The organism is Arthrobacter sp. TJ-238, from assembly GCF_058269215.1.
Genome location: NZ_JBZCNH010000004.1, coordinates 340,797 through 556,975, shown reverse-complemented (window position 1 = coordinate 556,975; position 216,179 = coordinate 340,797). Strand labels below are relative to the sequence as shown.

The window sequence follows — 216,179 nt, the reverse complement described above, 5'->3', positions numbered from 1 at the left end:
CCCAACGACACCGCCGGCAGCAGCAGCCCGCTGGCCCCCACCCGCCGATACGGCATCGAAGCATAACGATTCTCAACAGGCACAAAAGTCATGTCCTCATCCTAGGTCGACCGCTCCGAAGTAGCCGGGGCGGTCGAGTCGGGGGGTCGCTGCTTGCTCTGCGGGCCGTTGCACCCTTCCGGCTGCCCAGCCGCCTCCACTCGTCCGTCTCCTGACGCCCTCGGATCAAATCCTCCGGCCAGTTCCCTGGCTGCTTCCCTGGCCCACTCCTCCGGCCCGCACTCCAGCCACCTGCGCCCGTACCCTCCTCAACCTGCTCGCTCGGCCCACCTCCCCCGACTCGTTCTGACAGAGCGCGACTTATCCACATAGCGATATGGGAAGAATATTAGTAATTCCGTTCTAATAAAATTGGCTCATGTCACTCGCACTCGCTGATCCTGATGCCGGCACGGAGGAATCGTTGACCTCGCTCGTGCCCGTGCTGGAAGCGGCCGGCCGACGATTCGGCGCACGGGCAGACGTCCTGACGACAGCTGAACTGGTGACGTGTCTTGAATCGGTGGAGGCCCTTTCCCGGACGCTGGAATACCTCCAGGTCGTCGGAGCTGCTGCCGCCGAACGGCAGCGGGTCGCCGGAATCGGCGGGCGGCTCCAGGCAGAATCGGCGGTGGGCTGCGACTCGGGCTGGGGCCAGGGCTGGAGCTCCGGTTCGGGCTCAGGCTCGGGCTCAGGCACCGGCTCAGGCACCGGCTCGGGCACCGGCTCAGGCACCGACTCAGGCACCGGCTCGGGCACCGGCTCAGGCACCGGCTCAGGCACCGGCTCAGGCACCGGCTCAGGCACCGGCTCAGGCACCGGCTCATCGAGCAACCAGAACGCCCTTCGGCAGCGAAATGAATTCCGCGACACGGCCGATTATCTTCGTGCTCGGCTCCGGATCACGAGGGCCGAAGCCCGGCGTCGGGTGCGGCTGGGCCTGGCGGTGACCGGGCAGCCGACCCTGACGGGTGACGTCTGTCCGCCCCGCTTCGAAGTACTGGCGGCCGCTTTCGCGGCAGGCGATCTCGGTGCGGATGCCGCGCTCCAGATCCACGACGGCGTCGATCGTGCCCGTACGAACGCCGAACCCGCGGCGGTGCTCGCCATGGAGGAATGCCTCACGGCTCAGGCGGTCGAATCCGACGGCGACCTTCTCCGCGTCGTGACTCGGCGGTGGGGATACGCCCTGGATCCTGATGGCCGTGAACCCACCGAGGAGACGCTGCGAGCCCAACAGGGCGTCTTCGTCAGGGGCCGACGGCGCGGCCTGCAGCGACTCGAGATCGCCGCCGACGACGAACAGTTCGAGTACCTCCTGACCGCCATGAACACTGCGGCCAATCCGCGCCTCAGGACAGCTTCCGGTTCTGCCTCTTTCGGCGAGGGCAACCCGGGCACTGGAAGTCTCAGTGCAGAGGGTTCCGGTCCGGAGAGTACCGATCCAGGGTATTCCGAACCAGGAAGTCCCGATCCAGGCCGTTCCGCCTCGCCCGGCAGCGCCGAGCCGGGGCAGGACAACAGTGCCTCGGCAGGCGCCGCCGTGGAAGCCTGCGACCTCCCCGAGACTCGCACACGGCCGCAACTGCTCCTCGACGGGCTGGTCGGCGCCTGTCAGGTCGCCCTTGCGACGGACACGCTGCCGGCCACGGGAGGTCATCGGCCTCAGGTCATGGTCACCATCGACTACCGGACTCTCGTGGGGCGACTCGATGGACGAGCGGGTGGCACCTCCCGGGCGCGCGCGCATCGTCCGCACCTTCCCTCGATGGAACGCCTGATCGTGCACAGCGGCAACGACGGCACCTTCGCTACCGACGGCGGAGGTATCGATCTCCCCTCCGGACCCTCGATCAGCACAGTGGAGCGTCTCGGGCCCACCACACCGGGTGGAGGCTACAGCGTATTCGGCGGGCCGATGAGCGCGAGCGTGGTGCGGAAGATGGCCTGTGATGCGGACATCATCCCGATCGTCCTGGGAGGACAGGGCGAGATCCTCGACGCCGGTCGTGCCCGGCGTCTCTTCGGCGTAGCCCAGCGTCGAGCACTCGTGGCTCGGGACAGGGGTTGCGCTTTTCCCTCCTGCACCATCCCGGCGGTCTGGACCGAAGCACACCACATCACACCCTGGGCGGACGGCGGACCGACCGATGTCTCCAACGGTTGCCTGCTCTGCTCCTTCCATCATCGCCTGGTCGAGCAGGGCAACTGGGTCATCGAGGTGAAGGAAGGATTGCCCTGGTTCATCCCGCCGCCCTATCTCGATCCCGAGCGGGTCCCGCGACGGAACGAGCACCGGGAGCTGGCGTCGTGACCACCGGCGACCGGCTGCCCGTCAGCTCACACGCCGGGAGGTCCGCCCGGTGGTCCCGTCGGCGAGTCACGCCACTTCTCCATCGCCGGACCGATCGCCCGGACGGACTTGTCACGACCACTGGCCTTCGCGGCATAGAGCGCCCGGTCGGCCGCCGCGATGGCCGCATCCAGGTCGTAGTCGCTCGCCTCGATCGCGGCGATGCCGTAGCTGACGGTCGGCATCTCGAAGCCGCCCGGGGTCGAATGACCCCGAAGAGCCATGCTCACAGCCCGGGTGATGTCCTCGCTCCTCGAGACCGACGCGCCCGGCAACAGGAAGATGAACTCCTCGCCCCCGTAGCGTCCCACCAGATCCGTGGAGCGGACAGTCTCGGTGCAGGCCTCCGCAAAGGCCCTCAGCACTGTGTCCCCCGCCGCGTGCCCGTGCGTGTCGTTCACGGCCTTGAAGAAGTCGAGATCCGCGAGGATCAGCGTCCCGGGACGATCGGCCCGGGCCAGCCGGTCCGCGTGCGTGGCGGCGAGGTCGAGGAAACCCGATCGGTTGAGCAGCCCGGTCAGCGCGTCACGGTCGGCACGGGCCCGCAGATCGGTGGCGATCTGCTCGGCACTGAGCGCCGCCGCGCTGAAGGAGACGACGACGAGCAGCAGCATGGTGACGAGCGTCGTGATGCCCGAGCCGAAGTAGGTGGTGAAGACATGGCCGTCGGGACCTCCCACGACGAACGCGAGACACCGCGCGAGGTAGAGGATCGCCACGAAGCCGGAGGAGACCGCGAGGGGAGCCTGCACCTTGCTGTAGCTGCTCGGCAGGCGCCACAGCTCCCACGACGCGAGGCCGATGGCCAGGGACATCATCCCGAGGAACACCGGACCGCCGGACCACGAATCGGCGGCGGGGCCGCCGAGTGCCGAGGCCGCCAGTGTGAGCAGCGGTGCCGCTGCCAGCTGCAGCCATGCGGGCCTGCTCGTGCGCAGGGTCCGGGCTCCTGCCCACACACAGACCGCTCCCATGACCAGCAGCGTGTTCCCCAGCGGGTTGGCCCAGACCTGGTGCGCCGTTCCGTCCAGCAGGTAACTGGTGGTCCCCGTGAAGAAGAGGGCGATCGCCGCGCACCACCAGGCGCTGTATGCCGAACGCGTCTGCCGGAACGACACCGTGTAGAAGAGCACGAAGAGCGTGATGGAGATAGCCCCGAATGCCGCCTGCAGGGTTGTCGTGTCCAGTGTCATGTGTCCTTGCCGCCTCGTGCTGTCCGCGTACCGCTTCCGGCGGACCCGGGCCCCGCCACCGATGGCGACGGGACCCGATTCAGCGCAGGGAAGAGTGTCCCGCCCAGTATGACCGGGAGCACCGACCCTTCAGCGCCCCCGGTGCCAGTCCTGTCGGAACCCTTGCACAGTCCTGAACTACTCCCCGGAACTACGCCCTGCCCGGGCGGAGGACGAGCGACGCGTGAGGCGGAAGCTGCACCGTGTCGTCGAGCAGTCCGACGCCGTCAACCGTGGACAGCAGCACCTCGGCGCCGGCGCCACGGACTGGCACCGTCACCATGGCGTCACTGAGGTTCAGGACGACATCGGTGCTGCCCCTGTGCAGGACGATCCAGCGGTTCTCCTCGTCGAAGTCCACCGAGATGCTCCCGAAGTCGGCGTCGTGCAGTTCGGGGTGGGAGCGACGGAGGCGGATGAGATCGCGGTAGGTGGCGAGCAGCTCGGCGTGGTGCCCCTGCTCGATCTCGGCCCAGTCCAGCTTGGCCGACGCGAACGTCTCCGGGTCCTGCGGATTGGGCACGTCCTCCGGGCGCCAGCCCATCCGCTCGAACTCCTTCAGCCGCCCCTCGGCAGTGGCCTTGCCGAGCTCCGGTTCCGGATGGGAAGTGAAGAACGGCCAGGGCGTGGAGGCGCCGTACTCCTCGCCCATGAAGAGCATCGGGGTGAAGGGCCCGAGGATGTTCAGGACGGCAGCCTGCGCGAGCTGCGCCGGGTTCAGGGTCGCGCTGATGCGGTCACCTGCGGCCCTGTTGCCGATCTGGTCGTGGTTCTGGGTCGCGACGACGAGCTGGAGCGGCGACACACGCGACGGGTCGATCTCGCGACCGTGGTGGCGTTCCCTGAAGGACGAGTAGGTGCCGTTGTGGAAGAACCCCTTCTCAAGGACCTTCGCCAGTGCTCCCACGGAGTTGAAATCCAGGTAGTACCCCTCGGTCTCGCCCGTGAGGTTGACGTGCACTGCGTGGTGGAAGTCGTCGCTCCACTGCCCGGCGAGGCCGTACCCCCCGACGTCCCGGCCCTGGATCAGGCGCGGGTTGTTGAGATCCGACTCGGCGATGAGGAACAGCGGCTTGCCGAGTTCCTCGGCCAGCTCGTCGGTCCGTGTCGCCAGTTCCTCGAGGATGTGGACGGCACGCTCGTCATGGAGGGCGTGCACGGCGTCGAGCCGGAGACCGTCCACGTGGTAGTCCCTGAACCATTGGGTGATGTTGTCGACGACGTACTGCCGCACCTCGTCCGACTGCGGGCCGTCGAGATTGAGGGAGTCGCCCCACGTGTTGGACATCCCCTCGGTGAGGTACGGAGCGAAGAGGCCGAGGTAGTTGCCGCTGGGCCCGAGATGGTTGTGGACGACGTCCTGGATGACGCCGAGACCTTTCCGGTGCGCCGCGTCGACGAAGCGCTGGTAGGCCGCAGGACCGCCGTAGGTCTCCTGCACCGCGTACCAGAGGACGCCGTCGTAGCCCCAGTTGTGGGTGCCGTTGAAGGCGTTGACGGGCAGCAGCTCCACGAACTGCACCCCGAGGTCCACGAGGTAGTCGAGCTTGCCGATCGCAGCATCCAGCGTCCCCTCGGGCGTGAAGGTGCCGATGTGCATCTCGTAGATGACCCCGCCGGTGAGCCCCGGTGACTGCCACGACTCGTCCTGCCATGCGTAGGCCGCCGGGTCGAACGTCCGGGAGAGCCCATGGACGCCCTCGGGCTGGCGGCGTGAGCGGGGGTCGGGCACCGGCGTCCCGGAGCCGTTCACCAGGTAGCCGTAGGAGACATCGGACGAAGACGACGGCGGCGCGTCGGTCGGGTGCCACCAGCCGCCGTCATCCTGGGTCATCGGGTACCGGGCGCCGTCGGCAACGAGGGTCAGGGACTCGGCGCGGGGCGCCCAGACATCGAAGGTGGAACTCATGCTGCGTCCTCCTGGACCAGTAGGGCTGCGGGGAAGGTGGAGAAGATGTCGGCTGCACGCACGGTGCCACCGCTGACGGCTGTGCCGGTCAGCGCACAGGTGTAGCTGCCGGCGGGGATCTCCAGGGTGGTGTCACCCCACCCGCCGCGCTGCACGAGCCCGAAGGGCAACCGCGTGATGAGGGTGACCACGCCGCCGCGGTCGAACCCGAATACGTGCTCCGCGGCCTCGCCGGAGGCGGCGACGGCGGTGTAGCCGGTGAACAGCTCCGGCCGGTCACGGCGCAGCTTGAGGGCACGCGAGACGACGAGCAGCTTGGCATGGGCGTCAGCCCCGACCGGCGGCAGCGCACCGAAGTTCAGATCTGTCAGCACCTGGCGTCGAGCCTCGTAGTCCACCTCGCGGCGGTTGTCGGGGTCCACCAGCGACGTGTCCCAGAACTCGGTGCCCTGGTACACGTCCGGGACGCCCGGCATGGTCAGTTGCAGCAGCTTCAGTCCGATCGAATTGGACCACCCCGCTGCCTGGATGCGTTCCACGAAGGCGGTGATGATGCCCGACACGGCGGCATCGTCGAAGGCCGCGTCCACGGCTGCATGCATGCCGCGTTCGAAGTCCTCGTCCGGGGCGGTCCAGTGCGTGCTGAGATCTGCCTCACGCGAGGCCTTCTCCACGTAGGCGTGGGCCCGTTCCCTGCTCAGCGGCCACGCACCGATGAGCGACTGCCAGAGCAGCGGCGCGAACGTGGGGTCCTTGATGGGCGCCAGGTCCTCCAGCTGCGCGAGGATCGCGGTCCACTCGTCGGCGACCTCGGAGATGACCGAGATGCGGGTGCGGGTGTCCTCGCTGCGCTTCGTGTCGTGCGTGCTGAGCGTCGTCATGGCCAGCGGGCTGTCCGTCTCGCGCTGGAGCAGGCGGCGGTGCAGTTCGAGCGGGTCGATCGCGAAGATCCCCGGGTCCGCGCCTACCTCATTGAGCGAGACGAGCCTCGAATACCGGTAGAACGCGGTGTCCTCGACACCCTTCGCCATCACCATGCCAGAGGTCTGCTGGAACCGCCGGGCCAGCTCGGTCAGGTCCCCCGAGCCGCCGTCGAGGAACGGGTTGAGGAGCGGGTGGAGCGCCGTGATGGTTTCCGCGAGGTCCGGCCGACGCACCTGGGCATCGCGAACCGCCTCGGTGAGGTACTCCGCTCCGCCCGGCAGGTAGCTTCGGTAGACGGGGAAACAGGTGAGCAGCTCGGCGATGGCGTCCGCCGCTGCATAGTCGTCGAGCCCTGCCCCGGACGGGACGAGCCGTGCGAGCCGCAGGACCTCGGAGCGCAGGATGCCGTCGGCGATGCCGCGCTTGGTCCCGTGGATCATCTCGTGGAACGGGTCGACGGGGACGGTGGCCGTCAGCGCGTGCTCTCCCGCCGGATCCGTGAAGAGGCGGTCGATGTCCGCGAGGGCGTCGTACCCGGTGGTTCCCTCGGTGGCCCAGTCGCCGGGGAGCTTCTCCCCCGGCTCGAGGATCTTCTCGACGAGCACGTAGGCACCGCCGGTCAGGCTGCGCAGGTCGTCGAGGTAGCCCTTCGGATCGGCGAGGCCGTCCGGGTGGTCGATGCGCAGTCCGTCCACGAGACCCTCGTCGAACCAGCGCTTCACCTCGCTGTGACTCTCCTGGAAGACCCACGGCACCTCCACGCGGAGTCCAGCCAGGGTGTTGACGCCGAAGAAGCGCCGGTAGTTCAGTTCGCTGTCGGCCCGGCGCCAGTTGACCAGCTCGTAGTGCTGGCGGTCGTGCACCTCGGCGCCGGAGTCGCCGGGGTGGGCGGTGCCGTCCGCGATCGGGTAGCGGTTGTCGTAGTAGTGCAGCTCACCGTCGACGACGGCAAGCTGGTCCAGTTCGTCGTCGCCGTCGCCGAGGACCGGCACGCGGATGCGGCCGCCGTTGGCATCCCAGTCGACGTCGAACGCCTCCGCCATGCGCGAGGAGGGGCCCTCCTTGAGCAGCTGCCACCACCAGGCGTTGTCAGCGGGGGTCTCGATGCCCATGTGGTTGGGGACGATGTCCACGAGCACACCCATGCCCGCCGACCGCGCGGCCTCGCTGAGCGCCGCGAGGCCAGCGGGGCCGCCACGGTCGGGGTCGACGGTGGTGGGGTCGGTCACGTCATAGCCGTGGCCGGACCCCTTCTCCGCCGTCAGGATCGGTGACAGGTAGACCCAGTCCACCCCGAGGTCGTGCAGGTACGGCACCAGGGCCGCAGCCCGATGCAGGTCGAACTCGCTCCGGATCTGCAGCCGGTAGGTCGATGTCGGTGTCAGCACGGTGGAGTCCTCCTGGAGGGGCGGTCGGGGGGGTCGAGCGGGCGGGAACGGGCGGCGACGGAAGGGATCCAGGGGTGCACCCCTTCGGGTGCACCCCTGGTTGTGCGGTTACTGCTACTGCGTGCCGGTCTTGGACGTGACCTCGTTGGCGAGGATGGCCAGGGACGCCGCGACCGAGTGGTCGAGATCCTCGACCTCGGAGTGGGCCCGGAGGACCACCATGGACTTCGCCTCGACGGACACCACGGCGCCCGACGGGATCGCCTCGCTGTCGGCGTACTTGCCCGCCGTGTCGATGACCTCGTCCCACGACGTGCCGTACTCGTCCGAGGGGATCGTGAAGTCCACGGCCTCGTCATGCGCGTTGAAGTACAGCAGGAAATTGGCGTCCACGATCCGCTGGCCGCGCGCGTCCCTGCCCTGGATGCCCTGGCCGTTGAGGAAGACTCCGATCGAGCGGCCGAAGCCGCTGTTCCAGTCCTCGGGTGCCATGAGCTCTCCGGAGGTATCGAGCCACACGATGTCCGGCAGCGCCTCGCCCTCGCCGCGGCGCACGGGGCGGCCGTCGAAGAACCGGCGACGGCGGAACGTGGGGTGCTCGGACCGCAGGCGGTTCACCGCCGCGGTGAATTCGAGCAACGGCTGGTCCATCTTGTCCCAGTGCACCCAGCTGAGCTCGGAGTCCTGGCAGTAGGTGTTGTTGTTGCCTTCCTGCGTCCGCCCGAGTTCGTCGCCGTGCAGCAGCATCGGGACGCCCTGCGAGAGCAGGAGGGTGGCGATGAAGTTGCGCTGCTGCCGGACGCGGATCGCGAGCACCTCGGGATCGTCGGTGGGGCCTTCGACCCCGCCGTTCCAGGAACGGTTGTGCGATTCGCCGTCGTTGTTGTCCTCGCCGTTGGCCTCGTTGTGCTTCTCGTTGTAGGACACGAGGTCCCGCAGCGTGAAGCCGTCGTGGGCGGTGACGAAGTTGATCGACGCGACCGGACGCCGCATCGAGTGCTCGTACAGGTCCGCCGAACCGGTGAGGCGTGAGGCGAACTCGCCGATGCTGGAGGGCTCCCCACGCCAGAAGTCGCGGACGGTGTCGCGGTACTTGCCGTTCCACTCGGTCCACTGCGGCGGGAAGTTCCCGACCTGGTAGCCGCCGGGTCCGACGTCCCACGGCTCGGCGATGAGCTTCACCTGCGAGACGACCGGGTCCTGCTGCACGAGTTCGAAGAAGGCCGAGAGGCGGTCCACCTCGTAGAACTCGCGGGCGAGGGCGGAGGCGAGGTCGAAGCGGAAGCCGTCCACGTGCATCTCGGTGACCCAGTAGCGCAGCGAGTCCATGAGCAGCTGCAGGGAGTGCGGGTTACCGACGTTGAGCGAGTTGCCGGTACCCGTGGTGTCCATGTAGTACTGCTTGTCGTCCTCCACCAGGCGGTAGTAGGACGCGTTGTCGATACCGCGCATCGAGAGCGTCGGCCCCATGTGGTTGCCTTCGGCCGTGTGGTTGTACACGACATCGAGGATGACCTCGATGCCCGCGAGGTGCAGCTCGCGCACCATCGCCTTGAACTCCTGGACCTGCTCGCCCTGGTCGCCCGTGGAGTTGTACTTGTTGTGCGGCGCGAAGAAGCCGATCGTGTTGTAGCCCCAGTAGTTCGAGAGGCCCTTCTCCTGCAGGGTGCTGTCGTTCACGAACTGGTGCACGGGCATGAGTTCGATGGCCGTGACGCCGAGCTTCTGCAGGTGCGCGATGACGGAGGGGTGCGCCACGCCGGCGTAGGTGCCGCGCTGCTCCTCGGGGATGTCCGGGTGGAGCTGCGTGAGTCCCTTGACGTGGGCCTCGTAGATGACGGACTGGTGGTAGGGCGTCCGCGGCATGCGGTCGCCGTCCCAGTTGAAGAAGGGATTCACGACGACGCCGAGCATCATGTGCGCGGCGGAGTCCTCGTTGTTGACGGAGTGCTCGTCGCCGAAGTTGTAGCCGAACAGCGCCTGGTCCCAGTCGAGGTCCCCGGAGATCGCCTTCGCGTAGGGGTCGAGGAGCAGCTTGTTCGGGTTGCAGCGGTGTCCCTCGGCCGGGTTGTTCGGGCCGTGGACACGGTAGCCGTACTTCTGTCCGGGGGTCACGTGGGGGAGGTAGCCGTGCCAGACATAGCCGTCGACCTCCTTGAGCTCGACGCAGGTCTCGGTACCGTCATCGTCGAAGAGGCACAGGACGACGGAGTCCGCGATCTCGCTGTAGAGCGCGAAGTTCGTCCCCGTTCCGTCGTAGGTTGCTCCCAGGGGATACGCATCGCCGGGCCATAGTTCCATCAGTTCTCCTTGGTGTTCCGTTCCGTGCGCGCCGTCTCGGCGGTCACGGTGATACTCGCCGGCTTCGGGGTCCTGGTGCCCCGGCCGCTTGATCCATACATAGCGCATTCAACTGTCGGTGCGGTTAACTGCGTCGCCACCCCTCGTGTGACGCGGCCCCGTGTCCGGCAGCCGACGCTCATCGAGAAGTCCCGCCACCACCGCACCGATCTCGGCGGGCAGTCCGGAGACGACGACGGGCCCGCGCTGTGCGGCGCGCTGCCCGGCCCTGCCGTGGATCAGTGCTCCCGCGGCGGCGACCGCCGCCCACAGGTCCTCCTCGGCGACGCCCACGCGCCGGGCGGCGCCGTCGTCCTCCGCGAGGGTGGCGGCAAGCGCCCCGATGATCCCGGACAGCGTGTCGCCGGCTCCCGCCGTGGCGAGCCAGGGTGTGGCGTCGGCCTGGACGAAGAGGGTGCCCGACGGTGCCGCGACGACGGTCGTGAACCCCTTGAGGAGCACGGTGGCGCCGGTCAGCTCCGCGGCACGCAGGGCGAAGCGCGCGGGGTCCGCCTCGATGGCCGGCCTGCCGACGTCGAGTCCGCGAGCAGCGAGCAGGTCGCGCAGCTCCCCTGCGTGGGGTGTGAGGACCACCTGGGCGCCCACGCGATCGGGCACCTCGGCGAGGGCTCCGGCGTCGACGACGACCGGCAGGCCGGAGGCCAGGGCCTCGACGGCGCGACGGCGCTGGTCGTCGTCGTCGACGGCCCCGGGCCCGACGACCCACGCCTGGGAGCGGGCGTCGCCGATGGACCCGGTGGAGGCCACCGCCTCGGGTGTCCGCTGGTGGATCAGCGCGGCGACCGCAGTCGGGCCGAGGTAGCGCACCATGCCGACGCCGGTCGCGAGGGCGGCCCCCACGGCCAGGACGGCGGCTCCCGGGTAGCGGTCCGATCCGGCGGCGACGCCGAGCACCCCGCGTGAGTACTTGTGGTCATGCGCGCCGGGCGGACGCAGCAGTGCCGCGGCGTCAGCATCGAGCAGCCTGCGGGCCGCGGGCGTGAACGGCGCGAGGTCGAGGCCGAGATCCACGACGTTGAGCTCACCCGCGGCCACGGCGCCGTCGCCGATGAGCAGTCCCGGCTTCGCCGCACCGAAGGTGACGGTGGCATCGGCCTGGAGTACGGGCCCCTCCACGAGCCCGGAGTCGACGCCGATGCCGCTCGGCAGGTCACAGGCCACCACGAGCGCGGACCGGCGGCCGCGGGGACCGGCGGTGTCGTTGAAGGCCTGCACGAAGGCTGCATCGGCGCCCCGGAGGCTTCCGGTGGCGCCCGTGCCGAGGATCCCGTCGATGAGGAGGTCGGCCGAGGCGGCGTGCGCCGCGAGCGCCGGGACGCCGGCGTCGTCGAGCAGGACGCTCCTGCCGCCGGCGGCGAGGAAGGTCTCGAGGGCAGCGGCGTGGACACGCTCGGAGGTGAGGACGGCCGTGGCCGCGACACCGCGGCGCAGCAGACGCTCCCCCGCGTACAGCGCGTCGGCACCGTTGTTGCCGCTGCCTGCCAGCACGACGGCGGTGGCACCGTACGTCCCGCGGCCCGCCTCGCGCAGCAGGCCCAGGGCCACGCCGAACAGGCCGTGGGCGGCCTTCTGCATGAGGGCATGCCCCTGCCCCGCGTCGATGAGGGGGGCCTCCGCAGCGCGGACGTCACCCCCGGAAAAGGCAAACAGCATATGGTCGAGCTTAGCGGTAAGCCGACCGGTAATCAGCACGGTTACTATTTTGCGCTCGGCGGTGCTGTGCCTTCCGCAACCACCATCGCCGTGGCGAGGCCGCCGTCGTGGCTGATGGACAGGTGCCAGGTCTCGACGCCGCGGGCCCGGGCGGCATCGGCGACGGTCCCGTCGACGACGACGGACGGCGCACCGGCGTCGTCCACCTCGATGGTGCAGTGCTGCCAGTTCATGCCGACGGGGGCGCCGATGGCCTTCGCGATGGCCTCCTTGGCGGCGAACCGCGCGGCGAGGGACCGTATGGTGAGCCCGCGCTCGGAGGGAACGAACAATCGCTCCACGAGGGCCGGCGTGCGCTCGAGCTGCTGCCGGAAGCGCTCGATGTCCACGACGTCGACGCCGATACCGACGATCACGCCGAGGCCCTGCCCGGCGCCGCCGTGCTGCTGCACGGCGGCACCCGGAGGGGACTACTCAACCGTGACCGACTTCGCCAGGTTGCGCGGCTGGTCCACGTCGTAGCCCTTGGCGCTGGCGAGGGCGAGCGCGAAGATCTGCAGCGGCACGGTGGTGAGCAGCGGCGCGAGGAGCGTCGGGGACGCGGGCACGTAGAAGACGTGTTCCGAGTACGCCTCCACGGAGGTGTCGCCCTCCTCGGCGATGACGATCGTGACCGCTCCGCGTGCCCGGATCTCCTGGACGTTCGAGACGACCTTGGCGTGCAGCGAGTCGCGGGTGCTCGGCGACGGCATGACCACCACGACGGGCTGGCCCTCCTCGATCAGGGCGATCGGTCCGTGCTTCAGCTCGCCGGCGGCGAAGCCCTCGGCGTGGATGTAGGCGAGCTCCTTCAGCTTGAGCGCGCCCTCCATCGCGACCGGGAAGCCGACGTGCCGGCCGAGGAACAGCACCGACTTCGCGTTCGCCATCTCGGCACCGAGCTGCTTGACCTTGTCGGCGTCGTCGAGGATGGACTGGATCTTCGCCGGGATCAAGGAGAGGTCGTTCAGCACGTCCGCGATCTCGTCGCGGTACTTGTTGCCGCGCAGCTGCGCGAGGTAGAGACCCAGCAGGTAGGCGGCGGTGATCTGCGCGAGGAACGCCTTCGTGGAGGCCACGGCGATCTCCGGACCGGCGTGGGTGTAGATCACGGCGTCCGACTCCCGCGGGATGGTGGAGCCGTTGGTGTTGCAGATCGCCACGACCTTGGCGCCCTGCTCACGGGCGTACCGGACGGCCATGAGCGTGTCCATGGTCTCGCCGGACTGCGAGACCGCGACCACGAGCGTCTTCTCGTTGACGATCGGGTCCCGGTAGCGGAACTCGTGGGACAGCTCCACCTCGGTGGGGATCCGGCACCAGTGCTCGATGGCGTACTTGGCGACCTGCCCGGCGTAGGCGGAGGTGCCGCAGGCGAGGACGACGATCTTGTCGACGGAGCGCAGGATCGCCTCGTCGATGCGCAGCTCGTCCAGTACGAGGTTGCCCGAGACGTCGGAGCGCCCGAGGAGCGTCTGGCCGACGGCGTCCGGCTGGTCGTGGATCTCCTTCTCCATGAAGGAGTCGAAGCCGCCCTTCTCGGCCGCGGCGGCGTCCCAGCTGACGTGGAACTCGGTGCCCTCGGCGGGTGCACCGAAGAAGTCCGTGATGGTCACCTCGTCGGGCGTGATGGTGACGATCTGGTCCTGGCCGAGCTCAACCGCGCGGCGCGTGAAGTCGATGAAGCCGGACACGTCGGAGCCCAGGAAGTTCTCGCCGTCACCGAGGCCGACGACGAGCGGGGAGTTGCGGCGGCCCGCGGCGACGGTTCCGGGCTGGTCCTGGTGGATGGCGAGGAGGGTGAAGGCGCCCTCGAGGCGCTGGCAGGCCTGCTGCAGCGCGAGGGTGAGCAGGTCGCCCTCGGTGCCGCTGTTCACGAGGCCGCGGTACAGGTAGCCGACCAGCCCGGCGGCCACCTCGGTGTCGGTGTCGGAGATGAAGGTGAGGCCCTCACCCGTCAGTTCGGCCTTGAGCTCGGCGTAGTTCTCGATGATGCCGTTGTGGATCAGGGCGAGCCGGCCGTCGTCGGCCAGGTGGGGGTGGGCGTTCTGGTCGGTGGGTCCGCCGTGCGTGGCCCAGCGGGTGTGTCCGATCCCGGTCAGCGAGCGCGGCAGCGGGGACGCTGCCAGTGCACCGACGAGGTTGGTCAGCTTGCCGGCCTTCTTCCTCGACTCGATGCCCGCCGGCGTGATGACGGCGACACCGGCGGAGTCGTACCCGCGGTACTCGAGCCGGCGAAGGCCCTCCATGACGACGTCGAGCGCCCCGTGGCGCGCCTCCGACGGTTCCTGATCGAACGCCGGGGCGACCGAGTCAAGCGCCGACGATCCTTGGCCGTGGTCCCGGCCTACATAGCCCACAATTCCACACATGTCACCTAGCGTACCGGTGGCCGCGTTTGTTAATGCGCAAGGCACCGGGCAGAATCGTGAGGTGAGTGACACAAGCACGGGCACGCAGCAGTCCACCAGTGCCGAATCCTTCACACCTTTCGTCGAACTGGACCGCCAGATGTGGTCTCGCCTGTCGCACGAGATCGAGAGTCCGCTGAACGTCGAGGACGTCCAGCGCCTCCGCGGCCTCGGCGACGCGCTGAACCTCGACGAGGTGCGCGAGGTCTATCTCCCCCTCTCCCGCCTGCTGAACCTGTACACCGCCGCAGCGGGGCAGCTGCACGCGGCCACCAACACGTTCCTGGGAGAGACGACCACGAGGACGCCGTTCGTGATCGGCGTGGCCGGCTCGGTGGCGGTGGGCAAGTCGACGACGGCGCGCGTGCTGCGCGAACTGCTGCGGCGCTGGCCTGACACCCCGAACGTGGAACTCATCACCACGGACGGATTCCTGTACCCGAACGCGGAACTCCACCGTCGCGGACTCATGCAGCGCAAGGGCTTCCCCGAGTCCTACGACCGCCGCCGGCTGCTCCGCTTCGTCAGCGAGGTCAAGAGCGGGGCCGCCGAGGTCCGGGCGCCCTCGTACTCGCACCTCACCTACGACATCGTGCCCGGTCGGGAGATCGTCGTGCGCCGACCCGACGTGCTGATCGTCGAGGGCCTCAACGTCCTGGCCCCGGCACGGCCGAGGACCGACGGCATCACCGGGCTCGCCGTGAGCGACTTCTTCGACTTTTCCATCTTCGTGGACGCGAAGACCGCGCACATCGAGCAGTGGTACATCGACCGCTTCCAGTCCCTCCGTTCCAGTGCGTTCGCCGACCCGGAGTCCTACTTCCACCGCTACGCGGGCCTCAGCGACGAGGAGGCACAACGGACGGCCAGGGGCATCTGGGAGCGCATCAACGAGCCCAACCTGGTGACGAACGTGCTGCCGACGCGCGGCCGGGCACAACTGGTGCTGACCAAGGACGCCGACCACTCCGTGCGCCGCATGCTGCTCCGGAAGACCTGAGGGTGCGCATCAGGGGGTCGGTGGCGGTGATGCTGCTCGCGCTGGCGCTTCCCGCCTGCTCGGGCGCAGACCCCGCGGCGACGGTGTCCACCACCGTCGCCGCGGGCCCTGCCGCCACCGGATCCTCCGCCGCCTCCGATCCCTCGTCCACAGCGGGCTCGAGCACGCTCCCGGCTCCGGTCCAGCGGGAGCCCGTCCCTGCGCCCACGACGTCCGGTGCGGCTGCCGGCCCCACCGCGGGTCCCACCGCGACTGCCCCGCCGGCCGGCGCACACTCGGACCCGGGCGCCGTCGACGTCGTCGTGAACAAGCGCCGCCCCCTCGTGCCGCTGGATTTCGCGCCCGCCGACCTGCGGCAGCCCGACGCGGCGACGGCCGCGGAGAACGCCCTGCTGCGCCCCGACGTCGCCTCGGCCGTGGAGGAGATGTTCGGGGCGGCCGCGAAGGACGGCGTGGCGCTCACCCTGGTCAGCGGCTACCGGTCCTTCGCAACCCAGGAATCGACGTACGCCTCATGGGTGGCGCAGTACGGCGACGCAGCGGGCGCGGACACGGTCTCGGCGCGGCCCGGGTATTCCGAGCACCAGACAGGGCTCGCGTTCGACATCGGGCAGGCGGACGGAGCGTGCACGCTCGTCCTCTGCTTCCGGGACACCCCCGCCGCGCAGTGGACAGCTCTTCATGCCGCAGATTTCGGCTTCATCCTCCGCTACCCGCTGGGATCGCACGAGATCACGGGTTTCTCCGCGGAATCCTGGCATCTCCGGTACGTGGGCAGGGACGTCTCGCTCGCGATGAGGGCGGCGGGCACGCAGACCCTCGAGGAGCATTTCGGCCTGCCGGCAGCGCCGTCCTACTGACCTGGGCCGGCGCCGATCCGTCCGGGCACCAGAGGCTCGCGGAGTACTCCCACCCCGGTCGTGCTGTGTCCGGTGCTCGAGCACGTCAGCGCGGGTGCGCGATCAGGACCACCGCTCGCGAGCGCGCTAGGACGCGCCGCCGCTCGCCCGCCCGGGACCGGCCGGCAGGGGCACGCCGGTCTCGTCGGCCAGCACCCGAAGCAGGTCGTCCTGGAACCCCGTGTCGTGCACGGCGTCGTGCGGCTCGCGCCTCTGCCGGTGGTACCAGTAGCCGCCACTCGTCAGCGCATCCGGGTCGTCGCTCGTCGCCAGCCACACCTGGGTCCGGTGGCCGAGGTCGAGGTCGTCCGGGGCGTTCGGTCCGCCCATGCGGGTGGGCACCTAGCCGGGATCGACGGCGCTGGCCAGCAGGTCGGGACGTGTCCTCGCCAGTGCCGCGACGAGCGTCGTGACGAACAGCTTGCTGTCGCCGTAGGAGCCGGGGGCGGTCCCTCGCCAGTCCACCCCCTGCAGCGTCGCGCGTCCGCCGTAGTGCGAGCCGCTGCTGAGGTAGACGTGGCGGCGCGGGCCGTCCAGTAGCGCGGTGAGGAGGTACGGCGCGATCACGTTGACGGGCATCACGGGGCGGCCGGTGTAGACGCCGGCGTTGTGGATCACGGCGTCGAGCGGCTCCGCAGCATTCAGCTCGTCGGCGATCCGTCCGACGGCGTCGCGCTTTTCGAGGTCGCCCACCACGAGTCCGGCGCCGCGCGCAGTGAGCGCGGCGAGACCGGCAGCACGGTCCTCGTTGCGGGCGTGCGCGACGACGTCGTGCCCCTGCGCGAGCAGGGTCTCCACGGCGGTGAGGCCGAGGCCCTCCGCCGATCCCGTGACCAGGATTCTCATGATCGTGCCCCTCCGTAGGACCGTCCGTCTTTGTAGGACCGTGCGTCCGCTGCGTGCATCGTCCAGCTCCGTCGTCGAGTCCCCACCGCACGTCCGTCGCGGCGTCGTGGGCCCAGCATCCCCCGCCACCGGGTGGTCCGCAACACCGGGCTCCCCCACCTTGCGGCCTGCCACCGGACCCGCAGCCGTACCCGTACCAGGACCGGGACCAGGACCGGGACCGGGACCGGACTGCGCACGACCTCACGGCGCCGGCCCGGCGCGGATAGGTGAACGTCACGGAGCGTTTACGCAGCACGCAGGGAACGGGAACGCGCGCTCACTAGCGTCGGGGGGAAGCAGCCACACCAGCCCCTGGAGGACTTCCGTGAGCATCGACGAAGCAGCATCTCCCGCACTGGCGACAGCGGCTCCGGCACCTGTCGCGAGCGCACCCCCGCTGGTCCACCGCCCCGGGCGGTGGATCGACAACTGGGACGCCGAGGACACCGCCCAGTGGAACAGCGGCGGCAGGTCCATCGCCAAGCGCAACCTCCAGTGGTCCATCGCCTGCGAATTCCTGGGATTCGTGGTCTGGCAGCTGTGGTCCATCGTCGTCGTCTACCTGCCGGCCGCGGGCTTCACCTTCTCGACGTCGCAGATCTTCTGGCTGATCTCGATGCCGTCCCTCGTCGGTGCGACGCTGCGCATCCCGTACACCTTCATGGTGCCGCGGTTCGGTGGCCGGAACTGGACGATCGTCTCCGCCCTCCTCCTGCTGATCCCGACCATCGGCCTCGCCGTGTGCGTCTCGAACCCGGAGACGCCCTTCGGGGTGATGCTGGCGGTCGCGGCACTCGCCGGCTTCGGTGGTGGCAACTTCGCCAGTTCGATGGCGAACATCACCTTCTTCTACCCGGCCCGGGAGAAGGGGTGGGCCCTCGGGCTGAACGCCGCCGGCGGCAACCTCGGCGCGGCCGTCGCCCAGCTCGTGGTGCCGATCGCCGTCGTGCTCGGTGCCGCCGCGACCGTGAACCTGCCGCTCGCCGGCTGGCTCTGGGTACCGCTGATCCTGGTCGCCGCCTTCGGCGCCTGGAAGTACATGGACAACCTGTCCAGCGCCAGGAGCGACCTCGCGGGTTCGCTCGCCGCCGTCCGGGAGCCGCACCTGTGGATCATGGCGTTCCTCTACATCGGGACGTTCGGCTCGTTCATCGGCTTCGCCGGAGTGTTCCCGAAGCTGATCGTCGATTCCTTCCCCGCCTTCTCCACCATCACCATGGGCGGGGTCACCCTGGGCCTGGCCTTCCTCGGCCCGCTGGTCGGTTCCCTCGCCCGCCCCTTCGGCGGACGCCTGGCGGACCGCTTCGGCGGGGCGCTCATCACGGTGATGGCTTTCGCCGTGATGGCGGCCATCGCACTCACGGTGGTCTGGACCCTCCCCCTCTCGAACTTCTGGCTCTTCCTCGGCCTCTTCCTCGTCCTCTTCGCCGCAGCGGGAGCGGGAAACGGTGCCACGTACAGGATGATCCCGATCATCTTCGCCCGGCGCGGCGCCGCAGCAGGGTCCGAACTCCGCGAATCGGTGAGCACCGCCCGCAAGTCCGCCGCTGCCCTCGGGCTGATCTCCGCGGTCGGCGCCTACGGCGGCTTCCTCATCCCGCAGGTCCTCAACGCCTCGAAGGGCGCCTCGGGCAGCTACGACGGAGCGTTCTACGGCTTCGTCGGCGGATACGTCCTGATGCTCGCCGTCACGTGGTTCTTCTACCTCCGCCGCTCCTCGACCCTCGGCAAGGTCTGACCGATGCAGCACGCAGGGACCGGACAACCCACGCACTGCCCCTACTGCGCCCTCCAGTGCGCCATGACGGTCACCGCGTCGGGCGCGCACGACGGCGGCGCCCGCGTCGACGCCCGCGACTTCCCCACCAACCGCGGCGGACTGTGCCGCAAGGGCTGGTCCGCCGCGGAACTGCTCGACCACCCCGACCGCCTCACCGCACCGCTCCTCCGGGACGCCGACGGCGTCCTACGGGAAGCCGCGTGGGACACCGTCCTGCGCCTCATCAGCGACCGTGTCCGAAGCATCCAGGCCCGGCACGGCCGGGACGCCGTCGCGGTGTTCGGCGGCGGCGGCCTCACCAACGAGAAGGCCTACACGCTCGGCAAGTTCGCCCGCCTCGCACTGCGCACGTCCCGCATCGACTACAACGGGCGGTTCTGCATGTCCTCGGCGGCCGCCGCGGGCAACCGGGCGTTCGGCGTGGACCGCGGGCTCCCCTTCCCCCTCGAGGACCTCGGCGCCGCCTCCGTGGTCCTGCTCCTCGGTTCGAACGCGGCGGACACCATGCCGCCCTTCATCCAGCACCTGCGGGGCGCGCAGGCCGCGGGCGGCCTGGTCGTCGTCGACCCCCGACGGTCCGCGACCGCCCGCCTCACGGACCAGGGCAGGGGCGTCCACCTCCAGCCGACACCCGGCACGGACCTCGTCCTGCTGCTGGGCCTGGCCCACGTGGTGGTGGCCGAGGGGCTGGAGGACCGCCGCTTCCTTGAGGCGCGGACGAGCGGGTACGACGACGTCGCGCGCGGCCTTGCACGGTGGTGGCCCGAGCGCGTGCAGGGCATCACGGGTGTTCCCGCCGCCTCCCTGCGTGCCGTGGCGAGGCTCCTGGCCGCCGGCGCCCGTCGCGGCGCCGACGGTGGGCACGGTGCCTACATCCTGACCGGCCGGGGGATCGAGCAGCACGCGGACGGCACCGACACCACGACGGCCGCGATCAACCTCGCACTGCTCCTCGGACTGCCGGGCACGGCGCACAGCGGCTACGGGACCCTCACGGGCCAGGGCAACGGCCAGGGCGGCCGGGAGCACGGGCAGAAGGCCGACCAGCTGCCCGGATACCGGAAGATCACCGACAAGGCGGCACGAACCCACGTCGCCGGCGTCTGGGGCGTGCCGGAGGAGGCGATCCCCGGGCCCGGGCTGCCCGCCGTCGAACTCCTCGCCTCGCTCGGCGAACCCGGCGGGACGCACTGCCTCTTCGTGCACGGCGCGAATGTCGCGGTCTCCGCGCCCGACGCCGCGACGGTCATCGAGGGCCTGCGCTCCCTCGACCTCCTCGTCGTGTCCGACTTCTTCCTGTCGGAGACCGCCGCCCTGGCGGACGTCGTCCTGCCGGTCCTGCAGTGGGCGGAGGAGGAGGGCACAGTGACGAATCTGGAGGGCAGGGTCCTGCGACGGCGCCCGGCCGTCGGGCCGCCACCCGGCGCCCGCAGCGAGCTGTGGGTCATGCAGGAGCTCGCGCGCCTGCTGGAGGCGCCCTCCCTGTTCAGCGAGGACCCGTCCACCATGTTCGACGAACTCGCCCGCGCCAGCGCCGGCGGCCTCGCCGACTACTCCGGGCTCGACTACGGCGTGCTCGACGGCGCCGACCCCGCGTACTGGCCGTACCCCGCGGGCAGCACGGGGACGCCGCGGCTGTTCCTCGAGGCCTTCGCCCACGCCGGCGGGCGCGCCGTGCTGGTCCCCGTCGTCCCGCGACCCGGCCCCACCGCGGCGCGCCTGCCCGCCCCGCTGCTCCTGGCGACCGGCCGGCTCCTCGAGCACTACCAGTCGGGCACCCAGACACGCCGCGTCCCGGCGCTGCTCGCGGCACAGCCGGCCCCACGGCTCCAGCTCCACCCGTCCACCGCACAGGACCTCGGGATCGCGCAGGGCGATCACGTCGTCGTGACGAGTGCTCAGGGCGAGGCCCGGGCACTGGCCGACCTGACCCCCGACATCCGCCAGGACACCGTCTTCCTCGCGTTCCACTTCGCGGACGCCGGCTCGGCGAACCGCCTGACAGGCAGCAGCACCGACCCGGTGTCCGGCATGCCCGAGTTCAAGACGACGCCCGTCGACGTGGCACGTCTGGCCCCCGTCCCGCACGTCCTGCACGCCGACGGACTGGAGGTCGGTGCATGAACCCCTCCGGGCCCTCCGTCCCGGCCCGCGTCGTCGTCGTCGGCTTCGGGCCCGTCGCGGCGCGGCTCGTCGAACACCTCGAGCCCCTCGTCGCCGCCGGACGGGTCGCGCTGACCGTCCTCGGGCAGGAGCCCGACCCCGCCTACAACCGGGTGCTCGTCGCCGATGTCGCTGTCGGCCGGACCCGCGCAGCCGCCATCGGGCTCGCTGACACGGACGCCCTCCGCGCGGCGGGCGTCGACGTGCGCCTCGGCGCCCGCGTCGACCGGATCGACCGGCCCTTCCGGCGCGTGCTGCTGGCCGACGGTGAGGCGGTCGACTACGACCGGCTGGTCCTCGCGACCGGGTCACGGCCCGTCCGTCCGCGGCTCACCGGCCTGGAGGGGCCGGCCGGGTCCGACGACGCGCACCTGCTCCCGCCGGGCGTGAGCTTCCTCCGCGACCTCTCCGACGCCCGGGCCGTGGCCGCCGCGCTCGCCGCGCAGCAGCGGATCGTGGTGCTGGGCGGCGGCATCCTCGGCATCGAGGCCGCCCTCGCCGCGGCGGAGGAGGGCGGCCGGGTGGCCCTCGTGCACCACGGCCGATCCCCCATGGAACGGCTCCTCGGGGACGGTTCGCGGGTGCTGGCGACGGCGCTGCGGCAGGCCGGCATCACCGTCGTGGCCGGTACGTCCACCGGGATCGAGCTGAAGAACGGGCGCTTCGCGGGCATCGGCCTGGAGGGCGGCACCCGGGTCGACGGCGGGGCACTCGTGCTCGCCTGCGGCGTGCGTCCACGCACCGAACTCGCCGAGGGCTGCGACCTGGCGGTCGCGGACGGCATCCTGGTGGACCACACGCTGCGCGCGGTCGGCACGGACGACATCTGGGCCATCGGCGACTGCGCGGAGGTGTGCTGCCTCCGCAGCTCCTGCAGGGCATGCGCGGGCACCACCGCACCCCAGGGCCTCATCGGCCCGGGCTGGCAGCAGGCGGACGACGTCGGCGCGGCCTTCGTAGCCGAGCTGTCGGGCGACGGGAGGGGGCCTGTGCCCGGACTCCGACCCGCGCCCGGCTCGGACCCCGGCGTGCGGCGCGACCCCGTCGTCGTGCTGAAGGCCCGGGGCGTCGACGCCGTGGCCGCGGGTGAAACGGACGCCGATCCCTGGACGGTGGAGCCCGGACTCACGGTGGCGGAGTGGGCCGACCCCGGGCACGGACGTTACGCGAAGATGGTCACCCGTGACGGTGTCCTGACCGGACTCGTCTGCGTAGGGATGCCGCGCACGGGCGCCGAACTGGTCCTGCTGTTCGAGCGGGGCAGTGAGCTCCCGGCGGACCGCTCCAGCCTGCTGCGGCTCGACAGCGCCGAGGGCCTGCTGACGGCATCCCCTCCCGGACCGGCCGCCACCCTGTGCCGGTGCGCGGGAGTCACCCGGGGCACGGTCCAGGACTCCGTGACGGCCGGCTGCGCCTCCGTCCAGGACGTCTCGGCAGTCACGCGGGCCGGTACCGGGTGCGGCGGGTGCCACGACGGCATCCGGGCCGTCATCGAACAGCACTTCGCCGCGGCGGTCGCATCGTGACCCGGGCTTCCATCCAGCAGCCCGCGCATCGCAGGCGGCCCCGGCTCAGACGTTCAGCCGGTACCCCCGCTTGACGACCGTCTCGACCAGGGCCGGGTCGGGCAGTGACTTCCGCAGGCGGTTGACGCTCATGTCGAGCGCATGAGCCGCGCCGGCCGGGGTGAGGAGGTCCGTCAGGGCCTCCCGGCTGAGGACCGCGCCGCGAGCCGACAGCAGGGCCTTGAAGAGCACGAGCTGCGCGGGTGCGAGGTCCACCTGGGTGTCGTCCACCCGCACGGACCGTCCCCGGACCTCGACCTGGCCGGACCGTGTGCGGAGCTGCTCCACGTGGTGCTCGGCGAGGTGGTCGCAGACGAGCCGGATCAGCGCGCCCATGCGGAACCGCTCGGGGACGATCGGCGTGATGCCGGCGTCGAGCAGCGGCTGCGCCGTCACCGGGCCGACGGCGGCAGCGAGGACGCCGTGCCGGAACCTGTGCACGAGGTCCTCCTGCATGCCCTGCTCGGCCGCGGTGCTGAACATGGCGTCGACCGCCGGGGCGCTCGTGAAGGTGACGCAGTCGAGCTGCCCTGTGCACACGGCCTCGATGAGCCGGGGCAGACGTTCGGAGCCCTCCGGCTTGATCCACCGGTAGGGCGTGACGGTGAGCAGTGTGGCGCCGGCGTTCCGGAGCCGTTCGAGCTGCTGCTCGTCGGCGTAGGCATGCAGCTGGACGCCGATCGTGAGGCCCGCGAGGTCCTCCAGCAGCAACTGGTCCACGAGGGTGGCCGTCGTCTCGTCGGAGCTGATGCCGGCGTCGTCCAGCCCCGCCGCACGCACCGCTCCCCTGGCCTTCGGACCGCGGACGTAGATCCTGCCGCTCCCGAGGACGTCGAGGAGGTCGTCGCCCAGCCCTGCGGCGTCGGCGGCCTCGAACCAGCGGCGCATCCCGTACGCGGTGGTGATGATGAAGAGGTCAGGGCGTGCCGACACCACGGCGGTCGTGTCCGCGAGGAGCGCCACGTCCTCCGCGATCGGCGCGATCTTGAGCGCCGGTGCGTGGAAGACGGATGCGCCCCGCCGCTCGAGCGCATCGATCAGGTCGCCCGACCGGCGGTCCGACGTCACGCCGATGCGGAATCCGGCCAGCTGGCCGCCGGCTCCACCGGAACGAATGGCCTCGGTCATGAGGCCAGCGACTCGGTGAGCCGCGCAAGGTGCGCAGCGCTGCCCTGCAGCTCGAGGCCCACGCGCACCACCTCGCCGATGACCAGGACCGCGGGAGACTGGCAGCGTGCCGCGCCTGCGGCCGTGACGATCGTGGACAGCGTCCCCGACGTCGTCCGCTGCGAGGCGCTGTACCCGCGCTCGACGACGGCGACCGGCATGTCCTGGCGCATCCCCGCCCGGCCGAGACCTGCGACGAGCTGCGGCAGTGTCGAGACGCCCATGAGGACCACGATAGTCCCGCCGAGGCCTGCGAGGTGCAGATGCTCCTCGTCGGTCAGCGGCGCGTGTCCGGAGACCACGGTGAAGAGGTGGCTGACGCCGCGGTGCGTGACGGGGATCCCCGCGGCTGCCGGAACGGCGATCGACGAGCTGATCCCCGGCAGCACTGTGCAGGGCACCCGCGCCTCCAGGCACGCGGCGAGCTCCTCGCTGCCGCGTCCGAACACGAAGGGGTCGCCGCCCTTCAGCCGCACGACGTGCCGCCCTGCGAGGGCGTGCTGCACCAGGAGGGCATTGATGCCGGCCTGCGGTACGCGGTGGTGGCCGGGCAGTTTCCCGACGTCGACGAGCTCCGCCGACGGTGCGATCCCGGCCAGCGACTCCGTGGGCCCGAGCCGGTCGTAGAGGACGACATCGGCGTCCCTCAGCGCGGCGGCCGCGTCGAGGGTGAGGAGCCCCCGGGCGCCGGGGCCGCCACCGACCAGGCTCACGTGCCCGGAGCCGGAGGCGGCCGGCTCCCGGGTCAGGAGCGCGCCGGCCTCCCGACACCGCTGTTGCAGGAGACCGTCGTCGTCCGTGCGCGAGCCCTCCACCCGGACGACGAGGGTCGCACCGTCGAGCGCGCCGAGGGCGGACGCGACCGTGTCGAAGCGGTCGACGTAGGCTCCGGAGGCGCGGTACCGGGCGACGATCCGCCGTGCCGCGCCCGCGGCTCCGAGGACCACCACGCGGCGTCCGGTCAGATCGATGTCGACGTGCACGGCTCAGCCCTCCAGGTTTCCTGTTGCCGGTCCCGTCGGGACGCGGACGGGGATCACTGCTCCCAGACCGACGCGTGCGGCTCCGGCGTCGATCTCCTCCTGTGTCGCAGGTCGGCGCTGGCCGCGCTCCTCGACGAGGACGATCGACTGGTCGGCGGCATCCGGGGCGTTCACGAAGGACCGGAAGCGGCGGAGCCTGTCCGGGTCCTTCAGGGTGGCAGCCCACTCGTCCTCGTAATGCTCGACGTGGCGGGCCATCGCGGCCTCGAGGTCCGCGGCTATCCCGAGCGAGTCGCCGACGACGACGTCGCGCACGTGGTCGAGGCCCCCGTCGAGGTCTTCCATCCAGCGCGCGGTCCGCTGCATCCGGTCGGCGGTGCGGATGTAGTACATGAGGTAGCGGTCGATGTACCGGATGAGGGTCTCACCGTCGAGGTCCTGGGCGAGGAGCTGGGCATGAGCGGGCTGGAAGCCGCCGTTCCCTCCGACGTAGAGGTTCCAGCCCTGGTCGGTGGCGATCACGCCGACGTCCTTGCTCCGGGCCTCCGCGCACTCGCGGGCACAGCCCGACACGCCCATCTTGAACTTGTGCGGGGCCCGCAGCCCGCGATACCGCAACTCCAGGTCGATCGCCATCGCCACGGAGTCCTGCACGCCGAACCGGCACCACGTCGAACCCACGCACGACTTCACGTTCCGCAGCGCCTTGCCGTAGGCCTGGCCGGACTCGAACCCGGCCTCTACGAGGATCTTCCAGATCTCCGGCAGCTGCTCCAGCCGGGCCCCGAAGAGGTCGATCCGCAGTGCGCCGGTCAGCTTCACGTACAGACCGAACTGCTCGGCGACCTGCGCGATGACCGCGAGTTTCTGCGGCGTGATCTCGCCGCCGGGGATGCGGGGCACCACGGAGTAGGTGCCGTTGCGCTGCATGTTCGCGAGCGCACGGTCGTTGGTGTCCTGCAGGGTCCCCCGCCCGCCGTCGAGCACGTACTCCCCGCGCTGGGTGGCGAGGATGGAGCCGATGGCCGGCTTGCAGATGTCGCAGCCGTAGCCGGCCTTCGCCTCCTCGGACGCCCCGAAGCGGCGGAGCACCTCCTGGAAGGACGCGAGGTCGAGGGCCTGGATGGCTTCGAACAGTTCGGGCCGCGACATCGCGAAGTGCTCGCAGATCCCCTTCGGGACTGTGCGTCCGGCCTTCGCGAGTTCGCTGTCGAGCAGCTTCTTGAGCATCGGGACGCAGGAGCCGCACTGCGTCCCGGCGCGCGAGCACGCCTTGAGGGACAGCATGTCGAGCGCGGGCTCGACGGCGGACCCGTCCGGGCCGAGGCCATGGACCGCGGACCGGCAGGCGCCTGCGGTCACGTTGTTGCAGGAGCAGAGGATGACGTCGTCGGGCAGGTCGGACGGCGGGGCATCGCCTCCCGCGGCGGAGGCGAGGTAGGCGCCGGGTTCAGCGGGCAGTTCGCGTCCCAGCAGTGGCCGCAGCGCGGAGTACGGTGCGGCGTCGCCCACGAAGATACCGCCGAGGAGCGTCCTGGCGTCGTCGGTGACCACCAGCTTCTGATACAGCCCCCTGGCAGGGTCGGCGTAGACGATCTCGAGGCTGCCGTCCGTCTCCGCGAGCGCGTCCCCGAAGCTCGCGACCTCGACGCCCGAGAGCTTGAGCTTCGTGGCGGTATCGAACCCGGGAAAGGTGGAGAGCCCTCCGAGGATGCCGTCCGCGCAGACCTCCGCCATGGCGTTCGCCGGAGCCACCAGGCCCATGCTGACGCCCTCGTAGCTCGCCACCTCCCCGATCGCCCACACACCGGGCATCGCCGTCTCGCATGCCGCGCTGATCACCACTCCGCCGCGGGGTGCCACCTCGAGCCCTGCGGCCCGGGCGAGCTCGTCCCGCGGCCGGATGCCGACGGCGAAGACCACGAGGTCGGCCGGGAGGACGGCCCCGTCGCTCAGTGCCACACCCGTGACACAGCCGTCGTCGTCCGTGTTGATGGCGACGGGCGCTCCTCCGCAGTGGATCCCCAGTCCCTTGGCGCTGATGAGCCGTCCGAGCGCCTGGCCGCCGCCCTGGTCGAGCTGCGCGTTCATGAGCCAGCCGGCACGGTTCACCACGGTGGACGCGGCACCGAGCTGCTGGAGCCCGCCGGCGGCCTCGAGGCCGAGGAGGCCGCCGCCGATGACGACGGCGCGGGGCTCCCTGCCGAGCCTCACCGCGAGTCGGGCCGTCTCGGAGCGCAGCCACTGCACGTCGGCGAGCGTCCGGTAGACAGCGGCATGCTTCCCACCCGGCAGGGGCAGGCGCACGGCGTCCGACCCCGTCGCCAGCACGACGTCGTCGTAGGTGTACTTTTCCCCTGACGCGCCTTCGACGCACCGTGCCGCGAGGTCGAGGCGGACCGCTCGTTCCCCCGTCACGAGCCGGATCGCCGGCTCCTGCCACATGAGCGGCTCCCCGAGTCCGAGGTCCACGTCACCGGTCAGGGCGCTGCTCAGCGCCACGCGATCGTACGGTGCGTGGGCCTCCTCGGCCAGGACGGTGATATGCAGTCCGTCGGTGCCGCGCCGCCACAGCGCCTCGACGAACCGGTGGGCGGCGGGCCCACCGCCCACGACGACGACGCGCCGTTCGCGTGGCGCGGCACCCGCCTCGGCGTGCCGGGGTGATCGGGTCTCGCTCATGTGGTGCCTTCCGTCCGGACCGGGGCGCTCCCGCTGCTCTCTCTTCCTCCACGGTACGAACAGGCAATTTCCCGCGTGTGTCGCCGATGTGTCGCAAGGTTAACTTCGGGCTCACGGGCCGGGACCTCCACCGTGAGGCGGACGTTACCGCGGCGCAACAGCGCCGGGACGTCGATGACACCTCGGCGGCCTAGCGTTGCAGGAACGCATCCGCCATTGAGGAGAACGCAATGACCGAGCTCATCCTGCAGCGTCCTGCCCCCTCGGACACCTCATGGGTCGCCGTCTGCCGCCTCGACGACCTCGAGGAGTGCTGGGGTGAGGCGGCCCTGATGGGCCAGGAGCAGATCGCCCTGTTCCGGCTGCCCGGCGACCAGGTGCACGCTGTCGGAAACATCGATCCGCGCACCCGGGCAGCCGTCATGGCAAGGGGGATCGTCGGGTCGCGGGGGACGGCACCCACCATCGCCTCGCCCCTCCACAAGGAGGTCTACGACCTGGTGAGCGGGGCTTGCCTTTCAGGAGGGAAGGGCCTCCGCACCTATCCGGTGCGATGCGTGGACGGCGTCGTCGAGGTCGACGCGGCCGCCTGAGCGGTGGAGGGTGCTTCGATGGCCGGCATGACCGCGAGCCGGGCACCCGACGGCCCACCCGTCCTGATCGCGGGCTCCCATGGCACCCACAACGCCCGGGGTCGACGGGAGATCGACGCCGTGCGCGCGGGCTGCGACAGACCGTGCCGGGCACAGGCCTCGTCGTGCGTCCGCAGCGGCACCGCCCGCGTGGACTGACGGCGGCCCGCCGGCCAGGTTACGCGCCCCTGGAGCGCTTCAGCCTGGCATGTCCGCCGCGGCTCGTGCGGCGGCTTCGACACGGCTCGCATACCGCGCCCGCTCCTCGGCGCCGAGGTCCCCGAGGTTGGGGTCGCCCGGCCCGCGGCCGATCGATCCGTCGATGAGTTCGCGCAGGATGTCGGCGTGCCCGGCGTGCTGGGCGATCTCGGAGACCACGTGGACGAGAACCGTGTGGAGGGTGACCTCGCGCCGCTCCTCGGGCCACCACGGGACGGTGCCCCGTGCGTCGAGCGGCAGCGCCTCGATGGTGGCATCGCTGTGGGCGGCCGAGAAGGCGTGGAAGGCGAGGATGGCGTCGCGCGACTCACCGGGCGTCGCCCACATGTCCGCCTCGGCCTCGGCGTCCTCGCTCATCCAGGGGAACGACCGCTCACTCGGACGCCCGAAGACCTCGCCGAAGTACTCGAGCTGCACCGACGCCACATGCTTGACGAGCCCGAGCAGATTGGTGCCCGAGGGCACCAGGGGCCGGCGGAGGTCGTACTCACCCAGCCCGTCGAGCTTGCCGGCGAGCTCGGCGCGTCGTCGTTGCAGGACCAGGAGAAGGGTTGCCTTCTGCTGCTCCTGATCGTCGTCGGTAGTGCTGGTGTCCACGCGGGCACTGTAGCCGGGCAGGGCGGGCGACGGAAGGAGACCCTCCGACGGCCGGTCCGTCAGACGGCGGGCTCGAGGGACAGCCGGTCCTCTACGGTGGCGGCGAGCTCCTCGGCGATGCGCTGGGCGGTCGCGATGTCGGTCGCCTCGACCATCACCCGCACCACGGGCTCGGTACCGGACGGACGCAGCAGCACACGGCCGGTCTCGCCGAGCAGTGCCTCGGCCCCGCGCACGGCAGCCTGCACCCCCTCGTCGGAGTTCGCCGCCGTGCGGTCGACGCCCCGCACGTTGATGAGCACCTGCGGGAGCCTGGTCATGACCGCCGCCAGTTCCTTGAGGCTCTGGCCGGTGCCGGTGATGCGTGCCGCGAGCTGCAGGCCGGTGAGCACGCCGTCACCCGTGGTGGCGTGGTCGGCGAAGATCACGTGGCCGGACTGCTCGCCGCCGAGACTGTAGTCGCCGTCGCGCATCCCCTCGAGGACGTAGCGGTCGCCCACTGCGGTCTCCTTGATGGTGATGCCGGCGTCACGCAGGGCGAGCTTCAGTCCGAGGTTGCTCATCACGGTGGCCACGAGCGTGTCCTCCCTGAGCTTCCCGGCGTCCCTCATGGCAAGCGCCATGACGGCCATGATCTGGTCTCCGTCCACCACGGTGCCCTCGTGGTCCACGGCGAGGCAGCGATCGGCGTCGCCGTCGTGTGCGATGCCGAGATCGGCACCGTGCTCGACGACGGCCGCCTGCAGCTTCTCGAGGTGCGTGGAGCCGTAGCCGTCGTTGATGTTGACGCCGTCGGGAGTGGCGCCGATGACCACGATGTCCGCACCGGCGTTCCGGAAGACCTCGGGCGAGCAGCCGCTGGCGGCTCCGTGGGCACAGTCGATGACGACCTTCAGCCCATCGAGCCGGTTCGGCAGGGTCTGGAGCAGGTGGACCACGTAGCGGTCCTCGGCGTCGGCGAAGCGCTGGATACGTCCCACGTCGCCGGCCACCGGACGGCGCACGGGGTTGGCCATCTCGGCCTCGATGGCGTCCTCGAGGGCGTCGCTGAGTTTGTTGCCGCCGCGGGCGAGGAACTTGATGCCGTTGTCAGGCGCCGCGTTGTGGGAGGCGGAGATCATGACGCCGAAGTCGGCGTCGAGGTCGGCCACGAGGAAGGCAGCAGCAGGCGTGGGCAGCACACCGGCGTCGTACACGTCCACACCGGAACTCGCCAGACCGGCCTCGACGGCAGCTGCGATGAACTCGCCGCTGATACGGGGGTCGCGGGCGATCACCGCGGTGGGGCGGCGTCCGCCCTCGACGGCGTTATGACCGAGGACGACAGCGGCCGCCTGGGCCAGCTGCAGGGACAGTTCGGCCGTGATCAGGCCGTTGGCCAGGCCGCGCACGCCGTCGGTGCCGAATAACTTGCTCATCGTTGATCATCCTAGGTAAAGAACAGAAAACTGCTACTGGTGGTACTCATGAGGTTAAAGCACAATGCCCGTCCGGAAGCCCGGACGGGCATTGAAATTTGTCCTGCCCCGAAAAGATCTGGGTCCCGGGGTAGGCAGGACCTAGCGCTTGGAGTACTGAGGCGCCTTGCGTGCCTTCTTGAGACCGGCCTTCTTGCGCTCGATGACGCGGGCGTCACGGGTCAGGAAGCCTGCCTTCTTGAGGGCGGGGCGGTTGTTCTCGCGGTCGATCTCGTTCAGCGTGCGCGCCACACCGAGGCGGAGGGCACCGGCCTGGCCGGAGGGTCCACCACCGTGGATGCGGGCAATGACGTCGTAGGCGCCGTCGAGCTCGAGGAGCTTGAAGGGGTCGTTGACTTCCTGCTGGTGCAGCTTGTTCGGGAAGTAGTCGGCGAGCTCGCGCCCGTTGACGATCCACTTGCCGGTGCCGGGGACGAGGCGCACGCGGGCGACAGCTTCCTTGCGGCGTCCTACGGCTCCGCCGCCGACGGTCAGCGCGGGACGCTCCTTGACGGCGGTCTCGCCACCTTCGGTGGACTCTGAGGTGTAGCTCGTGAGCTCCTCAGTCGGTTCATTCAGCTCTTCAGTGTTCTGAGCCACGGTTCTCCTTGAAGTGATTTCTTAGTACTGGTGGCCAGGACTACTGGGCGACCTGGGTGATTTCGAACGTCTGGGGCTGCTGCGCGGCGTGGGGGTGCTCGGCGCCGCGGTAGACCTTCAGCTTGCCGATCTGCTGGGCGGCGAGCGAGTTCTTGGGAAGCATGCCGCGGATCGCCTTCTCGACTGCGCGCTCCGGGTTCTTGTCCAGGAGTTCCACATAGCTGGTCGACTTCAGGCCGCCCGGGTAGCCCGAGTGGCGGTAGGCGCGCTTCTGCTCGAGCTTGGAGCCGGTGAGGGCTACCTTCTCGGCGTTGATGATGATGACGAAATCGCCCATGTCCATGTGGGGAGCGAAGGTCGGCTTGTGCTTACCGCGGAGCAGGATTGCGGTCTGGCTGGCAAGACGGCCGAGGACGACGTCGGTTGCATCGATTACGTGCCACTGGCGGTTGATGTCGCCTGGCTTCGGGGTGTACGTACGCACGGTTATGGCCTTCGTTTCTATTTCGGTGTCGCCCGCATCCACGGAGATCTCCGTGCCCGCGGGCTCAGCTTATTCATGCGCTACCGGAACTTCAGGTGAGGGCTGAAATACGACCAGTCATCCCGTGAATCTCGGCTCCGCCTCCGGGCCAGGTGGTTCTGCAACTGAACCGCTCCGTGAGGCGCAGACGTATCGAGAAGGGATACGCACAACGACTTCCAAGAATAGCGTGCCGCGCTGCCATGGGTCAAAATGAGCCGGCCTACCGGTCCACCCGGCCGGATCGAGGTCCAAGCCCGACGGCGCCGGTCGGAGCGTGGGCGGCTGCGGCCGCCGGCACGACGGCGTACGGCAGTGCGAGCGCAGGTTCTGCTCAGGAGCGGTGCAGCATTGCGAGCATTCACTCAGGATCGGGGCAGATCCGGTGTGCGACGGGGTTCTGTCGCTACTTTTCTGGCAGTGCTGGCGCTGGGCCAGCCGCACCGTCCCCCCTCAGGAGTCTCATCATGTTCCTCGTCTCGAACACCCGCATGCACATCCTCCCCCGCCTGGTCCGCAAGGAAGACGGCGCCACCGCCGTCGAGTACGGCATCATGGTCGCGCTCATCGCCGTCGTCATCATCGCCGCGGTCACGCTGCTTGGCGGCGGACTCAAGACGTCCTTCGTCAAGGCATCCTGTGCAATTACAGGCGGCACCTTCTCCGCTGGCAGCCCGGCCGTAGCTGGTACTGGCGGCGGCGCTGGCACTGCTGCGGTCGACGCGAGCTGCGCTGCCGCGTAAGTTCACTCCCCTGTCCGTCGATGGTGGCCCGATCGCGCGTCGGGCCATCACGGACCTTGGCTTCACCCGCGAAAGGCATGCGATGAGAAAATCGGGCGAGCGAGGCGCGGCCGCCGTTGAGATGGCCCTTGTCCTGCCCGTCCTTCTTCTCCTCCTTCTCGGCATTATGGAGTTCGGGCGTGCCTACAACACGCAGGTCACGTTGACCAACGCAGCTCGGGAGGGCGTGAGGGTGATGGCCATCTCAAATGTCCAAGGCAACGCGACCAGCGCAGCTAGAAGCTCCGCAAGTAGCCTTCATATCACTCCCACGAATCCGGTCATAACCTACCAGTTTACCGAAGAGGGCATTCCAAGAACGAGTTGCGCCTCAGGCCGTCAGGTCGAGATAACCGTCGCATACCAACTAAGCAGCCTCACGGGCATTGCTGGACCGTTCACCATGACGGGCAAAGGGGTCATGCTGTGCGGGGGATGAAGCAGAAGCGCCCCGACGAGCGGGGCGCTGTCAGCGTCCTCGTCGCCCTCCTCATGGTCGTGCTCCTCGGCTTCGCCGCACTCGCGATCGACGTCGGCATGCTGGTGTCGGAGAAGGCCCAACTGCAGAACGGTGCCGACGCCGGAGCCTTCGCCATCGCCCGGACCTGCGCCCTCGATCCTGCAGACAGTGAATGCGCACCCACTGCCCCGATTGCAGGGAGCCTCGCCAACAGCAACGCCCTGGATGCGAAGAGCAACGTGAAGAACGTCGTCGTCAACAAAACAACACGGAAGGTCACCGTCACCACCGGCGCGCTCCAGGACGGCCAGGCCCCCAACCGCATGTCCCTCCTCTTCGCCAACGTCCTGGGCATCAGCTCCAGCGAAGTGACCGCGAAGGCCACCGCGGCCTGGGGCAGCCCTGTCAGCGGCCCGGCCCCCTATCCCGTCGTTTTCTCCGAGTGCGAGCTACGGGATGGGCCGGGCATGCAGCTCGTCGAATTCAGGAAGAAGAGCAACAGCACCCCAAGTTGTGCAGGCGGTCCCCCTGGTGGCTTCGGCAACCTCGACTCCTCGCCGAACGAGTGCGCAGCCCTCATCAGCATCAGCCAGAGCGCCGCCGGCAGTAACAGCGGCAATAAGGGGGTCCCCGTGGCCTGTGTCGATCTCCTGACCTCTTGGAAGGCAGAGATTGTGGCTGGGAAACCTCCGATTGGCTTGTTCCCGATCTACAGGACAGTGACGGACAGCGGCGACAACGCAATCTACTCACTCAAAGGGTTCGCAGCTTTCGAGGTGTACGGCTGGAAGCTGAAGCAAACGGGCAACCCGTCATCGATCGAGGCCTTCCGCAACAACTACTACCCCGGGTACACCTGCACCGACAACCAGTGCATCGGCATCATCGGCAAGTTCGTCAAGATGGTGTCGCTGGATAGCGCCTACACCCTCGGCCCCGCCAACCCGGACATGACCCCCGTCGTGCGTCTCACTCTTGAGGAAGCAGCACCATGAAATCCCGTCTCCTGGCCGGCGTCGCCGCCGTCGTGCTCGCCCTCATCGGGGCGATGATGCTCTACGGCTACGCGCAGGGCGCCGAAGCACGCGCCGTCGAGGGTCTCGACCCTGTCGACGTCCTCGTCGTCGCGACCGCTGTCCCAGCCGGTACGCCGACGGAGGAGCTCATGCCCTTCCTCACCACGCAGCAACTGCCGGCCACCACCGTCGGAGCCACCGCACTCAAGGACCTCGAGGCGGCGGCCGGAAAAGTTACCGCCGTGGAGCTCGTGCCTGGCGAGCAGTTGCTCACGGAGCGGCTCGTGGACCCGGACGATGCCTCGCTCACCGGGAGCGTCGAGGTGCCCGAGGGCCTGCAGGAGGTGTCGTTCACGATCGAACCCGACCGCGCTGTGGGTGGGAAGGTCGCACCGGGCGACACCGTCGGGATCTTCATCTCCCTGGAGAGCGGGGGCCTCGAGGAGGATCCGGATGTCCCCACGACGAAGCTCGCCCTTCACAAGGTCCTCGTGACGTCGGTCCAACGCGCCCCCACCGCCGTCGCCGCCGATCCCGCAGCCGACCCCGAGGCCCAGGCACGCGCGGAGGCCGAGGCCCTCCCGAGTGGATCCCTGATGCTCACCGTGGCGGTCGACACCGCGCAGGCCACGCGGCTCGTGCACGCCAACCAGAACGCCACCCTCTGGCTGAGCAAGGAAACAGAAGCGACCGTCGAGGGCGACTCCCCGGTCGTCGAGAACAAGGAGCTCTACCGATGAGCAGATTCGTCCTGATCACCCCGAGCTCCGACTTCGAACAGAAGATGCGGCTCGCCATCGCCGGCGGACTGCAGGGCCACGTCAAGAGCCTGCCCTCCAGTGTCCTGGACGGTGATACGGATGCCGTGCTCGACCAGCTCGCCCTCGAGCGGCCGGAAGTCCTGGTCTTCGGTCCCGGCGTCGCCATCGAGGACGCGCTCCGGCTCGCCATCATCGTGGACGTGACGTTCCCCGAGATCAGCGTGGTGCTCGTCCACGACGACCACCCTGACATCGCCCTCCAGGCCATGCGGGCCGGCGTGCGCGACATCCTCAGCCCTCTGGCCGACGTGCCCAGCATCCGCACGCAACTCGAGCGCGCCTGCCAGGCGTTCGCGACCCGCCGCCGCACGGAGTCCCAGACTCCCCGCGAGCAGCAGAGCGGCTTGGTGATCGGCGTCTTCTCGCCGAAAGGCGGAGTCGGCAAGACGACCATTGCCACCAACCTCGCGGTCGGGCTGGGTCGCATCGCTCCGATGAGCGTCGTCATCGTGGATCTGGATCTGCAGTTCGGTGACGTCGCCACAGGGCTGTACCTCAACCCCGAGTACTCGGTGCTCGACGCCGTCTCGGGCGCCGCGACACAGGACTTGATGGTCCTCAAGGCGTTCCTCACGGCACACCCGTCAGGCATCTACGCCCTCTGCGGCCCGCGGAACCCAGCCGACGCCGACCGCATCTCCTCCGAGCAGATCACACGCCTCATCCAGCAGCTCGCGCTCGAGTTCCGCTACGTCGTCGTCGACACCGGGCCCGGTCTCACCGAACCCAGCCTCGCCGCCCTGGAACAGTGCACCGACGCCGTCTGGGTCACGGGCATGGATGTGCCCAGCGTCCGCGGCCTGCGCTCCGGACTCGACGTCCTGAACAAACTCAACCTCCTCCCCGAGACACGCCATGTGGTCCTCAACTTCGCGGACACGAAGACCGGGCTCTCCGTCCAGGACATCGAGGCGACCCTCGCCGCTCCCGTCGACGTGTCGATCCCCCGGTCCCGCGCCATCACGCTGGCGACGAACCGCGGGGTCCCACTCCTGCAGGACAAGGTCCGAGACCCCGCGACGACGAGCCTCAACGAGCTCGTCAAGCGCTTCGACCATGCATGGCGCGCCGCAACGCAGCGGAAGACCCACCGCCGGGTCGTCGTCCGATGAAGTTGTCCGCACGTATTCAGGCGGCGGCCCTGCCCTCCGCCGCCCCCGGCGTCGAGCCCGCCACTCCGGTAGCGACGCCCGAGGAGAGCCGCCCGCCGACGCTGGCTCCCGCCGTCGTACGAGAAGCCCCCATCAAGCCCGGCGCCGGCAGGCTGGATGTCTTCGCGGGCCTCAAGCAGCGCGCCGCGTCGGCCCTCTTCGAGCGCATGGGCGTCCGCGCGAGCGACACCTCGATCAGCGAAGACGACCTCAAGGCAGTGGCCCGCGAGGAGCTGAGCCAGATCATCGACGCCGAACAGGTGCCGCTGAGTCCGGACGAACGGCGCCGCCTCATCCAGGATGTGGCCGACGACGTCCTCGGCCTCGGTCCGCTGCAGCGTCTCCTCGACGACGCGACGATCACCGAGATCATGGTCAATCGCATGGACCAGATCTACGTGGAGCAGAAGGGCCGCCTGACGCTAAGCGAATCGCGATTCAGTTCCGAGGAGCACCTGCGGCGCGTCATCGAGCGCATCGTCTCCAAGGTGGGCCGGCGCATCGACGAGTCGTCGCCTTTCGTCGACGCCCGGCTCGAGGACGGTTCGCGCGTGAATGCCGTCATCCCACCGCTGGCCGTCAATGGCTCCTCCCTGACCATCCGAAAGTTCAGCAAGGTACCCCTCACCGTCCAGAACCTCATCGACTTCGGGACCCTGACGCCGGAGATGGCCGAACTGCTGGACGCGTGCGTCAAGGCGAAGCTCAACATCATCGTCTCGGGCGGAACCGGTACCGGGAAGACCACGCTGCTCAACGTGCTCTCGTCCTTCCTGCCCGACGACGAACGCATCGTCACCATCGAGGACGCCGTCGAGCTCCAGATCCAGCAGCAGCACGTCGTCCGCCTCGAGAGCCGCCCCCCGAACACCGAGGGCAAGGGTGCTGTGACCATCCGCGACCTCGTCCGCAACTCCCTGCGCATGCGGCCGGACCGCATCGTCATCGGCGAGGTGCGCGGCGGCGAATCGCTCGACATGCTGCAGGCCATGAACACCGGGCACGATGGTTCACTCTCCACCGTTCACGCCAACTCGCCGCGCGACGCCGTCGCCCGCCTCGAGACCCTCGTGCTCATGGCCGGTATGGACCTGCCCCTGCGCGCCATCCGCGAGCAGCTGGCGTCGGCCGTCAACCTCGTGGTCCAGATCTCGCGGCTCCGGGACGGAAGCCGCCGCATCACGCATGTCACCGAGGTCCAGGGCATGGAGGGCGATGTCGTCACGCTGCAGGACGCCTTCGTCTTCGACTATTCCGCGGGCATGGACAACAGGGGCCGTTTCCTCGGCAAACCCGTTCCCACGGGCATCCGTCCCCGCTTCATGGAGCGGTTCGAGGACATGGGCATCACCGTTTCCCCCGCCGTTTTCGGGTCCGTCCCCCCGCGCGGGCGATAGCCGCATGACCGTCCTCCTCCTTGCCGGGCTCGCGCTCGTCATCGGCGCCATCGTGCTCGCACTCATTGCACTGAGGCCACTCCAGTCACCCGTGCCGCTCGATCGTCGCCGACCGCCGGTGGACCAGCAGGACTCGCAGCTCTCGCGCTTCGCGGGAGCAGTCGGGCGGGCGATGGACCGCTACCTGCAGCGCCGTCCGATGCGCTTCCTGAACCAGCAGGTCCTGGAGACCGCAGGTGTGAAGCTGAGCCAGGCCGAGGTCTACCTGCTCGTCATCCTCGCGGGTGTCACCGGTCTCCTGCTCGGCTGGGCCCTGCTCGCACCCGTCATCGGTGTCCTCCTGCTTCTGCTCTCCCCCGCCGTCGCACACCTGGTGGTCTCCTTCCTCACCGGACGAAGGCGCCGCCGTTTCGACGCGCAGCTCGGCGACACCCTGCAGCTGCTCACCGGCGGCCTGCGGGCGGGCCACAGCATCCTGCGGGCCATCGACGCCGCCGCGACCGAGGCCGACAGCCCGACGTCCGAGGAGATGCGCAGGATCGTCGCCGAGACGAGCCTCGGCAAGGACCTTCTCGCTTCACTCATGGACACCTCGGAGCGCATGCAGAACGAGGACTTCGCCTGGATCGCCCAGGCCATCCAGATCAACCGGGAGGTCGGTGGCGATCTCGCCGACGTGCTCGACCAGGTGGGCCACACCATCCGCGAGCGCAGCGAGATCAAGGGCCACATCAAGGCCCTCGCAGCGGAGGGCAAGTTCTCCGCCTACATCCTCGCGGCCCTGCCTTTCGGCATCGCGCTCATCCTGACCGTCATCAGCCCCGGGTACGTGGATCCGCTCTTCACCAAGCCGCTCGGCTGGGTCATGCTCGGCGGCGCTGCCGTCATGATGACCATCGGCGGGCTGTGGCTCCGCAAGATCATCGACCTGAAATTCTGAGGAGGACACCGTGGACCCGATCCTGCTCGCCTCACTGCTCCTGACCACCGCTCCAATCGGCTACTTCACCTGGTCCCTCCTCACCTCGGACACGAAGGTGCGACGGACGGTGCAGCACAACCTGAGCCAGGGCACGGGGCTGACCGCTGCCGCCATAGAGCGCCGGAACCCCCTGCTGCAGCTCGGTCGTCGGCTCACCCCGGACACCTACATCGCGAAGCTCGATCGCCTGCTGAGCCTCGCCGGACGCCCAGTATCCATGCCCCTCGCGAAGGTGCTCACCGCCAAGCCTCTTCTGGGCCTCGCCGGTGGCCTGGCCGGCCTGCTCGTACTGCAGGCCAATCCGAGCAGGCTCTTCGTGCTGGTGTCCATCTTCATCACGGTGCTGGGGTACTTCGTGCCGGACCTCCTGCTCTACAGCAAGGGCCAGGAACGACAGAACGCCATGGCACTGGAACTCGCGAACACCCTCGACCAGATGCTGATCTCCGTCGAGGCCGGCCTCGGGTTCGAAAGTGCGATGCAGCGTGCGGGTGAGACCGGCAAGGGTCCGCTCGCCGAGGAGCTCGTGCGGACCCTGCAGGACATGCAGGTGGGCCGCAGCAGGCGCGAGGCGTATCTCGCTATGGCCGAGCGGAGCACCATCCCGGAGCTGCGCAGTTTCGTGAAGGCCATCGTCCAGGCCGACGCCTACGGCATCGCCCTTTCGGGGGTCCTGCGGACGCAAGCCAAAGTGATGCGTGTGAAGCGCCGCCAGCGGGCCGAGGAAAAGGCGATGAAATTGCCCGTCGCCGTATTGTTCCCCCTGCTGTTGTTCATTTTCCCCGTGCTGTTCATCGTGATCCTCGGGCCTGCCGTACTCAACGTGATCGATACGTTCGCCGGCCAATGAGCGGGGACCGGAATACGCATCCGGATTAGCGCTTCCGCATTTCTCGCTCAGCATCGCCCGACTTCAAGGCGAACCGTCAGATCCCGGTCGTAGCCTGAGGGAGTGCCGTCGAATAGTGCCCCGAAGAGTCTCCCGCTGCTGGACCTGGCCGTCCTGTCCCACCTCGAGCGGCAGCTGAACGACGCCCAACCGGCCCGCGCCTTCGCACGCGACTACATCACCGGGTTCGAGGACCGCCTCCTCAGGCTCGAGAGTTCCGTCAGCAACCGCGACGTCCCCGCAGCCCTCGACGCCGCCCTCAGCCTCCGCAACTCCTCCGCCATGATCGGAGCCTCACGGCTCTCCGCCCTCGCCGCGGACTTCGAGACCGCCGTGACCGCCTCCGACCTCGACACCGCCCTCAGGGCCCTGCCCGGCATCGAACGCTGCGGACTGGACACCATCCTCGAAATCGAGGCCCGCTACCTGGCGACCGCCTGACGCTGCCGGCGGAACAGGCCGAAACAGGCCGTCAGGAGTTGTTCGACGTCAGGAACGGGTGGACGTGAGCCTGTAGCCGACACCGCGCACCGTCTGCAGCCAGCGCGGGTTCTTCGGGTCCTCGTCCAGCTTCCGGCGCAGATTGCCGATGTGCACTTCGATGGCGCGCTCGTCCGAGTCGCTGATGTAGGTGTCCTCGTCGTAGTAGTCACCCCGGACCACGCGCACCAGATCCGCCTTGGTCCTCACCGCACCGTTGCTCTTGAGCATCTCGTTGAGCAGGTCGAACTCGCTCCTGGTGAGCGGCAGGTCACGCCCATCCAGCACGACGGTGCGGGCGGCCGCATTGAGGGCGAGGCCGTTGTGCTCGACGACGGCGGGCGGCGCAGCAGGCGCTGCGGGCGCAACGGGCTCTGCCGGAGTCACTGCCGCAGCAGGTACGGGGACCCCGGGCACCTGGCTCGGGGCAACACGCGGACGGCGCAGCATCGCGGCGATCCGCGCCCGCAGTTCCCGCGGCCGGAACGGCTTCGTGAGGTAGTCGTCGGCTCCCGACTGCAGGGCAGTGAGGGTATCCAGTTCGTCGCCCCGCGAGGTCAGCATCACCACATAGCAGGTACTGAATGCACGGATACGCCGCAGCACCTCGTAACCGTCGATGTCGGGGAGCCCCACATCGACGGTTACCACCGCCGCATCATGGGCCCGGACCAGATCGACGCCTGCCCTCCCTGCCGGTGCCACATGGACGACGAATCCCGACTGCTTGAGGACGGCTGCCACGAGGTTCCGCACATCGGGGTCGTCCTCGATGACCACCGCCACGCCCGGATCACTCATTCGCCACCGACCCCCCTCTGACCTGCACTGCAATCTTTCCTACTCCTCATGATTCCCATTGTGCATTGCCCGGACAGATAATCGCGTCGGGTTGCATTCCAAAACGCGGGCCGGGCTACATAATGGGAGGAGTACGTAGGTCTCAGCGTCGGAAAGTTCTTCATCATGCAGTTCCTCCTCTTTCCCCGGAAAGTGCGTGCCTAGGGATGCCGGTGCCGCGCGGCTGCGCGCGGTCGCCTCGAAAGTGAGCATCGGCCGCTCCGTGGTGCTCTGCCAGATCCCCCTGACCCTGATCGTCGTCGTCATCGGCGTGACGGCACCCCTTCTTCGACCCGGCCTGGCGACCGACCCCACGTTCGACCTCGGCTTCTCGATGATCCTGGTGCTCCTGGCGCTCTCGGTCATCGTCCCGTGGCGTGAACTGCCGCGAGGGAGCCTGCTCGTCGTCCCGATCCTCGACTTCGTCGCGATCGCCCTGGTCCGTGCCGGCGCGATGGAGACGCAGCCCGCCCTCGGCGTCCTGGTGGTCTTCCCCGTCCTGTGGCTGATGCGCTCCTCGCTGTCCCCCTGGGCCTCGCTGCCGCTCACGGTGCTCGGTTCGCTGCTCGTCACGTCATGGCCGGTGCTCGGTTCCTTCGATCCGGCCCACCTGCGGTCCTACCTGGGCCTGCTGCTGCTGCCGATCGTCATGCTGTGCATCGCCGTCACCATCCGCGTGACGAACGCCGGCGCACGGGCGCGCGAGGTCGAGATCGAGCGCAAGGACCGCGAGCTCAACGAACTCCTGCGTGCGGCCATCGACCGCGAGCGTGTCCTCACGGCGATCCTCAACACCGTCGACGTCGGCCTGACCGCCGTCGACGCCCACGGCAACACCACGCTGACGAATCGCCAGCAGGAGCTGTTCAACCGGCTGTCCGACCACGACGACGCCCACGGCGGCCTGTTCTTCGGCGCGGACCGCGTGACGCCGCTGCCGGTCGACAGGCAGCCCGTGTACCGTGCCCTCACGGGCGAGACCTTCGCCGACGAGCTCATCTGGGTGGGCGACGGCGACGCGCAGCGTGCCCTCTCGACAGCCGCACGGCCCATCAAGAACGCCGATGGCAGGATCGCCGGCGCGCTGATCGCCTGCAGCGACGTCACGGAACTCGTGGAGGCCGTCTCCGCGAAGGACACCTTCATCTCGAACATTTCCCACGAGTTCCACGCCCCGCTGACCTCGGTGCTCGGGTACCTCGAACTGGTGCTCGAGGACGAGCATCGGCTGCCGAGCCACCTCAGCGGGTACATCGACGTCGCTGGCCGCAATGCCGAGCGCGTGCTCCACCTCGTCGCCGACCTCCTCTCGACCGCCGGCGACCGCGTCCGGGTGCACCCGCGACCCGTGGACCTTGCGGCGCTGATCGAGATGAGCGTGCGGTCCAACAGGCTCCGGGCCCAGAAGAACGGCGTGAAGCTGAAGACCGACGCCCAGAATCCCCTCTGGACGCTCATCGATCCCCTCCGGATCTCGCAGGTGCTCGACAACCTGCTCTCCAACGCCATCAAGTACTCCCCCGGCGGCGGTGTGGTGACCATCCGCGCGGAGGAGTCGGAGTCGGAGATCGCCCTGCACGTCGAGGACAGGGGCATGGGCATGACCGAACAGGAAGCCCGGCAGGTCTTCTCCCGCTTCTACCGCACGCCGTCGGCCCGCCACGCCGCCATCGACGGTGCCGGTCTCGGGCTGGCGATCACCAAGTCCATCGTCGAGAGCCACGGCGGGTCGATCTCCTGCGTCAGTGCGCCGGGCAAGGGCAGCCGCTTCACGGTGACCCTGCCCGTGAACGGCGAGGTGGGCCGCATACCGCAGGACTCGATCGGCGAGTCCGTCTAGATGCTCCTGAGCCTCGCGGTCGGCGTCCTCGCCGCGGCCCTCGCCTACGCCCTCTTCTCCCTGCCGCAGAAGGATCCCCGCACAGTGCTGCCGCCGTCCTGGCGCGTGCCGCTCACAGTGCTCGCCGGCCTCCTGGCAGGCGCAGGGAGTGCGGTGGCCGACGAAGCCTGGAACGGCCCGCTCGTGGCCGTCCTCGCGGCGTTCGGCGTGGTGCTGGGCGCCGTCGACCTGCAGTCCAAGCTGCTGCCGAACGTCATGCTGCTGCGGTTCACCGCCGTCACCGTTCCGGTACTGCTCGTCGTGGCGCTCGGCACCGGCGACTGGACCGGGCTGCTCGGTGCGGCGGGCGGCAGCGCGACCCTGTTCACCGTGTACTTCCTCCTGGCCCTGATCTCCCCCGCGGGCATGGGCATGGGCGATGTGAAGCTCGCGGCCGTGCTCGGCCTGATCGGCGGTTGGGCAGGGGCCGCCGCGTGGCTCGGGACCCTACTGGGCGGGTTCCTGCTCGGTGGCGTGGCCGGCACCGCGGTCCTCCTGCTGCGCCGCGGCTCGCGCGGCTCGACGTTCCCGTTCGGCCCCGGCATGCTGCTCGCCGCCTTCGCGAGCCTGGTCCTGCTGGGCTGACGCCCCTGCCCGGGCGGCGTGGGGTCTAGGCCTCCGGGCGGCCCGAGGATCCCTCGAGCGGCGACACCGACGCGTCCTCCGGCGACCGGGCCGCACGCGTGCCGGGGACCGCGAGGTGGTCCACCGTCCGGCGGGAGCGGGTCAGGTCGGCGCGGGCGGCGAGCTCCCCGTTCCCGGGGTAGGCGATCTCCTCGAGGACGAGGGGGTGCGGTGCAGCGAGGACGGACCGTGCATCCTTGAGCCGGGCGGCCAGCCGTTCGGCGAGCCACCCGGGCGGCATCTCGCCCGAACCGACCCGCAGCGTCGATCCGATGAGGGCGCGCACCATGTTGTGGCAGAAGGCGTCGGCCTGCACGGTCGCGATGATCACGCCGTCGTGCCCGCGGGTGAACTCGTACCGCTGCAGCTCGCGGATGGTGGTGGACCCTTCGCGCGGCTTGCAGAACGCGGCGAAGTCCTGCATGCCCAGCAGGTGCCCCGCGCCCTCGTTGAGCAGCGCGACGTCCAGCGGTGCCGGGTGCCAGAGGGTGGTGTGCCGGCGCAACGGGTCCTGTCCGGTCGCCGTATCCGCGATGGCGTAACTGTAGCGGCGCCAGAGTGCGGAGAAGCGTGCGTCGAACCCGTCGGGCGCCTGCGTGGCGGAGCGGACGACCACGGCGGGCACGGAGTTCCTGACGGAACGTCCGCGCCCGGTGACGCCGTCCGTCAGCTCGCGGTTGATGGCACCGGTGAGCCGTCGCAAAAAGGCGTCGGAGGGGTCGACGTCGCGCCCCCTCGCCATCGCGTGCCACTCGGCCGGTGTGAGGTCGATGTGCGCCACCTGACCGCGGGCGTGGACGCCGGCGTCGGTCCGTCCCCCGACGGTCAGGCGCACCTGCCGACGCAGGAGCGTGAACAGCGCGCCCTCGAGGACGCCCTGCACGGTGATGAGACCGGGCTGCAGGGCCCAGCCCGAGAACAGGGAGCCGTCGTACGCGATGTCCAACCGGACACGCAGAAGCCCGCCGTCCCTCGGGGGGACGGCGGGCTCCTGGGTGATCATGGTGTGCGTGGGGAGGGAAGAATTACTTCTTCTCGTCCTCGACGGTGCCCTCGACGACGACGACCTCGTCGGCGACGCCGGCTTCGGCGTCGACCGTGGTGTCCTCGGCTGCGACTTCGTCGGCAGAAGCCGCGGACTCAGCCGACTCGGCGGAATCCACCGAGTCCACGGAGTCGACGGAATCGACTGCGTCGGCCTCGGGCGATGCCGGTGCTGCTGCAGCGGCGGGGGCCGATGCTGCGCGCTCGGCCTCGGCGACCACGGACTGCTTGGCGGACATGGGCTCCAGCACCAGTTCGATGACGGCCATGGGGGCGTTGTCGCCCTTGCGGTTGCCGATCTTCGTGATGCGGGTGTAGCCACCCTCGCGGTTGGCGACGGCGGGAGCAATGTCCGTGAACAGCTCGTGGACGATGCTCTTGTTGCTGATGACGGCGAGGACGCGACGGCGCGACGCGAGGTCACCCTTCTTCGCGAAGGTCACCAGGCGCTCGGCGTAGGGCCGGAGGCGCTTGGCCTTCGTCACCGTGGTGGTGATGCGCTTGTGCTCGAACAGTGAGGCGGCCAGGTTGGCGAGCATCAGGCGTTCGTGCGCCGGACCGCCTCCGAGACGTGGGCCCTTAGTGGGTGTGGGCATGGTTCTTTCTCCTCATTAGGGTGTCCGCCCGCCGCGACGGGCGCGCGGCGGGCGGACAGGTAGCGTGTTAGAGCTCTTCGTCGCCGTAGACGACGTCGTCCTCTTCGATGGCGGCAGCGCGGGCGGCAAGGTCGAAGCCTGGAGGGGAATCCTTCAGGGACAGACCGAGCTCCACGAGCTTCGCCTTGACCTCGTCGATGGACTTCGCACCGAAGTTGCGGATGTCCATGAGGTCGGCCTCGGAGCGCGCGACGAGTTCACCCACGGAGTGGATGCCCTCACGCTTGAGGCAGTTGTACGAGCGGACCGTGAGTTCGAGGTCCTCGATCGGCAGCGCCATGTCGGCAGCAAGTGCTGCGTCCGTCGGCGACGGGCCGATCTCGATGCCCTCGGCCGCGGTGTTCAGTTCGCGGGCCAGACCGAACAGCTCCACCAGGGTGGTGCCGGCCGACGCGACGGCGTCGCGCGGGGCGATGGCGTCCTTCGTCTCGACATCGACGATCAGCTTGTCGAAGTCGGTGCGCTGCTCCACTCGGGTGGCCTCGACGCGGAAGGTGACCTTCAGGACCGGCGAGTAGATGGAGTCGACCGGGATGCGGCCGATCTCCGAGTCGCCGGACTTGTTCTGCGATGCCGACACGTAACCGCGTCCACGCTCGATGGTCAGCTCGAGCTCGAACTTGCCCTTCGAGTTGAGGGTCGCGATGTGGAGGTCCGGGTTGTGGAACTCGACGCCTGCGGGAGGCGCGATGTCAGCGGCCGTGACGACGCCGGGTCCCTGCTTGCGCAGGTAGGCGACGACGGGCTCGTCGTGCTCCGAGGAGACGGCGAGGTTCTTGATGTTCAGGATGATCTCGGTGACATCCTCCTTCACCCCGGGAACCGTGGTGAATTCGTGCAGGACGCCGTCGATGCGGATGCTCGTGACGGCAGCACCCGGGATTGAGGACAGGAGCGTGCGGCGGAGCGAGTTGCCGAGGGTGTAGCCGAAACCGGGCTCGAGGGGCTCGATGACGAACCGCGAGCGGTTGTCGGCGACTACTTCTTCAGTCAGGGTGGGGCGCTGTGCAATAAGCACTTACATATCCTTTCAGGAAGCATCCGCTATATGACACTTCGAAATGGGCGGGACTGCGGGTCAGCCGGCAAAACTGCTGGAACGGCACCGAACCGCCCTGCCGGACCACGTGGGTTCCTGCAGGGCGGCACGGTGACGGCTCGCTTCGTTAGACGCGGCGACGCTTCGGCGGGCGGCAGCCGTTGTGAGCGCTCGGGGTGACGTCCGAGATGGATCCGACCTCGAGGCCGGTGGCCTGCAGCGAGCGGATGGCGGTCTCGCGGCCCGAACCCGGGCCCTTCACGAAGACGTCGACCTTCTTGACGCCGTGCTCCTGTGCGCGCTTCGCAGCGGCCTCGGCGGCCATCTGCGCGGCGAACGGGGTGGACTTGCGTGAGCCCTTGAAGCCGACCTCGCCGGCCGAGGCCCAGGAGATGACCGCACCGCTCGGGTCCGTGATGGACACGATGGTGTTGTTGAAGGTGCTCTTGATGTGCGCCTGACCGAGCGCGATGTTCTTCTTGTCCTTGCGACGCGGCTTACGAACCGCTCCACGAGTCTTGGGGGGCATTACTTCTCCTACGAAGGTATTGGGTAAAGCATTGATTCGGATCGAATCCCACGGGAGTCCCACGAACAGGGGCCTCCGCTGGCGAGGGTCCCCTGGCGTGACGAGCGCTAGCGAGTCACGTTAGGGAGCCAGTGGGGATCTAGCGTCCGACCTTCTTCTTGCCTGCGACCGTACGCTTCGGGCCCTTGCGGGTACGGGCGTTCGTCTTCGTACGCTGTCCGCGTACGGGAAGGCCGCGGCGGTGCCGGATGCCTTCGTAGCTGCCGATCTCCACCTTGCGGCGGATGTCGGCGGCGACCTCTCGGCGGAGGTCACCCTCGACCTTGAAGTTGCCTTCGATGTAGTCGCGGAGCTGGACCAGCTCGACGTCGGAGAGGTCCTTGACGCGCGTGTTCGGGGAGATCCCCGTGTCGACGATCGTCTTCTCTGCACGGGTCTTGCCCACGCCGTAGATATAGGTAAGCGCGATGACTACCCGCTTTTCACGGGGGATGTCTACGCCAGCGAGACGTGCCATGGTGGCGGTGCTCCTTTGGTGTTGCCGGAGGTATGGAGCAGAACGTCCCCGGGACCTGTGTCCTGGTCCCCGGCCTCCGTGCCGGGGGTGTACGCCCCTGACGGGACGCTGTTCTGCCGTTGAATGTACTTCTACGCGCGGGAAGAGCCTCTAGGAGAGGTTCTCAGCCCTGGCGCTGCTTGTGGCGCGGGTTCTCGCAGATGACGAGAACGTTGCCTTTGCGGCGAACCACCTGGCACTTCTCGCAGATCCGCTTCACGCTCGGGTTGACCTTCATGGTTTTCCTTCGAGTTGATTCTTATTTGTAGCGGTAGACGATACGGCCTCGGGTGAGGTCGTACGGGCTCAGTTCCACTACGACCCGGTCCTCAGGAAGGATTCGGATGTAGTGCTGGCGCATCTTTCCCGAGATGTGGGCGAGGACAATGTGACCGTTGGCCAGCTCAACGCGGAACATCGCGTTGGGCAGCGCCTCGTTCACAGTGCCTTCAATCTCAATGACACCGTCTTTCTTGGCCATATCCTCCGCTAACGTCTATGCCCGCCACTTGCATGGCGGACGGGTTCTGGGTTTTGATCGTCGGACCCCCGACGAGCCGGAGCTCGTTCGGCGGGAAGGTCTCCGGGGCCCGTTTGGGCACGGAAAGCAGAGACAACCAACAGACCACTCTACGCTACAGTCCGTCGATCGTTAAATCAGGGCCGGCCGGATGGCCGTCCCGGGCCGCGATGGGCGGGCCTGGGAGGTCAGCTCTCCAGCGGGACCGGCGTGACGCCGAGGGGTCCGAGCCGGGACGCTCCCCCGTCGGGTGCCGTGAGCACCCAGATGCCGCCGTCGTGCACCGCGACGCTGTGCTCCCACTGGGAGGCACGCTTGCCGTCGGTGGTGATGACGGTCCAGTCGTCGTCGAGCACTGCGGTCTCGAGACCGCCCTGCACGAGCATGGGCTCGATCGCGAGGCACAGACCTGGCCGGACCTTCGGTCCGCGGTGGGTGCTGCGGTAGTTGAGGACGTCGGGCGCTTGGTGCATCTGCGTGCCGATGCCGTGCCCTACGTAGTCCTCGAGGATCCCGAGGGCCGGCCCGGGGACGGAGGACACGTAGTCGTCGATCGCCGAGCCGATGTCGCCGACGAAGCGGGCGGACGCCAGTGCCGCGATCCCCCGCCACATCGCCTCCTCGGTGACGTCCGAGAGGCGGACGTCCTCCGGCCGCGGGGTGCCGACGATCGCGGTGCGTGCGGAGTCGGAGTGCCACCCACGCACGACGGCGCCGCCGTCGATCGAGATGATGTCCCCGTCCTGCAGCGTGTACCCGCCGGGGATACCGTGGACCACCTCGTGGTTGACGGAGGTGCAGATGCTCGCCGGGAAGCCGTGGTAGCCGAGGAAGTTCGACGTCGCGCCCTCCTCCTGGAGGACGCCCTCGAACACGTCGTTGAGCTGGGCCGTCGTGACGCCCACGCGCGCGGCGGCCACCGTCTCGTCGAGGGCCCTGGACAGCACCAGCCCGGCTTCGCGCATCACCAGCATCTGGCTGGTGGTCTTGTACTCGATCTTGGGCTGGCGGAACATGAGGGGGTCCTAGCTCGGAACGGTGAGTGCTGCCATGACGCGTTCGGTGACCTCGTCGATCGACCCGAGGCCGTCGACCCTGGTCACGATGCCGCGGTCTGCGTACCGCGAGACTACGGCCTCGGTCTGGTCGTGGTAGAGCCCCAGACGGTGGCGGATGACCTGTTCCTTGTCGTCGGTACGCCCGTCGAGGGAGGCACGCCCGAGGAGTCGCTTCACGAGCTCCTCGTCGTCGGCCGTGAGCTGGAGGACCACGTCGAGTTCGAGGTCGTTCTCCCGCAGGATGTCGTCGAGCTCGGCGACCTGCGCCGCGGTGCGCGGGTAGCCGTCCAGGAGGAAGCCCTCCTGGACGTCGTCCGCGGCGAGGCGGTCGCGGACCATGCTGTTGGTGACGCTGTCCGGGACGAAGTCGCCGGCGTCCATGTACGTCTTGGCCTCGACGCCGAGCGGCGTCTCGCGCTTGACGTTGTCCCGGAAGATGTCGCCGGTGGAGATGGCGACGACCCCGAGGCGCTCCGAGATGCGGGCGGCCTGCGTGCCCTTGCCCGAGCCGGGAGGACCGATGATCAGCATTCTGGTCAACGCAACAACCCTTCGTAGTGACGCTGCTGGAGCTGGGCGTCGATCTGCTTCACTGTCTCGAGCCCCACACCGACCATGATGAGGATCGACGTGCCACCGAACGGGAAGTTCTGGTTGGCTCCGATGGCCACGAGGGCGATCAGCGGGATCAGCGCCACGAGTCCGAGGTAGATGGCACCCGGCAGTGTGATGCGGGAGAGCACGTACTGCAGGTACTCCGCCGTCGGCCGGCCGGCGCGGATGCCGGGGATGAATCCACCGTACTTCTTCATGTTCTCGGACACCTCGTCCGGGTTGAACGTGATGGCCACGTAGAAGTAGGTGAAGAAGACGATGAGCAGGAAGTACATCGCCATGTAGAGGGGGTGGTCGCCACTGGTGAGGTACGTGGTGATCCAGTTGACCCAGCCGGCGGGCGCGGTGCCGTCCTGGGGCGTGTTGAACTGGGCGATCAGGCTCGGCAGGTACAGCATCGAGGACGCGAAGATCACGGGGATGACACCCGCCATGTTCACCTTGATCGGGATGTACGTGCTGCTGCCCCCGAGGGTACGGCGACCGACCATGCGCTTGGCGTACTGCACCGGGATGCGGCGCTGCGACTGCTCCACGAAGATCACGAGGGCGACGACGACGACGCCCATGGCGAGCACGAAGGCGAAGACGGTGGCGCCCTGGGTGCGGAAGATCTCGCCGAGCGAGGTGGGGAAGCCTGCGGCGATGGCCGTGAAGATGAGCAGCGACATGCCGTTGCCCACGCCCTTCTCGGTGATGAGCTCGCCCATCCACATGATGAGGCCGGTACCGGCGGTCAGTGTGATGATCAGCAGGACGATGATGATCAGCGAGTCGTCCGGGATCAGGGGCACGGGGCAGTTGCCGAGCAGCGCGCCGGAACGGGCGAGCGAGACGAGGGTGGTCGCGTTCAGGAGGCCGAGCGCGATCGTGAGGTAGCGCGTGTACTGGGTCAGCTTGGACTGGCCCTGGGCGCCTTCCTGGTGGAGCTCCTGGAAGCGGGGAATGACCACCCGGAGGAGCTGCGTGATGATGCTGGCCGTGATGTACGGCATGATGCCCAGCGCGAAGATGGAGACCTGGAGGAGGGCGCCGCCACTGAAGAGGTTGACGAACTGGTAGAGACCGCCCTCGGTGTTACCGAGAGCCAGGCACTGCTGGACGTTCCCGTAGTCGACGCCCGGAGCGGGGATGAAGGCCCCGAGACGGAAGATGGTGATGATTCCCAGCGTGAACAACAGCTTGCGCCGCAAGTCTGGCGTCCGGAATGCCCGGCCAATAGCGCTAAGCAAGCGTCCTCCTGAAGGTCTGTTGGTCCTGACGCGGACCGTACACAACAACCGAGTCTAACGGTTGGTCACCGGTGCTCGAGAACCGGCGGGTGATGGGTGGCTGTAGCCGAAAAAAGACTCCTGGCGGGCCGGTCGAGCCAGCCCACCAGAAGTCTAGTTCCTAAGTGCCATGGATCACAGCCACCCTCCCCCGGACGCGCCGGGAGAGGGAGGCGCATGACCTACAGCTCGGTGACGGTCCCGCCGGCTGCAGCGATCTTCTCTGCAGCGGATGCCGAGAACGCGTCGGCCGACACGTTCACGGCCACCGTGATCTCGCCGGTCCCCAGCACCTTGACGGGCTGGTTCTTGCGGACGGCACCGTTGGCCACCAGGCTCTCCACCGTGACGTCGCCGCCGGCCGGGTAGAGCTCGGACAGCTTGTCCAGGTTCACGACCTGGAACTCGACGCGGAACGGGTTCTTGAAGCCGCGCAGCTTGGGAAGGCGCATGTGCAGCGGCAGCTGGCCGCCGGCGAATCCTGCCTTCACCTGGTAGCGGGCTGCGGTTCCCTTGGTACCACGGCCTGCGGTCTTACCCTTCGAACCCTCACCACGGCCGACACGGGTCTTCGCCGTCTTGGCACCCGGTGCGGGGCGGAGGTGGTGGACCTTGAGCGCGTGGACGCGCTCGGCCTTGGCCTCGGTTGCGGCCGGAGCCGCGCTGTTGTTCTCTGCCATTAGTTGGCCTCCTCAACCTTCAAGAGGTGCGGAACCGTGTTGATCATGCCGACGGTGACGGCATCCGCTTCACGGACCACGGTGTGGCCGATCCGCTTCAGGCCGAGCGACCGCAGCGTGTCGCGCTGGTTCTGCTTGCCGCCAATGGCGGACTTGATCTGGGTGATCTCCAGCTTCGCGGTGCTGACGCGCACGCGCTTGGGGGTGATCGCGGTCATCACGCACCTGCCTTCTGAGCTGCGATCGCGCGCAGCATCTGGTGGGATGCGACCTCGTCCAGCGGCAGGCCACGGCGGGCCGCGACTGCCTGGGGCTCTTCGAGGCGCTTCAGCGCGTCAACGGTCGCGTGAACGATGTTGATGGCGTTCGCGGAGCCGAGCGACTTGGAGAGGACGTCGTGGATGCCGACGCACTCCAGGACCGCACGCACCGGACCGCCGGCGATGACGCCGGTACCCGGGGAGGCGGGACGCAGGAGGACGACGCCGGCTGCTGCCTCGCCCTGCACCAGGTGCGGGACGGTGCCACCGATGCGCGGAACGCGGAACATCGTCTTCTTGGCTTCCTCGACGGCCTTCTGGATGGCGGAGGGAACTTCCTTCGCCTTGCCGTAGCCGACGCCGACCATGCCGTTGCCGTCCCCGACCACCACGAGGGCTGTGAAGCTGAAGCGACGACCGCCCTTGACGACCTTGGCGACACGGTTGATGGTGACGACGCGTTCAATGAACTTGTCCTTGTCGTCGTTGCGTCCGCCGTCGCGGCCACCGCGGGAGTTGCCGTCGCGGCCGCCGCGGGCGTTGCCGCCACGCTCGCCGCCGCGGGCGTTGCCGCCGCGGCCACGGTTCGCGTCAGCCGACGCGGTGTCCGTCGTGCCTGCAGCCGGAGCGTCGGCCGCGGGCTGCTCTGTAGCCGTATTCAATGGGGCTTCCTTTGCCTTGTTCTCCTCGGTCACAGTGCCAGCCCACCTTCACGTGCGCCGTCTGCGATTGCTGCAACGCGACCGTGGTACTTGTTGCCGCCGCGGTCGAAGACGACCGCTTCGACGCCGGCAGCCATGGCACGCTCTGCAACGAGTTCGCCAACGCGCTTGGCCTTGGCGGTCTTGTCACCGTCGAATGCACGGAGGTCCGCTTCGAGGGTGGAGGCCGACGCGACGGTCACGCCCTTGGTGTCGTCGACGACCTGCACGAAGACGTGGCGGGCCGAACGGTTGACGACCAGGCGGGGACGGACGGCCGTGCCGGATACGCGCTTGCGCACACGGAGGTGGCGGCGCCCACGCGAGGCGGACTTGCTCTTCGAGCTGCGCTTCTTGTTGATGCTCAGACCCATGGTTACTTACCAGCCTTTCCGACCTTGCGGCGGATGATCTCGCCTGCGTAGCGGATGCCCTTGCCCTTGTAGGGGTCGGGCTTGCGCAGCTTGCGGATGGTTGCAGCGACCTCGCCGACCTGCTGCTTGTTGATGCCTGCGACCGAGAGCTTGGTGGGGCTGTCGACGGTCAGGGTGATGCCCTCGGGTGCCTCGACGGCGACCGGGTGGCTGTACCCCAGGGCGAACTCGAGGTCGCTGCCCTTGGCCTGGACACGGTAACCCGTGCCCACGATCTCGAGGTTCTTCTTGTAGCCCTCGGTGACTCCGACGATCATGTTGGAGATCAGCGTGCGGGTCAGGCCGTGCAGCGACCGGGATTCGCGCTCGTCGTTCGGGCGCGTGACGGTGACCGTGCCCTCGTCCAGGGTGACCTCGATGGGGCTGGGAACCGTGTGGCTCAGCTCGCCCTTCGAGCCCTTGACGGAGACCTCGTTACCGTTGACCTTGACCTCGACACCGGCGGGAACGGCGATGGGGAGACGTCCAATACGTGACATTATTCTTTCCCTTTCCCGTTACCAGACGTAGGCGAGGACTTCCCCACCCACACCCTTCTTGGATGCCTGGCGGTCGGTGAGCAGACCGGAGGACGTGGACAGGATGGCGATGCCGAGGCCGCCGAGCACGTGCGGGAGGTTCGTGGACTTCGCGTACACGCGCAGACCCGGCTTGGAGATGCGGCGGATGCCGGCGATGGAGCGCTGGCGGTCCGGTCCGAACTTCAGGTCGATGGTCAGCTTCTTGCCGACCTCCGCTTCCTCTTCCTTCCAGCCGGCGATGTAGCCCTCGGCCTTCAGGATGTCCGCGACGCGGGCCTTCAACTTGCTGTACGGCATGGACACGGAATCGTGGTGAGCCGAATTGGCGTTGCGCAGACGAGTGAGCATGTCTGCGACAGGATCTGTCATTGTCATGTGGGCTCTTGCCCTTCCTCGAAACGGTTTCCGTTCTCCGGTCGGCGCGGGAGGCGCCGCCTGGAGAGGACCTGAGACGTAGTTAGATTAATCTTCGGATTTGAAGGGGAAGCCGAGCGCCTTGAGGAGCGCGCGGCCCTCTGCGTCGGTCTTGGCGGTGGTGACAACGGTGATGTCCATGCCACGCACCCGGTCGATACGGTCCTGGTCGATCTCGTGGAACATAGACTGCTCCGTGAGGCCGAAGGTGTAGTTGCCGTTGCCGTCGAACTGCTTGCCGTTGAGGCCGCGGAAGTCGCGGATACGGGGCAGGGCGAGGGAGATCAGGCGGTCCGTGAATTCCCACATGCGGTCGCCACGCAGAGTCGCGTGCGCGCCGATCGGCATTCCTTCGCGGAGCTTGAACTGTGCGATGGACTTGCGGGCCTTCGTGACCTGGGGCTTCTGGCCCGTGATCGCGGTGAGGTCCTTGACGGCTCCGTCGATCAGCTTGGAGTCCTTGGCGGCGTCACCGACACCCATGTTCACGACGACCTTCACCAGGCGCGGGACCTGGTTGACGTTCGAGTAGTTGAACTCTTCCTGCAGGGTGGCCTTGATCTCGGACGCGTAGCGCGCCTTGAGACGGGGAAGAACCCGGGTTTCTGCGGTTTCGACAGTCATTACAGATCCTTCCCTGATGACTTGGCCACGCGGATGCGGACAACACGCTCGCGGCCGTCGCGCTCGACGGTCTCGGTGCGGTATCCGACGCGGGTCGGCTTCTTGGTCTCGGGATCGACGACCGCGACGTTGCTGATGTGCACGGGGGCCTCGACCACCTCGATGCCACCGGTCGTGGTGCCGCGCTGCGACTGGCCGACCTTGGTGTGCTTGGTGATCCGGTTGATACCCTCCACGAGCACGCGGTTGGTGTCCGGGAACACCTTCAGTACCTTGCCCTGCTTGCCGCGGTCTCCGCCGCGCTCCTGCCGGGCTCCGGTGATGACCTGGACGAGGTCACCCTTCTTGATCTTGAGCTTTGTCTTCTGTGCCATGGACTACAGCACCTCCGGCGCCAGCGAGATGATCTTCATGAAACGCTTGTCGCGGAGCTCGCGACCGACAGGGCCGAAGATACGGGTACCGCGGGGGTCGCCGTCGTTCTTCAGGATCACTGCTGCGTTCTCGTCAAACTTGATGTAGGAACCGTCCGCACGGCGGCGTTCCTTCTTGGTGCGGACGATGACCGCCTTGACGACGTCACCCTTCTTGACGTTGCCGCCGGGGATCGCGTCCTTCACGGTGGCGACGATGACGTCACCGATGCCTGCGTAGCGGCGCCCGGATCCTCCGAGAACGCGGATGGTCAAGATCTCCTTGGCACCCGTGTTGTCGGCGACCTTTAGCCGCGACTCCTGCTGAATCACTTATTACTCCTGTCGTCGCGCCGGTTCTCTCATCGAGCCTTGCGGAACGGATATGGGTGGGCCCCGTAATACTGGTACTCAGCACGTGCACGCCTGGGCGCGCGGCTGTGCGTGGATCTTCTGCACAGTGGATTCGTGGTGAACAAGATTATCGGGCTTTTGCCTATTTGCCCGGTGTGAAGGAACCCTGAGAAGGAGACCCGGCGAGGGTGACCTCGAGAGGGCATGCGCCAGCCCACCAGACAGACAAGATTCTCATGGTATCGCGAAAATGCCCCGGACACGAAATCGTGTCCGGGGCATCCCGGGTGGGGCCGGGTGAACCGGCCCCGGTACTGCTCGGGTGCTACTTGGCCTTCTCGATGACCTCCACCAGGCGCCACCGCTTGGTGGCGGACAGGGGGCGGGTCTCGCTGATCAGGACCATGTCGCCGATGCCGGCGGTGTTGTTCTCGTCGTGCGCCTTGACCTTGGAGCTGCGGCGAAGCACCTTGCCGTACAGGGCGTGCTTCACGCGGTCCTCGACCTCGACGACGATGGTCTTCTCCATCTTGTCCGACACGACGTAGCCACGGCGTACCTTGCGGTAGCCGCGCGAGTTGGCGTCGTGGACGGCCTTCTCGGTTCCTACGGTCGTCTCACTCTGCTGCTCACTCATTTGGCGTCCTCCTCAGAAGCCTCGGTGTCCACGGACGGTGCGTCCTTGGAGGCCTTCTTGGCTTTCTTGGGCTTCTCCTCCTTCGCGGGCTTCGCTTCCTCGACGGGAGCGACGACCTCGGGGCGGATGCCCAGTTCACGCTCGCGCAGCACCGTGTAGATGCGGGCGATGTCGCGCTTGACCGAACGAAGGCGCCCGTGGCTTTCGAGCTGGCCGGTGGCCGACTGGAAACGGAGGTTGAACAGCTCCTCCTTGGCCTTGCGCAGTTCTTCCACCAGACGGTCCTTATCGAAGCCGTCCAGCTGGTCTGTTGCCAGTTCCTTTGAACCCAGAGCCATAACTATTCACCACCCTCACGACGCACGATGCGTGCCTTCAACGGCAGCTTGTGGATCGCGAGGCGCAGGGCTTCGCGGGCTACCTCTTCGGAAACACCGGACAGTTCGAAGAGAACACGTCCCGGCTTGACGTTGGCCACCCACCACTCGGGCGAACCCTTACCGGAACCCATGCGGGTCTCGGCAGGCTTCTTGGTCAACGGACGGTCCGGATAGATGTTGATCCAGACCTTGCCGCCACGCTTGATGTGACGGGTCATGGCGATACGAGCGGACTCGATCTGGCGGTTGGTGACGTAGGCCGGGCTCAGAGCCTGGATACCCCACTCACCGAAGCTGACCTCGGTACCGCCGGTTGCAGCGCCCGAGCGACCCGGGTGGTGCTGCTTACGGAATTTGACGCGACGTGGGATAAGCATTTAAGCCTGTCCTCCTTCAGCCGCAGCCGGAGCTGCGGCGGTCTCGGCGGGTGCCGAGGCACCCTGGCCCTCGGAGCGCTCAGGCGCACGACGACGACGGTCGCCTCCACGGTCGCCACCACGGTCGGCGCCGGCAGGGCCACGGCCCGGACGGTCTCCACCGCGGCCGCGGGAGGGAGCTGCTGCAGCCTGGGCTGCGAGTTCCTTCGCCGTGACGTCACCCTTGTAGATCCAGACCTTCACGCCGATGCGGCCGAAGGTGGTCTTCGCTTCGAAGAAGCCGTAGTCGATGTTGGCGCGGAGCGTGTGCAGGGGAACGCGTCCCTCGCGGTAGAACTCCGAACGGCTCATTTCTGCGCCGCCCAGTCGACCGGAGCACTGGACACGGATGCCCTTGGCGCCGGCACGCTGTGCGGACTGCATGGCCTTCTTCATCGCGCGGCGGAACGCCACGCGTGAGGAGAGCTGCTCGGCGATGCCCTGGGCCACGAGCTGAGCTTCGATCTCGGGGTTCTTGACCTCGAGGATGTTCAGCTGGACCTGCTTGCCGGTGAGCTTCTCGAGCTCGCCGCGGATGCGGTCAGCTTCTGCTCCGCGGCGGCCGATGACGATGCCGGGACGTGCCGTGTGGATGTCCACGCGGACGCGGTCACGGGTGCGCTCGATCTCGACCTTGGCGATGCCGGCGCGGTCCATGCCGGTCGACATCAGCTGGCGGATCTTGATGTCTTCGCGGACGAAGTCACGGTAGCGCTGGCCCGGCTTGTTGCTGTCGGCGAACCAGTGTGACCGGTGGTCAGTGGTGATGCCGAGTCGGAACCCGTGCGGGTTTACTTTCTGTCCCACTTAGCGGACCTCCACTTTCTGAGGGGTAGCGACGACAACCGTGATGTGGCTGGTCCGCTTGTTGATGCGGAACGCGCGGCCCTGGGCACGCGGACGGAACCGCTTCATCGTGGGGCCTTCATCGACGAATGCTTCGCTGATGATGAGGTTGTCCTCGTCGAATGCGACGCCGTCACGGTCCGCGAGGACGCGGGCGTTGGCCATCGCTGACTGGACCACCTTGAATACCGGCTCTGAAGCAACCTGTGGGGCAAACTTCAGAATAGCCAGAGCCTCATTCGCCTGCTTACCACGAACAAGGTTGACGACGCGCCGGGCCTTCATAGGCGTTACGCGGATATGACGCGCAATAGCCTTGGCTTCCATTGCTTTCCTTCTCTCGTCTTAGCCGTAAGAGCAGCGCCTAGCGGCGCTTGCCCTTGCGGTCGTCCTTAACATGGCCGCGGAAAGTCCGCGTGGGAGCGAATTCGCCGAGCTTGTGCCCGACCATCGACTCGGTGACAAACACCGGGATGTGCTTGCGTCCGTCGTGCACCGCGATCGTGTGCCCGAGCATGTCGGGGACGATCATGGAGCGGCGGGACCACGTCTTGATGACGTTCTTCGTGCCCGATTCGTTCTCGCGAGCGACCTTTACGTAAAGGTGCTGATCGACGAAGGGGCCTTTCTTCAGGCTGCGTGGCATGTCTCCAGGCTCCTATCGCTTGTTCTTGCCGGAACGACGGCGACGCACGATGAGTGAGTCGCTCTCTTTGTTGGGGCGACGCGTACGGCCTTCGGCCTTACCGTTCGGGTTGACCGGGTGGCGTCCACCGGAGGTCTTGCCCTCGCCACCACCGTGCGGGTGGTCGACCGGGTTCATCGCGACACCGCGGACGGTCGGGCGGATGCCCTTCCAGCGGTTACGGCCGGCCTTGCCCCAGTTGATGTTCGACTGCTCGGCGTTGCCGACCTCGCCGATCGTCGCGCGGCAGCGGACGTCGACGTTGCGGATCTCGCCGGAGGGCAGTCGCAGCTGGGCGAAGCGGCCTTCCTTGGCGACGAGCTGCACCGACGCACCGGCGGAGCGTGCCATCTTCGCGCCGCCGCCCGGGCGGAGCTCGACGGCGTGGATGACGGTACCCACGGGGATGTTGCGCAGCGGCAGGTTGTTGCCGGGCTTGATGTCGGCCCCGGCCCCGGCCTCGACGAAGTCGCCCTGCTTGAGCTTGTTCGGCGCGATGATGTAGCGCTTGGTGCCGTCGACGTAGTGCAGGAGGGCGATGCGCGCGGTGCGGTTCGGATCGTACTCGATCTCCGCGACGCGGGCGTCGACGCCGTCCTTGTCGTGACGGCGGAAGTCGATCAGGCGGTACTGACGCTTGTGTCCACCGCCCTTGTGGCGGGTCGTGATCTTACCGGTGTTGTTACGTCCACCCTTCTTGGGAAGGGGACGGACCAACGACTTTTCCGGCGTCGACCGTGTGATTTCAGCGAAGTCGGCAACGCTCGAGCCGCGACGGCCCGGGGTTGTCGGCTTGTATTTACGGATTCCCATAACTCAATTCCTCGTTAAAGTGGTCTCCGCTCTAGGAGAGCGGACCGCCGAAGATGTCGATCGAGCCCTCTTTGAGGGACACGATGGCACGCTTGGTGCCCTTGCGCTGGCCCCAGCCGAACTTGGTGCGCTTGCGCTTGCCAACCCGGTTGATGGTGTTGATGGAGTCGACCTTCACGGAGAAGATCTTCTCGACCGCCAGTTTGATTTCTTCCTTGTTCGAGCGGGGGTCGACCAGGAAGGTGTACTTGCCTTCGTCGATCAGGCCGTAGCTCTTCTCCGAGACGACGGGTGCAATGACGACGTCGCGCGGATCCTTTGCGATGGTGCCGCTCACTTGGCATCCTCCTCGGAGATGACATCAGCCGAGCCGACGAACTGGTCGTAGGCGGCCTTGGTGAAGATCACGTCGTCGGAGACCAGCACGTCGTACGTGTTGAGCTGGTCTACGTAGAGGACGTGCACAGCGGGGACGTTGCGCACGGACAGTGCGGCGACGTCGTTGGCACGCTCGATCACGACGAGCAGGCGGGGCCGCTCGGAGATCGCGCGCAGGGTCTCGATGGCACCCTTGGTGGACGGCTTGCCGCCGGTCACCAGGGACTCGAGGACGTGGATACGGCCGTTGCGTGCCCGATCCGAGAGGGCTCCGCGCAGGGCGGCGGCCTTCATCTTCTTGGGGGTGCGCTGGCTGTAGTCGCGGGGCGTGGGCCCGTGGACGACGCCGCCGCCGGTCATGTGGGGGGCGCGGATCGAACCCTGGCGGGCACGACCGGTTCCCTTCTGCTTGAACGGCTTGCGACCTGCACCACTGACCTCGGCGCGGGTCTTCGTCTTGTGCGTACCCTGGCGGGCGGCAGCGAGCTGGGCGACGACGACCTGGTGCAGCAGCGGCACGTTGGTCTGTGCGTCGAAGATCTCCGCGGGGAGATCGACCTGGACAGTGTTGGCAGCCATGTGGCTATGCTCCCTTCACGGCGGTGCGTACGAGGACGACCTGGCCGCGGGCGCCGGGGACGGCACCCTTGATCAGCAGCAGCGACTTCTCGGCGTCGACAGCGTGAACCCGCAGGTTCAGCGTGGTCTGACGAACGGCACCCATGCGGCCTGCCATTTTCATTCCACGGAAGACGCGGCTGGGGGTGGATGCTCCACCGATGGAACCGGGCTTGCGGTGGTTCTTGTGGGCACCGTGCGAGGCACCGACGCCGTGGAAACCGTGGCGCTTCATGACGCCGGCAAAGCCCTTGCCCTTGGTGGTGCCGATGACGTCGACCGTCTGGCCGGCCTCGAACATCTCGACGGAGAGTTCCTGACCGAGCGAGTAGGAGTCGGCGTCGGACGTGCGCAGCTCGACCACGTGACGGCGGGGTGTGACGCCTGCCTTCTCGAAGTGGCCGGCGAGCGGCTTGGTGACCTTGCGGGGGTCGATCTGGCCGAAGCCGATCTGCACGGCCGTGTAGCCGTCCTTGTCCGCGCTCAGCAGCTGCGTGATGACGTTCGAGTCCGCCTGGATGACGGTGACGGGGATGAGGATGTTGTTCTCGTCCCAGACCTGGGTCATGCCGAGCTTGGTGCCCAGCAGGCCCTTGACCTGACGCGTAAGTGAAGTAGACATGAGTATCCGCTCTCCCTTACAGCTTGATTTCGATGTTCACGTCCGCGGGCAGATCGAGACGCATGAGCGAATCGACGGCCTTGGGCGTGGGATCAATGATGTCGATCAGACGCTTGTGAGTACGCATTTCGAAGTGCTCACGGCTGTCCTTGTACTTGTGCGGGGACCGGATGACAACGAATACGTTCTTCTCCGTGGGCAGGGGCACGGGGCCCACTACCGTTGCGCCTGCGCGCGTCACCGTCTCAACGATCTTCCGGGCTGAAACATCGATGACCTCGTGGTCATATGACTTCAGCCGGATGCGGATTTTCTGTCCCGCCATGGCGTCTCGACTCTCTCTCTCACTGCCTGAGCAGTTCCGGTACATTCGTACATTTCGTGCGCCCGTTGTACGGCGCTTCCTGAACAGGCTGAATCCGGAGGAATCCGGGTTCCTCACCCTGCCAGGGCTCCGACCCCCGCGCTCGGGCGTGTCGCGCTGTATAGAAATAGAACACAGTGTGGACACACACGCTCCGCGTATTCCGGCCGAGCCGGACGGGGTGGATCTATGTTTGGGCTCCGCGTTTCGGTGGACCTGATCCCTGCATCGGGCATTATCCCGACCGGGATGAAGTCTCGGACCGCGCGCGCGAGCACTTGAACAACTTATCCAGTCTCGCAGATCACCGGCGCGATTGCGAACCGGGCCGGCCTCACGCGGCGTGATCCCCATGACGCGGGCCGGTCCGGAGCTGCGTGTCAGGACGGCGGAGCGAGCCGGCTCCCGGGCGTCGGGCCCGGCTCGGCCATCGGGTCGCCGACGCCTGCGACCTGGCTCGGTGTCGGATCAGGCGGTGCCGCCGGGATGCCGACCCCGGTGTCGAGACTGGGGGGCGGGCCCTGCGACTGGCGATTGAGTTTCCAGACGGCGAACCCCAGCAGCAGCAGTGCGGCCACCGTCAGCAGCAGGAAGGTGAAGCCCCGCAGGAACCAGAGCAGTGCGAGGGCGATACCGACGGCGCCCCACAGGCTGAACCGGCGTCTCGACAGGGCGACACCGGCGACCAGGAGCACCACGTGGCCGCACAGGGCCCACACCTGTTCGCCGGTTGTGCCACCGGCTACGGTCATCAGACCGGTGGCCGAGAGGATGGCGGCCGAGGCCGTGAGCCAGCGGGTGCCCCTGTCCCGGGTACCGCGGATGAAGGACCAGGCCGAGAGCAGGGCGAGGGCCACCACCCACCATTGGGCCGCCCAGAACGCGTCGATCCCGTCGAGGAGGAGCCAGGCCACACGCTGCGCACACAGGACCACGACGAGGAAGGCCGCCTCGCAGCACAGGGCACGGACCCGTGCGGGCACCTCCCCCAGCGCGAGGACCGCCACGGCCGTGAGGGCCACCGAACCAGCGACCGCCGAGGAGTCCGCCGGCATGGCGAGCAGCGCCGCGATCGCGGTCCAGCCGAGTGCTGCTGCACCGAGGATGCGGTACCGGAGGCCGCCCTCGTCATCGCCCGGCAGGAACACTCGGGCGAGATGGAGGATGGCGGCGGCCAGGACGGCGCCGCCCAGCAGGCGCAGCGCATCGGTATCCAGCACCGGACCCGTGACTTGGTCCAGCTGATCGACGAAGGCCGTCCCGGCGACGATGACGGCCACGGCTCCCCCTGCGTCCAGCACGGCCGGGTCTTCCCGCTGCGCGAGGGCGAAGCAGGCACCGGCGACGACCGCGGCGACCACGACGCGGTCCCAGCCGGCGCCGTCCTGGAAGGCGAACAGGATCCCCTCGAGGACGAACACCCCTGCACCGACCCGACCCGGCCGGCGGAAGCGGGCTGCAGCGCAGCGGAGGCGCACCACGACGAACGCGACCGCACAGGCGGCCGCGATGAGCGCGGCGACCGGCTCCGACAGCGGCGCGACGGGCAAAAGCCCCGCCCGGTCGGTGGGTAGCACCCCGGTGAGCAGGGCGATGAGCGCGACGACGGCGTAGAGCGCCGGGTAGGCCGCGGCGTCCATGCGTTGGACCAGGAACAGGACGGTGGCCACGGCGCCGAGCAGCGCCAGGTGCAGGACGATCACATCCAGCTGCACCTGCGGGTTCGCGGACACCAGGTAGGCCAGGGGCAGGACCGCCAGCACACCGACGCTCAGCCAGGCCGATGAACCCTGCAGCCCCGCCTGGCGCAACCTGGAGCGCAGGACCACCCGCACCACTTCCTGCAGGGCGACGCTGGCGGCGATCGCCGCGAAGACTCCGTGCACCGTCAGCTCCAGGTCCGCGGAGACGGTGGCCGTGAGGGTGGTGAAGCACAGCTGGGCGGCGAGGAGGTAGGCCCCGCGGTGCGTGCGGCCGGTCGCTCGCCGTGCCAGGAGTGCGCCGTAGGCGATGCCGACGACGAGCAGCACCTCGTAGGAGTGGATGCCGAAGCCCGCCGCGGCGCCCGCCATCGCGGCCACCAGGAGCGAGGCGGGGCCGATGGCCTCGACCAGCGCACCCGGCGCAGCCGGAAGGCCAGGATCCGATTCCCTCGCCGGACTGCTTGCCGGCGGCGGCGTCGCACCCGCGAGGGGCAGGACCAGCGAGGTGATGCAGCCCGCGAGGACACAGCTCCAGATGCCGAGCGCGGCGATGGCGAAGGCCCCGGCGCCGGCCGCGAGTGCGACCACCGACACGAGGGACGCCCCGCCGGCGACGCACACCACCCAGCTGCCGTAACCGCCCCCCGGGTGTCGCCGGGACCTGAGGACCTCGACGAGCTGGTTGACCGCGAGGGCGACCACGAGGGCGAGTCCGGCGATCTCCCCCACGCGCCCGGCCGGCACTGCCGGGGTCTGGACGTGGACCAGCACGGCGACCGGTGCGAGAGCAGTGACCGCAACGCGTGCCGCCAGCATGAAGCGTTCCCGGTGCAGACGGGTGGAGCGGAGGGCCCGCACGAGGAGGTGGACCGCGGTGAGGGCCAGGACCGTCTCCGTGCGCCAGGGATCGTCCCAGTCCGTGACGGCGCTGAGCACCACGCCCGGAAGGACGAGCACCTCGAACCCGCCCGCACAGCGCACGGCGATCGTCATGCCCGTGACCAGCACGAGCAGCATGGGCAGCAGGGCGTCGGGCGAGCCGCTCGAGCCCGCTCCGGCCAGGACGACGGATGAGAGGACGACCGCGGTTGCCACGAGGGTCATCACGGAGAACGTCACGACGACGTCCAGGGCGTAGCGGGACGCATCTGCCGGCCGGTCGGAGTCCTGTGCGGACTCCGAGGGCGGCCGCGCGTTGTCGAGGAAGCTCCGGATGCGGTCCCGAGCGGCGAGCAGGCCCGCCACCTGGAGCGCGAGACACCCGGCGAGGATGAGGGCTCCCCACGGCGTCGAGCATCCTGCTGCCCACGCGACGAGGACGGCGGCGATGCTCCCCACGAGCCTCAGCGCGTAGAAGTGCTGGATCCTGGACAGTTCGAAGAACGCCAGCAGGGCCGCATAGTAGGCGGTCGCCACCACCCACAGCTGGGCGCGATCGGCCGTGGTCAGGAGCCCGCCGAGCAGCAGCGACGCCGCGAGGGCGGTCGGTGCCAGCAGCCGATGCGTGTCCACCACCGCACGGGAGATCACCGCGGGCAACCACCGCGGAGCAAGGCGCAGCAGCACCGCCAGGATCGCGGCCACGCCGATGGAGCACGTGAAGTACCAGACGAGCGCGCCACCGAGGAGCGACACCGAGGACAGCGCGATGGAGAGGAAGAACGGCAGTGCCAGGAAGGCGACGACCCGGCTCTGCAGCCGGACCGCAGCCGCGACGTAGGCGACCGTGCCGACGAGCGCCGTCGCGAACCAGGCCGACGCCCCCTGGCCCGTGAGCACGCCGAAGAGCAGCCCGGCGACCGGCAGCAACGCGAGACCGGTTCCCGTGAAGGCCACAGCGGCAGGCCGGAGTCGCGGCAACCGCGTGTACAGGACGAGGCCGCCGACGTAGAACAGGGCGACGACGACACCGATCGTCACCGCCTTGGCCGCCCCGGGGACGCCCGCTCCGATGAACAGGCCGCCAGCAGCCACCAGCAGCAGGCTGGCCGAATACAGTGCGATGTTGATGTTCCGCAGCTCCCGGGCGGCCCGCTGTGCTGCGCGTTCCTCGGCGCTGGGCGCCGGAGGAGCCTGGACACCGGGCGAGGGAGGAGGCCGGCGGGTATCGCCCGGGGGATCCGTCGACCGTCCACCCGCGACGAGCGACGCGGCGGCACCCTCCGGTCCTACCGGCGGCCCCGACGCCGGCACCGGTGCGCCCGGATCCTGCGAGCCTGGGTGCTGCTCCCCCGCTCCTGCGGGGGCGCCCGGCCCGCCCGCCCACGAGCCGGCCGCCGCAGCGCCACTGCGGTAGCCCTGGTCGTACGCGACTGCGAGGGCCTGCGCGCCCGGCTCGCCGTGCCGTGCACGGCGCCGCGTGATGGCGCTCCCCGTGACGTATCCGGCACCGAAGATGCCCAGCACGACCGCCAGGAGTACCGCCAGAACCAGACCCAATGCCGCTCCCCCATGTGACCGGTCGGCTGCCCGCCCTTCAGGTCAGTATAGGCAGGACGCGCTGCGCCTGATCGGACCCGCGGTGCCGTGTGGACAACCGGTCCGTCACCGGGCGGGACCCGTTAACGAAAGAACCCCCGCCGCGGACGGCAGGGGTTCCTTCGTGCTTCAGCAGTGCTGAGCGATCCGGAAGACTACTTCAGGATCTTGGTGACACGTCCCGAACCAACGGTGCGGCCGCCTTCGCGGATTGCGAAGCCGAGGCCCTCTTCCATGGCGATCGGCTGGATGAGCTCGACGCTCATCTCGGTGTTGTCGCCGGGCATGACCATCTCGGTGCCCTCGGGGAGGGTGATGACGCCGGTCACGTCCGTGGTACGGAAGTAGAACTGCGGGCGGTAGTTCGAGTAGAACGGGTTGTGACGCCCGCCCTCGTCCTTGGCCAGGATGTAGACGTTGGCCTCGAAATCGGTGTGCGGGGTGATGGAACCCGGCTTCACGATGACCTGGCCGCGCTCTACGTCCTCGCGCTTGATGCCGCGGAGGAGCAGACCACAGTTCTCGCCGGCCCAGGCCTCGTCGAGCTGCTTGTGGAACATCTCGATGCCGGTGACCGTGGTCTTCTGGACCGGACGGATGCCGACGATCTCGACCTCGGAGTTGATGGCGAGGGTTCCACGCTCGGCGCGGCCGGTGACGACGGTTCCACGACCGGTGATCGTGAAGACGTCCTCGACGGGCATGAGGAACGGCTTGTCCTTGTCGCGGATCGGGTCAGGAACGTTGTTGTCAACGGCTTCCATCAGTTCCTCGACGGACTTGACCCACTCGGGGTCGCCCTCGAGGGCCTTGAGGCCGGAGACGCGGACGACAGGAGCGTCGTCACCGTCGAAGCCCTGCGAGCTGAGCAGTTCGCGGACCTCCATCTCGACGAGGTCCAGGAGCTCCTCGTCGTCGACCATGTCGGACTTGTTCAGCGCGACCAGCAGGTAGGGGACGCCGACCTGGCGGGCGAGCAGCACGTGCTCGCGGGTCTGGGCCATGGGACCGTCGGTGGCGGCAACAACGAGGATGGCACCATCCATCTGGGCCGCACCGGTGATCATGTTCTTGATGTAGTCAGCGTGACCGGGAGCGTCTACGTGTGCGTAGTGGCGCTTCTCGGTCTGGTACTCAACGTGCGAGATGTTGATCGTGATGCCGCGCTGCTTCTCCTCGGGAGCCGAGTCGATCGACGCGAAGTCACGCTGCTCGTTGAGGGTGGGGTACTTGTCGTACAGCACCTTGGAAATGGCAGCCGTCAACGTGGTCTTACCATGGTCGACGTGACCGATGGTGCCGATGTTAACGTGCGGCTTAGTCCGCTCGAACTTTGCCTTCGCCACGGGTTCCTCCTAGAACGTTTGAGAAGATCTGCTTCCCAGCCGCGCTTTTCGCAGCTGAAACTCATGCAAGTCTACTGGGGGCTTTTGGTTTTGATGAAATTGCGGGTTCGCTGCCGGACCGGCGGTCCGGCGGCGGGAGGACGGGCCGGCCTGCCCTTGAACAGGCCGGCCCGTCTGCGGGATGACTACTCGCCGCGCGTCTTCTGGATGATCTCGTCGGCCACTGCCTTCGGGACCTCGGAGTAGCTGTCGAACTTCATCGAGTAGACCGCGCGACCCTGGGTCTTCGATCGCAGATCACCGATGTAGCCGAACATCCCGGACAGGGGGACATGAGCGGTGATGACCTTCACGCCGCTCGCATCCTCCATGGACTGCATCTGGCCACGGCGCGAGTTCAGGTCGCCGATCACTTCGCCCATGTACTCCTCGGGGGTACGCACCTCGACCTCCATCAGGGGCTCGAGCAGGACGGGCTTGGCCATCCGCGCGGCTTCCTTGAACGCCATGCGCCCGGCGATCTTGAACGCCATCTCCGAGGAGTCGACGTCGTGGTACGCACCGTCGAGCAGCGTCGCCTTGATGCCGACGACCGGGTATCCGGCGAGGACGCCGTCATTGAGCGCGTCCTGGATGCCCGCGTCGACACTCGGGATGTACTCGCGGGGCACGCGTCCACCCGTCACCTTGTTGTCGAACGCGTACATGACGCCTTCTTCGACCTCCATCGGCTCGATCGCGATCTGGATCTTCGCGAACTGGCCGGAACCACCGGTCTGCTTCTTGTGCGTGTAGTCGTGCTTGGCGACCTTGCTGCGGATGGTTTCGCGGTAGGCGACCTGGGGCTTGCCCACGTTGGCCTCGACGCGGAACTCACGGCGCATGCGGTCCACCAGGATGTCCAGGTGGAGCTCGCCCATGCCGGCGATGATCGTCTGCCCGGTGTCCTCGTTGAGGGACACCTGGAAGGTGGGATCCTCGGCCGAGAGCTTCTGGATGGCCGTGGACAGCTTCTCCTGGTCACCCTTCGTCTTCGGCTCGATCGCCACCGAGATCACAGGAGCGGGGAAGCTCATGGACTCGAGAACGATCTGGTTGGATGCATCGGAGAGGGTGTCCCCGGTCGTGGTGTCCTTCAGGCCGATCGCCGCGTAGATGTGGCCCGCTGAGGCCTCCTCCACGGGGATCTCCTTGTTGGCGTGCATCTGGAACAGCTTCCCGATGCGCTCCTTCTTGCTCTTCGTCGAGTTCACCAGCTGCGTTCCGGCGGTGACGTGCCCGGAGTACACGCGGATGAAGGTCAGCTGACCGAAGAACGGGTGCGTGGCGACCTTGAACGCGAGTGCCGAGAACGGCTCCTCCGTGCTGGGCTTGCGCGTCAGCTCGGTCTCCTCGTTCCGGGGATCGTGACCGATCATCGGGGGCACGTCGAGGGGCGACGGCAGGTAGTCGATGACTGCGTCGAGCATCGGCTGTACACCGCGGTTCTTGAACGCGGAGCCACAGAGGATCGGGTAGAGCTCCGAGTTGATCGTCATCTTGCGGATGCCGGCCTTCAGCTCCTCGATGGAGATCTCCTCGCCCTCGAGGTACTTGTCCATGAGCTCGTCCGAGGACTCGGCGACGGTCTCGACGAGCGTCGCGCGGTACTCCTCGGCCTTCTCCTTGAGATCGGCGGGGATCTCCTGGACCTCGTACTTGGCACCCATGGTCACGTCACCCTTGGAGTCACCGGGCCATACGAGAGCGCGCATGTGGAGCAGGTCCACGACACCGATGAAGTCGTTCTCGGCGCCGATCGGGAGCTGCAGCACGAGGGGCTTGGCGCCCAGGCGGCTGATGATGGTGTCGACGGTGAAGTAGAAGTCCGCGCCCAGCTTGTCCATCTTGTTGACGAAGCAGATGCGGGGGACCTCGTACTTGTCGGCCTGGCGCCAGACGGTCTCCGACTGGGGCTCGACGCCCTCCTTGCCGTCGAACACTGCGACGGCGCCGTCTAGCACGCGGAGCGAACGCTCCACCTCGACGGTGAAGTCGACGTGCCCGGGGGTGTCGATGATGTTGATCTGGTTGTTCTCCCAGAAGCAGGTCACGGCGGCAGACGTGATGGTGATGCCGCGCTCCTTCTCCTGTTCCATCCAGTCGGTGGTGGAGGCGCCGTCGTGCGTCTCGCCGATCTTGTGGTTGACACCCGTGTAGAACAGGATGCGCTCGGTAGTAGTGGTCTTGCCGGCATCGATGTGGGCCATGATGCCGATGTTGCGGACCTTGTTGAGGTCGGTAAGCACGTCCTGTGCCACGGTGTCTCCCTTTTGACGAGAATGGAGTTCTGCTGGCCTAACGGTCGGGCCGTCCCTTGTGGGTGACGGCCCGACCGGCAGTTCTGACTACCAGCGGTAGTGTGCGAAGGCCTTGTTCGACTCGGCCATTTTGTGCGTGTCCTCGCGGCGCTTGACGGCGGCACCGAGGCCGTTCGATGCGTCGAGGATCTCGTTCTGCAGGCGCTCGGTCATCGTCTTCTCGCGGCGGGCCTTGGAGTAGCCGACCAGCCAGCGCAGGGCCAGGGCGGTCGACCGACCGGGCTTGACCTCGACGGGCACCTGGTACGTCGCTCCACCGACGCGGCGTGAGCGGACCTCGAGGGTCGGCTTCACGTTGTCCATGGCCTTCTTGAGCGCTGCCACGGGGTCGCCGCCGGACTTGGCGCGGGCACCTTCGAGGGCGCCGTACACGATGCGCTCTGCGGTGGACTTCTTGCCGTCGACGAGCACCTTGTTGATCAGCTGCGTGACCAGGGGGGAGCCGTAGACGGGGTCTACAACGAGCGGCCGCTTCGGGGCCGGGCCCTTACGTGGCATATTACTTCTTCTCCATCTTTGCGCCGTAGCGGCTGCGAGCCTGCTTGCGGTTCTTGACGCCCTGGGTATCCAGCGCGCCACGGATGATCTTGTAGCGGACACCGGGAAGGTCCTTCACACGACCGCCGCGCACGAGCACGATGGAGTGTTCCTGGAGGTTGTGTCCGACACCGGGGATGTACGCGGTGACTTCGATGCCACCGTTGAGGCGCACGCGGGCGACCTTGCGGAGAGCCGAGTTCGGCTTCTTCGGGGTGGTGGTGTAGACGCGGGTGCAAACGCCGCGCTTCATGGGGCTGCCCTTGAGTGCGGGCGCCTTGGTCTTGGAGACCTTAGGTGACCGGCCCTTGCGGACCAGCTGGTTAATCGTAGGCACTTTCGTGTTCTCCGTAATGTCCGAGAATGAGATTCCTGTCGCCCTACTCCGCGGTCACGGCGGCTTCGCAGGGCCGTACCGTCCGGAGATCGGGATGATCAGTCGTTTGGCGCATCACCAACTGACAAGCTGCCGCAGAACGACTGTAGGCGTGCGAAAATGTGGCATTCGCTGTACAACTTACGTACAACACGGAGATACGTTTCGCAACGCCGATCCACTGCCACACAAACAATTGGTCCCAAGTCTACCAGAGATCGAGTGCCGTCCCGTGCGGCCGGCACTCCCCCGTGTGGTAGGGCGCTCCCGTACCGACGGGAGAGGCCCCGGACCGCAGGGTCCGGGGCCTTTCCTGATGAGGCGTGCGATCAGCGGAAGTCGCTGTTGCCCATGTCGTAGTCGTCCAGCGGGATGGCGTGGAACTCGGGGCTCAGGCCACCCTCCACACCGGCGTAGTCGAAGTCGCTGAACGCGCTCGGACCGGTGAAGAGGTTCGCCTTCGCTTCCTCGGTGGGCTCGACCGTGACCTTCGTGTAGCGGTCCAGGCCGGTACCGGCCGGGATGAGCTTACCGATGATCACGTTCTCCTTGAGGCCGAGCAGCGGATCGCTCTTGCCTTCCATGGCGGCCTGCGTGAGGACACGCGTGGTCTCCTGGAAGGAAGCGGCCGACAGCCACGACTCGGTGGCGAGCGACGCCTTGGTGATACCCATGAGCTCGGGACGGCCCGAGGCCGGCTTCTTGCCCTCGGACACCACGCGGCGGTTCTCGTCCTCGAAGCGGCGACGCTCGGCGAGCTCACCGGGTAGCAGGTCCGACTCGCCGGACTCGATCACGGTGACGCGACGCAGCATCTGGCGGACGATGACCTCCACGTGCTTGTCGTGGATGCCCACACCCTGGCTGCGGTACACGCGCTGCACCTCGTCGACTAGGAATTCCTGGGCCTTGCGGGGGCCGAGGATACGCAGGATCTGCTTCGGGTCGACAGCACCGAAGACGAGCTGCTGCCCGACCTCGACGTGCTCGCCGTCGGCGACCAGGAGGCGTGCACGGCGCAGGACCGGGTACGCGATCTCCTCGGAGCCGTCGTCGGGGGTGACCACCAGGCGAAGCTGCTTCTCGGCATCCTCGATGGTGACGCGCCCTGCGACCTCGGAGATCGGGGCGACACCCTTGGGGGTACGCGCCTCGAACAGCTCCTGGATACGGGGCAGACCCTGGGTGATGTCCTCCGCGGAGGCCACACCACCGGTGTGGAAGGTACGCATGGTCAGCTGCGTGCCGGGCTCACCGATCGACTGCGCGGCGATGATGCCGACGGCCTCTCCGATGTCCACGGTCTTGCCGGTCGCGAGGGACCGGCCGTAGCAGAGCGCACACGTTCCGACGCTGGACTCGCAGGTGAGCACGGAGCGCACCTTGATGTCCGAGATACCGGCCTCGAACAGTTCACCGATGAGCACGTCTCCGACGTCCGAGCCCGCAGCGGCGAGCACTGCACCCTTGGAGTCGACGACGTCGGTGGCCAGCGTACGGGCGTAGGCCGAGTTCTCGACCTCCTCGTGCAGCACCAGCTCGCCGTCGGCGTTCGGCACGGCGATCGTGACCTTCAGGCCACGCTCCGTCCCGCAGTCGTCCTCACGGACGATGACGTCCTGCGAGACGTCGACCAGGCGACGGGTCAGGTAACCCGAGTTGGCCGTACGCAGCGCGGTGTCGGCGAGGCCCTTACGGGCTCCGTGCGTCGCGATGAAGTACTCGAGGACCGACAGGCCCTCGCGGTACGAGGACTTGATCGGGCGAGGGATGATCTCGCCCTTCGGGTTGGCCACGAGACCACGGATACCGGCGATCTGGCGGACCTGCAGCCAGTTACCACGTGCACCGGAGGACACCATGCGGTTGATGGTGTTGTCCTTCGGCATCGCGGCGCGCATGGACGCGGCAACCTCGTTGGTCGCCTTGTTCCAGATATCGATGAGCTCCTGGCGGCGCTCCTCGTCGGCGATGAGGCCCTTGTCGAACTGCGACTGCACCTTGGCGGCCTGCGTCTCGTAGCCCTCCATGATGCCGGCCTTGTTGATCGGCGCGGAGATGTCCGAGATCGCGACGGTGACGCCCGAGCGGGTGGCCCAGTAGAAACCGGCGTCCTTCAGGTTGTCCAGCGTCGCCGCCGTGACCACCTTCGGGTAACGCTCCGCAAGATCGTTGACGATCGTGGAGAGCTGGCCCTTGTCGGCGACCTTCTCCACCCAGGGGTAGTCCAGGGGAAGCGTCTCGTTGAACAGGACCTGTCCGAGGGAGGTCTCGATGAGCGCGGGCGTACCCGGCTCCCAGCCCTCGGGAGCGGCGATGTCGGCGCTCGGCACGAAGTTGTCCACGCGGATCCGGACCACCGAGTTGAGGTGGAGCGAGCCCATGTCGAAGGCCATGATGGCCTCGGCCATGCTGGTGAACACGCGACCCTCGCCGGCACTTCCCTCACGCTTGGTGGTGAGGTGGTGCAGGCCGATGATCATGTCCTGCGAGGGCAGGGTGACCGGACGGCCGTCGGACGGCTTCAGGATGTTGTTCGAGGAGAGCATCAGGATGCGCGCCTCGGCCTGGGCCTCGGGGCTCAGCGGCAGGTGCACCGCCATCTGGTCGCCGTCGAAGTCCGCGTTGAAGGCGCCACAGACCAGCGGGTGGAGCTGGAGGGCCTTGCCCTCGACGAGCTGGGGCTCGAACGCCTGGATGCCGAGACGGTGCAGGGTGGGTGCACGGTTCAGCAGCACGGGGTGCTCGGTGATGATCTCCTCGAGCACGTCCCACACCTGGGGGCGGTAACGCTCGACCATGCGCTTGGCGCTCTTGATGTTCTGCGCGTGGTTGAGGTCCACCAGGCGCTTCATCACGAACGGCTTGAAGAGCTCCAGCGCCATCTGCTTGGGCAGGCCGCACTGGTGCAGCTTCAGCTGCGGGCCGACGACGATGACCGAACGGCCCGAGTAGTCGACGCGCTTGCCGAGGAGGTTCTGGCGGAAACGGCCCTGCTTGCCCTTCAGCATGTCCGAGAGGGACTTCAGGGGACGGTTGCCCGGTCCGGTGACAGGGCGGCCGCGGCGGCCGTTGTCGAACAGGGAGTCGACCGCTTCCTGCAGCATGCGCTTCTCGTTGTTGACGATGATCTCGGGGGCACCGAGATCGAGCAGGCGCTTGAGGCGGTTGTTGCGGTTGATGACACGGCGGTACAGGTCGTTGAGGTCGGACGTCGCGAAACGGCCGCCGTCGAGCTGGACCATGGGGCGCAGTTCCGGCGGGATCACCGGCACGGCGTCGAGGACCATGCCCAGGGGGCTGTTGGTCGTCGTCAGGAACGCGTTGACCACCTTGAGGCGCTTCAGGGCGCGCGTCTTCCGCTGGCCCTTGCCGTTCTGGATGATGTCGCGCAGCAGCTCGGCCTCGGCGGGCATGTCGAAGTTCTCGAGGCGCTTCTTGATCGCCTCGGCTCCCATGGAGCCCTCGAAGTACAGTCCGTAGCGGTCGCGGAGTTCGCGGTACAGGCCTTCGTCACCCTCGAGGTCGGCGACCTTGAGGCTCTTGAAGCGGTCCCACACCTGGACGAGGCGCTCGATGTCGGCGTCGGCACGCTTGCGGACGTTCGCCATCTGGCGGTCGGCCGAGTCGCGGGCCTTCTTCTTGTCGGCAGCCTTCGCGCCCTCGCCCTCGAGGCGGGCGAGCTCGTCCTCGAGGTCCTTGGCGATCGCGGCGATGTCCGCGTCGCGCTGGTCCGTCATCTGCTTCTTCTCGAGGTCGTGCTCGGCCTGGAGGTTCGGCAGTTCGGCGTGGCGGTTCTCCTCGTCGACCGAGGTGATCATGTAGGCGGCGAAGTAGATGACCTTCTCGAGGTCCTTGGGGGCAAGGTCGAGGAGGTAGCCGAGGCGGGAGGGCACGCCCTTGAAGTACCAGATGTGCGTGACCGGAGCGGCGAGCTCGATGTGGCCCATGCGCTCACGGCGCACCTTGGCGCGCGTCACCTCGACGCCGCAGCGCTCACAGATGATGCCCTTGAAGCGCACACGCTTGTACTTGCCGCAGTAGCACTCCCAGTCCCGGGAGGGGCCGAAGATCTTCTCGCAGAAGAGGCCGTCCTTCTCGGGCTTGAGCGTGCGGTAGTTGATGGTTTCCGGCTTCTTGACCTCGCCGTAAGACCAGCCGCGGATTTCGTCCGCGGTGGCAAGGCCGATTCGCATGAGGCCGAAGGAGGATTCGCTGGACATAGGGTCCCTGTTCTCTCTTTGTTCTCTAAATTCTTGAAGTCTTACTGGGTGCGGTGGGCAGCCAGGCCCACATCGGGCCGGTGTTCGAGGAAGCGGCCCTCAATATTTCGAGGCCGTCCGCGGCCGCAGAAATTTCGTTGGCCGCGCTCGAACACCGGTTCGGCGTGGTGAAACCTAGACTTCCTCGACAGAACTCGGCTCGGCCCGTGAGAGGTCGATGCCCAGTTCCTCCGCGGCCCGGAAGACTTCTTCATCCGAGTCACGCATCTCGATCGTCGTGCCGTCGGTGGAGAGGACCTCCACGTTGAGGCAGAGCGACTGCATTTCCTTGATGAGGACCTTGAAGGACTCGGGAACGCCCGGCTCGGGGATGTTCTCGCCCTTGACGATGGCCTCGTACACCTTGACGCGTCCGTGGATGTCGTCCGACTTGATGGTCAGGAGTTCCTGCAGCGTGTACGCCGCGCCGTAGGCCTCGAGGGCCCAGACTTCCATCTCACCGAAGCGCTGTCCGCCGAACTGTGCCTTACCACCCAGCGGCTGCTGCGTGATCATCGAGTACGGGCCGGTGGAGCGCGCGTGGATCTTGTCGTCCACCAGGTGGTGGAGCTTCAGGATGTACATGTAGCCCACGGAGATCGGGTCCGGGAACGGCTCGCCGGAGCGGCCGTCGAACAGGCGCGCCTTGCCGGATTCACCGATGAGGCGGTCACCGTCACGCGTGACGTTCGTGGAGCCGAGCAGGCCGACGATCTCGTCCTCGGTGGCACCGTCGAACACGGGGGTCGCGACGGTGGTCGAGGCGATCTCCCGGGGGAGGTTCGGGAGGTTCTTCAACCACTCGGGCTCTCCCTCGATCTTCCAGCCCTGCTTGGCTGCCCAGCCGAGGTGGATCTCGAGGACCTGGCCCACGTTCATGCGTCCGGGGACGCCGAGCGGGTTCAGGACGATGTCGACTGGCGTGCCGTCCTCCAGGAACGGCATGTCCTCGATCGGCAGGATCTTGGAGATGACGCCCTTGTTGCCGTGGCGGCCTGCGAGCTTGTCGCCGTCCGTGATCTTGCGCTTCTGCGCCACGTACACGCGGACCAGCTGGTTGACGCCCGGGGGCAGCTCGTCGTCGTTGTCGCGGTCGAAGATGCGCACACCGATGACCGTGCCCGACTCGCCGTGGGGCACCTTCAGCGAGGTGTCGCGGACCTCGCGGCTCTTCTCACCGAAGATGGCACGCAGCAGGCGCTCCTCGGGGGTCAGTTCCGTCTCACCCTTGGGCGTGACGCGACCGACGAGGATGTCGCCGGCCTCGACCTCGGCACCGATGTGGATGATGCCGCGCTCGTCGAGCGCGCCGAGGACTTCCTCGGAGACGTTCGGGATGTCACGCGTGATCTCCTCGGCACCGAGCTTGGTGTCGCGGGCATCGACTTCGTGCTCCTCGATGTGGATCGACGTCAGGACATCGTCGGAGACGATGCGCTGCGACAGGATGATCGCGTCCTCGAAGTTGTGACCCTCCCAGGACATGAACGCCACGAGCATGTTCTTGCCGAGCGCGAGCTCGCCCTGGTCCGTGGAGGGACCGTCGGCGATGATCGTGTTGTACTCGACGCGATCGCCCTCGGAGACCAGGACGCGCTGGTTGTACGCGTTGCCCTGGTTCGAGCGGGCGAACTTCATGATCGGGTAGTTCGTCTCGGTGCCGTCGTCGTTGAGGATGCTGACCAGGTCGGCCGACACCTCGTTGACCACGCCGGCCTTCGTCGCGGTGACGGCGTCACCGGCGTCGACGGCTGCGTTCTTCTCCATGCCGGTGCCCACGAGGGGACGCTCGGAACGGAGCAGGGGCACGGCCTGGCGCTGCATGTTCGCACCCATGAGGGCGCGGTTCGCGTCGTCGTGCTCCAGGAACGGGATCATCGCGGTCGCGACGGACACCATCTGGCGCGGGGAGACGTCCATGTACTCGACCTCACCGGGCTCGACGAGCACGGGCTCGCCCGAACCACCACGCGTCCGCACGAGGACCATGTCCTCCGTGAACGTGTTGTCGGCGTCGAGGGGCGCGTTCGCCTGGGCGATGAGGCGCTCCACCTCGTCGTCGGCGGTCAGGTAGTCGATCTGGTCGGTGACGAGGCCCTCGACGACCTTGCGGTACGGGGTCTCGATGAAGCCGAACGCGTTGATGCGGCCGTACGAGGCGAGCGAACCGATGAGGCCGATGTTCGGGCCTTCAGGGGTCTCGATGGGGCACATGCGGCCGTAGTGCGACGGGTGGACGTCACGGACCTCCATGCCGGCACGGTCACGGGACAGACCACCCGGGCCCAGCGCGGACAGGCGACGCTTGTGCGTGAGTCCGGCGAGCGGGTTGTTCTGGTCCATGAACTGCGACAGCTGGGAGGTTCCGAAGAACTCCTTGATCGCGGCGACGACGGGGCGGATGTTGATCAGGGTCTGCGGCGTGATCGCCTCGACGTCCTGCGTGGTCATCCGCTCACGGACGACGCGCTCCATGCGGGACAGGCCCGTGCGGACCTGGTTCTCGATGAGCTCGCCCACGGCGCGGATACGGCGGTTGCCGAAGTGGTCGATGTCGTCGACCTCGACGCGCAGCTCGACGTCGCCGCCGTCGCGCTTGCCGCCCAGGGTCTTCTCGCCGGCGTGCAGCGCCACCAGGAACTTGATCATCGCGACGATGTCGTCGATGTTCAGCACCGAGGCGTCGGAGTCCGTGAGGTCCTTGTCGATGCCGAGCTTGCGGTTGATCTTGTACCGGCCGACCTTCGCGAGGTCATAGCGCTTCGGGTTGAAGTACAGGTTGTCCAGGAGGGTCTGGGCAGCCTCGACCGTGGGGGGCTCGCCCGGTCGCAGCTTGCGGTAGATGTCCAGGAGGGCGTCCTCGCGGGTCTCCGTGGCGTCCTTCTCCATGGTGGCGCGGATGGAGTCGTACTGGCCGAACTCCTCGAGGATCTGGCCTTCGGTCCAGCCGAGGGCCTTCAGCAGCACGGTGACGGACTGCTTGCGCTTGCGGTCGAGGCGCACGCCGACCTGGTCGCGCTTGTCGATCTCGAGCTCGAACCATGCTCCACGCGACGGGATGATCTTCGCGCTGAAGATGTCCTTGTCGCTGGTCTTGTCGGCGGTGCGCTCGAAGTACGCACCGGGCGAACGGACGAGCTGCGACACGACGACACGCTCGGTGCCGTTGATGACGAAGGTGCCCTTGTCGGTCATGAGGGGGAAGTCGCCCATGAACACGGTCTGCTGCTTGATCTCGCCCGTGTTGTTGTTCATGAACTCGGCCTTGACGTACAGCGGGGCGGAGTAGGTCGCGTCGCGATCCTTGCACTCGGCCATGGTGTACTTGGGGTCCGCGAACTCGGGCTCGGAGAAGCTCAGGGACATGGTGCCCTGGAAGTCCTCGATCGGGGAGATCTCCTCGAAGATGTCTGCCAGGCCGGAGGTGGTGGCTACACCCTGCAGTCCCTTTTCCAGCGCTTCCTCGACACGCGCCTTCCAGCGCTCGTTGCCGACCAGCCAGTCGAAGCTGTCCGTCTGCAGGGCGAGGAGGTTGGGAACGTCAAGCGGTTCGTGAATCTTTGCGAATGAGAGCCGGGGTGCGGCGCCGTCGGCGTCGACCTGGCTGGTAGCGGTTGCATTATTAGAGGTGCTCGGGGCGACCAAGAGGGATCCTTCCACAGACCGTCAGGCTTGTCAGCGTTTTCGCCTCAGCACCGCCACCGCAGTATGCTGCGGGGATCTCAGTGCTTACCGGGTCTGCCCGCGTGCTTCCCGACCGCGGGGCCAGGTTAAACGACGAGAGCAGAGCTAAGCCCACCGCTATATGAAGGCTACCGCTTTTGAAACAACCACGATTAGAGGGAAGACGCAAAGACCTACACTACGGCATCAGTAGCGTAAAGTCCAATAGCGCCTCTCCCCCGCATGCGTCAAGCCGGGCGCCCCGTCCTATCCCGCTGCGGGCTCCGGGAGCGGCCCGGTGCTCGTGTCGCCGCGCAACCGCTTGACGATCAGTTCGGCACTGATCAGGCACATCGGGATGCCGATCCCCGGCACGGTGGAGCTGCCCGCGTAGAACAGGTTCTCGACCTTCGCGCTCCGGTTCGAGCCTCGGAAGAACGCGCTCTGCTTCAGGATGTGCGCCGGGCCGAGGGACGTTCCGCGCCAGGCGTTGAGGTCGTCCGCGAAGTCCTGCGGGCCGTAGCTGCGCCGCACCACGATGCGCTCCGCGAGGTCGGGGATGCCTGCCCAGGTGGAGATCTGCCCGATCACGGCGTCGGCGATCTCCTCCACGCGGGCGTCTCCCCCGCGGGCCAGTCCGCCCCTGCCGATGGTGACGTCGGCAGGGATGGGCACCAGGACGAAGACGTTCTCGTGGCCCTCCGGCGCCACGGAGTCGTCGGTGGCGCTGGGGCGGCAGACGTACAGCGACGCCGGTGAGGGCACGGAGGTCTCCTTGCCGAAGATCCGGCCGAAGTTGTCGCGCCAGTCGGTGGTGAACAGGAGCGTGTGGTGCTCGAGTTGCGGCAGCCCGCCCCGGATACCCAGGTACAGCAGGAGCGCGCTCGGTCCCGGGACGCGCTTCTCCCAGTACTTCTCGGGATACGTCTGCAGGTCGGCCGGCAGCAGCGTGGTCTCGGTGTGGTGGAGGTCCGCGGCGGAGACGACGATGTCGGCGTCGATCGACGTCGTGGTGCCGTCGGTGCGGTAGGTGACCGCCCGCACGCTCGCCGCCTGCCGGTCGAGCGGGGAGCGTCCGGTCCGCCGCGGCGTGGTGTCGATCGCGACGACGTCGGCGCCCGTGCGGATCTGCACGCCGGCCGCCACGGCCACGCGGCGCATGGCCTCGATGAGGGTGGTGAAGCCGCCCATCGGGTAGAGCACGCCGTCGTCGAGGTCGAGGTGGCTCATCAGGTGGTACATGCTCGGGGCGTCGAAGGGCGAGCTCCCGAGGAACACGGCCGGGTAGCCGAGGATCTGCCGGATGCGGGGGTCGGTGAAGCGCTTCTCCACGAAGGACTGCAGGGGCTGCAGCAGCAGCGAGCCGATACGCGGCAGACGCTTCAGGACATCGGGCCGCAGGAACGGCAGGAACGACTGGTAGGTGGAGTAGAGGAAGCGCTTCTTGGCGATCTCGTAGGCGTCCTCCGCCGAGTCGAGGTAGTGCGAGAGCTGCTCCCCCGCTCCCGCCTCGAGGGACTCGAAGAGCTTCGTGACGGCCTCGCGGTCCGCGGGGACGTCGACGGCTCCCCCGGCCTCGAACACCACGCGGTAGCCGGGGTCGAGCTTCACGAGGTCCAGCTGCTCGGCGGCGCTCGTGCCCATGAGCCTGAAGAAGTGGTCGATGACCTCGGGCATCAGGTACCAGGACGGGCCGGTGTCGAAGCGGAAGCCGTCCTGCTCCCAGGACCCTGCGCGCCCGCCCACCTGGTCGCGCTTCTCGAGCAGCGTGACGCGGTGGCCCTCCCGCGCCAGCAGGGCCGACGTCGCCAGGCCGCCGATCCCGCCACCGATGACGACGACGTCCTGTGCACCTACCCGGTGACGCTCGCTCTGCTGTGCGGTCATGCCGTCCTCTCCTGCGCGGTGGCTTCCGGTATCGCGCGACCGGTGAAGGCTTTCGCCAGGATGCGGAACTTCACCGGGTTGGGGACCCGGACGCGTGCGCGGAGCAGTTCGTCGGCCGGGGTGCGCCGGAGCCTGGCCGCGAGTTCGGTGAACAGCCCCTGCGCGAGGGCGACGGCGCGGCGCGGCGTCGCGGGCAGGCCGGGCAGTGCCGCGGCGGAGATCCGCAGGTCCGCGTCGATGTCGTCCAGCAACCGGATCTTGTCGGCCTCGCCGAAGCTGCCGGGGCGCACGCCGGGGAAGTAGCTGCGACCGAGGGTCGAGAAATCCTCGGCGAGGTCCCGCAGGAAGTTGATCTTCTGGAAGGCGGCGCCGAGGTGCCGTGCGCCGTCCACGAGGACGGCGTCCTCCTCCGGGGTCACGGGTCGTCCGACGAGGAAGACCCGCAGGCACATGAGCCCCACCACCTCCGCGGACCCGTACACGTACAGGTCGAAGGACTCCTGCGTGTGCTCGCGCTGCGTGATGTCCGCGCGCATCGAGGCGAAGAAGGGCCGCGTCAGGTCGGTGCCGATCCCCGTGCTCCTCGCGGTGGCCGCGAAGGCGTGCACCACGAGGTTGGCGCTGTAGCCCGTCGCGATCGCCCGCCCGGTCTCGCGTTCGAGGTCGTCGAGGAGCCGCTCCACGTCGGCGGGCGGGATCCCCGCTCCAGCAGCGGCGCCGTCGACGATCTCGTCGGCCACCCGGACGAGTGCGTACACCGCCTCGATATGGGCCCGCGTGCTGCGGTCGAGGGTGCGCGCGGCCATCCCGAACGACGTCGAGTAGCAGCGGATCACCTCGGCCGAGGTCCGATAGGCGGCCGCGGTGTAGCGCGCGAGCGAGTCGTCGATACCCACTCAGCGCACCCGGTCCACGACGGCGGTGACCACGGGCTCGAGGGCGGTCCGCAGCGCCGGTGGCACCGCACCGGACTCGAGGTGGGTCCGGGCCCGGGAGGCGTAGTCCGCGGCGAGGCCGGCGGAGTAGTCCTTGGCGCCGCTGTCGACGAGGATGCGACGGACGTAGTCGGCGTCGGCGGCGGACATGCCGGGACTGCCGACCAGCGAGGAGATCCTGTCCCACTCCGGGCGTGCCGCGACGAAGGACATCAGCGCCGTGCGCTTGCCCTCCCGCAGGTCGCCCCAGTTGGTCTTCCCGGTGCGCGTCTCGTTGCCGAACACGCCCAGCAGGTCGTCGGCGATCTGGTAGGCGATGCCGGCGTCGCGGCCGAACTCGCCGAGCCGCACGATCACCTCCTCGTCCGCCTCCGCGAGGACGGCGCCGGCCTGCAGCGGTCCCTCGAAGGAGTACACCGAGGTCTTGAGGCGCGCCATGTGGACGATGTCCTCGAGCGGGGGCATGGCGGGATCGAGCGAGGACTCGATGTCGAGGAACTCTCCCGCGGCCGAGGCGAAGACCGCCTCGTCGAGGATGGTCCCGAGGCGGCGCCGCGTGACGGCCGGCGCCTCGACGCGCTCGAGCAGCCGGTAGGCGTTGGACAGGGCGAGGTCGCCCGCGATCACACCCGCAGAGAGCCCGACATGGCGTGCACCGTCCGGCGACATGCCTGCGCCCTCGGCGACGCTGCGGTAGTGGCCGGAGACGTTCGGGATGCCGCGGCGGACGAAGTCCCGGTCGATCACGTCGTCGTGCACGATCAGCGCGGTGTGCAGCAGTTCGAAGGCCGCGCCCAGTTCGGCGGCGTTCTCGAGGTCGCGGCCGCCGAGCATCTGGTAGGCGGACATGACCATGCGGGGGCGGAACCGCTTGCCGCCGGCGGTGCATCGCTCGAGGGTCTCCCACAGCGTGTGGTAGCCGGGGCCGATCTTCGCCGCGCGGACCTTGGACTCCTCGAAGAACCGCCCGAGGGCATCCTCGACCTGCTCGAGCCCGGCGGGCTCGACCAGCAAGGTGTCCATGTCCATAGGTAAAGTAAACAACGGATAGGGTGCCCCTGACGAAATGCGGGGCGCAGGCAGCCGGACCGGCTGCCCGGCAGTGGCGGACCCGCCGGCCGGATCATCAGCGAATAAAGGGTGCCACGATGGCGAGCGAAGCAGGAACCACGCGGCAGGACGCGGCAGCCGCGGAGCGGACGGGCACGGAGACCGAGCTCGTGGTGCTGCTCGCCGAGGACGGCACGCCGCTGGGGACGCACGAGAAGTCGACCGTCCACACGCTCGAGACGCCCCTGCACCTGGCCTTCTCCACGCACGTGTTCGACGATCGGGGCCGCATCCTCGTGACCCGCCGCGCCCTGTCCAAGAAGGCCTGGCCCGGCGTGTGGACCAACTCCTTCTGCGGGCATCCCGCGCCCGGGGAGGCCTTCGAGGACGCGGTGAACCGCCGCGCGGCGCAGGAGCTGGGCTTCACCATCCGGGACATCCGGCCGGCCGTGCCCGATTTCCGGTACCGCGCGGTCGATGCGTCGGGCATCGTCGAGAACGAGATCTGCCCCGTCTACACCGCCGTCGCGGACGGCGCCGTGGATCCCCTGCCCGAGGAGGTCATGGACTTCCAATGGGTGGACGCCCCGCAGCTCGTCCGTGCGGTCACGGCGACGCCCTGGGCCTTCAGTCCCTGGCTCACGCTGCAGCTCCCCCTGCTCTACCCGCAGGGCGCCGACGGACCGGGCCCGCGCGCGTCCGCCTGACCCCGGAGGCGGGTCCGGCCCGCCGCAGCGCCTACGCTTGGAGCGGCACCATTTCAACGATGAAAGAGAGTCCCACCATGGCGACACCCACGCCGACCCCCGACGACGTCGTCCTCGTCGGAGGTGCCCGCACACCCCTCGGGCGCCTCAACGGACAGCTCGCCTCCTTCACCGCCGTCGAGCTCGGCGCGCTCGCGATCACGGCGGCGCTGGACCGCGCGGGCGTCGACGCAGGCACCGTCGACGCCGTCATCATGGGGCACGTGGTGCAGGCGGGCTGCGGCCAGAACCCCGCACGGCAGTCGGCCGTGAAGGCCGGCATCCCGTGGAACGTCCCCGCCGTCACCCTGAACAAGGTCTGCCTCTCCGGTCTGACGGCGGTGATCGACGCCGCCCGCCTCATCCGCAGCGGTGAGGCCCGCGTGGTCGTGGCCGGCGGGCAGGAGTCGATGACGCACGGTCCCCACCTGCTGCCGGGCTCCCGGCAGGGCTGGACCTACGGCTCCCTGCAGGCCCTCGACTCCGTGGCCCACGACGGCCTGACCGATGCCTTCGACGACGAGTCGATGGGCGCCTCGACGGAGCGCGGGAACGTCCGCCTCGAGATCCCCCGTGCAGCCCAGGACGAGGTCGCGGCGGCCTCCCACCGCCGTGCCGCGGACGCGTCCGACGGCGGTATCCTCACCGAGGAGATCGTCCCCGTCACCGTGCGCCGGCGGAAGGGCGACGACGTCGTCCTCACCACCGACGAGGGCATCCGCCCGACGACCACCGTCGAGTCGCTCGCGGCGCTGCGCCCCGCGTTCAATCCCGACGGCGCCATCACGGCCGGCAACTCGTCGCCCCTGTCCGACGGCGCCGCGGCCCTCGTCGTCACCACGCGGTCCTACGCCGAGGAGGCCGGACTCACCGTCCTCGCCGTCGTAGGACGGCCCGGACAGGTCGCAGGCCCGGACAACACCCTCCACTCCCAGCCCTCGGCCGCGATCCGGCAGGCCCTGGACCGCGCCGGCTGGACGACCGGGGAACTCGATTTCATCGAGATCAACGAGGCATTCGGATCGGTGGCCGTCCAGTCGCTCGAGGATCTCGACTACCCGCTGGAGAAGTGCAACATCCACGGTGGCGCGATCGCCCTCGGACACCCGATCGGCGCGTCCGGCGCGCGCCTGGCCCTCCACGCCGCCCTGGAACTGGCGCGGCGCGGGAGCGGGAAGTCGGCCGTGAGCCTGTGCGGCGGCGGCGGGCAGGGCGAGGCGCTCCTGCTCTGGCGCTGACCGTCCCCGCCCCTGGAAACGAAGAAAGAGCCCCGCTTCGCGAGAAGCGGGGCTCTTTCGTCCTGCGGCGGTCCGGCGTGTGCCGGCCACGGGTGCAGGGGTGTTACTTGAGGGTGACGGTGGCGCCGGCGGCCTCGAGGGCCTCCTTGGCCTTGTCTGCGGCTTCCTTGGTGACGCCCTCGAGGACGGCCTTGGGGGCGCTGTCGACAACGTCCTTGGCTTCCTTGAGGCCGAGCGAGGTGAGCGCGCGAACTTCCTTGATCACTGCGATCTTCTTGTCACCGGCAGCCTCGAGGACGACGTCGAACGCGGTCTGCTCCTCTTCGACGGACTCGGCGCCGCCACCGGCGGGGCCTGCAACTGCAACGGCAGCAGCGGTGACATCGAAGGTCTCCTCGAACAGCTTCACGAAGTCCGAGAGTTCAATGATGGACAGTTCCTTGAAAGCTTCGATGAGCTCTTCGTTGGTGAGCTTCGCCATGGGAGGCGTCCTTCCTTTAGTGGTGCAAGCACCTTCAGTGTGTGGGGCGAAGCGAAACTAGTTCGCTTCGGTTGCTGCGGCTTCCTCGGTGGGAGCGTCCGCGGCGGGAGCCTCCGTGACGGCCTCTGCGGGAGCAGCGGCCTCCTCGGCTGCAGGAGCGTCGGCGTCGGCTGCAGGTGCAGCGCCGCCTTCCTCCTCGAGCTTGACGCGCAGTGCGTCGACCGTGCGGGCCAGGGCGGACATCGGTGCCTTGAGGACACCTGCCACACGGGCCAGCTGGAGCTCACGCGACTCGAGGGCCGCCAGGGCGATGACCTCGGAGGCGTTGAGGGCCTTGCCCTCGAAGATTCCGGTCTTGATGACGAGCTTCGGGTTGGCTTTCGCGAAATCCGTGAGGCTCTTGGCTGCAGCGACGGCGTCACCCTTGATGAAGGCGATCGCGGTGGGTCCGGACAGCTGGCCGTCGAACGCGTCGATGCCCGCCTCCTTCGCCGCGATGCCGGTCAGGGTGTTCTTGACGACGGAGAACTTGTTGTCGTTGCCGAGGGCACGACGCAGGTCCTTGAGCTGAGCGACGGTGAGCCCGCGGTATTCGGTCAGGACAGCGGCGGTGGAATCCTTGAAATCGGTGGCGATCTCATCCACTGCAGAAACCTTTGTTGGCGTTGCCATAACCCTCCTTCCGGGGATATGCGCCGGCTTTCCAGCTCCCAATAAAAAACGCCCCGCGCAGATGCACGGGGCCTTGCTCGACACGGGCGCGGGGCCGGTGGAGAGGAGCTTCGTATCACCTGCGTAGGCCGTCCCTGACGGGAACTTTCGGATCCTGATCCTTCTTCCGATCGGCGCACGGATGCACCGGGTGGAAGCGGAGGAGGATCGACCGACGGTCTTTGGTTCTTCCAGCGTACGCGACGCGGGCGGGCCGGCCAAATCGGAGGGCCGTCCGGCTCCCCCGCTAGGACAGGACCTTCTGCCAGCCGGCGGTGCGGCCGGACGGCCGGAAGCCGAGTGCCACGTTGACGGCGAGCATGAAGGTGTTCTCCTCGGCGTTCCAGGTGTAGACGCGCCGAGCGTCCGGCCACTCGTCGAGGGTGCGCCGGAGATTGACCGCTTTCAGCCACATGCCGAGCCGGTGCCCGCGGTGCTCCTCCAGCACGAGCGTGTCCTCCTGGTACACCACGGCCGGTCTCGCCCCGAAGCGCTCGAGGATGGTGTGCCCCACCAGCCGTCCCGTGGCGGCGTGCCGTACCGCGCAGACGAGGCTCGATGCACCGCCGGCGAGGGCTGTCTCCTCCTCCCGGCGGATGCGCCCGGCGTCCCACAACTCCTCCTCCTGGACGAACCCGCCGAGGGGAGGGTCGGTGCTCATCCGCTGCCGCAGGAGCGCATAGTCCCCGACCAGGTCCTCCGGACAGCGGTCCGTCCAGCCGAGAAGCGTGTACTCGCCCGACCCTGCCGCAGCGGCCGCGGACTCATGCACCCTCAGGCTGCCCGGTCCGTCCGGGTCCTGTCGCAGCAGGTCCAGGTCGAGGATGCTCTGCCGGTCGACCTGGACAAGCTCGAATCCCCTGCGCAGGGCGAGGACCGCCGAGGCGTCGTCGGCCGGGAAGCTGCCGGCGCCGGTCGGCGGGGCGAGCATCCGTCCGTCCCGTGCATCCTGCCGGTCGGCGCGCGCATCGCTCCAGGACATGATGATGCTCCTGCCGCGCAACGCCGCCTGCTGCTCCATGAAGGCGAGCAGCGCGGTGGCCGTGCCCCGCCGCCTGTGCGAGGCCAGCACCTCGATCTGGAGATAGGCCGTCCGCAGGTTGTCGCGCTGCGGGATGCTGAGGCGGGCGTTCGCAACGATGTGCCCGTGCTCCCGGGCGATCCCGAGGACGCGTTCGCGGTCCGGCGTGGGCTGCATCATGGTGAGGCGTTCCCGGAGGTCCAGCAGGAAGTCGTCGTGACCCCACAGGGCCCGCTCCACCTCGTTGCTGACGGCGGCGCTCAGCGCGAAGTCCCTGCCCCCGGGTGCGTCGAGGGTCGCCGGGATCGGGAGTTCGTCGATCGTGATGGTCATCCGCCCAGCATAGGCGCACTGATTGGGTTATCCCAACCAGTAGGGCGGGCGGGCACGAAAAAGCCCCGCGGCACGGGCCGCGGGGCTTCATCGGGAGGTCTGCCTAGACGGCGAAGACCTTGGTGACGTTCGGGTCGACGGAGATGCCGGGACCGAAGGTCGTGGAGACGGTGGCCTTCTGGATGTAGCGGCCCTTGGAAGCCGAGGGCTTCAGGCGGAGGATCTCCTCGAGCGCCGCGGCGTAGTTCTCGCCCAGCTTCTGCTCGTCGAAGGAGACCTTGCCGATGATGAAGTGGAGGTTCGAGTGCTTGTCGACACGGAAGTCGATCTTGCCGCCCTTGATGTCGGTGACAGCCTTGGCGACATCCGCCGTGACCGTTCCGGTCTTCGGGTTCGGCATCAGGTTGCGGGGGCCGAGGATCTTTCCGAGGCGGCCCACCTTGCCCATGAGGTCAGGGGTGGCGACCGCGGCGTCGAAATCGGTCCAGCCGCCGGAGACCTTCTCGATCATGTCGTCCGAACCGACGAAGTCGGCGCCGGCCGCGATGGCGGCCTCGGCCCGGTCACCGGTCGCGAAGACCAGGACACGGGCGGTCTTGCCGGTGCCGTGGGGGAGGTTCACGGTGCCGCGGACCATCTGGTCCGCCTTACGGGGGTCCACTCCGAGACGGAAGGACACCTCGACCGTGGCGTCGAACGTCGAAGGGTTGGTCTCCTTCGCGAGGACTACCGCTTCGAGGGGGGCGTACTGCTTGTCCGCCTCGATCTTCGCGGCAGCTCCCTTGTATGCTTTGCTGCGCTGTGCCATCTGCTTGTTCTCCTTATGCAGTCGTGGTCATCGGACCGCGCTCGGCCCTGCCACTCACGACAGCCCCGCGGGGCGGCGGCGTCGTGCTGTGAAATGGTGGTGTGCCCTCGTCCGGCGGTACCGGACACGGGCGGGTGGTGGGGGCTGTCAGCCCTCGACCGTGATGCCCATGGAGCGGGCGGTGCCGGCGATGATCTTCGCTGCTGCCTGCACGTCGTTGGCGTTGAGGTCTTCCATCTTCATGGTGGCGATCTCCTCGACCTGGGCGTTGGTCAGCTTCGCGACCTTCACCGTGTGGGGCGTGCCCGAACCCTTGGCGACGCCGGCTGCCTTCTTGATCAGCTCGGCTGCCGGAGGGGTCTTGGTGATGAAGGTGAACGAGCGGTCCTCGTACACCGTGATCTCCACGGGGATGACGTTGCCGCGCTGGGACTCCGTCGCGGCGTTGTACGCCTTGCAGAATTCCATGATGTTGACACCGTGCTGGCCAAGCGCGGGACCGATCGGAGGAGCCGGGTTGGCGGCGCCTGCGTTGATCTGCAGCTTGATGAGGCCGGTGACCTTTTTCTTGGGGGCCATGAAAGGGTCCTTCTCTTGCATTGCGTTCCCGCCGGACAGGAGCGTCCTGCGGGGTGGTGGCCGTTCTGGCGTGACGGCCTGACGGCACTCCCCGGCGAAGCAAGCCGGGAGGCGCCGAAGCTTTACTGGATCTTGGTGACCTGGTTGTAGGAGAGCGTGACCGGGGTCTCGCGCTCGAAGATCGAGACGAGCACGACGAGCTGCTGCGACTCGTGCTTGATCTCGGAGATGGTCGCCGGGAGGGTCTCGAAGGGACCCTCGTTGACGGTGACGGACTCGCCGACCTCGAAGTTGACGGTGGCCGGGGTGAACTGCGGCTGGACCGGCTTGCCCGACTCGGCGTCGGTGTGCACGATGGTGTGCTCGAGCATCGAGAACACCTCGTTCAGGCTCAGCGGGACGGGGTTGTGGGCGTTGCCCACGAAGCCGGTGACGCCCGGGGTGTGGCGCACCGCGCCCCAGGACTCGTCGGTGAGATCCATCCGGACGAGGACGTAGCCGGGGATACGCACGCGGTTGACGATCTTCCGCGTGGTGTTCTTGATCTCCACGACCTCTTCCATGGGCACCTGGATCTCGAAGATGTAATCCTCCATGTCCAGGGTCTGGATGCGGGTCTCGAGGTTCGCCTTCACACGGTTCTCGTACCCGGCGTAGGAGTGGATGACGTACCAGTCACCCTCCTGGCGTCGGAGCTTGGCCTTGAAGTCGGCCACCGGGTCGGGGGCCTCCTCGGCGGGGGCGTCGTCGCCCTCCGAGGCGGCTGCCTCGTCGATGGAGCCTGCGGCCTCGTCGACGGCATCCGTGGCAGTGGCCTCGATGTCGGCGTCGGCGGCGTCGGACTCGATGTCGGCGTCGGCGGCATCGGACTCGTCGGCCTCGACGTCGTCCGCGAGGAGTCCGTCCTCGGCGGAGACGTCCGTGGCGGAGGGCTGCGCGTCGGAGTCCTCAGCAGGCACGTCGAGGTCGGAGGCGTCCGCCCCCGCTCCGTACTCCTCGTTCTCCAGACCATCTTCGGGAGTGATCTGCCGTTCGAGTTCTTGCTCGGACACCTAGCCGCCTGCTTTCGAGAGTTGTCTTGCTTGCCTGTAATCGACCCGACACGTCAACAGCCGTAACGGAGCGTGCATTCCTGCGGTCGGGGTCAGTTGTCTCCGAAGACCCAGACCGCGCCGGCCCCGAACAGGAGGTCCAGGGCGGTCACGATGAGCATCATGATGACCACGAAGACGAGGACGGTGATGGTGAACCTGACCAGTTCCCGGCGGGTGGGCGTGACGACCTTCCCGAGTTCCGCGAGCACCTGGCGGATGAACAGCATGATGCGTCCGAAGAACCCGCGTCGGGGAGCCTTCTTCTCGGCAGGGCTTCCCTTGGAGCTGCTCGCAGCCGTATCGGTCACCGTCAACCTCATCAATCTGTGTGGTGTTCCAGCCGGACCACCAGTGGCGCCCCCAGCTGATCATGTTTACCGCCGCGCGGGGCCTGTGCCTGCGCCGGGGCTTCGTGATCTGTTTCTGCCGTGCCTTCGCGAGCTTTCCGCGAAGGCCACGCGCAGGGCAGACAGGACTCGAACCTGCAACCTGCGGTTTTGGAGACCGCTGCGCTACCAATTGCGCCACTACCCTTTGGCTTTGAACACGTACTGCTTCCACTCCGGAGGTCCCCGCGAGGGCACGAACCAGCGTGGTGTTTCAACACCGAGGGTCAAGTCTACGCATTCACCGGCAGAACGTCGAACCGGGCCGCCGGGCCGACGCCCGGAAGCCTCGTCGCCGCGGTTCCCGTGCGATGCGCTGCGCCACCGCCGGGCCTCCGATCGGGGCCGCCCGGGCCCCAGCGCCTAAGCTGGAGCCTGACAAGAGACCCTCACGGAACGGGACCCGATGAACGCGACGACCGACGACCGACTCCGCGCAGCACTTCCCCGGATCTCCCGGCGGATCGACTCGATCGCGGAGTCGGCGACGCTGGCGGTCGACGCGAAGGCCAAGGCACTGAAGGCCGCGGGGCGGCCGGTCATCGGATTCGGCGCGGGTGAGCCGGACTTCCCCACGCCGGACTACATCGTGGAGGCGGCGATCGCGGCCGCACGGCAGCCGAGGTTCCACCGCTACTCCCCGGCCGGCGGCCTCCCGGAGCTCAAGCAGGCGATCGCCGAGAAGACCCTGCGCGATTCCGGCTACGCGGTGGATCCCGCCCAGGTCCTCGTGACGAACGGCGGCAAGCAAGCGGTCTACGAGTCCTTCGCGGGCCTGCTGGATCCGGGCGACGAGGTCCTCGTGCCCACACCGTTCTGGACCACCTACCCGGAGGCCATCCGGCTCGCCGGCGGCGTACCCGTAGAGGTGTTCGCCGGCCCGGAGCAGGGCTACCTCGTGACCGTGGACCAGTTCGAGGCCGCCCTGACGCCGCGCACGAAGGTGCTGCTGTTCGTCTCGCCGTCGAACCCCACCGGGGCCGTGTACGGTGCCGACACGGTCCGGGAGATCGGGGAGTGGGCCGCGGCGCGCGGGCTCTGGGTCGTGACGGACGAGATCTACGAGCACCTGACCTACGACGGCGTGCCGTTCACGTCGATCGCGACGGCCGCCCCGTCGCTCGGCGACAAGGTGGTCGTCCTCAACGGCGTCGCGAAGACCTACGCGATGACCGGCTGGCGTGTCGGCTGGATGGTGGGCCCGAAGGACCTCGTGAAGGCGGCCACGAACCTGCAGTCGCACGCGACCTCGAACGTGTCCAACGTCCCTCAGATGGCGGCGCTCGCAGCGGTCTCGGGACCGCTGACGGCCGTCGACGAGATGAAGGTGGCCTTCGACCGCCGTCGCCGGGCGATGGTGTCCGCACTGAACGAGATCGAGGGCGTCGAGTGCCCCACGCCGCACGGCGCCTTCTACGCCTACGCGGACGTGCGCGCACTGCTCGGCCGCAGCTTCGACGGTGTCACCCCGACGACCTCCGCGGAGCTCGCGACGCTGATCCTCGAGAAGGTCGAGGTCGCCGTCGTGCCCGGTGAGGCGTTCGGACCGAGCGGCTACCTGCGGCTGTCCTACGCCCTGGGAGACGAGGACCTCGCGACCGGCGTCGCCCGTCTCCAGGAGTTCCTCGGCTCGGCGCGCTAGTCCGGGAGCGGGCTCAGAGCAGCTTGCGCTCCGTCGCCCAGCGCGTGAGTTCGTGTCGCGAGGACAGCTGGAGCTTCCGCAGCACCGCGGACACGTGGGTCTCCACGGTCTTCACGGAGATGAACAGTTCCTTCGCCGTCTCCTTGTAGCTGTACCCGCGGGCGATGAGCCGCATGACCTCGAGCTCGCGGGCCGAGAGGCGGTCGAGCTCGTCGTCGACGGCGACCGACGCGGTCCCGAACGCATCGAGCACGAACCCGGCGAGGCGCGGTGAGAACACGGCGTCGCCCGAGGCGATGCGCTGCACCGCGTCGGTGATCTCCGGACCGGAGATGGTCTTGGTGACATAGCCGCGAGCGCCGGCCCTGATGACGGCGACGACGTCCTCGGCGGAGTCCGAGACGCTGAGGGCGAGGAATCGCGACGTGGTTCCGCGCCGGGCGCAGCGGTGGATGGCCTCCGCCCCGCCGCCTCCCCGGCCCCCGGGCAGGTGCACGTCGAGGAGGACGACGTCGGGCGCCGTGGCGGTGATGACGGCTTCGGCCTCCTCGACCGTGGCGGCCTCGCCGAGTACACGGATCACCGGACCGAGCGCTGCCCTGAGGCCGGAGCGGAAGATGCCGTGGTCGTCGACGATCACCACCGACACCGTCCCGGGCATCGCCGCTTCCGTCAGCGGGTCGTCGCTGTTCATCGCTGTCCTCCCCCTGGCCGTCCTGCCGGCCGTCCGTCATGCCTGACCTGACGTGCGTGGTCCGTCATGCCTGACCTGACGTGCGTGGTCCGTCGTGTGTGGTCCGTCGTGCGTGGTCCGTCGTGCGTGCGGACCGCGGTACCTCCGCGCCCGTGCTGCCGCCAGCCTAGACGAACGCCCCGGCGGGTGGGATGAAGGGATCAGGCACTGCGGCGGACGGCGGTGGGCAACCTGAGCCGCACCTCGGTGCCGTCCTCGTCGCTGCGCAGGTCCGAGGACCCGCCATGACGGGCCATCCGGCTGTGGATCGATTCGCGGATCCCGAGGCGGTCCCCGGGGACGGACGCCGGGTCGAACCCGGGGCCGCGGTCCCGGACGAAGACCTCGACGGCGTCGGTGCCCGCCTCGAGGTAGACGGACACAGCGACGCCCGCGTGCTTCGCCGCGTTCAGCATGGCCTCCCGTGCCGCCTGCGCCAGGGCGTCCTCCGCGGGCCCGAGGGCGGCGTCCCCCACCGCGACGACGGCGACCGGGTGGCCGTACAGGTCCTCGATCTCGCCGGCCATGACGCGCAGGCGCTCGGCGAGGCTGCCCGGATCTCGCGCGGGATCCGCGAACAGCCACTGGCGCAGTTCACGCTCCTGCGCACGGGCCAGGCGCAGCACGTCCGTTTCGGAATCGGCGCGGTTCTGGATGAGCGCGAGGGTCTGCAGGACGGAGTCGTGCAGGTGGGCCGCGATCTCCGCGCGCTCCGTCTCCCGCACGCGGCCCGCCCGTTCCCGCTCGAGATCGCGCCAGAACTTCAGGCCCCATGGGGCGAGGACCAGCCCGACGCCCGCGAGGACGGCGAGGACGGCAACGAGAGTAGCGACCGTCAGAGTCCACGAGCCACTGCTGGACAGGGCGACGAGCACTCCGACCACCACGAGCACGATGCCCGCGATCAGCCGCAGCGTCCCTCCGACCCGCCCCGCCCCTGCGCGGTCCATGACCCTGGCACGGCGCACCTCGTCGAGCTGGGCCCAGGCCAGGGCGGCACCCGTCGCCACGACGGCGATGGGCAGGAGGAAACCCCAGTTGACCTGGACGCCGAGCAGCTGCACCACGAGTACTGCCGCGGCCAGCAGCAGGGCGGTGCCGAACAGGATCTCACGGCGGCCGGCGCTCATGGAGCGGTCACGCCAGGAGTCGGCGTCGAAGAGAACCGCGGTCCCGGGGCCGACCGGAGCGAGGGAGCCCCGGGGCGACCCTCCCTGAGGATCGCCGGTGCCGCCCGCGCTGCCGCGGCCGACAGAGCCAGGGCCGCTCGGGGTTCCTGAACTGGCTGAGCCGGCCAAGCCGGCTGGGGCGGCTGGACTGCCCGGGCCGGCCAAGCCGGCTGGGGCGGCTGGACTGCCCGGGCCGGCCGAGCTGCCCGAGCTGCCCGAGCTGCCTGTCCTGGCTGTGCTGCCGGGATCGGTACCGCGAGCGCCGCGCGGAGGGACGGGCCCGTAGGCCAAGCCGGTACCGACGGGACGGCTGATGCCCGGGCCGCTACCGGCACCGTCCATGAAGGCAGCGGGGCCGCTCTTCCGGCCCGCCTCGGCCGCCTTGTCCGCGGCGGTGGGGACGAAGACCCAGAGCCAGGCATAGAGCAGGATCCCGGCACCCGAGGCGAGGGTCAGGACTGCCATGCCCACGCGGACCCAGGACGGCGAGATGCCCAGGTGCACCGCGAGTCCGGCGCAGACTCCGGCGATCACGCCGTCGGATCTGCGCAGCAGCGGAGGTCTCATAGCAACATCACAACATACAGAAGCCCTGAGCGGACCGCTCCCTGACAGGAATCAGGGGGTTCTCAGGGTTCAATCAGGGTCGGCCCCGATACCGCGCACCCGGTGCGGGAGGAAGCATGGAGGCATGACCTCAGCACCGAATCCAGGCGGGCCGTCCTGGCAGCAAGAACCGGCCGCATCCCATCCGACGGGGCACCCCACGTCGTCGTCGTTCTACCGCTGGATCCGCAGCCTGGACATCACCCGGACGCCCGACCGCTGGCTGGGCGGGGTCTCCGGTGGTGTGGCCCGCCGCACGGGTCTGGACCTGGCCCTCGTCCGCGGACTGATCGTCGTCCTGGCGGTCTTCGGCGGAATCGGCGTGCTGCTCTACGGCCTCGCCTGGGCGCTGCTCCCGGAGCCCGACGGGCGTATCCACCTGGAGCAGGCCCACCGCGGATCGTGGACGTCCGGGCTGACCGGGGCGGCGGTCCTGGTCACGGTCGGGCTGTGGGGTCCGAACGTCCCCTTCCGAGGGGAGGGCGGCGGGCTCCTCTGGACCCTGTTCTGGATCGGCGCAGTCATCCTCTTCGTCTACTGGATCGTGAATCGCTCGAGTGGCGGCAAGGCTCCTGCAGGGACGCCGGGCGGCGGCCCCCAGGGCTTCGGCGGCGGTCCGGGTAGTGGCCCTGTGCCACCCACCGGACCGGGTTTCTCCGGGCCAGGCTCTACCGGACCGACCGGACCGACCGGACCGACCGGCGGATCGGCTCCCGGGGGTCCGAGCGGTTTCGGAGGTCCTGCGGGTCCCACCGGGTTCGGGGGTCCCACCGGATCCACGGGTCCCACCGGGTTCGGGGGTCCCACCGGCATCGGGGATCCGGCCGGCACCACCGGCGACAAGGACTCCCCCGGTACCGGTCCTGCCGGCTCCTCAGCTCGTACCGCTTCCGATGCATCGGCGGATACGGACGGTCCCGGGAACGCAGGGGTGGGGAACGACGCGCAGGACATGGCGCAGGACGAGGACACCTACCGGACCGTCCCCCTGCCGTACCGGCCCGACACGGCCGTCGCAGGAACCCGGGACTACACGCAACCGTACGAGCCGTATCAGCCCTACCAGCCGTACCAGGGCTGGTCCGACGCCTCGGCCTACCCTGGACCAGGGGTCCTCGACACCAGGACCCCTCCCACCAAGGGCCGCAGCATCGACAACCGTCAGCCCCGCCCCTCCGGACCCGCCACGGCGCTCCTCATCGGTGGTGCCCTGACGGTCGCCGCCATCGTCCTCGCGCTCGACTACACGAACGTGCTCGACGTCGCCGATGCGGCCGTCGTGGCGCTCGCGACGGCCGCGATCGTCCTCGCCCTCGGCGTCGTGGCGCTCGGCATCCGGGGACGCACCTCGGGGCTGGTCGGGGTGACAGCAGCCCTAGCGACGATCGGCGCGCTCATCGCCTCGTTCACCGTGGCCGGAGGGGCGTGGATCGTCGCCCAGGAGTCCAGGACCGCGCCGACATCGCTGCAGGCGGCCTCCGACGGGTACAGCGTCCTGGTGGCCCAGACGACGATCGACCTCGCCGACCTGCCCAGGCCCGCGCGCGACGTCGTCGTGCCGGTCAACTCGCTGGCGAGCGACGTCACCGTGATCGTCCCCGAGGACGTCCCCGTCGAGGTGCGCACCCGGATGGCACTCGGCAGCGCCGACGCCCAGGGGGCGCCCTCCATCGTCGACTCCGCGTCGCCCCGGTTCGAGAGCGACGGCGGCGTACTGCAGCTGAGCAGCAGTGAGTTGAACCCCGACGCGACCGGCGCCGCCCTCATCCTGGAGGTGCGCGGCGCCCTGAGCGACGTGACGATCAGGACCACCGCGGGCGACGACGCCGATCCCACCCCCAGCCCCGTTCCCAGCCCCAGCACCCCCGCAGGAGACACCCCATGAGCACCTCACTGACCCGACCGAAGAGGCGGGCACGCGTCGTCACGATCGTCTGGGGGGCCGTGCTCCTCGCCGTCGCCGTCCTGCTCCTCGTCAGCCAGTTCGTCGCCCTCGCCATCGACCCGGTGATCGTGGCCCTCGGCCTGCTGGTCGGCGTCGGACTCTCCCTGGTGGCAGGTGGCATCCTGTCACTGCGGACACGACCGACACCGGACGACCGCGACGACGACCTGCCGACCTACTGACCGCGGCACACCAGCTCCGACCGAGCGGCGTACCAGCCCCTCCTATGAAAGGCACACCATGGAATCCTTCTACCGCATCCTCCGCTCCTCCCCCGTCAAGCGGGCCCCCGGCGGTATCTTCGGCGGTATCGCGTCCGGCATCGCCCGGCAGTACGGCTGGCGCGTGAGCTACGTACGCATCGCGATGCTGCTGAGCTTCCTGCTCCCCTTCATCGGCCTCCCGCTCTACCTGGTGCTGTGGCTGCTGCTCCCGGCGACCGACGGCACGATCGTCCTGCAGAAGGTCATCGGCCGCTAGGGCTCCACGACCCGCCCCGGGGAAGGGGCATCCGCGCACACCGCGGGTGCCCCTTCCGCCGTGTGACCTGCGAGGATGGAGAGCGTGCCGAAACCCACCGCCCGCCGAGTGCCCCGCCGAGTCCCCCGCCGATTCCCCCGCCGATTCCCCCGTCTGCTCATCGCGTCCTGTGCCTTCCTCTTCGTCTCCGGCTACTTCGTGGTCCGGTTCCCCGACGTCGAGGGTGCCGAGTACGCGTCCTACGGCTTCAACCTGCTGATCGCACTGCCCGCGTTCGTGGCGCTCGTCCGGCAGTTCGGGGTCGCACGCGGGGTGGCGGCACTCGTCGCCGTGTCCGTCTTCGGCTACCTCATCGAGGGCTTCGGGGTGGCGACGGGCTACCCCTACGGCGAGTTCTACTACGGCGACCCGCTCGGCCCCACGATCCTCGGCCTCGTGCCGTACCTGCTGCCGCTCTCCTACGTCCCGCTGGTCATCGGCGCGGTGGCCGTGGTGTCCGGGACGGGCACGGCGCTGCGCAGGGTCGTCCTCGGCGGGCTGCTGCTGGTCGTCGTCGACGGCGTCCTCGACCCGGGCGCAGCGGCGCTCGGCTTCTGGATCTGGCCGGGCGGCGGTCCGTACTACGGCGTTCCGCTCTCCAACTACGCCGGGTGGCTCGTCTCCGGGCTGATCGCTTCGGCGATCATGGTCCGGATCGGCGGCCGCCGGCTCACCGAGGAACCCCTGCGGCCCGGACTCGTCGACAGCCTGCTCGTCTCGATGTTCCTGTGGCTGGGCGTGTGCGTCTTCTCGGGGCTCGTGTTCCCTGCCGTCCTGGCGGCCGCGCTGATCGTCCTGCTCGTCCGGCGTCGCCTGCAACTGGCAGGGGCCGCGCCCTCCGGGCGGGCGACGACGGAACCCGTGGAAGCCGCTCCGCGCGGCTGAGGCCGAGCGCGCGGCGGCTACGCCGGACCGAGCCGAGCCAGGAGCTTCTGCGTGGACATCATCGCCCCGCCGAGCACGGCCGGCAGCCCTCCGCCGGGGTGCACCGACGCCCCCACGCGCCACAGCCACGGCCTCACCGGATCCGAGTAGGGCGGTACGTGGAACGGTCCGCTCATCCACGCGGGGTGCACCGCTCCGTACAGGGCCCCTCCGGCCGAGCCCTGCTCACCGAAGTAGCCGGGATCGAGGATCTCGTGGCGCGTGAAATAGTCCTGGATCGGCTCGGGCAGTCCCAGCACCCGCGTGGTCCTGTCGAGTTCGCGCCGCACGAAGGGGTCCTCGAGCGAGTACGTCTTCCCGTTGGCCGGCGCGGTCAGGAGCAGCGCGAGCGTGGCCGACGCATTCGGGTACACCCCGTGCGCCGGGTAGTAGTTGGCGAACGCCATGGTCTGCTGCGGCTCGTCGCCGGCCTCGAGGCTCGCGTACAGCGCCGCAGGGTCGTCCGGCATGATGACCCCGTGGCGGCTCGTCCCCTCGGGCAGCGGCCGGGCGAGCACGGCGTAGATACCGACGGCGGAGCAGGTGAGCTTCCGCGGGGTCCGGGGCGGGCGGCCCGTGAGCAGTCCACCGAGGCGGTGGGCGTCGAGCGCACCGACGACGGCGTCGGCCGGGTAGGTGCCCGAGGCGGTGATCACCCGCCGCCGTCCGATGCGCTGCGCGGGCTCGCCCGTGCGGATCTCGACGCCGGCGTCGACCGCGAGCCGTTCGAGGGCCAGCACCAGCTCGTAGATGCCGCCCTCCGGGATCCAGACGCCGTCCTGCGCCATGATGGCGGGCATGCTCGCGTACAGGGCGGGTGTGCGGGTGGGGCTCACGCCGGCGTTGAGGGTGTGGATCGCAATCACCTCGCGCAGGCCGTCGGGCAGCCACGGCAGGCTGTCGAGGTAGCTGCGGGTGGTGAGCTTCCGGCCGTACAGCCTGCCCAGCCGGCTCAGTGCCGGATAGGCCGACGGATCGAGCGGAGCCGTGGTCAGCAGGCGCGACACGTCTCCGCCCAGGACGCCGTGCTCGGCGGCGAAGCGTACCCATGATTCGTGCCAGGGGTGGCCCTCGGGCACGGGCAGCGGGCACGCCTCGCCCCGGTGGTAGTAGGTGCCGACCTCCTCGAGCCGTTCGAGGCGGAGGTCCGCGATGCCCGCGGCGTCGGTGGGCCGGGACGGCGAACCGGACGGCAGACGGGTCGACGAACCGGCACTCGAACCGGCACTGGAAGCCATGGTCGAAGCGGGTGCCCCGGGGGCGACGGCATCCAGCAGCGCCAGGAGCTCCTGCCACACGCCCGGGAAGGTGAGGAGCGACGGCCCGGTGTCCATGCGCTGCCCTGCCACCTCGATGCGGCGGCTCTTGCCGCCGACGTGGTCGGCGGCTTCGAGCAGGGTCACGCTGTGGCCCGCATGGCCGAGCAGCGCCGCAGCGGTGAGGCCGCCGATCCCGCCGCCGACGACGACGACCCGGCTCATCGGTACAGGCCCAGCGTCAGCGCGACGACGAGCTGGACGCCCGCGACGGTGCCGGCGACGTACGGGAACGCGATCGAGTAGCGGTACAGCCGGTGCCCCGTCTCGGGACGCGGGTCGCGGTACAGCCCCCACAGGAGCCAGCCGGCGATCAGGGCGTTCACGACGGCGACGGGGATGTTCACCAGCGCGAAGCACACGGTCGAGACGGCCCACCACGCACCGCTCCAGGCGACGACGCCGCGCACGCCGAGACGCACGGCCGTCGTGGTGATGCCCACTCCCCTGTCCTCGTCGATGTCCTGCACGGCGTCGTACGTGTGCTTCGCGGCGCTCCAGGCCATCAGGCCGAGCGCGGCCGCCCACACCGGCCTGTCACCGAGTGCGTAGGGGACGAAGACGAGCGGGAACGCGTAGGCGGCGTTGCTGATCGAATCGAGGTACGGCCGCGCCTTGAAGCGCAGCGGCGGGGCGGAGTAGAAGACGAAGACGAGCGCGTAGAGCGCGATCCAGGCAAGGGCCGCCGGCGGAAGGGTCAGCGCGAACCAGGCGAGGAACGGCACGTTCGTGACGAGGACCGCGAGCCAGATGGCACGGACCTCCGAGGCCCTGATGCGGGCGCCTTCGAGCGAGCCCTTGCGCGGGTTGAGGGCGTCCGTGTCCTGGTCGAAGATGTCGTTGACGCCGTAGATGAGCAGGTTGAACGGCAGCGTGAGCCAGACCAGGAGCGCGAGTGCCTCCGCCTGCCAGAACGTGCCTGTGAGCCACATCCCGACGACGCCGGTGCCCAGGGTGTTGATCCAGAGGACGGGGCGGGAGATGAAGACCATGCGCAGCGCCGCTGGCGCAAAACCTGCCTGGGGCACTGCGGGTGTCCTCCTCGGACCGGCTGGGCGCGCATCGGACGGGCTCGAGCCCTCGTGCGCCGGACGGTCCCCAGCCTACGTGGTCGGCGGCACGCCTCCGCCCCCGCCCTCGTGACTTCGTGCCCGAGGGTCCGAGGGTCCGAGGGTCCGAGGGTCCGAGGGTCCGAGGGTCCAAGGGTCCGAGGGCCAGCCGTCGGCCGGCGGACCGGTGTGTGTCTAGAATCATAGTCGGGCCCGACGGCGTGCTCCCGCTGGACCATCCACCTCCTCGTCAAAGGAACCCCACGCCATATGAAGATCGGAATCCTCACCAGCGGCGGCGACTGCCCCGGGCTCAACGCCGTCATCCGCGGTGCCGTGCTCAAGGGCATCAAGGTGCACGGGCAGGAGTTCGTCGGCTTCCGCGACGGGTGGCGCGGGGTCGTCGAGGGCGACGTCGTCGACCTCCCGCGGCACGCGGTCAGGGGCATCTCGAAGCAGGGCGGCACCATCCTCGGGACGTCCCGCACCAATCCCTTCGAGGGCAAGGGCGGCGCGGACGCCATTCGCGAGAACCTCGACCGCCTCGGCATCGACGCGGTGATCGCGATCGGTGGTGAGGGCACCCTGGCCGCCGCCAAACGGCTCACCGACCTCGGCCTCAGGATCGTCGGCGTCCCCAAGACGGTCGACAACGACCTCGACGCCACCGACTACACGTTCGGGTTCGACACGGCCGTGCAGATCGCCACGGAGGCCATCGACCGGCTCCGCACCACGGGCGAGTCGCACAGCCGCTGCATGATCGCCGAGGTGATGGGCCGCCACGTGGGCTGGATCGCCCTGCATGCCGGCATGGCCTCGGGCGCGCACGCCATCCTGATCCCCGAGCAGCAGACGAGCATCGAGCAGATCGCCGAATGGGTGTCGACGGCGAACGCCCGAGGACGTGCCCCCCTCGTCGTCGTCGCCGAGGGTTTCGTCCCCTCGCACATGGAGCAGGCCCACTCCGAACGCGGGCTCGACACCTTCGGCCGGCCCCGCCTCGGCGGGATCGCCGACCAGCTCGCGCCCGAGCTCGAGGCACGCACGGGTATCGAGACCCGCGCCACGATCCTCGGCCACATCCAGCGCGGCGGAGTCCCGACGTCGTTCGACCGCGTCCTCGCCACGCGCCTCGGCATGGCCGCCGTCGACTCGGTGACGGACGAGCTGTGGGGCACCATGGTGTCCCTCAACGGCACGGAGATAGCGCACGTGGGATTCGAGGCGGCGCTCGGCAACCTCAAGCGGGTCCCCCAGCACCGCTACGACGAAGCCGCCATCCTCTTCGGCTGAGCGATGCACCTCGATCCGGGCACGGTCTCGATCATCCAGCTCGCCTGGTCGCGCCTGCTCGGGCTCGACGACGGTGCCCTCGGCGACGGCGGCTCCGAACGCCTCTACAGCACGGACGACGACGCCTCCCTGCTGACGTTCGTGACGCTGTTCGGGCGGGAGGTCCTCAGGGGGCCGGCCTGGGCCGTCGAGGCAGGGCGGGACCTCGCCGGGCCGGAGCTGCGGAGTGCCTCGACGCTGCTGACGCTCACCCGCGATCACGGGGGGCGTGCTCTCGGCGAGGCCCAGCTGTACTTCTGCGATGCGCTGCCAGAGTTCGACGGGCCGCCCGCCGTGGTCTCGAGCGAGGCCGCGCTCGTCCGCGCACTCGAGCGCAGGTGCCCGCCGGACGACGTCGCCGAGGCGGATCTCGGCGGGGTCGAGCACCCGTTCGTCCTGGTGGACGGGAGCGCTGACGCAGCAGATGCGCAGCCGACGCCGCTGGCGGGCGCCGGGTACGACATCTGGGAGGGCATCCTGGCCCACATCGCCGCCATCACACCGCCGGAGGAACGGCGCAAGGGCTACGCGGGGCGCGTGGCCGCCGTCGCCGTCGAGGAGGCCATGGCCGCGGGCCTCGTGCCCCAGTGGCGTGCGAGGACGGACAACACCGCGTCCCAGCGGACGGCTCGCCGCGCGGGGTTCCTGTACGCGGGGACGCAGACCTCGGTGGCTCTCGGTCGGCGGTGAGCCCGGGCACGGGATCCGGGCCCTACTCGCCGAACAGCCCCACGAGGTCCGTCCGCCCGAACATCTCCGCTGCGGCGCGGGCCGACGGCGTCCCGGCATCGGGATCGGCTCCTGCCTCGACGAGGAGTCTCGCCACCTCGGTGTGGCCCTTGAACACGGCACCAGCGAGCGGTGTCTGTCCGCGGTCGTTGGCCTGGTCGGCGTCGGCGCCCCGGGCCAGGAGATCACGGACGATCGCCGGGTGCCCGTTGTACGCGGAGAGCATCAGCAGGCTGTCCCCGGCCGTGTTCGTCAGCGTGAAGGGGACGCCCGCGTCGAGGTACCGCACCAGCGTCGTGGTGTCGCCCTGCCGGGCGGCGTCGAACAGCGCATGGGCGAGGGCGATCGCGGCCGCTGCGTCCGCTGCTGACTGTGCGTCGCTCTGCTGTGGGTCACCGGCTGCTGCGCCGGCTTCGGACTGCCCGCCGGCGTGCACGCCGGCTCCCGGGATCAGGCTCCCGTCCCGTGGCGTGCCGCCGTCGTCCCCCGTGCTCATCGCGGTGCCCTCAGGAACCCGGTCGCGCGTCCGATCACCTGGCCGGCATCGGGCGCGACGATGACCTCCTGGCCGGCGGCGTACCGCTCCTCCCCGTCCTGGACGAGCAGGTCGGCCGAGGCGTCGACGGAGCGCTTGAGGACGGCGAGGGCGATCGGACCCATCTCGTAGTGGTGGCCCACCGAGGTGACCCGGCCGACGGTGCGGTCCTCGCTGATCACCGGGCTGCCCACCGCCGGGAGGGTGTGCTGGCTCCCGTCGAGGTGCAGGAAGGTGAGCCGGCGGGGCGGATGGCCGAGGTTGTGGACCCGCGCGATCGTCTCCTGGCCCTTGTAGCAGCCCTTCGCGAGATGCACGGCCGTGCGCATGAGGTCGAGCTCGTGCGGGATGGTCTTCTCATCGGTCTCGAAGCCGGGCCGCGGCCGCCATGCGGCGATCCGCAGGGCCTCGGCGGCGAGCGAGCCGGCGAGGGCCAGCCCGGTCGAGGCGACGGCGGCCTCGAGCGCGTCGCGCGGCACGAGATGCTCGAACCACGGCCGTTCGCGCCCGGGGTGCGTGTCGTCGACGGTCGAGTAGGCGTAGCCGCCCGTCCCGACCGTGGGCCATGGGTCCTCCCACACCACGGCGTCGCTGAGTTCCGGCAGGGCGCGGGTGGCACCGAGCACGGCCCAGGGGCCGGTGGCATCGGCGACGTCGACGCGGAGCATGAACTTCATGCGCTCCAGGAACGCGGTGAGCTCAGCGGCCTCGCCGCCCTCGGTGACGAGCCACGTGGTGGTGCCGTCGTCCACGACGTGCGCGGCATGCTCGATGCGGCCCTGCACGGTGAGGAGCAGCGTCTCCGAGCTCTGCCCCGGCTGCAGCCCGAGGAGCAGCTGGGAGGAGAGCGTGTTGAGCCAGCTGAGGCGGTCCGGCCCGGAGACGGTCACCACGCCCCGGTTCGAGAGGTCGACGACGGCCTGCCCGTCGGCCAGGAGGCGCTGCTCGCGGAAGGGGTCGCCGTAGTGGGAGGCCACCCCGGTGTCGGCGCCGCCGCCCTCGACGGCACCGGGTCGGTTGAGGAGAGGGCTGCGCGGGATCATGACGGTATAACGCCTTCCGGGCGGGACTATTCCGCGGTGCTCGTGGTCGTGCTCATTGTCGGGCGCCCTTACGGGGCGCTCAGGACACTTTCTTCAGGATGGCCGAGGCATGGGCCTCGAGGGAGTTGCCGTCGGCCGCGACGTCCCAGCGCCAGTAGAGGTTGCCCTCCACCAGGCCGAACAGGCGCGTGGCCGCGGTGTACTCCTTGGAATGCTGGCCGCGCATCACGAGGTCCGTGCTGAGCTGGATCTGCGGGCCCTTGATGCTGCCGTAGTACAGCTCTGCGATGCCTCCGGGGTGCACGATCGTCGCGGTGATGTCGAAGCCGCCGGCGTCGTTGCGGAACTGCTCCACCTCGTCGGCCGTCTTGAGCGCCGGGACGATGTCCGCGGGGCTCAGTCCGGGACCGACGTCGGCGTCGTTGAGCTTGCGGTCGAGGGCCCAGAAGCCCGTCTCGACGGAGAGCGGTCGCAGCTGTGCCCCCTGCTCGTCGATGAGCCAGGACTCCGCGCTGTACTGCAGGTAGGGAAGGCCGTTCTGCGAGAACGTGACCCGCTGGGAGAAACGCTCCGACTCGGCGGTACCCTCACCGAGCATCCCCGTCCCCTCCCAGGTTCCGAGGAGCCACGACAGCGGGACGAGCTCGGGCGTGAGGTCGGTGGGCAGGTCAATCGACATGGGGGCTCCCGGTCGGTCGGCTACTTCTGGCCCTTGTACAGGCGCGTGATGACAAGGGCTGCGAAACCTGCCATGCCGAGACCGGCGACGACCAGCAGCGAGATGAAGAAGATTTCAAGGGCAAGGATGGACATGCTTCCATCCTAACGCCCGGTCCGGACGGTGCCCGACAGGATCTGCTTGCCCCGTCACATGCGCTCAGGCGAGGAACAGCTTGTCGAGGAGGTACACGACGGCGCCGATGGCGAGCACGGGCGCTATCCCGGCGGCGACCGCCGCGACGACCGCCAGCGGTGCCTCTCGGCCGACGAGCAGGCGGCGCGTCCCCGCGATGACCACACCGCAGGCGAGCCCGACCACCGCGGCGGCGAGCGCCGGCACGTCCGTGAACAGGAGCGCCCCGAGGGGACCGGCCAGTGCGGCGAGTGCGACGGCGACGGGTGCGACGATGCGGTCGGGGAAGGGCAGGAGGCTGACGGCGATCGCGACGAGGACGCTGACCCCGGTGACGAGTGTCATGCCGGAGTCGGCGGCGTTCGCGACGAGGCGATCCGCGGCAACCCAGCCCGACCCCATACCGACGATCACCACTCCCGCGCTCGCCCCGAGCGTCGACTCGAGCCGGAGGCTCTGCCCGGTGCCGCGGAGGAGCTGGATCATGAAGACGGCCCCCACGCCGAGGGCCACCGAGGCGGGGAACCAGGTGAGGAAGGACGGACCGGGGGTGGTGCCAGCGAGGACGACGGCGAGCAGGGCGCTCAGCCCGATGGCCGCCGACAGGCTCTTCCGGGCGGGGACGCGCAGGACGTAGGGCCAGCCGACGGCGGTCAGGAGGCAGGCGACGGCCGTGACGATCACGACCGCCGTCGGGGAGATGTAGGAGGACGCGACGATCGCCCCGGTCGCCAGCGCCGCGGCCCCGGCCGCTGCGGCCACGCTCGTCCTCTTCACCCGAGCAATACTGCCCTACCCGCACAGGGGCTGCGAAAACCTGCGTACGGAGGGAGTAGGGGCGCGTGGGCCACCTCACAAGGGGGCGGCTATACTTGTGCAAATCTCTACCGCCCTCGGATCCCGGCCGGACCCGAGGGCAGCCCTGCCCGATGATGCGCATCCCCGACCCGTGGAGGACACATGCCGCACATCCTGATGCTGACCAACACCACCGGCTCGTCCGTCGAGATCCTGCCGGCGCTCGAACTGCTCAATCACAAGGTGCACACCCTGGCGGCCGAGCCCACGGCCCTGCTGGACACCGATCCGTGCGACGTCGTGCTGGTGGACGCACGGAAGGACCTGGTCGGCGCCCGCTCCCTCACCCAGCTCCTCAAGGCCACGGGCCTGAGCGCGCCCCTCGTCCTCGTGCTCACCGAGGGCGGCATGGCGGCGGTGGCGGCCAACTGGCTCGCGGACGACGTCGTCCTCGACTCGGCCGGCCCTGCGGAGGTGGAGGCGCGACTGCGCCTCGTCATCGCCCGGTCCACGGCGGCCGGCGCGGAGACGAGTACGGAGATCCACGCCTCGGGTGTGGTGATCGACGAGGCCAGCTACACCGCGCGGGTGGGCGGTGAGCCGCTGAACCTCACGTACAAGGAGTTCGAGCTGCTGAAGTACCTGGCCCAGCACCCCGGCCGCGTCTTCACCCGGGACCAGCTCCTGCACGAGGTGTGGGGCTACGACTACTACGGGGGCACGCGCACCGTGGACGTGCACGTGCGGCGCCTGCGCGCGAAGCTCGGGTCCGACCACGAGCAGCTGATCGGGACGGTGCGGAACGTGGGCTACCGCTTCACGCTGACGCGCCTGCCCGAGGACCGCAGTTCGGTCGACCAGAACGCCTGAGCCCGGGACGGCCCGGCACGCAGAAGCCCCCTCCACCCGCGGGTGGAGGGGGCTTCTGCGTCGTTCCTCGCGGAACAGTTGTGGAGGACATACGGGTCGAACGTATCGCGGGCGCCCCACTGGCGCATCCCCCTTGAGCGTGTTCCACACTAGCGCACGGTCCGCAGGGCGCCAAACCCCTCGGCGGGCGGGGCTAGGCTGGGCGCATGACCGCCGCGCAGCCTCTTCCCACCTGGTCCGTCGAGAGGACCGCGGGCGCCCCCGGGCCGGCCGTCCTCGACGACATCCGACGGCTCGCCGCCGCAGCGGCGGAGGCGGACGGCAACCCGCCCCTGTCGGAGCAGACACTCCTGACCCTCCGTGCACAGGACGCCGGCGACCGCCTGCTCGTCCTCACGGCACGCACCTCCGGGCAGCAGGAGGCCGAGCTCGCCGGCGTCGCCGTCATCACGCGCAGCACGGACGGCGCGGTCCTCGAACTCGTCGTCGGCCCCGACTGCCGCGGGGAGGGAGCCGGCACCGCCCTCATCGAGGCGGTCCTGGCCGAGGGTCTCGACGATCTGCAGGGCTGGTCGCACGGCAACCATTCGGCTGCCGCGGACCTCGCCGCACGCTTCGGTTTCGTCCCCGTGCGCGAGCTGTGGCGCATGCGCCTGACGCGCGGGGCCGCCGAGCAGTCCCTCCCGGAGGTGCACCCGCCCGACGGCGTGGCGCTGCGCGCGTTCGTCCGCGGCCAGGACGAGGAGGCGTGGCTCGCCGCCAACGCGGCTGCGTTCGCCCACCATCCCGAGCAGGGCGCCACCACGCGGGCGGACCTCGAGGCACGGATGGACGAGGAGTGGTTCGACGCCGAGGGCTTCCTGCTCGCCGTGCGGGAGGAGGACGGCGCACTGCTCGGCTTCCACTGGACCAAGGTGCACCCCGGCATCGGTGCGCACCCGCCCATGGGCGAGGTCTACGTGGTGGGCGTGACGCCCGAGGCGCAGGGACTGGGGCTCGGCAAGGCGCTGACGATCGCGGGCATCGAGTACCTCCACGGCAGGGGCCTGCAGGCCATCATGCTGTACGTCGACGCGGACAACACGGCCGCCGTCGCCCTGTACCGGAAGCTCGGATTCACCCGCTGGGACGTCGACGTCATGTACGCGGGCGAACGGGCGTAACCCACCTTGTAAGGTTGTTTCCGAGGCGTGTCCAGGCCCGGCGGGCGTGGACACGCGCCCATGCCCGCCCACGCTGCAGGAGACGCAATGGATGAGACACGACGCCGGAGCGCGTCCCTGTACGGATCTTCCGAGACGGCTCCGGCCCGGGCGACCCAGGACCGCATCGACATCCCCGACTTCGCCCCGAGTCTCCTGCCCACCGGCGACATCCGCCCCGACCGCTTCCTGGACCGCGAGATCAGCTGGCTCGACTTCAACGCCCGCGTCCTCGAACTGGCCGAGGACCCCGACCTGTTCCTGCTCGAGCGCGTCAACTTCCTCTCCATCTTCGCGTCCAACCTCGACGAGTTCTTCATGGTGCGCGTCGCCGGCCTGAAGCGGCGCATCGCCACCGGCCTGGCCGTACCCTCCGCCGCGGGGCTCAGCCCCATCGAGCAGCTCGAGAAGATCATGAGTGACGGCTACCAGCTGCAGCAGCGCCATGCGGCGGTGTTCGCCGAGCACATCCGGCCGGCGCTCGCCGAGGAGCAGATCCACCTCACCACCTGGGAGGAACTGGACGAGACCGCCCGCGCCGAGCTGCACAAGATGTTCGCCGAGAAGGTCTTCCCGATCCTCACGCCGCTCGCCGTCGACCCGGCCCATCCCTTCCCCTACATCTCGGGGCTGTCCCTGAACCTCGCGGTCGTGGTCCGCAACCCGGTCAGCGACAAGGAGCTCTTCGCGCGCGTCAAGGTGCCCGACCAGCTGCCGCGCCTGATGTCCGTCGACGGACCGCGTGCCGGGAACGTCGCCGGGCGCATCGCACGCTTCATCCCGCTCGAGGAGGTCATCGCCGTCCACCTCGACCAGCTCTTCCCCGGCATGGAGGTCCTCGAACACCACCTGTTCCGGGTCACGCGCAACGAGGACCTCGAGGTCGAGGAGGACGACGCCGAGAACCTCCTCCAGGCCCTCGAGAAGGAGCTCCTGCGCCGCCGGTTCGGTCCGCCCGTGCGCCTGGAGGTCACCACGGACATCAACCCGAGCATCAGGGCGCTCCTGTCCCGCGAGCTGGGCGTGGAAGAGGACGAGGTCTACACGCTCCCCGCTCCCCTGGACCTGCGGGGCCTCAGCGTGATCGCCGGGATCGACCGCGGCGACCTGCACTACCCGAAACACGTCCCGCACACGAGCCGCCACCTCAACGAGAGCGAGACCTCGAAGGCCGCGAACGTGTTCGCCGCCATGCGGCGCCGCGACATCCTGCTGCACCACCCGTACGACTCGTTCTCGACGTCCGTGCAGGCGTTCCTGGAGCAGGCGGCCGCCGATCCGAAGGTCCAGGCCATCAAGCAGACGCTCTACCGGACCTCGGGCGACTCCCCGATCGTCGATGCACTGATCGACGCCGCCGAGGCGGGCAAGCAGGTGCTGGCCCTCGTGGAGATCAAGGCCCGCTTCGACGAGCAGGCGAACATCTCCTGGGCCCGGAAGCTCGAGCAGGCCGGCGTGCACGTGGTGTACGGCATCGTGGGCCTCAAGACGCACTGCAAGCTCTCGCTCGTGGTGCGGCAGGAGATCGACGGCCTGCGCCGCTACTGCCACATCGGCACCGGCAACTACCACCCGCGTACGGCCCGGTACTACGAGGACCTCGGTCTGCTCACCTCGAACGAGCAGGTGGGCCAGGACCTCTCGCGTCTGTTCAACCAGCTCTCCGGCTACGCCCCGAAGTCCACGTTCAAGCGACTGCTCGTCGCTCCGCGCTCGGTGCGCTCGGGCCTGATCGACCGGATCGAACGGGAGATCGCCAACAAGCAGGCGGGCCGCGCCGCTCGCGTGGTCATCAAGGTCAACTCGATGGTGGACGAGGCGATCATCGACTCGCTCTACCGTGCCTCGCAGGCCGGCGTGAGGGTGGACGTGATCGTCCGCGGCATCTGCTCGGTCCGGCCGGGGGTCCCCGGGCTCAGCGAGAACGTGACCGTCCGCTCGGTCCTGGGCCGGTTCCTGGAGCACTCGCGCGTCTTCGCCTTCGCGAACGGCGGCGAGCCTGCGGTGTTCATCGGCTCGGCGGACATGATGCACCGCAATCTGGACCGCCGCGTGGAGGCCCTCGTGCAGCTCAGTGCGCCCGAGGACATCTCCTACCTGATGAGCCTCATGGACCGCTACATGAACCCCGAGGTCTCCAGCTGGCACCTCGACGAGACGGGCTGCTGGACGCGCCACCACAAGGACGACGACGGCGCACCCCTCGAGGACATCCAGTCCTGGCTGCTCGCGTCCAGGGCACGGCAGCGAGCGGTGTCACGCCGCTGATGGCCGCACCGATCGACGACACCACCGCCGCTTCGACCCAGGGCGCGGGCCAGGTCATCGCCGCCGGGACGCTCTGCTGGCGGCTGGAGAAGGGCCGCCTCCAGGTCCTGATCATCCACAGGCCCCGGTACCACGACTGGTCGTGGCCGAAGGGCAAGCTCGATCCGGGCGAGACGACGCCCGAGTGCGCCGTCCGCGAGACCTTCGAGGAGGTGGGGTTGAGCGTCAAGCTCGGCATCCCCCTCGCCACCATCAGCTACCCGGTGTCCTCGGGCGAGAAGGTCGTCCTGTACTGGGCCGCGAGGACGGATCGTCTGCGTCCCGTCCCGGACGGCAAGGAGGTCGACCGGGTGCAGTGGGTGTCGCCGGAGAAGGCCCGCGACCTGCTGAGCAATCCGTCCGACGTCGAACCCCTCGACGCCCTCGTCGCGGCGCACGACGCGAAGGATCTGCAGACCTGGCCCCTGATCGTGGTACGCCACGCAAAGGCGAAGCCGCGCTCCTCCTGGAGCCGGGCAGAGGGCGACCGGCCCCTCGCCGCCACGGGTCGACGGCAGGCGATCGCGGTGAGCCGCCTGCTGCAGGCGTGGAACCCGGAACGCGTGGTGAGCAGCCCGTGGGAGCGCTGCGTGCAGACCATCTCCCCCTATGTGAACCAGCGCAGCGCGAAGCTCAAGCTCGTCGACGCCCTCACCGAACGCGACGCCGCGCGCAGGCCGGGACGCACCAGGGCTGCGGTGGAGCGGGTCCTGGACAAGCGCCGGCCCGTGGCCCTCTGCACGCACCGTCCGGTGCTGCCGCTCGTGTTGTCGGTGCTGGGCGATCACATGCCGGCCGCGCTGCGGGAGCTCCTGCCCGTCGAGGACCCCTACCTCGCCCCGGGCGAGGCGGTCATCTGCCAGGTGAGCAGTGCGAACCAGGGGCGCATCGTCTCGGTGGAGCAGTTCCGCGCATACGACGACTGACCTGCCGGTTCGGCGGGGAGGAGCAGTTCACGTGGAGTCAGCGCCGATACGGCCTCCGTTCACGCCCTGTTCATCCCGCGTGCCTAGTGTCGGACCTTCACCCACGGAGCGGCAGCGACGACAGGACAGTACCCATGGCCGATGTGAAGGGCCTCGTTCGGGCACTCGCACCGCACGAGATCGAGCAGATCCACCGGATCGGGCCCTCGGGGCCATTGACGCCGAGGCTCCTGCACGCCATCGATCGTGCTGCCGGCGGTCCCGGGGAGGGCCGTGGTTATTACGTCTACGGCCGTTCGGCGGACAGCGACCGGCCCCGGCCGTTCGTCCTGCGGGACGATGTGTGCGCCGAGCTGTTCGGCCACCACCAGGGTCGGTGACGACCGGACCCGACCCCGTGCATGGTCGTCCATGGCCGTGACGGGATGAAGCCCTCCCCCGGGGCCTCCGCCGCCCGCGCCGCTCCGGCCGGTCTGCCGCCGCGTGTGTCGCTCCGCCTGAGGGCTGTCGGGTCCGCTGCGGTGCTGCCGGAGGTCGGCGCGATGTTCGCGCTCCTCGACGATGTCGAACGTGCACGGGCGGTGCGCACCGGTGACCTCGCGACGGCCGGTACCTTCATCGCGGGCCGTTACCTCCTGCGCCTGCTCACCGCCGAAATCCTCGGTGTGCCCGCGGGGGACCTCGTCCCGTGCTTCGCGTGTCCGCGCTGCGGACCGGTCTCCGGAGCCGACCACGGGCGGCCCGCGTACCAGCTCGACGGCGAACCGGTGCCCCTGGCGCTCAGCCTCTCGCGGGCCGGGGGGTTCGCCCTCCTGGGAGCGCTCGACCTGCGTGGCATCGTTCCTGCCGGGGCTCCCCTGCCGTCCCTCGGCGTCGATCTCGCCACCGCGACCACCGTGGCATTCGACGGCTTCGACGACGTCACCCTGACTCCCGGCGAGCGGCTCGCCGTCCAGCGGCTGCCCGCTGCCCACCGGGATCGGGCACGGGCACGCCTGTGGGCGCGCAAGGAGGCCCTGGTCAAGGCACTGGGTACCGGCTTCGCGGAGCGCGACCCGGACACGGTCGGGGTGCTGCAGGACGGCAGGATCACCGACCTCCACGCCGTCGACGGTGCCGTGCTGGAGCCGCTCGGCCTCGTAGCGGCGGTCGCGGTCGTCCCGTGAGACCGAGGGAGTGTCGTTCCGCAGGGCTCGGGGCCACCGGCCCGTGGGACTCGAGGGCTACCGGCCCCCGAAGAGGTGCTGGACCATCCCGCCGGTCCGCAGGGCGGGCAGCGTCTCCGAGAACAGCCACGGCTCCAGCAGGTCTTCCACGGCCACCCCCGGGAGCTCGCGTGCCGCGAGCGCGATGAAGTCGGGCGTGGTGACCGTCCCGAAGCGGTACTCCGCCGTCCAGGTGCGCAGCAGCCCGAAGAAGGCGTCGTCCCCGGCGGCGGTGCGGAGCGCATGCAGCGTGAGGGCGCCGCGCTTGTACACCCGGTCGTCGAACATGTCGCGGGCACCGGGGTCGCCGACAAGGAGGTCCTGGGGTTCCCGGGCGAGACGCTGGTGGGTGGACCGCGCATGGGCGTCCGCCGTCGTCGCTCCGCTGGCCTCCGACCAGATCCACTCGGCGTAGCAGGCGAAGCCCTCGTGCAGCCAGATGTCCTGCCAGCCCGCCGCCGTCACCGAGTTGCCGAACCACTGGTGTGCGAGTTCATGGGCGATCAGCCGCTGGGCGTCCCAGCCCTGGTGGAGGTGGTTGCGGCCGATGATCGAGAGTGTCTGCGCCTCCAGGGGGATCTCGAGCTCGTCGTCGGTGACCACCACGAGGTACTGGGGGTAGGGGTAGGGCCCGAATCGCTCCTCGAACGCGGTCATCATCTCGTGGTTCCGGGCCAGCGATGCCCGCGCGGCGGGAACGAGCGAGGCCGGTACGGCAGCGTACTGGGGCACGGGGCTCCCCTGCCCACGGGCCGCCGCGCGGGCGGGGAGGGCGACGGCGGGCCGTGCCGGATCGTTCAGCGCCACGAGGTCGTAGCGGCCGATCTGGACCGTCGCGAGGTACGTGGCCATCGGCTCCGCCTGCTCGTACACCCAGCTGGTCCGGCTCGACCTGTCGATGCGCGAGACGAGCACGCCATTGCAGATGGCCCGGTACCCGGAGTCGGTGGTGACCGTGAACCGGTAGGCGGCCTTCTGCGAGGGGTGGTCGTTGCAGGGGAACCAGGACGGTGCTCCGGTGGGTTGCCCCGCCACGAGGACGCCGTCGGTCAGTTCCTCCCAGCCGACCTCGCCCCAGATCCCGGAGAGCGGTGCGGGGTTGCCCTCGTAGCGGATGTCGAGGCGGAACTCGGCGTCGTTCGGCACCGGATCGCGGAAGGCGATCACGAGCTTGCCGGCCCGGTCCTTGAAGGACCGGATACGGACGGTGTCGGAGGTGACCTTGGTGGTGCGGAGCCCGCTGAGGTCGAGTTCGAGCTGCCGCAGTTCGCGGTGCGCGGTCAGCGTGAGGACGGCGCGGGCCGCCAGGCGGTTGCTGGCGAGCCGGTAGTCCAGGCTCAGGTCGTAGTGGCCCACGCGGTAGGAGGTGCTGCCACTGGCCGGGGTGTACGGATCCGGCGCCGGGCCTTCGGGACCACTGCTCACGCAGGATCTCCCGGACCGGACCAGAAGCTGACCGGGTTCCCCATCCAGTAGGTCCCTGCCGGGACGGTCTCGCCGCGCATCACGAGCGACGCCGGTCCCACGGTGGCGCCCGCGGCGATGTCCGCTGCGGGGAGGATCACGCTGTGGGGTCCCAGGGTTGCGCCTGCGGCGAGTTCCACGGTGTCCATGCTCATGATCCTGTCATGGAAGAGATGCGTCTGCACGACGCAACCGCGGTTGACGGTCGACCCGGGACCGAGCGTGACGAGGTCCGCCTCGGGCAGCCAGTAGCTCTCGCACCACACGCCGGAGCCGATCTTCGAGCCGAGGGCACGGAGCCACCACACGAGGGCCGGCGTGCCGCTGGCCGCACGGGCGAACCAGGGCGCGGTCACGCTCTCGATGAAGGTGTCCACCACCTCGTTGCGCCAGATGAACGAGCTCCACAGCGGGTGCTCCTCCGCCGCGATCCGGCCCACGAGCAGCCACTTCGCGGCAACGGCGCTGCCTGCAGCGACGGCGCCGAGCACCATGAAGACGACGCCGCTCAGGAGCGCCGCCATGAGGTAACCGCCCTGCCGGGCGAGCGCGTCGAAGATCACGAGGGCTGCGGCGGCGATCAGCACGGTGAGGACGACCGGCACCCCGCGGCAGAGTTCCCAGAAGGCGCGGGCGATCTTGAGGCGGCGGGGCGGCTGGAAGGTACGGCTCTGGTCCCCGGTGACGGCGAGCCGCCGCAGACGCGACGGCGGACTGCCCAGCCAGGAGCTGCCGGCCTTGGCCTTCGCGGGCGTGGCCGACAGGACGGCGACGAGCGAGTTCTTCGGTACGCGCCGTCCTGCGGAGGTCATGCCCGAGTTGCCGAGGAACGCCCGGCGCCCGATCTTCGCCGGGGCGATCCGCACGTAGCCGCCGCCCAGTTCGTAGGAGGCCACCATGGTGTCGTCCGCGAGGAAGGCACCCTCGCCGATGGTGGTCATCTTCGGGATGAGCAGCACCGTGGAGGCCTCGACGTTGCGGCCCACGCGGGCTCCGAGGAGCCGGAGCCAGACCGGGGTGAACAGGCTGGCGTAGAGGGGGAACAGGAGGTCCCGTGCCATGTCGAGGGTCCGCTCGGTGGCCCAGATCTGCCAGCCGATGCGGCTGCGGGCCGGGTAGTAGCCCTCCTTCAGGCCGATCCCCAGCAGTCTGACCGTTCCGAGGACGAGGACGGCGTTGACGACGAGCCAGAGGATCGCGGCGAGGATCACCGGCCCCGCGAGGGACGGCCAGGCCGCCGAGAGCGATGACGCCCCGCGCAATGCCGCCACGACGGGCAGCGCGGCGACTACGGCGGCCAGGTACGGGATGAGCGCGAGCGCACCCGATGCAGCGGCGAAGGCCAGGAAGGTCAGGCGCGACCGCCCCGCCGAGCGTGCGGGCGGTGCGGCGGGCCAGTCCTGCTTGGCCTTCCCCGCCCGCGTGGCGGGTGAGCCCGAGAACAGCTGGCCCGCCTTGACCGTGCCGTGCACGGCCGATCCGGGAGCGACCTCCGCGCCGGACCCGATGCTCGCGCCCGGCATGAGCGTGCTGCGCGCACCGATGACGGCTCCGGCTCCGACGGCGATGCCTCCGATGTGCACGCGGTCGCCGTCGATCCACCAGCCCGAGAGGTCCACCTCCGGTTCCACGGACGCCCCGGCGCCCAGGGTCAGCAGGCCGGTGACGGGCGGGACGGAGTGGAGGTCGACGTCGGGCCCGATGCTCGCGCCGAGCGCCCGCGCGTAGACCGGCACCCAGGGGGCGCTCGCGAGGCCGACCGCGCCCACACTGTCGGAGATCTGCTCGGCGAGCCAGAGCCTCAGGTGCACCCGGCCCGACCGCGGGTACACGCCGGGCCGCACACCGCCGAGCAGGAGGCGGGCCGCGACGACGGACAGCCCCATGCGGCCGACCGGGCTGACGAAGACGAGCCACGACGCCGCCACCCACCACCAGGACAGGGTGGGTGCGGCCGTGAGGATCCCCAGGGCGGCGAGCGCGTTGTTGGCGATCATCGCGTAGGTCAGCCAGCGCATGCCCGCGAGGAACTGCAGCGGGATGCCCATGACGGTCTGGAAGACCTGCGACTTCCGGGCAGTACGGCGCACGCTGCGGACGGGGGCGGCGGCCTGCTCGCCGCCGTCGCCCGTGCTCGCCGCGAACGCCGCGAGCGCGCCGAGCCGTGGATGCGCGTAGATGTCCGCGACGGTGATGACGGGATAGCGCCCGCGGATCAGGGACACCAGCCGGGCGGCGGCGAGCGACCCGCCACCGTGCAGGAAGAAGTCGGCGTCCTCGTCGGCGGGGACGGCGCCGAGGACGGCGGCCCACTGGTCGGCGATCCACTGTACGCGCGGATCGAGGTCCTCGAGCGCCGTCGCGTCCCCGGCCTCGCCCATGCCGGCGAGGGGCCAGGGCAGGGCATTCCGGTCCACCTTGCCGCTCGTCTTGGTGGGCAGCGCGTCGGTGACGGCCAGCAGCGGCACGAGTGCCGCGGGGAGCTGCTCCGCGAGCAGGGTGCGGAGCGCCGCGAGGTCGGGCTCGGGCTCTGCCGGGACGAGGTAGCCGACCAGGAGCTGGTTACCCGACGGGGTCGTCTGCACGGCAGCGGCCGCGCCGGCGATGCCGGGCAGGGCCTGCAGGGCGGCGTCCACCTCGCCGAGCTCGATGCGGCGGCCGCCGAGCTTCACCTGGTCGTCCGCACGCCCCATGAACACGAGCCCGGCGGCCTCGAGCTGCACGAGGTCGCCCGAGCGGTAGGCCCGTTCCCACCCGAGGGTGGGCATCGGCGCGTACTTCTCGGCGTCCTTGGCCGCGTCCAGGTAACGGGCCAGGCCCACTCCCCCGATGATGAGTTCGCCGATGCCGCCCTCCTGCACGGGCAGTCCGGACCCGTCGACCACGGCGAGGTCCCAGCCGTCCAACGGCAGTCCGATGCGGACGGGTCCCTCGCCGCCGAGGCGGGCGGCGCAGGCGACGACGGTCGCCTCGGTGGGACCGTAGGTGTTCCAGACCTCGCGGTCGTGGACGGCGAGGCGCTGTGCGAGCTCCGGCGGGCATGCCTCCCCGCCGAAGATGAGGAGGCGGACGTTCTCGAGGGAGTCGGCGGGCCAGAGTGCTGCGAGGGTGGGGACGGTGGACACGATCGTGATCCCGCGGGCGATGAGCCACGGTCCGAGGTCGACGCCGGTGCGGACGAGTGCGCGGGGGGCCGGGACGAGGCAGGCGCCGTGCCGCCAGGCCAGCCACATCTCCTCGCAGGACGCGTCGAACGCCACGGACAGTCCGGCGAGCACGCGGTCGGTGGGCCCGATCGGGTCGTCCTGCAGGAACAGGCGTGCCTCGGCGTCGACGAAGGCCGCAGCGGACCGGTGGCTGACCGCGACACCCTTCGGCGTCCCCGTCGAGCCCGACGTGAAGATGACCCAGGCGTCGTCGTCAGGGGTCGGGTCCCCCGTGCCTCCCCGGCGTCCGCCCGTCCCGGTGGTCAGCGACAGTCCCTGCCCCACGACGACGGCGGCCTGCGACTCCGCGAACACCACGCGAGCGCGCTCGTCGGGGTCGTCGGCGTCGACCGGCACGTAGGCCGCGCCTGCCGTGAGCACGCCGAGGATCGCGATGTAGAGCTCGTTCGTGCCCGAGGGGAGGCGCACACCCACGGTGTCGCCGCGCCCCACCCCGGCGTCGCGCAGGACGGCGGCGAACTGCTCGGCGGCCGTCACCAGCTCGGCGTAGCTGAGCGCGGAGGCGCCGTCGTCCAGTGCCGACGCACTGGGATGGTCCGCGGCCGTGGCGCGCAGGACGTCGAGGAGCGTGCGGGGCGTCGGCGCGAGTGCGGCGGCGGCGAACTGGGGGGCCGGTGCGGCTGCGGTCTCGGTCGGGGGTGTGGTCACGCTGGGATTCTCCCGGTGGAATATGAACGGCAGGTGACCAGCGCCGGCGGGCCGCGGGCTCCGGGGCAGTCTACCGGGGGCACGGGCCGCTCCTCCCGGCCGCGCGGCACGTCCTAGACTGGCTGGGTGAGCATTCCCATCCCCACCCCGTACGAGGACCTGCTGCGCGACGTCATGACGAACGGCGCGGCGAAGAGCGACAGGACGGGCACCGGCACCCGGAGCGTCTTCGGACGGCAACTCCGCTTCGACCTCACCGAGTCCTTCCCGCTCATCACCACCAAGCGCGTGCACTTCAGGTCGGTGGCGCTCGAACTGCTCTGGTTCCTGCGGGGCGACTCGAACGTCCGCTGGCTGCAGGAGCGCGGCGTCTCCATCTGGAACGAATGGGCGGACGACGACGGCGAACTGGGACCCGTCTACGGCGTCCAGTGGCGTTCCTGGCCTACGCCCGACGGCGGCCACATCGACCAGATCACCCAGGTGGTCGAGGCGCTGAAGACCGATCCCGATTCCCGCCGGCACCTCGTCTCGGCGTGGAACGTCTCCGAACTGCACGACATGGCGCTGCCGCCCTGCCACGTGTTCTTCCAGTTCTACGTGACGCCGGGAACCGACGGCGGTCCCGGGCGGCTGTCCTGCCAGCTGTACCAGCGGTCGGCCGACACCTTCCTCGGGGTGCCCTTCAACATCGCGTCGTACGCCCTGCTGACCCTCATGGTGGCGCAGCAGACCGGGCTCGAGCCCGGCGAGTTCATCTGGACCGGCGGTGACGTCCACGTCTACGACAACCATGTGGAGCAGGTGGCCGAACAGCTGTCGCGGGAACCGTACCCGTACCCGCGGATCGAGCTGAAGCGGAAGCCGGACAGCATCCTCGACTACACCCTGGAGGACTTCGAGGTGGTCGACTACCAGCACCACCCCACGATCAAGGCACCGGTGGCGGTATGAGCGAGGCGCGCTCGAACAGCAGCCTCAGCGTGTCCGCGGCTGTCGGCTCGCACCCGGTGATCGGCCTGATCTGGGCACAGACCGAGAACGGCGTGATCGGCAGGGACGGCGGTATCCCCTGGCACGTCCCCGAGGACATGACGCACTTCAAAGCCACCACCACGGGACACCCCGTCATCATGGGTCGCCGGACGTGGGAGTCCTTCCCGTCGAAGTCGCGACCCCTGCCTGACCGTACGAACATCGTCGTGTCGCGTTCCGGTGCCGACCTGCCGGGCGCCGTCGTCGTCGGGTCGCTCGATGCGGCGTTCGAGGCGGCGCGGGCCGCGCCAGGGTCCGAGGAGATCTGGGTGATCGGTGGCGGCCGGGTCTACGCGGATGCCATGGAGCGGGCCAACGCGGTGCTCGTCACCGTCGTCGAATCCGATGCCCACGGTGACACCGTGGCACCGTCGCTCGGTACCGAGTGGGCGCTGGCGGCGCTGACGCCGGAGTCGGGCTGGCTGGAGTCCACCAACGGGACCCGGTACCGCATCAGCCTCTGGACCAGGACATCCCGAGAGGATGCGGGGCGCTCGGGCGCGATCTGAGCGCAGGGGGACGGACAGGTCCAAGGTCCGGCTCGATCGCATCGCCGCCCCGTTGCGGCGGGGGCACGACCCCGGAAGGGACGCGCCCCGGCGGCCCGAGCGTCGGGCCGGTGCGTCCAGCCGGCGCGAGGCACAGTCACAAAGCGGCCGCTCCACGAACACACCGCCTAAACTGGGACGCATGACATCAGCACCCGAGAGCTCTGCCCTGCCGTCCGTCGGATTCGTGGGCTGGCGCGGCATGGTCGGTTCGGTCCTCATGCAGCGACTCCAGGACGAGGGCGACTTCGCCCGCGTCAATCCCGTGTTCTTCTCGACGTCGGCCGCAGGCGGTGCGGCGCCGTCGTTCGCCGAGGGTGCCGGCACGCTGCAGGACGCGTACGACGTCGAGACCCTCGCCAAGCTGCCGATCATCGTGACGGCGCAGGGCGGCGACTACACCTCCGAGGTCTACCCGAAGCTGCGCGACGCCGGGTGGTCCGGCCTGTGGCTCGACGCCGCGTCGACGCTGCGCATGGAGCAGGACAGCGTGATCGTGCTGGATCCCGTCAACCGGTCCGCCATCGATGCAGGACTCGCGCGCGGGGTCCGGGACTTCATCGGCGGCAACTGCACGGTCTCCTGCATGCTCATGGGGCTCGGCGGGCTCTTCCGCAACGGCCTGGTCGAATGGGGGACCTCCATGACCTACCAGGCGGCATCGGGCGGCGGAGCGCGTCACATGCGCGAACTCCTGAACCAGTTCGGTGCACTGCACGGGTCGGTCGCCATCAACCTGGACGATCCCGCCTCGGCCATCCTGGACATCGACCGGGTGATCCTCGCCAAGCAGCGTCACCCGAGCCTGGAGGCGTCGCAGTTCGGGGTTCCCCTGGCGGGCTCGGTGATCCCGTGGATCGACAGCGACCTCGGCGACGGTCGGTCCAAGGAGGAGTGGAAGGCCGGTGCGGAGACGAACAAGATCCTCGGTACCGAGAGCCGCATCCCGTTCGACGGGCTGTGCGTCCGGGTGGGAGCCATGCGCTCGCACTCCCAGGCGCTGACCCTGAAACTGACCCAGGACCTGCCCGTCAGCGAGATCGAGTCGATCATCGCAGCCGACAACGAGTGGGTGCGGGTCATCCCCAACACGAAGGTGGACACACTCGCAGGGCTGACCCCTGTCGCTGCCACCGGTTCGCTGGAGGTCCCCGTGGGCCGTATCCGCAAGATGGAGATGGGCCCCGAGTACATCAGCGCCTTCACCGTGGGCGATCAGCTCCTGTGGGGTGCGGCCGAGCCGCTCCGGCGCATGCTGATGATCGCCACCGGCAACCTCTAGCTGTACTGAGGGGCGGCCGTCGGCGTCCCCCGCATCCGCGGCGGGATCGGCGGGACCGGGCGCCGCGACCGTCAGGACAGGTTCGACGGAGGTGATACTGGTGTCATGGGTATGGACGACATCCTCGAGGACATCAGGGCGTTCGACGGGGTGGTGGAGGTGGCACCCCGGGACGGCGATGACGCCCCGCCGATCGCCTGGGGCGATCACTTCTTCTATTACTCGCCCGACGGCACCGTGCCGGAGAACACCCAGCCCTACGCGACGATCGTCACGAAGGACTACCCCGACGACGCTCAGTCCGACCTGGCTGCCGAGGGCCGATGGCGCCTGAACATCCACGTGGGGTCAGCGCGAGCCCGTGACCTCGTGGGTGACGGAGGTGATCCCGACTTCAGCGAGGCGGACACGATCCTGCCGCACCCGGTCTACGGCCGGCTCGGCTGGGTGGCCGTGGTGAACCCGGGGAACCGCACGCGGGCGACAGTGCTGCGACTCCTGCACGACGCGCATGAGGACGAGCGACGGCGGGCCGGCCGCCGACGCCCCTGACGGGTGCCTCCGACCTTTCCGTCGGACCCGGTCCCACGAAAAGGTCGGAGGGCGCATGCAGGATGAAGCGCATGGACCCCGTGAACGCAGACACCATCCTCCGGCGTTTCTTCGCTGCGAGCGGTCACGTACAGCATCCCGAGAGCCTGCTGCGGTACGAGCGTGTGCAGGACCATCTCCGGGACTACCTCGAGCACATCGCTGCGGCCGGGCTGACGGACGCCGAGCAGGAGCTGCTCGCCCTCGAGCGGCAGTTCGGGACCGACAGCCCCTACGTGCAGGTCATGGGCGCCCGGGACCTGCTGCACGCCCTGCCCGACTTCCTCGCGGGCCCGCAGCTCCTCCCCGACTTCCACGACCGGCTGGCGCAGATCAGCGTGGCGTCGCGCCTCGCGCAGTGGCTGTGTTCGCGGCAACTCGTACAGCGCGAGGACAGCTGGCACGACGTCGTCCTGACCCGCGCTGCGGCCGAGCAGGCACGCCGCTCCCCCGCACTGTGACACGTGCCGGCCCGCGCGGGCGGGCCGCAGCACGTGGGAGGACGCACAGGACGCATCCGCCCTGGGGCACGCGGACCCGGCCCGCCCGCCGGGCCTCCCGCGGACGAAGGGCTACAGGGCGCAGTTGATCAGTAGCGGTTCCGGCTCCAGGCGGATCCCGAACGCCTTCTCGACGCCGTCCCGCACCAGCCGTGCCACGGCCAGCAGATCGGACGCCGACGCACCTCCCCGGTTCGTCACGGCGAGGGTGTGCTTCGTCGACAGCGACGCACGGCCTCCCGCCGCCGCATGCCCGGCGTCGTCCATCAGCCCGAAGCCCTTGGAGAACCCGGCATGCTCGATCAGCCAGGCCGCACTGAGCTTCACCTGGCCGTCCGCCCCTGCCGGATACCGCGGGGCGTCCTCCGGCAGACGGTCGGCGACGTCCTGGCTCACGATCGGGTTCGTGAAGAACGAGCCGGTGCTCCGGGTGTCCGCATCCGGACCGTCGAGCACCATGCCCTTGCCCCTGCGCAGCTTCAGCACCTCACGCCGCACGTCGTTGGCGTAGGCACGTGCTCCGACGTCGATGCGCAGCGCGCGGGCGAGCTCCGCGTACCGGACGGGCTTGCTCAGGCGCCCCAGCCCCAGTTGGAACTCGACGGACAGCACCACGTAGCGCGGCGAGCCGTTCACCGTGGTGCGCTTCAGGAGGGAGTCGCGGTAGCCGAACTGGAGCTCGAAGTTGGTGAAGCTCCTGATGCGGTCCGTCTCGCGATCGTAGGTCCGCACCGTGGCGATGGTCTGGGAGACGTCGGACCCGTAGGCTCCGACGTTCTGCACCGGCGTGGCCCCGGTGGAGCCCGGGATGCCCGAGAGCGCCTCGAGCCCCGAGAACGCGTGCATCACGGTGTAGCGGACCAGGTCGTCCCAGTCGTGGCCGGCCTGGACGTTGACCATGACGCCGCCGCAGGTCGCGTCGTCGTCGTTGACCGTGAAGCCCGCGGAGCGGATGTGCACCACGGTGCCGTCGAACCCGTCGTCGCCGATCAGGAGGTTGGACCCTCCGCTGATGATGAGCAGCGGCTCCCCGGCGGCGTCGGCCGCACGGACCGCGTCGACGATGCCCTGCTCGGTCGAGGCCTCGACGAGGGTCCGCGCCGGACCTCCGACGCGTGCGGTCGTGAGCTCGGCCAGGCGCGTCCCCGTCATCGGGACCGTCACGGGAGCCTCACCACGGCCTGCGCCTTCACGAGGACCTTCTGCCCCGCGTACGTCACGGTGAGGTCGATGCGGGCGGTGGAGGCATCGGTGTCGATCGCGCCGACCACGCCGGTCACCTCGACGACGGCCCCGGGCTCGCCGGGCTGCGCCGTGGTGTCCTCGACGATGACGGGTTTGGTGAAACGCGTCTGGTAGTCGACGACGGCCGCCGGGTCCCCGACCCAGTCGGTCACGAGCTGGACGGCTGCACCCATGGTGAACATGCCGTGGGCGATCACGCCGGGCAGGCCGACCCCCTCGGCGAAGGCCTGGTTCCAGTGGATGGGGTTGAGGTCTCCCGACGCCCCGGCGTACCGCACGAGGTCCTGCCGGGTGATATGGAGCGTGGTGGACCCGATCTGCTGCCCGACCTCGAGGGTCGCTGTCGATACTGCCATGGCTACTGGTCCTCTCCGCGCACGAGGAGGGACGACGTCGTGGTGGCCGTCCGCTCGCCGTCGATGGTGGTGATCTCGGCCCGGGTGGTGATCATCGCCCCGCCACCCATGGACCGCACCTGGTCCACGTGCAGCTCGGCGACGAGCTGGTCCCCGGCGATGATGGGCCGGTGGTGGACGAAGCGCTGGTCCGCGTGCACCACGCGCGTGAAGTCGATGCCGGCATCCGGGTCGCCGATGAGCTGCGCATCGGCACGCTGGGCGACGATGATGGCGAACGTCGGCGGTGCCACGAGGTCGGCATGACCGAGAGCCGCAGCGGCCTCGACGTCGTAGTGCGCCGGGTGGGTGGCCTTCACGGCCCGGGCGAAGTCGCGGATGGCCTCGCGTCCCACGGAGTAGGTCTCTCCCGCGGGGTAGCTGCGCCCCTGCAGGTCGGGGTTGATGGTCATGGATCCTCCGATGGAAGCGGCGTACGGCAGTACCTGCGGTACGTGGGCGGTGGGCGGCACGACGGCGCGCGCCGTCGTGCCGTTCGAGGTCAGCGCTGGTCCTTGATGCGGCGCCGGACGTCGCGCGAGCGGACCACCATCCCCGCCAGGTGGCAGACCATGCCGGCCACGATGATCGGGATGCCCGTGAACACGAGGGCACCCTGGTCGGTGGCGGCACCGGCGACGGCGATGAGGATGCCGAGCGTCGTGGTCACCAGCGCGGAGACCACCAGCTTGCGGTACAGGTCCGAGCCGGTCTCCCAGGGCGTATTCAGCATGATCCGATTCTACTGCCGCGTGCGGACCCGACGCTCAGAAGAGGGCTTCCTGGACCGCGGGGACGGGCGTGCTGAACTCACCGAACCGCAGGCGCCTCCCCCTGAGCTGCGCGAGGTCCGCGACGAACGAGAGATCGGTGCCGTCGATAGCGACGACGCCCGAGGGCCCGATGACCTCGGTCACGCTGAAGCCGTGCCGTCCGCGGTCCAGCGGCTCCGGGTAGGGCTGCAGGCCGCTGCGGGCCAGCACCGCCGACCAGGCCGCTGGCGGTTCGTACTCCTCATGCACCACCTCGAAGCCTGCGACGTCCACGCCGCCCTGCAGCAGCCCCCTGGCCGCCAGGGCGGAGCCGTCGTTGAGCCGTTCGAGCTGACGCGCCGGCAGGGGTGCGCAGAGGGACGCGGCTTTCGTCCCGGACCTCACGGCCTGCTGGAGGCCGACGCTCCGCGTGACCTCGTCCTCGAGGATCCGCACGATCCGCCCGTCGTCGGCGAGCGCCACGAACTGCGCGACGACGGCGCCCTGCTCCACGAGCCGAGCCCGCTTCCTGAGGTGCGACGCCGTGCCCACCTTGGTGGAGCCGTCGGCGAAGGTCGCGACGTACAGCCAGTGGGGCTGGTCGAGGTAGCGTTTCAGACCTGCCGGCGCGATCCCCGAGCGGTGGACGTCGTGCATGAAGCGGACGTCGTCCTGGGCGAGGCACCGGCCGCACTGATAGCCCCGTTCGGCCGGGAGCTGGTCGGCGCAGGGCACCCAGGTGCGGTCGTCGCGTCCATGCACGCGATGGAATCCGAGGCAGTAGCGGCCCGTCGCCGACACCTCGAACCCCAGCCTCGTGCCCGGCGCGAGGGAGACATCACGCAGGCCCTGCTCCTCGGCGGGGGCACCGGCGACGGACCCGGAGGGCACCTCGCGCAGCGACAGGACCGGCTCGGTCCCGTGCCAGGTCACACCGCTGCAGAGATAGGTGAGGCTCACGATGCCAGCCTAGGCGCGGGCACCCCCAGTATCGGCCGGGAGCCGGCGCATCAGGCGAGCACCGTGCTGAGGTCGTACGCCGCGGGAAGCTCGAGCTGCCCGAACGTGCAGGAGCGCGCCTCCCGGTCGGGCCGCCACCGTTCGAACTGCACGGTGTGCCGGAAGCGGTCCCCCTCCATCTGGTCGTACCGCACCTCGACCACGCGCCGCGGCTGCAGCCTGACGTAGGAGACGTCGCGCGCGGAGGCGAAGCGGCTGCGCTCGGTCTCGCCGAGCTCGGCCTCTCCGTCGCTGTTCCGCAGCACGTCGGCCTCGAGCTCCCCGACGAGTTCCAGCCTCCGCTGGTCCGAGAACGCCGAGATCCCGCCGACGTTGCGCAGCTCGCCGTCGTCGTCGTACAGCCCGAGCAGCAGCGAGCCGACCCCCTGGCCGGACTTGTGCACGCGGTACCCGAGGACCACGGTGTCGGCGCTGCGGTGGTGCTTGACCTTGAGCATGCGCCGCTTGTTGGGCTCGTACGCGGCGCCCAGCGGCTTCGCCACCACGCCGTCCAGGCCCGCACCCTCGAACTCGACGAGCCAGCGGCGCGCGAGGTCGACGTCGTGCGTGATCTGCGAGAGGTGGACCGGCGCCGAGAAGGACGCGCCGACGGACTCCAGCGCGCTGCGCCGCTCGCCGAAGGGGACGCCCGTGAGGTCGTCGTCGCCGAGGGCGAGCAGGTCGAAGGCCACGAACGACGACGGCGTCTCACCGGCGAGGAGGCGCACCCTGCTCTCCGCCGGGTGGATGCGCTGGGACAGGGCGTCCCAGTCGAGCCGTTCCGCGCCGGGTTCGCCGCGCCGCACCACGATCTCGCCGTCCACGACACAGCGCCCTGGCAGGATCCGCAGCAGGGCCTCGACGAGTTCGGGGAAGTATCGCGTCAGTGCCTTCGAGCCGCGGCTGCCGATCTCGCAGGTGCCGTCCTCGATCTTGACGACGGCGCGGAAGCCGTCCCACTTGGGTTCGTACACCAGACCGCCGGGTGCACTGTCGGGTTCGGGAACGGCGTCCACGGCCTTGGCGAGCATCGGCTGGATGGGGAAGGGCAGGTCGGTCATGCCCTGATCGTGCCGTACGGGTCGTGCTCCTGGCTATCCGCGCGCTCCTGGCTGCTCGCCGGCCGTGGCACGCTGCGGCGGCCCGGAGTGGCCGGGCCGCCGGTACGGGGCAGGCGTCTACGCGGTCTGGCCCTCGTGCGGGCCCTCCGCGATCTCCTCGAGGAGCTTGTCGTTGAAGGCATCGAGGTCGCCCGGGTGGCGGCTGGTGACCAGGCCCTGGTCCACGACCACTTCCTCGTCGGTCCAGTTGGCTCCGGCGTTCTTCAGGTCCGTGGCGAGCGTGTGGTAGGAGGTGAGGTCGCGCCCGCTGACCACCCCGGCCTCGATGAGCAGCCAGGGTCCGTGGCAGATGGACGCCACGGGCTTGTGCTGCTCGAAGAACGCCCGCGTGAAGGCCTGGGCGTCCTTGTCGACGCGCAGGAAGTCGGCATTCACCACGCCGCCCGGCAGGACCAGGGCGTCGTAGTCGTCGGCGGACGCGTCGGCGACCGCCAGGTCCACCTCGAACGTCTGGTCCTTGTCCACGCCGTCGAACCCCTGGAGCGTCCCCGTCTTGGGCGACACGAGCGTGGGGACACCGCCCGCCTCCTTGATCGCGTTCCAGGGACTGGTGAGTTCGATCTGCTCGACCCCGTCCGTCAGCAGGAATGCGACCTTCTTGCCTGAGATGTCGTGTTCGGACATGCTGTTCTCCCTTGCGTAGAGCGTGCGTGTCGTACGCCTTCCAGCCTAGGAACCCGCCAAACGATAAGCAAGCTGAGTAATCGGCCCTGCAGACACCCGGGAGCGGCGGTTCAGGACCGCTTCGGGCGGGCGCGCACGTGCATCCGCTCCCCCTGCTGACCGAAGAGGCTGATGAGCTCGACGGGCTTCCCGTCCGCGCTCGCGAACCAGTGGGGTGTCCGCGTGTCGAACTCGGCGGCCTCCCCGGGGCCGAGCACGAAGTCGTTGTCGCCCAGCACGAGCCGCAGGGATCCGTCGAGGATGTAGAGCCACTCGTAGCCCTCGTGCACCTGGGGGTCGGGCTCCGTGCCGCGCGCGTCGCCCGCGAGCACCATCTTGTAGGCCTGCACACCGCCGGGGCGGCGCGTCAGCGGGATCGCGGTCATGCCGTGGTGCTTGATGGGACGCAGGTGCACGCGGGGATCCCCGGTGGGAGGCGCGCCGACGAGGTCGTCGAGCGGCACGCCGTACAGCCGTGCGATGGGCAGCAGGATCTCCAGGTTGGGGCGCCGCTGGCCCGACTCCAGGCGGGACAGCGTGCTCACGGAGATACCGGAGGCGGCGGACACATCACCGAGCGTCAGGCTGCGCTGGGTGCGCAGTGCGCGGAGGCGGGGTCCGACGGCGTCGAGCACGGCGTCGAGGTCCGATGACATACGACCATCTTGCCATAGCAGCAACAAAGATTGCTAGCCTGACGCATCCTGCGCATGCTTGATCCATCAGCACGAGAGAGAGGGATCCCATGACACCCACCAGCAGACCCCCGAAGGACCGGTACGACGTCGTCGTCATCGGAGGCGGAGCGGCGGGCCTGAGCGCCGCCGTCACGCTGGGCCGGGCACTCCGGTCCGTGGTCGTCCTCGACGACGGCCGGCCCCGCAACGCACCCGCCGAGGGTGTGCACGGCTTCCTGACCCGCGAGGGCATGAGCCCGCACGCCCTGCTCGACGTCGGCCGCGCCGAGGCCCGGTCCTTCGGTGCGACCCTCATGGATGCCTCCGCCGTCACGGCATCGCGCAGCAGCGAGGGCTTCACCGTGGGACTGGCCGACGGCGGGAGCGTGATCGGCCGGCGTCTGCTCGTCGCCACCGGCCTCACCGACGGACTGCCGCCCATCCCGGGGTTGCGGGAGCAGTGGGGTGCCGGCGTCGTGCACTGCCCCTACTGCCACGGGTACGAGATCCGCGGCCGGCGCATCGGCGTGCTCGGCACCGGCCCCCTGTCGGTCCACCAGGCCCTCCTGTTCCGGCAGTGGTCGGACGACATCACGCTCTTCCTCCACGACACCGTCTCACCGTCCGACGAGGACTGGGACCGGCTGGCGGCCCGCTCCATCCGCGTGGTCGACGGGCGCGTGGTCTCGGTGGATGCGGCCGACGGCGTCCTCACGGGTGTCACGCTGCAGGGCGGCCGTCAGATGGACCTGCAGGCCCTCGCCGTCGGGACCCGCATGGAGGCGCGCAGCGCCCTGCTCGAACCGCTCGGGCTCACGGCCCAGGAGCACCCGTCCGGCATGGGACATGCGCTCGACAGCGGTCCGATGGGGTCGACGGAGGTGCCGGGCCTCTACGTCGCCGGAAACGTCGCCAACCTGGCCGCGCAGGTGGTCGTCGCAGCGGCCGAAGGGACCATGGCGGGTGCCGCGATCAACGCGGACCTCGTGCAGGAGGAGACGGCGTGGGCCGTCGAAGGACTCCGCGGACCGTTCTCCGCCGCGCTGGAGGCGGAGGTCTCGGACCGCGTCCTCGGCGTGCGCCGGCACGGTCTGGCCGGCGATCTACCTGACGATCCGGCTGACGGTCTGGATGGCGGGGCGCATGATGGGGTGCATGACGGGGTGGCCGGCATCGCCGCGCCCGCCGCACCCGCCGGGACGAAGGCTCGGGAAGGAGTCCGCAGTGCTGGTTGAGTACACGCAGGAGTTCTGGGACGACCGCTACCGGCAGCGGCCCCGCATCTGGAGCGGCGAACCGAACCGCCAGCTCGTCGCCGTCGCGGAGGCACTACCTCCTGGCAGGGCGCTCGACGTCGGCTGCGGAGAGGGTGCCGACGCCGTCTGGCTCGCCTCCCGCGGGTGGGACGTCCTCGGCGTCGACGTCTCCGAGGTGGCGATCGACCGGGCCCGCGCGCAGGCGGAGGACCTCGACCCGTCGGTCGCGAGACGGCTCGACTGGCGTCGGGTGGACCTCCTGGCCGAACCGGACCTCCCCGCCGGCCTCGACCTCGTGTCCGCCCAGTTCCTGCACCTGCCCGAACCGGAGCACTCGAAGGTCTTCCGCTCGCTCGCGACGCTCGTCAGGGTGGGTGGCAGCCTCCTGGTCGTGGCCCACGACCCGTCGGACCTCCACTCCGGCGTGGGACGCCCCCACCAGGCTGACCTCTTCCACACACCGCAGGAGATCGCCGCGCTGCTCGACGACGCCTGGGACGTCCGGGTCTGCGAGTCCCGCCCCCGCGTCGAGCGGTCGTCGGACGGCCGCGATGTGAGGATCAGCGACGCCGTGCTGCACGCGGTGCGCATCCGCTGAGGCATCCGCAAGATCCCGGGTGGGAGTGGGTACCGCGTGCACTCCCGCCCGGCCCGTCGGTACCCTCGACGGATGCAGTGGATCACCGAGCAGTACGTCAATTTCGCCAGCGTCATCGACGACGTGACACTCGCCCAGAACCGGATGACGAGCTCCATGCCGTTCGTGTACCCGCACTTCGCCTCGATGCCCGATGCCCACCTGGGCCTCGGCTGTGCCGTCGGGTCCGTCCTGCCGACCCTCGGCGCGATCATCCCGGCGGCGGTGGGCGTCGACATCGGCTGCGGCATGGTGGCCGTGCGTACGGACCACACGGCACAGGACGTGGCGCGCCTGGACCGCCGCGCGCTGCGGGAAGCCATCGAACGGGCCGTGCCCCTCTCGGCCGGCAACAACAACAAGCGCGTGAGCGCCACGGCGCAGCCGCGCATCGACACCCTCGAACAGGACGCCCGGTCCGCCGGCTTCGACCCGGCGAGCTACGTGAAGCAGTGGCGGCTGCAACTCGGGACGCTCGGTTCGGGCAACCACTTCATCGAGGTCTCCCTCGACGAGGAGGACAATGTCTGGCTGTTCCTCCACTCGGGATCGCGGGGCATCGGGAACCGGATCGCGCAGCACCACATCAGGGCGGCCCAGGACTACTGCGCCAAGCAGTCCATCACCCTCCCCCACCAGGACCTGGCCTACCTCGAGGAGGGCACACCTGAGTTCGACCGCTACATCAGCGAGCTCCTGTGGGCGCAGAGGTTCGCCCTGCTCAACCGGGAGGAGATGATGGACCGCGTGGTGCGGCAGTTCACGGACTGGGTGGGCGTCCCGGTGATCGAGCGCGAGCGCATCAACTGCCACCACAACTACACGCACCGCGAGACGCACTACGGCAAGGACGTCTGGTTCTCCCGCAAGGGTGCCATCGCCGCCGACCCCGGACGCCCCGGACTCATCCCGGGATCCATGGGCACCCGCTCCTACGTGGTCACGGGCAAGGGCAACAGGGAGGCCATGAACTCCGCACCCCATGGGGCAGGCCGCGAATACTCCCGCAACAGGGCCCGCAAGACGTTCACCCAGGACCAGCTCCGCGCAGCGATGCGCGGCATCGAGTTCAGGGACACCCCGGCGTTCCTCGACGAGATCCCGGCAGCCTACAAGGACATCGACGTCGTCATGCAGGACGCGCGGGACCTCGTGGACGTCCGCCACACGCTCCGCCAGATCATCAACGTCAAGGGCGACTGACCGGCCCCGCCGGCGATGGGTGTGGCCGGTGATGGGGGTGGCCGCCGTTACGCTGACGCCATGTCCGTCCCGACCGTGTCGTCATCCGATCCGATCGTCGTGGAGATCGCGGCGTCCGGCCCGCCGTGGTGGGAGATCGTCGGGGCCCTGGGGCCGTTCGCGGTCCTGCTCGCGGCGGCCCTGGCCACGGTGTCGGCCTTCGCGACGCTCAATCAGCGCGCCGCGGCGGACCGCGCAGCGCTCGAGCAGAAGAGGCGCGCCGACGACCGCGCGGAGTGGTGGCGCCGCACCCAGTGGGCCATCGATGCCGCCACGTCCCTCGATCCGATCCGGCAGGAGGCGGGCGTGGAGGCGCTGCTGCAGCTCTCCTACAGCGAACTGGCCACCGAGGAGGACCGGCTGATCCTCGACGCGATCTGGGTGGGCAATCCCGTGGTCAACCCCGAGGACCAGGGTGCTGGACTGCCCCGGGGCGGTGCCGGACAATGGAACGAGGGCCGGCGACCGGAGGAGGACCGATGACCGATACGGCACGGGCACCGGAAGTGCCTGCCGGTCAGGGCGACCGGCGACCGGCCGACACCCCCCGCGTGACGGCGGCGAAGGCGCGCCTCCGCGTCGCCCTCGACGAGCAGCTCGGCCGCGACACCCCGCAGTCCGTCAAGGACGCGGCGGCAGCCAAGCGCTGACGGTCCGCTGACGACCTGCTGACGGCCCGACGACATCGGACTGACATCCCCGACGGCTTCCCAGTCGAGCCCGACAGGCTCAGGGGCCGCATCGCGTTGTACTGGTCAGTTGTCCGGGGTGGGCAACGATGATGCGGCCGAGCAGGAGGATGCGGCGGTGGCACGTTCCAGTCCGCGATGATTGTGTGCGCCCCATTCCGTCTGAACGGTTGGACCAGGAGGACACTCGAGCGACGGGATGCAGGACATGGGACGGATCAGCGTTACCGAGAGCATCACGCTGGACGGCGTCATGCAGGGCCTCGGCCGGCCTGACGAGGACACACGCGGCGGCTTCACCCACGGTGGGTGGGGCGATGGCTATCAGGATCAGGTGTCCCTGCAGTTCATGAGCGAAGGCATGGCCGGAGGCGGGGTGATGCTGTTCGGACGACGGACCTATGAGGACGTGCTCGGCCACTGGACGTCGGTCACCGAACCCAATCCGTTCACCGACTACCTGACGCAGGTGCAGAAGTACGTGGTGTCCCGCTCGGCCGCCGCCGGACTGGAGTATCCGAATTCGGTCTTGCTCGGTGGCGATGCCCGTCGGACGGTGCGCCGACTGAAGGACGACACGGACGCGGACATCACGATCCTCGGAAGCGGCGAGCTGGTCCGCGCCCTGCAGGAGGCGGACCTCGTGGACGAGTACATCCTCCAGATCCATCCGATCGTGCTCGGATCGGGCTCCACGCTGTTCGGGGCCTCCGACCGCAGGAACCTGACGCTCCTGCGGTCGGTCACCACGACCACCGGCGTCATCATCGCGCACTATGCAGTCGATCGGCCCTCCTAGGGGACAGCGCCGGGAGCTGCCGGATTCGAGCCGGAACATGACTATCGGGTTCGAACGGGGCCGGAAGAGCGTGGCGTAGGAACACCTGTGGGATATTGCCGAAGTGCTCGGGGCGCCGGTGCAGGAACTGCTCGATCCGACACGGAGTGATCGACTCAGCCCGGAAGTCACGTGAGGCCGTAGCACCCTCCCCCGGTGGTCACCGCTTGGGCTTGGGCCTGGGCGTCCGCGTCCGCGTCCGCATGGTGTGGATCAGTCCGAGTACGGCGTTCGTCAGGTGCACCGTTGCGCCGACTGCGCGTAGCCATTCGCGCAGGTGCGTCGGGTCGATGGTGTTCAGGACATCGAGCATGGTGTTCCGATGTTCGTTCGGGTAGGGGCCCAGGAGGAGAGGGCCGACCGCCGCTGACCTACCCATCCCTTCCCCTCTCAAACATGCGTAGACGGTCCGACCACGGCTCTCAGGCCCTTCCGATCGACTCCCGGCCACGGCTGTCAGACATTCCCGCTACCAGATCCACACGATAATGCTCGTTATCGTGTGAATATGGATCTAGAGACGCAGGTCGCCCGATACGCCAACACCCGGTGGCACGAGCGGACGCTCGCAGCATGGAAGTTCTCCCTCCCCTCATCACCGCACACCCGCCGCGCGTACACACGAGCCATCACGCAGTTCTGTCAGTGGCTCGATGAGCACGATCTGGACTTGCTCCATGTGGAGCGGGTACACGTGAATGGGTACAGGGACTTGCTGACCGGGGCGCCGGCCACCGTGGCACAGAAGCTCGCAGCGGTTTCGAGCTTCTACCGCTACGCGGTCTCAGCCGACTTGATCGTGTCCAACCCCGTTCAGTCCGTGCAGCGCCCCAAGGTCCCTACTGATCACTCGGCTGTCCAGGGTCTCACCACGACCCAGGCACGCGCGCTCCTGAACTCGGCACGATCCGACGGCACCCGCTCCCACGCGCTGGTGAGTCTGCTTCTGTTCACCGGAATTCGCCTCAGTGAAGCCCTCAACGCGAGAACCTCGGATCTCGGGTGCGACGGCGGCCATCGGACACTGGCTGTCCGGCGCAGGGGTGGGACACGCGCCAAGGTGGCCGTGCCGGCTCCCGCCGTCGAAGCCCTCGATGCCTATCTTGGAGGAACCGGGCAGGAGCTGATGGCTGCGCCAGAGGCGGGCGTGCCGATCTTCACCACGGCAACAGGCAAGAGCTGGGCGGCGTCAGAAGCATTCCGAACCGTGCAGCGGCTGGCCCGCCTCGCGGGCATCGACGGAACAATCAGCCCTCACAGTCTTCGGCACGCATTCGCCACTATCGCCCTGGACTCGGGCACTGCGCTCCACGATTTGCAGGACAGTATGGGGCACGCTGATCCACGCACCACGCGTCGGTACAATCGGGCACCGCACAACCTTACGAATTCAGCTGGATACGACGTGGCGAAAGCGCTTGCTCGCTGATGGCATGCCCCTTACCCACTTGAATCGACCAGTTCGCGCCCTCCGTCAGACACCGATGTTGCGTGACCACCTCACTCCTTGCTGAAGATCCCGAGACTGGACTAACAGTGGTAGTAGATTGCCTGCTGCTGAGCAGTATCCACTGTCGGCGCGGGCATCGCCTGAAGAAGGCATCGCCCGACTTGTCATGAAAGGGACCATAGGCGCGAAAACTCGTCCACCAATCTCTCCTGGCGGCTGTCGAGAATCTTCGGTGTCCACTCGGACGGCGCGTTGACTTGAATCGTCGAGGTGAATAGGGGGAACCATTAGGCCCAGAAGAATACTTTGACTTCTTCTGATCGAACTCGCGATCGGACGCCTCGGAATTCTTGCGTCGAATCAGCAACACTAAAGTTCGCCCGTCGATGCGTCCATTGCAGGCGCTCCTCGTCACTGAATATGCCTTTCCATTCGGAGGCCTCGTGCGGATCCCGAGAAGGAACATCAGTCGTCGGATTGATGTTCACAGCAAGCACCGCCACCATCCGCGTGGCGGTCTTCGTCGCTCAAGAGGAGAAAAATAGTGGAAAGAATCGCGGACTTCCTGGATTACGGCAACGTGGACATGCTCGGCCAAGACCTGTTCGGACACGGCATGGACAAGCGGACATGATCATCGCCTTCATCGGTGACGGCGACTGCTTCCCCGCCATTGAAGACGCCGCCCGGACCGGTACGCGTATCGAGGTTGCCGCATGGACCGACGGAACCGGGTTCAAGGGCAGCCTCGCCACGGCGCCGGCCGCCTCGGGTTGCGATGCCGGCGTGCACTCGAAGGCGAACCGTCCCTGCGCACCAGCGAAGCATGGGATGCAGTGACCCGAGTACGGATCCGCAGGATGCAGGACGCTGCTCCCGCCAGCACAAGGTCCTGAAACGTTGATGCGCAAGGGCATTCGACCGTGCGCTTCTGGCTTGAGCGCCCCCGCCGTGCAGTATGAAGTTCCCTCGACGATTCCTAAGGAAAATCACCGGCCAAAAGCAGGGGCAGGCTCCGGCGGTAGGCCTACATCCGGCCTCGAGCAGGACTGTCTGCAGGTTCGTATCCGGTGCATACTCGAATATGTCCAATCTTCCGTGGGAAGCACTGGTTGCTCTGTTGGGCGTCATTGCGGTTTCCCTTCCACAGGTGACATCGCGAGCTAGGCTGACACACCGGATCTCCAGCCCAGGTGAATGGCAGCGTCATAGGCTCGATTGGCTTATGCGTGTTCCTAGTCGATCGGACAGCGTGTATTGTCGACCCAGATCGCCCTCCAGTAGTTCTCAACTTCTTTTCCGTCCTTGGGGGCCTATTCCTCATCGGTGACTACGTGGTGGCTCAGTCGCTCTTCACGGATAAAGCTTTGACACGTGAATATCCCCGGACTCCCGAAGTCAAGGTGCCAGCCAGGAGCAGTACAAAGAAGGACAGTGCGACGAAAGACCAAGGCCTCAATGGGTCCTAAGCCTCGTCTTGTTCGTGGACTTACGAACAAGACGTAATTCATCCACCCATTCGATCACGCCGCTGTTCCTATAGGCGATACGAGGACTCCGGTAACAGTAGTAACCCCCGACATCGACGACTCTCCGACACCAACATCCGCCCGGCCACCGAACGGACTCCATGGTGTAGGTCCTCCATGTGTGAATGAGCCACACCATGACCCTATTGACTGCTACAGCTACGCCAACCAACGGCACGCACAGCACCCTTGCCTGCTCTCCTCGAGCCGACGGTGGACGCGCTCCGCCTCTACCGCCGCAGGCTCAGTCCGACGTTGCTGTGAGGGATTGGAGCCAATGCAGCATCAGTGGTGCAACTTCCCGCAGTGACTCGAATGACGCTGAGCTGGTCCTCGACATCACTCCTCGACCCGGGCGTCTGCGCTTCCGTTCTGCGCCGGCAACCCACCCGTCCGGGCCACGTACGCCGTCATGGCGGTGCAGTGTTTCCACCACACCTGCTCCCGACTCCGCCGGAAGCAGCGCCGGTCGCTACTGAGTGCGTGCCGGTCGTGGATCGACCAGCATCGGTCGAACCACCCCGGATCCCGGCCGACCTGCCGGCAGACAGCCCAGTGCACCACGGAGGCTCGCCCGGGCCGTGTGGTGCGGGCGTACCTGCGCGAGAAGTATCCGGACCATGTTCTGGGCGAGCATTGGGAACTCGATGAGGACCAGGCTGCTGACGTCCTGGCCCATGCTTCCCGGAGCCGGGCACTGTGACGAGCGGACGAGTTGAGATTCCTCGCGCCAGCTCCCCCTGAGGCGATGAGCACCTGGATGGTGTTGTGCTCGGTGTTGAGCTTGTCAGCGACCTGCTGCAGGGTGAGGAAGCGCAGCGGCCCGGGCTGCTCCTCGCTCGAGGTGTGGACTTTCATGCCAGCGGATGCCGTCCCCGATGACCAAAACATCTCAGAACCATCCACCACCTGAGGAATCTGCAAGATCCTCAGGGATCGTGTCGGCCCAGACGCGCCGCCCACTGGAAGGAAAAACAGGAAGACCCCCGGAATCTCGCGGATTCCGGGGGTCTTGCTGTAGCGGTGGTGGGACTCGATCCCACGACCTCACGATTATGAGTCGTGCGCTCTAACCAGCTGAGCTACACCGCCCTAAATGAGGCTGCCCGCACCGATCGGATGATCGTCACGGGCCCCTCATTCATGAGCCCCCCACCGGAATCGATCCGGTGACCTCGTTCTTACCAAGAACGCGCTCTACCACTGAGCTAGGGGGGCAACAGCAAGAAACTTTACCAGTTCCCTGCCGCTGGTGTGAAATCGACAGCCGCCCCGAGGGACGGACCCCTGATTCCGCATCGGACCCGTGCACGCACGGGTCCGATGGGGTTGCCTAGCTAGGTTCTACCACTGCTCGGACTGCGCGGAGGAGCGTCCCGAGCCTGCGCCGGCGCCCTTCGCGGAGCGGGGCTTGCGGTTGGCGTCCCCGGAGAACCGGGTGTCGCCGTCGCGCTTCGGGAAGTCCTTCTTGAAGGGCTTCTTGAACTCGCCCGCACCACGGTTGCCCGCGGGCTTGCGTCCCTTGTCGAGCTCGAGGTGGATGAGCTCCCCGCCGATGCGCGTCTTCGAGAGCGCCCGCAGCTGGTCCGTGGACAGGTCCGCGGGCAGCTCCACGAGGCTGTGGTCGGCGCGGATGTCGATGCCGCCGATCTGCGAGGAGGACAGTCCGCCCTCGTTGGCGATCGCACCGACGATCGAGCCCGGCATCACCCGCTGGCGACGGCCGACCGCGATGCGGTAGGTGGCGTTGCCCTCGGTGAGCGTGCGCGTCGGGCCACGGGAGCCGAAGGCGTCCTTGCGGCCCTCGGCCCGCTCGCGCTGTCCGGCGGGAGCGACGGGGATGTCCTGGACGAGGATCGGCTGGCCGCCCTGCGCCATGACGGCAAGGGCTGCAGCGATCTCGCTGGCCGGGACGTCGTGCTCACGCTCGTACGTGGCGATGAGGTCGCGGAACAGTGCGACGTCCTTGCCTGCCAGCGTCTGGGTGATCTTGTCCGCGAACTTGCTGAGGCGCAGCTCGTTGATCTTCTCCGTGGAGGGCAGCTGCATCTGCTCGACCGGCTGGCGCGTGGCCTTCTCGATCGAACGCAGCAGGTACTTCTCGCGAGGGGTGATGAAGAGGATCGCGTCACCTGAACGTCCTGCACGGCCGGTGCGGCCGATGCGGTGGACGTAGGACTCCGTGTCGTTCGGGATGTCGTAGTTCACGACGAGCGAGATGCGCTCCACGTCCAGCCCACGGGCGGCGACGTCCGTGGCGACGAGGATGTCGATCTTGCCGTCGCGGAGTGCCTCGACGGTGCGCTCGCGCTGCTGCTGGGGGATGTCGCCATTGATGGCCGCGGCCGAGAAGCCCCGTGAACGCAACTTGTCCGCCAGGTCTTCGGTGGCCGCCTTGGTGCGGACGAAGGCGATGATGCCGTCGTAGTCCTCCACCTCGAGGATGCGGGTCATCGCGTCGAGCTTGTGCGGGCCCATGACCTGCAGGTAGCGCTGGCGCGTGTTGGTGCCCGTCGTGGTCTTGCCCTTGACCGAGATCTCGGCCGGATCGTTCAGGTACTTCTTCGCGATACGGCGGATGGCCGGGGGCATGGTCGCGGAGAACAGTGCAACCTGCTTCTCCGCCGGCGTCGAGGCGAGAATCTTCTCGACGTCCTCCGCGAAGCCCATGCGCAGCATCTCGTCGGCCTCGTCGAGCACGACGTACTCGAGGTTGGAGAGGTCCAGGGACCCCTTCTCGATGTGGTCGATCACGCGGCCGGGGGTACCGACGACGACCTGCGCGCCACGGCGGAGGCCGTTGAGCTGGGGCCCGTAGGGTGATCCGCCGTAGACGGGGAGGACGGTGAAGCCCTCCATGTGCTTTGCGTAGGACGTGAAGGCGTCGGCCACCTGCAGCGCGAGTTCACGGGTCGGTGCAAGTACCAGGACCTGCGTGTTCTTGCTGGGGCCACCGTTGACATCGGCCAGTTCCGCCATCTTCGACAGTGCCGGGACAGCGAACGCGGCGGTCTTGCCGGTACCGGTCTGCGCCAGGCCCACGACGTCGCGGCCTTCGAGCAGCGCGGGGATGGTCGCTGCCTGGATGGGTGAGGGCTTCTCGTAACCGAGGTCGGTCAGCGCGGCGAGGATGCGGCCGTCGAGGTTGAGCTCCGTGAAGCGGATGGTCACGCCGTCGTCGTCGGACTGCGCTGCGGGAACCGCTGCGGTGGTCTCGGAGACGGGAGTGGTGTCGATGATCTGCTCGGACAGGTTTTCAGGCACGGAAAGAATTCCTTCAGGTAGGTGCCGGACGGCCTGACAGGAAGGAGCCCGCAGTGCCGAATGAACATGGAAATCCGGCGCTGTTTCAATCCCGAGGCCGAACTTCCTCGTCACATCGTGGTCTCTGCTCTCACAGCAGTGATGTGTGACTTTTCTTCGCCGGCGCTCCCTGATGAATCTGCTCGCGAGTCTGTGCTCCGAGCCCCAACACAACCTATCCGGCCCCGAGGGGCGGAAATAAAGGGAATACCGGTGTGGGGGATATCTCCAGTCTACGGCACGCCCGCCCCCGGCCCGTCATCGGGGACGGCGTCGGACGCGTGACCTTCGGCACGTCAGGCCGGCGAGGCGACCCTGAGTCCCTGCAGTGCGGCCTTCCGTACCTGCGGCGTGAGGGCGAGGGACCCGGCCGCCGCCGCGTCGAGCAGCCGCTGTGCCTGCTCCCCGTCGAGTCCCGCGTACACCTGCGCCGCCGTGATGCCGTGGTCGGGGACGCTGACGAGCCTGACGGCGTCGCCCGCCGCGATGCTGCCCTTCGTCACGACGCTGAGGTACGTGCCGACGCGGTTGGCCTCGGCGAAACGCCGCACCCAGGACCGCTCCCCCAGGTAACGGGCGAAGTTCACGCACGGCGTGCGCGGCATGGTCGTCTCGAGCACAACCTGGTCCCCGATGGCCCATCGCTCGCCGATCACGGCGTTCGAGGCGTCGATGCCGGCCACGCGCAGGTTCTCCCCGAAGAGCCCCGGCGGGATGTCGCGGCCGAGTTCACGGGCCCAGAACTCGGCGTCGTCCTGCGCATAGGCGTAGAGCGCCTTCGTGGGGCCGCCGTGGTGCTTGCGACTGGCCTGGACGTCGCCGGTGAGTCCGAGTGGGTGCACGGCGACCGGACCGTCGACCGGCCGCTTGTCGATCGCGGTCACCCCTGTGGAATCCTTCGTGGGCAGCAGCGCGTGCACGCGGCAGACGGCGAGGAGGGAACCAGTGGTCATGGCGACCATCCTAAGCGGCGCCGTGCGCGTCAGGGCCCCCGCCGTTCACGGCTCGAACCGGTAGCCCATGCCGCTCTCGGTCACGAAGTAGCGGGGCGCACCAGGATCCGGCTCGAGCTTCTTGCGCAGCTGCGCCAGATACACGCGGAGGTACTGCACGTCCTTCGCGTAGGCGGGCCCCCAGACATCGAGCAGCAGCTGCTGCTGCGAGACGAGCCGGCCGGGATGCGCGATCAGCCTGTCGATGATCTTCCACTCCGTCGGCGTGAGCCGGACGTCCTTCCCGTCCCTGACCGCGCGCCGCGCACCGGCGTCGAGGGTGAAGTCGGGGGTCGTGACGACCGGCGCCTCCGCCTCGACGGCCACGCGCCGGGCGGCAGCCCGGAGGCGCGCCAGCAGTTCGTCGAGACCGAAGGGCTTCGTCACGTAGTCGTCTGCACCGGCGTCGAGCGCGTCGACCTTGTCCTGCGATCCGTGCCGCGCCGACAGCACGATGATGTGCACCTGCGACCAGCCGCGGATGCGGCGGATCACCTCCACGCCGTCGATGTCCGGCAGGCCGAGGTCCAGCACGACGATGTCCGGGTAGTACTCCGACGCCGCGGCGAGCGCCGTCTCCCCGTCGACGGCCGTCACGCACTGGTAGCCGTAGGCACGCAGGTTGATCTCGAGGGCGCGGAGGAGCTGCGGTTCGTCATCGACTACCAGGACACGGGTCACAGGCCCGCTCCCGTCGAGATGGGCAGGCGGATCACGAGGGTCAGGCCGCCCCCGGGCGTCTGCTCGGCGTCGAGCATCCCGCCCATCACCTCGGTGAAACCCTTGGCCACGGCCAGGCCGAGCCCCACGCCCGCCCCCGACGGGGCGTCGTCGAGGCGCTGGAACGGGCGGAACATGGCGGCGACGTCGTCGCGGGAGACGCCGTGGCCGTGGTCGATCACCCGCAGTTCGCCGGCCGGGAAACCGTTGACGAGGGCCTTGCCCGTGCCGCCGATGGAGGCGGTGACCTCGATCGGCGCATCGGGTGCGTACTTGACGGCGTTCTCGACGATGTTCGCGAGCACACGCTCCAGCAGGCCGGGATCCGCCTCGATGGCCGGCAGGTTCGGCGGGATCCTCACGCGCACCCGGTCCTCGGCCACGTCGGCGAGAGCGGGCCCCACGACGTCGGTCCATTTCAGCGGCCGCAGGTGCGGGTTGACGGCGTCACCGGTGATGCGGGACATGTCGAGGAGGTTGTTCACGAGCGTGTCGAGTCGGTCGGAATAGTCCTCGATGGTCTCGAGCAGTTCGTCCTCGTCCTCCTGGGAGAAGCTGACGTCGGACCGTCGGAGGCTGCTGACGGCGAGCTTGATGCCGGCGAGCGGCGTGCGGAGGTCATGGGACACCGAGCGCAGGATCGCCGTGCGCATCACGTTGCCCTCGACGAGCCTCCGGTTGGTCCGGGTGCTCGCCAGCAGTTCCTGCCGCTGGAGCATGGACCGCAGCTGTCCGGCGAACGCGGTCACCAGCCCGCGCTCCCGTGCCGACAGCTGGCGCCCGTACAGCGCGAGGGAGAAGTCGCCGTCAACCGGTTCGAACACCGTGGCGCTGTCCGGTGTCCAGGTGTCCGCGGACGCCCGGTTGGCGGGTGCAACCACGTCGTCGGGGCGGGGACGGGCACGGACGGCGAGCGCCTTCCGTTGCCGGGTTACCGCGGCCGCAGGGGTGCCCGGGGGGCCGTCGGCCGAACCGGCCGGACCGGCCGAACCGGCCGAACCGGCCGGACCGCCCTCGGGCTCCGCCGGCCCGAACAGGGCCACCGCCTCGACGTCGAACTGCACCTGGACGTGGCGCAGGAACCCCTGCAGCGTGTCCTCCTCCGCCAGCACACCGCGCGCCAGCTCGCCGAGCAGGGCGGCCTCCTGCTGCGCGAGGACCGCCTCGCGTGACCGGCGGGCCGAGAGCCCGACGACGAGCGACACCGTGGTGGCGACGGTGATGAAGATCAGCACGGTGACCACGTCCTCCGCGTCGGAGATCTCGAGGGATCCGAAGGGCTCCGTGGAGGTGTAGTTGAGGATGATGCTGCTCCACAGGGCTGCGAGCAGGGCGGGCCACAGCCCTCCGATGAGCGCGACGGCGATGACGCCGGCGAGCTGGAACAGGACATCGACCGCGAGCAGCGAATTGCCCACCGTGAAGACGGCTGCCTCGAGCAGCGGCGGGAGGATCAGGGCGACGGCGCAGCCCGCGACGACCCGTGGCCGGCTGACGGGGGCCGCGAGGGTGCGCCGGGCCGCGGCGGCCATCAGCGTGTGCGGGCGGCGTCGTCGGGCAGGAGGCCTGCCCCGGTGTCGGCTGCTGGGACCGTCGCGGCGTCGGCGGCGTCGGCGTCGTCCGGCAGGTGCCCTGACCCGCCCGCCGACCGCAGGTGCAGGGTCCGTGACAGGAGGACCCAGAAGACCGTGATGGCGAGGGCGCAGAACACACCGGCGCTGGAAGCCATGAGCCAGCCGGTGGTCAGCTGCGAGTCGAGGTCCTCGGCACCGAACAGCAGGCCGATGGTCTTCGGCGAGTAGATGAAGACGGGCAGGGTGACCACGAGGAGGATGGCCGCCGTCGTGCGGTGGGCCCGCAGCTCCGCGGGCAGCCCCGCGGCCTGACCGGCGAGGACCGCCAGGACCACGACGATCCACACCCAGTGGTGGGACCAGGAGATGGGCGAGATGAGGAGCATGAGCAGTGACGTCATGGCGATGGGCAGGAAGCGGTCACCGCGGCGCGCCGACGTCCTGATGACGTACGCGGTCGCGGCGACGAGCAGGAGGGACACGACGAGCCAGGGCACCGTAGAGGGGAAGTCGGGGCCGAGGAAGTGGAGGATCGCGCCGCGGACCGAGAGGTTGTCCACGTAGCCCTCACCGCCGATCCGTCCGGTGTCGCGGAGCATCTGCAGCCAGTACGTCGCCGATTCACCCGGCAGGAGGAGGAACCCGAGCGCGATGGTCCCGAAGAAACCCGCCGCCATGGTGAACAGCTGCTTCCACTCGCCGCGCACGAGGAAGTACAGGCCGAAGACCAGGGGCGTGAGCTTGATGCCGGCGGCGATGCCCGTGAGCAGGCCGGTGGGCATTCGCCGGTGCGGGCCGGAGAGCAGATCGGCGGCGATCATCGCGAAGAGCAGGATGTTGACCTGCGAGAAGGCCATCGTCTCGCGCCACGGACCGAGCAGGCAGACCAGGCCGGTCCCTGCAATCGCGAGGGGCAGTGCCGTGGGATGGGCGGCCACGTCCCTGATGCGGCGGAAGCCGCCGAGGTACCGCGTGACGAGCAGAGATGTCGCGGCGGCGATGAGCACCGACACGCCCACGAAGAGGATGGCTCCGGTCTCCGCGCTCACGAGCGTCAGGACGGTGAAGGCCAGGGCCGCGAACGGCGGATAGGTGAACAGGAGCGAGCCCTTGCCCTCGCCGAAGGAGCGCGTGTAGAGCGAGCCGTCGCCGTCGACCACCGACTGTCCGCCCATGCGGTAGACCCTGAAGTCGAGGCCGATGAAGTCGGCCCAGGTGAACGCCCAGAGGGCCAGGGCCGCGGCCACGACCACCGAGGCGACGAGGCCCAGCGCCCGGACCGTCGCCGGAGAACTGCGCTGGCTCATGCTTTCCTTCCGAAGGGCGTGCTGCTTGGACCGGCCGCGGGAAGCCCGGGAACGGCTCATCCAGTGTAGGCACGGCCCCGGAGTGCCGCCCGCGTGCGGGTATGTTGGAAATCACCCTGCCCTCCTGTGAAAGGCCCCTGCCCCGATGTCCTCCCCCAGCGGATCCACCCCTCCCGCTCGCCTCACCGCCATCACGAACGCGCACGTCGTCCCGATCGACGGCGAACCCTTCGACGGCACCGTGGTCGTCGAGGACGGCCGCATCACGGCCCTCGGCCCGTCGGTCGCCGTGCCCGACGGCGCCACCGTGATCGACGCGGGCGGCAAGTGGCTGCTGCCGGGTTTCGTCGACGCCCACGTCCACCTGGGCACGCACGAGGAGGGTGAAGGCGCGGCCGGCGACGACACCAACGAGATGACCGAGCCGAACACCGCCGGCGTGCGCGCCATCGACGCCATCAACCCCTACGACCCCGGGTTCGACGACGCCCTCGCGGGCGGCGTCACCACGGTCAACGTAAACCCCGGGTCGGGCAACCCGATCGGCGGCCTCGCCGTCGCGCTCCACACACACGGGCGCTACCTGGAGGAGATGGTGCTGCGCTCCCCCAGCGGCCTGAAGTCGGCGCTCGGCGAGAACCCCAAGCGCGTGTACGGCGCCAAGAACAAGATGCCGTCCACGCGGCTCGGCACCGCGCTCGTCATCCGCGAGGCGTTCATGAAGGCCCAGAACTACATGGGCAAGGCGGACGAGAACGCACGCGATCCGCACCTCGAGGCCCTCGCCATGGTCCTGCGGCGCGAGATCCCCTGGCGCCAGCACGCGCACCGCGCGGACGACATCGCCACCGCGCTGCGCATCGCCGACGAGTTCGGGTACGACCTCGTGCTCGACCACGGCACCGAGGCGCACCTGCTCGCCGACGTCCTGGCGGAGCGCGGTACGCCCGTGCTGATCGGCCCCCTCTTCACCACGAAGTCCAAGGTGGAGCTGCGCGGCCGGTCCCTCGCCAACCCCGGCAAGCTCGCGCGGGCCGGCGTGGAGATCTCGATCATCACGGACCACCCCGTCATCCCGATCAACTTCCTGGTGCACCAGGCCACGCTCGCGATCAAGGAGGGCCTTGACCGGGAGACGGCATTGCGCTCCATCACGATCAATCCCGCGAAGGTCCTGGGGCTCGCGGACCGCCTCGGATCCCTGGCCGTCGGCAAGGACGCCGACCTGGTGCTGTGGAGCGGTGACCCGCTCGACGTCATGCAGCGCGCCCTGCAGGTGTGGATCGGCGGTACGGAGGTCTACTCCTACGACACGGGGACGCGCCGCGGCACCGTCGCTCCCCGGGGCTAGGCGCCACCCTTGGCGAAGCCCCTGCCGTCCCGACCCTTCACCCTGCGCGCCGCGATCGTCCTGTGGCTCGTGACCGCGGTGCTGCTGCTCGTCGCAGCCGGCACGTTCATCACGTCGGCTGCGGTGCAGGATCTCGAACGGGCCGGGTTGATCGGGCTCGGCGCGCTCTTCGGGGCGCTTGCCGTCCTCCAACTGCTCCTCCTACTGCCGCTCCGCCGGGGCAGGAGGGGCGCACGGGAGCTGCTGAGCACCATCGGGATCATCGTGGGCGTACCGATCGTGGTGCGCGGGACGCCGGGCCTGTCGCTGATCGCGGGGGCGATGCTCGTCGCCGTGCTGCTCATGTGGCTGCCGCAGAGCAGCGACTACTTCCAGCTCACCCAGCCGAAGGCGAAGAAGCGCTTCCGGTGGCCGGGGTCGCGCTAGCACCCGGCCCGTCAGCCCGGACATGCGGAAGGCCCCTCCCGCGGGAGGGGCCTTCCGTATGTCGGAGCTCAGCGCAGGGCCGAGACGGCCTGCTCGAGATCGGCGATCAGGTCCTCGATGTCCTCGATGCCGACGGACAGCCGGATCAGGTTCTCCGGCACCGCCAGCTCGGTGCCCTTGACCGAGGCGTGCGTCATGTCGGACGGGTAGTTCATCAGCGACTCGATGCCGCCGAGGGACTCGGCGAGCAGGAAGACGTGCGTCGATTCCGCGACCTTCTTCGCGGCCTCCGCCCCGCCCTTGAAGGTCACGGAGATCATGCCGCCGAAGTCCTTCATCTGGGCGGCCGCGAGGTCGTGACCCGGGTGCTCGGGCAGCCCGGGGTAGTAGACGCGCTCCACCTCGTCCTGCTCCTGCAGCCAGCGGGCGATCGCCGTCGCGTTGGAGGAGTGGCGGTCCATCCGGACCCCGAGGGTCTTGAGCCCGCGCGTGGTGAGCCAGGCCTCCATGGGCGCCGAGACGGCTCCGACGGCGAACTGCACGAAGCCGATCTTGTCGGCGAGCTCGTCGTCGTCCACGACCACCGCGCCGCCACTGGCGTCGGAGTGCCCACCGATGTACTTGGTGGTCGAGTGGACCACGACGTCGGCACCGAAGGTGAGCGGCTGCTGCAGGTACGGCGACGCGAACGTGTTGTCGACGACCAGGAGGGCCCCGGCGTCGTGCGCCAGCTGCGCCGTCGCGGCGATGTCGGTGATCTTCATCATGGGGTTCGACGGCGTCTCGACCCACACCATCTTCGTGTTGTTCCCCGCGATGGCAGCCTTCACGGCAGCGGGATCCGCCATGTCGACCGCCGTGTTGGTGATGCCCCACTGGGACAGCACGCGGTCGATGAGGCGGTAGGTGCCTCCGTACGCGTCATTACCGAGGACGATGTGATCGCCCGGTCGGAGCGCGGCGCGGATGAGCGCGTCCTCGGCGGCAAGGCCGGACGAGAAGCTGAAGGCGTGCTTGCCGCCCTCGAGTGCGGCGAGCTGCACCTGCAGCGAGTCGCGGGTGGGGTTGCCGCCACGACCGTACTCGTAGCCGTTGCGCAGCTTGCCGATCCCGTCCTGCGCGAAGGTGGTGGTCTGGTACAGCGGCGGGATCACCGCCCCCGTGGCCGGGTCGGGGGTCTGGCCGGCGTGGACGGCGCGGGTGTTGAAGCCCTGGGCGGAGTGGGTCACGATGCTCCTGGAATTCGGGGGGGTGGTTACTTGCTCATGTATGTCAGCAAGTCATGGCGCGTAAGAATTCCCACGGGCGACCCGACGAACGTCACCATCAGCGTGTCGCTGTCCTGGAGACGCTCGCGCGCCGCACCGATGGATTCGAGCGACCCGATGAGGGGCAGCTTCGCGTCCATGTGCTCCGAGATCTTGTCCGTCAGCTTCGCCTCGCCGTGGAAGATCTTCGCGGTGAGGGACCGCTCGTCCACCGATCCCAGCACCTCGCCCATCTTGACCGGAGGTTCCTGCGACAGCACGGGGATCATGGAGACGCCGTACTCGTCCATGATCGAGATGACGTCGCGGACGGTGTCGGTGGGGTGGGTGTGCACGAGATCGGGCATGGCCCCGCTCTTGGTGCGCAGCACGTCACCCACGCTCGTGGCGACGCCGCTGTCCATGAAGCCGTACGACCTCATCCAGTCGTCGTTGAAGATCTTGCCGAGGTAGCCGCGGCCTCCGTCGGGCAGCAGGACCACGACGACGTCGTCCTCGGTGAGGTCCTTCGCGACGCGCAGCGCCGCGACGACGGCCATGCCGCACGACCCGCCGACGAGCAGGCCCTCCTCGCGGGCGAGGCGCCGGGTCATCTCGAAGCTCTCGGCGTCGGTGACCGCGTGGATCTCGTCGGGCACGGACGGGTCGTAGGAGTCCGGCCACATGTCCTCGCCGACGCCCTCGACGAAGTAGGGGCGCCCGGTTCCGCCCGAGTAGATCGAGCCGTCCGGGTCGGCGCCGATGATGCGCACGGGGCCGCCCTCACGGTCGGCCGAGACCTCCTTGAGGTACCGGCCGGTGCCTGTGATGGTGCCGCCGGTGCCGACGCCGGTCACGAAGTGCGTGAGCCTGCCGTCGGTGTCGTCCCAGATCTCGGGGCCGGTGGTCTCGTAGTGGCTCAGCGGCCCGTTCGGGTTGGAGAACTGGTCGGGCTTGTAGGCGCCGGGGATCTCGCGGACGAGGCGGTCGGAGACGCCGTAGTAGGACTGGGGGCTGTCGGGGGCGACGGCGGTCGGCGTGACCACGACCTCGGCACCGTACGCCTTCAGGACGTTGCGCTTGTCCTCGCCCACCTTGTCGGGCACCACGAAGACGCACTTGTAGCCCCGCTGCTGGGCGACGAGGGCGAGCCCGACGCCGGTGTTGCCGGAGGTCGGTTCGACGATGGTGCCGCCGGGTGCGATCTTGCCCTCGGCCTCCGCGGCGTCGATGATCTTCGCCGCGATGCGGTCCTTCACCGACCCGCCCGGGTTGAGGTATTCGACCTTCGCGAGGACGGTCGCTCTGATGCCGTCGGTGACGGAGTTGAGCTTGACCAGCGGGGTGTTGCCGATCAGGTCAACGATGGAATTGGCGTACTTCATGCGTACAACGCTACCGGCTGCTGCGCCCGCCCCCGCGCCCCCGTTACGCCGCGGGACGCTGGACGGTCGGTCGGACACTGCCGAAGGCCCCGGGACCCCAGGGCCCGCGCCTAGGCTGGGACGGTACGCCGGACGCACACGAGGAGACCCAGCCATGACGAACACCTACAGGATCGCGGTCATCGCGGGGGACGGCATCGGCAAGGAGGTCATGCCGGAGGGGCTGCGGTCGCTGCAGGCGGCGGCGGACCGGTACGGGTTCGCGGTCGACGCCGTCGAGTTCGACTACGCCAGCGCCGACTACTACCTGGAGCACGGACAGATGCTGCCCGACGGGTGGTTCGAGGAGCTGCGGGGCTTCGACGCGATCTTCTTCGGCGCGGTCGGCTGGCCCGACGTCGTCCCCGACCACGTGTCGCTGTGGGGCAGCCTGCTGCAGTTCCGGCGCCACTTCGACCAGTACGTCAACCTGCGCCCCGTTCGGCTGCTCCCGGGAATCACGAGTCCCCTGGCGGGCAGGGAGCCGGGCGACGTCGACTTCTACGTGGTTCGCGAGAACACTGAGGGCGAGTACTCGAGCGTCGGCGGGCGCATGTTCGAGGGCACCGACCGAGAGACCGTCATCCAGGACACCGTGATGACCCGCACGGGCGTGGACCGCATCCTCCGCTACGCGTACGACCTCGCGCGGAAGCGGGAGAAGAAGCACCTGACCTCGGCGACGAAGAGCAACGGCATCTCGATCACCATGCCCTACTGGGACGAGCGGGTGGAGCGGATGGCAGCCGACTACGACGACGTCCGCACCGACAAGTTCCACATCGACATCCTGTGCGCGAACTTCGTCCTGCACCCAGACTGGTTCGACGTCGTGGTGGCCAGCAACCTCTTCGGGGACATCCTCTCGGACCTCGGGCCCGCCTGCACAGGGACGATCGGTGTGGCACCGAGCGGCAACATCAACCCGGACCGCACCTTCCCCAGCCTCTTCGAACCCGTCCACGGCTCCGCCCCGGACATCGCGGGCAAGGGCATCGCCAATCCGGTGGGCCAGATCTGGAGCGCCTCGATGATGCTGGAGCACCTCGGCGAGGCGGATGCCGCCGCCGGGATCCTGGCCGCCATCGAGTCGGTGCTGGCCACCGGCGGTGATGCACTGACGCGCGACCTCGGCGGGACGGGGACGACGTCGTCGCTCGGCGCGACGATCGCATCCGCCGTCGCGGACACGGCCTAGCACTCGGCGCCCTCGGCGGAGAGGTCCCGGTGGCAGGCTCCCGCAGCTGCTGCGCCGAGGAATTCGACCACGCTGCGTGTGACGGGATGACACGCCGTCGGAGCCCGATCCGCCGCCGGCATCGTGACACCATGGATGCATGACAATCGCCCCCGCCGTCGTGCCCTCGGGCGCGGAGGCCGCGGAGTGGCTCCCCGACGGCCCCTACAGCCTGGCAGGCACGGTCGGCACCCTGCAGTGCGGTCCGCACGACCCCTCCTTCATCGTCCAGGGCCCCGACCACTGGCTCGCGTACCGCACGGCGGACGGGCCGGTGACGCTGGTCCTGCGGCAGCGGGGCTCCCTCAACGACTGTCGTATCCAGGCGACGGCGTGGGGCCCCGGGGCGGCCCTGGCCCTCGAGTGCGTCCCCCGCCTGCTGGGCGCCGATGACGACTGGAGCGGGTTCGACGACGCCGCGTTCTCGGCGACGCTGCCCGATCTCGCCCGGAAGGGCAGGTACCTCAGCCCCGGCGTGCGTCTTCCGGCGTCGGGCCGCATGCTCGACACCATCGTGCGGGCGATCCTGGAGCAGAAGGTCACCAACCTCGAGGCGAAGCGTTCCTGGCGCTACCTGCTCACCCGCTACGGCGATCCCGCCCCCGACGCCGGCGGTCTGGCGCCCGCAGGGCTCCGCCTGCCCCCGACCGCGGAGCAGTGGCGCCGAGTCCCCTCCTGGGACTGGCACAAGGCCGGGGTGGACGCAAAACGATCGACGACCATCCTGAAGGCCGCCCTCGTGGCGAGCGGCCTCGAACGGCTCGGCTCCCGGCCGGGCGGTGACGCCGTCCGCGCGGGCCTGCGCTCCGTCCCCGGTATCGGCGTCTGGACGGTGGCCGAGGTCGTCCAGCGGACGCACGGTTGCCCCGACTCCATCTCCGTGGGCGACTACCACCTCGCGGCCTTCGTGGGCGCTGCCCTCACGGGACGGCGCACCGACGACGCCGGGATGATCGAACTCCTCGAGCCGTGGAAGGGCCAGCGCCAGCGCGTGGTCCGGACCCTGTACGCGAGCGGCTTCCGGAAGCAGGCCTACGGTCCCCGCCTGTCCCCCGAGGACCACCGCCGCCGCTAGGGTGGGAGCATGACCCGACCCGTAGACGTCACCGCTGTGTTCACCCCCCTCGACGGCGAGTTCTTCCGCGTGAAGCTCGCCCTGGACATCGCCATCGAACAGGTGGTGCAGGAGCCGGGCTGCATCCGCTACGAGATCACCGAGGCCCGGGAGGACCGGATCGTCCTGACCGAGCAGTGGGAGTCCACAGAACTGCTGGACACGCACCTGCAGGGACCCGCCGTCCAGGACCTCGGCGAATCGCTGAGCGCGCTGCTCGCCGGGCCCGCGGACATCGTCCGTTCGGACCGCGCTGCGTGACCCACGACGAAGAAAGCCCCGCACTCGATGAGTGCGGGGCTTTCGTGGTTCTCGGGACGCCTACTGGGCGTCGGCGGCGGGGGCGCCGCCGGCTGCCTGCTGCGCGATCTGCTCGTGCACGGCCTTCATGTCCAGGCCCTTCACGGCCTCGACGAGCTCACCGAACTGGGTCGCGTTGAGAGCGCCGGGCTGGGAGAAGACGAGGACCTTCTCGCGGAAGGCCATGAGCGTGGGAATCGAGGTGATCCCCGCGGCGGCGGCGAGCGACTGCTCGGCCTCGGTGTCCACCTTCGCGAAGGTGACGTCGTCGTGCTGCTGCGACACGGCGTCGTAGACCGGCGCGAACTGCTTGCACGGCCCGCACCAGTCGGCCCAGAAGTCAACGAACACGATGTCGTTGCCCTCGATGGTTTCCGGGAAGCTTGCCTCGGTGATATTGATTGTCGACATCCCTTAACGCTAGCGACCCGCGCACCCCCTTGTCAGGCCTGTTCGCTACCGATGAAGAATCCTCCCTACCGACCGAAGGAAGTACGCGTGACCGACGACCCCTATGATCTCGCGCGATTCGTCGAGGCACAGGACGCCCAGGGCACCTACCCGCAGGCGCTCGCCGAGCTGCAGCGTGGCCGCAAGACCGGCCATTGGATGTGGTTCGTCTTCCCCCAGATCGCGGGGCTCGGGAGCAGCCCGACGGCGGTGCGGTACGCCATCGGCTCGCTCGACGAGGCCCGTGCCTACCTGGCGCATCCCGTGCTCGGACCCCGGCTGCTGGAGAGCGTCCAGGCACTGCTCAACCTGGACGGGAACGATCCGGTCGCCGTGTTCGGCGGGATCGACGCCCGCAAGCTGCAGTCCTCCCTGACGCTCTTCGATCGGGCCGCCCCGCAGGAGCCGTGGTTCACGGCGCTGCTGGACCGGTACTACGGCGGGGCGGAGGACCAGGCGACGACGTCGATCCTGGCGGGCTGACGCCGTCGGCCCGTCCCGCCCCTGGATGCTCCCGAGAGGGCTCCCGGGGCTGACTCAGGTGCCGGAGGTGAGTTTATCTATGACGGGCAGGGCTGCAGCGAGCATGGCCCTCTCGTCGTCGTCGAGCCGGTCGAGCAGCGTGGCGACGCGCTCGTTGCGGCGCGTGCCCGCCGCCGTCCAGGCATCGCGGCCCTTGTCGGTGAGCTGCACGAGGACGGCGCGCGAGTCGGTGGGGTCCGGCTGCCGGCGGACGAGGCCGGCCTGCTCGAGCTTGATGATCTGCTCGGTGGCGGAGGGCACCCGGATGCCGAGGTTGGCGGCGACGCGGCTGACGCGCAGCGGCTCCTCGGCGGCCATGCTCAGCGTACTCATCTGCATGGTGGTGAGCTCTCCGTCGCTGTCCATGGAGCGGCTGAGGTAGACGACATGGCGCAGGGTGGTGCGGAAGGACTGTGCGAGCTCGAGCAGCCTGGAATCCGTGGAGAGGCTCATAGTTAGGCAGCCTAATATTCGGAACCCCGAAAGGCAAGATGCGCCGTCGTGCGGTCCGGGTTAGCGTGGGGTGGACCGACGGGAGGGGGACCATGCAGGAGGCTGTGCCACCCGGCGGACCGCTCCCCGTCCCCGATCCGATCGCCTTCCTCGCCGGGACGTGGTCCACCCGGAGGGAACTCCTGGACCGGTCCACCGGCACGACAGGCACGTTCTCGGGGACCACGACCTTCACGCCCGACGTCGGCGGGCTGCGGTGGGACGAGGAGGGGACGGTCTGCTGGGCGTCCTTCCAGGGCCCGGCCTCGCGCTCGTACCGCATCGACGCCGGGGACCCCTGGGATCCCGGGGACCCCGTAGCGACCGTCACCTTCCCGGACGGACGGGTGCTGTGCCACCTCGACCTGCGGTCGGGTACGGCCCGTGACGAGCACGCCTGCTCCCCGGACACCTATCGGGTGCACTTCATCGTCACGTCGTACGGCACGATCGACTACTCCTGGGACGTCACGGGGCCCGCGAAGGACCACCTCCTGACGACCGTCCTCACCCGGACCGGAGCCCCCTCCGGCCCCTCGACCGACGGACACGGGGCACCGAAGCCACAGGACGCCGCTTGAGGGCCGGCAACTCGAACAGCAGATCGACCGACGCATGCGCCCTTGTGGAGTACACCCAGGCCACCCCGAGCGGCACCCCGACCCCCACCGCCAGGAGCAGCGGCAGCAGCCACGTCCCCGCGAGCCCGGCGGCCTCGGCGAGGGCGAGCGTCACCATGATCGGGCCGAGGTGCACCACGTAGAAGACGATCGAGTACCGCCCCACGAACTCGAGGGCCGCCGTCGCGCGGTTGGCCCCGAGCCGCGGGAAGATCCAGCACACCACGCCGAGGGCACCCACCACGCCCCACACGAACTCACCCCGGTACAGGACGTCCCGGCCCGCCACGTTGAGGACACCCACGGTGACCGCCGAGGCCGCCGCCAGCGCCAGCACCCACGGCCTGCCGATGGTCCGCTCCACCAGGCGTGCGTGACGCGCGCACCACGCACCGAAGAAGAAGAAGGCCGCGAGGAACGCCAGGGTCTCGGGGCGGCCGGCATCCGGCAGCACGAAGGACAGCGCAAGCCCCGCGCCCGCGATCACCAGGGGTGGGACGCGCCGCAGTGGATAGGCCAGCGCGTAGAAGACGAGGATGAACCACAGGTACCAGAGGTAGGTGGGCGACAGGTAGAGGATCTCCGCCAGCCGACCGGGGCCGAGGTCGCCGCTGGCCGCGAGGATGATCACCGACCACAAGAGGTAGGGCCACGCCACCATGGAGACCTTGCCCGCGAAGTACTCGCGCCCGGACTTGGCGACCGACCGCGGCAGCAGGATCCCCGAGAGGAACATCAGGACGGGCATGCGGAACGGCTCGAGGAACAGGTTGAACTGGTCGAGCCCCGGGGTCGGGCCGACGGCGACACGGAGGGCCTCCCCCGCGTGCAGGACGACGACAAGGAGGATGGCGGCACCGCGCAGGCTGTCGAGCCAACCGATGCGTGTGTCTTCGATACTGCTGATGGCGGCCTCCCCGGCGTCGAAGTTCCACTGTAGGCATGCGCATCGGTACTTCGGTGGGCGGCCCTTCCCGGATGGCCGCTGCGGGATTCCCTCAGCACGGCGACGGCTTCCCCGTGGTGCTCGGGAAGGACGTCGCGGCCACGGCGGACATCCGGTGGGAAGGGACCACGCTGGGAACCGACGTAGGAGCCGTCGGGGCGGCCTGCACGGACTTCGACAAGCCGACCTCGCCCGATACGCGGCGCCTGCTCCTGGAGCATCAACGACGAAGGACCCGCTTCCGATGAAGCGGGTCCTTCCTTGCTGTGGCAGATGAGGGATTCGAGCTCTCTCTCGGCCTTTGTGCTGGCAAGCGATCCCCGGATTGTCGCGGATTGTCATCACGCGCTATCACTAGAACTCACCGCCGATGTGGGCGAAGTGTGGGCAAGATGTGGGCGCTAACCGAAGCGCGGGTCAGATGGCCGTCAGCGTAACAAGAAACAGATTGGTGTCTGTGCACGGGAACAGCGATATGACACTTGGTGCACCCTTGCTACGCATAGAAGCGAAAGCGCCTTACGGGCCAGGTGAAGCTAGCTTCACCCGGCGTGTCCATCTGCTCAATCTGGTGCTGCTTGCGCCCCTCGTAACACGAGTTGGCTGGGTGGTTTCTCCCCCGTCGTTGGCGACACGATGCTTACTCGCCAAGCCGACGGAGGAACCATGAAGAAGAACAAGACTGCGACGCTCACGGACTTACTCGAAAAGCACATTGAACTGCGCACCGCGGTCGGTGGCTACACACTCACTCGCTACTCAAGGAGCGTGGACAGTAGGTTCGGCGGCGATTTCGGATCGACACTGGTGAAAGACATCGACTATGAGTGGGTAGCCAAGTGGGTCAACGCCCTGTCGATCAAGGAGGGCCTCGCTCCGAAGACGGTCCGCAACTACTTCGGGTTCCTGTCCTCCGCGTTCAAGACAGCCATCCGTCTGGGATGGCGTCGAGACAACCCCTGCTACGGGATCCGACTCCCAGGCTCCGACAGTATCGAGGCTCCCGTGAAAGTCATCAGCACACCCGAGTGGGGGCGAATCATGTTCCACCTCGAGCCGCACTACCAACTCTTCTTTCAGTTCCTACGGGTCACCGGCATGCGGTTCAGCGAAGCTACAGCCCTACGCGGAAACGACTTTGAGTATGGCGGGACGACAGTGCTGGTGAGCGTCTCGAAGGCTTGGAAGCGTGACGGGCAGGGTGGCCGAGTTGTTGGGCCTCCAAAGACCGCGAGTTCCCGCCGAAAAGTGGCGCTCAACGCCTCCTTGGCAACAATGCTGGTCCCACTCGTCCAGGCAGCCGGGGATGGGCTGGTGTTCATCAACATGATCGGAACGGCCATACGGTCATCGGCGATTCACAAGCATTGGGGGCCGGCTTGCATAGCTGCCGGCTTCACCGAGGAGAACAAACCTAGGATCCATGACATCCGGCACACAAGCTCGAGCATGTTCCTTCACGCCAGCGCTGACATGCACTCCCTGTCCCGCAGGCTGGGGCACAAGGACATCAAAATGACTGTCAACGTCTACGGGCATCTCATGCCTGAGGAGCACCGCAGAATGGCTGAGATAACCGATGGGATATTTGACTGACTCCTTTGCTTTGTCCCTAGTCATGCAAGCCTGTACCGTCGATGAATGTGGGGGCTAGAGAACCCAATTACTTAGGAGTTTGTTATGGCGCAGCGCGTGCAGGTGCATCTGGTGGATGATCTCAATGGTGAGGAAGCTCAGGAGACCGTTCGTTTTGGTTTCGAGGGCAACGAATACGAGATTGACCTGACGACCGAGAATGCCGACAAGCTGCGTTCGACTTTGTCTGAGTACGTGAAGAAGGGGCGCAAAGCTAACGGCGGGAAGCGCAGCCAGGCGAGCACGAAGCCGGCAAGCAGCAACAAGCGTGAGAACACCGCTTAGATCCGCCAGTGGGCCCAGGAAAACGGGTACAACCCCAGCTCCCGTGGGCGCATCAATCAGTCAATCGTCGACGCCTACAATGCGGCAAACAGCTAGTGAATCAGCGGCTCTGCTTGACCCCTCCACCCCGGTAGAGTGCGGTCGAGCAGGGCCGCTCTTTCCTGCGGCATAGTGCCTTTTCTCAGCCGCTTTCGCTGAGACAGCATCCAGATCATCAATGGTCGCTCGTGGCAATCTTTCGGGGCATCGGATCGCGGGCGGTGGCCGTGCTGCTCGATGCACCGCACGTAATCGTCGAACCGCCGCTGCCAATGGTCCGGGGCGCGAGGCGGCGCATACCATCCGCGAATCTGGTTAAAGAGTTCGACCTGATACCCCCCCTCAGACGGCGGCCATTATGCTCGTGGCGCTGCCGGTAGACAAAGTCGTGGCATTGCCGCTCCCAGGTCGAGCCGTCTTGCCGGGGGAGCCGCAAGTCTCGGAGGCTTGGCCGCCAGCCTGATGAATGCAGGAAGGGGCCCTACCCGGCGCGATTGTCGCGAGGTAGGGCCCCTTGTTGTATCCGTGGCGCTGGGCATCACTGATATAAGCAGGTGATAAGCGGTTCCCTCTTATGCCTTGAATGCGCTCCGCAAAGACTGAAACTTTCTACCACGTCTCATACGTGGTCTTGGGTGAGGACGTCGGCTTGCTGCGTAAATTGGTCGTCGCCCGTCATCTTCGCCAGCCAGCGCAGTTGGCTGATCACACCTTTGTGGTAATTCTCCGGCGCCCCCCAAACGGCTCGGCCGTAATGCGTCGCAGCGTACCAGCTCGGCTCGCCAGGGTTCCGGTACGACCCGAAACTATCGCGAAGAGAAGTGGCCGCGACATCAAACAGCCATCGCGCCGTTTCATTTCCAGTCACCCTGTAGTAGTCATAAAGCCCGTACATTGCGTAAATGTTGCCGTTCACTACGTGACTTACTTGTGCTTCGGTTTTCGTGGGGTACTCTTCGAAAAACAAAAACTTCTCGCCGTCAAGGACCTTATCTGTTTGGAACCACGGGGCGGTGTCCGATTTCGGAGCGCTGTAGGTTTCAAAGGTGCGGTCGGCGTAGTTTTTCCAGTACGAGTCGCCAGTGATTTCGTAGAGATTTACAAATGTGGATAGCAGCATTCCCTGGGCCATCCCGGAGTACCAGGGCGTGCCCATGTCCAGGTCTCCGGGGCTGTGCTGGAAATGGTAAGGGAACCAAGTCCCGTTCTCGTCGGTGGCTGACCACTTGATCATGTAACGGGCTGTCGCCGTAGCTCGCTTCAGGTACTCCGGGTCGTTGGTAACCCTGTAACTTGAAAGCATTTGGTTCATGAACCAGGCGGAGTTCACCGGGTGGTACACATCTTCGCCGTTCAGCTCAACCACGAGAACGCCATTCTCGTCTACAGATCCCCACGACGTGTCGGAGAGCGGCACGACAGCATCACCGAGGTATGGGGACCCTAAAGATGTATCGAGTTCATACTGGCTGTAATTCCAGTGCGGTGAATTCGGGGATTCGATTGCTGTGGCTGCAGGCTTCTGGTCCGTGCTTTCCTGAGAAGAGGCACAGCTCGTGAGGATGAAGCTCAGGGCTATTGCAGCCCCTAGGGCTCCGACAAGGCGCGAACGCGTCGTTCCGGGTGTCACTCGTATTCTCCTTTGGGGCAGCGCTTGCCTAGGCACAATAGGGCGAAAGCGCCCTTGCATCGATTATCTTCAAGAGCCATTTCTAGGGATGTCGCTTTGTAAAGTCGGCGACGAGGCTCGCGATCGCACTTTCACTGCGAACAGCACGCATCGAATTGTAGCCTATGCTTAAATGGCTACCGGGGTCCTGTGGTCACATTGGGGACAGGTCTTCGGGCTTCATCTTCCCGCGCTGCTTTTCGGCTTGCTCGTAGATGCGGGCAATGTACTTCTCGAGCTTGACCCGCTCCACGCGCCATTGCCCGCGCCCACCCACCTGGATGGCCGGGAGGTCACCGGACTTCACTAGCGCGTACATCTGCGACTGACTCACCGCCAACTCCTCAGCAACATCGGGAAGTGTCATGAAACGGGGCGAGTTGGTCATGAGCCGATACTATTCGCCGATAAAGCGATCTTCGATGCGCCCCGCCAGAGTGTTAGGAGGAGCTTGCTGCACGTTTTCAGCGAAGCCCCTCCTAACTAGTGCGACTGCGTATCACATAGGCGCAGTCTCGGCAATTAGTACCAGGATCGCCGCGACGGCAACACCGTACCCTCCCATAGCGACTGCTGCGTATCCCCACAGCTTGCCTTTGTCTCTCCACTTCGCACCCGAACCATCGGGCGATCTCGTGTCCGAAAAGGCGAGGAGAAAACCGCCTATTGCTACGAAGGAAGCACCGACACAATTAGCCAGCGTGGCCTTCGCTGCAACTAGGGCGAAGGTGTATGGGACAAACACGATGATCAAGAAGAGAAAGAAGACGCCAACCGTCACCCTGTATAAATCGCGACTCTCGGGAGTCATTGGTGTCTGGTTCTTATCCCCTACGGGTTCAGTACTAACTTGTTCTGCCATGTCAGTACTTCGTAATTGTCAGGTTAGACGCGGGGCACGAATCGGCGAGTCGGACCAGGGCCGCCTTCTCGCGTGAGTCGACGGTCATTCCCCAGCGTGCTTTGACCGTGACCCATTGAGCGACGTAAGAGCACCGATTAAGCGGTGGCAGCCAGTCCTCAGGCCCCTTCGCCTGCTTCTGCTGGTTCAGCAGCGTCGTCTGGGCGTTCAGGGTGCCGGCATAACCGATGTCGTTGTAGAACGCGACGCGGCGGGCCTGCGTCCAGCTTCTCCCCCCAGAACCCCAGGCCTCGGCGACGGGGACGGTGTGGTCGATCTGCACGGTGGACGCGGAGGTATGGGTCTTGTTGTCCCAGCTTGTGATCCAGCGTCCCTTGGCGACGGTGCAGTTGCGGGCCGTTGTATAGGTGAGAGCGGCCTTGGTTTCGGTGACGAGGACCTCGGCACGCGTGTTCTGGCAGTCGCGGTCGGCATCATTCCAATCTCCGAAGTATCGGGTCCGGTCATAGCCGACATTGTTCTCGTTTGCCACGGGCAGTGCGCGTGCTGCGGCGCGGAGGGTAGTGACGTAGGTGGCTCCTGCTTCGGCGGGAGCGGTAATGCCGGTGAAGAGCAGCCCGGCGGTAAGGACGGCGATGAGCCCCGATCTGATTTTCATGTGTATCCCGTAGTCATAGGCGTCCCCTTTGAACGCTTTTCGAAGATTTGCTCGGGATGTCACACGCCGGCCAAAAACTGAGCAGATCTTGAGCCAATGCGTTCGATTCGGACCGTTCCCATGATTGGGTCCGAGTGCATTTCGCGGGCTCAGGGACTGGCAGGATCTGACTGTCACCACCAGACCCTACTGTTCCCCGCGTGGGTCAGAACAAGCGGTATGCCGAGCACTACGGCCGCTTGATGGACGAGCGGATCGGCAAGTAGGCCGATACCTGCCATGACCCGATGCACTCGCTCAGGGAGCAGAATGGGACAATCGGTCTCTACTAGGGGGAAATTTGAAGAAGTACCTTGCACCGCTCAGTCTTGCTGCACTCCTACTAACTGGATGTGCGGGAGGAGAAGCGACCCCCGCGGAGACAGCATCTGAAGCTGTTGAGTCGTCACAAGCACCGACCATGACCGAGACGCCTGTCGTTTCTGAGCCCTCACAGCTACCCACGGAGGAAACCACAGAAGCTGCGGCGGAGATCACTGGTCCCAGCACCTGCTCCTTCGAAACTGGAACTGGGACAACTGGCACAGTAGCCGTGCCTGGCGAGATCCCCGCTGAAGTAGAAGAACTCCGCCAACTAGTAGGCGGCCCAGAAACCACCTTCATCACTGCCGAAGTCGACAACAGGGCAGGAGCCGAGGAGTTCATCTTCTACGAGTTGTGGGTGTATGACCCCGAGGGCGTTCAGCACGTCTACACCGACGTCAGCGAGTACCTCTCCGAACTCCGTGACCTCCTACCCGAGGACGCGCCAGCGGAGAAATACAACCGCTTCATTGATGCCAGCAACTCGCTCTCCGGAGACTCGACCCAGCCCCTTCAAGCAAGGACAATCCTGCTGACAGGTGAACCCGTACCCGAGGAGATTACAGGCGTCCAGATCTCGACGGGGTTCGATCAACTGCCGACCACATTCAAGCAGTAGTTAGCCGTCGCGGTGTGGGTGTCGCTCGTCGAGCTTCCGACGGGTGATCTTGTCCGGGCCACCCAAGTCTCACGGGCCATCGAATACTCAACCCACTGCACCTGCGCGACTTCTTTCGTCCATGCCATCGCAAAACCCCTCACGGTCTGAACACGTTCGTCCGGGTAGGTGAGGGCAGCCCACACCTGTGGCGCCTTTTCCGTCGTCCAATAGACGCCTTCCGCGGGCTCCGGAAGGGAGATGGGCGGTATGAACCTATCTCTCGAGGGTGGGATGCCATGCCAGCCAGGGTGGGGTGTTCTCTCCATGGCCGCCACCGTAGACCCCACCGACGACAAAGCGCCCGCCCTCGAGGGGACGGGTGCTTTGTCGATCTCGATCAGTACTTCGTGATCATGAGTTGAGAGACCGGGCACTGGTCAGCAATGCATACCAGGGCTGCCTTCTCGCGTGGGTCCGCTACCCACTCAAGCCGTCCGCGTCCAAGCACACGCCATTTCCTGGACAGCAGCGGCGGTGAAATTTCCTGGACAGCAGCGGCGGAAGATACGGTTCCTCGAGCCCCACATCGACGCATGGCGGGAAGGGTGGGTCTGGCGCAACGCCGTCACCCCCGCCTAACCCTCATCTACGCTGAGCAGATGCATATAGGACAGCCGAGATGGGCAACAATCTGTTTTGTTGTCGGTGCTTCTATGATCGCTTGCACACTTGCGGCTTGGCGCCTCGGATGGGGCGTTAACGGCAGCGGCGAAGCTCCCGACCCATGGCTAGCCGCACTTTTTCTTGGTGGGACAGCCCTATTACTTGTCGTTCTTGTCCAAAAGCTGGTCTCTGTGTTCCGGAGCGACTAACGAGACGCGGCAGCACACAGCGAAGCCCAGGTGAAGCGAGTAGTAGTCCGTTCAAGTGCGGTAGCCACTACGGTCGAAACGGCTCAAATGAATCGCCAGCATCTAAGGCATGGTCACTACCTGGCTCGCGCGGCTGCGAGCACACCGGAACTCGAAGCAGATTTCCCCGAAGTGCATTTGGTGCAAAGCACCTGACCCTACTATCCGGCCAGGGGGAAGTTGCAGCTCCTGTTCATGATGCCGGCGTGAGAGTTGTCGATGACGAAACGCCCCCACCCCGACAAGGGTGGGGGGTCACTGCATTAAGCCGGATCAATCGCTGGTTAGGCCGCCCACGAGTTCCGGAGCCCAAGGATGGGGTTGCACCACGACACCGTCGCTGGCGCATTCGCGGCGATCAGAGTCAGCAAGCGGCTGAAGCATTTCCGGAACGCCAGCAAGGCTGCCGGGGTGGCCACCGGTTGTTGCGGCAGAACTGAGGCGAAGCTCAGAAGATCGAGTCGATCCCATTCCACCCGGTGCCCATCTGCACTCGGGGCAGCCATCCACCCACACCGTTGCCCAGATACAGCCAAAGGTTGCCCTGGGGGTCGCGCCCCACCACGTCGGCGGTACGGTCCCCATTGAAATCCCCGGGGCTCATCAACGCGGTCAGTACATTCCAGCCGGATCCCACCCGCAGGCGTGGCAGCCACCCGCCCCTGCCGTTCCCCGGATACAGCCAGAGGTATCCAGTAGCAACTTCCCGTGCCAGGAGGTCCACCTGTCCGTCGCCGTTGAAGTCGCCCGGACCCATGAGTGAGTTGAAGGTATTCCAATTGCTTCCCACCGGTACCCGCGGAAACCATCCGCCCTTGCCGTTGCCCGGATACAGCCACAGGGTACCGGTCGCCCGCTCCCGGGCGAGAACATCGACGAACTGGTCGCCGTTGAAATCACCTGGCCCCACGATGGAATTCATGATGTTCCAGTTACTGCCCACCCGCACCCGCGGCAACCATCCGCCGGCCCCGTTCCCTGGATACAGCCACAGGATCCCGGTCGCCGCTTCACGGGCCAGCACGTCGGCCTTCCCGTCACCGTTGAAATCCCCCGGGGTCTCAAGTGCGTTCATCGAAGCCCAGCCCCCTCCGATACGCACCCCGCTCCACACCGTACCGTTCCCCTTCCCCCGATATAGCCGCAGATCACCGGTCGCGGCGACGCGTGCCACGATGTCGTTGTTCCAGTCGCCGTCCAGATCGGCGGTGGACCGGGAAAGGGTCGAGGCCGGGATGGCCAGGGGCGTGAAGGCGTAGGGCTCGCACGTCAGATCGTAGTCCCGTGTGTCGTCATACCACTGGGCGAGGTAGACCCGGCCGCCGGAGAAGCTGGGCTGCCGGCACCGATCGAGTGCTTCGCCCGGATAGTCGAGCCTCCCCGCGGTAGCCCACACCGGCACCCCGGATAGCCGCCACGATCCGGTGATTTCAGCCCAACCCGACGCATAGGAGTACAGGCCGTAGGAGATCCCCGCGTCGCGGAGGCCGCGCATCATTCCCTCGATGACGAGCCGGTTGTTCCGTTGCTGGGCGACGGTGCTCGTTGGCCAGGGTTGGGCGGGGCGCGGCTCGACATCGATCCATACGACCGGCGGACGGAAGCCGACCTTGTTCATGCTCGCCACGGCGAACTGTGCCTCGGCGTATCCCACATTGGACAATCGCGCAGCCGGGGTGGTTGCGACCCATGGCCCCCGGGAGCCGTAGGTGCTCAACTGCGCTGGGGTGGGATACGCAGCCATCGCGTAGCCGTGAGTCTTCTTGTTGTTGGTCCTGGTCCAGGCGACCTGGCTTGCCAGGCAAGGATTCTCCGTGAAGGGCAGACCTTTCGTCAGCCCGATAATGACGAACTGGGTGGAAGCCGGCGGCAAGGGCAGACCGAACCCGCCGACGGCGGCCGGGCACTGAGGCCAGGACACATCGTGACCATAGAGGGGTGCGGCGTGGACAGGCGGCGCGACGGTCACGAATCCGAATAGGAGCGCAAGTGCTGTCCCGACAGCTACTGCCATCCGCCGGAGAGAGCTAACCATCATGGCGACCACCTCATCGAAGATGACGATTTTACCGCCGACTGCGGGTCTCTAGTCGATCGGAGAACATCACAATTGAGGGCGTAGCCGAGGTCAAGCCCGCTCAAGCCTAGGAGCCATTCAGCGACATAGTTGGAGAAGATTGAAATCAAGTGGGCCACGCCATCCTGGGCCCTCTAGAGCAGCTCCACCGCGGTAAGGGGGTGTAAGTCCCCTCTCCGGTCCGAGGGCACTCCTCTGGCATAGCGCCTATCTCTCTAGTCCTGCACCACGCCCAGCAGCAGGGGTCACCCCCCTCCCTCCCCCACTCACGGCGGCACTTATGGCATAGGGCCTGCCACCGTGTATAAGACTCGAACCTTTCTCACGCGCGTGAGGGGTGGGGGTCATCCCCTCCCCCTTCAGGGATCGCTCCTCTGGCATAGCGACGTTCCCACTCATCGCGTTTTTCCACAGGAAGAAACTCCAACTGCCCTTCCTCTGGGCGCGGGGCGTGGAAAGAAACCTGTGGGGGATATATGTCGCTATGCCAGAGGAGCGAAGTCTGAGTAGGAGGAAGGGTGTTACCCCTACCCCGGCATCCGTACTCGACGATTGCGTAGACGATAGGCGCCTGCTGTCGAACCCAGCCCGAGGCGTCACCTTGCCCCGGAAGAACAAGAAGCTCCATATCTACCTCTCGCACGATCAGATTCATGCACTTGCTGGGGAGAGCAAGTACCCGACGCTCATCCTTGTACTGGCCTACTGCGCGCTCCGCTGGGGCGAAGCGGTCGCTCTGCGGGTCAAGGACCTGGACATGCTCAAGCGCCGCATCCTCGTGGCGGAGAACGCCGTGGAAGTCGCGGGCCGCATTGAGGTCGGCACTCCAAAGAATCACAAGCGCCGGTCAGTGCCCTTCCCGCGGTTCCTGGCCGAACGGCTCGCTGCACAGTGCGAGGGTAAGTCTCGAGACCAGTTGGGGTTCCCGGCGAGAGCGGCGACTACCTGCGTTCCACAAGGGTGCAGGAGGACCGCGGTGGGTGGTTCTCTGGTGGTGTGAAGCGGGCCGGCATCCCGCGCATCACACCACATGATCCAAGGCATTCTGCGGCGAGCTTCGCTGTAGCGTCCGGCGCGAACGTGAAAACCATCCAGCGGATGCTGGGGCACAGCTCGGCGGCAATGACCCTGGACGTCCACGCGGACCTGTTCGACGGGGATCTTGATGAGGTTTCCGACGCCCTAGATCGCGCTGTCTCTCAGGCGAGCGTGGGCAAGATGTGGGCATGAGCCTGAACGGTTAGACACAAGAGGCCGGTACTTCCCCTATTGCTAGCGGAAGTACCGGCCTCTTCTTGCTGTGGCAGATGAGGGATTCGAACCCCCGTAGGCGTTGCCAGCTGATTTACAGTCAGCCCCCTTTGGCCGCTCGGGTAATCTGCCGAACGTCTTCACAGGAAGACCGCCCGCAGCAAGCGCGGGCAAGACAACTTTACAGACAAACCGCCCCGGAGACGAATCGGGCCGCCGATCACCGTCCTGCAGCCACTCGGCGCTCGATCTGCGCATAGAAGGCGTCGGCCTGCCCGAGGGTGACCATGCGCAGCAGGACGGCCCGGTCGAGGTCGGCGCGGACACCGGCAAGGCGTTCCGTCGAGGACTGCGCCGGAACCGCGACGGCGGTCGGCGAGGCGACGGTGACGGCCGGGTCCAGCGCGAGGGTGCTGTCGCTCGACTCGTGGTCCGCGGTGTCCGTGCTCGTCGCCAGGACGCGTGGGGGCACGGCGAGCGCCGGGGCTGCGGCGAAGCCCGTGAGGGCCGCCGCGGTGGCAGCAGCGAGGAAGGACCCCGCCAGGGCCTTGCGGAGTCGGATCTGGTAGCGGCGGCGTGGCGTCTCGGACATCGGGCTCCTCGGGGTGCGGTGGATGCTCACCACCGTGCCACCGGCACTTGTGCAGGTCCCCTGCGGTTCCTGAGCGCCCGCTGGAAGATCGGCGCGGCCTCCGAGGGGTTGCGGATATTCTTGGAGTCAAGAGACCCAACCACCCCGAGGAGGCACCGTGGCGAGCGAATCCACGTTCGACGTCGTAAGCAAAGTGGACAAGCAGGAGGTGGCCAACGCGCTGAACCAGGCACAGAAGGAGATCGCCCAGCGCTACGACTTCAAGGGGGTCGGCGCCGAGGTCGACTTCAGCGGCGAGAAGATCCTCATGAAGGCGAACTCGGAGGAGCGCGTCCTGGCCGTGCTCGACGTCCTGCAGTCCAAGATGATCAAGCGCGGCATCTCCCTGAAGTCCCTGGACACCGGCGAGCCGTTCCCCTCGGGCAAGGAATTCCGGCTCGAGACCTCCATCAAGGAGGGCATCGCGCAGGACATCGCGAAGAAGATCAACAAGCTCATCCGCGACGAGGGCCCCAAGGGTGTCAAGTCCCAGATCCAGGGCGACGAGCTGCGGGTCAGCTCGAAGTCCCGGGACGACCTGCAGGCCACCATGGCGCTGCTCAAGAACTTCGACGAGGCAGACCTGCAGTTCGTGAACATGCGCTGACGCGCTCGACGTGATCGCACCGTACGACGGCGGCCCCTCCCGAGGTGGGGCCGCCGTCGTCGTCTGCCCGTCCTGGGCCTGCCCCTCGAGGGGGCCGCTCAGCTCAGCGGACGCCGGGCCATGCCCTCGAGGCGTGCGATGCGCTGGTCCATCGGCGGGTGCGTCGCGAACAGCTTGGCCACGCCGCCGCCCTTGAACGGGTTGGCGATCATCAGGTGCGAGGTGTTCACGAGGCGCTGGTCCTGCGGGAGCGGGGCACGCTGGGTTCCGCTCGCGAGCTTCCGGAGTGCCGACGCGAGGGCCAGCGGATCATCTGTGAGGGCGGCGCCGTCCTCGTCGGCGTCGAACTCACGGGTTCGGCCGATGGCTGTCTGGATGAGGCCCGCGGCGAGGGGAGCGAGAATCGCGAGCAACAGTGCGCCGATCGCACTGCCACCCTGGTTCCGGTTGCCGCCCATCATGCCGGTGAACGCGAACATCTGCGCCACCGAGGTGATGACGCCGGCGACTGCCGCAGCGATGGACCCGGTGAGGATGTCCCGGTTGTAGACATGCATCAGTTCGTGGCCGAGGACGCCGCGCAGTTCGCGCTCGTTGAGCAGCTGCAGGATGCCCTGGGTGCAGCACACGGCGGCGTTCTCCGGGTTGCGCCCCGTGGCGAACGCGTTGGGCGCCATGGTGGGCGACACATAGAGCCTGGGCATGGGCTTGTTGGCCCGTGTGCTGAGTTCCCGCACGATCCGGTACATCGCGGGCGCCTGCTGCTCGGTGACCTCGATGGCCTTCATGCTGCGGATCGCGATCTTGTCGCTGTTCCAGTAGCTGTAGGCGATGGACCCGACGCCGAACAGGGCGAACAGCCAGATGAACATCGAGCTGCCGGTCGCTCCCGCGATGACTGCGCCGAAGACGAGGAAGATCCCCATGAGGGCGCCGAACAACAACGCCGTCTTGGCACCGTTGAAATGGTTGTGCACTGCTACTCCTTGCGCTGGATGGGCCGGGCAGCCCATATGTACCCATTGGTACAACGGAATCTCCCAACGGCCTGTTCCACTCATCGTACGGGGGCAGGCTGCGGTGTCGCCGGGGAGATTCCTCCTCAGGGCTCGGGCCGGCGGGAGTCGTACTGCGCGAAGCGGGGCTGGCGGCGGGCGACGGCGAGGACCAGCACGGCGCACGCGATCCCTCCGACGACGGCGGTCCACCCCTCGCCCAGCCAGGCGGCCTGGCCGCCGGCCACCATGTCCCCGAGCCGCGGACCACCGGCGACGACGACGATGAAGACGCCCTGAAGACGGCCGCGCATCGCGTCCGGGGTGGCGGACTGGAGGATCGTGTTGCGGAAGACGCTGCTGATCGAGTCCGCGATGCCGGCGAGGACGAGGCAGAGCGCCGCGGGCAGCAGCCAGAGGGAGAACTCTCCTTCGCCCGGCGTCGGGAGGGAGGACGAGCCGGCCATGACGACGACCATCCCGAAGCCCGCCACGGAGGCACCCCAGCCCACGATCGACCACACCACCGCCTGACCCTGCTTGTGGACGCGGCCGAGCGGTCCCGAGAACAGCCCTGCCAGCACCGAGCCGAAGGCACTGGCGGCGAGCAGGATGCCCACCGTGAGTTCCCCTCCCCCGATGAGCACGGCGCCCACCGCGGGCAGCAGTGCCCGCGGCTGGGACGTGATCATGGCGATGAGGTCCACGACGAAGGTCATGCGGATGTTGGGCCGGGTCCCGAGGAAGCGGAACCCCTCGAGCACCGTGGCGGGTCCGGCGCGGCGGGTGGGCCCCTCGGGCGGCAGGGACGGGAGCCGGAACACGGCCCACAGCGCGAAGGTGAAGGTCACGACGTCGATCGTGTACGTCCAGGCGTAGCCCACCTGCGCCACGAGCAGCCCGGCGAGCAGCGGGCCGACAGTGAACGCGAGGCCGAACGTGATCATGCTGAGGGCGTTGGCCGCGGGCAGCAGTTCCGGCCGGACGAGCCGCGGGATGATCGAGCTCCGTGTGGGCTGGTTGATGCCGGCGGCACTCGACTGGACGGCGATCAGGAGGTAGAGCAGCCACACGCTGTCCACGCCGATCCAGGCCTGCGCGGCGATGGCCATGGTGGTGCCCCACAGCGCGATCCCGGAGTACAGCGCGACCGTGCGGCGGTCCTGCGCATCGGCGATCGCACCGCCGTACAGCCCCGCGACCACCAGCGGGACGAGCGCGAAGAGGCTGAGCAGACCCACGCTGAGGGTGGACTGCGTGAGCGAGTAGACCTGCAGGCTGACGGCGACGATGGTGAGCTGCGTGCCGATGGCCGAGAGCGCCGTGCCGACGTAGAGCCGGCGGAAGGCCGGCGACTCCTTCAGCGGGGTGATGTCGGCGAGGAGTCGGGGCACGGGAGCAGTCTAGCGCGGGAATGATTCGCTCCGGCAACGAATCAGGACCCCTCAGGCGGGGTCCCGGTCGCCGGCCTCGATGGCGCGGTCGATCTCCTGGAGCACCCGGCTGTCGGCGATCGGCCGGAAGTGGCCCATCGTCTCGAGCTGGACGTTCCGGGCGCCCTGCACGAAGCTGCCGCCCGGGATGTGGGGGTCGAACCGCCCGAAGATCGAGGTGATGCGCTGATTCGATTCGAGGTCGGCGCGCAGGCGATTGAGGGTGGGATCGTGCGGGGAGAACGCACGGATGCTCGGCAGGAGGAAGAAGTCGGCGTAGACGGACCCGGAGAACGGGGTGTTGACCGCCACGAGGCGGTTGATGCGCGGGCCCGCACTGGACATCGTCATGAGGAACTTGCCGATCAGGCCGCCCTTGCTATGGGCGACGACGATGACGTCCGTGAGGTCGTGGTCCTCGAGGTAGCCCGCGGCGAGCTGGGCCATGGCCTCGACCGTGCCACGGTTGTAGCCGAGCTTCTGCACCACGTGGATCGGGTGACCGGCCCGGTGCAGGTGGTCCGCGACGGGCCGCATGAACTGCCAGGTCTCGTAGATCCCGGGGATCAGGAGCACGGGGGCCTTGCCCTCCGGCGCGTCCGGGGCCGGCGTGAGGTACTGCGCGGGATCCACCCGGAAGAGGAAGCCCTGCACCTGCCAGAAACCGACATACGCGTAGTCCAGCACCCAGGCCCTGCCCCGCTTCAGAAGATCCACTCTGTCCACGGTACCGACCGGACGGACCGCGTGGGGCGCAAGTTAGTCCGTCCTTATTATGAGTTTCTCAGATTTACTGCTTGACTGGCGACATGATGCGGATGAGTGCGACGCCCGTGGCCCGCGAGGCCCGCTGGTCCGCCGCACTGCACGCCGCGGACCGGCGCGTGACGCGCCAGCGCCTCGCCGTCCTCGCCGCCGTCGAGCAGTCGCCGCACGCCACCGCCGACGACGCCGCGACCGCCGTCCGCGCCGACCTGCCGCACATCACGGTGCAGTCCGTCTACGTGATCCTCGCCGATCTCACCGACATCGGCCTGCTGCGCCGCATCGAGACCCCGCACTCCCCCGCCCGCTACGAGACCCGCGTGGGCGACAACCACCATCACGCCGTCTGCACCGGATGCGGCCGGATCGAGGACGTCGACTGCGCGGTGGGCCACGCGCCCTGCCTGACCCCCGAGTGGTCCCCCGGAGCCTCGCGCATGACCATCCAGATCGCAGAGGTCCTCTACCAGGGCCTCTGCGACGACTGCCGCACGGCAGCCCCCAGCCACCACTGATCCCCCAACCCCTAGGAATAGGAGCACTATGTCCGCGAACTTCAGCACCACGCAGTCCGGCGCCCCCGTCATCGATGACAGCAACTCGTCCGCCCTCGGCCGTGACGGCGCCATCCCGCTGACCGACCACTACCTCATCGAGAAGCTGGCCCAGTTCAACCGCGAGCGTGTCCCCGAGCGCGTGGTCCACGCCAAGGGTGGCGGAGCGTTCGGCGTCTTCGAGACCACCGAGGACGTCAGCATGTACACGCGCGCCGCGCTCTTCCAGAAGGGCACGACGACGGAGACCCTCCTCCGCTTCTCCTCCGTGGCGGGCGAGCAGGGCTCCCCCGACACCTGGCGCGACCCCCGCGGCTTCGCGCTCAAGTTCTACACCTCCGAGGGCAACTATGACCTCGTGGGCAACAACACCCCGGTGTTCTTCATCCGCGACGGCATCAAGTTCCCCGACTTCATCCACTCGCAGAAGCGCCTCCCCGGGACCAACCTGCGCGACGCCGACATGCAGTGGGACTTCTGGACGCTGAGCCCTGAGTCGGCCCACCAGGTGACCTGGCTGATGGGTGACCGCGGCCTGCCCAACTCGTGGCGGACCATGAACGGCTACGGCTCGCACACCTACATGTGGATCAACGAGTCCGACGAGAAGTTCTGGGTGAAGTACCACTTCAAGTCCAACCAGGGCCACGAGGTGCTGACGGTCGACGAGGCCGAGGCGCTCGCCGGCTCGGACGCCGACCACCACCTGCGCGACCTCTCGGAGAACATCGCGAAGGGCAACCACCCGAGCTGGGACCTCAAGGTCCAGATCATGCCCTACGACGACGCCAAGACCTACCGCTTCAACCCGTTCGACCTCACGAAGGTCTGGCCGCAGGGCGACTACCCGCTGATCCCCGTCGGCAGGCTGACCCTGAACCGCAACCCGGAGAACTACTTCGCGCAGATCGAGCAGGCCACGTTCGCGCCGTCGAACTTCGTGCCCGGAATCGCCGCGAGCCCCGACCGCATGCTGCAGGCGCGCATCTTCTCCTACGCGGACGCGCACCGCTACCGCGTCGGCACCAACCACGCGCAGCTGCCGGTGAACATGCCGAAGAACGAGGTGCGCAACTACTCGAAGGACGGCGCGGCGCGCTACCACTTCAATGCTGCGTCCACGCCGGTGTACGCACCGAACTCCGTGGGCGGTCCCGCTGCGGATCCCGCCCAGTACGGTGCGCACGGCGGCTGGGAGAACGACGGCGACCTCGTCCGTGCAGCCCACTCGCTGCACGCCGAGGACGACGACTTCGGCCAGGCCGGGACGCTGTACCGCGAGGTGTTCGACGACGCGCAGCGTGCGCGCTTCCTCGAGACCATCACCGGTGCCGTCGGCGGCGTGCAGAGCGACGAGATCCGGGCGCGGGCCGTCCAGTACTGGGCCAACGTCGATGCGGAGCTCGGCGCGAAGCTGGCCGCGAACCTCGGCCGCGGCGTCACGCCGGCCACCGAGTCGGAGGCCGCCCTCTACTAGGGGCCGGCAGACGCACGGGAAGGGCGGATCCGCACGGGTCCGCCCTTCCCGTATTCCGTCGGGATGCGGGGGACCACCCGCTGCCGGAGATGCTCGCCGAGGTCGGGGCGTGGCGGATCGCAGGGCGTGCCCGGAGGCCGGGTAGGACGAACGTGCCAACGGTGGAAGACTGCACTGGGAGCGGCCGGGCAGGCGCCGACGACGAGAGGCCACCATGCACGGTTCCACCGATAGCGACGGCGTGATGATCCGCCGCGACTTCACGATCCTGCACGACGACGGCATCCTCGAGGTCGTCTGGCGCCCCGGCATCGAGGTGGGCCCCGCGGTACTCGACGTCCTCGCGAACACCATCACGCACTTCCCGGACTGGCATCGGGCGCCGATGCTCGTGCATCTCAACGTGATCCGGCACATCACCCCGCAGGCACGGCAGATGCTCATCGCCTATCGCCACGTCGGTCTGATCGGGCTGACCGGTCGCGATCCCGTGGACCGGGTCCTGGCCGCCTTCATCGCACAGTCCCGCAGCCGGACCCGCTACTTCCTCCAGACCGCGGATGCCCGCGCCTGGCTCTCCGCCGTGCCGGCGCCGACCCCGCGGCGGTGCACCGTATCTACGGACGCGTGATGAATCCGTTGTCCACCATGAAGTCGAAGGCGACGTCGGCGGGCTCCTCGCCCTCGACGTCGACGCGCAGGTTCATGCTGCGCAGTGCCTCGTCCGTGAGGGACCGCGCGATCGCGTCGAACACGTCCTCGAGCTCCGGGAACTCCTCGAGCGTCTCGCCGAAGTACACGGGAGCGGCATTGTAGGCGGGGAAGAACCCGAGATCGTCCTCAAGGAGGGTCAGCCCCAGGGCGTCGATGCGCCCGTCGGTGGCGAACACCTCCCCGAAGTTGCAGGCGCCGGTATCGGTCGCACCGTAGATGGCGCCGGTGTCGTAGATGCCGATGTTCGCGTCCGGGACGCCGGTCGCCGCCCCGCGTTCCAGGCCGTAGTGCTGCAGCATGGGCGTCATGCCGTCCGCGCGGGAGTTGAACTCTGCCTCCACGCAGAACGTCCTCTGCTCGGGCGGCAACTGCGCGAGACCGGACATGGTGGTGATGCCACCGAGCTCGGGGACCGCCTCGGTCCGCACGGCCATGGCGTAGGTGTTGTTCAGCGGCGCCGGTTCACCCCAGACGAGGCCGTTGGGCACATCTGCGTCGCGGACGGCCGTCCACTGCTCCTGCTGGTCCGCGATCCCGGCCTCCTTGCCGAGGAACGCGAGCCAGGCCGTCCCGGTGTACTCCCACGTCACATCGGCCTCGCCCGACACGATGAGGTCGCGGACGGGCTGGGACCCGGGCGCGTTCGTCAGGTCGGTGACGTCGAACCCCGCCGCCTGCGCGGCCAGCACGGAAATCTTCCCCAGGATCAGCTGCTCCGTGAAGTTCTTGGAGGTCACGGTGAGCGGGGCGCCCTCGACCCCCTCGATCGGCTGGATGGACCCCGGGCCGGACGCGGGGACGTAGGACGTGGCGGGCTGCAGCCCGCATCCCGCCAGGAGGGCAGCGGCTGCGACGCTGCCGGCCAGCACGATGGCGCCGCCCGCGCGTCCGCCCCGGACGCGGCTCATGCGAGTCCTTTCGGGCGGGCCAGGAGCTCGACGACGCGCCCGGCCCAGTCCACGAGCAGGGCCAGGAGGGCGACGATGACGGCTCCGGCGACGAGGACGCGGGACAGGTTCAGGTTCACGCCGGTGGTGATGAGGATCCCGAGTCCGCCGCCGTTGATGAACGTGGACAGCGCCGCGGTGCCGACGAGCAGCACCAGCGCGGTGCGGATCCCCGCGAGCATGATGGGGACCGCGAGCGGGAGTTCCACGCGGAGGAGGACCGCGGCGGCGCTCATGCCCATCCCCCGGCCCGCCTCGACCAGCCGCTCGTCCACCTGCCCGATGCCGACCATGGTGTTCCTCAGGACCGGCAGCAGTGCGTAGACCACGAGCGCCGTCACAGCGGCCCGGAAGCCGAAGCCGAGCCAGGCGGCCAGCAGGACCACGAGCCCGATCGCGGGCGCCGACTGGCCGATGTTCACGATGGCGAGCACGGGGCCCGCGATCCGCCGGAAGGGCGGGCGGGTGAGGAGGATGCCGAGCGGGACCGCGATGGCGAGGACGATCACCGCGGAGAGCAGGGTCAGGGCGAGGTGCTCGCCCGTGTAGGTGAGCAGCGAGGCGGGGTTGAGGGTGATCTGCTCGGTCGGAGTCAGTTCGGCGCTCAGGAGCCAGGCGGCCAGGAGGGCGCCGGCCACCAGGATGACCGCGAGCTGCCGCAGGAGCGGGACCCAGCCCCGATCGGTGCTGACGAGGAGGGGATCGTTCGCGCCGCCCGGCAGGGCGGCCCCCTGCGCGGCGCCGCGCGCACCCCCGCCGGCGACGGCGACGCCGGAACGCTCACTCACCCTGGTCGCCCCCGCCCGTCGATCGCGGCCGCACGGGCTCGCCCGGTGCGCCGAGCGCGGTCAGTGCGCCGGTGTTGATGCCCACCGGTCTGCCCTCGGCGTGCGACGTGCGGGCTCGCGCGTGTGCCTGGCTCATGGCCACCATGATCGTCTCGACATCGATGACACCACGGAAACTGTCACGCCCGCCGGTGACGAGTGCCGCGCCGACGCTGGAGACGAGCATGATGTCGAGCGCGTCGTTCAGGGTCGCGCGCTCGCCGACGAGGGGCAGGCGCGGGTCCCGGTCGGTCCCGACCCGCTCGAGCCGGGCGAGCTGCCGTCGCGACAGCCACTGCAGCGGCCGGTTGCGGTCGTCGATGATGACGGCGTGGTCGTGGCCCGCGGAGTCGAGGCGCGAGAGGACGTCCGCGGCGAGGTCTCCGGGCGACGCCGTGACGGCCGACTGCAGGTCCACCTCGTTCACGCGGGTCAGGGTCAGCTGCTTGAGCCCGGCACCGGCGCCGATGAAGTTCTCCACGAACTCGTTGGCGGGCTCGGCCAGGATCCGCTCGGGGGTGTCGTACTGCACGAGCTGCGCGCCCTCCGTGAAGATCGCGATCCAGTCCCCCAGCTTCACGGCCTCGTCGAAGTCGTGCGTCACGCAGACGATCGTCTTCTGCAGTTCCTTCTGGATGCTGATGAGCTCGTCCTGGAGCCGCACCCGGGTGATCGGGTCGACGGCGCCGAACGGCTCGTCCATGAGCAGCACGGGCGGGTCCGCAGCCAGTGCGCGGGCCACGCCGACGCGCTGCTGCTGCCCCCCGGAGAGTTCGCGGGGGAACCGGTCGCGGTACTGGGCCGGATCCAGGGAGACGAGTTCCAGGAGTTCATCGACCCGGGCCGCGACGCGCTCCTTGCTCCAGCCGAGCATCTTCGGCACGATCGCGATGTTGGTGGCGACGGTCATGTGGGGGAACAGCCCGCCGGCCTGGATGACGTAGCCGATCCGGCGCCGCAGGGCGTCCCCGTCGATGCCGGTGACGTCGTCGCCGTCGAGCACGATCCGACCCTCCGTCGGTTCGATCAGCCGGTTGATCATCTTGAGGGTGGTGGTCTTGCCGCAGCCGGAGGGACCGACGAGCATGACGATCTTGCCGGCGGGGATCTCCATCGTGAGGCCGTCGACGGCGGCTCTCGCCTGACCAGGATACCGCTTGCTGACCTGGTCCAGCAGGATGCTCGCACCGGTGATGCCGGGCGTCGGGACCACCGGGGTCGCGGATGCCGCAGGGGCGGGGTTTCTCTCAGACACGGATACCTCGTGGGATTGTGAGCCGGCCGAGGCCGAGCAGGAGAAGATCCAGCACCAGGGCCAGGATGATGACGGCGACGATACCGGTGACGACCGATTCGAGCGCGTTGGCCCCTCCGAGCCGGGCGAGCCCCGTGAAGATGAAGCCGCCGAGGCCCGGGCCGAGGACGTACGCGGTGATCGCGGCGATCCCCATGACCATCTGGGCGGACACGCGCACGCCCGCGAGGATGACGGGCCAGGCCATGGGCAGCTCGATCCGGCGGAACGTCTGGAAACGGCTCAGCCCGACACCACGGGCGGACTCGACGACGGAACGATCGATGCCCGCCAGCCCGACGACTGCGTTTCGCAGGATCGGCAGGACGGCGAAGAAGACCACCACGATCACGGCCGGCGGCACACCGAAGCCGAACGGCGCGATCAGGAGGCCCACGAGGGCGAAGGCCGGGATGGTGAGGCCGATCGCCGAGATGTTGTTGGCCACGGCCGTGAGGGCCGGGCTGCGGTAGACGAGCGCGGCGATCACGACGGCCAGGACTGTCGCGATCAGGAGGCACTGGACCACGAGCGAGAAGTGCTGCCAGCTGGCGAAGAGGATCTGATCGAACCTGGTGGTCACGTACTCGAGCACCGTCCACCTCCTCGTCGCGGCCACGCCGCATCCCCTGGTACCGCTCAGGGCGCGGAGACCACGACGCTAAGCATGCTGATGGTCCAACGGTACCGCACGGGGGGTGGCACGGGGCGACCCGCCGCCTTCGGGGGCGTCAGCCCCGCCGTGCACACAGTGCCCTCGGGTCCGCCACCGCGCCGGTGTCCTGTGCGTTGCCCCACATCCACGGGCATCCGTGCCTTCGGCCCGGTCCACCGGTGGTAGCTTGCCGCCATGGACACCACAGCGCCCCGCCCCGGCCTCGAGGAGGAGGACGGCGTCGTCCGGCATTCCGTAGTGGAGGACGTCCTGGGGATCGTGACGGGCACCTTCACCGTGTCGCTCGGCCTGTTCCTGCTGAAGACCAGCGGCGCCGTCACGGGCGGGACCGCGGGCCTCGCCCTGCTGCTGAGCTACGTCGGCGGGCTGCCCTTCGGCGTCCTGTTCTTCGCCGTCAATGTGCCGTTCTTCGCCCTCGCCGTCTGGAAGAAGGGCTGGGACTTCACGCTGCGGACGATCGCCGCCGTGGCACTGGTCTCGGGACTGTCCGCCCTGCACCCGATCGCACTCGGGGATCTGACGGTGGACCCCCTGTACGCGGCGCTCGGAGGGAACCTGCTGGCCGGCGTCGGGCTCCTGATCCTGTTCCGGCACAAGGCGAGCCTCGGCGGGTTCAACATCCTGGCCCTCATGCTGCAGGAGCGCCTGAACTGGCGCGCCGGCTACGTGCAGATGGTGCTCGATACGACCGTCGTCCTCGCCGCCTTCACCGTCGTCGCACCGGGAAGCGTCCTGCTGTCCGCCGTCGGGGCCGTGCTGCTGAACCTCGTACTGGCCCTCAACCACCGGCCCGGGCGCTACCTCGGCACGTGACCGTGCCGTCGGCGGTGCCGCACACGCCCACAGCCCCGGGGGGGACACGGGGCTACCGTGGAGCGATGGACGACCAGGCGTCAAACCCAGCACCCACAGCACCCGGCACAGCACCTGACGGAGCCCTCGACGGTTCTCCGCCCAGGCCGCGGGTCCGGGCTGCGACCTACGTCCTCCGGGGGCGGGGCTCCGGGCGCGAGGTCCTGGTCTTCGACCACGTCCACCACCCCGACGCCGGGACACAGGTGCCCGGCGGTGGTGTGGACGCGGACGAGACGCTCGACGACGCCGCCCGGCGGGAGGTCCTCGAGGAGACCGGGCTCGTCCTCACCGGCCCGCTGATGGAGGTCGGCGTCGCGCACCTGGCGGCAGACGACGCCGACCCCGGCACCGTCACGGTCTTCTTCGCCGCGGAGACCGACGACCCGCGGTCGTCCTGGGACCACAGGGTGACCGGGGGCGCGGGCCCCGGGTCCGGCGGGCCCGGCTCGGACACGGGTCTGCTCTTCCGGTGCTACTTCGTGCCGCTCGCCCGGGCCCAGGGCGCCCGGGAGAACCACCACTTCAGCTGCGCGCACCTGCTGCACTGAAGCCAAGCGTCGAGCAGTACGTCACGTCGCGACGCCGACGAGCGACGACCCTAGACGTGCACGGCGACCGATTTCCTGTCGTCCTCGCCGCGGTCGTGAGCAGCCGGGTTCCCGGGCTCGTCGCGCTGGAGCTTCGCGCCCTCGACGTCCACGTCGGGCAGGATCCGCCCCAGCCACGCGGGCAGCCACCAGGCGTGCCGCCCGAGCAGGTACATCGCCGCCGGCACGAGGGTCATGCGCACCACGAAGGCATCGAGCAGCACGCCGAGCGCGAGCCCGAAACCGATGGGGCGCACCATGGCCAGGTGGGAGAACACGAAGCCCGCGAACACCGAGACCATGATGATCGCCGCCGCCGTGACCACGCGCGCACCGTGGCTGAACCCGATGCGCACCGCGGCCTTCGGATCATCGCCGTGGACGTAGGCCTCGCGCATGCCCGAGACCAGGAACATCTGGTAGTCCATCGCGAGGCCGAACAGCACACCGATCAGGATGATCGGCAGGAAGCTCAGGATGGGGCCCGGGTTCGTGACCCCGAAGACGTCGCCCAGCCAGCCCCACTGGTAGATGGCCACCGTCGCACCGAAGCTGGCCAGCAGCGAGAGCAGGAACCCGGCCGTGGCGATGACGGGCACGAGGATCGAGCGGAACACGAGCAGAAGCAGGATCAGCGACAGCCCCACGACGATGCCGAGGTAGAGCGGCAGCGCCTCCATGAGCTTCGCGGATACGTCGATGTTCGCCGCGGTCTGGCCCGTGACGGCGATGGGCACACCGGTCTGCTCCTCCACGTCGTCGGTGGCCGCACGGAGATCCCGGACGAGGTTCTCCGTGGTCTCGCTGGCCGGTCCCTCCTCGGGGATGACCTGGAAGATCGCCGTCCGGCCGTCCTCGCTCACGGTCGCGGGGACGGAGGCTGCGACATCGGGCATCTCGCTCAGCACATCGTTCACGTCGAGCCGCAGGGCCGTGAGTTCCGCCTCGTCGGCCGTCTCCGGCAGTGATCCGACGACGATCAGCGGGCCGTTGGTCCCTGCGCCGAACTTTTCCCCGATGGTGCTGTAGGCCTGGAACGCCGTCGAATCGGCGGGTTCGGTGCCGCCGTCGGGCAGCCCCACGCGCAGTTGCGTCGCCGGGACGGCGATGACGCCCAGCAGGAGCACGCCTGCGAGGACCGTGAGGATCGGCTTCCGGGTGGCGAACCCGCCCCAGCCGGCGCCCTTCGCCGCGCGCTCGTCGGCCCAGGACTCGCCCGCCTCCGTGTCCGGGGGAGCGGCAGCGGAGTGCTTGTGCCCGTGGGCCTTCGCCCAGCGCCGCTTCGAGACGACCCGCCGTCCCATCAGGGCGAGCAGGGCCGGCGTGAGGGTGAGTGCCACGAGGACGGACACCGCGACGGTGCCCGCGGCGGACAGGCCCATGACGGTGAGGAACGGCAGGCCGGGTACTGCGAGCGCGGCGAGCGCCACGATCACCGTGATGCCGGCGAAGAGGACGGCGTTGCCGGCGGTCCCGGTGGCCCGGGCGATCGACTCCTGCATCTCCATACCGCGCAGCAGCTGGGTGCGGTGCCGGTTCACGATGAACAGTGAGTAGTCGATGCCGACGGCGAGGCCGAGCATGAGGGCGAGCACCGGCGAGATGCTGTTCATCTCGATCAGGCCCGACAGGGCGAAGGTGATGCCCACGCCGACGCCCACCCCGACGATGGCCATGAGGAGCGGCAGCCCGGCGGCGATGAGGGTGCCGAGCATCAGGATGAGCACGACGGCGGCGACGGCCAGCCCGATGATCTCCGTGGCGCCCACGATCCCCGAGACGTCCTCGACGATCTCCTTGCTGTAGTCCACCGTGACGCCGGCGGACGAGGCACCGTCCGCCTCCTCCTGCACGGCCTCGCGGAGTTCGGGCGAGACGGCGTTGATCTGCTGGTCGAACTGCACGCTGGCCACGGCGGCGGTGCCGTCCTCGGACAGCAGGCGCACGCCGGAGCCCGCGTCCAGCTGACGCTGGGCGAGCTCGAGTTCGGTGCCGGCGGACTCGAGCTGCTCGCGCCCCGCCTCGAGCTCGGTGCGGCTGGCGTCGAGCTGGGCCTGGCCCTGCTCGAGCTGCTGCTCCGTGGCCGCGGCCTGCGCGGGCGGGAGCTGCGCACGGGCCTGGTCGAACTGGGCGCGCTGGGCGTCGAGCTGGGCCTGGCCCTGCTCGAGCTGCTGCTCGCCGGCAGCCAGCTGCTGCTCGCTCGCCTCCAGTTCGGCACGCCCCGCCTCGAGCTCGGCGGCGCCGGACGCCACCTGGTCCGACACGTCGAACGGATCGACGACGCCCCGCACGCCGTCGAGCTCCGCGATCGCGGCCAGCGCCGACGTCACGCCGTCGCGCTGCTCGGGCGAGAAGGCTGCGCCGTCGTCGGTGGTGAACACCACCGTGCCCGTGCCGCCCACTGCCTCGGGCAGTTCCTCCCGCAGCCGGTCCGAGATGCGCTGCGACTCCGTGCCGGGGATGGTGAAGTTGTTCGTCAGGGTGCCGGAGAAGGCGACGGCGGCGCCACCGACGGCGAGCATGATCGCGAGCCACGCGGAGACGACCCACCACCGCCGCCGGAAGGCGAACGAACCGAGTCGGTAGAGCAGAAAGGCCATTGGGGAAGTCCTAGCGGGAGGAAGACGGACGAGGGGCGGGAAGAGTCAGGCGCCGGGGAGGGAAGCGGCGCCGGGTGCGGGATCGGAGAAACCGTCGCGCAGCATGGTCAGCGCCGAGAGGATGCGTCCTTCGAGCTGCAGCCCGGAGTCGGCGGCGGATCCGGGCGTGTTGGCCGCCCAGTCGCGCATGGCGGCCTTGGTACAGGACAGCACGCTGCCCACGAGGGCCGTGAGGTAGAGATCGGACGCGCCGGAGCCGAGACGCCGGCGCAGCCCCTCGACGATCCGCGCCTCGGCGCGCTCCCACGCATGCAACTGCGCCCGCAGGAGGTCCGGGTTGGTGCTGGCCATGCGGAACAGGGCGCCGTGCTGGGAAAGACCCTCCATACGGGTGGTCTCCGTGAAGGCCCGGACGATGGAGTCGAACAGCGGTTCGTCCTGCGGCATCCGGCCGAAGACCTCGAGGGCCAGGTCGAGGAACCCGTCGGTGCGGACCGTCAGGGCGTCCTCCGCGCTGTGGAAGTAGTTGAAGAACGTGCGCCGCGAGACCCCTGCGCGCTCCGCGATCTGGTCCGCCGTGAACGAGCCCGGCCCCACGGACAGGGCGAGGTGGAAGGCGGCGTCGGCGATGGCGCGTCGGGTGTCGATCTTGTTCTGCTCACGGCGCCCTACCGGCTCCGCGCTCTCGGTCATCTCCAGCACCGTCCCAGAGTAGAGGAAATATTGCACACTGTGCAACGAAAGCTCCGCCGGAAATCCTCGCCCACGATCCCCCGCGGCGGCGTACTCTGGCCCAGGCACGACACCCCCGGCGACTCCCTCCTGGAAGGCGGCTCCCATGAAGACCATCACCCTCGGTTCCTCCGACTCCGGTCTGGATGTCTCCCGGCTCGGCCTCGGCTGCATGGGCATGTCGGCGTTCTACACCGGCAGTGGTAAGGACGACGCCGGCTCGACCGCCACCCTGCACCGGGCCCTCGATCTCGGCGTCACCTTCTTCGACACCGCCGAGATCTACGGCCCTTACACGAATGAGGAACTGGTCGGCCGGGCCTTCCAGGGCAGGCGCGACGAGGTGGTGCTGGCCACGAAGTTCGGCACCATCCGCCACACCGCCGACGGCGGGCGGGGCCTCGACGGCAGCCCGGAGAACGTACGTCTGTCCGTCGAGGGGTCGCTGCGGCGGCTGGGCACGGACCACATCGACCTGTACTACCAGCACCGCATGGACCCCTCGGTGCCCGTCGAGGACACCATGGGTGCCCTGGCGCAGCTCGTGCAGGACGGCAAGATCCGCCACATCGGCCTGTCCGAGGCGGCGCCCGGCACCATCCGGAGGGCACACGCCGTCCACCCGGTGACTGCGCTGCAGACCGAGTACTCGCTGTGGAGCAGGGACCCGGAACACGAGATCCTGCCGCTGGTGCGCGAGCTCGGCATCGGCTTCGTCCCCTACTCCCCTCTCGGGCGCGGTTTCCTGACGGGGACCATCCGCTCGGTCGACCAGCTCGACGCGTCCGATTTCCGCCGCAACAATCCGCGCTTCGCCGGGGAGAACCTGCAGGCGAACATCCGGATCGTCGAACAGGTGGACGACGTCGCGCGGCAGCTCGAGGCCACACCGGGCCAGGTCGCGCTCGCCTGGCTGCTCGCGCAGGGCACGGACATCGCGCCGATCCCGGGCACCAAGCAGGTGCGGTACCTGGAGGAGAACGTGGCGGCGGACGGCCTCGTTCTCTCGCCGGGGCAGCTCGCGCAGCTGGACGCCGTGGCCGCGCCCGTCGGTGACCGCTACGAGGACATGTCAGGCGTCGACCGCTAGCCGGGGCCAGCACGACGGACGGTCCGCAAGCGCAATCTTCCCGACCGCCCGCCACCCCCGGGTGCTAGACAGTAAGCATGCTTCACAATTCGACGGGGGGACGGTTCCGATCCCCTGCGCGGCTCGGGCGGGCTCCACGAGGCCAACCGCCTCCAGCGGGGGGTCGCCGAATTCCTCCGCCTCCCGCTGGTGCTGACCGCCGCCTTCTGCCTCGTGGCCGTCGGGGGGCTGATCGCCGTGTCGACGCTGCTCATGGCGGCGTCGGAGTCCCGGCAGGCCCAGCAGGCCCGGCAGGCCCGGCCGACGGTGCAGTTGATGCCCAAGCCCTCCGACGAGCCGGACGCCGTGCACCCGCGCGGCTGACGGCGACGGTGACGGGCCGGTTGCCAGCAGGAGCTCCGCGACCGGTGGAGCCCGGGTACAGGGAGAGGGGAACGAATGTGTGGGATCGCCGGTGAGATGGCCTTCCGTGGTGCTCGCGCCGAAGAACAGCCCGTGGCGCGCATGGCGGCCGCCATGGAGTCGCGGGGCCCGGATGGCCACGGTAGCTGGACCAACGGCTGGGTCGCCCTGGGACACCGGCGCCTGACCGTCATCGACCTCACCGACGCCGGGGCCCAGCCGATGCACGATCCCGCCTCGGGACTGTGCATCGTGTTCAACGGCTGCATCTACAACTACCCCGAGCTCAGGGCCGAACTGGGCGGTGATGCCGTGTTCTCCTCGACGAGCGACACCGAGGTCATCCTGCGCGCGTACGTCCGATGGGGCGGGGACTTCGTGGATCACCTCGTTGGCATGTTCGCCGTCGTGATCGTGGACGAGCCCCGGCAGCGCGTCGTCATGGCGCGGGACCGCCTCGGGATCAAGCCTCTTTACGTCGCGGACCTTCCCGGGAGGGTGCGCTTCGCCTCTACCCTTCCCGCCCTCGTGGCCGGAGGCGGGATCGACACGTCGATCGACGACGTCGCCCTCCACCACTACCTGAGCTGGCACTCGATCGTGCCCGCCCCCGGACCATCCTGAAGGGCGTCCGGAAGCTGCCGCCGGCCACGGTGCGGGTCATCGACGCCGACGGCGGCCGGCGCGACCGCGTGTACTGGAGGCCCGACTACGTCCGCGACCCCGACAAGGCCGACTGGACGGCCGGCGACTGGCAGGACGCCCTCCACGACTCCCTCACCACGGCCGTCCGCAGGCGCCTCGTCTCGGACGTCCCGGTGGGAGTGCTGCTCTCGGGCGGCGTCGACTCCAGCCTGATCGTCGCCCTGCTCGCCGAACTCGGGCAGGAAGGGCTCAGCACCTTCAGCATCGGGTTCGACGGCGCGGGCGGGGAGGAGGGCGACGAGTTCCGCTACTCGGACCTGATCGCCGAGAAGTACGGCACCCGGCACCACAGGATCCGTATCGACGGCAGCGAACTGGTACCCGCCATCCAGGACACGATCGCCGCGATGACGGAACCCATGGGCACGCAGGACGTCACCGGGTTCTACCTGCTGTCGAAGATCGTCTCGGAGCACATCAAGGTGGTGCAGTCCGGCCAGGGCGCCGACGAGGTGTTCGCCGGTTACGCCTACCACCAGCCCGCCGGCACTGTCGCCCGCGACGCGGCGCTGGACGCCTTCACCGGAGCGTTCCTCGACCGGACGCACGAGGACATCGCCGACGTCGTCGAGCCCGAGTGGCTCGTGCCGACCGACGTGAGCCGGGCCCTGCTGGCAGCGCACCTCGGTGCGCCCGGCGCGGAGACGGCGCTCGACGCCGTGCTGCGCCTCGACACCCACCTGCTGCTCGTGGACGATCCCGTCAAGCGCGTGGACAGCATGACCATGGCGTGGGGCCTCGAGGCACGTGTGCCCTTCCTCGACCAGGACCTCGTGCGGCTGGCAGCGCAGTGCCCGCCCGAGCTGAAGGCGACGCAGGGCGGCAAGGGCGTCCTGAAGGACCTTGCACGCAGGGTCATCCCTGCCGAGGTCATCGACCGGCCGAAGGGCTACTTCCCCGTGCCTCCGGTCAAGTACCTCGCCGAGCCGCTCCTCACTACTGTGCGCGACGCCCTCCGGGCACCCGAGGCGAAGGACCGGGGGCTGTTCCGTGCCGAGTACGTGGACCACCTGCTCGAAAGCCCCAACGTCCACTACAGCCCCGGCGGCAACAACATGCTGTGGCAGCTCGGCGTCCTGGAACTGTGGCTGCAGCAGCACGACATCACCTGACGCTCAGCTCGCCTCACGGCTTCCCGCGGGTGCGTACCGGGAGGCTGCCCGTGGTGGCCAGCTCCTCGGCGACCGCAAGGAGCTTCAGGTTCGACGTCGTGGAGACCTGCACCAGCATGATGAACGCCTGACCGGCCGTCAGGCCGTACCTCTCCATGAGGATTCCCTTCGCCTGGCCGATCAGGTCCCTGGTGGCGATGGCGTCCTTGAACTGGTGGAGTTTCTGCGCATCGGCGACGGCGACGGCGGCATGGGACGCGACCAGCGCCCCGACGTACTCGGACTCCTCGCCGAAGGCGTGCGCCGAGCGGCCCAGGAGGTTCATGGCGCCGAGGTTGTCGCCCTCGACGAAGAGCCGGAAGCAGAGCATGCTGCCTGCTCCGGCATCCGCGGCGCCGGCCGAGAACCTCGGCCAGCGCTGCTCGGTCCGCAGGTCCGGCACGGTGACGGTTCGCTCGTGGTAGACGGCGCTCATGCACGGCCCCTCCCCCGTGCGTTCCTGGAGCTCGTCGACAGTGCGGGCGAGGTCTCCGGACGGCGCCCGGGACTGCACCCCGCTGCGGCCGGTCACCAGGGTGATCGATGCCTCGTCGGCGCCGGGCACGAGCATCACCGCGGTCCGTACGAGCCGTTCGAGGACGGCGTCCTCGGAGTTCTCCCTCTGGAGGGACCGAGCGAGGTCGCCCAGTCGGAGGGCGATGTCGTCCTGTGGTGCGATCCAGTTGTCGTCCAGGTCGTGCCCGTCCTTCATGGCCATGATGGCTCCCGTGCCTGACGCGGCACGGCGCTCGTGGAGCACGAACTGCCCGGCCAGGGACCGCCACCGTACCAGTGCCATCATGCAGCACCTAAGGTTCATGCTCCGCTGTACTATCGGGGTATGGGTTCCCATCACCAGGCACCGGCAGATGCGGGCAGGCGTGGTCCGCTCGCCGGCGCTCTGGCCATCACGCTCACCGTGTTCGTACTGCAGGTCGGCGGTGCACTGTGGACCGGCAGCCTCGCCCTGCTCTTCGACTCCGTCCACGTCCTGACCGACGCCGCCGGCCTGGCGATGGCCCTCGGCGCCGCGACCCTCTCGGTCCGGCCCGCCACGCCGCGCCGCTCCTGGGGATTCCGGCGGGCCGAGGTGATTGCCGCCCTGCTGCAGGCGGCCTTCCTGCTCGCGGTGGGAGCGTACGTGCTGATCGAGGGCGTCCGACGCCTCATCGCCCCGGAGGACGTCGCCGCTCCGGGGATGATCGTCTTCGGGGCGATCGGCCTCGCGGGCAATCTCGCCGCCCTCGCCCTCCTCTCCCGCCACCGCGCCGCCAGCTTCAACCTGAGGGCCGCGTTCCTCGAGGTGCTCAACGACGCGCTGGGGTCCGTCGCGGTGATCGTCGCCGCCGTCGTCATCACCCTGACCGGCTGGATGCGGGCGGACGCCGTCGTGGCCCTCCTCCTGGGCGCCCTGATCATCCCTCGCACCCTCAAGCTGCTGCGCGAGACCATCGACGTACTGCTCGAATCCACGCCCGCCGGGATCGACCTCGAGGAGGTGCGCGCCCACATCGCCCGCCTGCCGCAGGTACGGGACGTCCACGACCTCCACATCACGCAGATCGCCACCGGGCTGCCCGTGCTCACCGCGCACATCGTCGTCGACGACGAATGCTACCGCGACGGGTCCGCCCACGCGGTCCTCGACCAGCTCCAGGAGTGCGTGGCCGGACACTTCGCCGTGAGCATCGACCACTGCACCTTCCAGATCGAACCCCTGGACCACGTGCCCCACGAGACGGAGCTGAGCCACTGATGCTGCAGACACTGACCTCCACCTCGGTGCTGCAGCGCGTGGGCACCGCGCTGTCCGACCCGACCCGCGTGCGGATCCTGGTGGCGCTGCGGGACGCGCCCGCCTATCCCAGCGATCTCGCCGGTCTGCTCGGTGTCAGCCGGCAGAGCCTGTCCAACCACCTCTCCTGCCTTCGCGGCTGCGGGCTCGTGGTGTCGGTACCCGAAGGCCGTCGGTCACGCTACGAGCTCGTCGACCCGAAGCTCGGCCACGCGCTGACCGACCTCCTCGGGATCGTCCTCGCCGTTGATCCCGGCCACCCGGGGCACCACGCGCACCCCGGACCCACGGTGGGCAGGCTCGCGGAGCACTCATGACGGAAGGGGCCGCCGCGACCTCCGCGCCGACCCCTTCCGGTGTACCTCCTAGCCCATGAGGCGTGAGCGGATCAGGAACCTCTTCCCCTCCGGCGCCTCCACCGAGAAGCCGCTCCCCCGCCCGGGCACCACGTCGACCGTCAGGTGCGTGTGGCGCCAGTACTCGAACTGCTCCCGCGACATCCAGAAGTCGATGAGCCGGGGATCGTCGGCCGTCCCGTCCGGGGCGGCACCGGTGCGGCCCCGCGCACCGGGCGAGATGTCGAGGACGCCGAGCAGCACGTCCGCCTCGGCCGTGATGAACTCGCCCGCCGGGTAGCACATCGGTGACGAGCCGTCGCAGCACCCGCCGGACTGGTGGAACATCAGCGGCCCGTGGATCAGCCACAGCTTGTCCAGCAGTTCGACGGCGCTGTCCGTGAGGGCCACCCGTGAGAAGGTCTCCCCCGGGATGGTCACCGACGCTTCGACGGTCATGGTGCCCCCTAGAAGAATCCGAGCTTGGATTCGGAGTAGCTGACCAGCAGGTTCTTGGTCTGCTGGTAATGATCGAGCATCATGGCGTGGTTCTCGCGGCCGATGCCGGAGGACTTGTACCCTCCGAACGCCGCGCCCGCGGGGTAGGCGTGGTAGTTGTTCACCCACACCCGGCCGGCCTGGATCTCGCGTCCGGCACGGTAGGCGATGTTGCCGTTCCTCGACCAGACGCCGGCCCCGAGCCCGTAGAGGGTGTCATTGGCGATCTCGAGTGCCTCGGCGTAGTCGTTGAAGCGCGTGACCGAGACCACCGGGCCGAAGATCTCCTCCTGGAACACCCGCATGCTGTTGGTCCCCTCGAACACCGTGGGCTTTACGTAGTACCCCTCGGCGAGGTCGCCGTCGAGCAGGTTCCGTTCGCCGCCGACGAGGACCTTGGCACCCTCCTGCCGGCCGATGTCCATGTAGGAGAGGATCTTCTCCAGCTGGTCGTTCGACGCCTGGGCTCCCACCTGCGTGTCGGTGTCCAGCGGGTTGCCCTGCACCATCTTCTCGACGCGGGCGATCGCGTCCGCCATGAACGAGTCGTAGATGGAATCCTGCACGAGGGCGCGCGAGGGGCAGGTGCAGACCTCGCCCTGGTTCAGCGCGAACAGCGCGAAGCCCTCGAGGGCCTTGTCGTAGAAGGAGTCGTTGCTCTCGGCGACGTCGGAGAAGAAGATGTTCGGGCTCTTGCCGCCGAGCTCGAGCGTGACCGGGATGAGGTTCTGGCTCGCGTACTGGCTGATCAGCCGGCCCGTGGTCGTCTCGCCGGTGAACGCGATCTTCCGGATGCGCTTGCTCGAGGCGAGCGGCTTCCCTGCCTCCACGCCGAAGCCGTTGACGACGTTGATGACGCCCGCCGGGAGGATGTCGCTGATCAGCTCCATGAGCACGAGGATCGACGACGGCGTCTGCTCGGCCGGCTTCAGCACGACGGCGTTGCCGGCCGCGACAGCGGGGGCGAGCTTCCACGTGGCCATGAGGATGGGGAAGTTCCACGGGATGATCTGCCCGACGACGCCGAGCGGCTCGTGGTAGTGGTAGGCCGTCATGTCCTCGTCCAGCTGGGACAGGTGGCCCTCCTGGGCGCGGATGGCGCTGGCGAAGTACCGGAAGTGGTCGATCGCGAGGGGAAGGTCCGCGGCGAGGGTCTCACGGATGGGCTTCCCGTTGTCCCAGGTGTCGGCGACCGCGAGCATCTCGAGGTTCTCCTCCATGCGGTCCGCGATGCGGTTCAGGATGAGGGCCCGCTCCGCCACGGATGTCTTGCCCCAGGAGGGAGCGGCTTTGTGGGCCGCATCGAGCGCCAGCTCGATGTCCTCCGCCGTACCGCGTGCCACCTCACAGAAGGGCTTGCCCGTCACCGGGGAGATGTTCTCGAAGTACTGGCCCTTGATGGGAGGCACCCACTCGCCGCCGATCCAGTTCTCGTACCGCGGCTTGAAACTGACCTTCGATCCGTCCTGGCCAGGCTGGGCGTAAGCAGTCATCATCCAACTCCTTGAACTCCGGGTGTGCAGGACGTCGTCGTCCCTGGTGCACAGCCTAGGAACCCGAAGGTTGCAACGACGTTGCATGCCCGGAGGAACCGTACCGCTAGCCCTGTTCGTGGGTCGGCGGCGCTGCTGCGAGCACCGGCGGTGCGGCAGCCGGCGTGGCCGGACCCTCCGGGCCCGTGCCGGGGGCGGGATCGGAACCCGGGTCAGGCGTGCCCGGCTCGTCGCACGACGGATCGGTGGGATCCTCCCCCGGTGCGGGGGCAGCACCCGGTACCGGCTCCTCGGATACAGGGGCCGTCGGATCGGTGTCGCAGGACGGCTCGGTGGTCGATCCCGCCGGCAGGGTGGTGCCCGGCAGGGTTTCGGGAGGAGGCGTCGCGCCCGGCTCCGGCGGCGTGACCGACGGTGTCGGGTCCGGTGTCGGGTCCGGTGTCGGGTCCGGTGTCGGGTCCGGTGTCGGGTCCGGTGTGGGCTCCGGTGTCGGGTCCGGTGTGGGCTCCGGTGTCGGGTCCGGCGTGGGCTCCGGTGTCGGGTCCGGCGTGACCGGCGGCGTAACCGGCGTCGGCTCCGGTGTCGGTGTCGGTGTCGGTGTCGGTGTCGGTGTCGGTGTCGGTGTCGGTGTCGGTGTCGGTGTCGGTGTCGGTGTCGGTGTCGGTGTCGGTGTCGGTGTCGGTGTCGGTGTCGGTGTCGGTGTCGGTGTCGGTGTCGGTGTCGGTGTCGGTGTCGGCGTCGGGCTCGGCGTCGGCTTGACCGGCGTCGGCGTAACCGGCGTCGGCGTAACCGGTGCCTGCTCCGGTGTCGGCTTGACCGGCGTCGGCTTGACCGGCGTCGGGCTCGGCGTCTTTTCCGGTGTCGGCTTGACCGGCGTCGGCTTGACCGGCGTCGGGCTCGGCGTCTTTTCCGGTGTCGGCTTGACCGGCGTCGGGCTCGGCGTCGGCTTGACCGGCGGCGGCTTGGTTGCCTCAGGCGGTGTCTTATCCGGTGTCTTCTCCGGCGTCTTCACGTCCCGTGTCGGCACCGCCGGCGGTACGGGCGGAGTGCTGTCCTGGGCGGAAGCAGCACCTGTACCCCTCGACGGGCCGGGTGCCATGGGCAGCACATCCGCCATATGGTCGTACTGGTCGGAACGGGTCGAGGACCGCGCCCAGACGGGGATGTCGGCAGCACCGTTGCCCCCGGGAGAGTAGTCCTGCAGCGCGCCCCTGGGGGCGATGTGCTGCGCGGAGACAAGCCTCCACCGCAGCGGGTCGACGTGCTCGCCGTCGAGGATGGTCTCGAAGTGGAGGTGGCATCCGGTCGAGGAGCCGGTGGTCCCGACCTCCGCGATCGCCTCGCCACCCCTGACGGTGTCGCCCTCCCTGACCGAGACGGCCCGGAGGTGGTTGTACGTGGTGATGAGGCCGTTGCCGTGGTCGACCTCCACACGGTTGCCGCCACCCCACTGGTGCCAGCCGACGGCTCGCACGGTACCGGCGTCGGCAGCGTACACCGGGGTACCACAGGGCGCCGCGTAGTCCTGGCCCGTGTGGAACTCGCCGGCCTCGCCCGTGATGGGGCTCGTGCGGGATCCGAAGGGAGAACTCGGGGAGAGGCCTTCGAGGGGTGCGAACAGACTTCCCGCGGACGGTCGGGCCGAGATGCCGGTCGCAGTCGCGGCGGTGCCCTCACCCCTGGTGCCCCCTGCGGTCTCCGGGTCGGCGTTGGTGTCGGTGTTTGCGTCGGTGCCTGCGTCGGTGCCTGCGGCTGCGTCGGTGCCTGCATCTGCTCGGACGGACCGGCGGTCGAGGGAGTCGGGTGCGTCGGAGCCCTCCAGCGGGAGGAGCATCGAGGGGCCCACGGTCCCCGTCGGATGGATGCCGTCCGACATGATCGCACCCGAGTTGGTCGAGAAAGCGGCTGCGGGGCCCGATGACTGCGGGACGATGCCCTGGAAGCCCACGAAGCAGACGACCATGGCCAGACTCGCGTTCACCTTCGTGCGGGAGCTACGGGGACTCCGGTTCTGCACCCTCGCCGTTTCCGGGTGCCGGCCTGCCTGGGTCACGAAAATCCCCTTGAGATTGCTGTGCGAACGGTGCGCTCGACCGACGGACGTTCCGGTCCGCCGGTTACCCGGCCCACGGGGACAACGTTAGCCCGCTCACAGGGTCGATTGCGACCGATCATTGCGATTCGCTAACGGATTTTGGGAGAAGCTGCGAGTAACGACGGCGGAACCCCCAGTTCCGCCTCCAGCCACTCCGTGTGTGCGACGACGACGGCTCGCCGCGGTGAGCGCCGGGGCAGGACCCTGAGCGCCAGTTGCCATGCCTCGATGTCGTACTCGGCCTCCGCGAGCGCGAGATAGTCGAGCACCGTCTCGGGAGAGCCGTCGGTGAGGACGGCGTCCCGCAGGAGCGTGGACACCTCGCTGCGGAGGCGCCTGATGGCCGGCGCCTGCGACCGCGGGAGGACGGGACCCCGGTAGATGGCGAGCGCCATGCGGTGCGCCCCGCGGTGGAGGTAGTTCAGCACCTGAACCGCGTCGACCACCAGCTCTCCCGGCAAGCGGTAGGGCCGGGACTGCGGCACGATCGCCTTGCCGTGCTCGGCCAGGACCTTGCGCAGCCGGAGCATCTCCGCCCGGACGGTCGTCCCCGAAGCGTCCTCCGGATAGGCCATCGTGGCGAGCTGGTCCGCGGTGAGGCCCTCCGGGTGCAGGGCCAGGAGGGTCAGCAGTTCCGCATGGCGGAGGCTGAGCTCCAGCGATGCTCCTCCCGCGTGCACCACGCCGTGGTCCGACCCCAGGATCTGCAGGCTGTTCCGGTAGAGCGCGGCGGGCACGCGCGCCGACCGGGCCCGCCGTGCCCTGGGCAGGCGGCCCTGGAGCCGGTGGATGCTCAGTTGCGCCTCCGCTGCGGCGACCGCCGCCTCCACGAGCGACAGCGTGTGGGTCCCGACGGCGTCGGCGGTACCGGTGATGTCGATGACGCCCAGGACGGTGCCGGAGTCCGGGTCGTGCAGGGGCACCGCCGTACAGCTCCACGGATGGACCTGCGGGCTGAAGTGCTCCGCGCCGGCGATCTGGACGCTGCGCTCCAGGGCCAGGGCCGTGCCCGGAGCGCTCGTGCCGACGGTGGCCTCCGACCAGTCCGCTCCGGGGACGAACAGCATGCCCTCCGCGCGACGCCGTAGCTCGCGGTCACCGTCGACCCAGAGGAGCCGGCCGTTCTCGTCGCCGACGGCCACGAGCATCCCGGATTCGAGGCTCGGCTGGACGAGCAGCCGGTCGATCACGGGCATGATGGCCGCAAGCGGGTGGCTCTGACGGTACGCCTCGAGCTCCTCCTCGGAGCAGAACAGGCGGGCCTGCGCCGTGGACGGGCTCGGGAGGAACGTCAGGGACCTCAGCCAGGATTCCCGCACGACCCCCCGGAGCTTCCCGTCGACGCTGGTGCCCTGGTCCAGGGCCTCATGGGCCGCCAGCGCCTTCTGCTGCAGCGCGACGGAGGACAACTCCGTGAGAGGGATTGAACGGGACGACGACATCGGCACTCCGCTTCGTGACCTGTCCCGCATGGCAGCGTGGGACAGGTCACAGTGTAGCGGGACTACTCGCCGCGAGAAATGGCAACCATGTCCTCACGGGGCACGAGCTTCACGCGTTCGCGCACCACCTCGGCGTTGCCGGACGTGTTCACGAAGTTCGCACCCAGCTTCAGCTCGTGGGCGTCCAGCTTCAGCCACCCGTCCCAGGTGGTGTAGCGGACGCCGCGCTCCTCGAGGAGGCCGATGATGGCGTCCTCGGACGGGTCCTCGGCCGGAGGAAGGTTGAGCCTGTCCTCGAGGAGGTAGCCGATGGTCTCGAGCGCATCTCCCTTTGTGTGCCCGATGAGGCCGACGGGACCGCGCTTGATCCACCCGGTCGCGTAGATGCCGGGCACCGGCTGTCCCTGCTCGTCGATCACGCGGCCGCCCTCGTTGGGGATGACGCCGCGCTTCTCGTCGAATCCGACCTCGGGCAGTTCCGAGCCGAAGTACCCGATGGCGCGGTACACGGCCTGGACGGGGTAGTCGATGATCTCCCCGGTCCCGCGCACGTTCCCGTCGCCGGTCAGCTCGGTCCGCTCGAACCTCATGCCCGCGACCTTGCCGGGCGTCTCCGGTGAGTCGTGGATCTCGACGGGCGAGTGCAGGAAGTGGAGGTGCAGGCGGCGGGACGCCCCGGTCGGCTCGTCCTCGACGAGCCAGTTGGTGAGCGTCTTCACCATGGTCTTCGTCTGGTTGTTGGTCGCGATCTGCTCCTCGGACCCGGCGTCGAAATCGAAGTCCTCGGGGTAGAGGACGATGTCGACGTCCCGCGAATGGGAGAGCTCACGCAGCTCCAGCGGCGTGAACTTCACCTGGGCCGGTCCTCGGCGTCCGAAGACGTGGACGTCGGTGACGGGCGAGGCCTTGAGCCCCTGGTAGACGTTGTCGGGGATCTCGGTGGAGAGCAGGTCGTCGGCGTGCTTGGAGAGGATGCGGGCTACGTCGAGGGCCACGTTGCCGTTGCCGATCACGGCGATCTCCCGGGCGTCCAGCGGCCACTCACGGCTGACATCGGGGTGGCCGTCGTACCAGGAGACGAAGTCCGCTCCGCCGAAGGAGCCGTCGAGCTCCACCCCGGGGATGTCGAGGTCGGCGTCGCGGATGGCACCCGTCGCGAAGATCACCGCGTCGTAGAAGCGGCGGAAGTCGGAGAGCGTCAGATCCCGGCCGTAGTTGACGTTGCCGAGGAAGCGGATGTCCCCGCGGTCGAGCACCTTGTGCAGCGCGTTGACGATGCCCTTGATCCGCGGGTGGTCAGGTGCTACCCCGTAACGGATAAGACCGTACGGCGCTGGGTACTGGTCGAACAGGTCGATGCTGACGGCGAAGTCGCCGCCCTGCACCTCGTTCGACTTCGTCAGGATGTCGGCGGCGTAGACGCCTGCCGGACCGGCGCCGATGATCGCGACCCGCAGCGGTCGAGCCGCAGCTGAGGTAGACACTGATGAGCCTTCTTCCCGGGATGATCCTGGTGGATACCGTCGCGCACTAATAAGCGCATACTTCCCTATTCTAAATGCCCCCGCACGGCACCGGCGAAAACAGTGGCAGGGATCTCCTCCAGCCCCGGTGCGGTGCGAGGCAGGAACACCGACGCGGGAATAAACGTTCTCTGCGGCCGGTTCACGCCTGCGTGAGTGGAACAGGCACGAAGGTCAGTCGTCCGGCGCGGAGCGAGAACTCCGTCGGCATCCTCTTCGGCATCGGCGCCTACGGGCTATGGGGTCTGCTGCCGCTGTACTTCCTCGTCCTCGCCCCAGCGGGTCCCGTCGAGATCGTGGCCAACCGGGTGCTGTTCTCCCTCATCTTCTGCGCCCTCCTGCTGACCGTCCTGCGGTCCTGGCGGCCGGTGCTCACCGCCCTGCGCACCCCGCGGATCATCGGCACGCTCACTGTCGCGGCCCTGCTCATCGCCGTCAACTGGCTCGTCTACACCTACGGCGTGACGTCCGGGCAGGCCATCGAGGCAGCCCTCGGCTACTTCATCAACCCGATCGTCTCGGTCCTGCTCGGCGTGATCGTGCTGCGGGAGAAACTGCGTCCCCTGCAGTGGACGGCGATCGGCATCGGCGTCCTCGCGGTGGTCGTGCTCGCCGTCGGCTACGGCGCCGTGCCCTGGATCGCACTGTCGCTGGCGTTCTCCTTCGGCCTGTACGGGTTCACCAAGAAGAAGGTGGGTTCCCGCGTGGATGCGGTGTCCAGCCTGAGCATCGAGACGCTGGTGCTGACACCCGTAGCGGTGGCCGTCATGCTGTGGCTGGCCTCGACCGGCGACGCGACCCTGGTGACCGAGGGGACGGGACACTTCTGGATCATGGCCGCCTCCGGCATCATCACGGCCGTACCCCTCATCTTCTTCGGTGCGGCCGCCCGCCGCCTCCCCCTGACGACGATCGGCCTCCTGCAGTACCTGGCGCCCGTGCTCCAGTTCCTCATCGCCCTGCTGGTGCTCGGCGAGGACATGCCCTTCGAGCGGTGGGTCGGGTTCAGCCTCGTATGGGTGGCGCTGATCCTCCTCACGATCGACATGCTCCGGACCGTACGTCGCCAGCCCCGGCCCACGAAGCGCGCCGAGCCGGCGTCCGCCGCGGCCTGACCCTCGGCGCGGGCCTCGCGGCTCAGCGCTCCTCCATCCCCCACGGCGACCCGTACCCCGCGGGGGCGTCGGCCGCCAGCAGTTCCAGGAACGGCCGCGCATCGAAGGCCTCCGGGCCGAGAACCCCCGCGCCGTGCCAACGGCCCGTGGCCAGCAGTTCCAGGGCGATCACGGGGTTGACGGCGGTCTGCCACACCACGGCCTGCGAGTCGTACTCGGCCATCGACCACGCGTTGTCGACGACGTGGTACAGGTACACGGCCCGGGGTCCACCGTCCTTGCCCTGCCCGGTGACGAACACGCCCGCGCAGGTCTTCCCGCGCATGCGGTCGCCGAGCGTGGCGGGGTCCGGCAGGGCTGCCGCGACCACGTCCCTGGGCGAGACGTCGACGCCCTTGACCCGGAGCGGCTCCGTCGAGTCGAGGCCCAGCGTATGAAGGGTCCGCAGCACACCGATGAACTCCTCCCCCAGCCCGTACTTGAACGTCACCCTGCGCGCCTGCGTCCACCGCGGCATCAGGATCACCTCCTCGTGCTCCACGTTGACGCATTCCACGTCCCCGATACCCTCGGGGAAACGGAACATCTCCGGCTCGCTGAACGGCTCGGTGGTGAACCACCCGCGGTCCCGTTCGAAGACCACCGGAGGGTTCAGGCACTCCTCGATGGTCGTCCAGATGGAGAACGACGGGGCGAAGTCATAGCCCTCCACCGTCAGGTTGGCCCCGTCGCGGACACCCAGCTCGTCGATGGACGAGAACAGCTCGTCCTCCGCGTAGCGGGCGAAGACGTCGGAGAGGCCGGGCTCGACGCCGATCCCCACGAGGGCGAGCCGCCCGGCCGCCTCCCACTGCGCGGCGGCGTCGAACTGCGCCTGCCCGAGCATGACCCCCGTCTTCTCGTACGGCTGGTCCGGGTGCTTCTCGGACAGGCTCATCGCCATGTCGAGGTACGTCGCGCCCGCGGCGAAGCAGCCCTCGAAGACGGGCATCACGAACCGCGGGTCCACCGCGTTGAGGACGTGCGTGGCACCGTGCTCCCGCACGAGGTCGGCTACCGCCGCAGATGACGACGCATCCACCGAGGCCGCGACGAGGCGCGGGTCCTGCAGTCCGTCGACGAGCGCCTGCGGACGCCGGGCATCGTAGTCCGCGATCACCAGCTGCTCGAAGAACGTCCGCCGCACGAGGATGCGGACCGCGGCCGAACCCACCCCACCCGCACCGATGATCAGGATCCGCATCAGGAGAGTCCGCCGTACACCGGTGTCGTCGAGGCGAGCCCGATCACCGCCGACTGCGACGGTCCCAGGGCGCCTGCCGCGAGGCCCTTGCCCTGCCCGTCCGCGCGACCCCCGTCGGACCGGCTGCCGACCGGGAACTCGCTCATCATGCCCCGATTCTCGAAGGACCGCCGCCATCGCGCGAGGTCTGGCGTCACTCTACTGACCGGCCGGTGGTCCCGGAAGCCCTTCCCCCCGCGCGGTGCGCGTCGGCCGGATCCGGCCCCTCCGCGGCCGGTTCGCGCGCGGCGAGGTACGCCGCGCTGAACCGCGAGAGCAGACCCACGAGCTCGACGACGTCGGCCGGGTCCCACCCCTGGAGCTGCCGCCGGAAGGACCGCCGCCTGCTCCGGCGTGCCTCGTCGATCCGGCGGGCACCCTCCGCCGTGAGGACCACCGGGTGCGAACGGTCGTCGCCGTCCGACGGGCCGCGCTCCACGAGGCCGAGCCGCTGGAGCGCCGCCACATGGTTGCTCACGCCGGGGTTACCCATACCGAGCGACGCGGCGAGGTCCGTGACGCGGCAGGGCCCGAGCATGCGCGCAGCCGTCAGGACACTGTAGGCGGCCGGTTCCATCGCCGGATCGATCCTGCGGGCGAGGATCCGGCACACGCGCTGCTCGCTGCGGCACATCAGGGCGGCCCTGTCCTCGACGGCGTCGAGCGCGGCGCGCCGTGCCGTGCCCGTCCCCTGCCCGCCGCGTTCCTCCATGCCGGAATGCTAGGCGCTGACGGGCCCGGCCGGCACCGGTGCCCGACCGCATTTCTCTCCGTGACGCGCCTACCCCACGGCGCCGCCCGGACCGCTAGTCGCGCGGGGCCGACCCGCGGGTCAGGACCTCCTGCCGGAAGAACGCCGGGTTGATGCGCGACCAGACGAGCATGAGCACCGCCCCGAGAAGGATCACGCCGATCCCGAGGATGAACACCATGCCGATCCCGAACAGCTCGGACCCGGAGCCGTACCCGGGATCCATGGAGTCGATGGCCGTCTTGACGAACATGACCAGCAGGATCACGCCGCCGAGCAGCGGTGCCAGGAACCGGAAGAGGACGTTCCGGAGGCTCGCGAAGGCCTGGGCCCGGAAGTACCAGACGCACGCCAGCGCGGTGATGCCGTAGTAGAAGCAGATCATCAGGCCGAGCGCGGTGATGGTGTCCCACAGCGCGTTCTCCGAGACCAGGCGCGTGAACACGTAGAACCCGGCGGCGGCTACGGCCGCGGCCACGGTCGCGAAGCTGGGCGACTTGTGCTGCGGGCTGATGCGTCCGTAGCCCTTCGGCAGCGCCCGGTAGTGCCCCATGGCGAGCAGCGTACGGGCGGGCGAGACGAACGTGGACTGCAGGGACGCGGCCGAGGAGCTCAGCACGGCCATGGACATGAGGATGGCGAAGGGACCCATGACGGGGCCGGCGAGCGTCGCGAAGATGCTCTCCTGGTTGTCGGGGTTGCCGGCGCCGAGCTCGCCCTCGCCCACTCCGGCGTAGGCGAGGGTCGCGAGCGCGACCGTGAGGTAGATGACCACGATCACGACGACGGTCAGCGCTCCTGCGCGGCCCGGGGTCCTGTCCGGGTCCGTGGTCTCCTCGTTCATGGTCAGCGTCACGTCCCAGCCCCAGTAGATGAAGATCGAGAGCGAGACGCCCGCGGCGAAGGCGGAGAACGAACCGACGGCGAATGGGTTGAACCAGTCCGCGCTGATGCTCGTGGCGTCGAAGGCCGTGCCGTTGCCGACGTGGATGAACGCCGCGATGGCGAACCACGCGAGGACCACGAGCTGGAAGGTGACGAGCACGTACTGCACCATCTTCGTGGCTTCCATGCCGCGGTAGGAGACGTAGCACGCGAGCGCGATGAACACGAGCGTCGTCGCGATGTTCACCGGCAGGTTCAGGGTGAGCTCGGCCACCGAGGGATCGTCCATCACCTGGGAGAGCAGGAGGTAGAAGAAGTCGACCGCGACGGCGGCGAGGTTGGACAGCACGATCACGGTCGCGGCGATGAGGCCCCACCCGCCCATCCAGCCGATCCACGGGCCGAAGGCCCGCGTGGCCCAGGTGAAGGAGGTCCCGGAGTCCGGCATGGCGCTGTTGAGCTCGCGGTAGCCGAGGGCCACGAGCAGCATGGGGATGAAGCCGATCAGGAAGATGGCGGGGAGGTGCACCCCGACCTCGGCGACCGTGGGGCCGAGGGCCGCGGTCAGCGTGTAGGCGGGGGCCACACAGGACACCCCGATGACGACGGCACCCAGCAGGCCGATGGTTCCCGAGTCGAGGCCCTTCCTGCTGAGCCCTGATCCGCTTCGTGTTGTCTCGTCGATACTCATGCGTCCGCCTCTGTGGGTGAGGCGTCCGGGCCGGAAGCGGTGCCGGGCGTTGCATACGTACGGGGGACGACGACCATGGGGATGGTCAGCGTACGCAGGATCTTGGCGGCCGTGGACCCGAGGAAGATCCGCGCGTGCTGCGCGAGGCGGCTCGATCCGACCAGCAGCACCTCACCCTCGTCCCAGGCCATGGACTCGACGGCTTCCTCGACGGAAGCACCGCGCGCCGTCTCGACGCTCACGCGGCCGCCCGCCGCCAGCGACGACGCCGCCTCCGCGAGCCGACGGTTCGCCTCGTCCTCGGCACTGCCCGGGTCCGGCTGGCCGGCGTCGAGAGCGATGAGTGAGACCAGGCGCAGCGGCAGGGCGCGACGGCCGGCGGAGGACACGGCGACGGAGATGACGGCGTCGGCCCCGGCCCGCCGGCCCACCGCGCAGGTGAGGCGCGTGACGGGGTCCGTGCGCCGATAGCCCCGCGGTGCGAGGGCCACGGGCACGGGCGAGGCGTGCAGCAGGCTGCGTGCCACGTTGCCCACGCTGAACCGGCTGGCGAGGCCGCGCGAGCTCGCCCCGATCACGATCAGGGAGGCCTCGGTGTCCTCGGCCGCCTGGATGAGGCCCTCGGCGTTCGAGTCGGCGCGGACGACGACGCCGCGCGCGGGAACGTCGTCGGGTACCAGTGCGAGTCCTTCGTCCATCCACTCGGTCATCTGTTCCGACAGGAGGGTGTCGAAGCCCTTGTCCGGCGGATAGGTGCCCGCGTAGAGCGAGTGTTCGGGCGTCACGAGGACGAGGTCGAGGGTGGCGTCCTGACGCCGCGCGAGGGCGACGGCGAGGCACACGGCGTCGTGCCCGCGTTCGTCCGCGGTGTACCCGACGATGTAGCGCATGGTCAGGCCCCCTTCGCGGTGCCGGCCGACTGCAGCCCGGAGGCGAGGGCACGGTGGACGTCGGCGGCGGTGCGCCGGCCCATGCGGATGGCGCCGTCCACGTGCTGGTAGCCCTCGGCCGCGATGTCCGAACAGGACCAGTAGACGGGACCGACCGGCGTGCGCTGGTCGCGGCCGTAGCGGTGCAGGCCGCCGAGGTCGTAGCTGGAGGCGTACGCACCGCGGGTCCACTCCTCGGAGGCCCAGTCCGATTCGTAGTAGACCTCGGGGTCGAGGGCCTGCGGGCCGAGGAAGCCTGCGATCGAGCCGAGGATGCGCTCGCGGCGTTCGTGCGGCGGGAGCTCGAACATCGCGTCCGCCTTCTCGTCGGAGACGAACCCCACCAGAGTGCCGCGCGGGTCCTCGTAGTTGCTGTTGTCGTAGACCTCCTGGACGATCGAGCCTGCGCTGAAGCCGGTCCCGGAGAGCCCTTCCGCGCGCCAGAACGGTGTGGCGTAGACGGCGTGCACCTTGATGACGAGCCCCAGCGACTGGTGCTGGTGCATCTGGTGCTGGCGTCGCGGGAGCGGCGGCTCGTAGCTGATGCGCGAGTACAGGTTCGGCGGGACGGCGACGACGGCGTACCGCGCGTTCACCGTCGTCGTGTCCGACACGACCGTGACGCCCTCGGCCGTGACGCCGCCGGCACTGCCGTGCCCGTCCATGCCGCTCCAGCGGAGGGTGCGCACGGGACTTGAGAGGATGACGTCGTCCCCGAGTTCGGCGGCCATGCGTTCGGAGACGGACTGCATGCCGCCGACCACGCGCCGGTCGAGGATGAAATCCTCGTCCACGAGGTTGGAGAAGGACCCGGCGGTCGCCGCCATGAGGATCGCCTGCAGGACGGAGAAGGAGTGCGCGGGCTTGGTCAGCATGCCGCCCGCGATGAAGAGCCCGATGTTGTCGCACGCCTCCTCGTCGTCGGACTGCTGCCGCAGCCAGTGGTGGAAGGAGATGGTGTCCAGGGCACGGGCGTCGGGGTGGTTCCACGGCGCTTCCGGGCCGGCCTCGGCCACGAGCCGGTCGAGGATGTCGATGAGCCGCGTCATCTCCTCGCGGGTGTAGTCGCTGACGGGGAACATCTCCCCCGAGTACCGCACCGGCCGGTCATCGGGACCGATGTAGACGGAATCGCCCTCGCGGTACCGGGGGAACGTGTCCATGCCGAGTTCGTCGAGGAGCCCGATCAGCGCGGTCTGGTCGGGAGACACCCACTGGCCTCCCACCTCGAGGACGGCGCCGTCGATGACGTCCGTGTGGGTGCGCCCGCCCACCCGGTCCCTGGCCTCGACCACGGCGACCGAGTGGCCCGCCCGCCTCAGTTCGCGTGCTGCGGTCAGGCCCGACGGCCCCGCTCCGATGATGACGACGTCGCGCTCGATGATGTCCATGAGATCCTCCCGCCCCGCATGACGCGGGCCACAAAATGAATGTCATTCATTATTTTGCCCTACTATAGCCATGGGCGCTCCGCGTGGGAAGGGAGCGGCCGAGGAGTCGACGGTACCGCACCAGGAGGCAGCTTCCATGACCACAGCAGCGCCGGAGCCACGGCGCGCCGGACGTCCCCCCAGGAGCGTGCTGTCGAAGGACCGCATCACCGACGCGGCACTCGACCTCATCGCCAGCGAGGGGTACGAGGGGCTCACGATGTCGGCCGTCGCCCGACGCCTCCGCGTGGCGCCGTCCGCGCTCTACAATCACGCCGGGTCCAAGCAGGAGGTGCTCGGCTGGGTGCAGGACCACGTCATGACCATGGTGGAGTTCGACGCCTTCGCGGATCAGCCCTGGGACGAGGCCGTGCGGCGGTGGGCCTGGTCCTACCGCGAGGTCTTCGCACGGCACGCGCCGCTCGTCCCGGTCATCGCCGTCCTGCCTGTCACGGACGCGCCGGACACGCTGCGCATGTACGAGGAGGTGGCCCGGGGATTCCAGCGGGCGGGGTGGCCCGAGGAGCGGATCGTGCCGGCGATCGTAGCCCTGGAATCCTTCATCTACGGCTCAGCACTCGATGTCACCGCTCCCGGCGACATCTTCGACTCGGGCCCCCTGGCGGACCGCTTCCCCGTCTTCACTGCCGCCGTGCGCAGCGCCACCGCAGCCGCCGGCACCGGGAGCACTGCGGACGCCGCATTCCGCGCGGGCCTCGACGGGATCATCGCCGGGCTCCGCCAGCAACTCGCGGCCTACACGTCCTGACGCGTACGCACGGGTCCGGACGGACACCATCCCGCCGGATCGCAGGAGTCCGCCCGGCCGGCTCCGGATGCCCCGCAGGACGGCGCCCCTGCCCGGAAGCCCGTGATCCGATCGGACGGTGAGAGTGCCGATTGCTAGACTCTCTAGCTTTACGGACGGCGAACTAGCTGCTATGTTCAGGGAGCGGTCAAGCAGCGGCCACGACGAATTCCAGATGTACGAGGTCGCCATGACACTTGCACCGCTTTCCCCCGATACCCTCTCCCGGCTCGGCGAGCCCGCCGGCCGGAGCACGCCGTCCGATCTGCAGGGCATCGAATTCGCGGACGCGCCCGTCGAGCCCGTAGGCCCCGAGGCGCCCGAGGTCCCGTTCGACCTGTCGGACGTGACCACGCGCGAGCTCCGCATCCTCTGCAACCAGCTCTACCGCGTCCTCGACACCGACTTCCCACCCTTCGGCGTGCGGGAGGACTACGAGGCCGTGATCCACGCCCTCGAGGGGCGCGAGGCACGCGCCGCGGAGCAGATGGAGAGCGCGAAGCTACGCGAGAAGTTCCGCGACAACACCGTGAGCTCGCGCTTCGAACTGTTCCACGACGGCGTCATGGTCGGGTACGTGAAGTACGACATGCGGGCCGGCCGCATCCGCCTCCTGGAAACCGTCGTCGGCCCCTCCTACGGCCGCTCCGGCCTGGAGCCCGTACTCATCCGCCACGCACTGCTGGACGCCCACAGGCGTCGCCTCTCCCCCGTGCCCTACTGCCCGCACGCTCAGGCATTCCTGGCGGAGAACCCCCGGTTCCGGGCACTCATCCCGGTCGGCTGACCCGCCCCCTCCCCCCAATGACGAAGGCCCCGCAGCGACGCTGCGGGGCCTTCCTCGTACCGGTGCTGTCCCGCGGAAGCGGTCAGCCGGCGTCGACGGTGCGGATGGCACGCTCGAGCACGTCGAGGCCGTCCGTCAGCAGCTCGTCGGTGATGACCAGCGGCGGCAGCAGCCGGATCACGTTGCCGTAGGTACCGCAGGTCAGGATGATGACGCCCTCGCGGAGGCACTGCGCGGCGATGGCCTTGGTGGCCTCTGCGTTCGGCACCTTGCCCCCGTGCTGCACGAACTCGATCGCCAGCATCGCGCCACGGCCGCGCAGCTCGCCGATGATGCTCTGCTCCCCCAGATCGGCCTGCAGGGCGGTGAAGCGCTCGGTGACGAGCTCCTCGATGTGGCGGGCGCGTCCGGCGAGGTCCTGCTCCTTCATGGTTTCGATCGCGCCGAGCGCCGCGGCGCAGGCCACGGGGTTGCCGCCATAGGTGCCGCCGAGCCCGCCGGCGTGGACGGCGTCGAGCAGGTCCGCTCGGCCGGTGATGGCCGAGAGCGGCATGCCGCCCGCGATGCCCTTCGCCATGGTGATGATGTCCGGCACCACGCCCTCGTGGTTCACCGCGAACCACTCACCGGTGCGGCAGAAGCCGGACTGTACCTCGTCGGCGATGAACACGACGCCGTTCGCCGTGGCCCACTCGGCGAGGGCGGGGAGGAACCCGTCGGCCGGCACGATGAACCCGCCCTCGCCCTGCACGGGCTCGATGATGATGGCGGCGACCGACTCGGCGCCGATCTGCTTCTCGATCATCGTGATGGCACGCTGCGCCGCCTCGGGCCCCGTGATGGCGGGGTTCTCCTCGCGGAAGGGGTAGCTCATGGGCACGCGGTAGATCTCGGGCGCGAAGGGCCCGAAGTTCGTCTTGTACGGCATGGCCTTGGCCGTGAGCGCCATGGTGAGGTTCGTGCGGCCGTGGTAGGCGTGGTCGAACGCGACGACGGCGTCCCGGCCGGTGGCCAGGCGTGCCACCTTCACGGCGTTCTCCACGGCTTCCGCACCAGAGTTGAACAGGACGGTCCGCTTCTCGAAGTCGCCGGGAGTCAGCTCGGCGAGCTGCTCGGCGACGGCCACGTAGCCCTCGTACGGCGTCACCATGAAGCAGGTGTGGGTGAAGTGGGCCACCTGCTCCTGGACCGCCCGGACGACGGCGGGGTCGGAGGCGCCGACGCTGGTGACCGCAATGCCCGAACCAAGATCGATGAACGAGTTGCCGTCGACATCCTTGATGATGCCGCCGTCGGCGTCGGCGGCGTAGACCGGCACGCCCGAAGCGACGCCCTTGGCCACGACGGCGGCGCGGCGGGCGGCCAGCTCGGTGGACCTGGGGCCGGGGAAATCGCCCGTGATGCGCCGCTTCTGCTCGAGCCGGAAGCGCGGCGCGGTCTCTGGGGTGGTTGCGAAGGTGGTCATCGAAGTTCCTTGTCTCGAGGGGACGGGCTAGGCGTCCAGCACGCTCATGACGTGCTTGATGCGGGTGTAGTCCTCCACGCCGTACATGGAGAGGTCCTTGCCGTAGCCGGAGTTCTTGAAGCCGCCGTGCGGCATCTCGGCGGTGAGCATGATGTGCGTGTTGATCCAGACCGCGCCGAAGTCGAGCTCACGGGAGACGCGCATGGCGGTCCCGTGGTCCGTGGTCCAGACGCTGGACGCGAGGGCGTAATCCACACCGTTGGCGAGCTCCACGGCTTCCTGCTCCGTGGAGAAGGTCTGCACCGTGACGATCGGCCCGAACGTCTCCTGCTGCACCACGGGGTCGTCCTGGCGCGCGCCGGTGATGATCGTGGGCTCGAAGAAGTAGCCCTTGTCGCCGGCGCGCTTGCCGCCGGTAGCGATGCTGCAGTGTGCGGGCAGCGCGTCGATGACGGCGTTGACGGCGTTGAAGTGGTTGATGTTGTTGAGCGGACCGAAGTAGTTCTCGGAGTCGTCGGCGTTGCCGGTCCTCAGCGTGGCCGTGTGCTCGACCATGGCGGCCACGAATTCGTCGTGCGCCTCCTCCTGCACCAGGATGCGCGTGATGGCCGTGCAGTCCTGACCGGCGTTGAAGAAGGCGAACTCGGCGATGGCCGCAGCGCTCCTCTTCAGGTCCGCATCCGCGAAGACGACGGCGGGCGCCTTGCCGCCGAGCTCGAGGTGGGCGCGCTTGAGGCCCTTCGCCGCGCTGGTGGCGACGGCGATACCCGCACGCACGGAGCCCGTGATGGACACGAGGCCCGGGACGGGGTGCTCGATCATCGCGGCACCGGTCTCGCCGGTGCCCAGCACCACGTTCAGGACGCCGTCGGGCAGGATGCCCTGCGTGAGCCGCGCGAGGACGAGGGTCGATTCGGGGGTGGTGTCGCTGGGCTTGAGGACGACGGTGTTGCCGGCGGCGAGCGCAGGCCCGATCTTCCAGATCGCCATGAGGAACGGGTAGTTCCACGGCGCCACCTGGGCGACGACGCCGATGGGCTCCCGGCGCACGTACGAGGTGTGGCCCTCGAGGTATTCACCGGCGGACTTGCCCTCGAGGACACGGGCGGCGCCCGCGAAGAACCGCAGCTGGTCGGCACCGACCGCCACCTCCTCGGCGGCGATCATCTCGCGCACCTGGCCCGTGTTGCGGTGCTGTGCCTCGACGAGCTCGTCGCTCGCGGCCTCGACGGCGTCGGCGAGCTTGAGCAGCATGAGCTGTCGCTGGCTCGGCGTGGTCCGCTTCCAGGTGGTGAAGGCGCGCGCTGCGGCCCGCATGGCGTCGTCGACATCGGCGGGCGAGGACACGGGCGACTGGGCGACCACCTCGCCGTTGGTGGGGTTGACGATGTCCAGGAGCTGATTACGAGCGCCGGCGGGCGACACGAACGCTCCGTCGATGTAGTTCTGAAGGGTCTCAGCCACGGTGCAGTGCCTTTCACGGGATCAGGTCCACGCAGAGCCCGGACGGATGCGGGCGGCGGGTATCGAGAGAACGTTACCGGGCGCGAGCCGCACCGGGCCACGGATACCTGCACAGTGGAAACCGGTGGCGTCCGTGCAGGCGTACAGCCGCGTCCTATGCTGGACGCATGGCCATCACCCTCACCGACCTGCTGGCGGATACGGCGCTCGGGCTCGTCGCGGAGGGCCGAGCGGCCGCTCCGCCCCATCCCATCGAGTGGGTGGCGGTGACCGAACTCGAGGATCCTCGCCCGTTCCTCAACGGTGCCGAGGTGGTCCTGACCACGGGCGTGCGGCTCGGGACCGGAGCGGCCCAGCGGGCCTTCGTCCGTCGGGCCCACGAGGCGGGTGCGCTCGCCATCGGCTTCGGGGTGGGCCTGACGCACCAGCGGATCCCGGCCGCCGTCCTCGCCGAGGCGGACGACGTCGGGCTGCCCGCCTTCCGTGTGCCCTACGAGGTCCCCTTCGTCGCGATCGGCAAGAAGGTGGCCGACGCCCTGTCCGCCGACCGGTTCGCGGGCCTCGAGGAACTCCTCGAGGGCCATGCGGTCCTCGCCTCGGCGCTCCTCGGACCCGGTGGACTCGGAGCCCTCCTCGGGGAGCTCGCCCGCATGCTCGGCACCGACGTCGCGCTGTTCCAGTACGGTGCCCGGATCGCCGGTGCAGCCGGTCCGACCTCGTCAGGTACCCGCTCGTCAGGTACCGGCGTGTCCGGCCCGGATCCGAGCAGTGCCCGTGCGTCCGCTCCGGCCTCGTCGGCTGCCGGTGCGTCCGGGCCCGAGGCCCGCGCCTGGCATCACCTGCCCATCGCGACCGGGCTCAAGGACCGCTGCACGCTCGCCATCGCCGAGCCCTACGGCCGCGCGGCCGTCGTCGAGTACGCCCAGAACCTGATCTCCGTCGAGCTGACCAACCAGGCCAGGAACCGGACGGGCGTGCGGAACGCCGTCGGCCAGCTGCTCGAGGACGTGGTGCGCGGGACTCTCGCGGGCGCGGAGGCCGCAGCGAGGCTCGCGGGTGCCCGCATCGACACGGCTGTGCGCCACGGCGTGCTGATCGTCGACGTCGCCTCCGGCCAGCGGCGGGCCCTGCGCACGCTGCCCCTGCCCGACGGCTGGAGCGGCGTGCCGGCCGGCCTCGTCGACGAGCGCCTCGTGCTCGTCCTGCCCTCGCCCGCCACGCCGGCCGCGCCCGAGCCGGCCGACCTCGGCCGCTACCTGCACGGCGCCGGCCTCACGGCGAGCATCGGCGTCGGCGGGACGTACGCCCAGCCCAACGGACTGCGCTGGAGCTACTTCGAGGCCCGGGAGGCCCTGCAGCGGGGCCAGGCTCTCAACATCGCCGATCGCCTCAGCCTCACGTCCCTGCTCATGACCAGCGCCGATGTACCGCTCGCCGACCTCGCCGCCGAGACCCTGGAGCCGCTCGAGGCCTTCGACGAGGCCCACGGCGCGGGCCTCCTCGCCACCCTCCAGCGGTACCTCGATCTCGACGGCTCGGTGGCCGCCGTCGCCGCCGCCCTCGGCCTCCACCGCAATACCGTCCGCTACCGGCTGCAGCAGGTCGTCACGCTCACGGGCTACGACCCCGCCGTCACCGCGGACCGCGTGCACCTCTATCTGGCACTGCGCATCCGGGCTCTCGGCTGACACGACGACGGCCGCCGGCACGATCAGGATCCGGCATCGACCGGCAGCCATTCCACCCGCTTCCGGTGCATGGAATAGTTTGACCCGTATACACCGGTCTCAAGGTTCTTCGGGGGTTCTCATGTCACTGCTGTCTGCCGACGATGTGGAGTTGCAGGAGCTCGCCCGCCAGGCGATCCTGCAGGAGTACCGCCTCCCCTACGGCGAGACCGACCGCACCCCGGTGGACCGGCTGGAGTACGAGACACCCCCCGAACTCCTGGGCCTGGTCAGGCTCGCCGTGCGCATGAGCGGGATGGACGCGGGTGTCATCAACATCATCACCGCGGACCAGCAGCACCAGATCGCCGCCGTCGGCGTGGACCCCGCGGTGTGCTCGCGGGACGATTCCATGTGCTCGAAGGTCTTCACCTCGGGATCCATCACCGCGCTCGCCGACGCGTCCCGTGATCCCCGCTTCGCCGACAACCCCTTCGTCAACGGCGGCATCGCCAAGGTGCGGTCCTACGCCTCGGTACCCCTCGTCACGCACGAGGGGTACGCCCTCGGGTCGCTGTGCGTCTTCTCCGCCGTGGTGTCCGAGCTCGACGTCGAACAGCGGGAGGGCCTCGAGATCCTCGCCCGGCAGGTCGTGGAGGTGCTCGAGCTGCAGTTCACCACGCGGCAGCTCGTGGAGGCCCTCGAGGTGGTGCGGCGCAGCAACGAGGACCTCGCAGGCTTCGCCGCGCGCGTGAGCCACGACCTGAAGAACCCGCTGACGGCGATCCTCGGGTACACCGAGCTCGGTGAGCTGGACGCCGCCGTCGAGTCCTCCGGACCGGCGGCCCGCTACCTGAGCATCATCCGCGGCAGTGCCACCCGGATGCTCGCCACGGTGGAGGACGTCCTCGAGTTCTCCCGCATCGGCGGGTCGATCAGCCGCAGCACGGTCCGCCTCAGCACCGTCATGAACGCCGTCCTGCAGGACGTCCTGCCGCTCAGCAGCGCGTCCGACGCCGTCATCTCGGTGCAGGACGCCCAGCTGCAGGTGGACCGGGCGCAGGTCACCGCTCTCCTGCAGAACCTCGTCTCGAATGCGATCAAGTACTCCACGCCGGGCGTTCCCCCACGCGTCGAGGTCGTGGCGAGTGTCGGCGAGACCCAGGTGCTGCGGGTCATCGACCACGGCAAGGGGATCGACCCTGCCGACCGCCGGCGGGTGCTCGAGCCGCTGGTGCGACTGCACCGCGACGGGGACCCCGCCGGCAACGGGATCGGGCTCGCGACGTGCGCCCGGATCGCGGATGCCCATGACGGGTCCATCACCGTGTCGGAGACGCCGGGCGGCGGGACCACGGTCGCGGTGGATCTCGGACCGGTCACCCTGCCGGATCGGCCGTCCTGACCGCCCCCGACCCCGAGCTGGGCCCGGGCGGCGGCGTCGCTACTGTGCCTGGAGCTGCTGGTCCTGCCCGATGTGCGCGAGCGGCAGCCGGAACGTGAAGGTCGACCCGGCGCCCTCGATGCTCCGGCACGTGATGGCTCCGCCGTGCCGTTCGACGATCGCCTTGGAGATGGCGAGCCCGAGGCCGACACCGGGGATGGCCGCGTTGCGGGCGCCTGACGTGCGGAAGAACTTAGAGAACACGCCCTTCAGCTCCTCGGGGGACATGCCGCTGCCCTCGTCCGTGACGCTGCACTCCACCTCGCCGTCGACCTCGGCGGCACTGACCGTCACGCGCCCTCCGCCCGGTGAGTACTTGATGGCGTTCGAGAGCAGGTTGTCCAGCACCTGGCCGATGCTGGAGGCATCGCACAGGGCGACGAGGCCGGGCTCCGTGCGGTCCTCGAACCGCACCAGGGGGTTGCTGTTGCCCTCCTGCGCCGTCGCGATCCGCCGGCCCACCAGGTCGGAGAAGTCGGTGGGCACCGGGGTGATCTCGGGCGTGCCCTCCGCGGTGGACAGCAGGTCCACCACGAGCTTGTGCAGGCGCTCGGAATTGCGTGACACCACCTCGAGGCCGGACGCGACCGCGGGCTCGAGGTCCGGCATGGTGGTCAGCAGCTCGAGATAGCCCCTGATCGCGGTGAGGGGCGTCCGCAGTTCGTGGGACACCGTCGCCACGAACTCGTCCTTCGCGTTGAGTGCGGTGACCAGTTCGGTGACGTCGTTGAACGTCACCACGGATCCCTCCCGGGTGCCGGCCTGGTTGGTCATCAGGCGCGACGACGTCGAGAGCACGCGCTGGCCGGGCTGTTCCCCCCACCACAGGAGGTAGTCGGAGAACACGTGGCCCTCGGCCGCCCGCCGTGCGGGTCGCCGTGCCGCGGGCACGGCCGTCCGGCCGTCCTGCTGGTAGATGCGCAGGTCCTCCTCCGCGGTCCCGCCGGCACCACCCGCGAGCGTGCGGAGCTGCTCGAGCTTGCGGTTGCCGAGGACGGTCCGGCCCGTCTCGTCGAGCGCCATCAGTCCGATGTCCACGCTGTTGACCACGGTATCGAGCAGCCGCTCCCGGCGGGCGCTGTCCTCGAGGAGCCCCTGCAGAGCGCGGTCCTTCTCCTCGACCATCGCCTGCTGGGCCATCATGCTCGCGGTCATCACGCGGATGGTCACGCCGACGGCGAGCATGATGAAGGGCAGCAGGAAGGACTGCGTGAGGGACTGGGAGTTGACCTCGGCGGAGGTCAAGAAGACCGGCACCCACACGACGCCCAGCGCGCCCAGGAAACCGGCCGTGAGGGCTGCGCGCGGGAACAGGCCGGACGCGGCGAGCCAGATGATCGGGAACACGGTGAGGAGCCCCACGCCGGTGATGACGGTTCCCGCGCCGTAGCGCATGAAGCCGATGGGGATGAAATCGAGCAGCGGGATGACCAGGAAGGTCGCGTGCGGGAGGCGGTCCCACGGCACGGCGACGCACAGCACGAGCAGTACGGCCTGCAGGCCCACGCCGATGAGGAAGGCCTGGCTCGCGAAGAGGTCGCGGTGGAACATGAGGCCGCCCGCCAGGACCAGCAGCACCGTGAGTGAGAGCGGGAGCTGGCTGAGGATGACGCGCATGCGGAGGGTCAGCTCGTGGAACTGCCGGGTGTTGAGCGTCAGATAGGAGAGCACCTTGTCCATTCCCCGGCCTTCCCTGTCGATCGTCGAGTTGCTCCGCCCCTGCCTGACGGGCTGCGAGCCCCGGCCCCCAGCCTCAGGATAACGCGGTAGCCCCTTGCTTCCGGGGGGAAGCAGCACTTCGCCCCTCAAGATCCCATCAAGTTCAGCGCAACGGATGGGTGGTTCCGGCTGCGGATCGTCACCGGTCCGGAGCATGCTGCCGCGTAGCGTTTAATGAGCATCATGACTGTCGCCCCTCAGGTTCGCCGCGCACTGGTCGTCGAGGATGACGGCGATATCCGGGGGTTGCTCGTCCAGGTCCTCAAGCGGGAGGGCTTCCAGGTGAGTGAGGCGGCGACTGCGCGCGAGGGTCTGGAGAAGGCCCGGGCCGGTACCGACCTCATCACGCTCGACCTCAACCTCCCGGACGGCGATGGCGTGGACCTCTGCCGAGAGGTGCGCACCTTCTCCGATGCGTACATCCTCATGATCACGGCGCGCACCGACGAGATCGAGCGCCTCACGGGTCTCGAGACCGGTGCGGACGACTACATCCTCAAGCCGTTCAGCCCGCGGGAGCTCGTGGCTCGCGTGAATACGCTGTTCCGCCGCCAGAGCCGGCAAGCCGCGGCGGACATCGCCAATGCCGATGATCGGCTGCGGGCCGCGGAGGTGCAGCAGAATCTGCTTCCCCGCGACAATCTCACGCTCCGGGACTACGAGCTCGCGGGGCGGTTCCGGCCATCGAGAAGCGTCGGTGGGGACTTCTACGACTGGTACAGCACTCAGGATGGGTTGCACCTGACGGTCGCCGACGCCATGGGCAAAGGCATGGGGGCAGCACTGGTCGCGGCGACGGTGCGGGCAACCCTCCGGTCCGTCGCGAGGCAGCCGGGCATCGAGACCGCGTTCGCCACAGCAGCTCGCGCAACGGAAGCCGATCTCGAACAGACGAAGTCCTTCGTGACGCTCTTCCATGGCCGCCTCGATGCGGCGACCGGTGTCGTCGACTACGTCGATGCGGGCCACGGACTCGCGCTGCACGTCGCAGCGGACGGGAGTGCGACGCGGCTCCCCTCGGCCGGGCCGCCGGTCGGAGCATGGCCTGATCAGACATGGCGTGCAGGGGTGGTCCAGCTCGGATCCGGTGACCATCTGGCCATCGTCAGCGACGGGCTGCTGGACATCTACGAGACGGTCGAACAGTTCACGGCGGCGGTGGCGGGCGTGGTGACGGCGGCCTCCAGCGCCGAGGCCGCCTGCGCAGCGCTGCTGGACCTGGCCGATGTCCCGGAGGTCGCCGATGACGTCACCGTCGTCATCCTGAGGCGTTCCACGATCTGACCCCGAGGCCCGGCGCCGTCGCCCGCTGACCCGGAGACCCATCGGAAGAGGAGATGGACATGGAGTTCACCACACAGGACAAGGGACGCTACACGGAGGTAGCGGTCACCGGCCGCCTGAACATGGTCGCTGCACCCAGGGTACGGCAGTCCGGCGGCGATCTGCGCATCGCCGCCGTCCAGCCACAGGTCACCATGGTGCTGGAATTGACCAGCATGCACCGGGTACTGACGCCGCACCCCACTCCCGAGGAGGCCTTCCTCAATGAATGACATCCTGGCACAGCGCACCCTCGAGGAGCCCGCCACCGAGGAGTCCATCGAAGAACTCCACGGCATCCTCGACCAGCTCTGGACCGACGCGGCCTTCGTCCCGGCACTCGACCAGATGGCGTTCACCACGGCGGTGATCGAGGCCGCCAGCAACGTTGTACAGCACGGTGTCCCCGCCCAGGGGGCCACCCTGGTCCTCGGCGTCGACCTCACCGTCTGCACCGGGCGGCTGAGTGCCGTGATCAGTGAGATCGGCGCCGAACCGATCGACCCGCTCCCCGACCTCGACCCGCCTTCGGGGCCGGCCTTCCCTGATGACGGCACACTGCAGGACGACGAATCAGGCCGGGGGCTCGCCATGATCCGTGCACTCGTCACCACCGTCACCGTCGAACGCCAGGACGACACCAATGTCTGGGTCCTGTCCCGGGACTCAGGCTCAACCTGACCGCGACCCGGTTGCACTGCCCCTGAGGCGTGCCTCGGGGGGCTGCGGCGCCTAGGGCAGCGCCGGTCGCCCGAGGAACGCCTCGATATCCGCGTAGACCTCCCTGGACTCCGGCAGGCGCGGGAACGCGGGGAACACGTGGAAACCGCCCGGGTAGACCTTCAGGGTGACATCCGCCCCTGCAGCCACGGCCCGGTCCCGGAACACCACCGCGTCCGCCATGCAGACGTCCCGTGTGCCCTGGTAGATGCGCGTGACGGGTACCGCGGCCAGCAGGTCCTCGGGTGCGCAGGCCGGGCTCACCAGGGGCGTCCTCGGATCGTCGCCGTCGGACCACCACAGGCCCGCCCGGACCCCGCCGGGCACCGAGAGCATGGGGTCCACGGCGTCGTACTTCGGGATCTCCGGGTTGGTGCCCGTGACGTCGAGCCACGGGGAGAAGGCGACCACGCGGCCGGGTGCGGGCAGTCCCGCGTCGCGGAAGGCCCAGGACTGCGCGATGGCGAGTGCTCCGCCGGCAGAATCGCCCATCAGCGTGACGTCGTCGGGCTCCGCCGTCGCGAGGACCTCCCGGTAGACCGAGACGAGGTAGGGGAACGCCTCCCGATAGGTGCTCTCGGGCGCCAGGCGGTAGAGGGGCACGGTGACCGCGGCGCCGGTGCGCTTGGTGAGTTCGGCGATGATCCACCAGTGCGGGCGCCCGAGCTCGTTGATGTAGATGCCGCCGTGCGTGTAGATGATGTGCGAACGCGTCGCTCCCAGCAGTGGCCGGACGGTGATGGTGCGGACCCCGTCGATCCGCTTCTCCTGGATGGTGTGCGTCTGCTTGAACGTCCACGGGATGGCCGCCACCGAGGGGTACGTGCGGCCCGGGTACCTGGCGTCGACCCAGTCCGTGCCGCTGAGGTTCCTCTTGGTCGGCAGGACGCCGATCAGCCGGGACGCGACGCGCATGGCCCGGGAGCCGTCCTGTGCACTCGGTTCGACGGTGTCGGTCCCTGCTGCGTGTGCGCTGGTCATGGAGGCCAGCCTAGTCCCGGGCATCCCGTCGCCGCCGGTGGATCCGCACGACCGGCACCGGGCGGATCGCCGCCTCTGTCATGCTGGTCAGTGCCCTGTGGCGCGGCCGGCCGACCGACGCGCGCATCCGGCCGCTGCAGCACCGTTCCGCCGAAGGAAGACATGGATACCTCACACATCGCCCTGGCCGCCGACCTCCTCGGCGTCTTCTTCTTCGCCGTCTCGGGCTCGCTCCTGGCCGCACGGAAGGGCTTCGACCTCGTCGGGTCCCTCCTCCTCGCCTCCCTCGCGTCGCTGGGCGGAGGAGTGGCCCGTGACCTCATCATCGACGTCCCGCCGGCGGCCTTCACCGAGCCGGTGTACCTGCTGCCTCCGCTGCTCGCCACCGTGCTGGTCTACTTCGTCGTCTCCGGCGTCGAACGCGTCAAGCGGGTCCTGGTCCTCTTCGATGCCGCCGGCCTCGCGCTGTTCTGCATCACCGGGACCGTGAAGGCCCTCGACGCGGGGCTGCACCCGGTGTCGGCCATCCTGCTGGGCGTCACCACCGCCGTTGGCGGAGGACTGCTGCGCGACGTCGTGGCGAACGAGATCCCGCAGCTCTTCGACCCGCGGGACATCTACGCCCTCCCCGCGATGCTGGGCGCCAGCATCGTCACCGTGCTGTACCTGACGGGGTCCTTCACCCTCGTCACGGGGACCGTCGCGGCGTCGCTCGTGTTCTCCCTGCGCGTCTTCGCCTGGCGGTACGGCTGGCATGCACCGCTGGCGGCGAGGACTCCGGCGGGTCGAAAGTAGCCCGCGCCCCCCGACCCGCCGGGCTAGGATGAGAGCATCCCCCACCACCTCTCTTGGAGTACTAGTGACTGAGCTGTTTTCCGACAAATTCCGCGCCCTGGTGCCTTCCTACTTCGAGGACGAGTGGGTCGAGGAGGACGGTCTGTCCGAGGACGAGCTCGCCGAGCTGCTCGAGGGCAAGGACTTCCGCCTCCCGCTCGCCCTGCACGAGTTCTACCGTGCGGTCGGCGCCACCGAGGACATCATGGAGGCGTTCCACTTCTTTTGGGACCCGGACGAGCTCGAGATCGAGGACGGCTACCTGCTCTTCCTCGAGGACGAGGACGAGCAGTTCACGTGGGGCATGAAGGCCGACCAGCTCGATGTCCCGGACCCGATCGTGTGGCGGCGCAACAACGCGCGCGGTGAGTGGCAGAGCGAGGAGGGGACCTTCAGCGAGTACGTGCTCGACCTCTTCGAGTGGGTCTTCGAGGAGGACGAGGACAACTGATGGAGTTCGCCCACCACGCGCCCGAGAGCTACCGGTGTCCCTTCTGCGACCTGGCGCGCGGTGACTTCAGCAATCCCGGGAACCTCTGCCGCCCGGGCGACGTCATCCACTCCGACGACCTCGTGCTGGCCTTCATCGCCTCGCACGGCTTCGAGCCGAACCCCGGCCACGTGCTCATCACCCCCCGCGAGCACGTGGAGCTGCTGTACGAACTGCCCGACGACGTCGCCGCCCGCATCATGACCCTCACCCGGGACATCGCGATCGCGATCAAGCTCGCGTGGACTCCGGACGGCGTCTCGACGCGCCAGCACAACGAGCCGGCGGGCAGCCAGCACGTCTGGCACTACCACCAGCACGTCCTGCCGCGCTGGCACGACGACGGCTTCTACTTCACGCCGAAGCGACCCGTCGTGGACCCGGCGGTGAGGGCGCGGAAGGCCGACGAGCTGAGGGCGTTCCTTCCGGCCCGGTAGCCCTGCGGGTCCCGCCGGCCGTGCTGCAGCACCGGGCGGAACTAGACGTCCCTGCTGACCACGGCCTGCGCGAAACTGGCCAGCGCCCGCTTCACGACGCTGTCCGGCAGCGGACCGAGGGCGGCCACGGCGTCGTCCGCCCACCGCTGCGCCACGGCCCACGCCTCCTGCGTCTGCGGGTGCGAGCGGACCGCGGCGACAGCCTCGGCCAGGGCCTCGTCGGAGGAGAGGTCGCCGTCCACCAGCGCGACGACGTCGGCTGCCGAGAGGTCGCCGGCGGCTGCGGCACGGCGGAGCAGGATGACCGGCAGGGTGGGCACGCCCTCCCGGAGATCGGTGCCGGGGGTCTTGCCGGACTTCACCTTGAGTCCCGTGACGTCGATGACGTCGTCGGCGAGCTGGAAGGCGACGCCGACCTTCTCGCCGTAGGAGACCATGACGTCGACGACCTCCCGCGGGGTGTCCGCGAAGATCGCGCCGAGCTGCCCGGACGCGGCCACGAGGGATCCGGTCTTGTCCGCGATGACGGAGAGATAGTGCTCGAGGTCGTCCTGGCCCTCGCGGGGGCCGACGGTCTCGTGCAGCTGGCCGAGGCACAGCCGCTCGAACGTGCGCGCCTGGATGCCGAGGGCTTCGCCGCCGAGTTCGGAGACCAGGATCGATGCCCGGGCGAAGATGAGGTCACCGGTGAGGATGGCCACGGAGTTGCCCCAGACCTCGTGCGCCGTCGGGGCGCCGCGGCGGTAGGGGGCGGAGTCCATGACGTCGTCGTGGTACAGGGTGGCGAGGTGTGTCAGCTCGACGACGACGGCCGCCTGCACCACCTCGGCGCGGGTGGGGTTGCCGAGGTGGGACGCGAGGATGGTCAGGAGGGGACGGATGCGCTTCCCGCCGGCCTCCACGAGGTGCCGGCTCGTGGCGTCGGCGAGGGGATCGGAGTTGGCGATGGCGCCGCGGAGTTGCTTCTCCACCTCCGCGAGGCACGACGAGACGGACGGCCCCAGCTCCGGGTCCTCGGCGATGAGGGCGAAACCGGGAGGCAGGCGCAGTGCACCGGCGTCCGGGACGTCCGCGGTGTCCAGCGCGCTGGCGTGGCCCACGCTGGTCCACCCGGAGTTGAAGGATTGTGTCACCGTCTAAGCCTAACCAAGTGGGGCGGCGCTTTGCGCACGCAGGTAGCCCGCCAGGGACGGCTGGTTGGACGTGGGTGGCACGAGCGACTCGAGCAGGTGGATGACGCGGTCCTCGAAGCCGCGACCGCCCGCGTCGGTGAGGTTGGCCAGCATCCGCACCACGAACCGCATGAGCACCGGTATGGGCATGCCGGTGCGGAGGGCCAGCGACATGACGGCGGGCTTGCCGATCAGTTGAGCGAACACCCGGCCCAGCGTGAAGTGGCTCCCCCACTGGGCCCGCACGTGGGGCGCGTAGCCGGACATCACCTGGTCGCGTCCCAGTGCCGAACCGACGTCCTGAGCGCGTTCGATGAACTCGGCCGCATAGCGCGCGGACTCCATCGCGTAGGAGATGCCCTCACCGTTGAACGGCGACACCATGCCCCCGGCATCGCCGAGCAGCAGCAGGCCGGGGCTGTAGTGCGGCGTGCGGTTGAAGCCCATGGGGAGCGCCGCACCGCGGATCTCGCCCACCTGGTTCTCGGGCGTGAACCCCCATTCCGGGGGCATCCCCGCGGTCCAGTCCCGCAGGACCTGCTTGTAGTCCAGCTTGCCGAACTCCGCCGACGAGTTGAGGATGCCGAGGCCGACGTTGGAGGTGCCGTCGCCCACCCCGAACACCCAGCCGTAGCCCGGCAGCGGCCTCCCGGTGGCGTCCGGCAGCTCGAGCCACCCTTCCATCCAGTCGTCGTCGGTCCGCGGGCTCGTGAAGTACGTCCGCACGGCGACGCCGAGCGGACGGTCGTCGCGTTTCTGCATCCCGAGGCTGACCGCGGTGCGGGTCGAGTTGCCGTCGGCGGCGAGGACGACGTCGGAGGTGAAGGTGCGGGTCTCCCCCGTCCTCCGACCCTCGGCGTCGAGCAGGTTCGCCGTCACCCCTGTGACACGGCCGGCGTCGTCGCGCAGCGCGGTGGTCACGGAGTGGCCCTCGAGGATCGTGGCGCCGGCGGCGCGCGCGTGCTGCGCCAGGGCCTCGTCGAAGCCGAGGCGCGTGCGGACCAGGCCGTAGTCGGGGAAGTCGCTGAGCTCGGGCCAGGGCACCTCCACGGTGCGCTTGCCCGCGATGAGGCGCAGGCCCCTGGTGCGGCGCCATCCCTCGTTCTCGTCGTGCGGCAGGCCGAGGAGCTGGAGTTCGCGGGTGGCGCGGGGGGTCAGCCCGTCACCGCACACCTTCTCGCGGGGGAACCAGGTCTTCTCGAGCACCGTGACCTCGATGCCCGCGCTCGCGAGGTAGTACGCCGCGGTGGAGCCCGCCGGGCCCGCGCCGACGATCAGGACGGTCATCTACGCGGCCGCAGACGTGCGGCGCAGGCGGACCTGCCCCGGCAGGAGCGGTTCCTCGCCGGGTGCTGCCGGCGCCTTGGTGGCGCGGTGGACGGCGACGATGCCGCCGTTCAGGTTGCGGTACGCGACGTCGCCCCAGCCGGCCTCGCCGATCCAGGTCGCGAGCTCGTCCTGGTTCGGCCACGCGCGGATGGACTCCGCCAGGTACACGTAGGCGTCGGGGTTCGAGCTGACCTTCCGGGTGATCGCCGGCAGCGCGCGCATCAGGTACTCGGTGTAGGTGGTGCGCCAGAGCGCCACAGTGGGTTGCGAGAACTCGGCGATGACGAGCCGGCCGCCCGGCCGGGTGACGCGCAGCATCTCGGCGAGCGCCTTCCTGGGCTCGTTGACGTTGCGGAGCCCGAAGGAGATGGTCGACGCGTCGAAGGAGTCGTCCGCGAAGGGCAGGTCCGTCGCATCCCCGGCGACGAAGTCGATGTCCGGGCGGCGGCGCTTGCCGACCTTCAGCATGCCGAGGGAGAAGTCGCAGGCGACGACGTCGATGCCCGCGTCCGCGTACGGCTCGCTCGAGGTGCCGGTACCGGCCGCGAGATCCAGCACGCGCTGGCCGGGCTCGGCACCGACGGCGTCGACCACGATGCGCCGCCAGCGGCGCGTCTGTCCCATCGACAGGACGTCGTTGACGACGTCGTACCGGGGGGCCACGTCGTCGAACATGGCTGCCACTTCGTCAGGACGCTTCTCCAGGGATGCACGGTTCACCTCGCCATTGTCTCAAACAACGACACAGCACCTAATCTGCCCGGTGGCCCGACGCACGCACCCCGACCCGCACCGATCCGCCGGGTTACCGCGGAGTACGCTTGAAGCATCATGAGCACACCGTCCCTCACCGCGCTGCCGCCTGCGCCCGGACACTCCCGCGGCCTCCGCAGCATCACGGTGGCGCGCGGCACCATGGACCCCCGGGCGGGCCTCCTCGAATACGTGGTCCGCAACGACGCCCACACCTGGATCCGCCGCGGCAGCGGGCTCGTCGCCTACGGGGAGACCGCGCGGTTCACCGTCACCGGCCCGGACCGCTTCACGCGGGCCCAGGAGTGGTGGCGCCGCGAACTCGCCGGCGCCGAGGTGCTGGACGAGCTGTCCGTCCCCGGGTCCGGGCTGATCGCCTTCGGGTCCTTCGCCTTCTCGAAGACCTCCGCGCACGAGTCCCGCCTGATCGTCCCCGAGGTGGTGGTCGGTTGCAGCGACGGCATGAGCTGGCTCACCTTCATCACCGACGACGCCGGGGCGGAGCTCACCGCCGAGGCGGCCGAGGCCGCCCTCGCCGCCTACCTCGGGGAGCCCGACGCCGACCGCTCCCCCGGGCCGGGCGACCGGCTCGGTCCCGGTGTCCTCACCGAGGACCAGTACAAGGTCGCCGTCGCCGAGGGCGTGGAGCACGTGCAGGCGGGCGAGCTCAGCAAGCTCGTGCTGGCCCGCGACATCGTCGCGCACCTAGAGACGCCCGTCGCGACGGCGCAGGTGCTGCGCGACCTCGCCGTCCGGTACGAGGACTGCTGGACCTACGCCGTCGACGGCCTGATCGGGTCGACACCGGAGATGCTCATCAAGGTGGAGGACAACACGGCGCGGGCGCGTGTCCTCGCCGGCACCCTCGACCGCGCCAGTGCTCCCGCGGACGACCCCGGCTACGCGACCCGCGTGCTCGCGGGCTCGGAGAAGCAGCTCCACGAGCACCAGATCGCCATCGACTCCCTCACCGCGACGCTCGGGCCGTTCACGAGCTCGATGACCTCCCACAGCGAACCCTTCGTCCTCCAGCTGCCCAATGTGTGGCACCTGGCCTCCGACGTGATGGCGCAGCTCACGGTGGACGAGGACGGGCAGGTGCCCACGTCGCTGGCCCTGGTCCAGGCGCTGCACCCCACGGCCGCTGTGTGCGGCACACCGACGACGGTGGCCGGCGCACTCATCCGCGAGCTCGAGCACCTGCAGCGCGGGCCGTACGCGGGACCCGTGGGCTGGATCGACGCCGGGGGCAACGGCGAGTGGGGCATCGCCCTGCGCGGCGCCGTCGTCGAGACCCCCACCCGGGTGCGGCTGTACGCCGGATGCGGGATTGTCGAGGGTTCCCAGCCGGAGGCGGAGCTCGCCGAGACCTGGAGCAAGTTCCGCCCCATGATCGAGGCCCTCGGCCTGTCCCGCTGACACGGGCGGCGACGGTGGCCGACGGGCACCGGCCGCAGCCCGTGATGCTCATCCTGCTTTCGTCGTTAGAATCAGCAGGACATTTTTCACCTGCATCCCGTCTGCCCTAGTGAGGAACCCATGCTTTCCAAGAAATCCGCCATGCTGGCCGCCATGGCCGCCGGCACCCTTGCCCTGAGCGCATGTGGTGGAGGGTCCGACGACGCCGGCTCCGGTGAGGCCGGCGGCCTGGACCTCGTGTCCGAGGGTTCCCTGACCGTCTGCTCGGACATCCCCTACCCGCCCTTCGAGTACGAGGAGAACGGCGAGTACACCGGGTTCGACATGGACCTCATGAAGGAGATCGCCTCGGGCATGGGCCTCGAGCTCGCCGTCCAGGACGTCGGGTTCGACGGCCTGCAGAGCGGTGCCGTCCTCGGTGCCCGCCAGTGCGACATCGGCGCCAGCGCCGTCACGATCACCGAGGAGCGCAAGGCGAACCTGGCGTTCTCGGACCCGTACTACGACTCGCTGCAGTCCATCCTCGTGCCGACCGACTCGGACATCGCCTCGATCGAGGATCTCGCCGGTAAGCAGGTCGGCGTGCAGCAGGGCACCACCGGCGCGACCTACGCCGCGGAGAAGGCACCCGAGGCGGAACTGGTCCAGTTCCCCTCGGACGCCGAGATGTACGCCGCCATCCAGGCAGGCAACGTGGACGCCCTGCTGCAGGACCTGCCGGTGAACCTCGGCCACACCGAGGACGGCGCCTTCACGATCGCCGAGGAACTGCCGACGGACGAGCAGTACGGCTTCATCATGGCCAAGGAGGGCAGCGAGGAACTCGTCGCCGCCGTCAACGAGCAGCTCACGGCCCTGCGCGACAGCGGCACGTACCAGGAGATCTACGACTCCTACTTCGCGGAGTAGCCCCGCCCGGCCGGCGGGGGGAGAAACGGCCCGGGGAGCCAAGGGCAGAACCGGT

Annotated in this window: 215 protein-coding genes, 4 tRNA genes and 1 pseudogene; 87 read left to right on the top strand and 133 right to left on the bottom strand. The window is 68.8% G+C overall.

Annotated features, from left to right (window positions below; translation table 11 throughout):
- The first annotated feature begins 418 nt into the window (after positions 1 to 418).
- Complete coding sequence (locus tag AC4D2O_RS11570; RefSeq protein ID WP_490907483.1) at positions 419 to 2,353, top strand: HNH endonuclease signature motif containing protein; 1,935 nt, start codon at positions 419 to 421, stop codon at positions 2,351 to 2,353.
- Positions 2,354 to 2,379: 26 nt separating this feature from the next.
- Here the strand turns inward: AC4D2O_RS11570 and AC4D2O_RS11565 are convergent, their stop codons facing one another.
- From AC4D2O_RS11565 to glmS, 7 genes are all read right to left on the bottom strand, one after another.
- A complete protein-coding gene (locus AC4D2O_RS11565; protein WP_490907482.1) occupies positions 2,380 to 3,585 on the bottom strand; it encodes a GGDEF domain-containing protein in 1,206 nt (401 codons plus the stop codon).
- A gap of 190 nt (positions 3,586 to 3,775) precedes the next feature.
- The gene (treZ, locus tag AC4D2O_RS11560) at positions 3,776 to 5,533 is read right to left on the bottom strand and encodes a malto-oligosyltrehalose trehalohydrolase (protein WP_490907481.1); all 1,758 of its coding nucleotides are present in this window, start codon (positions 5,531 to 5,533) and stop codon (positions 3,776 to 3,778) included.
- Positions 5,530 to 7,845, bottom strand: coding sequence for a malto-oligosyltrehalose synthase (gene treY, locus AC4D2O_RS11555; protein ID WP_490907480.1), 2,316 nt, complete (start codon positions 7,843 to 7,845; stop codon positions 5,530 to 5,532). The genes treZ and treY overlap by 4 nt, the downstream gene beginning before the upstream one ends.
- A 114-nt stretch (positions 7,846 to 7,959) precedes the next feature.
- Positions 7,960 to 10,146, bottom strand: coding sequence for a glycogen debranching protein GlgX (glgX, locus tag AC4D2O_RS11550; protein WP_490907479.1), 2,187 nt, complete (start codon positions 10,144 to 10,146; stop codon positions 7,960 to 7,962).
- 108 nt (positions 10,147 to 10,254) lie between these two features.
- Positions 10,255 to 11,859: an NAD(P)H-hydrate dehydratase gene (locus tag AC4D2O_RS11545; protein ID WP_490907478.1), complete on the bottom strand. Its 1,605-nt coding sequence runs from the start codon at positions 11,857 to 11,859 to the stop codon at positions 10,255 to 10,257.
- 44 nt (positions 11,860 to 11,903) lie between these two features.
- Complete coding sequence (locus tag AC4D2O_RS11540) at positions 11,904 to 12,275, bottom strand: holo-ACP synthase (protein ID WP_490907513.1); 372 nt, start codon at positions 12,273 to 12,275, stop codon at positions 11,904 to 11,906.
- Between the two features lie 54 nt (positions 12,276 to 12,329).
- Positions 12,330 to 14,270, bottom strand: a complete 1,941-nt coding sequence (glmS, locus tag AC4D2O_RS11535; protein WP_490907477.1) for a glutamine--fructose-6-phosphate transaminase (isomerizing) — start codon at positions 14,268 to 14,270, stop codon at positions 12,330 to 12,332.
- A 61-nt stretch (positions 14,271 to 14,331) separates the two neighbouring features.
- On the opposite strand from glmS, the gene coaA reads away from it, so the two are divergent.
- Both coaA and AC4D2O_RS11525 read left to right on the top strand, forming a co-directional pair.
- A complete protein-coding gene (gene coaA / locus AC4D2O_RS11530) occupies positions 14,332 to 15,309 on the top strand; it encodes a type I pantothenate kinase (RefSeq protein WP_334210659.1) in 978 nt (325 codons plus the stop codon).
- 2 nt (positions 15,310 to 15,311) lie between these two features.
- Positions 15,312 to 16,169, top strand: a complete 858-nt coding sequence (locus AC4D2O_RS11525; RefSeq protein WP_490907476.1) for a M15 family metallopeptidase — start codon at positions 15,312 to 15,314, stop codon at positions 16,167 to 16,169.
- A 126-nt stretch (positions 16,170 to 16,295) separates the two neighbouring features.
- On the opposite strand, the gene AC4D2O_RS11520 is transcribed toward AC4D2O_RS11525, so the two are convergent.
- Both AC4D2O_RS11520 and AC4D2O_RS11515 read right to left on the bottom strand, forming a co-directional pair.
- Complete coding sequence (locus AC4D2O_RS11520) at positions 16,296 to 16,538, bottom strand: hypothetical protein (RefSeq protein WP_490907475.1); 243 nt, start codon at positions 16,536 to 16,538, stop codon at positions 16,296 to 16,298.
- Positions 16,539 to 16,550: 12 nt separating this feature from the next.
- Positions 16,551 to 17,054: an SDR family NAD(P)-dependent oxidoreductase gene (locus AC4D2O_RS11515; protein ID WP_490907474.1), complete on the bottom strand. Its 504-nt coding sequence runs from the start codon at positions 17,052 to 17,054 to the stop codon at positions 16,551 to 16,553.
- A 367-nt stretch (positions 17,055 to 17,421) separates the two neighbouring features.
- Here AC4D2O_RS11515 and AC4D2O_RS11510 point away from each other — a divergent pair, with 367 nt between their 5' ends.
- The 3 genes from AC4D2O_RS11510 to AC4D2O_RS11500 are packed head-to-tail and all read left to right on the top strand — an operon-like array spanning position 17,422 to position 22,565.
- Positions 17,422 to 18,834 (top strand): MFS transporter, encoded by a 1,413-nt coding sequence (locus AC4D2O_RS11510; RefSeq protein ID WP_490907473.1) that lies wholly within the window; start codon positions 17,422 to 17,424, stop codon positions 18,832 to 18,834.
- A 3-nt stretch (positions 18,835 to 18,837) separates the two neighbouring features.
- Positions 18,838 to 21,000, top strand: coding sequence for a molybdopterin oxidoreductase family protein (locus tag AC4D2O_RS11505; RefSeq protein WP_490907472.1), 2,163 nt, complete (start codon positions 18,838 to 18,840; stop codon positions 20,998 to 21,000).
- Complete coding sequence (locus AC4D2O_RS11500; RefSeq protein ID WP_490907471.1) at positions 20,997 to 22,565, top strand: FAD-dependent oxidoreductase; 1,569 nt, start codon at positions 20,997 to 20,999, stop codon at positions 22,563 to 22,565. The genes AC4D2O_RS11505 and AC4D2O_RS11500 overlap by 4 nt, the downstream gene beginning before the upstream one ends.
- A 45-nt stretch (positions 22,566 to 22,610) precedes the next feature.
- Here the strand turns inward: AC4D2O_RS11500 and AC4D2O_RS11495 are convergent, their stop codons facing one another.
- Genes AC4D2O_RS11495 through nirB form a run of 3 tightly spaced genes read right to left on the bottom strand, consistent with a single transcriptional unit; the run spans position 22,611 to position 27,436 of the window.
- Positions 22,611 to 23,732 carry a uroporphyrinogen-III synthase gene (locus AC4D2O_RS11495; RefSeq protein ID WP_490907470.1) on the bottom strand — a complete coding sequence of 374 codons (1,122 nt, stop codon included), beginning with the start codon at positions 23,730 to 23,732 and terminating at the stop codon, positions 22,611 to 22,613.
- The gene (cobA, locus tag AC4D2O_RS11490; RefSeq protein WP_490907469.1) at positions 23,729 to 24,754 is read right to left on the bottom strand and encodes a uroporphyrinogen-III C-methyltransferase; all 1,026 of its coding nucleotides are present in this window, start codon (positions 24,752 to 24,754) and stop codon (positions 23,729 to 23,731) included. The genes AC4D2O_RS11495 and cobA overlap by 4 nt, the downstream gene beginning before the upstream one ends.
- A 3-nt stretch (positions 24,755 to 24,757) precedes the next feature.
- Complete coding sequence (gene nirB / locus AC4D2O_RS11485) at positions 24,758 to 27,436, bottom strand: nitrite reductase large subunit NirB (protein WP_490907468.1); 2,679 nt, start codon at positions 27,434 to 27,436, stop codon at positions 24,758 to 24,760.
- Positions 27,437 to 27,666: 230 nt separating this feature from the next.
- Here nirB and nirD point away from each other — a divergent pair, with 230 nt between their 5' ends.
- Together nirD and AC4D2O_RS11475 are read left to right on the top strand one after the other, a co-directional pair.
- Entirely contained in the window at positions 27,667 to 28,029 is a 363-nt protein-coding gene (gene nirD / locus AC4D2O_RS11480) for a nitrite reductase small subunit NirD (protein WP_490907466.1), read from the top strand.
- Between the two features lie 18 nt (positions 28,030 to 28,047).
- Positions 28,048 to 28,227, top strand: coding sequence for a hypothetical protein (locus tag AC4D2O_RS11475; RefSeq protein WP_490907464.1), 180 nt, complete (start codon positions 28,048 to 28,050; stop codon positions 28,225 to 28,227).
- Between the two features lie 39 nt (positions 28,228 to 28,266).
- Here the strand turns inward: AC4D2O_RS11475 and AC4D2O_RS11470 are convergent, their stop codons facing one another.
- The 4 genes from AC4D2O_RS11470 to rplM all read right to left on the bottom strand — a co-directional run bounded on the left by AC4D2O_RS11470 (position 28,267) and on the right by rplM (position 31,425).
- Positions 28,267 to 28,884, bottom strand: a complete 618-nt coding sequence (locus AC4D2O_RS11470; protein ID WP_490907463.1) for a DinB family protein — start codon at positions 28,882 to 28,884, stop codon at positions 28,267 to 28,269.
- 59 nt (positions 28,885 to 28,943) lie between these two features.
- A complete protein-coding gene (glmM, locus tag AC4D2O_RS11465) occupies positions 28,944 to 30,302 on the bottom strand; it encodes a phosphoglucosamine mutase (RefSeq protein WP_490907461.1) in 1,359 nt (452 codons plus the stop codon).
- 141 nt (positions 30,303 to 30,443) lie between these two features.
- Complete coding sequence (gene rpsI, locus AC4D2O_RS11460) at positions 30,444 to 30,941, bottom strand: 30S ribosomal protein S9 (protein WP_490907459.1); 498 nt, start codon at positions 30,939 to 30,941, stop codon at positions 30,444 to 30,446.
- A gap of 40 nt (positions 30,942 to 30,981) precedes the next feature.
- A complete protein-coding gene (rplM, locus tag AC4D2O_RS11455) occupies positions 30,982 to 31,425 on the bottom strand; it encodes a 50S ribosomal protein L13 (protein WP_334210673.1) in 444 nt (147 codons plus the stop codon).
- 506 nt (positions 31,426 to 31,931) lie between these two features.
- Between rplM and AC4D2O_RS11450 the strand changes: the two genes are divergently transcribed.
- The 9 genes from AC4D2O_RS11450 to AC4D2O_RS11410 all read left to right on the top strand — a co-directional run bounded on the left by AC4D2O_RS11450 (position 31,932) and on the right by AC4D2O_RS11410 (position 39,403).
- The gene (locus AC4D2O_RS11450; protein WP_490907455.1) at positions 31,932 to 32,207 is read left to right on the top strand and encodes a Flp family type IVb pilin; all 276 of its coding nucleotides are present in this window, start codon (positions 31,932 to 31,934) and stop codon (positions 32,205 to 32,207) included.
- 82 nt (positions 32,208 to 32,289) lie between these two features.
- A complete protein-coding gene (locus AC4D2O_RS11445; RefSeq protein ID WP_490907453.1) occupies positions 32,290 to 32,685 on the top strand; it encodes a TadE family protein in 396 nt (131 codons plus the stop codon).
- Positions 32,682 to 33,701: a pilus assembly protein TadG-related protein gene (locus tag AC4D2O_RS11440; protein ID WP_490907451.1), complete on the top strand. Its 1,020-nt coding sequence runs from the start codon at positions 32,682 to 32,684 to the stop codon at positions 33,699 to 33,701. Before AC4D2O_RS11445 ends, AC4D2O_RS11440 begins: the two co-directional genes overlap by 4 nt.
- On the top strand, positions 33,698 to 34,462 hold the full coding sequence (cpaB, locus tag AC4D2O_RS11435) for a Flp pilus assembly protein CpaB (RefSeq protein ID WP_490907449.1): 765 nt from the start codon (positions 33,698 to 33,700) through the stop codon (positions 34,460 to 34,462). The genes AC4D2O_RS11440 and cpaB overlap by 4 nt, the downstream gene beginning before the upstream one ends.
- Positions 34,459 to 35,655 carry a CpaE/TadZ family protein gene (locus tag AC4D2O_RS11430; protein WP_490907447.1) on the top strand — a complete coding sequence of 399 codons (1,197 nt, stop codon included), beginning with the start codon at positions 34,459 to 34,461 and terminating at the stop codon, positions 35,653 to 35,655. Before cpaB ends, AC4D2O_RS11430 begins: the two co-directional genes overlap by 4 nt.
- On the top strand, positions 35,652 to 37,091 hold the full coding sequence (locus tag AC4D2O_RS11425; protein WP_490907445.1) for a TadA family conjugal transfer-associated ATPase: 1,440 nt from the start codon (positions 35,652 to 35,654) through the stop codon (positions 37,089 to 37,091). The genes AC4D2O_RS11430 and AC4D2O_RS11425 overlap by 4 nt, the downstream gene beginning before the upstream one ends.
- 4 nt (positions 37,092 to 37,095) lie before the next feature.
- Positions 37,096 to 38,031, top strand: coding sequence for a type II secretion system F family protein (locus AC4D2O_RS11420; protein WP_490907443.1), 936 nt, complete (start codon positions 37,096 to 37,098; stop codon positions 38,029 to 38,031).
- 10 nt (positions 38,032 to 38,041) lie between these two features.
- On the top strand, positions 38,042 to 38,923 hold the full coding sequence (locus AC4D2O_RS11415) for a type II secretion system F family protein (protein ID WP_490907441.1): 882 nt from the start codon (positions 38,042 to 38,044) through the stop codon (positions 38,921 to 38,923).
- Between the two features lie 102 nt (positions 38,924 to 39,025).
- The gene (locus AC4D2O_RS11410; protein WP_490907440.1) at positions 39,026 to 39,403 is read left to right on the top strand and encodes an Hpt domain-containing protein; all 378 of its coding nucleotides are present in this window, start codon (positions 39,026 to 39,028) and stop codon (positions 39,401 to 39,403) included.
- A gap of 48 nt (positions 39,404 to 39,451) precedes the next feature.
- Here AC4D2O_RS11410 and AC4D2O_RS11405 read toward each other — a convergent pair whose 3' ends face one another.
- Positions 39,452 to 40,243 (bottom strand): response regulator transcription factor, encoded by a 792-nt coding sequence (locus tag AC4D2O_RS11405; protein ID WP_490907437.1) that lies wholly within the window; start codon positions 40,241 to 40,243, stop codon positions 39,452 to 39,454.
- Positions 40,244 to 40,439: 196 nt separating this feature from the next.
- Here AC4D2O_RS11405 and AC4D2O_RS11400 point away from each other — a divergent pair, with 196 nt between their 5' ends.
- Both AC4D2O_RS11400 and AC4D2O_RS11395 read left to right on the top strand, forming a co-directional pair.
- Complete coding sequence (locus AC4D2O_RS11400) at positions 40,440 to 42,122, top strand: sensor histidine kinase (protein ID WP_490907435.1); 1,683 nt, start codon at positions 40,440 to 40,442, stop codon at positions 42,120 to 42,122.
- Positions 42,123 to 42,746 (top strand): prepilin peptidase, encoded by a 624-nt coding sequence (locus AC4D2O_RS11395; protein ID WP_490907432.1) that lies wholly within the window; start codon positions 42,123 to 42,125, stop codon positions 42,744 to 42,746.
- A gap of 25 nt (positions 42,747 to 42,771) precedes the next feature.
- On the opposite strand, the gene AC4D2O_RS11390 is transcribed toward AC4D2O_RS11395, so the two are convergent.
- The 40 genes from AC4D2O_RS11390 to AC4D2O_RS11195 all read right to left on the bottom strand — a co-directional run bounded on the left by AC4D2O_RS11390 (position 42,772) and on the right by AC4D2O_RS11195 (position 80,809).
- Positions 42,772 to 43,788, bottom strand: a complete 1,017-nt coding sequence (locus AC4D2O_RS11390; RefSeq protein ID WP_490907428.1) for a tRNA pseudouridine synthase A — start codon at positions 43,786 to 43,788, stop codon at positions 42,772 to 42,774.
- A gap of 22 nt (positions 43,789 to 43,810) precedes the next feature.
- Complete coding sequence (gene rplQ, locus AC4D2O_RS11385) at positions 43,811 to 44,425, bottom strand: 50S ribosomal protein L17 (RefSeq protein WP_490907423.1); 615 nt, start codon at positions 44,423 to 44,425, stop codon at positions 43,811 to 43,813.
- 67 nt (positions 44,426 to 44,492) lie between these two features.
- Positions 44,493 to 45,503, bottom strand: a complete 1,011-nt coding sequence (locus AC4D2O_RS11380; RefSeq protein ID WP_104050943.1) for a DNA-directed RNA polymerase subunit alpha — start codon at positions 45,501 to 45,503, stop codon at positions 44,493 to 44,495.
- Positions 45,504 to 45,651: 148 nt separating this feature from the next.
- Positions 45,652 to 46,053: a 30S ribosomal protein S11 gene (rpsK, locus tag AC4D2O_RS11375; RefSeq protein WP_026531448.1), complete on the bottom strand. Its 402-nt coding sequence runs from the start codon at positions 46,051 to 46,053 to the stop codon at positions 45,652 to 45,654.
- 139 nt (positions 46,054 to 46,192) lie between these two features.
- The gene (gene rpsM, locus AC4D2O_RS11370; RefSeq protein ID WP_043440660.1) at positions 46,193 to 46,570 is read right to left on the bottom strand and encodes a 30S ribosomal protein S13; all 378 of its coding nucleotides are present in this window, start codon (positions 46,568 to 46,570) and stop codon (positions 46,193 to 46,195) included.
- Positions 46,571 to 46,733: 163 nt separating this feature from the next.
- Positions 46,734 to 46,847 carry a 50S ribosomal protein L36 gene (gene rpmJ, locus AC4D2O_RS11365; protein WP_043440658.1) on the bottom strand — a complete coding sequence of 38 codons (114 nt, stop codon included), beginning with the start codon at positions 46,845 to 46,847 and terminating at the stop codon, positions 46,734 to 46,736.
- A gap of 21 nt (positions 46,848 to 46,868) precedes the next feature.
- A complete protein-coding gene (gene infA, locus AC4D2O_RS11360; RefSeq protein WP_019481515.1) occupies positions 46,869 to 47,090 on the bottom strand; it encodes a translation initiation factor IF-1 in 222 nt (73 codons plus the stop codon).
- Between the two features lie 227 nt (positions 47,091 to 47,317).
- Positions 47,318 to 48,145 (bottom strand): type I methionyl aminopeptidase, encoded by an 828-nt coding sequence (gene map, locus AC4D2O_RS11355; RefSeq protein WP_490907416.1) that lies wholly within the window; start codon positions 48,143 to 48,145, stop codon positions 47,318 to 47,320.
- A gap of 9 nt (positions 48,146 to 48,154) precedes the next feature.
- Entirely contained in the window at positions 48,155 to 48,718 is a 564-nt protein-coding gene (locus AC4D2O_RS11350; protein WP_490907512.1) for an adenylate kinase, read from the bottom strand.
- A 5-nt stretch (positions 48,719 to 48,723) separates the two neighbouring features.
- Positions 48,724 to 50,034 carry a preprotein translocase subunit SecY gene (gene secY / locus AC4D2O_RS11345; RefSeq protein WP_490907414.1) on the bottom strand — a complete coding sequence of 437 codons (1,311 nt, stop codon included), beginning with the start codon at positions 50,032 to 50,034 and terminating at the stop codon, positions 48,724 to 48,726.
- A 221-nt stretch (positions 50,035 to 50,255) separates the two neighbouring features.
- Positions 50,256 to 50,753, bottom strand: a complete 498-nt coding sequence (rplO, locus tag AC4D2O_RS11340; protein ID WP_334210691.1) for a 50S ribosomal protein L15 — start codon at positions 50,751 to 50,753, stop codon at positions 50,256 to 50,258.
- The gene (rpmD, locus tag AC4D2O_RS11335; RefSeq protein ID WP_104050948.1) at positions 50,753 to 50,971 is read right to left on the bottom strand and encodes a 50S ribosomal protein L30; all 219 of its coding nucleotides are present in this window, start codon (positions 50,969 to 50,971) and stop codon (positions 50,753 to 50,755) included. Before rpmD ends, rplO begins: the two co-directional genes overlap by 1 nt.
- Entirely contained in the window at positions 50,971 to 51,675 is a 705-nt protein-coding gene (rpsE, locus tag AC4D2O_RS11330; RefSeq protein ID WP_334210692.1) for a 30S ribosomal protein S5, read from the bottom strand. Before rpsE ends, rpmD begins: the two co-directional genes overlap by 1 nt.
- Before the next feature lie 29 nt (positions 51,676 to 51,704).
- The gene (rplR, locus tag AC4D2O_RS11325; RefSeq protein WP_334210693.1) at positions 51,705 to 52,088 is read right to left on the bottom strand and encodes a 50S ribosomal protein L18; all 384 of its coding nucleotides are present in this window, start codon (positions 52,086 to 52,088) and stop codon (positions 51,705 to 51,707) included.
- Between the two features lie 2 nt (positions 52,089 to 52,090).
- Positions 52,091 to 52,627, bottom strand: a complete 537-nt coding sequence (gene rplF / locus AC4D2O_RS11320; protein ID WP_490907411.1) for a 50S ribosomal protein L6 — start codon at positions 52,625 to 52,627, stop codon at positions 52,091 to 52,093.
- 18 nt (positions 52,628 to 52,645) lie between these two features.
- Positions 52,646 to 53,044, bottom strand: coding sequence for a 30S ribosomal protein S8 (gene rpsH / locus AC4D2O_RS11315; RefSeq protein WP_490907409.1), 399 nt, complete (start codon positions 53,042 to 53,044; stop codon positions 52,646 to 52,648).
- An 87-nt stretch (positions 53,045 to 53,131) separates the two neighbouring features.
- On the bottom strand, positions 53,132 to 53,707 hold the full coding sequence (gene rplE / locus AC4D2O_RS11310) for a 50S ribosomal protein L5 (protein ID WP_490907405.1): 576 nt from the start codon (positions 53,705 to 53,707) through the stop codon (positions 53,132 to 53,134).
- A complete protein-coding gene (rplX, locus tag AC4D2O_RS11305) occupies positions 53,707 to 54,081 on the bottom strand; it encodes a 50S ribosomal protein L24 (protein ID WP_490907402.1) in 375 nt (124 codons plus the stop codon). The genes rplE and rplX overlap by 1 nt, the downstream gene beginning before the upstream one ends.
- A 3-nt stretch (positions 54,082 to 54,084) precedes the next feature.
- Positions 54,085 to 54,453 (bottom strand): 50S ribosomal protein L14, encoded by a 369-nt coding sequence (gene rplN / locus AC4D2O_RS11300; RefSeq protein WP_049829173.1) that lies wholly within the window; start codon positions 54,451 to 54,453, stop codon positions 54,085 to 54,087.
- Between the two features lie 346 nt (positions 54,454 to 54,799).
- A complete protein-coding gene (gene rpsQ / locus AC4D2O_RS11295) occupies positions 54,800 to 55,111 on the bottom strand; it encodes a 30S ribosomal protein S17 (protein WP_334210696.1) in 312 nt (103 codons plus the stop codon).
- On the bottom strand, positions 55,108 to 55,449 hold the full coding sequence (gene rpmC / locus AC4D2O_RS11290; protein ID WP_104050955.1) for a 50S ribosomal protein L29: 342 nt from the start codon (positions 55,447 to 55,449) through the stop codon (positions 55,108 to 55,110). The genes rpsQ and rpmC overlap by 4 nt, the downstream gene beginning before the upstream one ends.
- A 2-nt stretch (positions 55,450 to 55,451) precedes the next feature.
- Positions 55,452 to 55,868 carry a 50S ribosomal protein L16 gene (gene rplP, locus AC4D2O_RS11285; protein WP_049829176.1) on the bottom strand — a complete coding sequence of 139 codons (417 nt, stop codon included), beginning with the start codon at positions 55,866 to 55,868 and terminating at the stop codon, positions 55,452 to 55,454.
- Positions 55,869 to 56,714: a 30S ribosomal protein S3 gene (gene rpsC / locus AC4D2O_RS11280; protein ID WP_104179309.1), complete on the bottom strand. Its 846-nt coding sequence runs from the start codon at positions 56,712 to 56,714 to the stop codon at positions 55,869 to 55,871. It abuts the gene before it with no gap.
- Entirely contained in the window at positions 56,715 to 57,080 is a 366-nt protein-coding gene (gene rplV / locus AC4D2O_RS11275) for a 50S ribosomal protein L22 (protein ID WP_105032923.1), read from the bottom strand.
- A gap of 37 nt (positions 57,081 to 57,117) precedes the next feature.
- A complete protein-coding gene (gene rpsS, locus AC4D2O_RS11270) occupies positions 57,118 to 57,399 on the bottom strand; it encodes a 30S ribosomal protein S19 (RefSeq protein WP_026549122.1) in 282 nt (93 codons plus the stop codon).
- 12 nt (positions 57,400 to 57,411) lie between these two features.
- Entirely contained in the window at positions 57,412 to 58,251 is an 840-nt protein-coding gene (rplB, locus tag AC4D2O_RS11265; RefSeq protein WP_104050959.1) for a 50S ribosomal protein L2, read from the bottom strand.
- Between the two features lie 31 nt (positions 58,252 to 58,282).
- Positions 58,283 to 58,588 carry a 50S ribosomal protein L23 gene (gene rplW, locus AC4D2O_RS11260; protein WP_026531955.1) on the bottom strand — a complete coding sequence of 102 codons (306 nt, stop codon included), beginning with the start codon at positions 58,586 to 58,588 and terminating at the stop codon, positions 58,283 to 58,285.
- Complete coding sequence (gene rplD / locus AC4D2O_RS11255) at positions 58,585 to 59,208, bottom strand: 50S ribosomal protein L4 (RefSeq protein WP_104050960.1); 624 nt, start codon at positions 59,206 to 59,208, stop codon at positions 58,585 to 58,587. Before rplD ends, rplW begins: the two co-directional genes overlap by 4 nt.
- Positions 59,209 to 59,212: 4 nt before the next feature.
- A complete protein-coding gene (gene rplC, locus AC4D2O_RS11250; protein WP_104050961.1) occupies positions 59,213 to 59,869 on the bottom strand; it encodes a 50S ribosomal protein L3 in 657 nt (218 codons plus the stop codon).
- A gap of 16 nt (positions 59,870 to 59,885) precedes the next feature.
- Entirely contained in the window at positions 59,886 to 60,194 is a 309-nt protein-coding gene (gene rpsJ / locus AC4D2O_RS11245; protein WP_026531952.1) for a 30S ribosomal protein S10, read from the bottom strand.
- Between the two features lie 419 nt (positions 60,195 to 60,613).
- Positions 60,614 to 64,375, bottom strand: coding sequence for a hypothetical protein (locus tag AC4D2O_RS11240; protein ID WP_490907380.1), 3,762 nt, complete (start codon positions 64,373 to 64,375; stop codon positions 60,614 to 60,616).
- A 194-nt stretch (positions 64,376 to 64,569) separates the two neighbouring features.
- Positions 64,570 to 65,760 carry an elongation factor Tu gene (tuf, locus tag AC4D2O_RS11235; protein ID WP_490907375.1) on the bottom strand — a complete coding sequence of 397 codons (1,191 nt, stop codon included), beginning with the start codon at positions 65,758 to 65,760 and terminating at the stop codon, positions 64,570 to 64,572.
- A 185-nt stretch (positions 65,761 to 65,945) separates the two neighbouring features.
- The gene (gene fusA, locus AC4D2O_RS11230) at positions 65,946 to 68,060 is read right to left on the bottom strand and encodes an elongation factor G (RefSeq protein WP_490907373.1); all 2,115 of its coding nucleotides are present in this window, start codon (positions 68,058 to 68,060) and stop codon (positions 65,946 to 65,948) included.
- An 87-nt stretch (positions 68,061 to 68,147) separates the two neighbouring features.
- Positions 68,148 to 68,618: a 30S ribosomal protein S7 gene (rpsG, locus tag AC4D2O_RS11225; protein WP_043440595.1), complete on the bottom strand. Its 471-nt coding sequence runs from the start codon at positions 68,616 to 68,618 to the stop codon at positions 68,148 to 68,150.
- A gap of 1 nt (position 68,619) precedes the next feature.
- Positions 68,620 to 68,994: a 30S ribosomal protein S12 gene (gene rpsL, locus AC4D2O_RS11220; protein ID WP_087076907.1), complete on the bottom strand. Its 375-nt coding sequence runs from the start codon at positions 68,992 to 68,994 to the stop codon at positions 68,620 to 68,622.
- Between the two features lie 368 nt (positions 68,995 to 69,362).
- Positions 69,363 to 73,256 (bottom strand): DNA-directed RNA polymerase subunit beta', encoded by a 3,894-nt coding sequence (locus tag AC4D2O_RS11215; protein WP_490907371.1) that lies wholly within the window; start codon positions 73,254 to 73,256, stop codon positions 69,363 to 69,365.
- Between the two features lie 174 nt (positions 73,257 to 73,430).
- Positions 73,431 to 76,940, bottom strand: a complete 3,510-nt coding sequence (gene rpoB, locus AC4D2O_RS11210; protein WP_490907369.1) for a DNA-directed RNA polymerase subunit beta — start codon at positions 76,938 to 76,940, stop codon at positions 73,431 to 73,433.
- A gap of 285 nt (positions 76,941 to 77,225) precedes the next feature.
- Entirely contained in the window at positions 77,226 to 78,845 is a 1,620-nt protein-coding gene (crtI, locus tag AC4D2O_RS11205) for a phytoene desaturase family protein (RefSeq protein ID WP_490907366.1), read from the bottom strand.
- Positions 78,842 to 79,741: a phytoene/squalene synthase family protein gene (locus AC4D2O_RS11200; protein WP_490907364.1), complete on the bottom strand. Its 900-nt coding sequence runs from the start codon at positions 79,739 to 79,741 to the stop codon at positions 78,842 to 78,844. The genes crtI and AC4D2O_RS11200 overlap by 4 nt, the downstream gene beginning before the upstream one ends.
- Positions 79,742 to 80,809 (bottom strand): polyprenyl synthetase family protein, encoded by a 1,068-nt coding sequence (locus AC4D2O_RS11195; protein ID WP_490907362.1) that lies wholly within the window; start codon positions 80,807 to 80,809, stop codon positions 79,742 to 79,744. It abuts the gene before it with no gap.
- Between the two features lie 119 nt (positions 80,810 to 80,928).
- Here AC4D2O_RS11195 and idi point away from each other — a divergent pair, with 119 nt between their 5' ends.
- On the top strand, positions 80,929 to 81,537 hold the full coding sequence (idi, locus tag AC4D2O_RS11190; RefSeq protein WP_490907358.1) for an isopentenyl-diphosphate Delta-isomerase: 609 nt from the start codon (positions 80,929 to 80,931) through the stop codon (positions 81,535 to 81,537).
- 77 nt (positions 81,538 to 81,614) lie between these two features.
- Positions 81,615 to 82,814, top strand: coding sequence for an acetyl-CoA C-acetyltransferase (locus AC4D2O_RS11185; protein ID WP_490907511.1), 1,200 nt, complete (start codon positions 81,615 to 81,617; stop codon positions 82,812 to 82,814).
- A 103-nt stretch (positions 82,815 to 82,917) separates the two neighbouring features.
- On the opposite strand, the gene rplL is transcribed toward AC4D2O_RS11185, so the two are convergent.
- The 8 genes from rplL to AC4D2O_RS11145 form a co-directional block, all read right to left on the bottom strand.
- Complete coding sequence (gene rplL / locus AC4D2O_RS11180; RefSeq protein WP_334210706.1) at positions 82,918 to 83,295, bottom strand: 50S ribosomal protein L7/L12; 378 nt, start codon at positions 83,293 to 83,295, stop codon at positions 82,918 to 82,920.
- A 57-nt stretch (positions 83,296 to 83,352) separates the two neighbouring features.
- Positions 83,353 to 83,967 carry a 50S ribosomal protein L10 gene (rplJ, locus tag AC4D2O_RS11175; RefSeq protein WP_490907352.1) on the bottom strand — a complete coding sequence of 205 codons (615 nt, stop codon included), beginning with the start codon at positions 83,965 to 83,967 and terminating at the stop codon, positions 83,353 to 83,355.
- A gap of 286 nt (positions 83,968 to 84,253) precedes the next feature.
- Entirely contained in the window at positions 84,254 to 85,360 is a 1,107-nt protein-coding gene (locus tag AC4D2O_RS11170) for a GNAT family N-acetyltransferase (RefSeq protein ID WP_490907350.1), read from the bottom strand.
- Positions 85,361 to 85,463: 103 nt separating this feature from the next.
- Positions 85,464 to 86,168, bottom strand: a complete 705-nt coding sequence (gene rplA, locus AC4D2O_RS11165; protein WP_104050973.1) for a 50S ribosomal protein L1 — start codon at positions 86,166 to 86,168, stop codon at positions 85,464 to 85,466.
- A 147-nt stretch (positions 86,169 to 86,315) separates the two neighbouring features.
- Positions 86,316 to 86,747 carry a 50S ribosomal protein L11 gene (rplK, locus tag AC4D2O_RS11160; RefSeq protein WP_087030133.1) on the bottom strand — a complete coding sequence of 144 codons (432 nt, stop codon included), beginning with the start codon at positions 86,745 to 86,747 and terminating at the stop codon, positions 86,316 to 86,318.
- A gap of 122 nt (positions 86,748 to 86,869) precedes the next feature.
- A complete protein-coding gene (gene nusG / locus AC4D2O_RS11155) occupies positions 86,870 to 87,799 on the bottom strand; it encodes a transcription termination/antitermination protein NusG (protein ID WP_490907347.1) in 930 nt (309 codons plus the stop codon).
- Between the two features lie 92 nt (positions 87,800 to 87,891).
- Complete coding sequence (gene secE / locus AC4D2O_RS11150) at positions 87,892 to 88,149, bottom strand: preprotein translocase subunit SecE (protein ID WP_490907344.1); 258 nt, start codon at positions 88,147 to 88,149, stop codon at positions 87,892 to 87,894.
- 153 nt (positions 88,150 to 88,302) lie between these two features.
- Positions 88,303 to 88,375: transfer RNA gene (locus AC4D2O_RS11145), tRNA-Trp, on the bottom strand.
- 258 nt (positions 88,376 to 88,633) lie between these two features.
- On the opposite strand from AC4D2O_RS11145, the gene AC4D2O_RS11140 reads away from it, so the two are divergent.
- Entirely contained in the window at positions 88,634 to 89,869 is a 1,236-nt protein-coding gene (locus tag AC4D2O_RS11140; RefSeq protein WP_490907342.1) for a pyridoxal phosphate-dependent aminotransferase, read from the top strand.
- A gap of 13 nt (positions 89,870 to 89,882) precedes the next feature.
- Here AC4D2O_RS11140 and AC4D2O_RS11135 read toward each other — a convergent pair whose 3' ends face one another.
- Both AC4D2O_RS11135 and AC4D2O_RS11130 read right to left on the bottom strand, forming a co-directional pair.
- Positions 89,883 to 90,563, bottom strand: coding sequence for a LuxR C-terminal-related transcriptional regulator (locus AC4D2O_RS11135; protein ID WP_490907340.1), 681 nt, complete (start codon positions 90,561 to 90,563; stop codon positions 89,883 to 89,885).
- Positions 90,564 to 90,763: 200 nt separating this feature from the next.
- Complete coding sequence (locus AC4D2O_RS11130; protein WP_490907338.1) at positions 90,764 to 92,338, bottom strand: ATP-binding protein; 1,575 nt, start codon at positions 92,336 to 92,338, stop codon at positions 90,764 to 90,766.
- A gap of 124 nt (positions 92,339 to 92,462) precedes the next feature.
- Here AC4D2O_RS11130 and AC4D2O_RS11125 point away from each other — a divergent pair, with 124 nt between their 5' ends.
- The 4 genes from AC4D2O_RS11125 to AC4D2O_RS11110 all read left to right on the top strand — a co-directional run bounded on the left by AC4D2O_RS11125 (position 92,463) and on the right by AC4D2O_RS11110 (position 95,726).
- Positions 92,463 to 94,262 carry a PspC domain-containing protein gene (locus AC4D2O_RS11125; protein WP_490907336.1) on the top strand — a complete coding sequence of 600 codons (1,800 nt, stop codon included), beginning with the start codon at positions 92,463 to 92,465 and terminating at the stop codon, positions 94,260 to 94,262.
- Positions 94,259 to 94,504 (top strand): hypothetical protein, encoded by a 246-nt coding sequence (locus AC4D2O_RS11120; protein WP_490907333.1) that lies wholly within the window; start codon positions 94,259 to 94,261, stop codon positions 94,502 to 94,504. The genes AC4D2O_RS11125 and AC4D2O_RS11120 overlap by 4 nt, the downstream gene beginning before the upstream one ends.
- A 58-nt stretch (positions 94,505 to 94,562) precedes the next feature.
- Positions 94,563 to 94,802, top strand: a complete 240-nt coding sequence (locus tag AC4D2O_RS11115) for a PspC domain-containing protein (RefSeq protein WP_490907330.1) — start codon at positions 94,563 to 94,565, stop codon at positions 94,800 to 94,802.
- A gap of 84 nt (positions 94,803 to 94,886) precedes the next feature.
- A complete protein-coding gene (locus AC4D2O_RS11110; protein ID WP_490907328.1) occupies positions 94,887 to 95,726 on the top strand; it encodes a carotenoid biosynthesis protein in 840 nt (279 codons plus the stop codon).
- Positions 95,727 to 95,743: 17 nt separating this feature from the next.
- On the opposite strand, the gene AC4D2O_RS11105 is transcribed toward AC4D2O_RS11110, so the two are convergent.
- Together AC4D2O_RS11105 and AC4D2O_RS11100 are read right to left on the bottom strand one after the other, a co-directional pair.
- The gene (locus AC4D2O_RS11105; protein WP_490907327.1) at positions 95,744 to 97,246 is read right to left on the bottom strand and encodes a phytoene desaturase family protein; all 1,503 of its coding nucleotides are present in this window, start codon (positions 97,244 to 97,246) and stop codon (positions 95,744 to 95,746) included.
- Positions 97,243 to 98,109: a UbiA family prenyltransferase gene (locus AC4D2O_RS11100; RefSeq protein WP_490907324.1), complete on the bottom strand. Its 867-nt coding sequence runs from the start codon at positions 98,107 to 98,109 to the stop codon at positions 97,243 to 97,245. Before AC4D2O_RS11100 ends, AC4D2O_RS11105 begins: the two co-directional genes overlap by 4 nt.
- Positions 98,110 to 98,400: 291 nt before the next feature.
- On the opposite strand from AC4D2O_RS11100, the gene AC4D2O_RS11095 reads away from it, so the two are divergent.
- Positions 98,401 to 99,426 carry a 6-phosphofructokinase gene (locus AC4D2O_RS11095; RefSeq protein ID WP_490907322.1) on the top strand — a complete coding sequence of 342 codons (1,026 nt, stop codon included), beginning with the start codon at positions 98,401 to 98,403 and terminating at the stop codon, positions 99,424 to 99,426.
- A gap of 3 nt (positions 99,427 to 99,429) precedes the next feature.
- Positions 99,430 to 100,155 carry a GNAT family N-acetyltransferase gene (locus AC4D2O_RS11090; protein ID WP_490907320.1) on the top strand — a complete coding sequence of 242 codons (726 nt, stop codon included), beginning with the start codon at positions 99,430 to 99,432 and terminating at the stop codon, positions 100,153 to 100,155.
- A 22-nt stretch (positions 100,156 to 100,177) separates the two neighbouring features.
- Here AC4D2O_RS11090 and AC4D2O_RS11085 read toward each other — a convergent pair whose 3' ends face one another.
- The 4 genes from AC4D2O_RS11085 to AC4D2O_RS11070 all read right to left on the bottom strand — a co-directional run bounded on the left by AC4D2O_RS11085 (position 100,178) and on the right by AC4D2O_RS11070 (position 103,402).
- The gene (locus AC4D2O_RS11085) at positions 100,178 to 100,540 is read right to left on the bottom strand and encodes an ankyrin repeat domain-containing protein (protein WP_490907510.1); all 363 of its coding nucleotides are present in this window, start codon (positions 100,538 to 100,540) and stop codon (positions 100,178 to 100,180) included.
- 146 nt (positions 100,541 to 100,686) lie between these two features.
- Entirely contained in the window at positions 100,687 to 101,772 is a 1,086-nt protein-coding gene (ygfZ, locus tag AC4D2O_RS11080; protein WP_490907318.1) for a CAF17-like 4Fe-4S cluster assembly/insertion protein YgfZ, read from the bottom strand.
- Positions 101,773 to 101,851: 79 nt separating this feature from the next.
- A complete protein-coding gene (locus AC4D2O_RS11075; RefSeq protein ID WP_490907316.1) occupies positions 101,852 to 102,451 on the bottom strand; it encodes a nitrobindin family protein in 600 nt (199 codons plus the stop codon).
- 198 nt (positions 102,452 to 102,649) lie between these two features.
- Positions 102,650 to 103,402, bottom strand: a complete 753-nt coding sequence (locus AC4D2O_RS11070; protein WP_490907313.1) for a hypothetical protein — start codon at positions 103,400 to 103,402, stop codon at positions 102,650 to 102,652.
- 183 nt (positions 103,403 to 103,585) lie between these two features.
- Between AC4D2O_RS11070 and AC4D2O_RS11065 the strand changes: the two genes are divergently transcribed.
- The 6 genes from AC4D2O_RS11065 (at position 103,586) to AC4D2O_RS11040 (ending at position 109,894) form a co-directional block, all read left to right on the top strand.
- Positions 103,586 to 104,293: a winged helix-turn-helix transcriptional regulator gene (locus AC4D2O_RS11065; RefSeq protein ID WP_490907310.1), complete on the top strand. Its 708-nt coding sequence runs from the start codon at positions 103,586 to 103,588 to the stop codon at positions 104,291 to 104,293.
- A gap of 206 nt (positions 104,294 to 104,499) precedes the next feature.
- Entirely contained in the window at positions 104,500 to 105,456 is a 957-nt protein-coding gene (gene mshD, locus AC4D2O_RS11060) for a mycothiol synthase (RefSeq protein ID WP_490907307.1), read from the top strand.
- An 87-nt stretch (positions 105,457 to 105,543) separates the two neighbouring features.
- The gene (locus tag AC4D2O_RS11055; RefSeq protein WP_490907305.1) at positions 105,544 to 107,763 is read left to right on the top strand and encodes an RNA degradosome polyphosphate kinase; all 2,220 of its coding nucleotides are present in this window, start codon (positions 105,544 to 105,546) and stop codon (positions 107,761 to 107,763) included.
- Complete coding sequence (locus AC4D2O_RS11050) at positions 107,763 to 108,728, top strand: NUDIX hydrolase (protein WP_490907301.1); 966 nt, start codon at positions 107,763 to 107,765, stop codon at positions 108,726 to 108,728. The genes AC4D2O_RS11055 and AC4D2O_RS11050 overlap by 1 nt, the downstream gene beginning before the upstream one ends.
- 134 nt (positions 108,729 to 108,862) lie before the next feature.
- On the top strand, positions 108,863 to 109,108 hold the full coding sequence (locus AC4D2O_RS11045; RefSeq protein ID WP_490907297.1) for a hypothetical protein: 246 nt from the start codon (positions 108,863 to 108,865) through the stop codon (positions 109,106 to 109,108).
- Positions 109,109 to 109,153: 45 nt separating this feature from the next.
- Entirely contained in the window at positions 109,154 to 109,894 is a 741-nt protein-coding gene (locus AC4D2O_RS11040; RefSeq protein WP_490907292.1) for a 4'-phosphopantetheinyl transferase family protein, read from the top strand.
- Positions 109,895 to 109,951: 57 nt separating this feature from the next.
- Here the strand turns inward: AC4D2O_RS11040 and AC4D2O_RS11035 are convergent, their stop codons facing one another.
- Positions 109,952 to 111,358, bottom strand: a complete 1,407-nt coding sequence (locus AC4D2O_RS11035; RefSeq protein ID WP_490907288.1) for a M1 family metallopeptidase — start codon at positions 111,356 to 111,358, stop codon at positions 109,952 to 109,954.
- Entirely contained in the window at positions 111,355 to 115,272 is a 3,918-nt protein-coding gene (locus AC4D2O_RS11030) for a Pls/PosA family non-ribosomal peptide synthetase (protein WP_490907283.1), read from the bottom strand. Before AC4D2O_RS11030 ends, AC4D2O_RS11035 begins: the two co-directional genes overlap by 4 nt.
- A 132-nt stretch (positions 115,273 to 115,404) precedes the next feature.
- Between AC4D2O_RS11030 and AC4D2O_RS11025 the strand changes: the two genes are divergently transcribed.
- The 5 genes from AC4D2O_RS11025 (at position 115,405) to AC4D2O_RS11005 (ending at position 119,189) form a co-directional block, all read left to right on the top strand.
- Positions 115,405 to 116,226 (top strand): thymidylate synthase, encoded by an 822-nt coding sequence (locus AC4D2O_RS11025; RefSeq protein ID WP_490907509.1) that lies wholly within the window; start codon positions 115,405 to 115,407, stop codon positions 116,224 to 116,226.
- Positions 116,223 to 116,816: a dihydrofolate reductase gene (locus tag AC4D2O_RS11020; protein WP_490907280.1), complete on the top strand. Its 594-nt coding sequence runs from the start codon at positions 116,223 to 116,225 to the stop codon at positions 116,814 to 116,816. The genes AC4D2O_RS11025 and AC4D2O_RS11020 overlap by 4 nt, the downstream gene beginning before the upstream one ends.
- Positions 116,817 to 116,997: 181 nt before the next feature.
- A complete protein-coding gene (asd, locus tag AC4D2O_RS11015; RefSeq protein WP_490907278.1) occupies positions 116,998 to 118,137 on the top strand; it encodes an aspartate-semialdehyde dehydrogenase in 1,140 nt (379 codons plus the stop codon).
- A 105-nt stretch (positions 118,138 to 118,242) separates the two neighbouring features.
- Positions 118,243 to 118,689: a DUF6194 family protein gene (locus tag AC4D2O_RS11010; protein ID WP_490907274.1), complete on the top strand. Its 447-nt coding sequence runs from the start codon at positions 118,243 to 118,245 to the stop codon at positions 118,687 to 118,689.
- Positions 118,690 to 118,760: 71 nt separating this feature from the next.
- Complete coding sequence (locus AC4D2O_RS11005; RefSeq protein ID WP_490907271.1) at positions 118,761 to 119,189, top strand: hypothetical protein; 429 nt, start codon at positions 118,761 to 118,763, stop codon at positions 119,187 to 119,189.
- Between the two features lie 111 nt (positions 119,190 to 119,300).
- Here AC4D2O_RS11005 and AC4D2O_RS11000 read toward each other — a convergent pair whose 3' ends face one another.
- The 8 genes from AC4D2O_RS11000 to AC4D2O_RS10965 all read right to left on the bottom strand — a co-directional run bounded on the left by AC4D2O_RS11000 (position 119,301) and on the right by AC4D2O_RS10965 (position 125,059).
- Positions 119,301 to 120,380: a UDP-N-acetylmuramate dehydrogenase gene (locus AC4D2O_RS11000; RefSeq protein ID WP_490907269.1), complete on the bottom strand. Its 1,080-nt coding sequence runs from the start codon at positions 120,378 to 120,380 to the stop codon at positions 119,301 to 119,303.
- An 8-nt stretch (positions 120,381 to 120,388) separates the two neighbouring features.
- Positions 120,389 to 120,829: a MaoC family dehydratase gene (locus tag AC4D2O_RS10995; RefSeq protein WP_490907267.1), complete on the bottom strand. Its 441-nt coding sequence runs from the start codon at positions 120,827 to 120,829 to the stop codon at positions 120,389 to 120,391.
- Positions 120,830 to 120,831: 2 nt separating this feature from the next.
- Complete coding sequence (locus tag AC4D2O_RS10990; protein ID WP_490907265.1) at positions 120,832 to 121,281, bottom strand: FAS1-like dehydratase domain-containing protein; 450 nt, start codon at positions 121,279 to 121,281, stop codon at positions 120,832 to 120,834.
- An 89-nt stretch (positions 121,282 to 121,370) separates the two neighbouring features.
- The gene (locus tag AC4D2O_RS10985) at positions 121,371 to 121,601 is read right to left on the bottom strand and encodes a hypothetical protein (RefSeq protein ID WP_490907262.1); all 231 of its coding nucleotides are present in this window, start codon (positions 121,599 to 121,601) and stop codon (positions 121,371 to 121,373) included.
- A 34-nt stretch (positions 121,602 to 121,635) separates the two neighbouring features.
- Positions 121,636 to 122,580 (bottom strand): DUF2797 domain-containing protein, encoded by a 945-nt coding sequence (locus AC4D2O_RS10980; protein ID WP_490907259.1) that lies wholly within the window; start codon positions 122,578 to 122,580, stop codon positions 121,636 to 121,638.
- Positions 122,581 to 122,630: 50 nt separating this feature from the next.
- On the bottom strand, positions 122,631 to 123,680 hold the full coding sequence (locus AC4D2O_RS10975) for an ATP-dependent DNA ligase (protein ID WP_490907254.1): 1,050 nt from the start codon (positions 123,678 to 123,680) through the stop codon (positions 122,631 to 122,633).
- Between the two features lie 117 nt (positions 123,681 to 123,797).
- The gene (locus tag AC4D2O_RS10970) at positions 123,798 to 124,364 is read right to left on the bottom strand and encodes a type 1 glutamine amidotransferase domain-containing protein (RefSeq protein ID WP_490907251.1); all 567 of its coding nucleotides are present in this window, start codon (positions 124,362 to 124,364) and stop codon (positions 123,798 to 123,800) included.
- Between the two features lie 110 nt (positions 124,365 to 124,474).
- Entirely contained in the window at positions 124,475 to 125,059 is a 585-nt protein-coding gene (locus AC4D2O_RS10965; RefSeq protein WP_490907249.1) for a helix-turn-helix domain-containing protein, read from the bottom strand.
- A gap of 89 nt (positions 125,060 to 125,148) precedes the next feature.
- Between AC4D2O_RS10965 and AC4D2O_RS10960 the strand changes: the two genes are divergently transcribed.
- The 6 genes from AC4D2O_RS10960 to AC4D2O_RS10935 all read left to right on the top strand — a co-directional run bounded on the left by AC4D2O_RS10960 (position 125,149) and on the right by AC4D2O_RS10935 (position 129,703).
- Positions 125,149 to 126,315, top strand: a complete 1,167-nt coding sequence (locus tag AC4D2O_RS10960) for an NAD(P)/FAD-dependent oxidoreductase (protein ID WP_490907244.1) — start codon at positions 125,149 to 125,151, stop codon at positions 126,313 to 126,315.
- Positions 126,305 to 126,934, top strand: a complete 630-nt coding sequence (locus AC4D2O_RS10955; RefSeq protein ID WP_490907240.1) for a class I SAM-dependent methyltransferase — start codon at positions 126,305 to 126,307, stop codon at positions 126,932 to 126,934. Before AC4D2O_RS10960 ends, AC4D2O_RS10955 begins: the two co-directional genes overlap by 11 nt.
- Positions 126,935 to 127,006: 72 nt before the next feature.
- Positions 127,007 to 128,176 carry an RtcB family protein gene (locus AC4D2O_RS10950; RefSeq protein WP_490907236.1) on the top strand — a complete coding sequence of 390 codons (1,170 nt, stop codon included), beginning with the start codon at positions 127,007 to 127,009 and terminating at the stop codon, positions 128,174 to 128,176.
- A 60-nt stretch (positions 128,177 to 128,236) separates the two neighbouring features.
- The gene (locus tag AC4D2O_RS10945; protein WP_490907232.1) at positions 128,237 to 128,698 is read left to right on the top strand and encodes a hypothetical protein; all 462 of its coding nucleotides are present in this window, start codon (positions 128,237 to 128,239) and stop codon (positions 128,696 to 128,698) included.
- The gene (locus AC4D2O_RS10940; protein WP_490907229.1) at positions 128,695 to 128,865 is read left to right on the top strand and encodes a hypothetical protein; all 171 of its coding nucleotides are present in this window, start codon (positions 128,695 to 128,697) and stop codon (positions 128,863 to 128,865) included. Before AC4D2O_RS10945 ends, AC4D2O_RS10940 begins: the two co-directional genes overlap by 4 nt.
- A 247-nt stretch (positions 128,866 to 129,112) precedes the next feature.
- Positions 129,113 to 129,703: a dihydrofolate reductase family protein gene (locus AC4D2O_RS10935; RefSeq protein WP_490907227.1), complete on the top strand. Its 591-nt coding sequence runs from the start codon at positions 129,113 to 129,115 to the stop codon at positions 129,701 to 129,703.
- Positions 129,704 to 129,902: 199 nt separating this feature from the next.
- Here AC4D2O_RS10935 and AC4D2O_RS10930 read toward each other — a convergent pair whose 3' ends face one another.
- A complete protein-coding gene (locus AC4D2O_RS10930; RefSeq protein ID WP_490907225.1) occupies positions 129,903 to 130,121 on the bottom strand; it encodes a hypothetical protein in 219 nt (72 codons plus the stop codon).
- Between the two features lie 129 nt (positions 130,122 to 130,250).
- Between AC4D2O_RS10930 and AC4D2O_RS10925 the strand changes: the two genes are divergently transcribed.
- Positions 130,251 to 131,171 carry a tyrosine-type recombinase/integrase gene (locus AC4D2O_RS10925; protein ID WP_490907223.1) on the top strand — a complete coding sequence of 307 codons (921 nt, stop codon included), beginning with the start codon at positions 130,251 to 130,253 and terminating at the stop codon, positions 131,169 to 131,171.
- A 651-nt stretch (positions 131,172 to 131,822) separates the two neighbouring features.
- A complete protein-coding gene (locus tag AC4D2O_RS10920; protein WP_490907221.1) occupies positions 131,823 to 132,032 on the top strand; it encodes a hypothetical protein in 210 nt (69 codons plus the stop codon).
- A gap of 1,028 nt (positions 132,033 to 133,060) precedes the next feature.
- On the opposite strand, the gene AC4D2O_RS10915 is transcribed toward AC4D2O_RS10920, so the two are convergent.
- The 8 genes from AC4D2O_RS10915 to AC4D2O_RS10880 all read right to left on the bottom strand — a co-directional run bounded on the left by AC4D2O_RS10915 (position 133,061) and on the right by AC4D2O_RS10880 (position 140,617).
- Positions 133,061 to 133,579 (bottom strand): hypothetical protein, encoded by a 519-nt coding sequence (locus AC4D2O_RS10915; RefSeq protein WP_490907219.1) that lies wholly within the window; start codon positions 133,577 to 133,579, stop codon positions 133,061 to 133,063.
- 160 nt (positions 133,580 to 133,739) lie between these two features.
- Positions 133,740 to 133,813, bottom strand: a tRNA-Met gene (locus AC4D2O_RS10910).
- A 54-nt stretch (positions 133,814 to 133,867) separates the two neighbouring features.
- Positions 133,868 to 133,939 (bottom strand) — tRNA-Thr (locus tag AC4D2O_RS10905).
- A 126-nt stretch (positions 133,940 to 134,065) separates the two neighbouring features.
- Positions 134,066 to 135,985, bottom strand: coding sequence for a DEAD/DEAH box helicase (locus AC4D2O_RS10900; RefSeq protein ID WP_490907216.1), 1,920 nt, complete (start codon positions 135,983 to 135,985; stop codon positions 134,066 to 134,068).
- Positions 135,986 to 136,320: 335 nt separating this feature from the next.
- Positions 136,321 to 136,977, bottom strand: a complete 657-nt coding sequence (locus tag AC4D2O_RS10895; RefSeq protein ID WP_490907212.1) for an MOSC domain-containing protein — start codon at positions 136,975 to 136,977, stop codon at positions 136,321 to 136,323.
- A 45-nt stretch (positions 136,978 to 137,022) separates the two neighbouring features.
- On the bottom strand, positions 137,023 to 137,697 hold the full coding sequence (locus AC4D2O_RS10890; RefSeq protein ID WP_490907209.1) for a response regulator: 675 nt from the start codon (positions 137,695 to 137,697) through the stop codon (positions 137,023 to 137,025).
- A complete protein-coding gene (locus tag AC4D2O_RS10885) occupies positions 137,694 to 139,268 on the bottom strand; it encodes an ATP-binding protein (RefSeq protein WP_490907207.1) in 1,575 nt (524 codons plus the stop codon). Before AC4D2O_RS10885 ends, AC4D2O_RS10890 begins: the two co-directional genes overlap by 4 nt.
- Positions 139,268 to 140,617, bottom strand: a complete 1,350-nt coding sequence (locus AC4D2O_RS10880; protein WP_490907204.1) for a glycosyltransferase 87 family protein — start codon at positions 140,615 to 140,617, stop codon at positions 139,268 to 139,270. Before AC4D2O_RS10880 ends, AC4D2O_RS10885 begins: the two co-directional genes overlap by 1 nt.
- 145 nt (positions 140,618 to 140,762) lie before the next feature.
- Here AC4D2O_RS10880 and AC4D2O_RS10875 point away from each other — a divergent pair, with 145 nt between their 5' ends.
- Together AC4D2O_RS10875 and AC4D2O_RS10870 are read left to right on the top strand one after the other, a co-directional pair.
- Positions 140,763 to 141,968, top strand: coding sequence for an amidohydrolase (locus tag AC4D2O_RS10875; protein ID WP_490907202.1), 1,206 nt, complete (start codon positions 140,763 to 140,765; stop codon positions 141,966 to 141,968).
- Between the two features lie 9 nt (positions 141,969 to 141,977).
- A complete protein-coding gene (locus tag AC4D2O_RS10870; protein WP_490907199.1) occupies positions 141,978 to 142,394 on the top strand; it encodes a hypothetical protein in 417 nt (138 codons plus the stop codon).
- Between the two features lie 68 nt (positions 142,395 to 142,462).
- Here the strand turns inward: AC4D2O_RS10870 and AC4D2O_RS10865 are convergent, their stop codons facing one another.
- Complete coding sequence (locus AC4D2O_RS10865) at positions 142,463 to 143,623, bottom strand: cystathionine gamma-synthase (protein ID WP_490907197.1); 1,161 nt, start codon at positions 143,621 to 143,623, stop codon at positions 142,463 to 142,465.
- A gap of 26 nt (positions 143,624 to 143,649) precedes the next feature.
- Positions 143,650 to 145,026 carry a cystathionine beta-synthase gene (locus tag AC4D2O_RS10860; protein WP_490907195.1) on the bottom strand — a complete coding sequence of 459 codons (1,377 nt, stop codon included), beginning with the start codon at positions 145,024 to 145,026 and terminating at the stop codon, positions 143,650 to 143,652.
- Positions 145,027 to 145,180: 154 nt separating this feature from the next.
- On the opposite strand from AC4D2O_RS10860, the gene AC4D2O_RS10855 reads away from it, so the two are divergent.
- From AC4D2O_RS10855 to AC4D2O_RS10845, 3 genes are all read left to right on the top strand, one after another.
- On the top strand, positions 145,181 to 146,263 hold the full coding sequence (locus tag AC4D2O_RS10855; protein WP_490907192.1) for a tartrate dehydrogenase: 1,083 nt from the start codon (positions 145,181 to 145,183) through the stop codon (positions 146,261 to 146,263).
- 139 nt (positions 146,264 to 146,402) lie between these two features.
- On the top strand, positions 146,403 to 147,377 hold the full coding sequence (locus tag AC4D2O_RS10850) for a DNA-3-methyladenine glycosylase family protein (protein ID WP_490907190.1): 975 nt from the start codon (positions 146,403 to 146,405) through the stop codon (positions 147,375 to 147,377).
- 9 nt (positions 147,378 to 147,386) lie between these two features.
- Complete coding sequence (locus AC4D2O_RS10845) at positions 147,387 to 147,677, top strand: putative quinol monooxygenase (protein ID WP_490907188.1); 291 nt, start codon at positions 147,387 to 147,389, stop codon at positions 147,675 to 147,677.
- Positions 147,678 to 147,737: 60 nt separating this feature from the next.
- On the opposite strand, the gene trxA is transcribed toward AC4D2O_RS10845, so the two are convergent.
- Entirely contained in the window at positions 147,738 to 148,127 is a 390-nt protein-coding gene (trxA, locus tag AC4D2O_RS10840; protein WP_104051025.1) for a thioredoxin, read from the bottom strand.
- Positions 148,128 to 148,178: 51 nt separating this feature from the next.
- Between trxA and AC4D2O_RS10835 the strand changes: the two genes are divergently transcribed.
- A complete protein-coding gene (locus AC4D2O_RS10835; RefSeq protein WP_490907184.1) occupies positions 148,179 to 148,649 on the top strand; it encodes a DUF1810 domain-containing protein in 471 nt (156 codons plus the stop codon).
- 54 nt (positions 148,650 to 148,703) lie between these two features.
- On the opposite strand, the gene AC4D2O_RS10830 is transcribed toward AC4D2O_RS10835, so the two are convergent.
- Complete coding sequence (locus AC4D2O_RS10830; protein ID WP_490907181.1) at positions 148,704 to 149,141, bottom strand: MarR family winged helix-turn-helix transcriptional regulator; 438 nt, start codon at positions 149,139 to 149,141, stop codon at positions 148,704 to 148,706.
- Between the two features lie 92 nt (positions 149,142 to 149,233).
- On the opposite strand from AC4D2O_RS10830, the gene AC4D2O_RS10825 reads away from it, so the two are divergent.
- The gene (locus AC4D2O_RS10825; RefSeq protein WP_490907179.1) at positions 149,234 to 149,761 is read left to right on the top strand and encodes a DUF6314 family protein; all 528 of its coding nucleotides are present in this window, start codon (positions 149,234 to 149,236) and stop codon (positions 149,759 to 149,761) included.
- On the opposite strand, the gene AC4D2O_RS10820 is transcribed toward AC4D2O_RS10825, so the two are convergent.
- Positions 149,688 to 150,683 carry an acyltransferase family protein gene (locus AC4D2O_RS10820; RefSeq protein ID WP_490907508.1) on the bottom strand — a complete coding sequence of 332 codons (996 nt, stop codon included), beginning with the start codon at positions 150,681 to 150,683 and terminating at the stop codon, positions 149,688 to 149,690. The genes AC4D2O_RS10825 and AC4D2O_RS10820 overlap by 74 nt on opposite strands.
- Positions 150,684 to 150,742: 59 nt before the next feature.
- Here AC4D2O_RS10820 and AC4D2O_RS10815 point away from each other — a divergent pair, with 59 nt between their 5' ends.
- From AC4D2O_RS10815 to AC4D2O_RS10800, 4 genes are all read left to right on the top strand, one after another.
- Positions 150,743 to 150,994, top strand: coding sequence for a hypothetical protein (locus AC4D2O_RS10815; protein ID WP_490907515.1), 252 nt, complete (start codon positions 150,743 to 150,745; stop codon positions 150,992 to 150,994).
- Between the two features lie 418 nt (positions 150,995 to 151,412).
- Entirely contained in the window at positions 151,413 to 152,342 is a 930-nt protein-coding gene (locus AC4D2O_RS10810) for a tyrosine-type recombinase/integrase (protein WP_490907176.1), read from the top strand.
- Between the two features lie 84 nt (positions 152,343 to 152,426).
- Positions 152,427 to 152,666: a histone-like nucleoid-structuring protein Lsr2 gene (locus AC4D2O_RS10805; RefSeq protein WP_490907174.1), complete on the top strand. Its 240-nt coding sequence runs from the start codon at positions 152,427 to 152,429 to the stop codon at positions 152,664 to 152,666.
- Positions 152,667 to 152,762 carry an Lsr2 family DNA-binding protein gene (locus AC4D2O_RS10800; protein WP_490907507.1) on the top strand — a complete coding sequence of 32 codons (96 nt, stop codon included), beginning with the start codon at positions 152,667 to 152,669 and terminating at the stop codon, positions 152,760 to 152,762.
- Here AC4D2O_RS10800 and AC4D2O_RS10795 read toward each other — a convergent pair.
- The 5 genes from AC4D2O_RS10795 to AC4D2O_RS10775 all read right to left on the bottom strand — a co-directional run bounded on the left by AC4D2O_RS10795 (position 152,759) and on the right by AC4D2O_RS10775 (position 155,894).
- A complete protein-coding gene (locus AC4D2O_RS10795) occupies positions 152,759 to 153,016 on the bottom strand; it encodes a helicase associated domain-containing protein (RefSeq protein ID WP_490907506.1) in 258 nt (85 codons plus the stop codon). The two genes, AC4D2O_RS10800 and AC4D2O_RS10795, sit on opposite strands and share 4 nt — an antisense overlap.
- A 308-nt stretch (positions 153,017 to 153,324) precedes the next feature.
- Complete coding sequence (locus AC4D2O_RS10790; RefSeq protein ID WP_490907172.1) at positions 153,325 to 154,335, bottom strand: D-glucuronyl C5-epimerase family protein; 1,011 nt, start codon at positions 154,333 to 154,335, stop codon at positions 153,325 to 153,327.
- Positions 154,336 to 154,528: 193 nt separating this feature from the next.
- Positions 154,529 to 154,762 carry a helix-turn-helix domain-containing protein gene (locus AC4D2O_RS10785; RefSeq protein WP_490907169.1) on the bottom strand — a complete coding sequence of 78 codons (234 nt, stop codon included), beginning with the start codon at positions 154,760 to 154,762 and terminating at the stop codon, positions 154,529 to 154,531.
- A 111-nt stretch (positions 154,763 to 154,873) separates the two neighbouring features.
- Positions 154,874 to 155,236 carry a hypothetical protein gene (locus AC4D2O_RS10780; protein ID WP_490907167.1) on the bottom strand — a complete coding sequence of 121 codons (363 nt, stop codon included), beginning with the start codon at positions 155,234 to 155,236 and terminating at the stop codon, positions 154,874 to 154,876.
- Between the two features lies 1 nt (position 155,237).
- Positions 155,238 to 155,894 carry an HNH endonuclease family protein gene (locus AC4D2O_RS10775; RefSeq protein ID WP_490907164.1) on the bottom strand — a complete coding sequence of 219 codons (657 nt, stop codon included), beginning with the start codon at positions 155,892 to 155,894 and terminating at the stop codon, positions 155,238 to 155,240.
- A gap of 340 nt (positions 155,895 to 156,234) precedes the next feature.
- Here AC4D2O_RS10775 and AC4D2O_RS10770 point away from each other — a divergent pair, with 340 nt between their 5' ends.
- Complete coding sequence (locus AC4D2O_RS10770; protein ID WP_490907162.1) at positions 156,235 to 156,876, top strand: hypothetical protein; 642 nt, start codon at positions 156,235 to 156,237, stop codon at positions 156,874 to 156,876.
- Positions 156,877 to 158,217: 1,341 nt separating this feature from the next.
- Here AC4D2O_RS10770 and AC4D2O_RS10765 read toward each other — a convergent pair.
- A complete protein-coding gene (locus tag AC4D2O_RS10765; RefSeq protein ID WP_490907159.1) occupies positions 158,218 to 159,738 on the bottom strand; it encodes an FG-GAP repeat domain-containing protein in 1,521 nt (506 codons plus the stop codon).
- 445 nt (positions 159,739 to 160,183) lie between these two features.
- Between AC4D2O_RS10765 and AC4D2O_RS10760 the strand changes: the two genes are divergently transcribed.
- The 3 genes and pseudogenes from AC4D2O_RS10760 (at position 160,184) to AC4D2O_RS10750 (ending at position 161,076) form a co-directional block, all read left to right on the top strand.
- A complete protein-coding gene (locus AC4D2O_RS10760) occupies positions 160,184 to 160,846 on the top strand; it encodes a tyrosine-type recombinase/integrase (RefSeq protein ID WP_490907157.1) in 663 nt (220 codons plus the stop codon).
- Positions 160,807 to 160,914 (top strand): annotated as a pseudogene (locus AC4D2O_RS10755) (hypothetical protein); the annotation flags it as partial. The gene AC4D2O_RS10760 and the pseudogene AC4D2O_RS10755, both read left to right, overlap by 40 nt.
- Positions 160,915 to 160,926: 12 nt before the next feature.
- Positions 160,927 to 161,076: a hypothetical protein gene (locus tag AC4D2O_RS10750; RefSeq protein WP_490907514.1), complete on the top strand. Its 150-nt coding sequence runs from the start codon at positions 160,927 to 160,929 to the stop codon at positions 161,074 to 161,076.
- 71 nt (positions 161,077 to 161,147) lie between these two features.
- On the opposite strand, the gene AC4D2O_RS10745 is transcribed toward AC4D2O_RS10750, so the two are convergent.
- Together AC4D2O_RS10745 and AC4D2O_RS10740 are read right to left on the bottom strand one after the other, a co-directional pair.
- Positions 161,148 to 161,229 (bottom strand) — tRNA-Tyr (locus tag AC4D2O_RS10745).
- 88 nt (positions 161,230 to 161,317) lie between these two features.
- A complete protein-coding gene (locus AC4D2O_RS10740; protein ID WP_490907154.1) occupies positions 161,318 to 161,689 on the bottom strand; it encodes a hypothetical protein in 372 nt (123 codons plus the stop codon).
- Between the two features lie 157 nt (positions 161,690 to 161,846).
- On the opposite strand from AC4D2O_RS10740, the gene AC4D2O_RS10735 reads away from it, so the two are divergent.
- On the top strand, positions 161,847 to 162,335 hold the full coding sequence (locus AC4D2O_RS10735; RefSeq protein WP_104051037.1) for a YajQ family cyclic di-GMP-binding protein: 489 nt from the start codon (positions 161,847 to 161,849) through the stop codon (positions 162,333 to 162,335).
- A gap of 98 nt (positions 162,336 to 162,433) precedes the next feature.
- On the opposite strand, the gene htpX is transcribed toward AC4D2O_RS10735, so the two are convergent.
- The 3 genes from htpX to AC4D2O_RS10720 all read right to left on the bottom strand — a co-directional run bounded on the left by htpX (position 162,434) and on the right by AC4D2O_RS10720 (position 165,480).
- Entirely contained in the window at positions 162,434 to 163,312 is an 879-nt protein-coding gene (gene htpX / locus AC4D2O_RS10730; protein WP_490907150.1) for a zinc metalloprotease HtpX, read from the bottom strand.
- Between the two features lie 125 nt (positions 163,313 to 163,437).
- A complete protein-coding gene (locus AC4D2O_RS10725) occupies positions 163,438 to 164,724 on the bottom strand; it encodes an MFS transporter (RefSeq protein ID WP_490907148.1) in 1,287 nt (428 codons plus the stop codon).
- A 51-nt stretch (positions 164,725 to 164,775) separates the two neighbouring features.
- Positions 164,776 to 165,480, bottom strand: coding sequence for an esterase/lipase family protein (locus AC4D2O_RS10720; protein ID WP_490907146.1), 705 nt, complete (start codon positions 165,478 to 165,480; stop codon positions 164,776 to 164,778).
- Between the two features lie 101 nt (positions 165,481 to 165,581).
- Here AC4D2O_RS10720 and AC4D2O_RS10715 point away from each other — a divergent pair, with 101 nt between their 5' ends.
- The 3 genes from AC4D2O_RS10715 to AC4D2O_RS10705 all read left to right on the top strand — a co-directional run bounded on the left by AC4D2O_RS10715 (position 165,582) and on the right by AC4D2O_RS10705 (position 168,190).
- The gene (locus AC4D2O_RS10715) at positions 165,582 to 166,043 is read left to right on the top strand and encodes a Fur family transcriptional regulator (protein WP_490907505.1); all 462 of its coding nucleotides are present in this window, start codon (positions 165,582 to 165,584) and stop codon (positions 166,041 to 166,043) included.
- A gap of 28 nt (positions 166,044 to 166,071) precedes the next feature.
- Positions 166,072 to 167,559: a catalase gene (locus tag AC4D2O_RS10710; protein ID WP_490907143.1), complete on the top strand. Its 1,488-nt coding sequence runs from the start codon at positions 166,072 to 166,074 to the stop codon at positions 167,557 to 167,559.
- 214 nt (positions 167,560 to 167,773) lie between these two features.
- Positions 167,774 to 168,190 (top strand): hypothetical protein, encoded by a 417-nt coding sequence (locus tag AC4D2O_RS10705; protein ID WP_490907139.1) that lies wholly within the window; start codon positions 167,774 to 167,776, stop codon positions 168,188 to 168,190.
- Here AC4D2O_RS10705 and AC4D2O_RS10700 read toward each other — a convergent pair.
- The 4 genes from AC4D2O_RS10700 to AC4D2O_RS10685 are packed head-to-tail and all read right to left on the bottom strand — an operon-like array spanning position 168,177 to position 171,936.
- Positions 168,177 to 169,181 (bottom strand): glycine betaine ABC transporter substrate-binding protein, encoded by a 1,005-nt coding sequence (locus tag AC4D2O_RS10700; protein WP_490907134.1) that lies wholly within the window; start codon positions 169,179 to 169,181, stop codon positions 168,177 to 168,179. The two genes, AC4D2O_RS10705 and AC4D2O_RS10700, sit on opposite strands and share 14 nt — an antisense overlap.
- On the bottom strand, positions 169,178 to 169,942 hold the full coding sequence (locus AC4D2O_RS10695) for an ABC transporter permease (protein ID WP_490907504.1): 765 nt from the start codon (positions 169,940 to 169,942) through the stop codon (positions 169,178 to 169,180). Before AC4D2O_RS10695 ends, AC4D2O_RS10700 begins: the two co-directional genes overlap by 4 nt.
- 58 nt (positions 169,943 to 170,000) lie before the next feature.
- Positions 170,001 to 171,302, bottom strand: a complete 1,302-nt coding sequence (locus AC4D2O_RS10690) for an ATP-binding cassette domain-containing protein (protein WP_490907130.1) — start codon at positions 171,300 to 171,302, stop codon at positions 170,001 to 170,003.
- Positions 171,295 to 171,936 carry an ABC transporter permease gene (locus AC4D2O_RS10685; RefSeq protein WP_490907503.1) on the bottom strand — a complete coding sequence of 214 codons (642 nt, stop codon included), beginning with the start codon at positions 171,934 to 171,936 and terminating at the stop codon, positions 171,295 to 171,297. Before AC4D2O_RS10685 ends, AC4D2O_RS10690 begins: the two co-directional genes overlap by 8 nt.
- A gap of 255 nt (positions 171,937 to 172,191) precedes the next feature.
- On the opposite strand from AC4D2O_RS10685, the gene AC4D2O_RS10680 reads away from it, so the two are divergent.
- Both AC4D2O_RS10680 and AC4D2O_RS10675 read left to right on the top strand, forming a co-directional pair.
- Positions 172,192 to 172,830 carry a YitT family protein gene (locus AC4D2O_RS10680; protein ID WP_490907127.1) on the top strand — a complete coding sequence of 213 codons (639 nt, stop codon included), beginning with the start codon at positions 172,192 to 172,194 and terminating at the stop codon, positions 172,828 to 172,830.
- Between the two features lie 65 nt (positions 172,831 to 172,895).
- Positions 172,896 to 173,420 carry an NUDIX domain-containing protein gene (locus AC4D2O_RS10675; protein WP_490907125.1) on the top strand — a complete coding sequence of 175 codons (525 nt, stop codon included), beginning with the start codon at positions 172,896 to 172,898 and terminating at the stop codon, positions 173,418 to 173,420.
- Between the two features lie 50 nt (positions 173,421 to 173,470).
- Here the strand turns inward: AC4D2O_RS10675 and AC4D2O_RS10670 are convergent, their stop codons facing one another.
- The gene (locus AC4D2O_RS10670; protein ID WP_490907123.1) at positions 173,471 to 176,059 is read right to left on the bottom strand and encodes an MMPL family transporter; all 2,589 of its coding nucleotides are present in this window, start codon (positions 176,057 to 176,059) and stop codon (positions 173,471 to 173,473) included.
- Between the two features lie 45 nt (positions 176,060 to 176,104).
- Complete coding sequence (locus AC4D2O_RS10665) at positions 176,105 to 176,752, bottom strand: TetR/AcrR family transcriptional regulator (RefSeq protein ID WP_490907502.1); 648 nt, start codon at positions 176,750 to 176,752, stop codon at positions 176,105 to 176,107.
- Positions 176,753 to 176,897: 145 nt separating this feature from the next.
- Here AC4D2O_RS10665 and AC4D2O_RS10660 point away from each other — a divergent pair, with 145 nt between their 5' ends.
- From AC4D2O_RS10660 to AC4D2O_RS10645, 4 genes are all read left to right on the top strand, one after another.
- Complete coding sequence (locus tag AC4D2O_RS10660) at positions 176,898 to 177,881, top strand: aldo/keto reductase (RefSeq protein WP_490907121.1); 984 nt, start codon at positions 176,898 to 176,900, stop codon at positions 177,879 to 177,881.
- A gap of 189 nt (positions 177,882 to 178,070) precedes the next feature.
- Entirely contained in the window at positions 178,071 to 178,244 is a 174-nt protein-coding gene (locus tag AC4D2O_RS10655) for a hypothetical protein (RefSeq protein ID WP_490907119.1), read from the top strand.
- A gap of 75 nt (positions 178,245 to 178,319) precedes the next feature.
- Positions 178,320 to 178,907, top strand: a complete 588-nt coding sequence (locus tag AC4D2O_RS10650) for a hypothetical protein (RefSeq protein ID WP_490907116.1) — start codon at positions 178,320 to 178,322, stop codon at positions 178,905 to 178,907.
- A gap of 29 nt (positions 178,908 to 178,936) precedes the next feature.
- Positions 178,937 to 180,100 carry an asparagine synthase-related protein gene (locus AC4D2O_RS10645; protein WP_490907114.1) on the top strand — a complete coding sequence of 388 codons (1,164 nt, stop codon included), beginning with the start codon at positions 178,937 to 178,939 and terminating at the stop codon, positions 180,098 to 180,100.
- A 13-nt stretch (positions 180,101 to 180,113) separates the two neighbouring features.
- On the opposite strand, the gene AC4D2O_RS10640 is transcribed toward AC4D2O_RS10645, so the two are convergent.
- Positions 180,114 to 180,941 (bottom strand): GAF and ANTAR domain-containing protein, encoded by an 828-nt coding sequence (locus tag AC4D2O_RS10640; RefSeq protein ID WP_490907112.1) that lies wholly within the window; start codon positions 180,939 to 180,941, stop codon positions 180,114 to 180,116.
- Between the two features lie 39 nt (positions 180,942 to 180,980).
- On the opposite strand from AC4D2O_RS10640, the gene AC4D2O_RS10635 reads away from it, so the two are divergent.
- Both AC4D2O_RS10635 and AC4D2O_RS10630 read left to right on the top strand, forming a co-directional pair.
- Entirely contained in the window at positions 180,981 to 181,895 is a 915-nt protein-coding gene (locus AC4D2O_RS10635) for a cation diffusion facilitator family transporter (RefSeq protein WP_490907110.1), read from the top strand.
- Between the two features lie 2 nt (positions 181,896 to 181,897).
- Positions 181,898 to 182,251 carry an ArsR/SmtB family transcription factor gene (locus tag AC4D2O_RS10630; RefSeq protein WP_490907501.1) on the top strand — a complete coding sequence of 118 codons (354 nt, stop codon included), beginning with the start codon at positions 181,898 to 181,900 and terminating at the stop codon, positions 182,249 to 182,251.
- A 48-nt stretch (positions 182,252 to 182,299) separates the two neighbouring features.
- On the opposite strand, the gene AC4D2O_RS10625 is transcribed toward AC4D2O_RS10630, so the two are convergent.
- The 5 genes from AC4D2O_RS10625 to AC4D2O_RS10605 form a co-directional block, all read right to left on the bottom strand.
- Positions 182,300 to 182,728 (bottom strand): DUF779 domain-containing protein, encoded by a 429-nt coding sequence (locus tag AC4D2O_RS10625; protein ID WP_490907108.1) that lies wholly within the window; start codon positions 182,726 to 182,728, stop codon positions 182,300 to 182,302.
- 8 nt (positions 182,729 to 182,736) lie between these two features.
- Positions 182,737 to 184,260: an acetaldehyde dehydrogenase ExaC gene (gene exaC, locus AC4D2O_RS10620; protein WP_490907500.1), complete on the bottom strand. Its 1,524-nt coding sequence runs from the start codon at positions 184,258 to 184,260 to the stop codon at positions 182,737 to 182,739.
- A 106-nt stretch (positions 184,261 to 184,366) separates the two neighbouring features.
- Positions 184,367 to 186,313, bottom strand: coding sequence for a M23 family metallopeptidase (locus tag AC4D2O_RS10615; protein WP_490907106.1), 1,947 nt, complete (start codon positions 186,311 to 186,313; stop codon positions 184,367 to 184,369).
- A 131-nt stretch (positions 186,314 to 186,444) separates the two neighbouring features.
- Positions 186,445 to 187,797: an AfsR/SARP family transcriptional regulator gene (locus AC4D2O_RS10610; RefSeq protein WP_490907104.1), complete on the bottom strand. Its 1,353-nt coding sequence runs from the start codon at positions 187,795 to 187,797 to the stop codon at positions 186,445 to 186,447.
- 62 nt (positions 187,798 to 187,859) lie between these two features.
- Positions 187,860 to 189,281, bottom strand: coding sequence for an FAD-dependent oxidoreductase (locus AC4D2O_RS10605; protein WP_490907102.1), 1,422 nt, complete (start codon positions 189,279 to 189,281; stop codon positions 187,860 to 187,862).
- 191 nt (positions 189,282 to 189,472) lie between these two features.
- On the opposite strand from AC4D2O_RS10605, the gene rarD reads away from it, so the two are divergent.
- Complete coding sequence (gene rarD / locus AC4D2O_RS10600) at positions 189,473 to 190,435, top strand: EamA family transporter RarD (RefSeq protein WP_490907100.1); 963 nt, start codon at positions 189,473 to 189,475, stop codon at positions 190,433 to 190,435.
- A gap of 22 nt (positions 190,436 to 190,457) precedes the next feature.
- On the opposite strand, the gene AC4D2O_RS10595 is transcribed toward rarD, so the two are convergent.
- From AC4D2O_RS10595 to AC4D2O_RS10570, 6 genes are all read right to left on the bottom strand, one after another.
- Positions 190,458 to 191,678, bottom strand: a complete 1,221-nt coding sequence (locus tag AC4D2O_RS10595; protein WP_490907098.1) for a saccharopine dehydrogenase family protein — start codon at positions 191,676 to 191,678, stop codon at positions 190,458 to 190,460.
- Positions 191,678 to 191,827, bottom strand: a complete 150-nt coding sequence (locus AC4D2O_RS10590; RefSeq protein ID WP_490907095.1) for a hypothetical protein — start codon at positions 191,825 to 191,827, stop codon at positions 191,678 to 191,680. The genes AC4D2O_RS10595 and AC4D2O_RS10590 overlap by 1 nt, the downstream gene beginning before the upstream one ends.
- A gap of 44 nt (positions 191,828 to 191,871) precedes the next feature.
- Positions 191,872 to 192,429, bottom strand: coding sequence for a MarR family winged helix-turn-helix transcriptional regulator (locus AC4D2O_RS10585; protein WP_490907092.1), 558 nt, complete (start codon positions 192,427 to 192,429; stop codon positions 191,872 to 191,874).
- A gap of 94 nt (positions 192,430 to 192,523) precedes the next feature.
- Positions 192,524 to 194,044, bottom strand: coding sequence for an APC family permease (locus AC4D2O_RS10580; RefSeq protein WP_490907090.1), 1,521 nt, complete (start codon positions 194,042 to 194,044; stop codon positions 192,524 to 192,526).
- Positions 194,041 to 194,934, bottom strand: a complete 894-nt coding sequence (locus AC4D2O_RS10575) for a universal stress protein (RefSeq protein ID WP_490907088.1) — start codon at positions 194,932 to 194,934, stop codon at positions 194,041 to 194,043. The genes AC4D2O_RS10580 and AC4D2O_RS10575 overlap by 4 nt, the downstream gene beginning before the upstream one ends.
- Before the next feature lie 2 nt (positions 194,935 to 194,936).
- Positions 194,937 to 196,364 carry a flavin monoamine oxidase family protein gene (locus tag AC4D2O_RS10570; protein ID WP_490907084.1) on the bottom strand — a complete coding sequence of 476 codons (1,428 nt, stop codon included), beginning with the start codon at positions 196,362 to 196,364 and terminating at the stop codon, positions 194,937 to 194,939.
- A 136-nt stretch (positions 196,365 to 196,500) separates the two neighbouring features.
- Between AC4D2O_RS10570 and AC4D2O_RS10565 the strand changes: the two genes are divergently transcribed.
- Complete coding sequence (locus AC4D2O_RS10565; protein ID WP_490907082.1) at positions 196,501 to 197,172, top strand: TetR/AcrR family transcriptional regulator; 672 nt, start codon at positions 196,501 to 196,503, stop codon at positions 197,170 to 197,172.
- A 229-nt stretch (positions 197,173 to 197,401) separates the two neighbouring features.
- A complete protein-coding gene (locus AC4D2O_RS10560) occupies positions 197,402 to 197,998 on the top strand; it encodes a GNAT family N-acetyltransferase (protein ID WP_490907080.1) in 597 nt (198 codons plus the stop codon).
- Between the two features lie 82 nt (positions 197,999 to 198,080).
- Here AC4D2O_RS10560 and gabT read toward each other — a convergent pair whose 3' ends face one another.
- Together gabT and AC4D2O_RS10550 are read right to left on the bottom strand one after the other, a co-directional pair.
- A complete protein-coding gene (gene gabT, locus AC4D2O_RS10555; RefSeq protein WP_490907078.1) occupies positions 198,081 to 199,463 on the bottom strand; it encodes a 4-aminobutyrate--2-oxoglutarate transaminase in 1,383 nt (460 codons plus the stop codon).
- Positions 199,464 to 199,490: 27 nt separating this feature from the next.
- The gene (locus AC4D2O_RS10550) at positions 199,491 to 200,927 is read right to left on the bottom strand and encodes an aminobutyraldehyde dehydrogenase (RefSeq protein WP_490907076.1); all 1,437 of its coding nucleotides are present in this window, start codon (positions 200,925 to 200,927) and stop codon (positions 199,491 to 199,493) included.
- Positions 200,928 to 201,094: 167 nt separating this feature from the next.
- Here AC4D2O_RS10550 and AC4D2O_RS10545 point away from each other — a divergent pair, with 167 nt between their 5' ends.
- Positions 201,095 to 202,615, top strand: a complete 1,521-nt coding sequence (locus tag AC4D2O_RS10545; RefSeq protein ID WP_490907073.1) for a PucR family transcriptional regulator — start codon at positions 201,095 to 201,097, stop codon at positions 202,613 to 202,615.
- A 121-nt stretch (positions 202,616 to 202,736) separates the two neighbouring features.
- Entirely contained in the window at positions 202,737 to 203,999 is a 1,263-nt protein-coding gene (locus AC4D2O_RS10540) for a sensor histidine kinase (protein WP_490907070.1), read from the top strand.
- 39 nt (positions 204,000 to 204,038) lie between these two features.
- On the opposite strand, the gene AC4D2O_RS10535 is transcribed toward AC4D2O_RS10540, so the two are convergent.
- Positions 204,039 to 205,718, bottom strand: coding sequence for a sensor histidine kinase (locus AC4D2O_RS10535; protein WP_490907066.1), 1,680 nt, complete (start codon positions 205,716 to 205,718; stop codon positions 204,039 to 204,041).
- Positions 205,719 to 205,940: 222 nt separating this feature from the next.
- Between AC4D2O_RS10535 and AC4D2O_RS10530 the strand changes: the two genes are divergently transcribed.
- The 3 genes from AC4D2O_RS10530 to AC4D2O_RS10520 are packed head-to-tail and all read left to right on the top strand — an operon-like array spanning position 205,941 to position 207,761.
- Positions 205,941 to 207,041, top strand: a complete 1,101-nt coding sequence (locus AC4D2O_RS10530) for a SpoIIE family protein phosphatase (protein WP_490907063.1) — start codon at positions 205,941 to 205,943, stop codon at positions 207,039 to 207,041.
- A gap of 59 nt (positions 207,042 to 207,100) precedes the next feature.
- Positions 207,101 to 207,313 carry an STAS domain-containing protein gene (locus tag AC4D2O_RS10525; protein WP_490907059.1) on the top strand — a complete coding sequence of 71 codons (213 nt, stop codon included), beginning with the start codon at positions 207,101 to 207,103 and terminating at the stop codon, positions 207,311 to 207,313.
- The gene (locus AC4D2O_RS10520) at positions 207,306 to 207,761 is read left to right on the top strand and encodes an ATP-binding protein (RefSeq protein WP_490907054.1); all 456 of its coding nucleotides are present in this window, start codon (positions 207,306 to 207,308) and stop codon (positions 207,759 to 207,761) included. Before AC4D2O_RS10525 ends, AC4D2O_RS10520 begins: the two co-directional genes overlap by 8 nt.
- 51 nt (positions 207,762 to 207,812) lie before the next feature.
- Here AC4D2O_RS10520 and AC4D2O_RS10515 read toward each other — a convergent pair whose 3' ends face one another.
- Positions 207,813 to 208,781, bottom strand: coding sequence for an alpha/beta hydrolase (locus tag AC4D2O_RS10515; RefSeq protein WP_490907049.1), 969 nt, complete (start codon positions 208,779 to 208,781; stop codon positions 207,813 to 207,815).
- Positions 208,782 to 208,943: 162 nt separating this feature from the next.
- Here AC4D2O_RS10515 and AC4D2O_RS10510 point away from each other — a divergent pair, with 162 nt between their 5' ends.
- The 3 genes from AC4D2O_RS10510 (at position 208,944) to AC4D2O_RS10500 (ending at position 210,542) form a co-directional block, all read left to right on the top strand.
- The gene (locus AC4D2O_RS10510; RefSeq protein ID WP_490907047.1) at positions 208,944 to 209,576 is read left to right on the top strand and encodes a trimeric intracellular cation channel family protein; all 633 of its coding nucleotides are present in this window, start codon (positions 208,944 to 208,946) and stop codon (positions 209,574 to 209,576) included.
- A 64-nt stretch (positions 209,577 to 209,640) separates the two neighbouring features.
- Positions 209,641 to 210,066, top strand: a complete 426-nt coding sequence (locus tag AC4D2O_RS10505) for a hypothetical protein (protein WP_490907044.1) — start codon at positions 209,641 to 209,643, stop codon at positions 210,064 to 210,066.
- Positions 210,066 to 210,542, top strand: a complete 477-nt coding sequence (locus AC4D2O_RS10500; RefSeq protein ID WP_490907042.1) for an HIT family protein — start codon at positions 210,066 to 210,068, stop codon at positions 210,540 to 210,542. Before AC4D2O_RS10505 ends, AC4D2O_RS10500 begins: the two co-directional genes overlap by 1 nt.
- A gap of 41 nt (positions 210,543 to 210,583) precedes the next feature.
- Here AC4D2O_RS10500 and AC4D2O_RS10495 read toward each other — a convergent pair whose 3' ends face one another.
- Genes AC4D2O_RS10495 through AC4D2O_RS10485 form a run of 3 tightly spaced genes read right to left on the bottom strand, consistent with a single transcriptional unit; the run spans position 210,584 to position 213,763 of the window.
- Complete coding sequence (locus AC4D2O_RS10495; protein WP_490907040.1) at positions 210,584 to 211,675, bottom strand: polyprenyl synthetase family protein; 1,092 nt, start codon at positions 211,673 to 211,675, stop codon at positions 210,584 to 210,586.
- Positions 211,676 to 211,684: 9 nt separating this feature from the next.
- Positions 211,685 to 213,001, bottom strand: coding sequence for a geranylgeranyl reductase family protein (locus tag AC4D2O_RS10490; RefSeq protein ID WP_490907037.1), 1,317 nt, complete (start codon positions 212,999 to 213,001; stop codon positions 211,685 to 211,687).
- On the bottom strand, positions 213,002 to 213,763 hold the full coding sequence (locus AC4D2O_RS10485; protein ID WP_490907035.1) for a demethylmenaquinone methyltransferase: 762 nt from the start codon (positions 213,761 to 213,763) through the stop codon (positions 213,002 to 213,004). It abuts the gene before it with no gap.
- A gap of 195 nt (positions 213,764 to 213,958) precedes the next feature.
- On the opposite strand from AC4D2O_RS10485, the gene AC4D2O_RS10480 reads away from it, so the two are divergent.
- Together AC4D2O_RS10480 and AC4D2O_RS10475 are read left to right on the top strand one after the other, a co-directional pair.
- Positions 213,959 to 215,215, top strand: coding sequence for an isochorismate synthase (locus AC4D2O_RS10480; protein WP_490907499.1), 1,257 nt, complete (start codon positions 213,959 to 213,961; stop codon positions 215,213 to 215,215).
- 120 nt (positions 215,216 to 215,335) lie between these two features.
- Positions 215,336 to 216,124 (top strand): transporter substrate-binding domain-containing protein, encoded by a 789-nt coding sequence (locus AC4D2O_RS10475; RefSeq protein WP_490907031.1) that lies wholly within the window; start codon positions 215,336 to 215,338, stop codon positions 216,122 to 216,124.
- Positions 216,125 to 216,179 lie beyond the last annotated feature (55 nt).

What these genes read in the sequence shown, in the direction of transcription:
- AC4D2O_RS11570 (WP_490907483.1), top strand. Translation starts at nt 419, where the DNA reads ATGTCACTCGCACTCGCTGATCCTGATGCCGGCACGGAGGAATCGTTG.
- AC4D2O_RS11565 (WP_490907482.1), bottom strand. Translation starts at nt 3,585, where the DNA reads ATGACACTGGACACGACAACCCTGCAGGCGGCATTCGGGGCTATCTCC.
- treZ (WP_490907481.1), bottom strand. Translation starts at nt 5,533, where the DNA reads ATGAGTTCCACCTTCGATGTCTGGGCGCCCCGCGCCGAGTCCCTGACC.
- glgX (WP_490907479.1), bottom strand. Translation starts at nt 10,146, where the DNA reads ATGGAACTATGGCCCGGCGATGCGTATCCCCTGGGAGCAACCTACGAC.
- AC4D2O_RS11545 (WP_490907478.1), bottom strand. Translation starts at nt 11,859, where the DNA reads ATGCTGTTTGCCTTTTCCGGGGGTGACGTCCGCGCTGCGGAGGCCCCC.
- glmS (WP_490907477.1), bottom strand. Translation starts at nt 14,270, where the DNA reads ATGTGTGGAATTGTGGGCTATGTAGGCCGGGACCACGGCCAAGGATCG.
- AC4D2O_RS11520 (WP_490907475.1), bottom strand. Translation starts at nt 16,538, where the DNA reads ATGGGCGGACCGAACGCCCCGGACGACCTCGACCTCGGCCACCGGACC.
- AC4D2O_RS11515 (WP_490907474.1), bottom strand. Translation starts at nt 17,054, where the DNA reads ATGAGAATCCTGGTCACGGGATCGGCGGAGGGCCTCGGCCTCACCGCC.
- AC4D2O_RS11505 (WP_490907472.1), top strand. Translation starts at nt 18,838, where the DNA reads ATGCAGCACGCAGGGACCGGACAACCCACGCACTGCCCCTACTGCGCC.
- AC4D2O_RS11500 (WP_490907471.1), top strand. Translation starts at nt 20,997, where the DNA reads ATGAACCCCTCCGGGCCCTCCGTCCCGGCCCGCGTCGTCGTCGTCGGC.
- AC4D2O_RS11495 (WP_490907470.1), bottom strand. Translation starts at nt 23,732, where the DNA reads ATGACCGAGGCCATTCGTTCCGGTGGAGCCGGCGGCCAGCTGGCCGGA.
- nirB (WP_490907468.1), bottom strand. Translation starts at nt 27,436, where the DNA reads ATGAGCGAGACCCGATCACCCCGGCACGCCGAGGCGGGTGCCGCGCCA.
- nirD (WP_490907466.1), top strand. Translation starts at nt 27,667, where the DNA reads ATGACCGAGCTCATCCTGCAGCGTCCTGCCCCCTCGGACACCTCATGG.
- AC4D2O_RS11475 (WP_490907464.1), top strand. Translation starts at nt 28,048, where the DNA reads ATGGCCGGCATGACCGCGAGCCGGGCACCCGACGGCCCACCCGTCCTG.
- glmM (WP_490907461.1), bottom strand. Translation starts at nt 30,302, where the DNA reads ATGAGCAAGTTATTCGGCACCGACGGCGTGCGCGGCCTGGCCAACGGC.
- AC4D2O_RS11450 (WP_490907455.1), top strand. Translation starts at nt 31,932, where the DNA reads ATGTTCCTCGTCTCGAACACCCGCATGCACATCCTCCCCCGCCTGGTC.
- AC4D2O_RS11445 (WP_490907453.1), top strand. Translation starts at nt 32,290, where the DNA reads ATGAGAAAATCGGGCGAGCGAGGCGCGGCCGCCGTTGAGATGGCCCTT.
- AC4D2O_RS11440 (WP_490907451.1), top strand. Translation starts at nt 32,682, where the DNA reads ATGAAGCAGAAGCGCCCCGACGAGCGGGGCGCTGTCAGCGTCCTCGTC.
- cpaB (WP_490907449.1), top strand. Translation starts at nt 33,698, where the DNA reads ATGAAATCCCGTCTCCTGGCCGGCGTCGCCGCCGTCGTGCTCGCCCTC.
- AC4D2O_RS11430 (WP_490907447.1), top strand. Translation starts at nt 34,459, where the DNA reads ATGAGCAGATTCGTCCTGATCACCCCGAGCTCCGACTTCGAACAGAAG.
- AC4D2O_RS11425 (WP_490907445.1), top strand. Translation starts at nt 35,652, where the DNA reads ATGAAGTTGTCCGCACGTATTCAGGCGGCGGCCCTGCCCTCCGCCGCC.
- AC4D2O_RS11420 (WP_490907443.1), top strand. Translation starts at nt 37,096, where the DNA reads ATGACCGTCCTCCTCCTTGCCGGGCTCGCGCTCGTCATCGGCGCCATC.
- AC4D2O_RS11405 (WP_490907437.1), bottom strand. Translation starts at nt 40,243, where the DNA reads ATGAGTGATCCGGGCGTGGCGGTGGTCATCGAGGACGACCCCGATGTG.
- AC4D2O_RS11395 (WP_490907432.1), top strand. Translation starts at nt 42,123, where the DNA reads ATGCTCCTGAGCCTCGCGGTCGGCGTCCTCGCCGCGGCCCTCGCCTAC.
- AC4D2O_RS11390 (WP_490907428.1), bottom strand. Translation starts at nt 43,788, where the DNA reads ATGATCACCCAGGAGCCCGCCGTCCCCCCGAGGGACGGCGGGCTTCTG.
- rplQ (WP_490907423.1), bottom strand. Translation starts at nt 44,425, where the DNA reads ATGCCCACACCCACTAAGGGCCCACGTCTCGGAGGCGGTCCGGCGCAC.
- rpsK (WP_026531448.1), bottom strand. Translation starts at nt 46,053, where the DNA reads ATGCCCCCCAAGACTCGTGGAGCGGTTCGTAAGCCGCGTCGCAAGGAC.
- rpsM (WP_043440660.1), bottom strand. Translation starts at nt 46,570, where the DNA reads ATGGCACGTCTCGCTGGCGTAGACATCCCCCGTGAAAAGCGGGTAGTC.
- rpmJ (WP_043440658.1), bottom strand. Translation starts at nt 46,847, where the DNA reads ATGAAGGTCAACCCGAGCGTGAAGCGGATCTGCGAGAAGTGCCAGGTG.
- infA (WP_019481515.1), bottom strand. Translation starts at nt 47,090, where the DNA reads ATGGCCAAGAAAGACGGTGTCATTGAGATTGAAGGCACTGTGAACGAG.
- map (WP_490907416.1), bottom strand. Translation starts at nt 48,145, where the DNA reads ATGTTCCGCCAGCCCAAGATCGAGTACAAGACCACCAGCCAGATGCTG.
- AC4D2O_RS11350 (WP_490907512.1), bottom strand. Translation starts at nt 48,718, where the DNA reads ATGCTGATCATCGGTCCTCCCGGCTCGGGCAAGGGCACGCAGGCCGCC.
- rplO (WP_334210691.1), bottom strand. Translation starts at nt 50,753, where the DNA reads ATGGCAGAGAACAACAGCGCGGCTCCGGCCGCAACCGAGGCCAAGGCC.
- rpmD (WP_104050948.1), bottom strand. Translation starts at nt 50,971, where the DNA reads ATGACCGCGATCACCCCCAAGCGCGTGCGCGTCAGCACCGCGAAGCTG.
- rplR (WP_334210693.1), bottom strand. Translation starts at nt 52,088, where the DNA reads ATGGGTCTGAGCATCAACAAGAAGCGCAGCTCGAAGAGCAAGTCCGCC.
- rplF (WP_490907411.1), bottom strand. Translation starts at nt 52,627, where the DNA reads ATGTCACGTATTGGACGTCTCCCCATCGCCGTTCCCGCCGGTGTCGAG.
- rpsH (WP_490907409.1), bottom strand. Translation starts at nt 53,044, where the DNA reads ATGACAATGACAGATCCTGTCGCAGACATGCTCACTCGTCTGCGCAAC.
- rplE (WP_490907405.1), bottom strand. Translation starts at nt 53,707, where the DNA reads ATGACTGTCGAAACCGCAGAAACCCGGGTTCTTCCCCGTCTCAAGGCG.
- rplX (WP_490907402.1), bottom strand. Translation starts at nt 54,081, where the DNA reads ATGGCACAGAAGACAAAGCTCAAGATCAAGAAGGGTGACCTCGTCCAG.
- rpsQ (WP_334210696.1), bottom strand. Translation starts at nt 55,111, where the DNA reads ATGAGTGAGCAGCAGAGTGAGACGACCGTAGGAACCGAGAAGGCCGTC.
- rpmC (WP_104050955.1), bottom strand. Translation starts at nt 55,449, where the DNA reads ATGGCTCTGGGTTCAAAGGAACTGGCAACAGACCAGCTGGACGGCTTC.
- rplP (WP_049829176.1), bottom strand. Translation starts at nt 55,868, where the DNA reads ATGCTTATCCCACGTCGCGTCAAATTCCGTAAGCAGCACCACCCGGGT.
- rplV (WP_105032923.1), bottom strand. Translation starts at nt 57,080, where the DNA reads ATGGAAGCCAAGGCTATTGCGCGTCATATCCGCGTAACGCCTATGAAG.
- rpsS (WP_026549122.1), bottom strand. Translation starts at nt 57,399, where the DNA reads ATGCCACGCAGCCTGAAGAAAGGCCCCTTCGTCGATCAGCACCTTTAC.
- rplB (WP_104050959.1), bottom strand. Translation starts at nt 58,251, where the DNA reads ATGGGAATCCGTAAATACAAGCCGACAACCCCGGGCCGTCGCGGCTCG.
- rplD (WP_104050960.1), bottom strand. Translation starts at nt 59,208, where the DNA reads ATGGCTGCCAACACTGTCCAGGTCGATCTCCCCGCGGAGATCTTCGAC.
- rplC (WP_104050961.1), bottom strand. Translation starts at nt 59,869, where the DNA reads ATGTCTACTTCACTTACGCGTCAGGTCAAGGGCCTGCTGGGCACCAAG.
- rpsJ (WP_026531952.1), bottom strand. Translation starts at nt 60,194, where the DNA reads ATGGCGGGACAGAAAATCCGCATCCGGCTGAAGTCATATGACCACGAG.
- rpsG (WP_043440595.1), bottom strand. Translation starts at nt 68,618, where the DNA reads ATGCCACGTAAGGGCCCGGCCCCGAAGCGGCCGCTCGTTGTAGACCCC.
- AC4D2O_RS11215 (WP_490907371.1), bottom strand. Translation starts at nt 73,256, where the DNA reads ATGTCCAGCGAATCCTCCTTCGGCCTCATGCGAATCGGCCTTGCCACC.
- crtI (WP_490907366.1), bottom strand. Translation starts at nt 78,845, where the DNA reads ATGACCGCACAGCAGAGCGAGCGTCACCGGGTAGGTGCACAGGACGTC.
- AC4D2O_RS11195 (WP_490907362.1), bottom strand. Translation starts at nt 80,809, where the DNA reads ATGGACATGGACACCTTGCTGGTCGAGCCCGCCGGGCTCGAGCAGGTC.
- idi (WP_490907358.1), top strand. Translation starts at nt 80,929, where the DNA reads ATGGCGAGCGAAGCAGGAACCACGCGGCAGGACGCGGCAGCCGCGGAG.
- AC4D2O_RS11185 (WP_490907511.1), top strand. Translation starts at nt 81,615, where the DNA reads ATGGCGACACCCACGCCGACCCCCGACGACGTCGTCCTCGTCGGAGGT.
- rplL (WP_334210706.1), bottom strand. Translation starts at nt 83,295, where the DNA reads ATGGCGAAGCTCACCAACGAAGAGCTCATCGAAGCTTTCAAGGAACTG.
- rplJ (WP_490907352.1), bottom strand. Translation starts at nt 83,967, where the DNA reads ATGGCAACGCCAACAAAGGTTTCTGCAGTGGATGAGATCGCCACCGAT.
- AC4D2O_RS11170 (WP_490907350.1), bottom strand. Translation starts at nt 85,360, where the DNA reads ATGACCATCACGATCGACGAACTCCCGATCCCGGCGACCCTCGACGCA.
- rplA (WP_104050973.1), bottom strand. Translation starts at nt 86,168, where the DNA reads ATGGCACAGCGCAGCAAAGCATACAAGGGAGCTGCCGCGAAGATCGAG.
- rplK (WP_087030133.1), bottom strand. Translation starts at nt 86,747, where the DNA reads ATGGCCCCCAAGAAAAAGGTCACCGGCCTCATCAAGCTGCAGATCAAC.
- AC4D2O_RS11140 (WP_490907342.1), top strand. Translation starts at nt 88,634, where the DNA reads ATGAACGCGACGACCGACGACCGACTCCGCGCAGCACTTCCCCGGATC.
- AC4D2O_RS11135 (WP_490907340.1), bottom strand. Translation starts at nt 90,563, where the DNA reads ATGAACAGCGACGACCCGCTGACGGAAGCGGCGATGCCCGGGACGGTG.
- AC4D2O_RS11130 (WP_490907338.1), bottom strand. Translation starts at nt 92,338, where the DNA reads ATGAGACCTCCGCTGCTGCGCAGATCCGACGGCGTGATCGCCGGAGTC.
- AC4D2O_RS11125 (WP_490907336.1), top strand. Translation starts at nt 92,463, where the DNA reads ATGACCTCAGCACCGAATCCAGGCGGGCCGTCCTGGCAGCAAGAACCG.
- AC4D2O_RS11120 (WP_490907333.1), top strand. Translation starts at nt 94,259, where the DNA reads ATGAGCACCTCACTGACCCGACCGAAGAGGCGGGCACGCGTCGTCACG.
- AC4D2O_RS11115 (WP_490907330.1), top strand. Translation starts at nt 94,563, where the DNA reads ATGGAATCCTTCTACCGCATCCTCCGCTCCTCCCCCGTCAAGCGGGCC.
- AC4D2O_RS11105 (WP_490907327.1), bottom strand. Translation starts at nt 97,246, where the DNA reads ATGAGCCGGGTCGTCGTCGTCGGCGGCGGGATCGGCGGCCTCACCGCT.
- AC4D2O_RS11095 (WP_490907322.1), top strand. Translation starts at nt 98,401, where the DNA reads ATGAAGATCGGAATCCTCACCAGCGGCGGCGACTGCCCCGGGCTCAAC.
- AC4D2O_RS11090 (WP_490907320.1), top strand. Translation starts at nt 99,430, where the DNA reads ATGCACCTCGATCCGGGCACGGTCTCGATCATCCAGCTCGCCTGGTCG.
- ygfZ (WP_490907318.1), bottom strand. Translation starts at nt 101,772, where the DNA reads ATGATCCCGCGCAGCCCTCTCCTCAACCGACCCGGTGCCGTCGAGGGC.
- AC4D2O_RS11075 (WP_490907316.1), bottom strand. Translation starts at nt 102,451, where the DNA reads ATGTCGATTGACCTGCCCACCGACCTCACGCCCGAGCTCGTCCCGCTG.
- AC4D2O_RS11065 (WP_490907310.1), top strand. Translation starts at nt 103,586, where the DNA reads ATGCCGCACATCCTGATGCTGACCAACACCACCGGCTCGTCCGTCGAG.
- mshD (WP_490907307.1), top strand. Translation starts at nt 104,500, where the DNA reads ATGACCGCCGCGCAGCCTCTTCCCACCTGGTCCGTCGAGAGGACCGCG.
- AC4D2O_RS11055 (WP_490907305.1), top strand. Translation starts at nt 105,544, where the DNA reads ATGGATGAGACACGACGCCGGAGCGCGTCCCTGTACGGATCTTCCGAG.
- AC4D2O_RS11050 (WP_490907301.1), top strand. Translation starts at nt 107,763, where the DNA reads ATGGCCGCACCGATCGACGACACCACCGCCGCTTCGACCCAGGGCGCG.
- AC4D2O_RS11045 (WP_490907297.1), top strand. Translation starts at nt 108,863, where the DNA reads ATGGCCGATGTGAAGGGCCTCGTTCGGGCACTCGCACCGCACGAGATC.
- AC4D2O_RS11040 (WP_490907292.1), top strand. Translation starts at nt 109,154, where the DNA reads ATGAAGCCCTCCCCCGGGGCCTCCGCCGCCCGCGCCGCTCCGGCCGGT.
- AC4D2O_RS11020 (WP_490907280.1), top strand. Translation starts at nt 116,223, where the DNA reads ATGAGCGAGGCGCGCTCGAACAGCAGCCTCAGCGTGTCCGCGGCTGTC.
- asd (WP_490907278.1), top strand. Translation starts at nt 116,998, where the DNA reads ATGACATCAGCACCCGAGAGCTCTGCCCTGCCGTCCGTCGGATTCGTG.
- AC4D2O_RS11010 (WP_490907274.1), top strand. Translation starts at nt 118,243, where the DNA reads ATGGGTATGGACGACATCCTCGAGGACATCAGGGCGTTCGACGGGGTG.
- AC4D2O_RS11005 (WP_490907271.1), top strand. Translation starts at nt 118,761, where the DNA reads ATGGACCCCGTGAACGCAGACACCATCCTCCGGCGTTTCTTCGCTGCG.
- AC4D2O_RS11000 (WP_490907269.1), bottom strand. Translation starts at nt 120,380, where the DNA reads ATGACGGGGACGCGCCTGGCCGAGCTCACGACCGCACGCGTCGGAGGT.
- AC4D2O_RS10995 (WP_490907267.1), bottom strand. Translation starts at nt 120,829, where the DNA reads ATGGCAGTATCGACAGCGACCCTCGAGGTCGGGCAGCAGATCGGGTCC.
- AC4D2O_RS10990 (WP_490907265.1), bottom strand. Translation starts at nt 121,281, where the DNA reads ATGACCATCAACCCCGACCTGCAGGGGCGCAGCTACCCCGCGGGAGAG.
- AC4D2O_RS10985 (WP_490907262.1), bottom strand. Translation starts at nt 121,601, where the DNA reads ATGCTGAATACGCCCTGGGAGACCGGCTCGGACCTGTACCGCAAGCTG.
- AC4D2O_RS10975 (WP_490907254.1), bottom strand. Translation starts at nt 123,680, where the DNA reads ATGACCGACCTGCCCTTCCCCATCCAGCCGATGCTCGCCAAGGCCGTG.
- AC4D2O_RS10970 (WP_490907251.1), bottom strand. Translation starts at nt 124,364, where the DNA reads ATGTCCGAACACGACATCTCAGGCAAGAAGGTCGCATTCCTGCTGACG.
- AC4D2O_RS10965 (WP_490907249.1), bottom strand. Translation starts at nt 125,059, where the DNA reads ATGTCATCGGACCTCGACGCCGTGCTCGACGCCGTCGGACCCCGCCTC.
- AC4D2O_RS10960 (WP_490907244.1), top strand. Translation starts at nt 125,149, where the DNA reads ATGACACCCACCAGCAGACCCCCGAAGGACCGGTACGACGTCGTCGTC.
- AC4D2O_RS10950 (WP_490907236.1), top strand. Translation starts at nt 127,007, where the DNA reads ATGCAGTGGATCACCGAGCAGTACGTCAATTTCGCCAGCGTCATCGAC.
- AC4D2O_RS10945 (WP_490907232.1), top strand. Translation starts at nt 128,237, where the DNA reads ATGTCCGTCCCGACCGTGTCGTCATCCGATCCGATCGTCGTGGAGATC.
- AC4D2O_RS10940 (WP_490907229.1), top strand. Translation starts at nt 128,695, where the DNA reads ATGACCGATACGGCACGGGCACCGGAAGTGCCTGCCGGTCAGGGCGAC.
- AC4D2O_RS10935 (WP_490907227.1), top strand. Translation starts at nt 129,113, where the DNA reads ATGGGACGGATCAGCGTTACCGAGAGCATCACGCTGGACGGCGTCATG.
- AC4D2O_RS10930 (WP_490907225.1), bottom strand. Translation starts at nt 130,121, where the DNA reads ATGGGTAGGTCAGCGGCGGTCGGCCCTCTCCTCCTGGGCCCCTACCCG.
- AC4D2O_RS10925 (WP_490907223.1), top strand. Translation starts at nt 130,251, where the DNA reads ATGGATCTAGAGACGCAGGTCGCCCGATACGCCAACACCCGGTGGCAC.
- AC4D2O_RS10920 (WP_490907221.1), top strand. Translation starts at nt 131,823, where the DNA reads ATGATCATCGCCTTCATCGGTGACGGCGACTGCTTCCCCGCCATTGAA.
- AC4D2O_RS10915 (WP_490907219.1), bottom strand. Translation starts at nt 133,579, where the DNA reads ATGAAAGTCCACACCTCGAGCGAGGAGCAGCCCGGGCCGCTGCGCTTC.
- AC4D2O_RS10895 (WP_490907212.1), bottom strand. Translation starts at nt 136,977, where the DNA reads ATGACCACTGGTTCCCTCCTCGCCGTCTGCCGCGTGCACGCGCTGCTG.
- AC4D2O_RS10885 (WP_490907207.1), bottom strand. Translation starts at nt 139,268, where the DNA reads ATGGCCGCCGCGGCCCGGCGCACCCTCGCGGCCCCCGTCAGCCGGCCA.
- AC4D2O_RS10880 (WP_490907204.1), bottom strand. Translation starts at nt 140,617, where the DNA reads ATGAGCCAGCGCAGTTCTCCGGCGACGGTCCGGGCGCTGGGCCTCGTC.
- AC4D2O_RS10875 (WP_490907202.1), top strand. Translation starts at nt 140,763, where the DNA reads ATGTCCTCCCCCAGCGGATCCACCCCTCCCGCTCGCCTCACCGCCATC.
- AC4D2O_RS10860 (WP_490907195.1), bottom strand. Translation starts at nt 145,026, where the DNA reads ATGAAGTACGCCAATTCCATCGTTGACCTGATCGGCAACACCCCGCTG.
- AC4D2O_RS10855 (WP_490907192.1), top strand. Translation starts at nt 145,181, where the DNA reads ATGACGAACACCTACAGGATCGCGGTCATCGCGGGGGACGGCATCGGC.
- AC4D2O_RS10850 (WP_490907190.1), top strand. Translation starts at nt 146,403, where the DNA reads ATGACAATCGCCCCCGCCGTCGTGCCCTCGGGCGCGGAGGCCGCGGAG.
- AC4D2O_RS10845 (WP_490907188.1), top strand. Translation starts at nt 147,387, where the DNA reads ATGACCCGACCCGTAGACGTCACCGCTGTGTTCACCCCCCTCGACGGC.
- trxA (WP_104051025.1), bottom strand. Translation starts at nt 148,127, where the DNA reads ATGTCGACAATCAATATCACCGAGGCAAGCTTCCCGGAAACCATCGAG.
- AC4D2O_RS10835 (WP_490907184.1), top strand. Translation starts at nt 148,179, where the DNA reads ATGAAGAATCCTCCCTACCGACCGAAGGAAGTACGCGTGACCGACGAC.
- AC4D2O_RS10830 (WP_490907181.1), bottom strand. Translation starts at nt 149,141, where the DNA reads ATGAGCCTCTCCACGGATTCCAGGCTGCTCGAGCTCGCACAGTCCTTC.
- AC4D2O_RS10825 (WP_490907179.1), top strand. Translation starts at nt 149,234, where the DNA reads ATGCAGGAGGCTGTGCCACCCGGCGGACCGCTCCCCGTCCCCGATCCG.
- AC4D2O_RS10815 (WP_490907515.1), top strand. Translation starts at nt 150,743, where the DNA reads ATGCGCATCGGTACTTCGGTGGGCGGCCCTTCCCGGATGGCCGCTGCG.
- AC4D2O_RS10810 (WP_490907176.1), top strand. Translation starts at nt 151,413, where the DNA reads ATGAAGAAGAACAAGACTGCGACGCTCACGGACTTACTCGAAAAGCAC.
- AC4D2O_RS10805 (WP_490907174.1), top strand. Translation starts at nt 152,427, where the DNA reads ATGGCGCAGCGCGTGCAGGTGCATCTGGTGGATGATCTCAATGGTGAG.
- AC4D2O_RS10785 (WP_490907169.1), bottom strand. Translation starts at nt 154,762, where the DNA reads ATGACCAACTCGCCCCGTTTCATGACACTTCCCGATGTTGCTGAGGAG.
- AC4D2O_RS10780 (WP_490907167.1), bottom strand. Translation starts at nt 155,236, where the DNA reads ATGGCAGAACAAGTTAGTACTGAACCCGTAGGGGATAAGAACCAGACA.
- AC4D2O_RS10775 (WP_490907164.1), bottom strand. Translation starts at nt 155,894, where the DNA reads ATGAAAATCAGATCGGGGCTCATCGCCGTCCTTACCGCCGGGCTGCTC.
- AC4D2O_RS10740 (WP_490907154.1), bottom strand. Translation starts at nt 161,689, where the DNA reads ATGTCCGAGACGCCACGCCGCCGCTACCAGATCCGACTCCGCAAGGCC.
- AC4D2O_RS10715 (WP_490907505.1), top strand. Translation starts at nt 165,582, where the DNA reads ATGAGTGCGACGCCCGTGGCCCGCGAGGCCCGCTGGTCCGCCGCACTG.
- AC4D2O_RS10710 (WP_490907143.1), top strand. Translation starts at nt 166,072, where the DNA reads ATGTCCGCGAACTTCAGCACCACGCAGTCCGGCGCCCCCGTCATCGAT.
- AC4D2O_RS10705 (WP_490907139.1), top strand. Translation starts at nt 167,774, where the DNA reads ATGCACGGTTCCACCGATAGCGACGGCGTGATGATCCGCCGCGACTTC.
- AC4D2O_RS10700 (WP_490907134.1), bottom strand. Translation starts at nt 169,181, where the DNA reads ATGAGCCGCGTCCGGGGCGGACGCGCGGGCGGCGCCATCGTGCTGGCC.
- AC4D2O_RS10680 (WP_490907127.1), top strand. Translation starts at nt 172,192, where the DNA reads ATGGACACCACAGCGCCCCGCCCCGGCCTCGAGGAGGAGGACGGCGTC.
- AC4D2O_RS10675 (WP_490907125.1), top strand. Translation starts at nt 172,896, where the DNA reads ATGGACGACCAGGCGTCAAACCCAGCACCCACAGCACCCGGCACAGCA.
- AC4D2O_RS10670 (WP_490907123.1), bottom strand. Translation starts at nt 176,059, where the DNA reads ATGGCCTTTCTGCTCTACCGACTCGGTTCGTTCGCCTTCCGGCGGCGG.
- AC4D2O_RS10665 (WP_490907502.1), bottom strand. Translation starts at nt 176,752, where the DNA reads ATGACCGAGAGCGCGGAGCCGGTAGGGCGCCGTGAGCAGAACAAGATC.
- AC4D2O_RS10660 (WP_490907121.1), top strand. Translation starts at nt 176,898, where the DNA reads ATGAAGACCATCACCCTCGGTTCCTCCGACTCCGGTCTGGATGTCTCC.
- AC4D2O_RS10650 (WP_490907116.1), top strand. Translation starts at nt 178,320, where the DNA reads ATGTGTGGGATCGCCGGTGAGATGGCCTTCCGTGGTGCTCGCGCCGAA.
- AC4D2O_RS10640 (WP_490907112.1), bottom strand. Translation starts at nt 180,941, where the DNA reads ATGATGGCACTGGTACGGTGGCGGTCCCTGGCCGGGCAGTTCGTGCTC.
- AC4D2O_RS10635 (WP_490907110.1), top strand. Translation starts at nt 180,981, where the DNA reads ATGGGTTCCCATCACCAGGCACCGGCAGATGCGGGCAGGCGTGGTCCG.
- AC4D2O_RS10625 (WP_490907108.1), bottom strand. Translation starts at nt 182,728, where the DNA reads ATGACCGTCGAAGCGTCGGTGACCATCCCGGGGGAGACCTTCTCACGG.
- exaC (WP_490907500.1), bottom strand. Translation starts at nt 184,260, where the DNA reads ATGACTGCTTACGCCCAGCCTGGCCAGGACGGATCGAAGGTCAGTTTC.
- AC4D2O_RS10610 (WP_490907104.1), bottom strand. Translation starts at nt 187,797, where the DNA reads ATGTCGTCGTCCCGTTCAATCCCTCTCACGGAGTTGTCCTCCGTCGCG.
- AC4D2O_RS10595 (WP_490907098.1), bottom strand. Translation starts at nt 191,678, where the DNA reads ATGCGGATCCTGATCATCGGTGCGGGTGGGGTGGGTTCGGCCGCGGTC.
- AC4D2O_RS10590 (WP_490907095.1), bottom strand. Translation starts at nt 191,827, where the DNA reads ATGATGAGCGAGTTCCCGGTCGGCAGCCGGTCCGACGGGGGTCGCGCG.
- AC4D2O_RS10585 (WP_490907092.1), bottom strand. Translation starts at nt 192,429, where the DNA reads ATGGAGGAACGCGGCGGGCAGGGGACGGGCACGGCACGGCGCGCCGCG.
- AC4D2O_RS10580 (WP_490907090.1), bottom strand. Translation starts at nt 194,044, where the DNA reads ATGAGTATCGACGAGACAACACGAAGCGGATCAGGGCTCAGCAGGAAG.
- AC4D2O_RS10575 (WP_490907088.1), bottom strand. Translation starts at nt 194,934, where the DNA reads ATGCGCTACATCGTCGGGTACACCGCGGACGAACGCGGGCACGACGCC.
- AC4D2O_RS10570 (WP_490907084.1), bottom strand. Translation starts at nt 196,364, where the DNA reads ATGGACATCATCGAGCGCGACGTCGTCATCATCGGAGCGGGGCCGTCG.
- AC4D2O_RS10565 (WP_490907082.1), top strand. Translation starts at nt 196,501, where the DNA reads ATGACCACAGCAGCGCCGGAGCCACGGCGCGCCGGACGTCCCCCCAGG.
- AC4D2O_RS10560 (WP_490907080.1), top strand. Translation starts at nt 197,402, where the DNA reads ATGACACTTGCACCGCTTTCCCCCGATACCCTCTCCCGGCTCGGCGAG.
- gabT (WP_490907078.1), bottom strand. Translation starts at nt 199,463, where the DNA reads ATGACCACCTTCGCAACCACCCCAGAGACCGCGCCGCGCTTCCGGCTC.
- AC4D2O_RS10545 (WP_490907073.1), top strand. Translation starts at nt 201,095, where the DNA reads ATGGCCATCACCCTCACCGACCTGCTGGCGGATACGGCGCTCGGGCTC.
- AC4D2O_RS10540 (WP_490907070.1), top strand. Translation starts at nt 202,737, where the DNA reads ATGTCACTGCTGTCTGCCGACGATGTGGAGTTGCAGGAGCTCGCCCGC.
- AC4D2O_RS10535 (WP_490907066.1), bottom strand. Translation starts at nt 205,718, where the DNA reads ATGGACAAGGTGCTCTCCTATCTGACGCTCAACACCCGGCAGTTCCAC.
- AC4D2O_RS10530 (WP_490907063.1), top strand. Translation starts at nt 205,941, where the DNA reads ATGACTGTCGCCCCTCAGGTTCGCCGCGCACTGGTCGTCGAGGATGAC.
- AC4D2O_RS10525 (WP_490907059.1), top strand. Translation starts at nt 207,101, where the DNA reads ATGGAGTTCACCACACAGGACAAGGGACGCTACACGGAGGTAGCGGTC.
- AC4D2O_RS10520 (WP_490907054.1), top strand. Translation starts at nt 207,306, where the DNA reads ATGAATGACATCCTGGCACAGCGCACCCTCGAGGAGCCCGCCACCGAG.
- AC4D2O_RS10515 (WP_490907049.1), bottom strand. Translation starts at nt 208,781, where the DNA reads ATGACCAGCGCACACGCAGCAGGGACCGACACCGTCGAACCGAGTGCA.
- AC4D2O_RS10510 (WP_490907047.1), top strand. Translation starts at nt 208,944, where the DNA reads ATGGATACCTCACACATCGCCCTGGCCGCCGACCTCCTCGGCGTCTTC.
- AC4D2O_RS10500 (WP_490907042.1), top strand. Translation starts at nt 210,066, where the DNA reads ATGGAGTTCGCCCACCACGCGCCCGAGAGCTACCGGTGTCCCTTCTGC.
- AC4D2O_RS10490 (WP_490907037.1), bottom strand. Translation starts at nt 213,001, where the DNA reads ATGACCGTCCTGATCGTCGGCGCGGGCCCGGCGGGCTCCACCGCGGCG.
- AC4D2O_RS10480 (WP_490907499.1), top strand. Translation starts at nt 213,959, where the DNA reads ATGGACCCCCGGGCGGGCCTCCTCGAATACGTGGTCCGCAACGACGCC.
- AC4D2O_RS10475 (WP_490907031.1), top strand. Translation starts at nt 215,336, where the DNA reads ATGCTTTCCAAGAAATCCGCCATGCTGGCCGCCATGGCCGCCGGCACC.